The sequence below is a fragment of the Aureimonas sp. AU40 genome (genome assembly GCF_001463785.1).
Classification (GTDB): domain Bacteria; phylum Pseudomonadota; class Alphaproteobacteria; order Rhizobiales; family Rhizobiaceae; genus Aureimonas.
In genome coordinates, this window is the sequence record NZ_BBWL01000041.1 from 1 (window position 1) to 221,191 (window position 221,191).

The 221,191-nt window shown below is 66.3% G+C and carries 222 protein-coding genes, 5 tRNA genes and 2 pseudogenes (1 of these 229 cut by a window edge); 121 read left to right on the forward strand and 108 right to left on the reverse strand.

Going from position 1 to position 221,191, the window contains the following annotated elements; genetic code table 11:
* Positions 1-172: 172 nt before the first annotated feature.
* The 35 genes from rpsJ (at position 173) to AUL32_RS13670 (ending at position 22,219) form a co-directional block, all read left to right on the forward strand.
* A complete protein-coding gene (rpsJ, locus tag AUL32_RS13505) occupies positions 173-481 on the forward strand; it encodes a 30S ribosomal protein S10 (RefSeq protein WP_007066362.1) in 309 nt (102 codons plus the stop codon).
* A 65-nt stretch (positions 482-546) separates the two neighbouring features.
* Positions 547-1,269 (forward strand): 50S ribosomal protein L3, encoded by a 723-nt coding sequence (gene rplC, locus AUL32_RS13510; protein WP_061976497.1) that lies wholly within the window; start codon positions 547-549, stop codon positions 1,267-1,269.
* A complete protein-coding gene (gene rplD, locus AUL32_RS13515) occupies positions 1,269-1,889 on the forward strand; it encodes a 50S ribosomal protein L4 (protein ID WP_062115882.1) in 621 nt (206 codons plus the stop codon). The genes rplC and rplD overlap by 1 nt, the downstream gene beginning before the upstream one ends.
* On the forward strand, positions 1,886-2,179 hold the full coding sequence (locus AUL32_RS13520; RefSeq protein WP_061976495.1) for a 50S ribosomal protein L23: 294 nt from the start codon (positions 1,886-1,888) through the stop codon (positions 2,177-2,179). Before rplD ends, AUL32_RS13520 begins: the two co-directional genes overlap by 4 nt.
* 25 nt (positions 2,180-2,204) lie before the next feature.
* Complete coding sequence (gene rplB / locus AUL32_RS13525) at positions 2,205-3,041, forward strand: 50S ribosomal protein L2 (RefSeq protein ID WP_062115885.1); 837 nt, start codon at positions 2,205-2,207, stop codon at positions 3,039-3,041.
* 12 nt (positions 3,042-3,053) lie between these two features.
* A complete protein-coding gene (rpsS, locus tag AUL32_RS13530) occupies positions 3,054-3,332 on the forward strand; it encodes a 30S ribosomal protein S19 (protein WP_061976493.1) in 279 nt (92 codons plus the stop codon).
* A gap of 1 nt (position 3,333) precedes the next feature.
* Complete coding sequence (gene rplV, locus AUL32_RS13535; protein ID WP_061976492.1) at positions 3,334-3,720, forward strand: 50S ribosomal protein L22; 387 nt, start codon at positions 3,334-3,336, stop codon at positions 3,718-3,720.
* Positions 3,720-4,442 (forward strand): 30S ribosomal protein S3, encoded by a 723-nt coding sequence (gene rpsC / locus AUL32_RS13540; RefSeq protein ID WP_061976491.1) that lies wholly within the window; start codon positions 3,720-3,722, stop codon positions 4,440-4,442. The genes rplV and rpsC overlap by 1 nt, the downstream gene beginning before the upstream one ends.
* A gap of 24 nt (positions 4,443-4,466) precedes the next feature.
* Complete coding sequence (rplP, locus tag AUL32_RS13545; protein ID WP_058599894.1) at positions 4,467-4,880, forward strand: 50S ribosomal protein L16; 414 nt, start codon at positions 4,467-4,469, stop codon at positions 4,878-4,880.
* 12 nt (positions 4,881-4,892) lie between these two features.
* Positions 4,893-5,093: a 50S ribosomal protein L29 gene (gene rpmC, locus AUL32_RS13550; protein ID WP_061976490.1), complete on the forward strand. Its 201-nt coding sequence runs from the start codon at positions 4,893-4,895 to the stop codon at positions 5,091-5,093.
* Between the two features lie 14 nt (positions 5,094-5,107).
* Positions 5,108-5,353 (forward strand): 30S ribosomal protein S17, encoded by a 246-nt coding sequence (rpsQ, locus tag AUL32_RS13555; RefSeq protein ID WP_061976489.1) that lies wholly within the window; start codon positions 5,108-5,110, stop codon positions 5,351-5,353.
* Positions 5,354-5,423: 70 nt separating this feature from the next.
* Positions 5,424-5,792 carry a 50S ribosomal protein L14 gene (rplN, locus tag AUL32_RS13560; protein ID WP_061976488.1) on the forward strand — a complete coding sequence of 123 codons (369 nt, stop codon included), beginning with the start codon at positions 5,424-5,426 and terminating at the stop codon, positions 5,790-5,792.
* 12 nt (positions 5,793-5,804) lie between these two features.
* The gene (gene rplX / locus AUL32_RS13565; RefSeq protein WP_061976487.1) at positions 5,805-6,128 is read left to right on the forward strand and encodes a 50S ribosomal protein L24; all 324 of its coding nucleotides are present in this window, start codon (positions 5,805-5,807) and stop codon (positions 6,126-6,128) included.
* A complete protein-coding gene (gene rplE / locus AUL32_RS13570) occupies positions 6,121-6,684 on the forward strand; it encodes a 50S ribosomal protein L5 (protein WP_061976486.1) in 564 nt (187 codons plus the stop codon). Before rplX ends, rplE begins: the two co-directional genes overlap by 8 nt.
* 21 nt (positions 6,685-6,705) lie before the next feature.
* Entirely contained in the window at positions 6,706-7,011 is a 306-nt protein-coding gene (gene rpsN, locus AUL32_RS13575; protein ID WP_061976485.1) for a 30S ribosomal protein S14, read from the forward strand.
* A 12-nt stretch (positions 7,012-7,023) separates the two neighbouring features.
* The gene (rpsH, locus tag AUL32_RS13580; RefSeq protein ID WP_061976484.1) at positions 7,024-7,422 is read left to right on the forward strand and encodes a 30S ribosomal protein S8; all 399 of its coding nucleotides are present in this window, start codon (positions 7,024-7,026) and stop codon (positions 7,420-7,422) included.
* A 43-nt stretch (positions 7,423-7,465) separates the two neighbouring features.
* The gene (rplF, locus tag AUL32_RS13585) at positions 7,466-7,999 is read left to right on the forward strand and encodes a 50S ribosomal protein L6 (protein WP_061976483.1); all 534 of its coding nucleotides are present in this window, start codon (positions 7,466-7,468) and stop codon (positions 7,997-7,999) included.
* An 11-nt stretch (positions 8,000-8,010) separates the two neighbouring features.
* A complete protein-coding gene (rplR, locus tag AUL32_RS13590; protein WP_061976482.1) occupies positions 8,011-8,373 on the forward strand; it encodes a 50S ribosomal protein L18 in 363 nt (120 codons plus the stop codon).
* Positions 8,374-8,543: 170 nt separating this feature from the next.
* The gene (gene rpsE, locus AUL32_RS13595) at positions 8,544-9,101 is read left to right on the forward strand and encodes a 30S ribosomal protein S5 (protein WP_061976481.1); all 558 of its coding nucleotides are present in this window, start codon (positions 8,544-8,546) and stop codon (positions 9,099-9,101) included.
* Between the two features lie 65 nt (positions 9,102-9,166).
* Entirely contained in the window at positions 9,167-9,370 is a 204-nt protein-coding gene (rpmD, locus tag AUL32_RS13600) for a 50S ribosomal protein L30 (RefSeq protein ID WP_061976480.1), read from the forward strand.
* 15 nt (positions 9,371-9,385) lie between these two features.
* Positions 9,386-9,865: a 50S ribosomal protein L15 gene (gene rplO / locus AUL32_RS13605; protein ID WP_062116806.1), complete on the forward strand. Its 480-nt coding sequence runs from the start codon at positions 9,386-9,388 to the stop codon at positions 9,863-9,865.
* Positions 9,866-10,065: 200 nt separating this feature from the next.
* Positions 10,066-11,409: a preprotein translocase subunit SecY gene (gene secY, locus AUL32_RS13610; protein WP_061976478.1), complete on the forward strand. Its 1,344-nt coding sequence runs from the start codon at positions 10,066-10,068 to the stop codon at positions 11,407-11,409.
* Positions 11,406-11,999 carry an adenylate kinase gene (locus AUL32_RS13615; RefSeq protein ID WP_061976477.1) on the forward strand — a complete coding sequence of 198 codons (594 nt, stop codon included), beginning with the start codon at positions 11,406-11,408 and terminating at the stop codon, positions 11,997-11,999. The genes secY and AUL32_RS13615 overlap by 4 nt, the downstream gene beginning before the upstream one ends.
* Before the next feature lie 212 nt (positions 12,000-12,211).
* Positions 12,212-12,580, forward strand: a complete 369-nt coding sequence (gene rpsM, locus AUL32_RS13620; RefSeq protein WP_061976476.1) for a 30S ribosomal protein S13 — start codon at positions 12,212-12,214, stop codon at positions 12,578-12,580.
* Between the two features lie 116 nt (positions 12,581-12,696).
* The gene (rpsK, locus tag AUL32_RS13625) at positions 12,697-13,086 is read left to right on the forward strand and encodes a 30S ribosomal protein S11 (RefSeq protein ID WP_019998927.1); all 390 of its coding nucleotides are present in this window, start codon (positions 12,697-12,699) and stop codon (positions 13,084-13,086) included.
* 136 nt (positions 13,087-13,222) lie between these two features.
* The gene (locus AUL32_RS13630; protein ID WP_019998928.1) at positions 13,223-14,242 is read left to right on the forward strand and encodes a DNA-directed RNA polymerase subunit alpha; all 1,020 of its coding nucleotides are present in this window, start codon (positions 13,223-13,225) and stop codon (positions 14,240-14,242) included.
* 141 nt (positions 14,243-14,383) lie between these two features.
* On the forward strand, positions 14,384-14,809 hold the full coding sequence (gene rplQ, locus AUL32_RS13635; protein ID WP_062115887.1) for a 50S ribosomal protein L17: 426 nt from the start codon (positions 14,384-14,386) through the stop codon (positions 14,807-14,809).
* 91 nt (positions 14,810-14,900) lie between these two features.
* The gene (locus tag AUL32_RS13640; RefSeq protein ID WP_062115890.1) at positions 14,901-15,926 is read left to right on the forward strand and encodes an NAD-dependent epimerase/dehydratase family protein; all 1,026 of its coding nucleotides are present in this window, start codon (positions 14,901-14,903) and stop codon (positions 15,924-15,926) included.
* Between the two features lie 263 nt (positions 15,927-16,189).
* A complete protein-coding gene (locus tag AUL32_RS25270; RefSeq protein ID WP_156421120.1) occupies positions 16,190-16,360 on the forward strand; it encodes a hypothetical protein in 171 nt (56 codons plus the stop codon).
* A 147-nt stretch (positions 16,361-16,507) separates the two neighbouring features.
* Entirely contained in the window at positions 16,508-17,935 is a 1,428-nt protein-coding gene (locus AUL32_RS13645; protein ID WP_441294107.1) for a DegQ family serine endoprotease, read from the forward strand.
* Between the two features lie 13 nt (positions 17,936-17,948).
* Positions 17,949-19,298: a replication-associated recombination protein A gene (locus AUL32_RS13650; protein WP_062115896.1), complete on the forward strand. Its 1,350-nt coding sequence runs from the start codon at positions 17,949-17,951 to the stop codon at positions 19,296-19,298.
* A 6-nt stretch (positions 19,299-19,304) separates the two neighbouring features.
* Positions 19,305-19,688: a fluoride efflux transporter CrcB gene (gene crcB, locus AUL32_RS13655; RefSeq protein ID WP_062115899.1), complete on the forward strand. Its 384-nt coding sequence runs from the start codon at positions 19,305-19,307 to the stop codon at positions 19,686-19,688.
* Between the two features lie 80 nt (positions 19,689-19,768).
* A complete protein-coding gene (locus tag AUL32_RS13660) occupies positions 19,769-20,761 on the forward strand; it encodes an RluA family pseudouridine synthase (RefSeq protein ID WP_061976470.1) in 993 nt (330 codons plus the stop codon).
* A 3-nt stretch (positions 20,762-20,764) separates the two neighbouring features.
* Positions 20,765-21,463, forward strand: coding sequence for an HAD-IA family hydrolase (locus tag AUL32_RS13665; protein ID WP_062115902.1), 699 nt, complete (start codon positions 20,765-20,767; stop codon positions 21,461-21,463).
* A 21-nt stretch (positions 21,464-21,484) separates the two neighbouring features.
* A complete protein-coding gene (locus AUL32_RS13670; RefSeq protein ID WP_062115905.1) occupies positions 21,485-22,219 on the forward strand; it encodes an ATP12 family chaperone protein in 735 nt (244 codons plus the stop codon).
* Between the two features lie 6 nt (positions 22,220-22,225).
* Here AUL32_RS13670 and AUL32_RS13675 read toward each other — a convergent pair whose 3' ends face one another.
* The 4 genes from AUL32_RS13675 to lipB all read right to left on the reverse strand — a co-directional run bounded on the left by AUL32_RS13675 (position 22,226) and on the right by lipB (position 25,127).
* The gene (locus tag AUL32_RS13675) at positions 22,226-23,005 is read right to left on the reverse strand and encodes a molybdopterin-binding protein (RefSeq protein WP_062115909.1); all 780 of its coding nucleotides are present in this window, start codon (positions 23,003-23,005) and stop codon (positions 22,226-22,228) included.
* The gene (locus tag AUL32_RS13680) at positions 23,002-23,823 is read right to left on the reverse strand and encodes a cytochrome b/b6 domain-containing protein (protein ID WP_062115911.1); all 822 of its coding nucleotides are present in this window, start codon (positions 23,821-23,823) and stop codon (positions 23,002-23,004) included. Before AUL32_RS13680 ends, AUL32_RS13675 begins: the two co-directional genes overlap by 4 nt.
* A gap of 84 nt (positions 23,824-23,907) precedes the next feature.
* Complete coding sequence (locus AUL32_RS13685) at positions 23,908-24,369, reverse strand: YaiI/YqxD family protein (RefSeq protein ID WP_156421465.1); 462 nt, start codon at positions 24,367-24,369, stop codon at positions 23,908-23,910.
* Positions 24,366-25,127, reverse strand: a complete 762-nt coding sequence (lipB, locus tag AUL32_RS13690) for a lipoyl(octanoyl) transferase LipB (protein WP_082659664.1) — start codon at positions 25,125-25,127, stop codon at positions 24,366-24,368. Before lipB ends, AUL32_RS13685 begins: the two co-directional genes overlap by 4 nt.
* Before the next feature lie 175 nt (positions 25,128-25,302).
* On the opposite strand from lipB, the gene AUL32_RS13695 reads away from it, so the two are divergent.
* Both AUL32_RS13695 and AUL32_RS13700 read left to right on the forward strand, forming a co-directional pair.
* A tRNA-Leu gene (locus AUL32_RS13695) sits at positions 25,303-25,387 on the forward strand.
* 132 nt (positions 25,388-25,519) lie between these two features.
* Positions 25,520-25,604: transfer RNA gene (locus AUL32_RS13700), tRNA-Leu, on the forward strand.
* 136 nt (positions 25,605-25,740) lie between these two features.
* On the opposite strand, the gene AUL32_RS13705 is transcribed toward AUL32_RS13700, so the two are convergent.
* The 4 genes from AUL32_RS13705 to AUL32_RS13720 all read right to left on the reverse strand — a co-directional run bounded on the left by AUL32_RS13705 (position 25,741) and on the right by AUL32_RS13720 (position 31,044).
* Positions 25,741-26,673 (reverse strand): sugar phosphate isomerase/epimerase family protein, encoded by a 933-nt coding sequence (locus AUL32_RS13705; protein ID WP_062115914.1) that lies wholly within the window; start codon positions 26,671-26,673, stop codon positions 25,741-25,743.
* A 67-nt stretch (positions 26,674-26,740) separates the two neighbouring features.
* On the reverse strand, positions 26,741-28,252 hold the full coding sequence (locus AUL32_RS13710) for a glycerol-3-phosphate dehydrogenase (protein ID WP_062116815.1): 1,512 nt from the start codon (positions 28,250-28,252) through the stop codon (positions 26,741-26,743).
* A complete protein-coding gene (locus AUL32_RS13715) occupies positions 28,252-29,892 on the reverse strand; it encodes an FGGY-family carbohydrate kinase (protein ID WP_062116818.1) in 1,641 nt (546 codons plus the stop codon). Before AUL32_RS13715 ends, AUL32_RS13710 begins: the two co-directional genes overlap by 1 nt.
* 186 nt (positions 29,893-30,078) lie before the next feature.
* Positions 30,079-31,044 (reverse strand): sugar-binding transcriptional regulator, encoded by a 966-nt coding sequence (locus tag AUL32_RS13720; protein WP_062115917.1) that lies wholly within the window; start codon positions 31,042-31,044, stop codon positions 30,079-30,081.
* 427 nt (positions 31,045-31,471) lie between these two features.
* On the opposite strand from AUL32_RS13720, the gene AUL32_RS13725 reads away from it, so the two are divergent.
* The 7 genes from AUL32_RS13725 to AUL32_RS13755 all read left to right on the forward strand — a co-directional run bounded on the left by AUL32_RS13725 (position 31,472) and on the right by AUL32_RS13755 (position 40,032).
* Positions 31,472-32,131 carry a DUF2291 family protein gene (locus AUL32_RS13725; RefSeq protein WP_156421466.1) on the forward strand — a complete coding sequence of 220 codons (660 nt, stop codon included), beginning with the start codon at positions 31,472-31,474 and terminating at the stop codon, positions 32,129-32,131.
* Positions 32,131-33,666 carry a sugar ABC transporter ATP-binding protein gene (locus AUL32_RS13730; protein WP_062115920.1) on the forward strand — a complete coding sequence of 512 codons (1,536 nt, stop codon included), beginning with the start codon at positions 32,131-32,133 and terminating at the stop codon, positions 33,664-33,666. The genes AUL32_RS13725 and AUL32_RS13730 overlap by 1 nt, the downstream gene beginning before the upstream one ends.
* Before the next feature lie 26 nt (positions 33,667-33,692).
* Positions 33,693-34,781 carry an ABC transporter permease gene (locus AUL32_RS13735; protein ID WP_062116824.1) on the forward strand — a complete coding sequence of 363 codons (1,089 nt, stop codon included), beginning with the start codon at positions 33,693-33,695 and terminating at the stop codon, positions 34,779-34,781.
* Between the two features lie 83 nt (positions 34,782-34,864).
* Positions 34,865-35,809, forward strand: a complete 945-nt coding sequence (locus tag AUL32_RS13740) for a D-ribose ABC transporter substrate-binding protein (RefSeq protein ID WP_061976460.1) — start codon at positions 34,865-34,867, stop codon at positions 35,807-35,809.
* Between the two features lie 199 nt (positions 35,810-36,008).
* The gene (locus AUL32_RS13745; RefSeq protein ID WP_062115922.1) at positions 36,009-37,541 is read left to right on the forward strand and encodes an FGGY-family carbohydrate kinase; all 1,533 of its coding nucleotides are present in this window, start codon (positions 36,009-36,011) and stop codon (positions 37,539-37,541) included.
* The gene (locus AUL32_RS13750; protein ID WP_062115925.1) at positions 37,541-38,317 is read left to right on the forward strand and encodes a DeoR/GlpR family DNA-binding transcription regulator; all 777 of its coding nucleotides are present in this window, start codon (positions 37,541-37,543) and stop codon (positions 38,315-38,317) included. Before AUL32_RS13745 ends, AUL32_RS13750 begins: the two co-directional genes overlap by 1 nt.
* Positions 38,314-40,032, forward strand: coding sequence for a glycerol-3-phosphate dehydrogenase/oxidase (locus tag AUL32_RS13755; protein ID WP_062115928.1), 1,719 nt, complete (start codon positions 38,314-38,316; stop codon positions 40,030-40,032). The genes AUL32_RS13750 and AUL32_RS13755 overlap by 4 nt, the downstream gene beginning before the upstream one ends.
* A gap of 108 nt (positions 40,033-40,140) precedes the next feature.
* Here the strand turns inward: AUL32_RS13755 and AUL32_RS13760 are convergent, their stop codons facing one another.
* Positions 40,141-42,135: a BCCT family transporter gene (locus AUL32_RS13760; RefSeq protein ID WP_244497871.1), complete on the reverse strand. Its 1,995-nt coding sequence runs from the start codon at positions 42,133-42,135 to the stop codon at positions 40,141-40,143.
* Between the two features lie 233 nt (positions 42,136-42,368).
* Positions 42,369-44,564, reverse strand: a complete 2,196-nt coding sequence (locus AUL32_RS13765; protein ID WP_062116828.1) for a lytic transglycosylase domain-containing protein — start codon at positions 44,562-44,564, stop codon at positions 42,369-42,371.
* Positions 44,565-44,879: 315 nt separating this feature from the next.
* Here AUL32_RS13765 and dapA point away from each other — a divergent pair, with 315 nt between their 5' ends.
* The 3 genes from dapA (at position 44,880) to AUL32_RS13780 (ending at position 47,005) form a co-directional block, all read left to right on the forward strand.
* Entirely contained in the window at positions 44,880-45,764 is an 885-nt protein-coding gene (gene dapA, locus AUL32_RS13770; protein ID WP_062115929.1) for a 4-hydroxy-tetrahydrodipicolinate synthase, read from the forward strand.
* Between the two features lie 90 nt (positions 45,765-45,854).
* Complete coding sequence (smpB, locus tag AUL32_RS13775; RefSeq protein ID WP_061976454.1) at positions 45,855-46,331, forward strand: SsrA-binding protein SmpB; 477 nt, start codon at positions 45,855-45,857, stop codon at positions 46,329-46,331.
* A gap of 89 nt (positions 46,332-46,420) precedes the next feature.
* Complete coding sequence (locus AUL32_RS13780; protein ID WP_062115932.1) at positions 46,421-47,005, forward strand: peroxiredoxin; 585 nt, start codon at positions 46,421-46,423, stop codon at positions 47,003-47,005.
* A gap of 4 nt (positions 47,006-47,009) precedes the next feature.
* On the opposite strand, the gene AUL32_RS13785 is transcribed toward AUL32_RS13780, so the two are convergent.
* A complete protein-coding gene (locus AUL32_RS13785) occupies positions 47,010-47,702 on the reverse strand; it encodes a uracil-DNA glycosylase (RefSeq protein ID WP_062115935.1) in 693 nt (230 codons plus the stop codon).
* A complete protein-coding gene (locus tag AUL32_RS13790) occupies positions 47,699-48,301 on the reverse strand; it encodes a LabA-like NYN domain-containing protein (RefSeq protein WP_061976451.1) in 603 nt (200 codons plus the stop codon). Before AUL32_RS13790 ends, AUL32_RS13785 begins: the two co-directional genes overlap by 4 nt.
* A gap of 234 nt (positions 48,302-48,535) precedes the next feature.
* On the opposite strand from AUL32_RS13790, the gene rpoZ reads away from it, so the two are divergent.
* The 9 genes from rpoZ (at position 48,536) to recO (ending at position 56,378) form a co-directional block, all read left to right on the forward strand.
* The gene (gene rpoZ / locus AUL32_RS13795) at positions 48,536-48,943 is read left to right on the forward strand and encodes a DNA-directed RNA polymerase subunit omega (protein WP_061976450.1); all 408 of its coding nucleotides are present in this window, start codon (positions 48,536-48,538) and stop codon (positions 48,941-48,943) included.
* Between the two features lie 112 nt (positions 48,944-49,055).
* A complete protein-coding gene (locus AUL32_RS13800; RefSeq protein ID WP_062115937.1) occupies positions 49,056-51,236 on the forward strand; it encodes a RelA/SpoT family protein in 2,181 nt (726 codons plus the stop codon).
* A gap of 40 nt (positions 51,237-51,276) precedes the next feature.
* The gene (gene pyrE / locus AUL32_RS13805) at positions 51,277-51,855 is read left to right on the forward strand and encodes an orotate phosphoribosyltransferase (RefSeq protein ID WP_062115940.1); all 579 of its coding nucleotides are present in this window, start codon (positions 51,277-51,279) and stop codon (positions 51,853-51,855) included.
* 27 nt (positions 51,856-51,882) lie between these two features.
* Positions 51,883-52,479: a DUF2062 domain-containing protein gene (locus tag AUL32_RS13810; RefSeq protein ID WP_062115943.1), complete on the forward strand. Its 597-nt coding sequence runs from the start codon at positions 51,883-51,885 to the stop codon at positions 52,477-52,479.
* Complete coding sequence (gene acpS / locus AUL32_RS13815; RefSeq protein ID WP_062115946.1) at positions 52,476-52,883, forward strand: holo-ACP synthase; 408 nt, start codon at positions 52,476-52,478, stop codon at positions 52,881-52,883. Before AUL32_RS13810 ends, acpS begins: the two co-directional genes overlap by 4 nt.
* A 169-nt stretch (positions 52,884-53,052) precedes the next feature.
* Positions 53,053-53,787: a signal peptidase I gene (lepB, locus tag AUL32_RS13820; RefSeq protein ID WP_061976445.1), complete on the forward strand. Its 735-nt coding sequence runs from the start codon at positions 53,053-53,055 to the stop codon at positions 53,785-53,787.
* Positions 53,775-54,500 carry a ribonuclease III gene (gene rnc / locus AUL32_RS13825; RefSeq protein ID WP_062115949.1) on the forward strand — a complete coding sequence of 242 codons (726 nt, stop codon included), beginning with the start codon at positions 53,775-53,777 and terminating at the stop codon, positions 54,498-54,500. Before lepB ends, rnc begins: the two co-directional genes overlap by 13 nt.
* 86 nt (positions 54,501-54,586) lie before the next feature.
* Positions 54,587-55,537 carry a GTPase Era gene (gene era, locus AUL32_RS13830; protein ID WP_082659668.1) on the forward strand — a complete coding sequence of 317 codons (951 nt, stop codon included), beginning with the start codon at positions 54,587-54,589 and terminating at the stop codon, positions 55,535-55,537.
* A 106-nt stretch (positions 55,538-55,643) separates the two neighbouring features.
* On the forward strand, positions 55,644-56,378 hold the full coding sequence (recO, locus tag AUL32_RS13835) for a DNA repair protein RecO (RefSeq protein WP_062115951.1): 735 nt from the start codon (positions 55,644-55,646) through the stop codon (positions 56,376-56,378).
* Here recO and AUL32_RS13840 read toward each other — a convergent pair.
* The 3 genes from AUL32_RS13840 to ygfZ are packed head-to-tail and all read right to left on the reverse strand — an operon-like array spanning position 56,361 to position 58,377.
* Positions 56,361-56,876, reverse strand: a complete 516-nt coding sequence (locus tag AUL32_RS13840; protein ID WP_062115954.1) for a tyrosine phosphatase family protein — start codon at positions 56,874-56,876, stop codon at positions 56,361-56,363. The two genes, recO and AUL32_RS13840, sit on opposite strands and share 18 nt — an antisense overlap.
* The gene (locus AUL32_RS13845; RefSeq protein WP_062115957.1) at positions 56,873-57,535 is read right to left on the reverse strand and encodes an HD domain-containing protein; all 663 of its coding nucleotides are present in this window, start codon (positions 57,533-57,535) and stop codon (positions 56,873-56,875) included. The genes AUL32_RS13840 and AUL32_RS13845 overlap by 4 nt, the downstream gene beginning before the upstream one ends.
* On the reverse strand, positions 57,532-58,377 hold the full coding sequence (gene ygfZ / locus AUL32_RS13850; RefSeq protein ID WP_062115960.1) for a CAF17-like 4Fe-4S cluster assembly/insertion protein YgfZ: 846 nt from the start codon (positions 58,375-58,377) through the stop codon (positions 57,532-57,534). The genes AUL32_RS13845 and ygfZ overlap by 4 nt, the downstream gene beginning before the upstream one ends.
* A gap of 111 nt (positions 58,378-58,488) precedes the next feature.
* On the opposite strand from ygfZ, the gene AUL32_RS13855 reads away from it, so the two are divergent.
* Positions 58,489-59,829, forward strand: a complete 1,341-nt coding sequence (locus AUL32_RS13855) for a dihydroorotase (protein WP_374700958.1) — start codon at positions 58,489-58,491, stop codon at positions 59,827-59,829.
* Positions 59,830-59,861: 32 nt separating this feature from the next.
* Here the strand turns inward: AUL32_RS13855 and AUL32_RS13860 are convergent, their stop codons facing one another.
* The 4 genes from AUL32_RS13860 to AUL32_RS13875 all read right to left on the reverse strand — a co-directional run bounded on the left by AUL32_RS13860 (position 59,862) and on the right by AUL32_RS13875 (position 62,084).
* Positions 59,862-60,737 carry a hypothetical protein gene (locus AUL32_RS13860; protein ID WP_062115963.1) on the reverse strand — a complete coding sequence of 292 codons (876 nt, stop codon included), beginning with the start codon at positions 60,735-60,737 and terminating at the stop codon, positions 59,862-59,864.
* A 27-nt stretch (positions 60,738-60,764) separates the two neighbouring features.
* Complete coding sequence (locus AUL32_RS13865) at positions 60,765-61,025, reverse strand: hypothetical protein (RefSeq protein ID WP_061976439.1); 261 nt, start codon at positions 61,023-61,025, stop codon at positions 60,765-60,767.
* An 86-nt stretch (positions 61,026-61,111) separates the two neighbouring features.
* Positions 61,112-61,522, reverse strand: coding sequence for a TIGR02301 family protein (locus tag AUL32_RS25640; RefSeq protein ID WP_187301266.1), 411 nt, complete (start codon positions 61,520-61,522; stop codon positions 61,112-61,114).
* 115 nt (positions 61,523-61,637) lie between these two features.
* Entirely contained in the window at positions 61,638-62,084 is a 447-nt protein-coding gene (locus AUL32_RS13875; protein WP_062115967.1) for an NUDIX hydrolase, read from the reverse strand.
* 130 nt (positions 62,085-62,214) lie between these two features.
* Here AUL32_RS13875 and AUL32_RS13880 point away from each other — a divergent pair, with 130 nt between their 5' ends.
* From AUL32_RS13880 to AUL32_RS13890, 3 genes are all read left to right on the forward strand, one after another.
* Positions 62,215-62,949: an SOS response-associated peptidase gene (locus AUL32_RS13880; RefSeq protein ID WP_062115970.1), complete on the forward strand. Its 735-nt coding sequence runs from the start codon at positions 62,215-62,217 to the stop codon at positions 62,947-62,949.
* 108 nt (positions 62,950-63,057) lie between these two features.
* Positions 63,058-64,098, forward strand: coding sequence for a M42 family metallopeptidase (locus AUL32_RS13885; RefSeq protein WP_061976436.1), 1,041 nt, complete (start codon positions 63,058-63,060; stop codon positions 64,096-64,098).
* Positions 64,099-64,305: 207 nt separating this feature from the next.
* Positions 64,306-64,491, forward strand: coding sequence for a hypothetical protein (locus AUL32_RS13890; protein ID WP_061976435.1), 186 nt, complete (start codon positions 64,306-64,308; stop codon positions 64,489-64,491).
* A gap of 64 nt (positions 64,492-64,555) precedes the next feature.
* Here the strand turns inward: AUL32_RS13890 and AUL32_RS13895 are convergent, their stop codons facing one another.
* Complete coding sequence (locus AUL32_RS13895) at positions 64,556-64,741, reverse strand: hypothetical protein (RefSeq protein ID WP_061976434.1); 186 nt, start codon at positions 64,739-64,741, stop codon at positions 64,556-64,558.
* Positions 64,742-65,037: 296 nt separating this feature from the next.
* On the opposite strand from AUL32_RS13895, the gene cysS reads away from it, so the two are divergent.
* From cysS to rarD, 4 genes are all read left to right on the forward strand, one after another.
* The gene (gene cysS, locus AUL32_RS13900; protein ID WP_062115973.1) at positions 65,038-66,474 is read left to right on the forward strand and encodes a cysteine--tRNA ligase; all 1,437 of its coding nucleotides are present in this window, start codon (positions 65,038-65,040) and stop codon (positions 66,472-66,474) included.
* Positions 66,474-67,424: a prolyl aminopeptidase gene (pip, locus tag AUL32_RS13905; RefSeq protein ID WP_062116834.1), complete on the forward strand. Its 951-nt coding sequence runs from the start codon at positions 66,474-66,476 to the stop codon at positions 67,422-67,424. Before cysS ends, pip begins: the two co-directional genes overlap by 1 nt.
* A 26-nt stretch (positions 67,425-67,450) precedes the next feature.
* Positions 67,451-67,912 (forward strand): GFA family protein, encoded by a 462-nt coding sequence (locus AUL32_RS13910; RefSeq protein WP_062115976.1) that lies wholly within the window; start codon positions 67,451-67,453, stop codon positions 67,910-67,912.
* A 123-nt stretch (positions 67,913-68,035) separates the two neighbouring features.
* Positions 68,036-68,956 carry an EamA family transporter RarD gene (gene rarD, locus AUL32_RS13915; RefSeq protein ID WP_062115979.1) on the forward strand — a complete coding sequence of 307 codons (921 nt, stop codon included), beginning with the start codon at positions 68,036-68,038 and terminating at the stop codon, positions 68,954-68,956.
* A gap of 63 nt (positions 68,957-69,019) precedes the next feature.
* On the opposite strand, the gene AUL32_RS13920 is transcribed toward rarD, so the two are convergent.
* The 5 genes from AUL32_RS13920 to AUL32_RS13940 form a co-directional block, all read right to left on the reverse strand.
* Positions 69,020-69,625 carry a TIGR00730 family Rossman fold protein gene (locus AUL32_RS13920; RefSeq protein ID WP_062115981.1) on the reverse strand — a complete coding sequence of 202 codons (606 nt, stop codon included), beginning with the start codon at positions 69,623-69,625 and terminating at the stop codon, positions 69,020-69,022.
* Between the two features lie 64 nt (positions 69,626-69,689).
* Positions 69,690-70,280 carry an energy-coupling factor transporter transmembrane component T family protein gene (locus AUL32_RS13925; RefSeq protein ID WP_062115983.1) on the reverse strand — a complete coding sequence of 197 codons (591 nt, stop codon included), beginning with the start codon at positions 70,278-70,280 and terminating at the stop codon, positions 69,690-69,692.
* Positions 70,277-70,951 (reverse strand): energy-coupling factor ABC transporter ATP-binding protein, encoded by a 675-nt coding sequence (locus AUL32_RS13930; protein WP_062115986.1) that lies wholly within the window; start codon positions 70,949-70,951, stop codon positions 70,277-70,279. The genes AUL32_RS13925 and AUL32_RS13930 overlap by 4 nt, the downstream gene beginning before the upstream one ends.
* A gap of 20 nt (positions 70,952-70,971) precedes the next feature.
* Positions 70,972-71,541: a biotin transporter BioY gene (locus AUL32_RS13935; RefSeq protein ID WP_062115989.1), complete on the reverse strand. Its 570-nt coding sequence runs from the start codon at positions 71,539-71,541 to the stop codon at positions 70,972-70,974.
* A 63-nt stretch (positions 71,542-71,604) separates the two neighbouring features.
* Positions 71,605-72,462, reverse strand: coding sequence for a D-amino-acid transaminase (locus AUL32_RS13940; protein ID WP_062115991.1), 858 nt, complete (start codon positions 72,460-72,462; stop codon positions 71,605-71,607).
* Positions 72,463-72,669: 207 nt separating this feature from the next.
* Here AUL32_RS13940 and xylB point away from each other — a divergent pair, with 207 nt between their 5' ends.
* Positions 72,670-74,130 (forward strand): xylulokinase, encoded by a 1,461-nt coding sequence (xylB, locus tag AUL32_RS13945; RefSeq protein WP_062115996.1) that lies wholly within the window; start codon positions 72,670-72,672, stop codon positions 74,128-74,130.
* A 149-nt stretch (positions 74,131-74,279) separates the two neighbouring features.
* Here xylB and AUL32_RS13950 read toward each other — a convergent pair whose 3' ends face one another.
* The 6 genes from AUL32_RS13950 to AUL32_RS13975 form a co-directional block, all read right to left on the reverse strand.
* Entirely contained in the window at positions 74,280-75,386 is a 1,107-nt protein-coding gene (locus AUL32_RS13950; RefSeq protein WP_061977833.1) for a branched-chain amino acid ABC transporter substrate-binding protein, read from the reverse strand.
* A 155-nt stretch (positions 75,387-75,541) separates the two neighbouring features.
* A complete protein-coding gene (locus AUL32_RS13955; RefSeq protein WP_062115999.1) occupies positions 75,542-75,898 on the reverse strand; it encodes a DUF6867 family protein in 357 nt (118 codons plus the stop codon).
* Positions 75,898-76,668 (reverse strand): ABC transporter ATP-binding protein, encoded by a 771-nt coding sequence (locus AUL32_RS13960; protein ID WP_062116002.1) that lies wholly within the window; start codon positions 76,666-76,668, stop codon positions 75,898-75,900. The genes AUL32_RS13955 and AUL32_RS13960 overlap by 1 nt, the downstream gene beginning before the upstream one ends.
* Complete coding sequence (locus tag AUL32_RS13965; RefSeq protein ID WP_061976422.1) at positions 76,665-77,672, reverse strand: ABC transporter ATP-binding protein; 1,008 nt, start codon at positions 77,670-77,672, stop codon at positions 76,665-76,667. Before AUL32_RS13965 ends, AUL32_RS13960 begins: the two co-directional genes overlap by 4 nt.
* 2 nt (positions 77,673-77,674) lie before the next feature.
* The gene (gene livM / locus AUL32_RS13970; protein WP_062116005.1) at positions 77,675-79,141 is read right to left on the reverse strand and encodes a high-affinity branched-chain amino acid ABC transporter permease LivM; all 1,467 of its coding nucleotides are present in this window, start codon (positions 79,139-79,141) and stop codon (positions 77,675-77,677) included.
* A gap of 4 nt (positions 79,142-79,145) precedes the next feature.
* Positions 79,146-80,048 (reverse strand): ABC transporter permease subunit, encoded by a 903-nt coding sequence (locus AUL32_RS13975; RefSeq protein ID WP_061976420.1) that lies wholly within the window; start codon positions 80,046-80,048, stop codon positions 79,146-79,148.
* A 301-nt stretch (positions 80,049-80,349) separates the two neighbouring features.
* Between AUL32_RS13975 and rirA the strand changes: the two genes are divergently transcribed.
* On the forward strand, positions 80,350-80,823 hold the full coding sequence (gene rirA / locus AUL32_RS13980) for an iron-responsive transcriptional regulator RirA (RefSeq protein ID WP_061976419.1): 474 nt from the start codon (positions 80,350-80,352) through the stop codon (positions 80,821-80,823).
* Positions 80,824-80,861: 38 nt separating this feature from the next.
* Here rirA and AUL32_RS13985 read toward each other — a convergent pair whose 3' ends face one another.
* Complete coding sequence (locus AUL32_RS13985; RefSeq protein ID WP_062116008.1) at positions 80,862-82,079, reverse strand: glycosyltransferase family 4 protein; 1,218 nt, start codon at positions 82,077-82,079, stop codon at positions 80,862-80,864.
* A gap of 190 nt (positions 82,080-82,269) precedes the next feature.
* On the opposite strand from AUL32_RS13985, the gene AUL32_RS13990 reads away from it, so the two are divergent.
* A complete protein-coding gene (locus AUL32_RS13990) occupies positions 82,270-83,331 on the forward strand; it encodes an acyltransferase family protein (protein ID WP_062116011.1) in 1,062 nt (353 codons plus the stop codon).
* Positions 83,328-84,485, forward strand: coding sequence for an acyltransferase family protein (locus AUL32_RS13995; RefSeq protein WP_062116014.1), 1,158 nt, complete (start codon positions 83,328-83,330; stop codon positions 84,483-84,485). The genes AUL32_RS13990 and AUL32_RS13995 overlap by 4 nt, the downstream gene beginning before the upstream one ends.
* Before the next feature lie 24 nt (positions 84,486-84,509).
* On the opposite strand, the gene AUL32_RS14000 is transcribed toward AUL32_RS13995, so the two are convergent.
* A complete protein-coding gene (locus AUL32_RS14000) occupies positions 84,510-85,562 on the reverse strand; it encodes an SGNH/GDSL hydrolase family protein (RefSeq protein ID WP_082659670.1) in 1,053 nt (350 codons plus the stop codon).
* A 278-nt stretch (positions 85,563-85,840) separates the two neighbouring features.
* Between AUL32_RS14000 and AUL32_RS14005 the strand changes: the two genes are divergently transcribed.
* The 5 genes and pseudogenes from AUL32_RS14005 to AUL32_RS14025 all read left to right on the forward strand — a co-directional run bounded on the left by AUL32_RS14005 (position 85,841) and on the right by AUL32_RS14025 (position 91,265).
* Complete coding sequence (locus AUL32_RS14005) at positions 85,841-87,013, forward strand: LysM peptidoglycan-binding domain-containing protein (protein ID WP_082659672.1); 1,173 nt, start codon at positions 85,841-85,843, stop codon at positions 87,011-87,013.
* A 203-nt stretch (positions 87,014-87,216) separates the two neighbouring features.
* The gene (locus tag AUL32_RS14010; protein WP_062116836.1) at positions 87,217-89,067 is read left to right on the forward strand and encodes an ABCB family ABC transporter ATP-binding protein/permease; all 1,851 of its coding nucleotides are present in this window, start codon (positions 87,217-87,219) and stop codon (positions 89,065-89,067) included.
* 120 nt (positions 89,068-89,187) lie between these two features.
* A pseudogene (locus AUL32_RS14015) lies at positions 89,188-89,895 on the forward strand (phosphatidylserine decarboxylase); the annotation flags it as partial.
* 4 nt (positions 89,896-89,899) lie between these two features.
* Positions 89,900-90,700, forward strand: coding sequence for a CDP-diacylglycerol--serine O-phosphatidyltransferase (pssA, locus tag AUL32_RS14020; protein ID WP_061976412.1), 801 nt, complete (start codon positions 89,900-89,902; stop codon positions 90,698-90,700).
* Positions 90,701-90,710: 10 nt separating this feature from the next.
* Positions 90,711-91,265, forward strand: coding sequence for a pyridoxamine 5'-phosphate oxidase family protein (locus AUL32_RS14025; protein ID WP_062116022.1), 555 nt, complete (start codon positions 90,711-90,713; stop codon positions 91,263-91,265).
* A 51-nt stretch (positions 91,266-91,316) separates the two neighbouring features.
* On the opposite strand, the gene AUL32_RS14030 is transcribed toward AUL32_RS14025, so the two are convergent.
* The 11 genes from AUL32_RS14030 to rpsF all read right to left on the reverse strand — a co-directional run bounded on the left by AUL32_RS14030 (position 91,317) and on the right by rpsF (position 102,604).
* The gene (locus tag AUL32_RS14030) at positions 91,317-92,057 is read right to left on the reverse strand and encodes an SDR family NAD(P)-dependent oxidoreductase (RefSeq protein ID WP_062116025.1); all 741 of its coding nucleotides are present in this window, start codon (positions 92,055-92,057) and stop codon (positions 91,317-91,319) included.
* 87 nt (positions 92,058-92,144) lie between these two features.
* Positions 92,145-93,596 (reverse strand): amidophosphoribosyltransferase, encoded by a 1,452-nt coding sequence (purF, locus tag AUL32_RS14035; RefSeq protein ID WP_062116028.1) that lies wholly within the window; start codon positions 93,594-93,596, stop codon positions 92,145-92,147.
* A gap of 213 nt (positions 93,597-93,809) precedes the next feature.
* Complete coding sequence (locus AUL32_RS14040; RefSeq protein ID WP_061976408.1) at positions 93,810-94,448, reverse strand: CvpA family protein; 639 nt, start codon at positions 94,446-94,448, stop codon at positions 93,810-93,812.
* A gap of 79 nt (positions 94,449-94,527) precedes the next feature.
* The gene (radA, locus tag AUL32_RS14045) at positions 94,528-95,916 is read right to left on the reverse strand and encodes a DNA repair protein RadA (protein WP_061976407.1); all 1,389 of its coding nucleotides are present in this window, start codon (positions 95,914-95,916) and stop codon (positions 94,528-94,530) included.
* Between the two features lie 4 nt (positions 95,917-95,920).
* Positions 95,921-97,063 carry an alanine racemase gene (gene alr / locus AUL32_RS14050; RefSeq protein ID WP_062116031.1) on the reverse strand — a complete coding sequence of 381 codons (1,143 nt, stop codon included), beginning with the start codon at positions 97,061-97,063 and terminating at the stop codon, positions 95,921-95,923.
* Positions 97,064-97,085: 22 nt separating this feature from the next.
* Positions 97,086-98,570: a replicative DNA helicase gene (locus tag AUL32_RS14055; RefSeq protein WP_062116033.1), complete on the reverse strand. Its 1,485-nt coding sequence runs from the start codon at positions 98,568-98,570 to the stop codon at positions 97,086-97,088.
* 150 nt (positions 98,571-98,720) lie between these two features.
* The gene (locus AUL32_RS14060) at positions 98,721-99,983 is read right to left on the reverse strand and encodes an SAM-dependent methyltransferase (RefSeq protein WP_062116036.1); all 1,263 of its coding nucleotides are present in this window, start codon (positions 99,981-99,983) and stop codon (positions 98,721-98,723) included.
* Positions 99,984-100,147: 164 nt separating this feature from the next.
* Positions 100,148-100,723, reverse strand: coding sequence for a 50S ribosomal protein L9 (gene rplI / locus AUL32_RS14065; RefSeq protein ID WP_062116038.1), 576 nt, complete (start codon positions 100,721-100,723; stop codon positions 100,148-100,150).
* 17 nt (positions 100,724-100,740) lie between these two features.
* On the reverse strand, positions 100,741-101,718 hold the full coding sequence (locus AUL32_RS14070) for a hypothetical protein (RefSeq protein WP_244497873.1): 978 nt from the start codon (positions 101,716-101,718) through the stop codon (positions 100,741-100,743).
* A 194-nt stretch (positions 101,719-101,912) separates the two neighbouring features.
* Positions 101,913-102,161, reverse strand: coding sequence for a 30S ribosomal protein S18 (gene rpsR / locus AUL32_RS14075; RefSeq protein ID WP_019995679.1), 249 nt, complete (start codon positions 102,159-102,161; stop codon positions 101,913-101,915).
* Entirely contained in the window at positions 102,161-102,604 is a 444-nt protein-coding gene (gene rpsF / locus AUL32_RS14080; RefSeq protein ID WP_061976401.1) for a 30S ribosomal protein S6, read from the reverse strand. The genes rpsR and rpsF overlap by 1 nt, the downstream gene beginning before the upstream one ends.
* 410 nt (positions 102,605-103,014) lie before the next feature.
* On the opposite strand from rpsF, the gene fabD reads away from it, so the two are divergent.
* From fabD to gmk, 7 genes are all read left to right on the forward strand, one after another.
* A complete protein-coding gene (fabD, locus tag AUL32_RS14085; protein WP_062116842.1) occupies positions 103,015-103,962 on the forward strand; it encodes an ACP S-malonyltransferase in 948 nt (315 codons plus the stop codon).
* Between the two features lie 67 nt (positions 103,963-104,029).
* Positions 104,030-104,767, forward strand: coding sequence for a 3-oxoacyl-[acyl-carrier-protein] reductase (gene fabG, locus AUL32_RS14090; RefSeq protein WP_062116040.1), 738 nt, complete (start codon positions 104,030-104,032; stop codon positions 104,765-104,767).
* 228 nt (positions 104,768-104,995) lie between these two features.
* Positions 104,996-105,232 carry an acyl carrier protein gene (locus AUL32_RS14095; protein ID WP_026358398.1) on the forward strand — a complete coding sequence of 79 codons (237 nt, stop codon included), beginning with the start codon at positions 104,996-104,998 and terminating at the stop codon, positions 105,230-105,232.
* A 40-nt stretch (positions 105,233-105,272) separates the two neighbouring features.
* On the forward strand, positions 105,273-106,538 hold the full coding sequence (fabF, locus tag AUL32_RS14100; RefSeq protein ID WP_062116042.1) for a beta-ketoacyl-ACP synthase II: 1,266 nt from the start codon (positions 105,273-105,275) through the stop codon (positions 106,536-106,538).
* A gap of 164 nt (positions 106,539-106,702) precedes the next feature.
* Complete coding sequence (gene mltG / locus AUL32_RS14105) at positions 106,703-107,827, forward strand: endolytic transglycosylase MltG (protein ID WP_062116044.1); 1,125 nt, start codon at positions 106,703-106,705, stop codon at positions 107,825-107,827.
* 48 nt (positions 107,828-107,875) lie between these two features.
* A complete protein-coding gene (locus AUL32_RS14110) occupies positions 107,876-108,763 on the forward strand; it encodes a YicC/YloC family endoribonuclease (protein ID WP_062116046.1) in 888 nt (295 codons plus the stop codon).
* Entirely contained in the window at positions 108,760-109,437 is a 678-nt protein-coding gene (gene gmk / locus AUL32_RS14115) for a guanylate kinase (RefSeq protein ID WP_061976396.1), read from the forward strand. Before AUL32_RS14110 ends, gmk begins: the two co-directional genes overlap by 4 nt.
* Before the next feature lie 58 nt (positions 109,438-109,495).
* Here the strand turns inward: gmk and rsmA are convergent, their stop codons facing one another.
* The 6 genes from rsmA to AUL32_RS14145 all read right to left on the reverse strand — a co-directional run bounded on the left by rsmA (position 109,496) and on the right by AUL32_RS14145 (position 117,161).
* Positions 109,496-110,326, reverse strand: coding sequence for a 16S rRNA (adenine(1518)-N(6)/adenine(1519)-N(6))-dimethyltransferase RsmA (rsmA, locus tag AUL32_RS14120; protein WP_062116049.1), 831 nt, complete (start codon positions 110,324-110,326; stop codon positions 109,496-109,498).
* Positions 110,323-111,390: a 4-hydroxythreonine-4-phosphate dehydrogenase PdxA gene (pdxA, locus tag AUL32_RS14125; RefSeq protein ID WP_062116052.1), complete on the reverse strand. Its 1,068-nt coding sequence runs from the start codon at positions 111,388-111,390 to the stop codon at positions 110,323-110,325. The genes rsmA and pdxA overlap by 4 nt, the downstream gene beginning before the upstream one ends.
* Before the next feature lie 10 nt (positions 111,391-111,400).
* Entirely contained in the window at positions 111,401-112,336 is a 936-nt protein-coding gene (locus AUL32_RS14130) for a SurA N-terminal domain-containing protein (protein ID WP_061976393.1), read from the reverse strand.
* Between the two features lie 97 nt (positions 112,337-112,433).
* Positions 112,434-114,890: an LPS-assembly protein LptD gene (locus tag AUL32_RS14135; protein WP_244497874.1), complete on the reverse strand. Its 2,457-nt coding sequence runs from the start codon at positions 114,888-114,890 to the stop codon at positions 112,434-112,436.
* Between the two features lies 1 nt (position 114,891).
* Positions 114,892-115,971: an LPS export ABC transporter permease LptG gene (gene lptG, locus AUL32_RS14140; RefSeq protein WP_062116055.1), complete on the reverse strand. Its 1,080-nt coding sequence runs from the start codon at positions 115,969-115,971 to the stop codon at positions 114,892-114,894.
* Positions 115,968-117,161: an LptF/LptG family permease gene (locus AUL32_RS14145; RefSeq protein WP_062116057.1), complete on the reverse strand. Its 1,194-nt coding sequence runs from the start codon at positions 117,159-117,161 to the stop codon at positions 115,968-115,970. Before AUL32_RS14145 ends, lptG begins: the two co-directional genes overlap by 4 nt.
* 266 nt (positions 117,162-117,427) lie before the next feature.
* On the opposite strand from AUL32_RS14145, the gene AUL32_RS14150 reads away from it, so the two are divergent.
* Positions 117,428-118,927, forward strand: coding sequence for a leucyl aminopeptidase (locus AUL32_RS14150; RefSeq protein WP_062116848.1), 1,500 nt, complete (start codon positions 117,428-117,430; stop codon positions 118,925-118,927).
* A gap of 1 nt (position 118,928) precedes the next feature.
* Complete coding sequence (locus tag AUL32_RS14155) at positions 118,929-119,381, forward strand: DNA polymerase III subunit chi (protein WP_062116060.1); 453 nt, start codon at positions 118,929-118,931, stop codon at positions 119,379-119,381.
* On the opposite strand, the gene AUL32_RS14160 is transcribed toward AUL32_RS14155, so the two are convergent.
* The 3 genes from AUL32_RS14160 to AUL32_RS14170 form a co-directional block, all read right to left on the reverse strand.
* Entirely contained in the window at positions 119,332-120,207 is an 876-nt protein-coding gene (locus AUL32_RS14160; protein WP_062116063.1) for an alpha/beta fold hydrolase, read from the reverse strand. The genes AUL32_RS14155 and AUL32_RS14160 overlap by 50 nt on opposite strands.
* 143 nt (positions 120,208-120,350) lie before the next feature.
* Entirely contained in the window at positions 120,351-122,252 is a 1,902-nt protein-coding gene (locus AUL32_RS14165) for an ABC-F family ATP-binding cassette domain-containing protein (RefSeq protein WP_062116066.1), read from the reverse strand.
* Between the two features lie 42 nt (positions 122,253-122,294).
* Positions 122,295-122,801, reverse strand: a complete 507-nt coding sequence (locus AUL32_RS14170) for a DinB family protein (protein ID WP_062116069.1) — start codon at positions 122,799-122,801, stop codon at positions 122,295-122,297.
* Between the two features lie 25 nt (positions 122,802-122,826).
* Between AUL32_RS14170 and AUL32_RS14175 the strand changes: the two genes are divergently transcribed.
* A complete protein-coding gene (locus AUL32_RS14175; protein ID WP_062116072.1) occupies positions 122,827-123,522 on the forward strand; it encodes a glutathione S-transferase family protein in 696 nt (231 codons plus the stop codon).
* Between the two features lie 74 nt (positions 123,523-123,596).
* Entirely contained in the window at positions 123,597-124,019 is a 423-nt protein-coding gene (ndk, locus tag AUL32_RS14180; RefSeq protein WP_019995658.1) for a nucleoside-diphosphate kinase, read from the forward strand.
* A 64-nt stretch (positions 124,020-124,083) separates the two neighbouring features.
* On the opposite strand, the gene AUL32_RS14185 is transcribed toward ndk, so the two are convergent.
* The 4 genes from AUL32_RS14185 to uvrC form a co-directional block, all read right to left on the reverse strand.
* The gene (locus AUL32_RS14185) at positions 124,084-124,545 is read right to left on the reverse strand and encodes a molybdenum cofactor biosynthesis protein MoaE (RefSeq protein WP_062116075.1); all 462 of its coding nucleotides are present in this window, start codon (positions 124,543-124,545) and stop codon (positions 124,084-124,086) included.
* A 1-nt stretch (position 124,546) separates the two neighbouring features.
* Complete coding sequence (moaD, locus tag AUL32_RS14190; RefSeq protein WP_062116078.1) at positions 124,547-124,798, reverse strand: molybdopterin converting factor subunit 1; 252 nt, start codon at positions 124,796-124,798, stop codon at positions 124,547-124,549.
* A gap of 152 nt (positions 124,799-124,950) precedes the next feature.
* Positions 124,951-125,532: a CDP-diacylglycerol--glycerol-3-phosphate 3-phosphatidyltransferase gene (pgsA, locus tag AUL32_RS14195; protein WP_061976383.1), complete on the reverse strand. Its 582-nt coding sequence runs from the start codon at positions 125,530-125,532 to the stop codon at positions 124,951-124,953.
* A gap of 147 nt (positions 125,533-125,679) precedes the next feature.
* Positions 125,680-127,740, reverse strand: a complete 2,061-nt coding sequence (gene uvrC, locus AUL32_RS14200) for an excinuclease ABC subunit UvrC (RefSeq protein WP_244497876.1) — start codon at positions 127,738-127,740, stop codon at positions 125,680-125,682.
* 371 nt (positions 127,741-128,111) lie between these two features.
* Between uvrC and AUL32_RS14205 the strand changes: the two genes are divergently transcribed.
* Entirely contained in the window at positions 128,112-128,765 is a 654-nt protein-coding gene (locus AUL32_RS14205) for an outer membrane protein (RefSeq protein WP_062116081.1), read from the forward strand.
* Positions 128,766-128,833: 68 nt separating this feature from the next.
* Here the strand turns inward: AUL32_RS14205 and AUL32_RS14210 are convergent, their stop codons facing one another.
* The 3 genes from AUL32_RS14210 to AUL32_RS14220 form a co-directional block, all read right to left on the reverse strand.
* Positions 128,834-129,430: a glutathione S-transferase family protein gene (locus tag AUL32_RS14210; RefSeq protein ID WP_062116084.1), complete on the reverse strand. Its 597-nt coding sequence runs from the start codon at positions 129,428-129,430 to the stop codon at positions 128,834-128,836.
* 11 nt (positions 129,431-129,441) lie between these two features.
* On the reverse strand, positions 129,442-129,897 hold the full coding sequence (locus AUL32_RS14215) for a hypothetical protein (RefSeq protein WP_244497878.1): 456 nt from the start codon (positions 129,895-129,897) through the stop codon (positions 129,442-129,444).
* 70 nt (positions 129,898-129,967) lie between these two features.
* A complete protein-coding gene (locus tag AUL32_RS14220) occupies positions 129,968-130,810 on the reverse strand; it encodes a 23S rRNA (adenine(2030)-N(6))-methyltransferase RlmJ (protein WP_062116087.1) in 843 nt (280 codons plus the stop codon).
* Between the two features lie 131 nt (positions 130,811-130,941).
* On the opposite strand from AUL32_RS14220, the gene AUL32_RS14225 reads away from it, so the two are divergent.
* Complete coding sequence (locus AUL32_RS14225; protein ID WP_062116090.1) at positions 130,942-132,054, forward strand: alkene reductase; 1,113 nt, start codon at positions 130,942-130,944, stop codon at positions 132,052-132,054.
* 108 nt (positions 132,055-132,162) lie between these two features.
* Entirely contained in the window at positions 132,163-134,268 is a 2,106-nt protein-coding gene (locus tag AUL32_RS14230; protein ID WP_062116093.1) for a molybdopterin-containing oxidoreductase family protein, read from the forward strand.
* 39 nt (positions 134,269-134,307) lie between these two features.
* On the opposite strand, the gene purN is transcribed toward AUL32_RS14230, so the two are convergent.
* Complete coding sequence (gene purN / locus AUL32_RS14235) at positions 134,308-134,985, reverse strand: phosphoribosylglycinamide formyltransferase (RefSeq protein WP_280137585.1); 678 nt, start codon at positions 134,983-134,985, stop codon at positions 134,308-134,310.
* Entirely contained in the window at positions 134,982-136,052 is a 1,071-nt protein-coding gene (purM, locus tag AUL32_RS14240) for a phosphoribosylformylglycinamidine cyclo-ligase (protein ID WP_062116096.1), read from the reverse strand. The genes purN and purM overlap by 4 nt, the downstream gene beginning before the upstream one ends.
* Before the next feature lie 322 nt (positions 136,053-136,374).
* Between purM and AUL32_RS14245 the strand changes: the two genes are divergently transcribed.
* From AUL32_RS14245 to AUL32_RS14260, 4 genes are all read left to right on the forward strand, one after another.
* A complete protein-coding gene (locus AUL32_RS14245; RefSeq protein WP_061976376.1) occupies positions 136,375-137,544 on the forward strand; it encodes an AI-2E family transporter in 1,170 nt (389 codons plus the stop codon).
* Positions 137,541-138,233 carry a hypothetical protein gene (locus AUL32_RS14250; protein WP_062116099.1) on the forward strand — a complete coding sequence of 231 codons (693 nt, stop codon included), beginning with the start codon at positions 137,541-137,543 and terminating at the stop codon, positions 138,231-138,233. The genes AUL32_RS14245 and AUL32_RS14250 overlap by 4 nt, the downstream gene beginning before the upstream one ends.
* A gap of 61 nt (positions 138,234-138,294) precedes the next feature.
* The gene (locus AUL32_RS14255; RefSeq protein WP_244497880.1) at positions 138,295-140,685 is read left to right on the forward strand and encodes an RNA degradosome polyphosphate kinase; all 2,391 of its coding nucleotides are present in this window, start codon (positions 138,295-138,297) and stop codon (positions 140,683-140,685) included.
* Entirely contained in the window at positions 140,660-142,195 is a 1,536-nt protein-coding gene (locus tag AUL32_RS14260) for a Ppx/GppA family phosphatase (protein WP_441294108.1), read from the forward strand. The genes AUL32_RS14255 and AUL32_RS14260 overlap by 26 nt, the downstream gene beginning before the upstream one ends.
* 58 nt (positions 142,196-142,253) lie before the next feature.
* Here AUL32_RS14260 and rnd read toward each other — a convergent pair whose 3' ends face one another.
* Entirely contained in the window at positions 142,254-143,405 is a 1,152-nt protein-coding gene (gene rnd, locus AUL32_RS14265) for a ribonuclease D (RefSeq protein WP_061976374.1), read from the reverse strand.
* A gap of 166 nt (positions 143,406-143,571) precedes the next feature.
* Between rnd and aspS the strand changes: the two genes are divergently transcribed.
* A complete protein-coding gene (gene aspS / locus AUL32_RS14270) occupies positions 143,572-145,362 on the forward strand; it encodes an aspartate--tRNA ligase (protein ID WP_062116101.1) in 1,791 nt (596 codons plus the stop codon).
* A gap of 48 nt (positions 145,363-145,410) precedes the next feature.
* Here aspS and AUL32_RS14275 read toward each other — a convergent pair whose 3' ends face one another.
* Positions 145,411-145,929, reverse strand: a complete 519-nt coding sequence (locus tag AUL32_RS14275) for a 2'-5' RNA ligase family protein (protein ID WP_082659676.1) — start codon at positions 145,927-145,929, stop codon at positions 145,411-145,413.
* Positions 145,930-145,998: 69 nt separating this feature from the next.
* A complete protein-coding gene (locus AUL32_RS14280; RefSeq protein ID WP_062116107.1) occupies positions 145,999-147,180 on the reverse strand; it encodes a hypothetical protein in 1,182 nt (393 codons plus the stop codon).
* Positions 147,181-147,402: 222 nt separating this feature from the next.
* On the opposite strand from AUL32_RS14280, the gene parC reads away from it, so the two are divergent.
* Positions 147,403-149,649 (forward strand): DNA topoisomerase IV subunit A, encoded by a 2,247-nt coding sequence (gene parC, locus AUL32_RS14285; protein ID WP_062116110.1) that lies wholly within the window; start codon positions 147,403-147,405, stop codon positions 149,647-149,649.
* Here parC and AUL32_RS14290 read toward each other — a convergent pair.
* The 3 genes from AUL32_RS14290 to hemB form a co-directional block, all read right to left on the reverse strand.
* Positions 149,642-150,454: an arginyltransferase gene (locus AUL32_RS14290; protein WP_062116113.1), complete on the reverse strand. Its 813-nt coding sequence runs from the start codon at positions 150,452-150,454 to the stop codon at positions 149,642-149,644. The two genes, parC and AUL32_RS14290, sit on opposite strands and share 8 nt — an antisense overlap.
* Positions 150,455-150,579: 125 nt before the next feature.
* Entirely contained in the window at positions 150,580-151,044 is a 465-nt protein-coding gene (locus AUL32_RS14295) for an RDD family protein (protein ID WP_062116116.1), read from the reverse strand.
* An 85-nt stretch (positions 151,045-151,129) separates the two neighbouring features.
* Positions 151,130-152,152, reverse strand: coding sequence for a porphobilinogen synthase (gene hemB, locus AUL32_RS14300; protein WP_062116119.1), 1,023 nt, complete (start codon positions 152,150-152,152; stop codon positions 151,130-151,132).
* 274 nt (positions 152,153-152,426) lie between these two features.
* On the opposite strand from hemB, the gene AUL32_RS14305 reads away from it, so the two are divergent.
* The 9 genes from AUL32_RS14305 (at position 152,427) to nusB (ending at position 159,913) form a co-directional block, all read left to right on the forward strand.
* Positions 152,427-152,843, forward strand: a complete 417-nt coding sequence (locus tag AUL32_RS14305) for a DUF6163 family protein (protein WP_062116121.1) — start codon at positions 152,427-152,429, stop codon at positions 152,841-152,843.
* A 168-nt stretch (positions 152,844-153,011) separates the two neighbouring features.
* Complete coding sequence (ldtR, locus tag AUL32_RS14310; protein WP_061976365.1) at positions 153,012-153,521, forward strand: transcriptional regulator LdtR; 510 nt, start codon at positions 153,012-153,014, stop codon at positions 153,519-153,521.
* A 319-nt stretch (positions 153,522-153,840) separates the two neighbouring features.
* Positions 153,841-155,172, forward strand: a complete 1,332-nt coding sequence (locus tag AUL32_RS14315; protein WP_061976364.1) for a L,D-transpeptidase family protein — start codon at positions 153,841-153,843, stop codon at positions 155,170-155,172.
* Positions 155,173-155,319: 147 nt separating this feature from the next.
* Positions 155,320-156,639 (forward strand): serine hydroxymethyltransferase, encoded by a 1,320-nt coding sequence (gene glyA / locus AUL32_RS14320; RefSeq protein WP_062116124.1) that lies wholly within the window; start codon positions 155,320-155,322, stop codon positions 156,637-156,639.
* Positions 156,640-156,648: 9 nt separating this feature from the next.
* Entirely contained in the window at positions 156,649-157,131 is a 483-nt protein-coding gene (gene nrdR / locus AUL32_RS14325) for a transcriptional regulator NrdR (RefSeq protein WP_062116127.1), read from the forward strand.
* Positions 157,118-158,212, forward strand: coding sequence for a bifunctional diaminohydroxyphosphoribosylaminopyrimidine deaminase/5-amino-6-(5-phosphoribosylamino)uracil reductase RibD (gene ribD, locus AUL32_RS14330; RefSeq protein ID WP_062116130.1), 1,095 nt, complete (start codon positions 157,118-157,120; stop codon positions 158,210-158,212). The genes nrdR and ribD overlap by 14 nt, the downstream gene beginning before the upstream one ends.
* Positions 158,212-158,826: a riboflavin synthase gene (locus tag AUL32_RS14335; protein WP_062116864.1), complete on the forward strand. Its 615-nt coding sequence runs from the start codon at positions 158,212-158,214 to the stop codon at positions 158,824-158,826. The genes ribD and AUL32_RS14335 overlap by 1 nt, the downstream gene beginning before the upstream one ends.
* Before the next feature lie 142 nt (positions 158,827-158,968).
* Positions 158,969-159,415 (forward strand): 6,7-dimethyl-8-ribityllumazine synthase, encoded by a 447-nt coding sequence (locus AUL32_RS14340; RefSeq protein ID WP_061976360.1) that lies wholly within the window; start codon positions 158,969-158,971, stop codon positions 159,413-159,415.
* A gap of 3 nt (positions 159,416-159,418) precedes the next feature.
* The gene (gene nusB / locus AUL32_RS14345; protein ID WP_062116133.1) at positions 159,419-159,913 is read left to right on the forward strand and encodes a transcription antitermination factor NusB; all 495 of its coding nucleotides are present in this window, start codon (positions 159,419-159,421) and stop codon (positions 159,911-159,913) included.
* 124 nt (positions 159,914-160,037) lie between these two features.
* Here the strand turns inward: nusB and AUL32_RS14350 are convergent, their stop codons facing one another.
* Positions 160,038-160,514, reverse strand: a complete 477-nt coding sequence (locus AUL32_RS14350; RefSeq protein ID WP_082639424.1) for an outer membrane protein assembly factor BamE — start codon at positions 160,512-160,514, stop codon at positions 160,038-160,040.
* 197 nt (positions 160,515-160,711) lie between these two features.
* On the opposite strand from AUL32_RS14350, the gene AUL32_RS14355 reads away from it, so the two are divergent.
* The 8 genes from AUL32_RS14355 (at position 160,712) to AUL32_RS14390 (ending at position 167,365) form a co-directional block, all read left to right on the forward strand.
* Positions 160,712-161,254 (forward strand): ubiquinol-cytochrome C chaperone family protein, encoded by a 543-nt coding sequence (locus AUL32_RS14355; protein WP_062116136.1) that lies wholly within the window; start codon positions 160,712-160,714, stop codon positions 161,252-161,254.
* Entirely contained in the window at positions 161,251-161,817 is a 567-nt protein-coding gene (locus AUL32_RS14360; protein WP_062116139.1) for a YceD family protein, read from the forward strand. Before AUL32_RS14355 ends, AUL32_RS14360 begins: the two co-directional genes overlap by 4 nt.
* A 138-nt stretch (positions 161,818-161,955) precedes the next feature.
* Positions 161,956-163,008, forward strand: coding sequence for a phosphate acyltransferase PlsX (gene plsX, locus AUL32_RS14365; protein ID WP_062116867.1), 1,053 nt, complete (start codon positions 161,956-161,958; stop codon positions 163,006-163,008).
* Positions 163,005-163,979 (forward strand): beta-ketoacyl-ACP synthase III, encoded by a 975-nt coding sequence (locus AUL32_RS14370; RefSeq protein WP_062116142.1) that lies wholly within the window; start codon positions 163,005-163,007, stop codon positions 163,977-163,979. The genes plsX and AUL32_RS14370 overlap by 4 nt, the downstream gene beginning before the upstream one ends.
* Positions 163,980-164,097: 118 nt before the next feature.
* On the forward strand, positions 164,098-164,439 hold the full coding sequence (locus AUL32_RS14375; protein WP_061976354.1) for an integration host factor subunit alpha: 342 nt from the start codon (positions 164,098-164,100) through the stop codon (positions 164,437-164,439).
* Positions 164,440-164,452: 13 nt separating this feature from the next.
* On the forward strand, positions 164,453-164,995 hold the full coding sequence (locus AUL32_RS14380; RefSeq protein WP_062116145.1) for a MerR family transcriptional regulator: 543 nt from the start codon (positions 164,453-164,455) through the stop codon (positions 164,993-164,995).
* Positions 164,996-165,262: 267 nt separating this feature from the next.
* Positions 165,263-165,339 (forward strand) — tRNA-Pro (locus AUL32_RS14385).
* A 217-nt stretch (positions 165,340-165,556) separates the two neighbouring features.
* The gene (locus AUL32_RS14390; protein WP_062116148.1) at positions 165,557-167,365 is read left to right on the forward strand and encodes a glycoside hydrolase family 15 protein; all 1,809 of its coding nucleotides are present in this window, start codon (positions 165,557-165,559) and stop codon (positions 167,363-167,365) included.
* Positions 167,366-167,429: 64 nt separating this feature from the next.
* Here AUL32_RS14390 and AUL32_RS14395 read toward each other — a convergent pair.
* A tRNA-Gln gene (locus AUL32_RS14395) sits at positions 167,430-167,504 on the reverse strand.
* A gap of 173 nt (positions 167,505-167,677) precedes the next feature.
* Here AUL32_RS14395 and AUL32_RS14400 point away from each other — a divergent pair.
* Positions 167,678-167,754: transfer RNA gene (locus AUL32_RS14400), tRNA-Pro, on the forward strand.
* Between the two features lie 221 nt (positions 167,755-167,975).
* Here AUL32_RS14400 and AUL32_RS14405 read toward each other — a convergent pair.
* The 10 genes from AUL32_RS14405 to AUL32_RS14450 form a co-directional block, all read right to left on the reverse strand.
* Positions 167,976-168,350: a response regulator gene (locus tag AUL32_RS14405; protein ID WP_062116150.1), complete on the reverse strand. Its 375-nt coding sequence runs from the start codon at positions 168,348-168,350 to the stop codon at positions 167,976-167,978.
* Positions 168,343-171,810 (reverse strand): CheR family methyltransferase, encoded by a 3,468-nt coding sequence (locus AUL32_RS14410; RefSeq protein WP_082659680.1) that lies wholly within the window; start codon positions 171,808-171,810, stop codon positions 168,343-168,345. The genes AUL32_RS14405 and AUL32_RS14410 overlap by 8 nt, the downstream gene beginning before the upstream one ends.
* A complete protein-coding gene (locus AUL32_RS14415; protein WP_062116153.1) occupies positions 171,791-172,351 on the reverse strand; it encodes a PAS domain-containing protein in 561 nt (186 codons plus the stop codon). Before AUL32_RS14415 ends, AUL32_RS14410 begins: the two co-directional genes overlap by 20 nt.
* Before the next feature lie 324 nt (positions 172,352-172,675).
* On the reverse strand, positions 172,676-173,083 hold the full coding sequence (locus tag AUL32_RS14420) for a curlin (RefSeq protein WP_062116156.1): 408 nt from the start codon (positions 173,081-173,083) through the stop codon (positions 172,676-172,678).
* Between the two features lie 185 nt (positions 173,084-173,268).
* Positions 173,269-173,673, reverse strand: coding sequence for a curli-like amyloid fiber formation chaperone CsgH (gene csgH / locus AUL32_RS14425; RefSeq protein ID WP_062116158.1), 405 nt, complete (start codon positions 173,671-173,673; stop codon positions 173,269-173,271).
* A 104-nt stretch (positions 173,674-173,777) separates the two neighbouring features.
* Positions 173,778-174,215 carry a curlin gene (locus AUL32_RS14430; RefSeq protein ID WP_062116161.1) on the reverse strand — a complete coding sequence of 146 codons (438 nt, stop codon included), beginning with the start codon at positions 174,213-174,215 and terminating at the stop codon, positions 173,778-173,780.
* A gap of 283 nt (positions 174,216-174,498) precedes the next feature.
* A complete protein-coding gene (locus AUL32_RS14435; protein ID WP_062116164.1) occupies positions 174,499-175,584 on the reverse strand; it encodes a glycosyltransferase family 4 protein in 1,086 nt (361 codons plus the stop codon).
* 92 nt (positions 175,585-175,676) lie between these two features.
* The gene (locus AUL32_RS14440; protein WP_244497918.1) at positions 175,677-176,837 is read right to left on the reverse strand and encodes a polysaccharide biosynthesis/export family protein; all 1,161 of its coding nucleotides are present in this window, start codon (positions 176,835-176,837) and stop codon (positions 175,677-175,679) included.
* A 425-nt stretch (positions 176,838-177,262) separates the two neighbouring features.
* Positions 177,263-178,312: a DNA polymerase IV gene (gene dinB, locus AUL32_RS14445; protein ID WP_244497919.1), complete on the reverse strand. Its 1,050-nt coding sequence runs from the start codon at positions 178,310-178,312 to the stop codon at positions 177,263-177,265.
* Between the two features lie 257 nt (positions 178,313-178,569).
* On the reverse strand, positions 178,570-179,430 hold the full coding sequence (locus AUL32_RS14450) for a DMT family transporter (protein WP_062116170.1): 861 nt from the start codon (positions 179,428-179,430) through the stop codon (positions 178,570-178,572).
* A 118-nt stretch (positions 179,431-179,548) separates the two neighbouring features.
* Here AUL32_RS14450 and AUL32_RS14455 point away from each other — a divergent pair, with 118 nt between their 5' ends.
* Complete coding sequence (locus AUL32_RS14455; RefSeq protein ID WP_082659686.1) at positions 179,549-180,952, forward strand: aminotransferase-like domain-containing protein; 1,404 nt, start codon at positions 179,549-179,551, stop codon at positions 180,950-180,952.
* Here AUL32_RS14455 and AUL32_RS14460 read toward each other — a convergent pair.
* The 11 genes from AUL32_RS14460 to kdpF all read right to left on the reverse strand — a co-directional run bounded on the left by AUL32_RS14460 (position 180,949) and on the right by kdpF (position 194,281).
* Complete coding sequence (locus AUL32_RS14460; protein ID WP_062116176.1) at positions 180,949-181,593, reverse strand: SCO family protein; 645 nt, start codon at positions 181,591-181,593, stop codon at positions 180,949-180,951. The two genes, AUL32_RS14455 and AUL32_RS14460, sit on opposite strands and share 4 nt — an antisense overlap.
* 47 nt (positions 181,594-181,640) lie before the next feature.
* Positions 181,641-183,260: a CopD family protein gene (locus AUL32_RS14465; RefSeq protein WP_062116179.1), complete on the reverse strand. Its 1,620-nt coding sequence runs from the start codon at positions 183,258-183,260 to the stop codon at positions 181,641-181,643.
* Between the two features lie 188 nt (positions 183,261-183,448).
* Positions 183,449-183,973 (reverse strand): copper chaperone PCu(A)C, encoded by a 525-nt coding sequence (locus tag AUL32_RS14470; protein WP_062116182.1) that lies wholly within the window; start codon positions 183,971-183,973, stop codon positions 183,449-183,451.
* A gap of 48 nt (positions 183,974-184,021) precedes the next feature.
* Positions 184,022-185,389, reverse strand: a complete 1,368-nt coding sequence (locus AUL32_RS14475; RefSeq protein ID WP_062116185.1) for a PepSY-associated TM helix domain-containing protein — start codon at positions 185,387-185,389, stop codon at positions 184,022-184,024.
* Between the two features lie 318 nt (positions 185,390-185,707).
* Positions 185,708-186,061 (reverse strand): DUF2946 family protein, encoded by a 354-nt coding sequence (locus AUL32_RS14480; protein ID WP_062116188.1) that lies wholly within the window; start codon positions 186,059-186,061, stop codon positions 185,708-185,710.
* A 154-nt stretch (positions 186,062-186,215) separates the two neighbouring features.
* A complete protein-coding gene (locus AUL32_RS14485; protein ID WP_061976271.1) occupies positions 186,216-186,890 on the reverse strand; it encodes a response regulator in 675 nt (224 codons plus the stop codon).
* A complete protein-coding gene (locus AUL32_RS14490; protein ID WP_062116873.1) occupies positions 186,887-189,559 on the reverse strand; it encodes a sensor histidine kinase in 2,673 nt (890 codons plus the stop codon). The genes AUL32_RS14485 and AUL32_RS14490 overlap by 4 nt, the downstream gene beginning before the upstream one ends.
* A gap of 81 nt (positions 189,560-189,640) precedes the next feature.
* Positions 189,641-190,276 (reverse strand): potassium-transporting ATPase subunit KdpC, encoded by a 636-nt coding sequence (gene kdpC, locus AUL32_RS14495; protein ID WP_062116191.1) that lies wholly within the window; start codon positions 190,274-190,276, stop codon positions 189,641-189,643.
* 23 nt (positions 190,277-190,299) lie between these two features.
* On the reverse strand, positions 190,300-192,351 hold the full coding sequence (gene kdpB, locus AUL32_RS14500) for a potassium-transporting ATPase subunit KdpB (RefSeq protein ID WP_062116193.1): 2,052 nt from the start codon (positions 192,349-192,351) through the stop codon (positions 190,300-190,302).
* Positions 192,352-192,450: 99 nt separating this feature from the next.
* On the reverse strand, positions 192,451-194,160 hold the full coding sequence (gene kdpA / locus AUL32_RS14505) for a potassium-transporting ATPase subunit KdpA (protein ID WP_062116196.1): 1,710 nt from the start codon (positions 194,158-194,160) through the stop codon (positions 192,451-192,453).
* Positions 194,161-194,194: 34 nt separating this feature from the next.
* Positions 194,195-194,281 (reverse strand): K(+)-transporting ATPase subunit F, encoded by an 87-nt coding sequence (kdpF, locus tag AUL32_RS26440; protein WP_061976267.1) that lies wholly within the window; start codon positions 194,279-194,281, stop codon positions 194,195-194,197.
* A gap of 259 nt (positions 194,282-194,540) precedes the next feature.
* On the opposite strand from kdpF, the gene AUL32_RS25275 reads away from it, so the two are divergent.
* Together AUL32_RS25275 and AUL32_RS14515 are read left to right on the forward strand one after the other, a co-directional pair.
* Positions 194,541-194,714 (forward strand): hypothetical protein, encoded by a 174-nt coding sequence (locus AUL32_RS25275; RefSeq protein WP_156421471.1) that lies wholly within the window; start codon positions 194,541-194,543, stop codon positions 194,712-194,714.
* 87 nt (positions 194,715-194,801) lie between these two features.
* Positions 194,802-195,032, forward strand: coding sequence for a hypothetical protein (locus tag AUL32_RS14515; RefSeq protein ID WP_062116874.1), 231 nt, complete (start codon positions 194,802-194,804; stop codon positions 195,030-195,032).
* Positions 195,033-195,071: 39 nt separating this feature from the next.
* Here the strand turns inward: AUL32_RS14515 and AUL32_RS14520 are convergent, their stop codons facing one another.
* The 3 genes from AUL32_RS14520 to AUL32_RS14530 all read right to left on the reverse strand — a co-directional run bounded on the left by AUL32_RS14520 (position 195,072) and on the right by AUL32_RS14530 (position 199,976).
* Positions 195,072-197,108 carry a transglycosylase domain-containing protein gene (locus AUL32_RS14520; RefSeq protein WP_156421472.1) on the reverse strand — a complete coding sequence of 679 codons (2,037 nt, stop codon included), beginning with the start codon at positions 197,106-197,108 and terminating at the stop codon, positions 195,072-195,074.
* A 213-nt stretch (positions 197,109-197,321) separates the two neighbouring features.
* Complete coding sequence (locus tag AUL32_RS14525) at positions 197,322-197,567, reverse strand: hypothetical protein (protein ID WP_062116202.1); 246 nt, start codon at positions 197,565-197,567, stop codon at positions 197,322-197,324.
* A gap of 126 nt (positions 197,568-197,693) precedes the next feature.
* Entirely contained in the window at positions 197,694-199,976 is a 2,283-nt protein-coding gene (locus tag AUL32_RS14530; RefSeq protein WP_156421473.1) for a helicase-related protein, read from the reverse strand.
* A gap of 148 nt (positions 199,977-200,124) precedes the next feature.
* Between AUL32_RS14530 and AUL32_RS14535 the strand changes: the two genes are divergently transcribed.
* Together AUL32_RS14535 and AUL32_RS14540 are read left to right on the forward strand one after the other, a co-directional pair.
* Entirely contained in the window at positions 200,125-200,559 is a 435-nt protein-coding gene (locus tag AUL32_RS14535) for a pyridoxamine 5'-phosphate oxidase family protein (RefSeq protein WP_061977814.1), read from the forward strand.
* Positions 200,560-200,774: 215 nt separating this feature from the next.
* Positions 200,775-201,893, forward strand: a complete 1,119-nt coding sequence (locus AUL32_RS14540; protein WP_062116208.1) for a helix-turn-helix transcriptional regulator — start codon at positions 200,775-200,777, stop codon at positions 201,891-201,893.
* Between the two features lie 55 nt (positions 201,894-201,948).
* Here AUL32_RS14540 and AUL32_RS14545 read toward each other — a convergent pair whose 3' ends face one another.
* The 8 genes from AUL32_RS14545 to AUL32_RS14580 form a co-directional block, all read right to left on the reverse strand.
* Positions 201,949-202,956, reverse strand: coding sequence for an SDR family oxidoreductase (locus tag AUL32_RS14545; protein ID WP_062116211.1), 1,008 nt, complete (start codon positions 202,954-202,956; stop codon positions 201,949-201,951).
* A 192-nt stretch (positions 202,957-203,148) separates the two neighbouring features.
* Positions 203,149-204,891, reverse strand: a complete 1,743-nt coding sequence (locus tag AUL32_RS14550; RefSeq protein WP_062116214.1) for a GMC family oxidoreductase — start codon at positions 204,889-204,891, stop codon at positions 203,149-203,151.
* Positions 204,888-205,679 (reverse strand): ABC transporter permease, encoded by a 792-nt coding sequence (locus tag AUL32_RS14555; RefSeq protein WP_062116217.1) that lies wholly within the window; start codon positions 205,677-205,679, stop codon positions 204,888-204,890. The genes AUL32_RS14550 and AUL32_RS14555 overlap by 4 nt, the downstream gene beginning before the upstream one ends.
* Positions 205,676-206,548, reverse strand: a complete 873-nt coding sequence (locus tag AUL32_RS14560; RefSeq protein ID WP_062116220.1) for an ABC transporter permease — start codon at positions 206,546-206,548, stop codon at positions 205,676-205,678. The genes AUL32_RS14555 and AUL32_RS14560 overlap by 4 nt, the downstream gene beginning before the upstream one ends.
* A gap of 79 nt (positions 206,549-206,627) precedes the next feature.
* Positions 206,628-207,671 carry an ABC transporter substrate-binding protein gene (locus AUL32_RS14565; RefSeq protein ID WP_062116224.1) on the reverse strand — a complete coding sequence of 348 codons (1,044 nt, stop codon included), beginning with the start codon at positions 207,669-207,671 and terminating at the stop codon, positions 206,628-206,630.
* Between the two features lie 54 nt (positions 207,672-207,725).
* Positions 207,726-209,015 (reverse strand): NAD(P)/FAD-dependent oxidoreductase, encoded by a 1,290-nt coding sequence (locus tag AUL32_RS14570; protein ID WP_062116877.1) that lies wholly within the window; start codon positions 209,013-209,015, stop codon positions 207,726-207,728.
* Between the two features lie 32 nt (positions 209,016-209,047).
* Positions 209,048-209,782 carry an HAD-IA family hydrolase gene (locus AUL32_RS14575; protein WP_062116227.1) on the reverse strand — a complete coding sequence of 245 codons (735 nt, stop codon included), beginning with the start codon at positions 209,780-209,782 and terminating at the stop codon, positions 209,048-209,050.
* Positions 209,783-209,828: 46 nt separating this feature from the next.
* Positions 209,829-210,917, reverse strand: a complete 1,089-nt coding sequence (locus AUL32_RS14580) for an ABC transporter ATP-binding protein (protein WP_062116230.1) — start codon at positions 210,915-210,917, stop codon at positions 209,829-209,831.
* Positions 210,918-211,135: 218 nt separating this feature from the next.
* Between AUL32_RS14580 and AUL32_RS14585 the strand changes: the two genes are divergently transcribed.
* Positions 211,136-212,110 (forward strand): LysR family transcriptional regulator, encoded by a 975-nt coding sequence (locus AUL32_RS14585; RefSeq protein WP_062116233.1) that lies wholly within the window; start codon positions 211,136-211,138, stop codon positions 212,108-212,110.
* A gap of 93 nt (positions 212,111-212,203) precedes the next feature.
* Here AUL32_RS14585 and AUL32_RS14590 read toward each other — a convergent pair whose 3' ends face one another.
* Complete coding sequence (locus AUL32_RS14590) at positions 212,204-212,623, reverse strand: DUF2809 domain-containing protein (RefSeq protein ID WP_062116236.1); 420 nt, start codon at positions 212,621-212,623, stop codon at positions 212,204-212,206.
* A gap of 79 nt (positions 212,624-212,702) precedes the next feature.
* Between AUL32_RS14590 and AUL32_RS14595 the strand changes: the two are divergent.
* Positions 212,703-213,576: pseudogene (locus AUL32_RS14595) on the forward strand (DUF817 domain-containing protein).
* Between the two features lie 48 nt (positions 213,577-213,624).
* Here the strand turns inward: AUL32_RS14595 and gstA are convergent.
* Positions 213,625-214,230: a glutathione transferase GstA gene (gstA, locus tag AUL32_RS14600; RefSeq protein ID WP_061976252.1), complete on the reverse strand. Its 606-nt coding sequence runs from the start codon at positions 214,228-214,230 to the stop codon at positions 213,625-213,627.
* A gap of 258 nt (positions 214,231-214,488) precedes the next feature.
* On the opposite strand from gstA, the gene AUL32_RS14605 reads away from it, so the two are divergent.
* A complete protein-coding gene (locus AUL32_RS14605; RefSeq protein WP_280137587.1) occupies positions 214,489-214,824 on the forward strand; it encodes a nuclear transport factor 2 family protein in 336 nt (111 codons plus the stop codon).
* 16 nt (positions 214,825-214,840) lie between these two features.
* Here AUL32_RS14605 and AUL32_RS14610 read toward each other — a convergent pair whose 3' ends face one another.
* The 4 genes from AUL32_RS14610 to AUL32_RS14625 form a co-directional block, all read right to left on the reverse strand.
* Positions 214,841-216,124 carry an MFS transporter gene (locus AUL32_RS14610; protein ID WP_062116239.1) on the reverse strand — a complete coding sequence of 428 codons (1,284 nt, stop codon included), beginning with the start codon at positions 216,122-216,124 and terminating at the stop codon, positions 214,841-214,843.
* Positions 216,125-216,233: 109 nt separating this feature from the next.
* On the reverse strand, positions 216,234-216,632 hold the full coding sequence (locus tag AUL32_RS14615) for a MarR family winged helix-turn-helix transcriptional regulator (protein WP_062116242.1): 399 nt from the start codon (positions 216,630-216,632) through the stop codon (positions 216,234-216,236).
* 136 nt (positions 216,633-216,768) lie between these two features.
* Positions 216,769-217,653, reverse strand: a complete 885-nt coding sequence (gene purU / locus AUL32_RS14620; RefSeq protein WP_062116247.1) for a formyltetrahydrofolate deformylase — start codon at positions 217,651-217,653, stop codon at positions 216,769-216,771.
* A gap of 76 nt (positions 217,654-217,729) precedes the next feature.
* Positions 217,730-219,130 (reverse strand): L-serine ammonia-lyase, encoded by a 1,401-nt coding sequence (locus tag AUL32_RS14625; RefSeq protein WP_062116250.1) that lies wholly within the window; start codon positions 219,128-219,130, stop codon positions 217,730-217,732.
* Positions 219,131-219,446: 316 nt separating this feature from the next.
* On the opposite strand from AUL32_RS14625, the gene AUL32_RS14630 reads away from it, so the two are divergent.
* Positions 219,447-220,028, forward strand: a complete 582-nt coding sequence (locus AUL32_RS14630) for a DUF1349 domain-containing protein (RefSeq protein WP_062116253.1) — start codon at positions 219,447-219,449, stop codon at positions 220,026-220,028.
* Between the two features lie 41 nt (positions 220,029-220,069).
* Positions 220,070-221,191, forward strand: the 5' portion of a protein-coding gene (locus AUL32_RS14635; RefSeq protein WP_192847468.1) for a GGDEF domain-containing protein. 72 nt of this gene lie beyond the right edge of the window; the window shows 1,122 of its 1,194 coding nt (coding positions 1-1,122); the start codon lies at positions 220,070-220,072; its stop codon lies beyond the right edge, outside the window.

The window sequence follows — 221,191 nt, forward strand, 5'->3', positions numbered from 1 at the left end:
TCGACGTAAACACTTGAATTAGAGAACGCGGCGGTCTACACCGCCGCGTTCTCTTTGCCCTTCGGGGCGGTTTGGACGCCGTTGAGGCGTCCTGTTTGAATTGGCTGAAGACTGTTTTAGCGCTCGGATAGCGCCGGCTCTCCGGCATGTCTCCGACGGAAGGACGAATGCAATGAACGGCCAGAATATCCGCATCCGCCTGAAGGCGTTCGACCATCGTGTGCTCGACGCTTCCACTCGCGAGATCGTATCCACGGCGAAACGTACAGGCGCCAACGTGCGCGGGCCGATCCCGCTGCCGACGCGCATCGAGAAGTTCACGGTGAACCGCTCGCCCCATATCGACAAGAAGTCGCGCGAGCAGTTCGAGATGCGGACGCACAAGCGTCTTCTCGACATCGTCGACCCCACTCCGCAGACCGTGGACGCGCTGATGAAGCTCGACCTCGCCGCCGGCGTGGATGTCGAGATCAAGCTCTAACGAGCTCAACAAGAACCGAACCGGGCGACACACCCGATAGGTTCCTCTGAAGAAAGAACGAATATATGCGTTCAGGTGTGATTGCACAGAAGGTCGGCATGACGCGCATCTACAATGATGCAGGCGAGCATGTTCCGGTCACGGTCCTGAAGATCGAAAACTTGCAGGTCGTGGGTCAGCGGACCCAAGAGAAGCATGGCTATACCGCCGTCCAGCTCGGCGTCGGCCTCGCCAAGGTCAAGAACACGTCCAAGGCCATGCGCGGCGTCTTCGCCCAGGCGTCGGTCGAGCCCAAGCGTAAGGTCGCCGAGTTCCGCGTTTCCGACGACAATCTCGTTGAGATCGGCGCGGAGATCACGGCCGAGCACTTCGTCGCGGGTCAGCTGGTGGACGTCACCGGCACCTCGATCGGCAAGGGCTTCGCCGGCGCCATGAAGCGCCACAACTTCGGTGGTCTGCGCGCCACGCACGGCGTGTCCGTGTCGCACCGCTCGCATGGTTCGACGGGTCAGCGTCAGGATCCGGGTAAGGTCTTCAAGAACAAGAAGATGGCCGGTCACATGGGTCAGACCCGCGTGACGACCCAGAACCTCGAAGTCATCCGGACCGATGCGGACAAGGGCCTGCTCCTGATCCGTGGCGCGGTTCCGGGCTCGAAGGGCGGTTGGATCCTGGTTCGCGATGCGGTCAAGGTGCCGCTGCCCGCGAACGCGCCCAAGCCCGCCGCGATCCGCCAGGCCGGCAACAACGGCTCGGCAGCTGAAGCCGCTTCCGAGGGTACGGAATAATGGACATCAAGATCACATCCCTTTCCGGCGGCGAAGCTGGCTCGGTGACGCTGGCGGACGAGATCTTCGGTCTCGAGCCCCGCGAGGACATTCTTCAGCGTGTTGTGCGTTGGCAGCTCGCCAAGCGTCAGCAGGGTTCGCACCAGACGCTCGGCCGTGCCGAGATCGCCCGCACCGGCGCCAAGCTCTACAAACAGAAGGGAACCGGTCGCGCTCGTCATGGTTCTGCTCGCGCTCCGCAGTTCCGCGGCGGTGGTAAGGCCCACGGCCCGGTTTCGCGCTCGCACGCCCACGACCTGCCGAAGAAGCTCCGCGCCCTCGGCCTGAAGCATGCACTTTCGGCCAAGGCGAAGTCGGGCGGCCTTATCGTCGTGGACGAGATCGCATCGAGCGACGGCAAGACCAAGGCGGTCGCCACCCAGCTCGCCGGCCTCGGCTGGACCAATGCGCTGATCATCGGCGGCTCCGATCTCGACGTGAACTTCTCGCGTTCGGCCCGCAATCTTCCGAACATCGACGTGCTGCCGGTTCAGGGTATCAACGTCTATGACATTCTTCGCCGTCAGACGCTTGTCCTGTCGAAGGCGGCCGTCGAGGCTCTCGAGGAGCGCTTCAAATGACCGATCTTCGTCACTACGACGTCATCACCAGCCCGGTGATCACCGAGAAGTCGACCCTCGTGTCCGACTTCAACCAGGTGATCTTCAACGTTCCCGACACCGCGACCAAGCCGCAGATCAAGGCAGCCGTCGAGGCCCTGTTCGGCGTGAAGGTCACCGCTGTGAACACGTTGAACCGCAAAGGCAAGACCCGTCGCTTCAAGGGCCGTCTCGGCCGCCAGAGCGACCAGAAGAAGGCGATCGTGACGCTGGCCGAAGGCCAGTCCATCGACGTCTCGACCGGTCTCTGACGGTTGGCCGCGAGGAATTGAGAACATGGCACTGAAAAGCTTCAACTCGGTCACCCCGAGCCAGCGTCAGCTGGTCATCGTCGACCGTTCGGGTCTGTGGAAAGGCAAGCCGGTCAAGCAGTTGACCGAAGGCCTGACCCAGAAGGGCGGCCGCAACAACATGGGCCGTATCACGGCCCGCTACCAGGGCGGCGGTCACAAGCGCACCTACCGCATGATCGACTTCAAGCGTCGCAAGCTTGATGTCGTCGGCACGGTGGAGCGTCTCGAGTACGATCCGAACCGCACCGCATTCATCGCCCTCATCCGCTATGCGGACGGTGAGCTCGCCTACATCCTGGCCCCGCAGCGCCTCGCCGCCGGCGATCAGATCATCTCAGGTCTGACCGGCGTCGATGTGAAACCCGGCAACGCGATGCCGCTTTCGGCCATGCCGGTCGGCACCATCATCCACAACGTGGAGATGAAACCGGAGAAGGGCGGTCAGATCGCCCGCTCCGCCGGCGCCTACGCGCAGCTCGTTGGTCGCGATCAGGGGATGGCGATCCTTCGTCTGAACTCGGGCGAGCAGCGTCTCGTTTCCGGCTCGTGCTTCGCCACGGTCGGCGCCGTGTCCAACCCGGACCATGGCAACATCAATCTGGGCAAGGCCGGTCGCGCGGTCTGGCTCGGTCGTCGGCCTCATGTTCGCGGCGTCGCGATGAACCCGGTCGATCACCCGCATGGTGGTGGCGAAGGCCGCACCTCGGGTGGCCGTCATCCGGTCTCGCCGTGGGGCAAGCCGACGAAGGGCAAGCGGACGCGTCAGAACAAGTCCACGGACAAGTTCATCATGCGCTCGCGCCATCAGCGCAAGAAGTAAGGGAAACACTCCATGACACGTTCCGTCTGGAAAGGTCCGTTCGTTGATGGCTACCTGCTGAAGAAGGCCGATAAGGTCCGCTCCGGCGGTCGCAACGAAGTCATCAAGATCTGGACCCGCCGGTCCACGATTCTGCCGCAGTTCATCGGTTTGACCTTCGGCGTCTACAACGGCAACAAGCACATCCCGGTCACGGTCAACGAGGATATGGTCGGACACAAGTTCGGCGAATTCTCCCCGACCCGCACCTATTACGGCCACGGCGCCGACAAGAAGGCGAAGAGGAAGTAACATGGGCAAGGCCAAAACTGAGCGGGCGCTCAAAGACAACGAGGCGCGGGCCGTCGCTCGCACCATCCGAGTCAGCCCGCAGAAGTTGAACCTGGTCGCGCAGCTGATCCGCGGCAAGAAGGTGGAGCGCGCTCTCGCGGACCTCACCTTCTCGCGCAAGCGGATCGCCGAGACCGTGAAGAAGACGCTGGAAAGCGCCATCGCGAACGCCGAGAACAATCATGATCTCGACGTCGACGCTCTGGTGGTCTCCGAGGCGTTCGTCGGCAAGTCGATCACGATGAAGCGTTTCCACGCTCGTGGCCGTGGTCGCGCGAGCCGTGTCGAGAAGCCGTTCTCGCACCTCACGATCGTGGTGCGCGAAGTGGCCGAAGAGGGAGCCGCGTAATGGGTCAGAAAGTCAATCCGATCGGCCTCCGACTCGGCATCAACCGGACCTGGGATTCGCGTTGGTTCGCGAACACCAACGAGTACGGCAAGCTGCTTCACGAGGACCTTGCGATCCGCAAGTACCTTCTGAACGAGCTGAAGCAGGCAGCGGTCTCCAAGGTTGTCATCGAGCGTCCGCACAAGAAGTGCCGCGTCACGATCCACTCGGCTCGTCCGGGTATCGTGATCGGCAAGAAGGGCGCTGACATCGAGAAGCTTCGCAAGAAGCTCTCGACCATGACGAACGCCGAGACGCACATCAACATCGTCGAGGTGCGCAAGCCTGAGACCGACGCGACGCTCGTCGCGCAGGGTATCACGCAGCAGCTCGAGCGTCGTATCGCCTTCCGTCGCGCCATGAAGCGCGCGGTGCAGTCGGCGATGCGTCTTGGCGCCGAAGGCATCCGCATCAATTGCTCGGGTCGTCTGGGCGGCGCGGAAATCGCCCGCATGGAATGGTACCGCGAGGGCCGCGTGCCTTTGCACACCCTTCGTGCGGACGTCGACTACGGCACGGCCGAGGCGCATACGGCTTATGGCGTGTGCGGCGTGAAGGTCTGGATCTTCAAGGGCGAAATCCTTGAGCACGATCCGATGGCTTCCGAGCGCCGCGCGGTTGAAGGTGAAGCCTCGGGTGGCGGCAACAACCGTCGTCGCGAGCGCGATCGCGATCACGCCTGATAGGCCAGCTCCGGAGTAGATGAAATGTTGCAGCCAAAGCGCACGAAGTTCCGGAAGGCGTTCAAGGGACGCATTCACGGGGCTTCCAAGGCCGGCGCCGTACTCAGCTACGGCACGTTCGGCCTCAAGGCTCTTGAGCCGGAGCGCGTCACCGCGCGCCAGATCGAGGCGGCTCGCCGCGCGATCACGCGTCAGATGAAGCGCCAGGGCCGGGTGTGGATCCGTATCTTCCCCGACCTTCCGGTCACCGCAAAGCCGACCGAAGTCCGCATGGGTAAGGGCAAGGGCGCGATCGAATACTGGGCGGCTCGCGTCGCCCCCGGTCGCATCATGTTCGAGATCGACGGCGTTGCCGAGGAGGTCGCTCGCGAGGCGCTTCGTCTCGGCGCGGCGAAGCTTCCGATCCGTACCCGTTTCATTCAGCGCATCGCCGAATAAGGGGGAGGGATCATGAAAGCCTCCGATATCGTCTCCAAGACGCAGGACGAACTGACCGAAGAACTCGGCAAGCTGAAAAAAGAGCAGTTTAATCTGCGCTTCCAGCGTGCTACAGGCCAGCTCGAAAATACGGCTCGGGTCAAGGAAATTCGCCGCGACATCGCCCGTATCAAGACCATCGCCCGCCAGAAGGCGGACACGGCCAAGGCCTGAAGGTAGATTAAACTATGCCGAAACGCGTTTTGCAGGGGACTGTGGTCTCCGATAAGAATGACAAGACGGTCGTCGTGCTCGTGGAGCGTCGCTTCACGCATCCGCTCTTCAAGAAGACCGTTCGTCGGTCCAAGAAGTACAAGGCGCACGACGAGTCGAACCAGTTCAAGGTTGGCGATATGGTCTCCATCGAGGAGACCCGTCCGATCTCCAAGGACAAGACCTGGATCGTCGTTGCAGGCGAAGCAGCGGCTCGTTGAACTCTTGTGCCGGGGTGAAGCGCGCGATCCCGCGCTCCCCGGCCGCTCGTTTATTTGAAGGCGGCCTCACATGATTCAGATGCAAACAAACCTCGACGTGGCGGACAATTCCGGCGCACGTCGTGTCATGTGCATCAAAGTGCTGGGCGGTTCCAAGCGGAAGTATGCTTCGGTCGGCGACATCATCGTCGTTTCGATCAAGGAAGCCATTCCGCGTGGCCGCGTTAAGAAGGGTGACGTGATGAAGGCGGTGGTCGTTCGCACCGCCAAGGACATCCGTCGCGCCGATGGTTCGGTGATCCGGTTCGACCGCAATGCGGCCGTCCTCATCGACAACAAGAAAGAGCCGGTCGGCACCCGTATCTTCGGACCGGTTCCCCGCGAGCTTCGCGCGCGGAACCACATGAAGATCATTTCCCTGGCACCTGAAGTGCTGTAAGGAGCCGGCTCGATGCAAAAGATCAAGAAGGGCGACAAAGTCGTCGTACTCGCCGGTAAGGACAAGGGTCGTACCGGCACGGTCACTCAGGTGATGCCGAAGGACGACCGTGCTGTCGTCTCCGGCGTCAACATGGTGAAGCGCCACCAGAAGCAGACGGCCAGCCAGGAAGCTGGCATCGTCCAGAAGGAAGCGGCGATTCACCTCTCCAACCTCTCGGTCGCCGACCCGAAGGATGGCAAGCCGACCCGCGTCGGTTTCAAGGTCGTCGGTGAAGGTGAGAACGCCAAGAAGGTCCGTTTCGCCAAGCGTTCGGGAGAACAGATCGATGGCTGACACCAACACCCAGTACACGCCGCGCCTGAAATCGGTCTACAAGTCCGAGATCCGTAAGCAGCTGCTTGAAGAGTTCAAGTACGCGAACGAGATGCAGGTGCCGCGGCTCGACAAGGTCGTGATCAACATGGGCGTCGGCGAAGCCACCGGCGACTCCAAGAAGCCGACCGTGGCGGCCGAAGACCTCGCGCTGATCGCCGGCCAGAAGCCGGTCATCACCCGCGCACGCAACTCCATCGCGGGCTTCAAGGTCCGTGAGAACATGCCGATCGGCGCGAAGGTCACCCTTCGCAAGGACCGCATGTACGAATTCGTGGATCGCCTGGTCCAGATCGCGCTTCCGCGCGTTCGCGACTTCCGCGGCCTGAACCCCAAGAGCTTCGATGGTCGTGGCAATTTCGCCATGGGCCTGAAGGAGCACATCGTGTTCCCCGAGATCAATTACGACAAGGTTGATCAGATGTGGGGCATGGACATCATCGTGTGTACGACGGCGCAGACCGACGAGGAAGCACGGGCCCTTCTCAAGGCGCTCAACTTCCCGTTCCGCCAGTAACGGCAGGCGAAAGGACAGATAATGGCTAAGAAAAGCGCCATCGAGAAGAACAAGCGGCGGGAAAAGCTCGTCGCCAAGTACGCGGTGAAGCGTGAGGCTCTCAAGGCCGTCACGATGAACCAGTCGGCCAGCATGGAAGAGCGTTTCCGCGCTCAGCTCCAGCTCGCCGAACTGCCGCGGAACTCGGCGAAGGTGCGCATCCGCAACCGCTGCGAAGTGACGGGCCGTCCGCGCGCCTATTACCGCAAGCTGAAGATGAGCCGTATCGCGCTTCGCGACCTCGGCAACTCGGGCCAGGTGCCCGGTATCGTCAAGTCGAGCTGGTAAGGAGCATCTGAGATGGCTTTGTCCGATCCTCTCGGCGATATGCTGACCCGCATTCGCAACGCGACGATGCGCAACAAGTCGACTGTGTCGACTCCCGCGTCCAAGCTTCGCGCCCGCGTCCTCGACGTCCTGAAGGACGAGGGCTACATCCGTGGCTACACCGAAACTCGTTTCGAGAACGGCACGGCTGAGTTCACGATCGAGCTCAAGTATTACGAAGGCGCGTCGGTGATCAAGGAGATCGCCCGCGTGTCGAAGCCCGGCCGCCGCGTGTACGTCTCGTCCAAGACGATCCCGCATGTCGCCAACGGTCTCGGCATCTCGGTTCTGTCGACCCCCAAGGGCGTCATGGCCGACCACGCTGCCCGTGAACAGAATGTCGGTGGCGAGATCCTCTGCCGCGTCTTCTGACGCGGCATCGAGATCCGTTTTCGACTAATCGACAGGTTCAACGATGTCTCGTATTGGTAAGAAGCCGGTCTCCGTGCCGGCAGGCGTGACCGCCTCCGTGGACGGTCAGACGGTCAAGGCGAAGGGTCCGAAGGGCGAACTGTCTTTCGTCGTCAACGAGGAAGTCCTCGTGAAGATGGAAGAGGGCTCGATCAAGGTCGATCCGCGTGACGAGTCGAAGGATGCTCGGTCGAAGTGGGGCATGTCCCGCACGATGATCGTCAACATCCTTTCGGGTGTTAAGGACGGTTTCGAGAAGCGTCTCGAGATCAACGGCGTCGGTTACCGCGCCTCCATGCAGGGCAAGAACCTCCAGCTCGCCCTGGGCTTCAGCCACGACGTTCTGTATCCGGTGCCGGAAGGCATCCAGATCGTCGTCCCGAAGCCGACGGAAATCGTCATCACCGGGATCGACAAGCAGAAGGTCGGTCAGGTCGCTGCCGAGATCCGCGAGTTTCGCGGTCCCGAGCCCTACAAGGGCAAGGGTGTGAAGTACGCGGGCGAGAAGATCGTCCGTAAGGAAGGCAAGAAAAAGTAAGGCTCGGAAAAATGGCTACGCAGAAGGAACTCCTCCGCCGCCGCGCGTCCCGCGTGCGTCGTGCGCTGAAGGCCGTTTCGAACGGCCGTCCGCGCCTTTCGATTCACCGCTCGTCCAAGCACATCTACGCGCAGGTCATCGACGACGCCCAGGGCAAGACCCTGGCCGCCGCTTCGACCCTCGACACGTCGCTGCGCGGGGACCTGAAGACCGGTGCCGACGCGGCAGCTGCGGCGGCCGTTGGCAAGCTCGTCGCCGAGCGTGCCGTGCAGGCGGGCGTCACCGATGTCGTCTTCGATCGCGGCGCTTTCATCTATCACGGCCGCGTCAAGGCGCTGGCCGATTCTGCTCGCGAGGGTGGTCTCAACTTCTAATCGCATCCCGCCTGATCGGCGGGATCGATACTCGCATGTGCGGCGAAGCGGGTTTTCTCGCTGCGCCGTTCATGCTTTAAGCCGGGTGCCGCCGAGTCGGCGCTCGCCGCCGGATGCCGCATGATCGGCATCTTCCCCAAGACGCCTCCGGAAAAAAACAAGGATAGGATATGGCGCCTCGTAACGAACGCAACGACCGCGAAGAGCGGGATGACGGTTTCGTCGACAAGCTGGTTCACATCAACCGCGTCGCCAAGGTGGTGAAGGGTGGTCGTCGCTTCGGCTTCGCCGCTCTCGTCGTCGTCGGCGACCTTAAGGGCCGTGTCGGTTTCGGCCATGGCAAGGCGCGCGAAGTGCCTGAGGCCATCCGCAAGGCCACGGAAGCGGCTAAGCGCGAGCTCATCTTCGTTCCGCTGCGCGACGGTCGCACGCTGCACCATGACGTGCACGGTCGGCATGGCGCCGGCAAGGTGATCCTGCGCACGGCGGAAGCCGGTACGGGCATCATCGCGGGCGGTCCAATGCGCGCGGTTTTCGAGGCGGTCGGCATGCACGACGTCGTCGCGAAGTCGCTCGGGTCCTCCAACCCCTACAACATGGTTCGCGCCACGTTCGACGCGCTGAAGGGTCAGATGCACCCCAAGGACGTCGCCGCTCGTCGCGGTATCAAGTATTCCACGCTCCAGGCACGTCGTCGCGACGTTGTCGGCGGCGGCGCGGAAGATTGATGCGGACAGGGGCGCGATTTCGCTGCCCCGACCGTATCTCTTCGTAGGATCAGAGGAGCCTAGACATGGCTGAGAAGAACCCCACGGGCAAGACCGTCACCGTTCAGCAGGTCGGCAGCCCCCTTCGCCGTCCGGGCGACCAGCGTTCGACGCTGATCGGACTGGGCCTGAACAAGATGCACCGCACGCGCACGCTGGAGGACACGCCTTCGGTTCGTGGCATGATCGCCAAGGTCAGCCACCTCGTTCGCGTTGTCGACGGCCAGTAAGCCGGGAGCGAGATGATGAAGCTTAACGAAATCGCCGATAAGGATGGCGCGACGCATTCGCGCAAGCGTCTCGGTCGCGGCATTGGCTCGGGTTCGGGCAAGACCGGTGGTCGCGGCGTGAAGGGTCAGAAGGCGCGTTCGGGCGTGGCGATCAACGGGTTCGAGGGCGGTCAGATGCCCCTGTACCGTCGTCTCCCCAAGCGCGGCTTCGTGAACATCTTCGCGAAGGACTATAACATCGTGTCGCTCGCGCGCATCGTCGAGGGCATCGAGGCCGGCAAGCTCGACGCTTCGGCCTTGATCGACGTGACGGCCCTCAAGGCTGCCGGCATCGTTCGCCGCAAGCGCGATGGTCTCCGGGTTCTCGGCGACGGCGATGTCTCCACTAAGCTGACGATCGCGGCCGATGGCGCGTCGAAGTCGGCCATCGAGAAAGTCGAGAAGGCCGGCGGTTCGCTGACGGTCTCCGAGAAGAAGGCCGAAGTCGAGGCGTAAGGCTTCGTCCGATCGGTTTAAACGGAAAGCCGCCTGCCTCGCAGGCGGCTTTTTTCGTATCTCCGTCATTTTGAGACGGAAAGCGCTTGTCTTTCCTTCGGCAAAATCGTTTGAAACAAAGCAGTATGAGCGTTCCTGAATCGTGTCGGTTCGGGGGAGGGGAAACCTGCGCTCGGGGGCAACCCGGAGAGATTTCACTCATGGCATCCGCTGCGGAACAACTCGCCGCAAATCTCAACTTCGCCGCCTTCTCGAAGGCGGAGGACCTGAAGAAGCGCATCTGGTTCACCCTCGGCGCGCTGCTGGTCTATCGGCTCGGCACTTACATCCCGATGCCCGGTATCGACCCGCATGCGCTGTCGCAGGCGTTCCAGCAGCAGTCGACCGGCATTCTCGGGCTGTTCAACATGTTCGCCGGCGGTGCCGTCGGGCGCATGGCGATCTTCGCGCTGGGCATCATGCCCTACATTTCGGCGTCGATCATCATTCAGCTCATGACCTCGGTCATTCCCTCGCTCGAGACCTTGAAGAAAGAGGGCGAGCAGGGGCGCAAGGTCATCAACCAGTACACGCGCTACGGCACGGTGCTTCTGGCGACCGTGCAGGCCTATGGCATCGCGGCTGGGCTTCAGTCCTCCAGCAACATCGTCATGAATCCGGGCACGTTCTTCATCGTGTCGAGCGTCATCACGCTGGTCGGCGGCACGATGTTCCTGATGTGGCTGGGTGAGCAGATCACCGCGCGCGGCATCGGTAACGGTATTTCGCTGATCATCTTCGCCGGCATCGCGGCCAACCTGCCGTCCGCCATGGCGAACCTGCTCGAACTCGGCCGTACCGGCGCGCTCTCGACGGCCATCATCCTTCTGGTGATCGTCGTCGTCGTGCTCTGCATCGCCGGCGTCGTGTTCTTCGAGCGGGCGCAGCGCAAGCTTCTGATTCAGTATCCCAAGCGCCAGGTCGGCAACCGGATGTTCCAGGGCGACACGTCGCACCTGCCGCTGAAGCTGAACACCGCCGGTGTCATCCCGCCAATCTTCGCCTCGTCTCTGCTTCTTCTGCCGGTGACGATCGCGAACTTCTCCGACACGAGCCGGCTGCCCGGCTGGGCAACTGGCATCATCGCCTCGCTCGGCCACGGCCGCCCGCTTTACATGGTGCTTTACGCCGCCATGATCGCGTTCTTTGCCTTCTTCTATACGGCCATCGTCTTCAACCCGAAGGAGACGGCCGACAATCTGAAGAAGCATGGCGGCTTCATTCCGGGCATCCGCCCGGGCGAGCGTACCGCCGACTATATCGATTATGTGCTGACCCGCATCACGGTGATCGGCGCGATCTATCTCATGGTGATCTGCCTTCTGCCCGAGATCCTCATTTCGGCGGCTGGCATCCCGTTCTATCTCGGCGGGACCTCGCTTTTGATCGTCGTATCGGTCACCATGGACACTGTGGCGCAGGTGCAGGGGCATTTGCTCGCCCATCAATACGAAGGCCTCGTGAAGAAGGCGAAGCTGCGCGGAGGCAGACGGGGAACGCGATGAGACTGATTTTGCTGGGACCTCCGGGGGCAGGGAAGGGCACGCAGGCCCATCGGCTCATCGAAAAATACGCGATCCCGCAGCTCTCCACGGGGGACATGCTGCGCGAGGCCGTCGCCAAGCAGACCGAGATCGGCAAGCGGGCGCAGGCCGTGATGGATGCGGGCCAGCTCGTGTCCGACGAGATCGTGATCGGCATCGTCGCCGATCGCATCGAGCAGCCGGACGCGCGCAAAGGCTTCGTGCTCGACGGGTTTCCGCGTACGCTGGCTCAGGCCGAGGCACTGGACAGAATGCTCGACGCGCGCGGCCTGTCGATCGACGCGGTGATCGAGTTCAAGGTCGATGAGGAAAAGCTCGTCGCTCGGATCGAGAAGCGCGCTCGCGAAACCGAGGCCGCCGGTCTGCCCGTACGCAAGGACGACACGCCCGACGTCTTCCGTCGTCGGCTGGTGGAGTTCCGGGAGCTGACGGCGGCTGTCGCACCGTTCTATCGCGAACGCGGTGTGTCGCATCAGATCGACGGCATGGCCTCGATCGACGAGGTGAGCACGCAGATCGACGCGATTCTCAAGCAGGCGGTTGCCGCCTGAACGTGCTGGCCCCGTCTTGTCACCGGGCCGTCACATCGGCAACTTGACGAAACGACCCCGAATCTTATAAGGGTCGGCTCAATTCGCGCAAAAATGAGCGATCGGTTCGCCACCCGGCGGGGTGGTGCCGGTCGTTCCGCGTTTGAAGAGAGCGGTTCCAGACCGCTCGACCATGGTTCGTCGCGGCGGATCCGCGACATAAGGAGGCTACCTTGGCCCGTATTGCTGGCGTCAACATCCCGACCGGGAAGCGCGTTGTCATCGCGCTTCAGTACATTCACGGCATCGGCCCGCGTTTCGCGGCGGAGATCGTGCAGAAGGTCAACCTTTCGGCCGAGCGTCGTGTGAACGACCTTTCGGACGCGGAAGTGCTGCAGATTCGCGAAATCATCGACCGCGACTACCGCGTCGAGGGCGATCTGCGTCGCGAAAACTCGATGAACATCAAGCGTCTGATGGATCTGGGCTGCTATCGCGGTCTGCGTCATCGTCGCGGTCTGCCGGTTCGCGGTCAGCGCACCCACACGAACGCCCGCACCCGCAAGGGTCCGGCGAAGCCGATCGCAGGCAAGAAGAAGTAATCTGGATGCACGGTGGGCCATTCGCGCTCGCCTGATGCATTCATGCCTCGAACGTCGCTTCGAGGCAGGTGGAGCCGCCGGTGTTACGGCGGTGTCGAGATCCAAGGAAAAACAAAATGGCTAAAGAAGCGCAGCGCGTCCGCCGCCGGGAACGCAAGAACATCATCTCCGGCGTGGCGCATGTGAACTCCTCGTTCAACAACACGCTGATCACCATCACCGACGCCCAGGGCAACACGATTGCCTGGTCTTCGGCTGGCGCCCAGGGCTTCAAGGGCTCGCGCAAGTCCACGCCGTTCGCGGCGCAGATCGCGGCCGAAGATGCCGCCAAGAAGGCGCAGGAACACGGCATGCGCACCCTCGAAGTCGAGGTCTGTGGCCCGGGTTCGGGTCGTGAGTCGGCTCTGCGCGCGCTTCAGGCTTCGGGTTTCACGATCACGTCGATCCGCGACGTGACGCCGATCCCACACAATGGCGTGCGCCCGCGCAAGAAGCGCCGCGTCTAACGATCCGTCAGGGTCGATCGAATTGCCGCGTGCCCGAACGGGCGCGCGGCTTTCGCCGTATGAGGGAAGCCGATCCTTCCCGATCAGATCACTCGCCACGATTGGATGGTGGCGACGTTACTGAAAGGCTCGCGTCATGATCGCCAGCAACTGGCAAAACCTCACCAAGCCGAACCAGGTCGTCTTCAAGAGCGGCGGAAGCCGCACGAAGGCGTCGCTTGTGGCTGAACCGCTGGAACGCGGCTTCGGCCTGACGCTGGGCAATGCGCTTCGCCGCGTTCTTCTGTCCTCGCTCCAGGGCGCGGCCGTCACCGCGATCCAGATCGACGGTGTTCTGCACGAGTTCTCCTCGATCGCCGGCGTGCGGGAAGATGTCACCGACATCGTCCTGAACGTGAAGGAAGTCGCGATCGGCATGCAGGGCGAAGGCCCCAAGCGCATGGTTCTGCGCAAGTCCGGCCCGGGCGTCGTCACCGCTGGCGACATCCAGACGGTCGGCGACATCGAGATCCTGAATCCCGAGCACGAGATCTGTACCCTCGACGAGGGCGCCGAGATCCGCATGGAGTTCACGGTCAACACCGGCAAGGGCTATGTGCCCGCCGACCAGAACCGCGCCGAGGATGCGCCGATTGGGCTGATCCCCGTCGACGCGCTGTTCTCCCCGGTGAAGAAGGTGTCCTACAAGGTCGAGAACACCCGCGAGGGACAGGACCTGAACAAGGACAAGCTCACGATGGAAATCGTGACGGACGGCTCGATCACCGGTGAGGACGCCGTGGCCTATGCGGCGCGCATCCTGCAGGACCAGCTTTCCGTGTTCGTGAACTTCGAGGAGCCGCAGCGCGAAGTGCGCGGCGCCGAGGAGCAGATCGCCGAGCTCGCCTTCAACCCGGCGCTGCTCAAGAAGGTTGACGAGCTGGAGCTTTCGGTCCGCTCGGCCAACTGCCTGAAGAACGACAACATCGTCTATATCGGCGACCTGATCCAGAAGACCGAGGCGGAAATGCTCCGCACGCCGAACTTCGGACGCAAATCGCTGAACGAGATCAAGGAAGTGCTGGCCTCGATGGGCCTGCATCTTGGTATGGAAGTGAACGCCTGGCCGCCGGAGAATATCGACGACCTGGCCAAGCGCTACGAAGATCAGTATTGATCCAACTCGATGAAGGGCCGGCGGTTCGCCGCCGGCCCCTCGAACTAGCCCAAAGATTCAAAGGCACATGCACCGGGGCCAACCCGGGTTGCGAGGATGCCGTCCCCGGCGCGAGCCGGACCTTTCTGATGGAGACTGAACATGCGTCACGGCAATAGCGGCCGTAAACTCAACCGCACCCATGAGCATCGCAAGGCGATGTTCGCCAACATGGTGGCTTCGCTGATCGAGCACGAGCAGATCGTGACAACGCTGCCGAAGGCGAAGGAACTTCGCCCGATCGTCGAGAAGATGATCACGCTCGGCAAGCGTGGCGACCTGCACGCCCGTCGTCAGGCGATCAGCCAGGTTCGCGACGAGACCGTGATCCGGAAACTGTTCGCGACGCTGGCTCCGCGCTACGCCGACCGCAACGGCGGCTACACCCGCGTTCTTAAGGCCGGCTTCCGTCGCGGTGACAACGCCCCGATGGCCGTGATCGAGTTCGTCGATCGCGACGTCGATGCGCGCGGCGCCGTTGACCGGGCCCGCCTGGAAGCCGAAGCGTCCACCTCCGACGCCAGCTAATTTCAGCTAACATCGATATGGAAAGGGCCCTTCGGGGCCCTTTTTACTTTTAGGGCTCCTCTCCCTATGGGAGCCATAGGAAACCGAGATCATGCTCCAGGGTGAAACCGTCCTCGTCACCGGCTGCACCGGCTTCATCGCCAAGCATATCGTTCTGGCGCTGGTGCGTGAGGGCGCTCGCGTGCGCGGAAGTCTGCGGGACCCGGCCCGTTCTGTCGAGCTTCAACGCCTGCTCCAAGCTGCCGGCTTGCCGGTCGATCGGTTCGAAAGCGTCCGCGCGGACTTGAACCGGGAGGAGGGCTGGCGCGAGGCGGTGGGAGGATGTCGGTTCGTCCTTCACACGGCGTCGCCCTTTCCCGCCTCGCAGCCGCGCGCGAAGTTTGCGCTTGTTCCGGAAGCCAAGGGTGGGGCGGTGCGTGTTCTAGAGGCCGCGAAGGCCGCCCATGCCGAGCGTGTGGTTTTGACCTCCTCGGTCGCGTCCATCTTCTATGGGCACGAGGGTGAGCGTTCGAAGCTCTTCACCGATCGCGACGTGTCGAATGTCGAAAGCGAGAGTATCTCGCCCTATGCCGTTTCGAAGACGGAAGCCGAAAAGGCAGCGTGGCAGACCCTCGCCGGGAGTGGAACCGAGCTCATTACGATCAACCCCTCACTCGTCTTCGGCCCGTTGCTGGACGAGCGGCTCGGCACCTCCGCCACGCTGGTGCGACTGATGATGAACGGGCGGATGCCCGCCGTGCCCAAGATCAGCTTCGGCGTGGTCGATGTCCGCGACGTAGCGGCGGCGCATGTGGCGGCGCTGACGCATCCGGCGGCGGCCGGGCGGCGCTTCATCGTGAGTGGCGGGGCGCTGAGCTTGATGGACATCGCAGACGAGTTGCGAGCCTCCTTTCCGCAACTGGCGCGGCGCATGCCGAAACATCTTTTCCCATCCACTCCGATTCGGCTGGCCGCCCGCGTTTCGCGGCGCGCGCGTATGCTCGCCGCCGAACTGGGGGACGCGAAGCGGCTGGACACAGGCCCGGCACGGGAGGTGTTGGGAATGGAGTTTCGCGAGCCTCGTGAGGCCGTTCGCGCGCTTGGCGAGTCGTTGATCCGCTTCGGTCTGGTGAGATGATGAATGAAAGGTGAAGACGCGAAGTCAATTTCGCGTTTCACCCAGTCTCCACAAGTGAAGCCCGAAGTTTTCGACAAATGCCCCCTGTTGCAGATGCGTAATAGCGGGCTTGCGCGAGGCTGTGCGATAGCTGTTGCAACGGAGACACCCCCCTCGAAAGACGTGTCGGAGCCCGGCAACCTTTTCGGCTCCATGGCATTTTCGAGGCAACGGGATCACCGCCCCCGAGCGGTCGCAAGCTTTACACGGAATAAACGAAAATCATGGACAATCGCGTCAATTCCATCCCAACCGACGGGTTCTCGATGCGTCGTACTGTGCTGACTCTCCTTGGCGCGACCTTGGCCTTCGGCGTGTTGACCGCCAGCTACGCCACGGCCGAGCTTCCCGAGACGGCGTCCGTCTCGATGGACCGGACGGTGGTGGCGCGCTGATCTCGGCGCTTCCCGCATAAGATCGAAAAGAAAGGGCCGCGAGGCCCTTTTTTCATGGGCGCTCCCTTCTGCCGGGATTGAGCCCTATTTAGCGCCAGAAGCTGCGAGCCATCGAATCATCGGTTCGCATGTCCCATGGAGCATTGCATGACACGCTTAAAGCTGGCGGGGGCCGCCCTTCTCCTGTCCGTCTCGGGTCTGGCGCAGGGTGCGTCGGCCCAGCCCTCCGCCGACATGCCGGTTCCCGTTCAGCCGGTGGAGCGTGCGCCGAGCGCCCAGGCCGAGATCAAGCTGACCTTCGCGCCGCTGGTGAAGAAGACGGCGCAGGCGGTGGTCAATGTCTACGCCGCCAAACGGGTGCCCGAGCGCAGCCCCTTTGCGGGAGACCCGTTCTTCGAGCAGTTCTTCGGCAATCAGCTTCGTCGCCCAAGGCTCGAGTCCTCCCTTGGCTCGGGCGTCATCGTCGATTCGTCCGGGCTGATCGTCACCAACAACCACGTGATCGAAGGAGCGGACGAGGTGCGCGTGGCGCTGGCCGACGGGCGCGAGTTCGACGCGAAGATCCTCCTGAAGGATAAGCGGGCGGACCTTGCCGTGCTGCGCATCGAATCGGACCAGCCCTTCCCGGTGGTGCCGATCGCCGACTCGGACTCGGCCGAGATCGGCGATCTCGTGCTGGCGATCGGCAACCCGTTCGGAATCGGCCAGACGGTGACGAGCGGCATCGTCTCGGCCCTGGCGCGCACCCATCTCGGCTCCGACGATTTCGGCTATTTCATCCAGACCGACGCCGCCATCAATCCCGGCAATTCCGGCGGCGCGCTGATCGACATGAAGGGCGAACTGGTCGGCGTGAACACTGCGATCTTCTCGCGCTCCGGCGGCTCGCTCGGCATCGGCTTCGCGATTCCCTCCAACATGGTGCGCGCTTTCGTGGACGCCGCGCGCGACGGACGGCCCTTCCTGCGGCCTTACATCGGCGCGAGCTTCGTGCCGGTCACGTCCGACATCGCCGAGGCGATCGGGCTGGACAGGCCGTCCGGCGCGCTGATCCAGGGCGTCGTGGACGGCGGACCGGCCTCGGAAGCGGGGCTGCGGCCCGGCGATGTGGTCCTGTCGATGGACGGATTCCCGATCGAAGGCCCCGATTCGCTGGGCTATCGCCTCGCGACCGCCGGCCTCGGGCGCCAGACGGACCTGACGGTGCGCTCCGGCGACGGCAAGACCGAGCGGGTGCGCCTCGAACTCGACGAAGCGCCCGAGACCCCGGCGCGCGATGAGCGCAACCTGGAGGGCCAGACGCCCTTCTCGGGCGCTAGCGTTGCCAATCTCTCGCCCCGGCTTGCGGACGAATTGGAGATGGCGCAGACCAAGCGTGGCGTCGTCGTGACCGAGGTCGATCCGCGCAGCCCGGCCGCCCGGCTCGGGCTTCAGCCGAAGGATATCGTCCTGTCGCTGAACGGGCGGGAAGTGGCCTCGTCGGCCGATCTCGAACGACGCGCGGAGGACGGGCGTCGCGGCTGGCGCCTGGAGGTGGAGCGGGACGGCAAGGTGCTGACCCAGTTCGTGCGTTAAGGGAGGACGGCGCATGGCCGATCTGTTCGGGGATGCGCCGGAAGCCCGGCCCGCGAACCACAAGCCTGCGAACCCCAAGGGCCCGGCGCGCGGCGCGCCCTTGGCCGAGCGGCTTCGCCCGCAGAGCCTGTCCGAGGTCGTCGGGCAGGAGCATCTGACCGGACCGGACGGCGTGCTCACCCGCATGCCCGCCAATGGAAGCCTCGGCTCCATCATCTTCTGGGGCCCGCCCGGCACGGGAAAGACGACCGTCGCCCGGTTGCTGGCGAACGAGGTGGATTTCGCCTTCGAGCAGATTTCCGCGATCTTTTCCGGCGTCGCCGACCTGAAGAAAGTGTTCGAGACGGCGCGGATGCGCCGCTCCAACGGCCGCCAGACCTTGCTCTTCGTGGACGAGATCCACCGCTTCAACCGAGCGCAGCAGGACAGTTTCCTGCCCGTGATGGAGGACGGGACCGTGGTGCTCGTCGGGGCGACCACGGAGAACCCGTCCTTCGAGCTGAACGCCGCGCTTCTTTCCCGCGCCCGTGTCCTGACCTTTCGCGCCCATGACGAGACGAGCCTTCGGCAGCTCCTGGAGCGGGCCGAGGCGGCGGAGAACCGGCCGCTACCTCTGGACGAGGAGGCACGCGCCGTTCTCCTGCGAATGGCGGACGGCGACGGGCGAGCGGCGTTGACGCTGGCCGAGGAGGTCTGGCGCGCCGCCAAGCCCGGAGAGACGCTCGACGCCGAGACGCTGCAGCGCGTCGTGCAGCGCCGCGCGCCCGTCTACGACAAGAGCCAGGACGGGCACTACAATCTGATCTCGGCCCTGCACAAGTCGGTGCGCGGGTCGGACCCGGACGCCGCACTCTATTATCTCTGCCGGATGCTCGATGCGGGTGAGGACCCGCTTTACCTCGGCCGCCGGCTGGTGCGCATGGCGGTGGAGGACATCGGCCTTGCCGACCCGCGCGCGCTCTCGATCGCCAATGCGGCGAAGGACGCCTACGACTATCTCGGCTCTCCCGAGGGCGAACTGGCTTTGGCGCAGGCGACCGTCTATCTCGCGGCCGCGCCGAAATCCAACGCCGTCTATACCGCCTACAAGGCCGCCATGCGGGTCGCCAAGGAAAACGGCTCGCTTCTGCCGCCGCGCCATATCTTGAACGCCCCGACCAAGCTGATGAAGGAAGAGGGCTACGGTTCGGGCTATTCCTACGACCACGACCAGCCGGGCGCCTTCTCCGGCCAGGACTATTTCCCCGAAGCGCTGGGGCGGCAAAGCTTCTATCGCCCGACCGAGCGAGGCGAGGAGGCGCGCATCGCCGCGCGCATGGACGAATGGGATCGTCTGCGCCGTGCGCGCGGTGGAAAGGGCTGATCCTCGATGCTGAATGTGGTTCTCGTGGCGGTCGGCGGCGGTCTCGGCTCGCTGCTGCGCTATGGCGCGGCGGTCGCCGCGACGCGCTGGTTCGGGTCGGCCTTTCCCTTCGGAACGCTCTTCGTCAACGTCACCGGCTCCTTCGTTATGGGCGTGCTGATCGAATATCTCGCGCGCCGCTATGCCGGCACGGCCGGGGCGGGGCTGCGGCTGTTTCTCGCCACCGGCATTCTCGGCGGCTACACGACCTTCTCCACCTTCTCGCTCGATGTCGCGGTTTTGGCCGAGCGCGGAGCGCTGCTGACGGCCTTCGTCTATCTCGCGGCCTCGATCCTGGTTGGGGTCGGCGCGCTGTTTGCGGGCCTTGCGCTGGCGCGCCATCTGTACTGACGCGAAGCCTCGGGCGCCAAAGCCGTTTCCGCCCCGGCGTATTTGCGCTATGGCCGGGGAAAGCGAAAAGGACGTCACCAATGGTTAGCGTGGAACAGATCCGGGTCGAGCCCGACGAAACGGGGCTGCGTCTCGACCGCTGGTTCAAGCTTCACTATCCCGGCCTCGGCTTCGGCCATCTTCAGAAGCTCCTGCGCTCGGGCCAGGTGCGCGTCGATGGCGGTCGCGCCAAGACCGACACGCGCGTCGAAGCCGGCCAGTTGATCCGCATTCCGCCCATGGGCGGCGAGTCCGCCAAGCTGAAGGTGGCGCCGCTCACCGCCAACACGATCCGCGACAAGCACGATGGCGACGTGCTCAGCCAGATGCTGCTCTACGAGGACGAGAAGGTCTTCGTCTTCAACAAGCCGGCGGGCCTCGCCGTACAGGGCGGCTCGGGCCTCTCGCGACACGTCGACAAGATGCTGGAGGCCTGGCGCTCCAAGAAGGGCGAGAAGCCGCGCCTCGTGCACCGGCTCGACCGCGACACGTCCGGCATCCTGGTCGTGGCGCGCACGCGCGGCGCGGCCGTGGCGCTCACCAAGTCGTTTCGCGAGCGCGACACCAAGAAGCGCTATTGGGCGATCCTGAAGGGCGTGCCCCAGCCCAAAGACGGGCGTATCTCGACCTATCTCGTCAAGGAAGCGACCGCCGATGGTGACCGCATGCGCGTCGCCCGCCATGGCGAGGAGGGGGCCGACCACGCCCTGTCGCATTACCGCGTGATCGATCAGGTGGCGCAGAACTTCTCCTGGGTAGAGCTCGAGCCCTATACCGGGCGCACGCACCAGCTTCGCGTCCACGCGCTGCATATCAACCACCCGATCCTGGGCGATCCCAAATATTTCGAGCACGACACCAATTGGGAGTTTCCTGGCGGCGTGCAGAACAAGCTGCATCTCCACGCCCGCCGCATCACGATCCCCCATCCGGACGGGCGCGGGAAGATGATCGACCAGATCGCGCCGCTTCCCCCGCACATGGTCCAGACTTGGAACCTCTTCGGCTTCGACGAAGCGGCCGAGAACGACTGATCCATGCGCCTCGTCCTCTTCGACTGCGACGGCACGCTGGCCGACACGTTCGGCCTGATCGTCGGCACCATGCGGCGCTGCTTTGAGGAATCGGGCCTGCCCGACCCAGACGAGGCGGCCGTGCGCGGCATTATCGGCCTGTCGCTCGACCGCGCCATCCATGCCCTGGCACCGACCGTCCCGGAGAGCGAACTTCCCCGTCTCGTTGCGGCCTATAAGGACGCCTTTCACCGCGTGCGGGCCGAGGGCGTTCATTCCGAGGCGCTGTTTCCCGGCATCGAGCCGATGCTCCGCCGACTGGCGGCGCGCGACGAGGTGCTGCTCGGCATGGTCACCGGCAAGTCGCAGCGGGGCGTGCGGATGATCGTCGAGGCACATGGGCTGGAGGGCCTGTTCCTCGCCGTGCGCACGGCCGACGATTGCCCGTCCAAGCCGCATCCCGCCATGGTTCTCGAATGCTGCGCCGAGCTCGGCGTCGATCCGGCCGACACGGTCGTGATCGGCGACGCCATCTACGATATGCAGATGGCAAAAGCGGCCGGGGCGGAAGCGATCGGGGTCGACTGGGGCGCCGGCTCCACCAACGAACTCCTGTTCCACGGCGCCAACGCCGTCGCCGCCACGGCCGAGGGGCTGGAAGCCTGGATCGACGACTGGGTGGCCAGCGCGCCCTCCGCCGCCGAGCGGCTCGCCCTTCGCTAGGCGCTTATCCCGGAGAATGTGATGTCCACTCTGACCGCCCGCCCGGATCTGCCGAAGCGCTTCTACACCGACGTGACCCTTGTCGAGGAGGAGGAGGGAGGCTTCTCGATCCGCCTCGACGGGCGCGCAGTGCGCACGCCCTCGCGCGCCGTGCTCAGCGTTCTCGCTCGGGCGGTGGCGGAGGAGGTGGCGCGGGAATGGCGGGCGCAGGGTACGCATATCGACCCCGCCACCATGCCGATGACGCGGCTGGTGAACACTGTGCTCGATGGCGTCGCACCAGACCCGGCGAGCGTGGCCGAGGACCTTGGCCGCTATGCCGAGACCGATCTCCTGGCCTATCGCGCTGCGGAGCCGCAGCGTCTTGCCGCCCGTGAGGCGGAAGGGTGGGACCCGGTGATGGATTGGGCCAGCCAGCGCACGGGGCAGAGCTTCGCGCGGGGCGTCGGCGTCATGTTCGTCGCGCAGCCCGAGCCGACCGTGGAGGCGCTGCGCGCGCTGGTGCGAGCCGAGGCCGATCCGTTTCGCCTCGCGGCGCTGCATCAGATCACGACGCTGACCGGCTCGCTGCTTCTAGCACTGGCGGTTTCGAGAGGCTTCCTCGACGCCGAGCGGGCTTGGGCTCTCGCCCATATCGACGAGGACTGGAACATCGAACAATGGGGCGAGGACGCCGAGGCGCAGAACCGGCGCGCCAACCGGTTCGAGGACATGCGCATGGCCGCGCTGATGCTGGACGCCTCGCGCCCTCAATGAGCGACGTCAGATCCCGGCGAACCATTCGTAGCCGCGATCTTCCCAATAGCCGCCGGCGCCATCGCCGAACCCGGCGAGACCATCGGTCAGCGTGATGGCGCTGACATATTTCGCCATCTTGTAGCCGAGCTGCCGCTCGACCCGCAGGCGGATCGGCGCGCCGTTGCTGACCGGCAGCGGCTGGCCGTTCATGCCATAGGCGAGGATCGTCTGCGGATGGCGGGCGTCGATCAGGTCGATCGATTCGTAGTAGCGGATCGGGCCGGTGAAGCCGTTCTCCATCGTGTCGAAGCAGGAGAACACGGCATAGCGGGCCGCCGGCTTGGGGCCGACCTGATCGAGCACGAGAGCCAACGGCACGCCCGTCCATTGCGCGATGCAACTCCAGCCCTCGACGCAGTCGTGCCGGGTGATCTGCGTGCGGGGCGGCATGTTGCGCAACTCGCCGAGCGAGAAGCTCGCCGGGCGTTCCACGAGCCCACCCACTTGCAACCGATAGGCCTCGAACTGGCCGCCGGCCAGGGTGAGATAGTCGGTGTCCTGCGGATCGGTGATTCCGTTGGGGCGCATCGGCTGGCGGATTTCGGAGGCCGAAAACTCTCGCGCCAGATGGTCGCTTCCGAGCAGCAGGCGCTGGGCGCGATAGGTGAGTTCGTTGGCCTTTTCCAAGACGCCGCGCACCTGCGAATCATTGGCCAACAGCGGGTCGAAACAGCCCGCCAGCGCCGAGGTGGAAGCGACGGCGGCTCCGGTCAGGAAACGGCGGCGATCGAGCTTGATGGTCATCGGGCGTCCTCCCGGTCGATCCGCATCCAGCCGGTGATCATGGAGCGCAATTCGTTGAACGGACCTGCGAGCAGCACCATCGCCACATGCACGACGAAGAAGGCGACGAGCAGTAGCATGATCCCGAAATGGATCGTGCGCGCGGTCTGCCGGCCACCGAAGAGATCGAGCAGCCAGGGCGCATAAGCGTTCATGCCGGGCGACATGGTGAGCCCCGTCGCGATCATCAGCGGCAGAGCGACGAACAGGACGCCGAAGTAGGAGAACTTCTGCAGCGGGCCGTAGGTGCGGCCATGATGGAGACGCAGCTTGGCATGATCGGCGATGTCGCGGGGCAGGTGCTTGGCATCGCGCCCCTTGGGCAGGATGTCGCGCGCCAGATGCCGGTTGAAGAGACTGCCGACGAGCCAGAGCAGCAGCGTGCCGGCCAGAAGCCAGGCGAAGAAGAAATGCACGACGCGCCCGGTCGCGAGATCGCGATAGGAAGGCACCGTCATCCAGGCCGGAAAGGTCTGCGGCTGCGGCGTTCCCGCGCGGTCGATCACGCCCAGCCAACCGGTCGTGTCGAAGGTCGAGCCGAACAGGCGCGTGACGCCGGTCAACTGCCCGTCCTGATAGGCTGCGCCGATCGAGAAGATCGTGTTGTCGAAGCCAAAGCCCGACTGCTGGCCGATGTAGAGATCGGGCCGCGCGGTGAAGATCTGTAGGCCGGACAGGAGCAGGAAGAAGAGACAGAGCGCCCACAGCCAATGGGTGAGGCGCGTCGTCAGGGCGTGGCGGCGGACAAGCGGCCCGTCGCGTGGGGCGGTGAGTTTCATCGGGCGAACACCATGCGATCGGCGAAAGGCTGATGCTTCATATACGGCACGCGAGCCGGCAGGGATGCGGCGGGCTGCGGCTTTTTATGCGGTGAGCCGTCGCAGGGCGCGGTCGAGCTCGCCGCGAAAGCGCGAGCGGTCCTGCGGCGTGAAAGCCTTGTTCAGCCCCTTGCTCTCGCCGGTCTCACGTAAGTGCTGGTTGAAGCTGCGCATCGAGAGGGCGTAGCCGATGGATTGCGGCGTGAAAGGTCGCCCGTCGGGATGGAGGACCAGCGCGCCCTTTTCCAGCGCCCGCGCGGCCAGCGGAATATCCGCCGTCACCACGATGTCGCTCGCGGTGGCTTCTTCTGCGATCCAATGATCGGCCGCATCCGCCCCGGCCGACACGGTGACGAGCCGCGCGCCGGGATAGCGGGACGGGCGCAGGCCGCCGTTCGACACCATCACGGTCTCAGCCTTGAAGCGATCCGCGATTTCCAGCGCCTCGTCCTTCACGGGGCAGGCATCGGCGTCGATGAGAAGGCGGACCGGCAGCAGGTTGCTCATGCGGCCTCGAAAGGGCGGCTTTCGGTCGGGCCGAACACTGTCTCGAACTGGGCGCGCAAGACGCTATCGACCTCCGGCACCGAGATCGGCAAGCCGAGATCAACGAGGCTGGTAACGCCATAGCCGGCGATGCCGCAGGGCACGATGCCGGAGAAATGCGTGAGATCCGGGTCGACATTCAGGCTGATGCCGTGAAACGTCACCCAGCGGCGCAGGCGGATGCCGATCGCGGCGATCTTGTCCTCCGCCCCGGCGCCGCCGGGCAGAGGGGCTTTATCGGGCCGGGGCACCCAGACCCCCACCCGGTCCTCCCGCCGTTCGCCGCGTACGTGATACTGCGCGAGCGTTGCGATCACCCAGTGTTCCAGGGCGGAGACGAAGGCACGGATGTCCGGGCGCCGACGCTTGAGGTCGAGCAGGACATAGGCCACGCGCTGGCCCGGCCCGTGATAGGTATATTCGCCGCCGCGCCCCGCCGCATAGACGGGAAAGCGGTCGGGCTGGAGAAGGTCCGCCGTCCGGGCCGACGTGCCGGCGGTGTAGAGCGCGGGATGCTCGACCAGAAGCACGGCCTCCGCCGCCTCGCCGCGCGCGATGGCGTCCACCCGCGCTTCCATCCAGGCGAGCGCTTCGGGGTAGGGCATGAGCCCGTCGCGGATGATCCATTCCACCGGACCGCCCGGTTCCGCCGGCTGAAAGCGCACGGCCTGCGTCGCGAGTCGGGGGCTGGGCTGGGGGAGCGGAGAGGGAACGTCCATGGAATGTCTCTAGCCTTCCACGACGAAACTGCAAAGTGCGTTCGCGTGCGCGATCAAGGGCTTCGAAGAAAAACCGGCGAGCGCCCGCGAAAACGCTTGTGCGCTTGGGGGGCGTTTGCTAAACGCCGCACACCGGTCGCGAGGCCGGCCCTGAGCGAAAGCTCGGGCACGACGTGCGGTCGTGGCGGAATTGGTAGACGCGCAGCGTTGAGGTCGCTGTGGGGCAACCCGTGGAAGTTCGAGTCTTCTCGACCGCACCATTTTTCTCCTTCATGCCAATTTGAAGGACCTGTCTCAGGCGCTGATATAGCTCTGCGACATCGGAAGCGCTGCCTGCAGCCTTTCAACCGGTCGCGAGATCGGCACTCGGTGGAAGCCCGGGAACACGGCGTGCGGTCGTGGCGGAATTGGTAGACGCGCAGCGTTGAGGTCGCTGTGGGGCAACCCGTGGAAGTTCGAGTCTTCTCGACCGCACCATTCTTTTCCAGACAAGATCTATATCGAGCCATCCGAACGATCCCTGCCGATCGCGTGTGGCGTTTGCGCGTTCCCGGCTTGGGTTTTCCTTCACCGGAAAGAGAAGGCCGACCCGAAGGCCGGCCTTGTCGCGTCGTCAGATCTTCAGATCCGATGCGCCGGTGTCGATATGCGGCGCCCAGAAGGCGATGCTCTCGGCAATGGCGGGGATGACGGCCCGGTCGTTCGGCTCGCGCTCCTTGAAGGAGAGCTCCAGGCAGATCTCGTTGTCCACCGCGCCGCCCTCGGCAAAGGCCTGGAGCAGGGGCTCGGGCTGGATGCGACCTTTGGCGTTGTGCTCGGCCGTGAAGGGGCGATGGCCGCTCTTGTCCATCGTGCTCTGCTTGATATGGATGATCGGCGAGACCTTTGGCACGGCGCGCGCCCAGGCATAGGGATCGGTGTCGTCCGGGTTGGACGAGGTGATGTCGCCATGGTCGATATCGGCCATCATCCACATCGGCACCGCCATCTCGGCCGCCGTCAGCCGGTCCTGCAGCGCCAGTGTCTCGGCGATCGTGTGACCGAACTCGCGGCCCACCGACATCGGCTCCCAGTAGACGTAGGACAGGCCCGCCGTCTTGGCGTGTTCGGCCACCTCGGCCCAGCAGTCGATGGCGGTCTGGATCAGGGCCTCGCGCCGTGCCGGATCGTCATAGTCCTGGAACGTGAAGATCGCGAACTGCGTGCCCACCGACGTGCCGCCAAGATCGGCGGTGATGTCGGCGAAGGTCTTGAACCAGTCGACGTAATACCGGCGCACGTCGCGGTCGGGATGGCCGAAATGGTTGAGGCGGCCATAGGGTCCAGTCATGCCGGAGGTGACGCGCACGCCGGTGCGCTCCAGCGCGGCGCCCATCTGCCGCGTCAGTCGGCGGATCACGGGCGCCGGCCAGGACGGGTTGATGAACTCGTGCGTTAGTTGCAGGTCGCGGATGCGCAGGTCCCGCGCCACGGTCTCGATGAGATCGTTCGGGTCGGCGAAGCGGTTCACCAGCGGATTGGTGTTGAGGGACAGCGTCAGGGCCATCGGGGCTCCTTGAGAATTCGAAGAACGGGGAAGGGGCGCGACCATTACAAGCCGCGCCGGGCTTCCGTCAGGCGGCGCGCAGGAGCTCCGTGTCGAACCATTGCGCGAAGGCCTCGCGCTCGGCCGGGCTCATGTGCAGGCCCTGCTTGGTGCGGCGGAACAGGACGTCCTCGGCCTTCAAGGCCCACTCGTTGTTGACGACATGGCGCACCTCGGCCTCGTAGAGTCTGGCGCCGAAATGCCGCCCGAGCCCGTCCATCGAGGTCGCGCCCGCCAGGAGCCGCTCCATCCGCGCGCCGTAGAGGCGGCCGTAGTGATGCAGAAGCCCGCGCGGCAGCCAGGGATAGGCGTTGCGCATGTCCTCGCTGAACTGCACGAAATCGGCATTGGCGATCTCGCCGCCGGGCAGCTTGGACCCGGCCGTCCAGTCCCCACCCATATTGGGAAAGAACTTGGCCACCTTCTGCACGGCGTGTTCGGCCAGCTTGCGGAAGGTGGTGATCTTGCCGCCGAAAATGTTGAGGAGCGGGGCGCCGCCGGTCTCGTCGAGATCGAACGTGTAGTCGCGCGTGACGGCGGAGGGGTTGCCCTGGCCGTCGTCGAAGAGCGGGCGCACGCCGGAGAAGGTCTCCAGTACGTCTTGGCGCCTCAGCTTCTCCTTGAAGTAGCGGTTCACCGCGGCGAGCAGATATTCGATCTCCGACTCGTCGGCCTTCACCTGCTCCGGCGGTCCCTCGTAAGGAATGTCGGTGGTGCCGATCAGCGCCTTGTCGCCCTCGTAGGGGTTGATGAAGATGACGCGCTTGTCGTGGTTCTGGACGAGATAGGCGTGGTCGCCGTCCCAGAATTTGGGAACGATGATGTGGCTGCCCTTCACGAGGCGAACGTTGCGGCGCGAATTGCTGCCTGCCACGCGGCCCACGATGTCGTTGACCCAGGGGCCGCCGGCATTGACGATGCAACGGGCGAGAACCGTGCGCGTGGTGCCGGTGCGCTCGTCGCGCATCTCGACGCGCCAATGGCCGTTCTCGCGCCGCGCGCTGGTGCAAGCGGTGCGGGTCAGGATCTCAGCGCCCTTCTCGGCAGCGCCGACGGCGTTCAGCACCACGAGGCGCGCGTCGTCCACCCAGCAATCCGAATATTCGAAGCCCTTGGTGTACTGGTCGAGGATCGGCGCGCCTTCGGGGTCGCGCCGCAGGTCCAGCGAGCGCGTGCCGGGCAGGCGCTTGCGGCCGCCCAGATGGTCGTAGAAGAACAGGCCGAGACGCACGAGCCAGGCCGGGCGATCCTCGGGGCTGTGCGGCAGCACGAATCGCATCGGCCAGATGATGTGGCTCGCCGAATCGAGCAGCACCTCGCGCTCGATCAGCGCCTCGCGCACCAGCCGGAACTCGTAATATTCGAGATAGCGCAGGCCGCCGTGGACGAGCTTGCCCGAGCGCGACGAGGTGCCCTGCGCCAGATCGTCCTTCTCGCAGAGAATGACCTTCAGCCCGCGTCCGGCCGCGTCGCGCGCGATGCCCGCGCCGTTGATGCCGCCGCCGATCACGAAGAGATCGACCATCGGAAGTTCCGCCATCATGCGCTCCTTTCGGCGGATATCGCCGCGATGAGTGTCTGTTCTGTGTGTTCGGATTCGGCCTCGGCGCCCGCGTCGGGCGCCGCATTGCGAACCTCGGCCAGCGTGTTCCACACCGGAACCAGTGCGCGGCGGGCTTGCGAATAGGCCGGAAAGAGGCCGCGATAGGTACGGATCAGGTCGGCGTCGGGCGCCTCCGGCTCGCCCAGAAGCGGCGTCACCCATTCCGCGATGCAAGCGTCCATCGTGGGATAGGCCCCAACCGCGACCGCCGCCATCATCGCCGCGCCCGCCGCGCCCGCTTCCTCGCGGGCCGATACACGCACCGGCGCCTCCACGCAGGCCGCCAGCACGCCGCGCAGCGAGCGCGAACGGGCGGCGCCGCCGGTCAGTCGAAGCTCCTTCGGCAGCTCGCCCATCGCGGCGTAGCAATCGCGCGCGGCAAGGCCCAAGCCTTCCACCACGGCGCGAAGCAGATCGGGGAAACGGTGGTTGGCGGATAGGCCGATGAAGTCGGCGCGCGCGTCGGCATTCACGAAGGGGCCGCGCTCGCCGGTGTCGGAAATATAGGGGTGGTAGAGGAGGGCGCCGGGCTGGCTCTTCTCCATCCAGCCTTCGATGCGCTTCACCAGATCGCCGTGGGCGAACTCGCTGCCCATCTCGGAGAGGAGATCGCCGGCGACGCGCAGCACCCAGTCGATGTTCAGCGTCGCGGCCATATTGGTCTGGACCTGCGTCACGATGCCGGGAACCGGCAGCGCGATGACATAGCCCGTTCCTTCCGCGTTCAGCATCACGTCGCCCTGCGCCACCGCGCGCATGTGGACGCCGGTGGAGCCGACCGTGGAACAGGCGGCCGGCGCGCCGCCGGCATGGACGCCGGCGCCGAGCGCCGTCATCACCATGTCGACATAGCCGAGGCTCACCGGTGTTCCCATTAGCAGGCCCGTTGCCTCCGCGGCTTCGGGCGAAAGCGGATGGGTGATCTCGGTCCCGTCCACGATCTCGGGCAGGAGGTGGCGGCGCGCCGTCAGGCCGAGCGATTCGATCACCGTGTCGTCGTAGCGACGGGTGCGGAAGTCGCCGAAGGTGAAGCTCGCCTCCGAGGGATCGGTCGCCCGCACGCCGGTAAGGTTGAGATAAAGCCAGTCCTTGCAGTGGAGCGCGACCTCGGTGCCGTCCAGAAGCTCGGGCGCGGTGGCGTCCATATGCGCCATCTGGCTCCCCTGCTGGCAGGTGTTGAGGCCCGTTCCGGTGCGCTCGAAGCGCTGGCGCTCCAGCGGCGAGCGCACGAGCCGGCGCACGCTCGGCGCTGCGCGCGCGTCGAGCCAAAGCCAGGCGTCCGTCACCGGCCGATTGCCGGCGCCGACCAGCCATGTCCCGTCGCCCTGCGCTGTGACGGCGAGCGCGGCCGTGCGGCGCGCCAAGTCCTGGACCCGCTCGCCGAGATCGCGCAAGGCGCGGGCGCAGTCGTCCCAAGTCTGCTTAAGAGACTGACGGGCCGAGCCGTCGCGCCCGATCGCGTAGTGATTCAGCACCGAGGCGACGGCGAGCTGCCGCCCGGCCAGGTCGAAGGCCACGGCCTTGATGACCGAGGTGCCGGCATCGATGCCGATCAGGATGTCCCTGGTGTCAGACATGGCGCGCTCCCGCGCGTCGGCCGAATGGATGGGCGGTCGAGCCTCGCATCCCAATTCCTCCCCGTTGGCATCGGCGGCGCGATCGTTCCGATCGTCTGACAGCCGGATGCGTCTCGTCTTGCGATGGGGCAAACGCACCGAGCGCGCGTTTGTCGCCCCATCCCTAATTTGCCTCGAATGGGCGTCTCAGGCGGTTTCGTCGGCCATGAGCGCGGTCGCGGTCTCCTCGTCGGTCACCAGACCGGCGAGAAGGCCGCTGCGAAGAATGGCGCCGATGCCGCGAATCTTGGCCCCGCCGCCGGCGATCGCGACGATGCGCCGCCCCGAAAGCGAGGCGAGGTCGGGCGAAAGCGTGCGGGCCGCGAGCGAGGTCTCGACGGGCTTGCCCGCCTCGTCGAAGAAATGGCCGAGAATTTCGCCGATCCCGCCGCCGGCCTGGACCTCGCGGATCTCCTCCAGATCGATCATTCCCGCGCCCACGAGCTGGGCGTCGGGCTCGGTCGTGCCGATGCCGACGATCATCAGGTCGGCGCGCATCGCCAGATCGAACACGTCGGCGACGCCGCGCTGCGACAGGAGAATGTCCCGGTCGGCGGCGGAGTTGGCGACGAAGGGTACCGGCAGCACATAGGCCGCGCTCCCTGTCCGCTCGGCCAGGCGATACATCACGTCGTGCGGGTTGGCGGCGAAGTTGCGCGTCAGGCCGCCCATCAGCGACACGAACCGGGTCGAGCCGCAGTCGATGCGCGGCGAGGCGGCGATCGCCGCCGCCAGCGTGCGCCCATGGCCGATGCCGATGATCTTGTCCGACGAATTCTCGATCTCACGCTTGAGAAAACCGGCCCCGGCGATGCCTAACGCTCGCAGCGGCAGCCCGTCCTCGTAGAGATTGGGAACGACCTGCGCGTAGCTCATGCCGAAGCGCCGGCAGAGCCGCTCTTCCAGCCGCAGACACTCCGTCACGTCGCCGTCGATCGTCACCTTCACGGCGCCGGACTGGCTGGCCCAGCTAACCAGACGGTGCGCCTTGACGTTGGACACGCCCAGCCGCTCCGCCACCTCGGCCTGCGTCAGGCCGGCGGCGAAGTGGAGCCAAGCGGCGCGAATGGCGAGGCTGTCGTCATCGACACGCTTCGTGGCGATCCGTGCCATGTCCGATCCCGTGGTTTGCGTATTGAATTATTTTTCAATTGGTGCAAAGTCTTTCACGCAGACTCGTCCTTGTCAACGAAGTCACAAGGGTTCGAGTGCGGCCGAACAGCGTGGATGCTTCGCTGTCCTTACCAGGGTGAGAGAGGGTAAGGCGGGCGCGAGACGCGAGATGGCGGGGCTTCGAGCCCCGTGCGAATTGATGGGAAGCCGCCCGGCGAGGAGGATCGGGTCGGGCCGGCTTCAGGTGGGAGGACAGACCGATGCGCAGCACGACGACGAAGACGCCTTGCCCATCCGGGCGATCCGCGCTTTCGCTTCCGCGCGCCTGTCCCCGCCACGCCTGACAACACCCGCCGATCCTTCGGCCGGGGCCGGCTGGGCACATCTCGCCCGCGTGTCCGGCCTCAACCTCATGGGAGGTCGCTTCATGACTGTATCTGGCCTAACCGCCCCCAAGGCGAAGCGTCGCGTGATCGGCACCGGCACGATCGTCACCTCGCTCGTCAGCCTCGCGCTTCTCGTCGGCATCGCCTACGACACGGTGGTGGTGCGCATCGGCTCCGAGGCGGCCGCCGGCCCGGCCGGCTTCTCGCCGGCGACCTATGGCCAGAGCGAGTTCCCCAAGATTCGCGACGCGGTGGTCGCCAAGGCCGTGGACGCTCCGACGCTGGCCGCCGCTCTCCTCGAGAACAAGGCGGCGGCGAGCGAGAAATACGGCGTCAGCTCGGGCGGCACGGTGCTGTTCTCCGTTTCCTTCAGCGGCACGGCCGGCGAGCCCAAGGCGGGCATCACCACGATCGCCGTGCCGGGCATGCCGGAGGGCACCACGCTGCGCGTCCAGACCGGCCCGGCCATCAACGGAACCGAGCTGCGCGACGCGACGGGCACGATCCAGTTCGGCCAGTTCACCAACCAGATCGAATATCAGGACGCCGGCTCGGCGCTGAACAACGCCATGAAGGCCGAGGTTCTCTCGCCCGTCGACGTGAAGGCGCTGTCCGGCAAGACGGTCGCGGTCACCGGCGTGTTCCGCCTCGTGAACGCCAAGAACTGGCTGGTTACGCCCGTCAAGCTGGCGGTGCAGTGATGTCGAAGACGTCCGCCGCGGCCTTCACGAAAGGCGAGACCGTCCTTTCGGCCCGAAACGTCGCCAAGTCCTACGGCAGCGTCCACGCGCTGAAGGGTGTGAACTTCGACATTCATCGCGGCCAGGTGACGACCCTGTTCGGCGAGAACGGAGCGGGCAAGTCCACGCTCATGCGCATTTTGTCGGGCGTCACGCCGCAGACCTCCGGCGAGATCGTGCTGGACGGGGAGCCCGTGCAGTTCAGCTCCGCCAACGACGCGCGCGACCGGGGCATCTCGATCATCCACCAGGAACTGAGTCTCGCGCCGAACCTCAGCGTCCGCGACAACATCTTCATGGGTCGCGAGATCCAAACGGCGACTGGCGTCGATTTCGAGCGCGAGGCCGAGATCACCCGCGCCCTGATGCTGGAACTCGAAGAGGACATCGACCCGCTGACGCCGGTGGAGGAGCTTCGCCTCGGCCAACAGCAGATCGTCGAGATCGCCCGCGCGCTGTCGATGAAGTCGCGCATCCTCATCATGGACGAGCCGACCTCGGCGCTCAGCGCCTCGGAGGTCGAGGTTCTCTTCAAGGTGATCCGCGACCTGACGAGCCGGGGCGTGTCGATCGTCTACATCTCGCACCATCTCGAAGAAGCCCTACAGATCACCGATCATGCCGTGGTGCTGCGCGACGGCGCGATGACGGCCTATGCCGAGCGCAAGAACATCGATCTCGAATGGATCGTCCGGCACATGGTGGGCGAGAATTTCGACCTCGGCTCGCCGCCGTCCGGCTACGCGTTCGGCGAGACCGCGCTATCGGTGCGCGACGTCAGCGTGACGCTGCCGTCCGGCGCGGACGCGGTGGATCGACTGTCGCTGGACGTGCGAGCCGGCGAAATCGTCTGCATCTACGGGCTGATGGGCGCGGGACGTACCGAGCTTCTCGAAGCCGTCGCCGGCCGCGTTCCGGTCAGCGGCGGGCATGTGCTCCTGCGCGGCGAGGACATTTCCGATCTCTCCATCGCCGAGCGGATCGAGGCCGGGCTCGTGCTCGTGCCCGAGGATCGTCAGCGCGACGGGCTGGTGCAGACCATGTCGGTCGGCGAAAACCTGTCGCTCGCCAGCATCAAGGCGTTCACGCGCCGGCTCTTCACCTCGCAGCGGGCGGAGGAGGGGCTGGTGGCCGACTCCATCCGCCGCGTCCACGTAAAGACCTCCGGCGGCTCGGCGCCCATCGGCTCGCTTTCGGGCGGCAACCAGCAGAAGGTCGTGATCGGCAAGATGCTGGCGACCCATCCCAAAGTCGTGCTGCTCGACGAGCCGAGCCGCGGCATCGACATCGGCGCCAAGTCGGAGGTCTTCAAGCTTTTGGCCGAGCGCGCGCGCGAAGGGCTCGCGGTGGTGTTCTCGACCTCCGAGGTCAGCGAATGCCTGAGCGTCGCCCACCGAATCATCGTGATGAGCAAGGGCCGCATTTCGGCGGAGTTCCCCTCCGACGTCACCAAGGAAAAGATCATGGCCGCGTCGGGCGAAGCCGTGGTCGCCTGAACCAGAAAGAGATGGGAAACCCGATCATGAGTACCAGCACCGCCGCCCCATCCGCCAAGGCAGGGTCCGAAGGCTTCGACCTCGCCCGCCTGCTTCTGGAAGGACGCGCCTTCTTCGCGCTCGTCGCGATCATCGTCGTCTTCTCGATCCTGTCGCCGTTCTACTTCACGGTGAACAACTTCCTCATCATGTCCTCGCATGTCGCCATCTTCGGCCTTCTGGCCATCGGCATGCTGCTGGTGATCCTGACCGGGGGCATCGACCTGTCCGTCGGCTCGACGCTGGGCCTCGCCGGCGTCATCGCGGGGTTCCTGATGCAGGGTCTCACGCTGCCGATGCTGGGGGTCATTCTCTACCCGCCGGTCTGGGCGGTGGTGGTTCTCACCTGCGCGCTCGGCGCGCTGATCGGCGTCCTCAACGGCGCGCTGATCGCCTATCTCAAGGTGCCGGCCTTCGTCGCGACGCTCGGCGTGCTCTATGTCGCGCGCGGCGTGGCGCTCTTGATGACCAACGGCCTGACCTACAACAATCTCGGCGGCCGGGCCGAGCTCGGCAACACCGGCTTCGACTGGCTCGGCTTCAACCGCCTGTTCGGCGTGCCGATCGGCGTCCTCATCCTGATCGTCATCGCCATCATCGGCAGCGTCCTTCTCGCCCGCACCGCATTCGGCCGCTGGGTCTATGCGACGGGCGGCAACGCACGCGCAGCGGAGCTCTCGGGCGTGCCGGTCAAGCGCACGCAGATCCTGGTCTACGTCCTGTCGGGCGTCTGCGCTTCGATCGCCGGCCTCGTCCTATCCTCGCAGCTGACCTCGGCGGGCCCGACGGCCGGCTCCACCTACGAGCTGACGGCGATCGCCGCCGTGGTCGTGGGCGGCGCGGCGCTCACCGGCGGGCGCGGCACGATCCGCGGCACGCTGCTCGGCGCTTTCGTGATCGGCTTCCTGTCGGACGGCCTTGTCATCATCGGCGTGTCTTCCTACTGGCAGACCGTTTTCACCGGCGCGGTGATCGTACTCGCCGTTCTTCTCAACAGCATCCAGTATGGCCGGCGCCCCAAGCGCGCCCCTGCGGCTGCTGCGACGCCTTCCCCGCAGCAGGGAGCCAAGGCCTGACGGGCCTGACCGACGCGCGGAAAACGCCGGACCCGGCCCGGGCCCGGCGCATCACCAGCCAAAGACTTCAAGGGAGAGACAACATGCTGAAAAAAGGCAAGAGCCTTCTGCTCGCGGGCATCGTCGCCATGGCCTTCACGGGCGCCGCCGCGGCCGAAGGGCTGGTGACGGTGATCGTCAACGATCCGTCCAACCCCTACTGGTTCACGGAAGGCGAGATCGCCTCCAAGACCGCCAAGGACCTCGGCTACGAGGCGGTGGTCTCCTCGCACAAGGGCGACACCAACACCGAGAGCAACCTGATCGACACGGCGATCACCAACCGCTCCAAGGCGATCATTCTCGATCCCGCCAATGCGGACGGTTCGGTTGGCGCGGTGAAGAAGGCGGTGGCGGCCGGCATCCCGGTCTTCCTCGTGAACGCCGAGATCAACCAGGAAGGCCTCGCCAAGGCTCAGCTCGTCTCCAACAACGCGCAGGGCGCGGCGCTCGGCGCCCAGGCCTGGGTCGAGACGGTCGGCGACAAGGGCACCTATGTCGAGCTGCTCGGCGCGCCTTCGGACAACAACGCCGCCACGCGCTCCAACGGCTACAAGACCGTTCTCAGCCAGTATCCGGACCTGAAGCTCGCCGCTTCGGACGTCGCCAACTGGGATCGCCGCCAGGGTTATTCCAAGATGCAGAGCCTTCTGCAGGCCAACCCGAACATCAACGGCGTCATCTCCGGCAACGACGAGATGGCGCTCGGCGCCATCGCAGCGCTGAAGGAAGCCGGCGCCCTGTCGAAGATCACGGTCGGCGGCTTCGACGGCTCGCCGGACGCGGTCGCCGCCATCAAGGCCGGCGAACTCGCCTACACCGTGCTGCAGCCGGTCGCCGTCTTCTCCAAGGAAGCCGTGCGTCAGGCCGACAGCTTCATCAAGACCGGCAAGACGGGCGCTGCCAGCGAGAAGCAGCTCTTCGACTGCATCATCATCAACAAGGACAATGTGGACGATTACGCTTCGCCCTTCGTCATGAAGGAGTAAGGCGGCCTGGCCTTTCCGGCCCGATCGTCCCGACGCTTTGGGGCCGGTCGCAGTGCTGCTGCGGCCGGCTTTTTCGTGTTTGGGGCATGGGACGAAAATGGCGAAATGATCGGACTCATCTGTTACAATATCGGCATCAGGTGATACATTCGGGGTCTGGTGCGGCCGGGGAGGCTGCCTGTCCTTCGCGAGATCGCCCATGGCCAGCCTGCTTGGCATCGACAATGGTTTGACCGTCACCAAGGCGGTCGTCTTCGACATCGATGGAACGCAGCTGTCCGTCGCGCGGCGGCGGGTGCCGCAGTCCATGCCCCGGCCGCGTTGGGTGGAGCGCGATCCCGCCGGACTCTGGACGGCGACCGCCGAGGCCATTCGCGAGGCGATCGCCTTGTCGGGCCGGCCGGCGGAGGATATTCGCGCCGTCGCCGCGACGGCCCATGGCGACGGGGTCTATCTCCTCGATCGCGACCGGCGCCCGCTGCGGCCCGGCATCCTGTCGCTCGACAGCCGGGCGCTGGATCTGGTCGCTGCCTGGCGCCAGGGGCCGCTTTTCGAGAAGGCGCTCGCGCTGACCGGGCAGACGCCGCATGTTTCGGCTCCCTCCGCGCTGCTCGCTTGGCTGAAGGCGGAAGAGCCGGAAACCTTCGCGGCGATCGGCCATGTCCTCGCCTGCAAGGACTGGCTGCGCTTCTGCCTCACCGGCGAGGTCGGCACCGATCGGACCGAGGCGAGTACGTCCTTCACCGATGTTCGCACGCAGATCTATTCGGCCGAGGCGCTCGAGTTGTTCGGGCTTTCGGAGCTCGGTTCGGCTTTGCCGCCGATGCTCGGCTCGGGCGAGATCGCCGGAGCGGTGACGCGCGAGGCCGCCGAGGCCACGGGTCTTGTCGCGGGCACGCCCGTCGCGGCCGGCTTGCATGACGTGACGGCCTCGGCGCTCGGCATCGCGGCGCATCGGCCGGGCTGCGTGGGCATCGTCGCCGGCACCTATTCCATCAACGAAGTGGTGAGCGAGGCGCCGCGCACCGATCCGCGCTGGTTCTGCCGCAACGCCATCGAGCCCGGCCGCTGGAACAGCATGTCGATCTCGCCGGCCTCCACCGCCAATTACGACTGGTTCCTCGACCGGCTCTGCGAGCGCGACCAGAAAGCCGCGATCGAGGCCGGCCAGTCGATTCACGCGGTTCTGGCGGGCGAGATGGAGGCAGCCTTCGCGCGGCCCTCCACCTTGTTCTTCCATCCCTATCTCTTCGGCTCGCCGCATGGCGACGCAGCCAGCGCGAGCTTTCTCGGCCTTCATGGCTGGCACGACCGAAGCGACATGCTGCGGGCGGTGCTCGAAGGGATAGCCTTCAACCACCGCACCCATGTCGACGCGCTGCGCGACGGCTTTCCCTTCGAGAGCGCGATGCTGACGGGCGGGGGCTCGCGCAACCCCGCCTTCGCCCAGCTCTTCGCCGATGTCCTCGCCATGCCGGTCAGCGTGCCGGGCACGGAGGAGGCGGCGGCCTTCGGCGCGGCGCTCTGCGCCGGGGCGGCCGTCGGCCTCTACGCCTCGCCGCTCGCCGACCCGCGCGATCTCTCAGTGGTGACGCGCACCTTCGAGCCCGATGCCCGACGCGCGGCCGAGATGAACGAGCGCTTCGGCCTCTTCACCCGGCTGGCCGAGGCGATGAAGCCTTACTGGCTCGAACTGGAGGCGATCGGCGCGGCTTCTCCGGGGCGGCCCTGATGGGCAAGGGCGACGCGCGGCGGGAGGAGATCGCGAGCTTCGTCATCGCGCGCGGCCAGGTCCGGATCGACGATCTCGTCGCCGAGTTCGGCGTCTCCCGCATGACCGTCCACCGCCATATCGACCAACTGGCCGCGCAGGGCGTTCTGCGCAAGCTGCACGGTGCCGTGTCCGCCCAGCCGAGCGGCATCTACGAGAGCCTGTTCCGCTACCGCGAGACCGTCGCGCCGGAAGAGAAGCAGGCGCTTGCCCGGGCGGCGCTCGAACTGATCGAGCCGGGGCAGGTGGTGATGATGGACGATTCCACCACCGCCAGCGCCCTCGCGCCACTTTTGGAAACGCGCGCGCCGCTGACCGTCGTCACCAACAGTCTCGGCGTCGCCCAGCGTGTGCGGCATGGCGAGGGGATCGACCTGATCTGCCTCGGCGGTCACTACCACCCGACCTACGACGCCTTTATCGGCCATGTCTGCGAGAGCGCGGTGGCGCGGCTGCGGGCCGATGTGCTGGTCTGCTCGGCCTCGGCCGTGTCGGGTCGCAGCGCCTTCATCCAGGACGGGCAGATGGTGCGCGCCAAGCAGGCGATGATGGCTGCCAGCGCCCGGCGCCTCCTGCTTCTGGATTCCACCAAGTTCGGCAAGACCGCCCTGCATCTCTTCGCCGATCTCGCCGATTTCGACACCGTCCTCGCCAGCTCCGCCATCGCGCCGCAGACCGCCCGCGCGCTGGAGGATTCCGGCATTCCGCTTCGTCTCGTGGAGACCGACCCCGCATGAACGTAAACGCGACGCCCCGATCCGCCTCGCTCTTCGACCCGCAACGTCTCGCCGCGCTCGACGGGGCGGAGGTGCACGTTCTCATCCTTGGAGCGGGCGTCAACGGCGCCGGTCTGTTCCGCGACCTTTGCGAGCAGGGGCTGACCTGCGTCCTTCTCGACAAGGGCGACTTCGGGTCGGGGACCAGCGCCGCGCCTTCGCGCCTCATCCATGGCGGGCTGAAATATCTGGAAACGGGCGAGTTCGGCCTCGTCGCGCAATCGACCCTGGAGCGCAACCTGCTCCTGCGCAACGCGCCCCACTGCGTCGAGCCTTTGCCGACGATTATCCCCGCCTTTTCCTGGACCAAGGGGATCGGCGCAGCGCTGCGCACGCTGCTGGGCTCCACCACCGCGCCGCGCAGCCGGGGCGCGGTTCTCGTCAAGATCGGGCTGGCGCTCTACGATTTCTACGGCGCGCGCCACCGCGTCATGCCGCGCCACACGCTTTCCGGCCGAGCCAAGTCGCTGCGCGACATGCCGATGCTGACGCCCGCCATCAAGGCGACCGGCCTCTACTACGACGCCAAGATTGCCCGACCCGAGCGCCTCGTGCTCGAACTGGTCGAGGATGGCCTTCGCGTCTCGCCCCGCTCGGCGGCGGCCAATGGCGCGGAGCTGATCGGCGCGGAAGACTCGGGCGTCGCCTTCCGCGCGCCGGACGGGCGGCGGCTGTCCGTCCGGCCTCTCATCACCGTCAATGCGGCCGGTCCCTGGATCGACCATGTGAATGCAGCGCTCGGCGCGCCGTCGAAGCTGATCGGCGGCACCAAAGGCTCGCATATCCTGCTCGACCATCCCGAACTCCTGCGCCAGCTCGCGGGGAGGATGATCTATTTCGAGGCGGACGATGGGCGCATCTGCCTCGTGTTCGACTATCTCGGCCGGGCGCTGGTCGGCTCGACCGACATCAAGGCCGCCAACCCGGACGAGGTCCGCTGCGAGGCGGAGGAGATCGACTACTTCCTCGACAGCCTGCGCAGTCTGTTGCCGGGCCTGTCCTTCGATCGCGGCCAGATCGTCTACACCTATAGCGGCATCCGGCCGCTGCCGGCCTCCGACGCGTCCAATCCGGGCCTTATCAGCCGCGATCATTCCGCGCCGGTGATCGAGCCGGCCGAGGGGCGCGGCTTTCCCATCATCTCGCTGGTCGGTGGCAAGTGGACGACTTTCCGGGGCTTCGCTGAGGAAGTCGCCGACACGATCCTCGGCCGGCTTGACCGCAGCCGCCGCGTCTCCACGCAGCATCTGCCGATCGGCGGTGGACGCGACTTTCCGGCCGACGCAAAGGCGCGCGACGCCTTCATCGCCCGCGCGGCCGGGGAAACCGGGCTCGCGCCCGCGCGCATCGACCAACTCCTGTCGCGCTATGGAACCACGGCGCTCGCCATTGCCGCGCATCGCGGCCGGTGGAGCGATTCCGATCGTCTGCTGGGGGCGGATAGCTACAGCCTGTCCGAGCTCGACTATCTCCTGCGCCATGAGGGCGTGCTGCATCTCACCGATCTCGTCCTGCGTCGCACGACGCTGGCCGTTCGGGGCGAGGTGACGGGCGACCTGCTCGCGCGTTTGGCGGATGTCGCCGCCGAGGTCTTGGGCTGGAGCGAGGAGCGAAAGATCGCGGAATGCGAACAGACGAGGCAGGTCCTCACCACGCTCCATGGCGTGACGTTCTGACGGAGCATGGACGGGAGGGCGCGTGCCGCCCTCCCGACCGTGATGCTTTCGATTTCCGGTGTCTATCGCTTAGCCCGGCAAAGCGTCTTCGTTTTGCCGGGAGATGCTCTACGTGGCCGGCGCCGGGTCCGGCGAGCCGGTATAGAGCGAGGTGCTCGGCGCCTGCGTCAGCACGCGGTAGCGCTCGAACTGCGCCAGCACGTCGGAGATCAGATCGTCGCGGCTGAAATCGGCGACGTCGTATCCCCGTGTGCCATCGGAGAAAGCCGTGCGCGCGGCCCAGACCTGCTCGCGCCGTGCTTCCGGCCGAGAGGCGTCGGCGGCCGAGAAGACCATGGCGGGCCGGGCCGCCGGATTGACGCCATAGACGAAGTTGCGCGTCGCCTCGGATCGCACGGTCAGCGTCGCGCCGCCGTCCTCGTCCCGCTCGGTAGCGGCGTCGAGACCCCGCTTGTTCAACTCGCGGCAGACCTCCTCCAATGCCGGCGCGGCGGTGCGCTCGATGAAGGCGAGGATGTCGCGCTTGGTCGGCTGGTAGAGAATGGCGCCGAGCCGCGCCTGCCATCCCGCCGAGCGGGCGCGGATGGCGGGACGGGCCTCGCGATGGGCGGTCAGCCGCGCCATGTCCGCCCGCATGCCGCGCACGAGCCCGAAGGCCAGAAGCAGAAGGATGAAGGCGAAGGGCAGGGCTGTGATCAGCGTCATGGTCTGCAAAGCGCCAAGGCCGCCCGCGAGCAGCAGGGCCGCAGCCACTAGCCCTTCCAGAGCGCACCAGTAGATGCGCTGCCAGACCGGCGTGTTGGAATTGCCGCCGGCTGCGATCGTATCGATCACCATGGAGCCGGAATCGGCCGAGGTGACGAAGAAGACCGCAACGAGGGCGCAGCTGAGCGTCGAGGTGACGAGCGTCCAGGGCAGATATTCGAAGAACTGGAACAGCGAAACCGAGATATCTTCCCCCACGGCGCGCGCGATCGCCCCGGCGGCCGGTCCCATGTCCAATGAGATCGCCGTGTTTCCGAACACGGTCATCCAGAAGAAGGTGAAGGCGGAGGGCACGAACAGGACGCCCACCACGAATTCGCGCACCGTGCGGCCGCGCGAGATGCGCGCGATGAACATGCCGACGAAGGGCGACCAGGAAATCCACCAGGCCCAGTAGAACAGGGTCCAGTCGCTGATCCAGTTCTTCGGCTCGTAGGCATAGAGCTTGAACGTGCGCTCCACGAAGCCGGAAAGATAAGTGCCCGTGTTCTGGACGAAGGCGCGGAACAGGAACTCCGTCGGCCCGACCACGAGCACGAAGAGCATGAGCACGATGGCGAGGAGGAGATTGCCCTCCGAAAGACGCCGAATGCCCTTGTCGAGGCCTGAGATGACCGAGGCGGTCGCCATCGCCATGACGAGCGCGATCAGCCCGACCTGAATCCAGGGCGTCTGCGGCACGCCCAGGAGATAGTTCAGCCCTGCGTTGATCTGCAGAACGCCGAGGCCGAGCGAGGTCGCGATGCCGAACATGGTGCCGCAGATGGCGAAGATGTCCACGGCATGGCCGATCGGCCCATAGATGCGCTCGCGGATCAGCGGGTAGAAGCCGGCCCGGATCGTGAGGGGCAGGTTGTAGCGAAACGAGAAATAGGCGAGCGACAGGCCCACCACGGCATAGATCGCCCAGGCGTGGATGCCCCAGTGAAAATAGACGATCGACATGGCCTGCCGAGCGGCGGCGAAACTGCCCGGCGCCTCTTCCGGTGGCACGGAATAATGCAGGATCGGCTCCGCCACGGCATAGAACATGAGGCCGATGCCCATGCCGGCGGCAAACAGCATGGCGAGCCAGGACACATAGGGATAGTCCGGCTCGGAATCGTCTGGCCCGAGCTTCAGCGTGCCGTAGCGGCTCACCGCCAGGAAGAGGACCGTGACGACCAGAATGCCGACGGCCAGGAGATAGAACCAGCCGAAGGTTTCCAGAACGAAACCCTGCACGGCCGAGAAGATGCGGGCGGAATCGTCGGGATAGACGACGCCCACGAGGGCAAGCAGGACGATGATGGCGCTGGCCGTGAAGAAGACAGGCCTGTTGAGGGTCGATGTGGGCAAGGGCAGGGCATTCCATGGACGAGAAAAGCGATTCCGCGCCCGGAAGATCGGCGCGACAGCCATCAGATCTAGGCCGCGATCCGGTCATGGGAACACTTTTTCGCCACGAAGGGTGATCGGGCGGCCCTTCCCGGCACGAGAAAACCCGCCCGCGACGGTGCGCGAGCGGGCTTCCTCATAAGACAGGCGAATGGTCGTTGGCTCGCCCTTGCGGGCGGTCGGATCGCCGGCGATCAGCCCCGGCGACCCTGCGTCAGGTCGCGCTCGATGTCGAAGCCGGCGCCGAGGCGCATCTTGTAGACCTGATAGTTCTCCATCACGCGCTGCACGTAGTTGCGCGTTTCGGTGAAGGGGATCAGCTCGATCCAGTCCACGACCTTGTCGATGTTCTGGCCGCGCGGATCGCCGAACCGGTCGATCCATTCGCGCGCCCGGCGCGGACCGGCATTGTACGCCGCGAAGGTCAGGATGTAGGACCCGTCGAAATTCGAGATCTGCTGGCCGAGATACTGGCTGCCCAGAAGCGCGTTGTAGGACGTGTCGTTGAGGAGCCGCGTCTCGGAATAGGGAAGGCCGGCGTTCTTGGCGAGACCCTTGGCCGTGGCCGGCATGACCTGCAGCAGGCCGAGCGCGCCGACCGGGGACTTGGCGCGCGGGTTGAAGGCGCTTTCCTGGCGCGCGATGGCGTAGGCGAGCGCCTTGCCGCTGGCCGAGATGTTGGCGCTTTCGGGAATGACGCCGACCGGGAAGGCCAGCGCCGGGGCGTTGACGCCGCGCCCATAGGCGGTCTTGCCGACGGTGAGCGCCAGCGCATGGTCGCCGCGACGCTCCGCCATGGAGGATAGGATGGCAAGTTCGCCGGGGCTGGTCAGATCGTCCGCCAGCGCCTTGTACAAAGCGTCGGCCCGGCTTTCCGAGCCGATCTGCTCCAGCCGCTTGATGGCGCGCACCGCCTCGCGGCTTTCGAACGTGCGGCGCTCGTTGTCGGACGGGCGGGGATAGGCGATCGGGCCGGGATTGCGGCCGAGCTTGGCGGCGGCCAACTGGCCGTAGAAGGTCGCGGCGTGGCGTGCGGCCTGCTCGTAATAGGTTCGCGCGCTGCCGGGGCCGCCGGCCTCCGCCGCGCGGCCCAGCCAATAGAAGGCGCGGGACTGCGACAGGGGGCGCGAGGAGATCTGCTGGATGCGGCCGAAATGCTTGGCCGCCGTCGCGGGATCGTTAAGATAGCGCAGCGCGTACCAGCCGGAATGGAACTCGGCCTCGACCGCCTCGGTCTGGCCTTCGGCGGAATGGTTGGCGACGATGCGGTAGGCGGCCTTGCGGTCGCCCTTCTCCAGAAGCATGCGCGAGATGATGCGCCGCTCGTTCCACCACGCATCGGGGTCGACCAGGCTGGCGCGGTCGCGCGGGGCGCGCTCGATCAGTGCTGCGGCCTCCGCGATGCGATCCTTCTTGCGAAGGTTCTCGGCGGCGGTGAAGAGATAGCTGGGGTCTGACCGCAGGTTCGCCGGCACCTTGGCCAGCAGGGCGTCGGCGCTGGATTCGCCACGAATAGAGGCGGCGCGGGCGCGGAACAGCGATTCGGCGTTGGCAAGCGAGGCGACGCGTTGCGCGTCCGAAACGCGGTCGCCGTAGAGCAGCATGTCCATGCGGGCCTTGTGGTCCGCCCTGGTCAGCAGCGCGCCGAAGTTCGAGAGCATCTGCGTCTCGATCGCCTTGTCGAACTTGCCCGTGCGCCAGGACTGGACGACGAGCGCCTTGGCCTTGCCGGCCTGACCGAGCTCGATATAGGCGCGGGCGAGCGCCATGGCGCCTTCCGGTGTCTGCGGCGCGTCCTGCGCGAAGGCGGCCACGACATCGGGCGCGCGCATCCGCTCGCGGTTCAGCGCGCGCTCCAGATTGGCGCGGATGGTCTTCATGCCGGGCCAGCCGCGCAGCTCCATGGCGGTGTGGGCGATCTCGGCGGCGGGCACGTCGGTCGTGCCTCGCAGCGCGATGGCCCAGGACAGGATGTGCCGGTCGAGCGAGCCGGGAGTCATGCCTTCGCGGATCGCCAACGCGCGGGGGATGTCGCGCCAAGTCGCGTCGAGCCCGTCCTTCAGGTCGCCTCGCATGGGCGCGACGCTAGATACGCGAGAGCCCATGGCGGCGATCGAGGAGGTGAAGGCGGTGGCGTCGGCTGGCGCGGCAGCGCGCGGCGCCGGGGCGGCGGGCTGGCGCAGCAACGGGTTGCCGGAGGGCGGCGGCGCGCCGAAGCGCTCCGGCGTCGGCTCGGGAGCGGGCCGCTCGCGCCCCAGGCCCAGCGTCGGCATCTTGAAGTTCGGCATCGGGATGCGGTCGAGCAGCGATTCCGCATTCGCCGAACCGGCCATCAGCGCCGCCATGACGACGGGCAGAAGAAGAGCCTTGGCGCGGATCGCGTTTCTCATGGGTCGTCCCGTTGCATTGCCATCACAGAGGCGCCCCGAAAGGCGCCGGTTCGTCAGACTTTCCATCAACGCGATGAAGAACTCGTAAACCATGCCCGTTGCCATCGCTCGCCTCCGGGCGAGGGAGTCGCGCGGCGTGTGTCGCCGCTTCGTTGTCGCTTGTCTCCGTTCGGCGGCTTTATTATGGTGCCGCGTCCGTAAGCGGGCCGAGTGCGCTTCAGTGTCGCCCGGTGGCCGCGCGGATGGTCGAAAGCTGCCGGCTCTTGCGCTTCGCGCGGCGGACCTTCTCCTCATTCGGTCGCCGGGAGTGACGACATGACCTTCAAGGGCTCGATGACGGCTCTCTTGACCCCCTTTGCCGCCGACGGCAGCGTCGACGAAGGCGCGTTTCGCGACTTCGTGGAATGGCAGATCGCGGAGGGGACCCACGGCCTCGTTCCCGTCGGCACCACGGGCGAAAGCCCGACGCTGACCCATGCCGAACACAAGCGCGTGGTGGAACTCTGCATCGAGACCGCCGCCGGCCGCGTGCCGGTGATCGCGGGCGCGGGCTCCAACAACACGGTCGAGGCGATCGACCTCGCCCGCTCAGCCGAGGAGGCCGGCGCGGACGGCATTCTGGTGGTGACGCCCTACTACAACAAGCCGACCCAGCGCGGCCTCTACGAACACTATGCCGCGATCGCCCGCGCCGTGACCAAGCCCATCGTCATCTACAACATTCCGCCCCGCTCGGTGATCGACATGACGCCGGAAACGATGGGCCGTCTGGCGCACGACTTCCCCAATATCGTCGGCGTCAAGGACGCCACCGCCAAGCTCGACCGCGTGTCGGAGCAGCGCATCACCTGCGGTCCGGACTTCATCCAGCTGTCGGGCGAGGACGCGACCGCGCTCGGCCATATCGCGCATGGCGGCCATGGCTGCATCTCGGTGACGGCCAATGTCGCGCCGCGCCTGTGCGCCGAGTTCCAGGACGCCTGCCTCAGCGGCGACTTCGCCAAGGCGCTGGAATACCAGGACCGGCTCATGCCGCTGCACAAGGCGATCTTCATCGAGCCGGGTCTGTGCGGCACGAAATACGCCCTGTCGCGCCTCGGCAAGGGCCGCAACGTCGTGCGCCTGCCGCTGGTGCCGATCGAGGCCTCGACCGAGGCGGCGATCGACGCGGCGCTGCGCCATGCCGGCCTCCTGAATTGACGAACGCGGGCGCTGCCCTCACTTAAGGCGTCACAGCATCAGCAGCGGACGGGGCAGATAAGTTGCCCCGTCCCGCAACCGGACGGACCCATGGCCAAGAAGCCGGCTCGAAACAATGTCGCCGCCGAGAACCGCAAGGCGCGCTTCCACTACGAAATCATCGACACGCTGGAAGCCGGCTTGGTGCTTACGGGCACCGAGGTCAAATCTCTGCGCGAGGGCCGGGCGACTATCGCCGAATCCTACGCCACGGAGGAGGGCGGGGAGATCTGGCTCATCAATTCCAACGTGCCGGAATATCTCCAGGCTAACCGCTTCAACCACGAGCCGAAGCGGCGCCGGAAGATCCTCGTCCACGCTGCCCAGCGCAACCGGCTCGCCGGCGCGGTGCAACGCGACGGCATGACGCTCGTGCCATTGAAGATCTACTTCAACGAGCAGGGACGGGCGAAGCTGGAACTCGCCGTCGCGCGCGGCAAGAACGCGCCCGACAAGCGCGAGACGATGAAGGAGCGCGACTGGAACCGCCAGAAGCAGCGCGTCCTCAAGGAAGGCGGGCGCGACTGAGCGTCTGAGCGCCGACCAGGGCGCATTCCTCCTTGCGCGCCGGGGCGTTCGGCTCCAGCATGCCGCCTTGGCATTCGGGAGGTTGCGACATGACGGACTTCACCATTCTGCCGGAAGGGCTCGAAGCACCGCTGGATGATGGCGGCGCAGCCCATCTGACCGGGCGGCGGCTGCCGTCCCTGGCCTTGTCCTCCACTGCGGGCGGGCAGGTCGATCTTGCCCGGCTCAAGGGCTTGGCCGTTCTTTATCTCTACCCCATGACCGGGCGCCCGGGCCTGCCCCTGCCGGGCGGCTGGGATGAGATTCCCGGCGCGCGCGGCTGCACGCCGCAGGCTTGCGGCTTTCGCGATCACTTCGCCGAGATGCACAGGCTCGGCGTTGCGCATGTGTTTGGGGTTTCGACGCAGACCACCGCCTATCAGCGCGAAGCGGCCGAGCGGCTGCATCTGCCGTTCCCGCTTCTCTCCGACGCCGCGGTGGAACTAGCCGAAATGCTGGACGTGCCGGTGTTCGACGTGGACGGCGACACGCTGTTCAAACGGCTGACGCTGATCGCCCGCGATGGCGAGATCGTGAAGGTCTTCTACCCCGTCTTCCCGCCGGACCGGAACGCCGAGGACGTGGCGGAGTGGCTGGCCGAGCATCGCGAGGCGCTGAGCCAGCCCCGCATGTGAGGAGCTAGGGGCGGTCCTTCAGATGCTCGGCCACCTTTGCGAAGACGTCATGGAACATCGCCTCCGTCAGCCGGCCCGTGTTCGTGTTGTAGCGCGAGCAATGATAGCTCGACGCGACCAGGAACCCGCCGACCTCATGCGTGCCGCCATGGCTGAACGGAGCGTCTTTCAGCTTGGCCCCGAGCGCGCGAAGCGTCGAGTCATGGGCGATGCGCCCGAGCGTCACGATGGCGCGAAGCGACGAAAGGCTTTCGATGGTCGGCGAGAGGAAGCGCCGGCAGTCGTTGATTTCCTGGCCCGTCGGCTTGTTCTCGGGCGGCACACAGCGCACCGCGTTGGTGATCGCAGCGCCCACCAGACGCAAGCTGTCGTCCGGCCGCGCCTCGAACTCCCCAGCCGCAAAGCCGAAGCGCTTCAGCGTGCTGTAGAGAAGATCGCCTGCATAATCCCCCGTGAAGGGGCGGCCGGTCCGGTTCGCCCCCCGCACGCCGGGTGCCAGACCCACGACGAGAAGCCGCACGCTTCCCGCGCCTTCCCTAGGCAGGAAGGAGCGCACCGGCGCATTGTGCCAGCCGGGCTCGCGCTCGCGCCACTCGTTGCGAAAGGCGGCAAGGCGCGGGCAGATCGGGCAGTCCGCCGGAGGGGCGACGGCGTCGGGCTCGGTGGGCTGCGTGGCGGGGCTGGGATGCGCGCTCAATCCTGCGCATCCGCCGGCAGTGCGTCCTCGGTGCCGGCCTCGATGCGGCGAGCGAGCCGTGCCTCGCGCTCGGCCGGGTTGCGTCCGATTTCGCCCTGAAGCGAGCGAAGGTCGATGAAATGGTCGGCCTGCCGGCGCAGGTCGTCAGCGATCATGGGTGTCTGCGAGGCGAGGGTGGAGACCACCGAAACCTTGCGCCCCTTGCGCTGCAGGGCCTCGACCAGCGAACGGAAGTCGCCGTCGCCCGAGAACAGGACGAAATGGTCCACCGTCTCCACCAGTTCCATGGCGTCGACCGCGAGTTCGATGTCCATATTGCCCTTGATCCGGCGACGGCCCATCGCGTCCGTGAATTCCTTCGCCGGCTTGGTGACGACGGTGTAGCCGTTATAGTCGAGCCAGTCGATCAGAGGGCGGATCGAGGAATATTCCTGATCCTCGATCATCGCGGTGTAATAATAGGCCCGCAGCAGGTAGCCGCGCTTCTGGAAAGCGGTCAGGAGCTTCTTGTAGTCGATGTCGAAGCCGAGCGCGCGCGAGGTGGCATAGAGATTGGCGCCATCGATGAAGAGGGCGATCTTTTCACGGGGATCGAACATCGTTCGCTTTCCAGTCAGGCGATCAGGCCGGGCAAAGCCGCAGGGTCCTCGGCGCGCCGAACCGCGCGCCGGGTCAATCGGTCAGGGACACACAATAGGGTGATGCCGGCGGCCTGCCAACAGGACGCCCGGCCGGGATGACGGCATAAAGCGCCGCTTGCCCCTTGAGATTCATTTGTCAAGAGACTACACGGACGGTTCAGCTCATTGCCCCCGTTCCCAAGGAGACAGGCCATGGCCCGCGTCACCGTAGAAGATTGCGTCGATAAGGTCGAGAATCGTTTCGAGCTCGTCCTGCTCGCCAGCCACCGCGCGCGCCAGATCGCCCAGGGTCAGCCGATCACGGTGGACCGCGACAACGACAAGAACCCCGTCGTCGCGCTGCGCGAGATCGCGGACGAAACCCTGTCGCCGGACGATCTGAAGGAAGACCTGATCCACTCGCTGCAGAAGCATGTCGAGGTGGACGAGCCCGAGCCGGCCGCGCCGACCGCCGGCGCGCTGGTGGAGTCCCAGGCCGACGGCGTCATCACCGCCGGCGAGGACGAGGACGACAACATCGCCTTCGACCGCATGTCGGAGGACGAGCTTCTGGCCGGCATCGAGGGGCTCATCCCGCCGGAAAAGAACGAAGATTTCTAATCTTCGGGCGGTTTGACCCTTTCTCCGATTCCGCATTGCAACCTATATTGGGGGACGCCGGCTCGATGGCCGGCGTCCCTTTTTCGTTCGATGATGGAGACGGCGTCCGGTCATGATGCGGCAGTATGAGCTTGTCGAGCGCGTGGCGGCTTACAAGCCAAACCTCGACGAGGCTCTGCTGAACAGAGCCTATGTCTACGCGATGCAGAAGCATGGCGCGCAGATGCGCGTGAACGGCGATCCGTATTTCTCGCATCCGCTCGAAGTCGCCGCCATCCTCACCAAGCTCCATCTCGATGAGGCGACGATCGCGGTCGCGCTACTGCACGACACGATCGAGGACACGGACGCCACCCGCAAGGAGATCGACCAGCTCTTCGGCGCCAAGATTGGCCAGCTGGTGGAAGGGCTGACCAAGCTCAAGCGCCTGGATCTCGTGTCCAAGAAGGCCGCCCAGGCCGAGAATCTGCGCAAGCTCCTGCTCGCCATCGCCGACGACATCCGCGTTCTCCTGGTCAAGCTCGCCGACCGCCTGCACAACATGCGCACGCTTCATCACATGAAGCCGGAAAAGCGCGCGCGCATCGCGCAGGAGACCATGGACATCTATGCCCCGCTCGCCGGGCGCATGGGCATGCAGGACATGCGCGAGGAGCTGGAGACGCTCTCCTTCCGCCACCTGAACCCGGAAGCCTTCGAGACGATCTCGACGCGCCTCGCCGAGCTGATGGAGCGCCACGCGCTGACGATCAACGAGATCGAGCGCACGCTGACCGAGAAGCTGAAGGAGAACGGCATCGAGGCGCAGGTCTCCGGCCGTCAGAAAAAGCCCTATTCGGTCTTCTCCAAGATGCAGCGCAAGGCGCTGTCGCTGGAGCAACTGTCCGACATTTTCGGCTTCCGCGTCCTCGTCGATACCGAGGAGGACTGCTACCGCACGCTCGGCATTGTCCACCGCACCTGGCCGCTCGTGCCCGGCCGGTTCAAGGACTACATCTCGATCCCGAAGCAGAACGACTACCGCTCGATCCACACCACGATCGTCGGGCCGTCGCGCCAGCGCGTCGAGCTGCAGATCCGCACCCGGGCGATGCACCATATCGCCGAATACGGCATCGCCGCACACGAGCTTTACAAGGACGGAGAGCACGCGCTGTCCACCGAGTCCTCCGCCTATGCCTGGCTGCGCCGCACCGTGGAGATGCTGGCTGAGGGCGACCAGCCCGAGGAGTTCCTCGAGAACACCAAGCTCGAACTGTTTCAGGATCAGGTCTTCTGCTTCACGCCCAAGGGTCGGCTCATCGCCCTGCCGCGCGGCGCAACGCCGATCGACTTCGCCTATGCCGTCCACACCGATGTCGGCGACACCTGCGTCGGCTGCAAGATCGACGGGCGCATCATGCCGGTGGTGACCGAGCTCGCCAATGGCGACGAGGTGGAGATCATCCGCTCCAAGGCCGCGACACCGCCGCCGGCCTGGGAAAGTGTCGCGGTGACGGGCAAGGCCAAGGCCGCGATCCGGCGCGCGACGCGCCTTGCGATCCGCAAGCAATATTGCGGCCTCGGCCAGCAGATCCTGGAGCGCACCTTCCAGCGCGCCGGCAAGACCTTCACCCGCGACGGGCTGAAGCCCTACCTGTCCAAGGTCGGACATCGCGACGTGGAAGATGCGCTGGCGGCGGTCGGACGGGGGGAACTCGCCTCCAACGACGTGTTCCGCGCCGTGCATCCCGACTTCCAGGACACGCGCGTCACCCGGCCTGCCGCCCGGCCGGACGGCGATGGCTGGTTCCCGCTCAAATCGGGTGGAGCGGGCATGGTGTTCCGCCTGCCGGGCCATCTCGACGGCGGGCCGAACGGCTTTTCGCAAGGCGACGTTCCCGTGCGTTTCAATTCGGACGGCGCCGTGCCGGGCGATCGCATCGTCGGCATTCTGGAGCCGGGGCAGGGGATCACGATCTACCCCATCCAGTCCTCGGCGCTCACCGCGTACGACGACGTGCCGGACCGGTGGATCGACGTGCGCTGGGATCTCGACGCCGAGATGACGCAGCGCTTCCCCGCGCGCGTCAAGCTTTCCGCGCTCAACGAACCGGGCGCGCTGGCCGAGATCGCCGAGACGATCGCTCTCAACGACGCCAATATCCACGCCCTGAGCATGGCGGCCACCGCGCCGGACGTGTCCAGCATGGTGATGGATCTCGAGGTCTGGGACCTCCAGCATTTGACGCGCACGCTCAATCAGTTGCGCGGAAAGCCTTGCGTGACAGACGTGGTTCGTGTGAACGGCTAAGCCCGGCAGGGAATCGACACGAAAGCTGGGCCGGACCATCATGGACACGAACGACGTCATCGACATCTTCCGCAAGGCGGGCGCCTTTCTGGAAGGACACTTCATTCTGACGTCCGGCCTGCGAAGCCCGATCTTTCTTCAGAAGGCGCGGGTCTTTATGCATCCGCACTATACCGAGACCCTGTGCAAGGCACTGGCCGAGAAGCTGCGGGCCGGCGTCGAGGGGCCGATCGACTTCATCGTCGGCCCGGCCGTCGGCGGTCTCATTCCCGCCTACGAGACGTCCCGCCATCTCGGCGCGCCCTCGATCTATGTCGAGCGCGAGAACGGCACGTTCCGCCTACGCCGCTTCGAAATCCCGGCCGGCGCGCGCGTGGTGATCGTGGAGGACATCGTCACCACGGGCCTGTCGATCCGCGAGACGATCACCTGCCTGCGGGACCTCGGGGCCGAGGTGCTGGCCGCCGGCTGCGTGGTGGACCGTTCGGCGGGCAAGGCTGATGTCGGTATCCCACTGATCTCGCTCGCACAATATGAAGTCCCGGCCTATCATCCGGACAATCTGCCGCCTGAGCTTGCCGCAATTGCGCCGATCAAGCCGGGTAGTCGCTCCCTCTGACGTTCCTTCTCGGAAGCTAGGTTCCCAATGCTGTTCCGGCGGCGCCAGCCTGAAACACGACTGCAGCGCCTGCGTGGGGCGCTTTGGCCGCGCCGGTCCTGGCGGCGGTCCTTGCGCTACATGCAGAAGCGTGTCCTGCGCCTTCGCGCTACGCCCCATGCCATCGCGGCAGGCGTGGCGGCGGGCGTGTTTGCCACCTTCACGCCCTTTCTCGGCTTCCACTTCATCCTGGCCTTCGCCATCGCCTATTGCATCGCCGGCAACATGGCGGCTGCGGCGCTGGGATGCCTGGCCGGCAATCCTTTGACCTTCCCACTCGTCTGGGCCTCGACCTACGAGGTCGGACGAGCCATCCTGCGCGCCGAGGTGCCGGACGGCTCGGCCCCCCCGGGGCTGGAGAGGGCGCTGACGCATCTCGACATCGCCTCGATCTGGGAGCCCTATCTCAAGCCCATGCTGGTCGGCTCGATTCCGCTGGGTCTGGGGTTCGCCGGCCTCACCTACGCGCTGGTGCGCTTCGGCGCGGCCTCTTTCCAAGCGAGCCGGGCGCGGCGCGCGCATGAGCGCACCGCCGCCCGCATTCGGCCTCTTGCGGCGCGCACACCGTCGGACGTGCGCTCATGATCGTCGGCATCGGCAGCGACCTCATCGATATTCGCCGCGTCGAGAAGACCCTGGAGCGGCATGGCGAGCGCTTCGTCGCCCGCGTGTTCACGCCGGTGGAGCGCGCCAAGTCCGACCGGCGCGCCCAGCGCGCGGCCTCCTACGCCAAGCGATTCGCCGCCAAGGAGGCCTGTGCCAAGGCGCTGGGAACCGGGCTGGCGCAGGGCGTCTTCTGGCGCGACATGGGCGTCGTCAATCTGCCGGGCGGCAAGCCCACCATGGCGCTGACCAACGGCGCGGCGGAGCGTCTGGCGGCGCTCATGCCCAGCGGCCACCGCCCCGTCATCCACGTCACCATCACCGACGATTTTCCGCTGGCCCAGGCCTTCGTCATCATCGAAGCCTTGCCGGAAGAGCTGGCTTAACAATTTTCTAACGATTGCCTGAGAGCCGCCGACGCTTTACAGAGCCGTTCCAGACGTGGCTCCGTGGCGGGTCTTGCGCCGAATCCCCTCATGTCCCTCGCTCATTCGGCGGCCCTCAGCCGTCTGCGCGGCGAAGGCAGGCCGGGGCGGCAAACAGGAAGGGTTTAGCATGGTCGATCGGACCGCAGGCAAGAAGAAGGAAGGCTGGGGCGAGACGGTCAAGGTCGTCGTCCAGGCGCTTCTTCTGGCGCTCGTCATCCGCACCGTCCTGTTCCAGCCGTTCTCGATCCCATCCGGCTCGATGATGCCGACGCTTCTGATCGGCGACTATCTCTTCGTGTCGAAATGGAGCTACGGCTTCTCCAAATATTCGCTGCCCTTCTCGCCGGATCTATTCCAGGGGCGCATCCTCGCCTCCGACCCCGAGCGCGGCGACATCGTCGTGTTCCGCAAGCCGAGCGAGCCGCAGACCGACTACATCAAGCGGCTGATCGGCCTGCCGGGCGACCGGGTGCAGATGCAGGGCGGCGTTCTCTACATCAACGGGCAGGCCGTGCCCAAGGAGCCGGCGGGTTTCTTCGTAACGGGCGGCGGCACGCAGATCCCGCAGTTCCGGGAAACCCTGCCGAACGGCGTGAGCTACGTCACGCTCGACGCCGATCCCGATTCGATCGGCGACAATACGCGCGAATTCGTCGTGCCGCCTGAGCACTATTTCATGATGGGCGACAATCGCGACAACTCGCTCGATAGCCGCTTCGACGTCGGCTACGTCCCTTTCGAGAACTTCGTCGGTAAGGCGCAGGTGATCTTCTTCTCCATGGAGAACGATGCCTCCCCGCTGGAAGTGTGGCGTTGGCCGACGAGTCTGCGTCCAAGCCGGCTCCTGACATGGCTCGGGTGAGGGGATCTGCGCCCGCGCTCGACCGGCTGGAAGAGCGCCTCGGCCTGAGCTTCAAGGATCGCGCGCGGCTGGAGCGCGCGATCACGCATTCGAGCCTCGCCAAGACCGGGTCGCAGGCCAGCTACGAGCGGCTGGAGTTCTTGGGGGACCGCGTTCTCGGCCTGACGGTCGCGGAAAAGCTGTTCGAGCTGTTTCCCCAGTCCGACGAAGGCGATCTGTCGCTGCGGCTGAACGCGCTGGTAAGCGCTGAGACCTGCGCGGCCGTCGCCGACGATCTCGGCCTGCCCGAGTTCATTCGCCACGGCGCCGACTTGAAGCGCGCGGCGGCGGGCCGCAACCGCAACATCCGCGCCGATGTGGTCGAGGCGCTGATCGCCGCGATCTATCTCGACCATGGGTTGGAGGTCGCGCGCCGCTTCATCCTGACCCATTGGCGCGAGCGCTTCCACAGCGTCAGCGAGGCGCGGCGCGATCCAAAGACCGAGCTGCAGGAATGGTCGCATAAGCAGGCCGGCGTGCCGCCGACCTACGACCTGATCGAGCGCAGCGGGCCGGACCACGAGCCGGTCTTCACCGTTCGGGCTTCGGTCCCCAATCGCGAGCCAGCCGAAGGGCGAGGCCGCTCCAAGCGCATCGCCGAGCAGAACGCCGCCGAGACCATCCTGCTCCGCGAGGGTGTCTGGCAGGCGTCCGATCGTTCGGGCGAAGACTGAAATTCCGGCCGGGCCGCGCATGATGCGCCGTCCGTGCTAAGATGATCCGAGGTCGCCTCCCGCGCGGCCCATTCAAGGAGAGCCGATTGACCGACGACCTGCCGAACGACCAGCCTGCCACCGAGGGAGGCGAGACCGCGCTCGCCCCGACGCGCTCCGGCTTCGTGGCGCTGCTCGGCGCGCCCAATGCCGGCAAGTCCACCCTGGTCAACCAGCTCGTCGGCACGAAGGTCTCGATCGTCACGCACAAGGTGCAGACGACCCGTGCCCTGGTGCGCGGCATCGCGATCAAGGATCGGACGCAGATCGTCTTCGTCGACACGCCCGGCGTCTTCAACCCCAAGCGCCGGCTCGACCGCGCCATGGTGCGCACCGCCTGGGGCGGCGCCAAGGATGCCGATCTTGTTCTGCCGATCATCGATGCGCAGCGCGGCGTGAGCGAGGAGGTCGAGACCATCCTCCAGCGCCTCAAGGACGTGAAGCAGCCCAAGATCCTCCTGCTCAACAAGGTCGATCAGATCCGCCGCGAGAAGCTTCTCGGCATGACGCAGGAAATCTCCGCGAAGGGCGATTTCGAGCGCGTCTTCATGATCTCGGCGCTGAACGGCTCGGGCTGCGACGATCTCATGGCGTATCTCGCCAGCCGCCTGCCGCAAGGTCCTTGGTACTACCCGGAAGACCAGATTTCCGATCTGCCTTTGCGCCAGCTCGCCGCTGAGATCACGCGCGAGAAGCTGTTCCTGCGCCTGCACCAGGAAATCCCCTATGCCTCGACCGTCGAGACCGAGCTTTGGGAAAGCCGGCCGGACGGCTCGGTGCGCATCGAGCAGACGATCTATGTCGAGCGCGATTCGCAGAAGGCCATCGTGCTTGGCCACAAGGGCGAGACGGTGAAGGCCATCGGTCAGGCCGCGCGCAAGGAGATAGCCGAGGCCGCCGAACAGAAGGTGCATCTCTTCCTGTTCGTGAAGGTGCGCGAGAACTGGGGCGACGATCCCGAGCGCTATCGCGAGATGGGCCTCGACTACTCGTCCTGAGCGGCGCTTGGCAGCGTTGCAAGCGCGTCCCGCCGATCTTATTTCTGAGTAACAAACAGACCGCGAGGGGCGTCCTCGCGGTCCTTTTCGTTTCGGAAGACCCTGCATGGAATGGCGCGAGGAGGGCATCGTGCTCGGCGTGCGCCGCCACGGCGAGACCAGCGCCGTCGCGGAGGTGATGACGCGCGAGCGCGGGCGTCATCTCGGCCTCGTGCGCGGTGGGCGCTCGCGCAAGCTCCAGCCGGTTCTCCAGCCCGGCAACCAGATCGAGGCCACCTGGCGCGCGCGGCTGGACGAGCATCTCGGTTTCATGACGATCGAGCCGGTTCTCCTGCGCGCCGCGCGGCTGATGGAAAGCGCGGTCGGGCTCCACGGCATCCAGCTTCTGGCCGCCCATATCCGCCTCCTGCCCGAGCGCGATCCGCACCCGCGCCTCTATGACGCGATCCAGACCATCGTCGCCCATCTCGAAAATCCGCTTCTGGCAGGCGCCCTGATTTTGCGCTTCGAGGTCATGCTGCTGGAAGATCTCGGCTTCGGCCTCGATTTGGAGACCTGCGCGGCGTCGGGCCGGCGCGACGAGTTGGTCTATGTCTCTCCCAAATCCGGCCGAGCGGTCAGCCGAGAGGCGGGCGAGCCCTGGAAGGATCGGCTTCTCCCCTTGCCGGCCTTTCTCGCGGGTGAGGCCGAGGCGCCGGACCGGACGGGTCTGGCGCAAGGGTTTCGGATGACGCGCTTCTTCCTGGCGCGCCATGTCTGGGAGCCGCGCGCGCTGGAGGAGCCGACGTCGCGCACGGGCGCGCTGGGCGCGATCGAGCGCGGCTCAGAGCTCCAGCGGTAGCACGAAGGGCGTGCCGCTGAAGGCGTTCTCGCCCCGGCCGATGGAGCGGATCGCCTCGATCATCCGTCCGTCGCGTCCCAGCTTGCGATCGGCGATGGCGACCAGAAGCGCGTTGGGCGTGGCCGAGGGCGCGCGGCGGCGAAGCTCCTGCGCCAGTTTCATTTCGTCCAGCGCCGGGTTGATTGCGCAGGCCAGGATATAGGCCGCCGCCGTGGAGCGGCTGATGCCGGCCCAGCAGTGGATCGCCAGTGGCTGGTGCCGGTCCCAGCGCATGCCGAACTCCAGAAGCTCTTCGAGATGGTTCTCGCCGGGATGCGTCATGCCTTCGGAGGGCGCCGAAATGTCGTTCATGCCGAGGAACAGGTGCCGCTCAGGGGAGACCCCACTCGGCCGCTCTACCGGCGTGTCGGCGTTGATCAGCGTGACGACATCGAGCGCGCCATGCTGAGCGACGGTGCCTGGCAGATCGGCGAGGGAGGAAACGACGAGATAGGTCATGAGCGGGCCTTTTCGGAAAGCGAAGCCTGGGCGCGCAGCGCGCCGTCGAGCGTGCGGAATCGATGCAGGAAGGCCTCGCCCACCTCGGCGGCGGGCAGGGGGCGAAACAGCGCCTCGTCCGGCGCGCGCGCGCCGGGTCGGCCGAACAGGGCGTTGGCCTCCGCCGCCGTGAACCCGGCCAGGAGCTTCGCCTCGAAATGGGCCGAGACGCGGTCCGCCGCCTTGACGAGACGGGCGATCGGGGCGGGCAGCGCGGCGGGCAGACCGAACCGATGGTGGATCGCGGTCTGCAGTCTCTGCTCGACGCTGCGATAGTCGCCGCCGAGCACGGCTTTGAACGGCGAGATCATGTCGCCGATCACATATTCCGGCCCGTCATGCAGAAGCGCCGCCAGCCGCCAGCGCGGGTCGGGCTCCTCGGCGGCGACGATCTCCTCCACGATCAGCGAATGCTGCGCCACGGAGAAAGCGTGGTCGCCCAATGTTTGCCCGTTCCAGCGGGCGACGCGGGCGAGCCCATGGGCGATGTCGACGATCTCGATGTCGAGCGGCGAGGGGTCGAGAAGATCGAGCCGCCGGCCTGACAGCATGCGCTGCCAAACGCGCGGCACCTTGGCCGCGCGCGGCGCGGCGCCGTTGGAAAGGCCCGCCGAGCTCATGCGTCCCCGTCAGCCCGCGTGCCCGCTGCCTCGGGCAGGGTGTAGCCGGCCCAGGAGGGCACCTCCGCCTCGACCGGCACGCCGTCGGCCGAGATGGTCTGATCGGCCCGAAGCGCGTCGGCCAGCTTGTCGATGCGCATCATGGCGATGCCGAGCCCGCCGCGCGCCGAGAGAACCGTGCCGATCGGCTTGCCCGCCGCCTCGACCACGGCGCCCGGCGTCAGATGGCTCTCGGTGCGCAAAACCATGATGCGACGGCGCGCGGTGCCGCGATGCTGCATTCGGGAGACGACCTCCTGGCCGACATAGCAGCCCTTGCGGAAGGAGACGCCCTCGTTCTGGTCGAGGAGCACGTCGTGCGGGAAGACGTCGGATGCGGGAAAGTCCCGCTCCGCTTCGGCGATGCCGGCGGAAAGGCGCAACTGCTCGAACCCCTCCCGGTCCTCGCCCGCACCCTCTGCCGCCGGCCCGTAGAGACGATAGACGCCCGCGGGAAAGCGCCGGTCGACAAGCGCGCCGTCGGGCACCGGTTCGTCCCAGCTTGTTGCCACTGCCTCGTCGCTCGGTGCGATGGTGAGCTTGGCGCGCAGCTTGTAGAGCGTCAGGCGCTTGGCGAGATCGCCGCGCGCCGAGGTCGCGACATCGAGGCGCAACGCTTCGCCATCCAGGCTCACGAGGAAGTCGAACAGGATCTTGCCCTGCGGCGTCAGCAGCGCCGCCGGCCGCGCTTCGCCGGCAGCGAGCTTGTCGAGATCGGCGGTCACAAGATTTTGCAGGAAGGGGCGGCTCTCCGGCCCGGAGACGAGAAGCACGGCGCGGTCGATCAGTCGGGCGGAGGGCATGAACGGGCATCCCATATCGGCGCGCCCGGCAAATGAGGTTTCGATGCGCCGGGGCATTCGCTAGAAGCTTCATTCGTATCTGACGGAACGGCGCCAAGAAGCAAGGACGGGATGATGAGCAAAGGGTTCGAGCGGGTTCTGAGAGGCGGCACCGTCGTCAACGCGGATGGGATCGGCCTGCGCGACATTGGCATTCGAGACGGCCGGATCGCCGCGATCGGCACGATCCCGGCCGGCAGCGGGGGCGAGGAGATCGACTGCACCGGGCTCCACATCCTGCCCGGCGTCATCGACAGCCAGGTTCATTTCCGTGAGCCCGGCCCGACGCACAAGGAAGACCTCGAATCAGGCTCTCGCGCGGCGGTGCTTGGCGGCGTCACCTGCGTCTTCGAAATGCCCAACACCGATCCGCTCACCACAAGCGAGGCGGCGCTGGCCGACAAGGTGAAGCGCGGGCATCATCGCATGCATTGCGACTTCGCCTTCTGGGTCGGCGGCACGCGCGAGAATGCGCCCGACGTCGCCGAACTGGAGCGCCTGCCGGGCGCGGCCGGCATCAAGGTCTTCATGGGCTCGTCCACCGGCTCGCTCCTGGTGGAGGATGACGAGGGCGTGCGTGAGATCCTGAAGCGCGCGCGCCGCCGCGCCGCCTTCCATTCGGAGGACGAGTTTCGCCTGCGCGAGCGCATGGGCCTGCGGGTCGAGAACGACCCGGCCTCGCACCCCGTCTGGCGCGACGAGGTGGCCGCGCTCCAGTGCACGGAGCGGCTGGTGCGGATCGCGGAGGAGACCGGCGCTCGCATCCATGTGCTTCATATTTCGACCGCCGAGGAAATCCTGTTTCTCGCCGACCACAAGACCAACGCGACCTGTGAGGCCACGCCCCACCATCTGACGCTGTCCGCCGAGGACTATGCCCGGCTCGGCACAAAGCTTCAGATGAACCCGCCGGTGCGCGAGGCCCGGCATCGCGACGGCGTCTGGTTCGGCATCGAGCAGGGGATCGTCGACGTGCTCGGCTCCGACCACGCGCCGCACACGCTGGAGGAAAAGGCCAAGCGCTATCCCGCCTCGCCCTCGGGCATGACCGGCGTGCAGACGCTGGTGCCTGTCATGCTCGACCATGTCGCCAAGGGGCGCCTGTCGCTGGAGCGCTTCGTGGACCTTACCTCCTCCGGCCCGCAGCGCATCTTCGGCCTGTCGGGCAAGGGGCGGATCGCGGTGGGCTGGGACGCCGACTTCACAGTGGTGGACCTCAAGCGGCGCGAGACGATCCGCGACGCGTGGATCGGCTCCAAGTCGCAATGGACGCCGCATGACGGGCGTGAGGTCACGGGCTGGCCGGTCGGCACGATCGTGCGCGGACGGCGCGTGATGTGGGACGGGGCGTTGGTGGAGACCTCGCTCGGCGAGGCGGCGCGCTTCGTGGAGACACTGGCGCCGCGCGCCTGAGGCCGATTTCCCAAACGAAAAGCCGGCGACGCTCAGTCGCCGGCGATGAAGAACTCGAAGCGTCCTTCGGGGGATAGGCCGACGCGGTAGAAGTCGTAGGAACCGTTGCCGACCATGCGCTCGTAGTCGCCCGCCGTGACCAGTTCGAACAGCTCGACCAATTGCGGCTTGGTCAGCTTCTCCAGATTCACCTGGGTGAAGTAGGGCCACATGTAGAGTTCGTTCTCGCCGCCGGGGTCGAGATGGACATAGCCGGCCTGGAGCGTTTCCAGGAGGATCGCCAGAAGCTCGACGCCCTTGCCGTCTCCGGACGCGTTCTTGAGAATCTCGATCGGGTCCTGCCCGTCGTCGCTGGTGGAGACCGCCGTGCCCTCGGGGCCGGTTTCCAGGAGCGGCTTCAATTTTTCGATCTCGCCGGTCTTGGCGACCTCGATCAGCTTGCGGCGAAGATCCCTCACCGGGGCGGGCAGCTTCTCGTCGCCGTAGAAGATCTCGGCCGGCGGCACGTCCGCCGCACGCGGCTGGCTGATGCCGGAATCGGGATCGCCCCCGGCGGGAGGCGTCGCTGGTGCTGCCGGCTGGGGTGCGGGGAGCGCCGGTGGGGCTTGCGTGGCCGGCTCGACCACCGGCGCGGCATTGGCGGCCGGCGGGGCGGACGCTGCGGGCGCAGTGGCTCCTGGCACGCCTGCGGGCGGCGCTGCGGCTGGAGCGCTCTCGCCGGCGGGCGGGCTCGGCTGTGCGGCGTCCGGCACCGGCGGCAAGGGCACCGATACGATGCCACCCTGCCGGTTGGCGCTCGCGCCGTCCTGGTCGGTGATCTGCGAGAAGGCGCTCGCGGGGGAGGAGACGCCGACCGCCATGGCCAGCGCCCCCGTCAGCCGGAGCGCGCGGAACGAACGGGGTGGCATGGGAAACCTCGGAAAGCTGGAAAGGCCTTATTGCAGGGTGTGGTCGGCCCTGAACTCGCCGAACTCCACACGCTTGCGCAGCGCGTCGATCATGTCGAGCACCTCGGTCTCGCCATAGCGGCGCACGAGCTCGGTGACGGCGGTGGCGATCGCGGTCTCGGCCAGGATCTCGGTCTCGATCCCGTCGGAGATGCCGTCGGCCCAGGCCTCGTTGTGATACTCGATGGCGACCTGTTTCTTTTCGGCGATGATCATCTCGTCGAGTTCGGAACCGTGCAGATCGATCATGCCGATGACTCCATCTTTTTGGTCTTGTCCTCACGCATCATGCGCGGGTCGAAACGAGGCAGGCCACCCCGTTTCTTAATCCAATCTTAATTTCCGTACCTTGCGCTGATCTCTCGCGAAAGGTTGGCGCCTTCCTGGCGGTATCTTTCCATGGCCACCGTCGCAGCCGGGGTACACATCCGATAGGTCGAGGCGAAGGCCCGGTAACCTTGGTTGAAGCTCGCCACGAGAATGCGCCGATCCGCTTCGTTGGGCGCCTGGGCCGCGAGAATCGCGTCCATCTTGGCGCGCCAGACATCGGCGTCCGCATCCCCGCACAGGCCGCGCAGAAAGTGCATGGAGCCGAGAATCGTCGCGAGCCGGCCGAGCGGTTTCATATAGGCCGCGTTGGTCGGCTTCACGGTCTCCTCGGCCGCAGGCTTGCTCTCCTCCGACTTGCCCTTCTTGTCCTGCGCTTGCGCCTGCCCGCTCGCCAAAGGGGCGAGGGCGAGGCTCAAAACGCACAAAATTTGAGGCAAATTACGCCGAAGGATCATACGTCCGAGGTTTGCCGGCCGATTAAGGAGATTGCAAGACAAGCTTGTGGCCGTGGCCCAGATCCCGCCAATATGGTTATCGCGCCAGGGCTGCGCCCCGATGCGGGCACCAGGCCGCTCGCACCACGCCGGCCAGCCCCTCGGTCGTCTCGCCGCGCGCGTCGAGCGCCTCCAGTTCGGGCAGGGAGACAAAGCGCACATCCGCCGCGTCGTCGCCCGCCAGCGCCACGCTGTCCGCGCCGATCGGGGCGAGGGCGCGGAACACCGCGATCACGGCATGGGCGCTGTTGGCGACGTCGATCGCCTCGTGCAGCGTCACGAAGGCGATGTCGGTAACGGCGAGGCCGGTCTCCTCCAAGGCTTCCCGGCGCACGGTGTCCTCCAGCCGCTCGCCGAACTCCACCCGCCCGCCGGGCAGGCTCCAAAGGCCCGCGAAGGGGGCATGGCCACGCAGGATGAGAAGAACCTCTTCGCCGCGAAAGACGCAGATCGAGGCACCGAGAAGGGGGCGGGGTGTTGTCATAGCGACAGGGGTAGCCGGTTCGGCCGGGGGCTGCCAGACCACGCCCTCGAAGCTTGCCCACACCGTCCCGCACCGACCGCTTTTGTCGCCGGGTCTTGCCCGAGCCGCCGCGCCGCGCCACCTTCGGTTCATGTGTGGCCGCTTTACCCTGACCGACTCTCCGCCCGCGATCGCCGAGCGCTTCCATCTGGACGCGGTCGAACCCTTTCCGCCGCGATACAACATCGCGCCGACCCAGCCGATCTTGATCCTGCGGGCGGACGAGCATCGACGGGCCGAGGACGGTGGCGTGCGCCGCGTGGCGCATCTCGCCCGCTGGGGCCTCATTCCCGGCTGGACCAAGGACCCCTCGTCCATCCCGCTTCTATTCAACGCCCGGTCCGAAAGCGCGCATGAGCGCAACAGTTTTAAGGCCGCGATGCGCCATCGCCGCTGTCTGGTGCCGGCCAGCGGCTTCTACGAATGGCGGCGCGAAAGCGGGCGGCGCGGCACGCCCTTCTTCATCCGGCCGCGCCAGCCGGGGCCGATCGCCTTTGCCGGCCTGTGGGAAACCTATCTCGCGGCCGACGGCAGCGAGATCGACACGGCCACGATCCTGACCACGTCGGCGAATGCCGCGCTGTCCGAGATCCACGAGCGCATGCCGGTGACGATCGCGCCCGATCAGGCCGAGCGCTGGCTGGATTGCCGCGAGAGCGAGGTGCGGGACGTCGCCGATCTCATGGTGCCGGCGCCGGACGATCTCTTCGAGGCGATGGCCGTGTCCGAGCGCGTGAACGCGGTTGCCAATATGGGGCCGGAGGTGCAGGAACCCGCCGCACCCCCGGGCGCCGCGCCGCCGGCCGCGCAGGGGTCCCTGTTCTAGAACCTTGTCTTGGGGGACGCGCGCCGTTGGCTCCGTCCCCTTCCGTTTTGCCCGATCCGGCCGGCCGCAGCGCCTGCCGGGCCGATAGGTTGAGGAAGGCCTGCCCGCATGAACATCGATCTTCTCAAGCGCCTGTGCGAGACGCCCGGCGTGCCCGGCCACGAGCACCGGGTGCGCGACCTCATCGCCGCCGAAGCGAAGGGCCTGTTCGACACGATCGAAACCGACGTGATGGGCAATCTCGTCTGCACGCGAAAGGGCGAGGGCGAGAATCCCGAGCGCATCATGCTGGCCTGCCACATGGACGAGATCGGCTTTCTCGTCAGCCATATCAACGACAAGGGCTTCATCAACGTCTCGCCCGTGGGCGGCTTCGACCCGCGCAATCTGTTTGCCCGGCGCGTTCGCGTCTGCACCCCGAAGGGGGACTACAAGGGCGTCATGATGGCCGAGGGCAAGCCGATCCACACGGTTTCGCCGGAGGATCGCAAGAAGGTGCCGGAGCCGACGGAGTTCTTCGTCGATCTCGGCCTCGGCGCGGAAACCAAGAAGAAGGTCCGGGTCGGCGATTTCGTGGTGATGGACGAGCCTTTCCTCGAGCTCGGCGAGGAGCGTATCGTCTCCAAGGCGATCGACAATCGCATCGCATGCTGGCTGGGCTTGGAGGCCGTGCGCAAGCTGGTGGACGAGAAGCGCGCGCATCGCTGCGAACTGATCGTGGCCTTCACCGTGCAGGAGGAAGTCGGGCTGCGCGGTGCCAAGACGGTCGCCTTCGCCAGGCGCCCGCATATCGGCATCGGCGTCGACACCACGCTCGCCTGCGACACGCCGGGCGTGCCGGAAAAGGACCGCACCACCGAACTCGGCAAGGGCGCTGGCCTGCATCTGAAGGACGGGTCCTTCATCGCCGACGTCGCCTTGGTGGAGGAATTCGAGGCCGTGGCCGAGGCCGGGTCGATCCCGGTTCAGCGCACGATCCTCGCCGGCGGCGGCATGGACGGTGCTTCGCTGCAGCAAGCCGCCAGCGGCGCGCGCGCCATCGGCATCGTGGTCGGCACGCGCTACATCCACACGGTCGGCGAGATGATCGACCGGCGCGACGCGCTCGCCGCCCGCGATCTTCTGGCCGCCTTCATCGCCTCTCACTGAGCGCAGAGGGGAAGGGCTTCAGCGCTTCCCCTGTCTTTCCCCGTCGCGGGGCGGCACCATGCCGCGCCTTGCGGCGGCTGCCCTACGGCCTAGCTCTCAGTGTCACGAAGGCTTGAAGGTGTGCCGGCTCGTATCGCCGGCTGAAGCCGCAACCCCTGGGGCTCGCGGTGTCACTTCCGCCTCGTCCGCATCGAGGGGAGAGAGCCGATGTATCTCGACACCAAGCGGGAATGGGTGCCGCCGGAATGGCCGGAAAAGCCACCGCGCCGGCTGACGGAGCGTCAGGAATCGGTGCTGATGTGGCTCCTGGGCCTCAATCTTCTGCTGCTCTTCGTCGGACCGCTGGCGGGTGTCACCCTGTTCGAGGGGATCTACGCCATCTGGGCGGGCTGAAAGCGCGCCAAACCCGCGCGGGGGGTCATGCGGTCCGCGCGGGTTCGATGCTCTTCGATAGATATCAGTCGGTATGCGAACCGTTGGCGGCCTTGCGCTTGGGCTCGGCGCCCTTGTCCTTTCGGCAGGACACATGCGCGGCGGCGGCGATCGCGGCGATCCCGATCTCGCGATAATTCTTCAGGAGATCGTTTTCGCGTTCCCGCTCACGCTCGCTGCGGGATTTGAAGACGATGTTGGCGCGGGTCATAACGGCGGCTCACTGCTAATGCGATGAAAGAAAGAAGCATTCCGATTGCGACAGTTTAGGGGCGTCGGACTGAAAAATCCCTAAATCTATACTTAACAAATCGTTGCAGCGCGGGAATGTTGCGTGATTGTGACATGATGCACTGCGAAAGACTTTGCGCAGTGCGGCGCAATGCTTCGCGGCGAATTTGAGGCGGCCGCGACCCCCGGCTGATGAATTCGCGGTGTTTGTGCCCGAGGCCGTTTGGCTGTAGCAGGACGGCCTCAGCCCGGTCGGGCTCAGTTGGAGACGTGGTTTTGGACGACGGATTTCGGGGTCTTTTCCTGACCAACACCCTGACGCGGCGCAAGGAGCGCTTCCTGCCGCTGGATTGGCACGCTTCGCACGATGTGCCGGAAGCCGAGCGGCGCGTTCGCATGTATGTCTGTGGGCCGACCGTCTATGACTTCGCCCATATCGGCAACTCGCGGCCGGTGATCGTCTTCGATATCCTGTTCCGCCTCCTGCGCCATCTCTACGGCGCGGAGCGGGTGATCTATGTCCGCAACATCACCGACGTGGACGACAAGATCAACGCGCGTGCGCTGCGCGACCACCCGGACCTGCCGCTCAACGAAGCGATTGCGCGCGTGACCGAGGGAACCGCCGCGCAGTTCCACAAGGACGTGGCCGCGCTCGGCACGCTGCCGCCCAGCGTCGAGCCGCGCGCCACGAGCTTCGTCACCCCCCGATCCGACGGCCTGCCAGACATGGTCTCGATGATCGAGACGCTGATCGAACGCGGCCACGCCTATGTGGCCGAAGGGGAGGTCCTGTTCGACGTTTCCTCCATGCCAAGCTACGGCGCGCTTTCGCATCGCAAGCTGGACGAGCAGCAAGCGGGAGCGCGGATCGCCGTGGAAGCGCACAAGCGCAGCCCGGCCGATTTCGTCTTGTGGAAGCTTTCGTCCGCCGAGGAGCCGGGCTGGGACAGCCCCTGGGGTCGCGGCCGCCCGGGCTGGCATATCGAGTGCTCGGTGATGAGCGAGGCCTATCTCGGCCGGACCTTCGACATTCATGGCGGCGGGCTCGACCTGATCTTCCCGCACCACGAGAACGAGATCGCCCAGAGCTGCTGCGCGCATGGCACCGAGAAGATGGCCGAGGTCTGGCTGCACAACGGCTTCGTGCAGGTGGACGGACGCAAGATGTCCAAGAGCGAGGGCAATTTCATCACCATCGCCGACGTGCTGGAGACCGATAAGGTGGGCGGCCGGCGCTGGCCGGGTGAAGCCGTCCGCCTCCTCATGCTGAAGACGCACTACCGCGAGCCGATCGACTTCACCGCCGCGCGGCTGGAGGAGGCCGTGCGCGAACTCGACCGCTGGGAGCGCTTCGCCCGGGAGGCCGACGCCCGGGCCGCCGAGGCGCCGGACGAGGCGTTTCTCACCGCCCTCAGCGACGATCTTTCGGGTTCGGTGGCGATCAGCCGAGTTCACCAGCTCTTCGACGAGGGGCGGGCGGGCGAAGCTCTGGCGAGCTTGGCGCTGGTCGGCATCCATCCGGTTCGCGAGAGCGGCGTCAGCGACGACGTCGCCCAGCGCATCGCTGCGCGCCTCGACCATCTCAAGGCCAAGGACTTCGCAGAGGCCGACCGCATCCGCGCCGAGCTTGCCGAGGAAGGCGTTCTCCTTAAGGACGGCAAGGACCCCGCAACCGGCGAGCGCGTCACCACTTGGGAACTGAAGCGTTGATCCAGCCGCCGCGCGTGCTCTATCCGCCGATCCAGCCGTTCCGCACTGAGCGGCTGCCGGTCGGCGGCGGGCACACGCTCTATGTCGAGCAATGCGGCAACCCGGCCGGTAAGCCGGTGGTCTTCCTGCATGGTGGGCCGGGCAGCGGATGTAGCCCGGCCCATCGACGCCTGTTCGACCCCGCGCGCTACTGCGTTACCCTGTTCGACCAGCGCGGCTGTGGCCGCTCAATGCCGCTGGGCTCGCTGGACGCCAACACGACGCCCGATCTCGTCGCCGATGTCGATCGGGTCGCGGACCATCTTGGTCTCAACCGCTTCATGCTGTTCGGGGGCTCCTGGGGTTCGACGCTGGCGCTGGCCTATGCGCAGACCCGGCCCGAGCGTGTGAGCGAAATGGTGCTGCGCGGCGTCTTCACCGGGCGGCGCGCCGAACTCGACTGGTACTACAAGGAAGGCGCGAGCCGCCTCTTCCCAGACGAATGGTCCAATTTCATCGCACCGCTGACGGAGGAGGAGCGGGCCGACCCGATCCGTTCCTACCACCGTCGGCTGGACGATCCCGACCGCGCGGTGCGCGCCCAGGCGGCGCGCAGCTGGACGGACTGGGAAGCGCGCACAGTCTCCATGCGCACGATCCGCGACGGGGTCGGGGCCTTTGGCGCCAGCGACACGGCGATCGCCTTCGCCCGCATCGAGAACCATTTCTTCATCCACGATCTCTGGCTGGAGGAAGGGGAACTCATTCGCGAGGCCGGACGCCTCGTCGGAATCCCCGCCGTCATCGTGCAGGGGCGCTACGACGTGGTGACGCCTCCTGTGACGGCCTGGGACCTGCACCGCGCCTGGCCCGGCTCGGAACTGCAGATCGTGGAAGACGCCGGTCACGCCTTTTCCGAGCCCGGCACGCTTGACCGGCTCCTGGCCGCGACGGATCGTTTCGCCAACTGACGGCTTGCTCAACGGGAAGCGCGACCATGACCCTCGACAACCGACCCATCCACACCGGCGGCTGCCAATGCGGGGCCGTGCGCTTTCGCATCGAAGGCGCGCTCGGCAAGGCGTCCATCTGCCATTGCCGCATGTGCCAGAAGGCGTTCGGCGCCTTCTACGCCCCGCTCGTGTCGGTCGATCCCGCCACGATTCGCTGGACGAAGCGTGAGCCCGATCGGTTTCGCTCGTCGACGGACGTGCTGCGTGGCTTCTGCTCGCGCTGCGGCACGCCGCTGACCTACGAGGCGCCCGAGGGGCCGGCGCTCAGCATCGGCGCCTTCGACGACCCGTCCGCCATTCGTCCTGAAATCCAGTTCGGCTGCGAGGGCAAGCTGCCTTATGTCGACGAGCTCCCGTCGTTGCCGGTGCGCAGCACGCAGGAGGATGCGGGGGAGCATCCCTATCTCGCCGATATCCGATCCTTCCAGCATCCCGACCACGATTGAGACGCCGCTGCCCGGCCTGATCCATTCGTTTCGGTGATGGATCCATCACGGGAAATCGGGTGTCGCCGCTCACCCCGGCTGATAGAAGTCGGGTCGCGACCCCAAAGCCCCGAAGGTGACGCCATGTCGGACCAGCCCGCCGAAACGCCGCGCGGATATGTCTACGCGATCTCCGCCTTTCTGATCTGGGGCCTGGTGCTGCCGATCTATATGAAGGCGCTCTCGCATGTCTCGCCGGTGGAGATCGTCGCCCATCGCATTCTTTGGGCTCTGCCCTTCGCCGTCCTCATTCTGGCAAAGGGCGGTCAGCTCAGGACGGTCGGGCAACTGGTCACGCCGCGCATTCTCGGGCTGATGACGATCACGGCCGGGCTGATCTCGATCAACTGGGGCACCTATGTCGTCGCGATCGTCACCGGTCATGGCGTCGAAGCTGCGCTCGGCTATTACATCAACCCGTTGATCAACGTGCTTCTCGCGGCCGTCTTCCTCGGCGAGCGGCCCAATCGCACGCAGGCCGCCGCGATCGCGCTAGCCGCCTTCGGCGTTCTGATCCTGACGGTGAAGGCCGGCGGCCTGCCCTGGATCTCGCTGCTGCTGGCCGGGTCGTTCGGCCTCTATGGCCTCATGCGCAAGACCGTGCCGGTTGGCGCGAGCGAGGGGTTCTTTCTCGAGATCGCCATTCTCTTCGTGCCGGCACTGCTTTTGGCCGGCTGGGTCGCGAATGGCGGGCAGGGGCATTTCGCCGAGAATACGCCCGAAACGCTACTTTTGATCGGCGCCGGCGCGGTCACCGCCATTCCGCTGATCCTCTATGCTGCCGCCGCGCGCATGCTGCGTTTCACCACGGTGGGGCTACTCCAATACATCGCGCCGACCTTCATCGCGCTGACGGCGGTGTTCGTCTTCGGCGAGCCCTTCGGGGTCTGGCAGGGTGTCGCCTTCGCCTTCATCTGGGCCGCGCTCGCGCTCTACACCTGGTCGATGTTCGCGGCACGGCGCCCCGCGCAGGTTTCGGTTCGCCAAGCCTGTCCGGCGGAATAGACGGGCTGAACGAAAAAGGGCGGCTCGCCGGCCGCCCTTGTCCTGTCCGTTTGCGATCGCCCGTCAGAGACGCTCGATCACCGCTTCGACGCCCGTGCGCTCGGCTGGAACCGCCGCCGCCTCGATGGCCGGAAGCAGGTCCTCGATCCGATCGCGGATGATCGGGCGCACCTGATGCGCGGTGTGGATGAAGCCGGCCTCGCGCATATGGTCGAGCAGGCCGGAGAACGGGTCCCAGAACCCGTCCACATTCGCGATGGCGATCGGCTTGCGATGGCGGCCGAGCTGGCTCCAGGTCATGATCTCGACCAGTTCCTCCAGCGTGCCGATGCCGCCGGGCAGGGCGACGAAGGCGTCCGAACGCTCGAACATCATGTGCTTGCGCTCATGCATGTCCTCGGTGATCACCAGCTCGTCCAGCCGCTTCAACTCGCTTTCCGTGGCTTCCATGTCGATCAGGAAGCGCGGGATGATGCCGGTCACCTGACCGCCGGCGGCAATCACCGCGTCGGACACCGCGCCCATGATGCCGCGCGTGCCGCCGCCATAGATCAGGCGGATGCCGCGATGCGCCATGGCGGTGCCGAGCGCTTGGGCCGCTGCCACGTATGAAGGATCGCGGCCCGAAGCGGAGCCGCAGTAAACGCAGAGAGATCGAATCGTCGTCATGCCGTGAAAATCGGCCGGCTCGGCCTTCGGGTCAAGGCGCTTTCAGCCGAAATGCTGCGCCGCGTCAGCTTCGCGCATCGATCGCCTCGGCCACTTCGTCCGCCATCTTGAGGGTGCGCAGGAGAAGCGGCACGAGCAGCGCCAGCATGCTGCGATCGAGCCCGCGCGCCCGTTGCGCCTCGCGCACCTCGGCAAGCACGCTGCCGAGCGCCGGCAGAAACCGGATCGCAAGCGAGATCGCGAGCCCGACACGTTCGGGATCGATACCGAAGCGCCGAAAAGGGCCGAGCGCCCGCTCCAGCGTCTCCGTCATGTCCGATACGCGGGTCGTCAGCGTCACCAGCGCGGCCAGAAGAAGCAATGTTCCGAGCCGCAGGACCACGAGCGCGGCTGCCGAGACATCCGCGGCCCAGAGCTGGAAAAGAAACAGGACGGCGAGCACGGGCAGGGCCGGGCGCATCTGCCGCAGCGCCGTGACGAGCGAAAAATCGGCGGCGCGAAACAGCGCTAGGCTGAGACAGAAGAGCGCCACCATCAGAAGCGGATCGCCGACGAGAACCACCAGCGTTCCACAAATCGCCAGCGCCGCGAGCTTTCCCCCCGGCGAGGCGCGGTGGAGCGGGCTCGCCCCCGGCCGATAGAGGCTGCCGATCATGCGGTGAGCGCCAGATAGGTCTGGATGGCTTGGGCCGGTGGGGCATCGTCGGCCAGCCGGCCGTCCTCGAACACCAGGACCCGGTCGAAGCCCTCCAGAAGATCGAGATCGTGCGTCACCATGACGACATGGCGGCGCATGACGGCGAGCGCGTCCATGACGCGGCGCTTATTGCGCCGGTCGAGAAGCGTCGTCGGCTCGTCCAGCACCAGAAGATCGGGGCGCAGAATGGTCACGCCCGCGATCGCCACCATCTGGCGCTCGCCGCCCGACAGTTCATGCGTCAGCCGCTCCTCGAAGCCGCCGAGGCCGGCGTCGGTGAGGGCGTGCGAAACGCGGGCGGCGACCTCGGGCTTGGGCAGCTTCAGCGGCTTCAGGCCGAAGGCGAGATCCTCTCCCACGGTGGGATAGACGATCTGGTTGTCCGGGTTCTGGAACACGAAGCCGACATGGCGCCGCACCTCGCGCCCCTTCTCGGCCGTGTCGAGGCCGAAGACGCGCACTGAGCCCGTGGTCGGCAGAAGAAGCCCGTTGAGAAGCCGCGCGAAGCTCGACTTGCCGGAGCCGTTGGCCCCGATCACGCCGATCCGCCCCTCGCTCAACGTCAGGTCCAGCCGATCGAGAACCACGCGGCCGCCCCGCTCGAGCGACGCCGAATCGAACTCGATCATGCGATGTCCCTTTTCGCGCGTCAGGACCGGGCGGCGCGCAGCGAACCGCTTTGGATCAGCGGATAGGCGCGCTTGACGATCAGGATCGCGGCCGTCGCCAGCGCGGCCTTCACGAGATCGCCGGGAATGAAGACGATCGCGGAGGAGGCGAAGGCGGTGAGGAGATCGAGCTTGGCCATCATCGCATACCAGGGCACGCCCACGGCATAGACCACGCCGATGCCGCCAAGCGCGCAGATGGCGAAGGCCGACACCGGACCGAGCCGATCCCAGCGCCGCTCCACCAGCCAGCCGATCACAAAGCTCGCCGCGACCCAGCCATAGATGAAGCCCGACCAGGGACCGACGAAGGGCGCAAGACCCCCGCGACCACCCGACAGGAGCGGCAAGCCCATCGCGACCAGAACGAGAAAGAGCAGCATGGCGAGCACGCCGCGCCGCGCGCCGAGAATGCCGCCCATCAGCATGGGGCCGAGCGACTGTGCGGTGATCGGAATCGCGATCAACGGCAGCATGAGCGGCGGAAAGGCGCCGAGAACCGCCATCATGGCGGCAAACAGGGCGATCAGGACGATGTCGCGGGTGCTCACGGGCGGGTCTCCGACGGAATGGGCCACTTCACGAAGTCTTCATAGGGAGAGCGGGTGAAGGCGTCAAAGCCCCGTGCGCAGCGCCTCGTCGAGATAGATTGCGCGCAGACGACGAGCGATCGGCCCCGGCGCGCCGTCGCCCACGGGCAAGCCGTCGATTTCCACCACCGGGGTCACGAAGGCGCCGGCCGAGGTGACGAAGGCCTCGCGCGCGCCCTGCGCTTCCGCCAGCGTGAAGGGCCGCTCCTCGACCTCCAGCCCGGCTTCGGCCGCGCCGCGCAGTATGGCGGCCCGGGTGATGCCATGGAGAATGGCGTTGGACAGGGCGCGGGTGACGATCCGCCCGCTCTCGGTCACGATATAGGCGTTGTTGGACGTGCCTTCGGTGACGAACCCGTCCTCCACCATCCAGGCATCGTCCTTGCCCTGGCGCTTGGCCTCCATCTTGGCAAGCGAGGGGTAGAGAAGCTGCACGGTCTTGATGTCGCGCCGCGCCCAGCGCAGATCGGGAACGCTAACGACCCGCAGGCCGTCGCGCGCCTCGCGCGATTCCACCCCGTCGCGCCCCTGCGTGAACAGGACGAAGCTCGGCGGCGTGCCCTCCTTCGGCCAGACGAAGTCGCGATCGGCCGCGCCGCGCGTCACCATGAGATAGATGTGGCCGAAGGTGAGGGCGTTGCGCTGGAGAAGCTCGCGGTGAATGGCGAGGATCTCCTCGTCCGTGGCCGGTGAGGGCAGCCTCAGCTCGGCCAGCGAGCGGCGCAGCCGGGCCATGTGTCCGGGAAAGTCGAGCAGCTTGCCCTCGATCACCGCCGTCACCTCGTAGACCGCGTCGGCAAAGAGGAGCCCACGATCGAAGATCGAGAGCTTGGCCTCTTCTTCCGGCACATAGGCGCCATTGACGTAGACGATGCGGCTCATGGGCGCTTATCCCTTGCTTTCCGGCGGTCCGGTCTTTCGATGGCTGCTGTAGCGCGAAGAGTCGCGTCGCGAAAGAAAAGTCCTTATGGAAAGAGCAGGGCGAGGGAATGCGCCGGGCCGCGGAATGGCGCGCCGACCCCTTCCTCGCCGATCGGAACGGCAATCTGCCCGCGGCAAGAAGCGGGCCTTTGGAGGCTTCGCGTTCGCATGGGTCATTATCTCGGGCTCGACCTCGGCACTTCGTCCCTGAAGGCGCTGGTGATCGACGAGAACCAGAAGCCGCTGGCCAGCGCCACGGCCGCCTTGACGGTGGAGCGGCCCCATTTCGGATGGTCCGAGCAGGACCCGGCGTCCTGGATCGCGGCCTGCGAATCCGTGATCGTCGAGCTCAACGCGCGCGATCCGCAGCTGCTCGCCGGCGTCACCGGCATCGGCCTGTCCGGGCACATGCACGGCGCGACGCTGATCGGCGCAGACGACGCGGTGCTGCGCCCCTGCATCCTGTGGAACGACACGCGCTCGCACGAGGAAGCCGATGAACTGGACGACGAAGAGTCGCGCGCCATCACCGGCAACATCGTCTTCCCCGGCTTCACCGCGCCCAAACTCCTCTGGGTGGCGCGCAACGAGCCGGCGATCTTCGCCAAGGTCCGCCGCGTTCTCCTGCCGAAGGATTATCTGCGGCTGTGGCTGACCGGCGAGGCCGTGTCGGACATGTCGGATTCGGCCGGCACCGCCTGGCTCGACACCGGCGCGCGCGACTGGTCCAGCGAGATGCTGGAGCGCACCGAACTCACCGTCGAGCAGATGCCGCGCCTCGTGGAAGGCACCGAGGTCAGCGGCACGCTGCGCGCCGAACTGGCCGCGCGCTGGGGCCTCGGCTCCGGCGTCGTCGTGGCGGGCGGCGGCGGCGACAACGCGGCCTCGGCCTGCGGCGTCGGCGTCACGCGGCCGGGCACGGGCTTCCTGTCGCTCGGCACGTCCGGCGTCCTGTTCACGGCGAGCGCGGGCTACGATCCGGTGCCCGACACCGCGCTCCACACGTTCTGCCACGCCATTCCCGGCCTATGGCACCAGATGGGCGTGACGCTCTCGGCCGCCGGCTCCATCGAATGGCTGTCGCATGTCATGAAGGAAAAACCGGGCGAGCTGACGGCGGCGGTCGGATCCGAGCTGAAAGCGCCGGGCCGGCTCCTGTTCCTGCCCTACCTTTCGGGCGAGCGGACGCCGCACAATGATTCGGCCGTGCGCGGCGCCTTTATCGGCCTCGAAGCGGACACGACGCGCGAGGACATGACGCGGGCCGTCATGGAGGGCGTCGCCTTCTCGATCCGCGATTGTCTCGACGCCGCGCCCGATGCCTCCTGGGTTCGCCAGCTCATCGCCGTTGGCGCGGGCTCGCGCTCGGAACTCTGGCTGAAGATGATGGCGAGCGTTCTGGAAACGCCGATCGCGCTGCCGGCGGCGGGCGATTTCGGCGCGGCCTTCGGCGCCGCGCGCCTCGGCCTTTGCGCCGCCACCGGGGCGGACCCGGCCAGCGTCATGGTCGACCCCCCGATCTCGGCGCGCTTCGAGCCCGAAACGGCGCTGGTGGAAAGCTTCGCCGCCGCGCACCAGCGATATCAGGCGCTTTATCCCGCGCTGAAGGATGCCGCGCGGCGTCACTGATACGAACGCGCTGGTCTGACGGGCGAGGGAGACCTTCCCGGCAGACAAGCTGAGCGGACAACACGAAAAAGCCCGGCTGCGATGCGGCCGGGCTTTTTCGTCTCAGACCGGAACGGGCGACGCTTGCGCGCCGCCCGGAGAACCGATGCTTACTTGGAAGCGCTGAGGTAGTCGTACTTGCCGCTCTTCCACTCGTAGATGACGTAGCCCGGCAGGGTCACGTCGCCCTTGGCGTCGAACTTCAGGTCGCCGATGACGGTCGGCAGCGAGTCGCTGTTGAGCGCGGCGGTGACCTTGTCGAAGTCGGTCGAGCCAGCCTTCTTGGCGGCTTCTGCCCAGGCCTGGATCGCGGCGTAGGTGTAGAGCACGTAGCCTTCGGCCGTCTTGCCCTGCTTCTCCAGCTCGGCGACGATCGGCGCGGCCTGCGGGTTGCGGCGCGGATCGGGCGAGAAGGTCATCAGCGTGCCTTCGCCGGCGTCGCCGGTGATGGCCCAGTACTCGTCGGTCACGATCGCGTCGCCGGACATGACCTTGGCCTTGAGGCCCTGTTCCTTCGCCTGACGGGCGATGAGGCCGGCTTCGGTCTGGTAGCCGCCGATATAGATCAGCTTGACGTCGGCCTGCTTCATCTTGGTGATGAGCGAGGAGAAGTCCTTCTCGCCGACCGTGTAGGACTCGGAGATGGTCGGCTTCTTGCCAGCCGCTTCCATGAACTTGGTGGTCTGGTCGGCGAGGCCCTTGCCATAGGCCGACTTGTCGTCGAGCACGGCCACGGCGCCGTCCTTGAAGTTCTCGGCGATGTACTTGCCGGCGACTTCGCCCTGCTGATCGTCACGGCCGCAGACGCGATAGATGCCGTCGCCCGCGCGCTTGTCGGTGAAGTCCGGGTTGGTCGAGGCCGGCGAGATCTGGACGATGCCTTCTTCGGCATAGACCTGGCTCGCGGGGATCGATGAGCCCGAGCAGAAATGGCCGGCCACGAACGGCACCTTCTGCGAGGCGAACTGGTTCGCCACGGCGACCGCCTGCTTCGGGTCGCAGGCATCGTCGCCGACCGAGAGCTTGATCTGCTCGCCGTTGACGCCGCCCGCCTTGTTGATGTCGGCCACCGCCTGCTCGGCGCCGATGCGGAGCTGCTCGCCGAAGGCGGCGTTCTGGCCGCTCATCGGGCCGGCGACGCCGATCGTGATGTCGGCGAAGGCGGCACCCGAAAGGAGGACGTTGAAGGCCACACCGGCCAGGAACGCTTTTTTCATGTCGAACTTCCCCATTGGATCTCAGGCCGCCCCGTCCGCTCTTCATGAGCGGATTCAAGCTGTTGCGGTCGAGGGATTAAAGACCAGCTTTCCCGCGTCGAAAATAGGCAAAACCCGTTTTCGACGCGTTTTTGCGCGAAAAGTGAAGTCGAGGCTCAGCGCCGCCCGGTGGCAGATAGAAAGCGGTACTGCCGCGCCATCTGGGCCGAGCGCATCGTCACCCGCCCGGCCGCCGCGAAGGCGAGGAGGATGACGAAATCCACCAGCCCGTAATGAAGCGCCGTGCCGAACGTGGCGGGCGGCAGGAAGAACGAGCCGTGGAACAAGCTGAAATGCAGGAAGCGGATCGCCAGCGTCAGAAGCGCGACACCGAAGACCAGAAAGCTCCAGCCGCCCCAGCTGCGCGCCGAGGAACGGCCCACGGCGAAGGCGAGGCCGCCGCCGATCACCAGCGTCACGATCACGAACTCGACGAGCGAGACTTCCCAGAGGAGGGCGTTTTCGGGATTCATCAGTGATGCCCTCCTTCCAGATAGGCGCTGCGCACCTCCTCGCGGGCGAGGAGTTCGCGACCCGTTCCCTTCATGGTGATTCGCCCGTTCACCATGACATAGCCGCGATGGGCGAGGCGAAGCGCGTGGAAGGCGTTCTGCTCCACCAGGAAGACCGTGAGCCCTTCCGTGCGGTTGAGTTCGCGAATCACCTCGAAGATCTGCTTCACCACGATGGGCGCCAGGCCCAGCGAGGGCTCATCCAGAAGCAGCAGGCGAGGGCGGCCCATCAGGGCGCGGGCGATCGCCAGCATCTGCTGCTCGCCGCCCGACAAGGTTCCCGCCCGCTGCGAGGCGCGCTCCTTGAGGCGCGGGAACATGTCGAACACCCGGCGCAGGTCTTCATCGAAATGCGCGGGGCCGACCAGCGTCGTGCCCATCTGGAGATTTTCTAGGACGGTCATGCGGCCGAAGATGCGCCGTCCTTCGGGAGACTGCGCGATGCGCCGCGACATGATCGAGTGGGTCGGCAGCTGCGCGATGTCTTCGCCGGCATAGAGGATCTGCCCGGCGCGGGCGCGCGGATTGCCGCAGATCGTCATCATGAGGGTCGACTTGCCGGCGCCGTTGGCGCCGATCAGCGTGACGATCTCGCCCTCGTTTACGTCGAGATCGACGCCCTTCAGCGCCTGGATCTTGCCGTAGAACGTTTCGACGCCGCGAATGCTGAGAAGCGGCTGGGCGGCGGGCGTTACGATGGCGGGGCTCTGGGTCGCGTCGGCGATGCTCATGCCTCGGGCCCTCCGCTCAGGTGGACGCTCTGCACCGCGCCCTCGACATCGCCCTTGTCCAGCTTCTCCTCCACCGCTTCCACTTCCTCGTCGTCGACGCCGAGATAGGCGGCGATGACCTTGGGATCGTTGCGCACCTCGGAGGCCGTGCCGTCCGAGATCTTCTTGCCGTAGTCGAGAACCACGATGTGGTCCGAGATCTCCATGACGACGCCCATGTCGTGCTCGATCAGGAGGATCGAGGTGTCGAACTCGGAGCGGATCGAGCGCAGGAGCTCGTTCAGCTCGGCCGATTCGCGCGGGTTGAGGCCGGCCGCCGGCTCGTCCAAGCACAGGACCGATGGGCCGGTGCACATGGCGCGGGCGATCTCCAGCCGGCGCTGGTCGCCATAGGAAAGGTCGGCCGCCGGATCGTCGGCCCGGTGCAGCAGCGCGGTGCGCTTCAACCAGTCCACCGCCAGATCCTGCGCCGCCTCGCGCGCCCGCCGGTAGCCCGGCAGGCCGAACAGGCCGGCGATCGTGAAGCCGGAGGCACGCATCAGCGCATTGTGCTGGGCGACGAGCAGGTTCTCGTACACGGTCATGCCGCCGAACAGGCGTATGTTCTGGAAGGTGCGGGCGACGCCCGCCGTGCGCGTGATGCGAAAGTCGCTCATGCGCTCCAGGAGGAAGACCTCGCCCTGCGGCGTCTTGCGGCTCTGCGCGCCCGAGCGGGTGAGCTCGGCCACGGCCTCGTCGGTGATGCCGCGCCCGCGGCGCAGCGAGATGCGCCCCTCGGTCGGCTTGTAGAAGCCGGTGACGCAGTTGAAGACCGTGGTCTTGCCGGCGCCGTTCGGGCCGATCAGCGCGGTGATGTCGCCGCGCCCGACCGAGAAGGACAGGTCGTTGATGGCGACCAGGCCGCCGAAACGCATCGTAAGATGCTCAACGGTCAGCACCGGATCGTCGAGCCAACGGCGCGGCTCTGCACCGAGCGGGGCGGGGATGGGCTGTGCGTTCGTCATCGTCAGTGTCCCTCGCCCTGCGCCACCATGTCGGCGCCGATGGCCTTGCGTTCCTTGTAGACCGCCGAGGGCTGGCGGGACGACACGAGGCCGCGCGGCTTCCACACCATGATCGCCACCATGGCGACGCCGAACAGCACCATGCGGTAGCGGCCGGGGTCGAAGTCGTTGCCCAGAATGTCCTGGATGAAGGTGAGGTTTCGCATCAGCTCGATGCCGCCGATCATCACCAGCGAGGCGAAGACGACGCCGAGCTGCGAGCCGAGGCCGCCCAGAACCACGATCGCGAGGATGATTGCCGATTCCAGGAAGGTGAAGCTTTCAGGCGAGATGAAACCCTGGCGCGTGGCGAAGAAGGAGCCGGCGAAGCCGCCGAACATCGCGCCCGTGGCGAAGGCCGTGAGCTTGACGTTCGTGGTGTTGATGCCGAGCGCGCGGCAGGCGATCTCGTCCTCGCGCAGCGCTTCCCAGGCGCGGCCGACCGGCATCTTGCGAAGCCGCAGCGTGACGAAATTCGTCAGAAGAGCCAGGGCCAGGATGATGTAGTAGAGGAAGATGAAGCGGTGCAGGCTGTCGTAGGGAATGCCGAAGAAGGCCGAGAACGAGCCTTCGCCGCGCCCGAAATCGAGGCCGAAGAAGGTCGGGCGCGGAATACCGAGCAGGCCGTTCGGGCCGCCGGTGAAGGCGCCCCAGTTCAAAAGCACGACGCGGATGATCTCGCCGAAGGCCAGCGTGACGATGGCGAGATAGTCGCCGCGCAGGCGCAGCACTGGGAAGCCAAGAATGATGCCCCAGAGAGCGGCGAAGAGGCCGGCCATGGGAAGACAGACCCAGAAGCCCAGTTCGAAATTGATGGCCAGCAGCGCGAAGGAATAGGCGCCGACCGCATAGAAGGCGACATAGCCAAGGTCGAGGAGACCCGCGAGCCCAACCACGATGTTGAGACCCCAGCCGAGCATGACATAGGTCAGGATCAGGATCGACAGATCGATCAGGTAGCGCGAGCTGGAGGGGAAGACGAGCTGGATCAGGAAGGGCAGGACGAGCGCCACCAGAAGGAAGAGCGCACTCAGCACCTTGCCGATCGTCAGGCCGCCCTTGGCCTTGACGCTTTTCACCGTCTTCGCGGATTTGCCCGAGGCGCCGGCGGCGCGGCGCTGGAACAAAGCGAGGCTCAGAACGAGCCGCACGCCGAAGGCGATGGCGACGAAGGTCAGCCAAAGGTCCCAGCGCGTGTAGAGGAGCAACCCGCCGGGCGCGATGTCGCTGCGCACCGCCACGAAGAACAAGGTCAGCAAGCCGACGATGGCGGCGGTGATGGCCGCTTCGCGGAAGGCCTGCGGGAAGGAGAGACGAAATTCCGGCTCGGGCGTGAAAGGCGCTTCGCCTCGTACGGCGTCGCGCTGGTTCTCGAACTCGCGCTCGGCGCCGACCGGCGACGAGGAGGGGGTGTTGGGCGTGGTGGCCATGATCTCAGACCTTCTCCACTTCCGGGCGGCCGAGAAGGCCGGAGGGGAGAAAGATCAGCGTGATCGCCAGGATCGAGAAGGCGGCGACGTCCTTGTATTCCACCGAGAAGTAGCCCGACCAGAAGGTTTCGATGAGGCCGATGGCGAGGCCCCCGAGCATGGCGCCCGGCAGCGAGCCGATACCGCCCAGAACCGCGGCGGTGAAGGCTTTCACGCCGGCGAGGAAGCCGATGTAGAAGTCGATCACGCCGTAATAGAGAAGGTACATCGTGCCGGCGACGGCGGCGAGCGAGGCGCCCATGACGAAGGTCAGCGAGATCGTGCGATCGACATTCACGCCGAGCAGCGAGGCCATCTTGGCGTCCTGCTCGCAGGCGCGCTGCTGGCGGCCGAGCGGCGTGCGTGTGATCAGGATCGTGAAGCCCGCCATCAGCACGAGCGTCGTCAGCACGATGACGATCTGCATGTAGGAGACCTGCACGCCGTCCGTCAGCACGATCGAGCCCTGGACCTGCGGCGGCAGCGGCTTGACGCGCGCGCCCTGGGCAAGCTGCACGAAGTTCTGCAGGAAGATCGACATGCCGATGGCGGTGATGAGCGGCGCGAGGCGGAAGGAGCCGCGCAGCGGGCGATAGGCGATGCGCTCGATCGACCAGCCCCAGAGCGCCGTGAAGATCATGGCGACGACCACCATGATGAGCAGCACCAGCGGAAGGAAGGTGAGCCCGACGGCGGTCAGGATCAGGAACACGGTGAGCGCGATGAACGACCCGATCATGAAGACCTCGCCATGGGCGAAGTTGATCATGCCGATAATGCCGTAGACCATCGTATAACCGATGGCGATCAGCCCATAGATGGAGCCGAGCGTCACTCCGTTGATGAGCTGTTGAAGAAAATAATCCATGAAACGCCTTTGTTTCGCGTCAAACTCGTTCGAACTTCGGGCGCTGCGCGGAATGAAAGGCGCGCCCTTCGAAGAGGCATGGCGAATTTCTTAGCAATCAGTGAATGCTTCGCCAATGGGTCGTGGCCCCGGCATCGTGGAAAACGCGTTGGTGCGACACGGAAGTGTCACGATCGGCGTGCAAAGGCCGCGCCGACCCCATGCGGGTACGGGCGTCTTCCCTTCAACTTGGAATTCTTCTAATGATGGGATCAACGACCGCGTTCGCCGTTCGATGCGGCGCGCCTCTATGGAGTGCGCCATGCGCCTGACCCGCCAGACGAATTATGCCATTCGCATTCTCATGTACTGCGCTGCCAACACCGATCGGCTGAGCCGGGTGGGCGAAATCGCGTCGGCCTACAATGTTTCCGAGCTTTTCCTGTTCAAGATCCTTCAGCCCCTCGTGGAGGCCAAGTTCGTGCAGACGGTGCGCGGTCGCAACGGCGGCATTCGGCTTGCCCGGCCGGCGCGGGAGATCACGTTGCGCGCGGTCGTGGAAGTGACGGAGGAAAGCTTCGCCATGGCGGAATGCTTCGAGACCGGCGCGGTGGATTGCCCGCTGATCGACAGCTGCGCCTTGAACGCGGCGCTGCGTGAAGCCTTGAACGCCTTCCTCAATACGCTCGGCGGTTACACGATCGAGGGCTTGGTGAATTCCAGCGGCGCCATCCATCATCGCTTGGGCCTCGGCGTGCCCGCACCGGCGCCGGCTCTTGCGGCCGCACTGAACTAGCAGGCTTACCCGTTGGGCTTGAAGGGGAGCCCTGCAAGCTACCCCAGCATCTCCTCCAGAAGCCCGACCTGCTGCGGCAGGCAGACCCGCGACAAATCGTAGCGCTCCATCGCGGTGCGCCGTGCCGCTTGGCGCAGAGGTTTGAAACGCTCCGGGTCCTGCAGCGCCTGCGTAACGCGCTGGGCGATGGCATCGACGTCGAAGAAATCCACCAGAAGCCCGTTCTCGCCGTCGCGGATCACCTCCTCGACCGGCGGCGTGCGCGAGGCGACCAGCAGGCAACCCGTCGCCATCGCCTCGATCATCGACCAGGACAGGACGAACGGGTAGGTGAGATAGACATGCGCGGCCGAGACCTGCAGCAGGTTCAGATAGGTCGCGTAGGGCAGCTTCCCGGTGAAGTGGACGCGCGAGAGATCGACTTGCGTCTCGCGCAGGGCTCGCTCGCGATAGGTCTCGCCGCCGGGCAGGCGCGAGCCATAGCTGACATCGTCGCCTCCGACGATCATCACCTCCGCTGCCGGGTTGCGATCTAGGATCGGCTGCACCGCCCGCATGAAGATGTGGAAGCCGCGATAGGGCTCGAGGTTACGCGCGACATAGGTGACGACAGGCGTCGCGGCATCGAAGCTGCGCCCGTTCGGCAGCGTGACGCTCGCCTCCTGCCCGGGGCGAACCGCGTCCGTATCGACACCGTCATGGATCACCGCGACCTTCGACCGGAAGGGGGCGGGCAGGCGTTCCTGCTGCCAGCGCGTCGGCGACAGGCCGCGATCGGTCGCCTCCAGGCAGGAGAGAATGGCCTGGTTGCGAATGCGCAGCCGGAACTTGAGATCCGGGTCGGATGGAAATTCCGGGTCGAAGCCGACATCCGCCCCGAGCGTGCTGTAATAGAATTCGAAATAGCTGAGCAGCGGCACGTCGGGGAAGACGTCCTTGACGAAGAGCGTTTCCCCCCAGCCCGTATGTCCGACGATGAGGTCCGGCCGGATGCCCTCCCGCCTGAGCTTCAAGAGTTCGCGCACCACCGCCTGCCCATGCAGGATGCCGCGCTCCGGCCCCGAGAGATAGGGATGGATGCGCGCGTCGGGCTCGCGATGCAGATCGTATTCGACCAGCCGCACCCGCGCCAAGCGGTTCGGCGTCTTGCGGCTGAGGAACAGGACCCGGTTCTCGCGCGACAGATGCCGGGCGAGATGCAGGAACTGGCCGGGAAAGTTCTGGTGCAGGAACAGGATCGTCCGGTTGCGGATCATGCGACGACCGCTTTACAGCGGCGAAGACTGGCTGTCACGCGGCGGCCCCTGCAGCTTGGATAGGCGGTGTTCCCAGCATGATCTTGTCCCGAACCGTCGCGGAAGGTGAAACGCCAAGTAGCGCTTCGGGATTGAATGCCCGTTAACGATCCTGCGCTAGCCTTTCCCTTCATCACGAGGCTGGCACGTCATGATCATCCAGATCCAGTATCTGCGCGGGATCGCCGCCTTGATGGTCGTGCTGTTCCACGCGTTCGACCTGCTCGGGCGCGAGACGGGAATGGACAATCCGTTTCGCGTGGGGGCGCTCGGCGTCGACATCTTCTTCGTCATCAGCGGCTTCATCATCTTCGTCGCCGCCGAGAAGTCCGAGCCCCGTCCTGCCGAGTTCATGATACGGCGCATCTTGAGGATCGTGCCGCTCTACTGGGCGCTGACGCTCCTCATCGCCGGTGTCTCGCTGCTGCGGCCCGACCTTTTGTCGTCCACCGTCTTCGATCCCAAGCACCTCCTCGCTTCGCTCTTCTTCGTGCCGATGGCCCATCCCAAGCTTGGCGAACTCTTCCCGGTTCTGATTCCGGGATGGACGCTGAACTACGAGATGGCCTTCTATCTCGTCATGGCGGCGGCGCTGTTCGCGCCTCGCGGTGCCCGCGCCTGGATCATCCTTGCCGTGCTGCTTCTCCTGGTTGGGCTGGGGCAGGCCGGGATTGCGATCCCCGCCTTTTATGCCCAACCGATCCTTCTCGAATTCGGGCTCGGCCTTCTGATCGGCATGGCCTACCGCCGCAACTTGCGGATCGACGCCGGGGCCGGAATGATCGTGACGCTGGTCGGCTTCGTCGCTCTCGTCTGGCTCGAACCGGTCGAGCTCTCGCGCTTTCTGAAAGCCGGCCTGCCGGCGGCGCTGATCGTCGGCGGTGCGGCGCTGGGCCGGCGCGCCCCCGGCCGGGCCGGCCATCCGCTGATGCTGCTTCTGGGCGATGCGTCCTACTCGCTCTACCTGACGCAGGCGATCGTTTTGCCGGCCATGGCCAAGGTCTGGAGTTCCACCGGCTTGCTGCCGGGGCTTGCAGGCGGCCTGCCGTTCGTCGCCGTCCTCACCGCCGTCGCCGCGCTGGCCGGCATCGTCTGCTACCGGCTGCTCGAAAAGCCTCTGCTCGGCTTCACCACGCGTCTGTCGGCCCGCTCCTCGCCGGCCGCGCCGGGCGGCTTCCAGGGAAAGCAGCCAAAGGGAGCGAGCCTGTCGTGATCGCGAAACAGGACACGCGCTTCGACGCGCTGGACGGCTGGCGCGGCGTCTGTGCCGTGATGGTGATCTTTCTCCATGCGCCGATCGCGGGGCCGATCGGGCAGTTGGGATTCGTGCGCCACAGCTTCCTGTTCGTGGACTTTTTCTTCGTCCTGTCCGGCTTCGTCATTGCCCATGCCTGGGGCGAGCGTCTGATCGTCCAGAAACGTTGGGCCTCCTTCATCCAATCCCGCTTCTGGCGTGTCTACCCCCTGCATCTGGCGATGCTGCTAGTGTTCCTGCTGTTCGAGGTCCTTCGCGTCCGGGGGATACCCAGCGAAGGCGGCAGCACGCCGATCGCCCTTCTGCACAATGCGCTTCTGACCCATTCGCTCGGCTTCGTGCCGAGTCTCGGCTGGAACTATCCGAGCTGGAGCATTTCCGCCGAATTCGTCTCCTACCTCATCTTTGCCGCGCTGGCTGTCTGGCTCCCCCGGCAGATGAATGTCCTCCTGCCGGTGATCGCGTTCGGGGGACTCGCGTTCCTTCTCGCAAGGCTTGGTCATATCGAAGCGCATGTGGACTTCGGCTGGCTTCGCTGCCTCGCCGGTTTCGCGCTCGGCGCGTTTCTTCGCCTGCGCGTTTGGGACATCTTACGCATCGAGGTCCGCACGGATCGCGCCGCGTGCTGGACCGGCGCGGAACTGGCGACAGTCGCGTATGTCGCCGCCTTCGTCAGCCTCTACGGCACGTCGGGCGTTTCCGTTGCCGCGCCGCTGGTCTTCGCCGCTGCGATCTTCGTCTTCGCCCATGAGGGCGGGGCGATCAGCCGGGCATTGAAGACGCGGCCGTTCGCGCTTCTCGGGCTCCTGTCCTATTCCATCTACATGACCCATGCCTTCGTCATCGCGCGGCTGACCAATGTCGGAACGCTGCTGGAGAAGCGCTTGGGGCTTTCGCTCTTCGTCGACGTGTCGCCGGACACCAAGGTCATGGCGAATGGCTGGGTCAGCGAGATCGCCGTGTTGCTCGCCATCCTTGCTGGGACGCTGATCCTTTCCGCGATAACGTGGCGGCTGATAGAGAAACCTGGTCAGGCCCTCGGCCGAATCTTCGCCGCGCGCCGGCCGGACGCAAGGCTCGCCGAGCCGGGCACTGACGCGGTGCAGGGTTAGGCGCGACGACCCTACCTGCTGGCGCTACCAGCCCAGATCGGCCTTCAGGCGCGCAACCAGACGATCGGCCATTTCGCGGTTCGCCGCCAAGCCGGGATGCCAGTCGCAGCCGAAGGAAGACGGGGGCGGGGGAAAGGCGAGAAAGCGCACCGCCTCGTCCCCCGCTCCGCGCCGGCTCGCCACCGCACCCTCGATCGCCCGGCTCGCCTCAGTGAAACGCTCGGGCCCGAGCATGGGCCCCAGCAGCGCGTAGATCGGCGCTTCGGGGTAGCGTTGGCGGAGGGTCTGAAGAAGCTCGACATAGGCTTTCTCAAACCCCTCCGGCTTGTCCTCGCCGCTGAAATCGTTGGTGCCGAGATGCACGAGTACGAGATCGAACGGGCCGGGGGCAGGCGCGGTCGGCCGCGCTTCGCCGGGCAGGGCGCGGTCCATCAGCGCGAGCATCGTGCCGGTGCTGGCGCCGCTGTAGTTGCGAACGAGGCCGCGGCCCGAGGCGGCCAGCGTCGTGGTCTCCGCTTCGAAGCGCGCGGCGGCCAGGGCGGCATAGGTCTGCGTCTGGTCCTGCGTGCCCGGCGAAAACGGGCAGTCTGGTCCAGCGCCCTCGATCCCGTATCCCGCCGAGATCGAATCGCCGATCACGAGAACGCGCCGTTCCGGCGCCGGGGCCGGAAGGAAATGCCCGTCCGTTTCGGCGCCGAGAAAGCCGACTTGGCCGACATCGCCTTCGGTGCGCTTGAATAGCCGCACGTCGTGTCGACCGGCAGCACCATCGAACAGCGTGTAGCTTCGAGCGCCGGGCGCGAGGTCGATCCGCCGCCGCTCCCCGTCGATCTGGGCAACGAGACTGTTCTCGCCATCGGTCTGGAGGCGGAGTTCCAACCGGCGACCTTGGAATCTGAGGGCGAAGCCGCTGCCCGGCCAGCTGAACAAGCGCTCCCTCTCATTCACGCGCCCGATCCAGCGTCCGGGCCGCTCCACCATCTCGGCTTCAGCAACCGAGACACAGGCCAGGAGCATCGCGCTTGACCCAAGCGCGCGAGCGAGAGAGAGGATGGCCGCACGGGCGGGCTGAGGCATGGATGCTCCTGTTGGCGACCGGGTGGGAGTTTAGGGCGGTTTCCGCCCGGCGTGACAAGCAACGGAAGACAAGGTGAATCCAGGCAAGCCCGTGTTGCTTGGCTGTCACCATGACGAGGTGAGAGAAGACCCGAGCAACTGCCCGGCTTCCCCGCGATAACCTTACCGCGCCAAAACGCATTGCCGTAGGAAAGTTGCGGGGATAAACTCCCTTAGTAATCAATTTTTTACCTCAAATTGGCGGCAAGAGCATGAACGCGCGTATGGGAGTTTCGATATTGGCCATTGCGGTCGCCGCGTTTGCCGGCGGCTGGCATTTCGGCCTGTTCGAAGCACCGCGCACGGAGCTCGCTTCGACCGAGAAGCCGGCGCCGGCGAGTGTCGCGCCATCCTCGACGGTCGCTCCCTCGGCAACTGCGCCAGCCGAACAGGCGGCCGAAGCGACGACAGCCCCCGCGCCGAGTTTCGATATCGTGCGCGTGGAGCCCGATGGCGCGGCCGTGGTTGCAGGGCGCGCGGCGCCGAATGCCACCGTGCGCCTTCAGAACGGAACCGAGCAACTGGCCGAGGTGAAGACCGACGCCAGCGGCGCCTTCGCCCTCGATCTCACGCTTCCCGTCGGCCAGCATCGCTTGGCGCTGAACGACACCGGTCGCGCTTCCGACGCCGCGTCGGGTGAGACCGCCATCGTCAACGTGCCGGAGAAGGGGCGCGAGAGCGAGCTGCTGGTCATGCTGCAGCGGCCGGGCGAGGCTTCGGAAATACTGGTGAAGCCTGCCTCCGAGCCCGCCGCCACCAAGGATCGGACGCCGGCTGACCCGTCTGGTGCGGGCACGCAGGTCTCCTCCGCGCAGCCGGCGCCGGATGCGACGCCACCGGTCTCCGCTGGCGCTCCGGCGAGGACGCTGTCGGTCGAGGCGGTCGAAGCCGAGAACGGCAAGCTCTTCGTGGCCGGGGCCGCGAGCGAGCGCTCGAAGGTGCGCATCTATCTCGACGACGCGCTGGTTTCGGAAACCGAGGGCGGCGTGGGCGATCGGTTCATCGCCAGTGCCCTGGCGGGCGTCGCGGTCGGCGATCATGTCGTGCGCGCCGACGAGGTGGACGGTGCGGGCCGCGTCGTGGCGCGTGTCGAGGTTCCCTTCAACCGTCCGGACACAGCCCCGCTCGCTGCAATCGCGCCGGCTCCGTCCGAGGCGACTGCCGCTGCGGCCCCGGGCGAAGCGGGCGCCGATGTCGCTGCCACATCCGGTGCAACCCTCCAGCCGGCGCTGGAGCGCGTCGAAGCGCGCGTCATCATCCGCAAGGGCGATACCCTCTGGCGCATCTCCCGCAACGCTTATGGGCAGGGCAGCCGGTTCACCGTGATCTATCTCGCCAATGGCGATCAGATCCGCAATCCGCACCGGATCTATCCCGGCCAGGTCTTCCGCGTTCCCGACAAGAACGGCTGAGCCGTTCTGCCTGAGCCGGCGTGCCGGTGCGTTCACCAAAGCAAGGGCGAAGGGGACTGGCCTCCGGCCGGGCACGGGACTAGAACCGATCCAAAGCGGGCGGCGCAAGAGCCGCCGGTGCGGCGACGCCTTTGCCGCCATCACATTGGATCGTCCCCTTGTCCGACACGAAGCCCCAAGCCGTTTCCGGCGACAGCGGCGCCATGTGGCGCACACTGAAGAACCTGTGGCCCTATATGTGGCCGCAGGAGAGACCCGACCTCAAGGCCCGCGTTCTCTGGGCCACCTTCTATCTCGTGCTGGCCAAGATTTTGACAGTCGGCATTCCCTATTTCTTCAAATGGGCGACCGACGCGCTGAACGGCGTGAACTCTGCCTCCGGCTGGCTGCCGCTGGTGCTGACCGGCGCGGTGACGCTGGTCGTGGCCTACAACATCGCCCGCGTCGTCTCCGTCGCGCTGAACCAACTGCGCGATTCGCTCTTCGCGCGGGTGGGGCAATATGCCGTTCGCATTCTGGCGTATCAGACCTTCGTCCACATGCATCAGCTCTCGCTGCGCTTCCATCTGGAGCGGCGCACGGGCGGGCTCAGCCGCATCATCGAGCGCGGCACCAAAGGCATCGAGACGATCGTGCGCTTCACGATCCTCAACACGCTGCCGACGCTTCTGGAATTCGCGCTGACGGCGGCGATCTTCGGCTTCACCTACGGCCTGTCCTATCTCGTCGTCATCACCGCAACCGTGGTTCTCTACGGCTGGTTCACCATCAAGGCGAGCGACTGGCGAATCACCATCCGCCGCGAGATGAACGACAGCGACACCGACGCCAATACCAAGGCGATCGACTCGCTCCTCAATTTTGAGACCGTCAAGTATTTCGGCAACGAGACCATGGAGGCCGAGCGCTACGATCGATCCATGGCGCGCTACGAGAAGGCCGCGACGGAAACCTGGACCTCGCTCGGTTGGCTGAACTTCGGCCAGGGCGTCATCTTCTCCGCCGGCATGGGCATCGCCATGGTCATGTCGGCCATGGAGGTGCGCGCGGGCACGCAGACGCTGGGCGACTTCGTCTTCATCAACGCTCTGCTCATGCAGCTTTCCGTGCCGCTCAACTTCATCGGCTTCGTGTATCGCGAAATCCGCCAGGGCCTGACCGACATGGAGGAGATGTTCAACCTCCTCCATATCCGGCAGGAGGTGCAGGACCGTTCGGGCGCGAGGGATCTCGTGGTCGGGCAGGGCGCCATCCGCTTCGAGGACGTGCGCTTCGGCTACGATCCCGAGCGGCAGATCCTGCGCGGCGTGTCCTTCGAAGTGCCGGCCGGCAAGTCGGTGGCGATCGTCGGCCCGTCGGGCGCCGGCAAATCCACCATCTCGCGGCTTCTCTTTCGCTTCTACGATCTGGATTCCGGCCGCATCACAATCGACGGGCAGGACATTTCCGAGGTCCGGCAGGAAAGCGTGCGCAAGGTCATCGGCATCGTGCCGCAGGACACTGTGCTGTTCAACGACACGATCCGCTACAACATCCGCTACGGCCGACCCTCGGCGAGCGACGAGGATGTCACGCGCGCCGCCGATCTGGCGCAGATCTCGCGCTTCATCGAGCTTCTGCCGGACGGGTTCGACACGATGGTGGGCGAGCGCGGCCTGAAGCTTTCCGGCGGCGAGAAGCAGCGTGTGGCAATCGCCCGAACCATCCTGAAAAGTCCGCCGATCCTCGTGTTGGACGAGGCCACCTCGGCACTCGACACCCACACCGAGCAGGAGATTCAGAGCGCGCTCCAGCTCGTCTCGCGCTCGCGAACGACGCTGACCATCGCGCACCGGCTCTCCACCATCGTGGACGCCGATGAGATCATCGTGCTTCGGGCCGGTGTCATCGTGGAGCGCGGATCGCATCGCGACCTACTCGCCGCAAGCGGCCTTTATGCCGAGATGTGGCGCATGCAGCGCGAGGAAAGCGAAGCCGAAGAAACGCTGCGCCGCGCCCGTGAGGCGGATGCGCTCGGCGTGCTCGAGCGCAAACGACCCGCCGAGACGGTCTGACCGCAAGGCGGCCCCAGGCCGCCAAACCCGACGGGACGGCGTTGAGCGCCGGCCCGTTTCTCCCTATGTGTCGGTTCCCGGCGGCAACGGCCTCGTTGCCGCGCCGCGCAGCGAAGGACCAATTCCCCGATGGACATGATCGCCTCGATCCGAAACGCCTTGGTGCCTATCCACCGGGCGGGCTACCCGTTCATCGCCGGCTTCTTCGTCGCTTCGGTTCTGCTCGGGCTCCTGTGGGAGCCGCTGTTCTGGATCGGCCTCGTGCTCACCCTCTGGTGCGCCTATTTCTTCCGCGACCCTGAGCGTGTGACGCCGGTGGCCGATCATCTTGTCGTGAGCCCGGCGGACGGGCGCGTGTCGCTGGTCGGCCATGTCGTGCCGCCGGCCGAGCTCGGCCTCGGCGAAGAGCCGCTGCTGCGCATCTCGATCTTCATGAACGTCTTCAACTGCCACGTGAACCGCGTTCCGGTTCGCGGTCGCATCGCGCGCATCGCCTACAAGGAGGGCAAGTTCGCCAATGCTGAGCTCGACAAGGCGAGCGAGGTGAACGAGCGGTCCTCCATGGTGGTCGAGAGTCCGCGCGGCGAGGTGGGCGTGGTCCAGATCGCGGGCGCCATTGCGCGGCGCATCGTGGTCTTCTCTCACACCGGCGACCATTTGGAGGCGGGCGAGCGCTTCGGCCTCATTCGCTTCGGCTCGCGCCTCGACGTCTACCTGCCGGACGGCACGGTGGCGCGCGTCGCGGAAGGCCAGACGGCGATCGCCGGAGAAACGGTGATCGCCGAATTCGCCGTCAACACGGCCCATGTCTCCTGGCGCAAGGATTGATCCGATGAGCGGAGCGATCCCCCCGGGCGACGAGATCACGCAGCGCGCGCCCGCTTCGCGCGTCACCTTCCGGCAGGTCCTGCCGAACATCATCACGATCCTGTCGATCTGCGCCGGCGTGACGGGCATTCGCTTCGCCTTCGAAGGCCGGTTCGAGCTGGCGGTGGGGCTGGTTCTCGGCGCGGCCTTCCTGGATGGGATCGACGGGCGCATCGCGCGCCTCGTCAACGGCCAGAGCCGCTTCGGCGCGGAAATGGATTCTCTCGCCGACATCGTTAATTTCGGAGTCGCCCCGGCGCTGCTGCTCTACGCCCATTCGCTGCACGCGGTCGGCTCGATCGGCTGGATCGCGGCGCTTCTCTACATCGCGGGTTGCGCGTTGCGTCTCGCGCGGTTCAACACGATGCTGGACGAGCCGAACCGGCCGGCCTGGAAGAGCGCCTACTTCACCGGCGTACCTTCGCCGGCGGGAGCGGGACTCGCTCTATTTCCGGTTTATCTGACGTTTGCCGGCAACTTCAACATGCCGGAAGTCTCGGGCGCCTTCGCCTCGATCTATCTCGTCTGCGTCGGTCTCCTGATGGCGAGCCGAATCCCGACCTTCTCGGGCAAGACGATTGGCCTGCCGGTGCGGCGCGATCATTTCGTCTGGATCGTGTTGGTCGTGGTTCTCTATATCGGCCTGCTGCTCAGCTTCTTCTGGGAAACGCTGACGGTGTCGGCCATCGCCTACTACGCCGCGATACCCTTCTCCATCCGCGCCTATCGCCGGCAGGAGCAGGCGCACGCCGGCGCAAACCCCTGAGGTCGACTCCATGGCCAAGCAGTTTCCCGCGATCGACGAGCGTGTGGCGGAGTTCATCGACCGGCAGCGCATCTTCTTCACCGCATCCGCGGCGGAGGGAACGCGCGTCAATATCTCGCCGCGCCCGACCGACCATCTGCATCGCCTCGGGCCGAACGAGGTGGCCTATCTCGACCTGACCGGCTCGGGCAGCGAAACGTCCGCGCATCTGAAGGCCGACGGGCGGCTGACCATCATGTTCTGCGCCTTCGACGGTCCGCCGCTGATCTTGCGCCTTTATGGGAGCGGAGACGTGGCCTTTCGCGGGTCGGAGCGCTACCGCGCCTTTCTCGACGCCCATTATGGCGGCGAGGAACCGCTTGGCGCCCGGCAGGTCGTCTTCCTTGCGGTGAATCTCGTGCAGACCTCCTGCGGTTTCGGCGTGCCCCTGTTCGAGCCAGCCGGCGAGCGACCGACGCTGGATCGCTGGGCCGCCGCCAAGGGCGAGGATGGCTTGCGCGCCTATCGCCAGGAGAAGAACCTTATCAGCATGGACGGCTTGCCGACCGGCTTCGAGGAAGCCTAATCGATCAGGTTGGGGACTCCCGGCTGCCGTAGGCCGCCGGGAGGAGCCTACTCATTCCGGGTCGCGATAGCGCAGGAAGCGGTTCTTGCGCACGTCGAACAACTGACCTGTCTCGGTGAGGCTGGGGAAGGCGAGCGGCAGGATCTTGGCTGCGACCTCGGCCGGGCTCGGCAGCGTCGCCGGGTCTTCGCCCGGCATGGCCAAGGCGCGCATTGCCGTGCGGGTGCCGCCAGGGTTGACGGAATTGACCCTCAGCGGCGTGTTGATGGTCTCGTTGGCCCAGGAGCGCACGAGCGCTTCCTCCGCCGCCTTGCTCGCGGCGTAGAGCCCCCAGAACGCCTTGCAGGAATGGGCCGCGCCCGAGGAGAGGACAATGCCGCGCCCGGCGTCCGATAGGCGCAGGAGCGGGTCCACCGAGCGGATGACGCGCCAGGTCGCGTTGACGTTGATCGTCATCGTCTTGTCGAAGGTCTTGGCTTCGATATGGCCGATCGGCGCCAGGATGCCGAGCACGCCTGCATTGGCGACCAGAACGTCCAACTTGCCCCAGCGCTCGTTGATCGCGCCGCCGAGCCGGTCGATACCGGCCATGTCGGTGAGGTCGAGCGGCACCAGCGTCGCCGAGCCGCCGGCCGCCTTGATCTCGTCGTCCAGCTCTTCCAATCCGCCTACGGTGCGGGCGACGGCCACGACATGCGCGCCTTCCGCCGCCAGAAGCTTGGAGAGGTGATAGCCGATGCCGCGCGACGCGCCGGTGACCAGCGCGACGCGCCCTTCGAGTTGTCCTGCCATGAGCCGCTGAGCCCCCCGGTTCGGGGCGGCCCGGTGGCCGCCTTCAAGCGGCCTGTCTAGCTCATGGCAGGGCGGGTTTGAACCCGCTCAGCCGTTGCCGCCCAGCATGGAGAGCTGGCGCACATTGTCCGCGCCGTCGAAGTCGGTCAGCGCGGTCGGATAGTCGCCCGTGAAGCAGGCGTCGCAGAACTGCGGCGCGTGCGGGTTGCGCTCCGGCTCAAAGGAGGCGCGATACAGGCCGTCGATGCTGACGAAGCCGAGACTGTCGACCTGGATATAGTCCCGCATTTCCTCGATCGTCATGCGCGAGGCGAGGAGCTTGGACTTTTCCGGCGTGTCGACGCCGTAGAAGCAGGAGGCACGCGTCGGCGGCGAGGCGATGCGCATGTGCACTTCCTTGGCGCCGGCCTCGCGCACCATCTGCACGATCTTCTGCGAGGTGGTGCCGCGAACGATCGAATCGTCCACCAGGATGACACGCTTGCCTTCGATCATCGATCGGTTGGCATTGTGCTTGAGCTTCACACCCATGTGGCGGATCGAGTCGGTCGGCTGAATGAAGGTGCGGCCGACATAGTGGTTGCGGATGATGCCGAGCTCGAAAGGAAGCTTGGCCTCCTGCGCATATCCGATCGCGGCGGGCACGCCCGAATCAGGAACGGGCACCACGATGTCACCCATCTCCTTGCTCTCGCGGGCGAGCTCCGCGCCGATCCGCTTGCGGATCTCGTAGACATTGCGCCCTTCGACATTGGAATCGGGTCGGGCGAAATAGACATACTCGAAGATGCAGAAGCGCGAGCGGCGCGATTGAAAGGGGAAAGTGGATTCCAGACCGGCGTCGGTGATCGTCACCATCTCGCCTGGCTCGATGTCGCGGATGAAATCGGCGCCGATAATGTCGAGCGCGCAGGTTTCGGAAGCGAGAATCAGCGAGCCTTCGAGTTCGCCGAGCACGAGCGGGCGGATGCCGAGCGGATCGCGCACGCCGATCATGCGGCCGGGCGCCATGCCGACCAGCGAATAGGCGCCCTCGAGCCGAGACAGGGCGTCGATCAGCTTCTCGTTGAAATGCCGAGCCGCGCTGGTTGCTACCAGATGCAGGATCGTCTCGGTGTCGGACGTGGACGAGAAGATCGATCCGCGCCGCTGCAACTCGCGCTGCACGGTCATGGCGTTGGTCAGGTTGCCGTTATGCGCGACGGCGAAGCCGCCGGCCGAAAGCTCGGCGAAGAAGGGCTGCACGTTGCGCAGGCCGCCACCGCCGGTCGTGGCGTAGCGGGTGTGGCCGATCGCGGCCTCGCCGGGCAGGCGTTCGAGCACCGACTGCTTGGTGAACGTGTCGCCGATCAGGCCGGCATGGCGCTCGACATGGAACTGCTTCCCGTCGAACGAGACGATGCCCGCCGCTTCCTGGCCGCGATGCTGGAGGGAATGAAGCCCGAGCGTCACCACCGCCGCCGCATCCGCGCGACCGAAAATGCCGAAAACGCCGCACTCTTCGTGCAGGCTGTCATCGTCGAAAGGTGTCTCGTCCATGCGCTCGAACTTTCCCTGCACGCCGTTTCCGACTGGCCGCCACCCATTTGTCATATAGGGGGTCGGCTCCTGAAACACGAATGAAAAACCTAAAAGGCCCGGGACCTTGGCGCCCCGAGCCGCTCTTCGTTCGGAAGGAAGGGCGCTCGCCGCTTCCTCGCTGTTCGTCCCGCATGGCGTCGATCAGGCGCGCCGGATCGTCGGGACGCCCTGTCAGTTGGCCGGTGCTTCCGCCGGCTGTTCCTCTTCCTGCTGAATCGCGTCCTCGATCGAGGCGGGCTGGTCGGACGCCGCCGGGCTGCCCGGGGTGGCCGTACCGGCGGGCTGCTGCGCTGCGCCCTCGAAGCGCTGGCGGATCGTGGCTTCCGGATTGTCGGGCAGGGCGGCGACGAGCTTGGTGCCGAGTTCGTCCAGCATCGGCTTCGAGCGGGCCTGCATGACCCAGGCCGGCTGGTTGCCGCCTTCGGGCGGGGTCAGCCAGTTGAAGAACACCATGGCGACCACCACGAGCAGCAGCCCGCGCGCGGCGCCGAACACGAAGCCGAGCGTGCGGTCCAGCGCGCCGATCCGGCTGTCGATGATGAAGTCCGCGATCTTCAGCGTGATGAAGGAGACGATCAGCAGCGTCACGAAGAAGATGCCGGCGGCCGAGGCCGCCATCGCCAGCTTCTCGTTGTGGATGTATTGCGAGGCGAAGGGCGTCAGTTGCTTGTAGAAGAAGAAGGCTGCCGCCGCCGCGGCCACCCAGCTGAGGACGGACAGGATCTCGCGGGAGAAGCCGCGCACCATGGCGAGCAGCGCCGAAACGAGCATGATGGCGACGAGGATCGCATCGAGAAGCGTCAGGGTCATCGGTTCCGTGCCTTCGGCGGGCTGTTGGTGGCGTCAGTCCGCCCGATCAGGGTTCTTTGCCGTGCGATGCGGCGAAAAATCAAGTCTCGACTTCGATTTGGCGACCCGCAACCTCCGCGACGAGATGCGGCAGGGTCTCGATTTCCAGCGTCTCCACGTCCCTCGGCTTGGGCGCCTCGCCCGACGTCGAGGGCATGACCGAGCGCCGGAAGCCGAGCTTCTCGGCTTCCTTGATGCGCTGCGCGGCGTGGCTCACCGGACGCACCGAGCCCGACAGGCTGATCTCGCCGAAATAGACGCAGTCGGACGGAAGCGGCCGACCCGACAGCGACGACACGAGCGCGGCCGCGACGGCGAGATCGGCCGCCGGCTCATGAATGCGATAGCCGCCCGCGACGTTGAGATAGACGTCGTGCTGGCCTAGCCGAACGCCGCAATGGGCTTCCAGCACGGCGAGCACCATCGCGAGACGCGGCGCGTCCCAGCCCAGCACGGAGCGGCGCGGCGTGCCGAGCGGCGAGGGCGCGACCAGCGCCTGGATCTCCACCAGCACGGGGCGCGTGCCCTCCATGCCGGCGAAGACCGCCGCACCCGGGGACTTGCCGTTGCGCTCGCCCAGAAACAGCTCGGACGGGTTCGGCACTTCGCGAAGGCCGCCGTCGCCCATCTCGAATACGCCGATCTCGTCGGTCGGGCCGAAGCGATTCTTCACCGTGCGCAGGATGCGATAGTGATGCCCGCCTTCGCCTTCGAAATAGAGAACGGCATCCACCATGTGCTCGACCACGCGAGGGCCGGCGATCTGGCCTTCCTTGGTGACATGGCCGACCAGGATCACCGTCGCGCCGCTCGACTTGGCATAGCGGATCAGCGCTTGCGCGCCGGAGCGCACCTGCGTCACCGTGCCCGGCGCGGATTCGGCCATATCGGTCCAGACGGTCTGGATCGAATCGATGATGACGAGGTCGGGCCGCTTTTCCTGGCCGAGCGTCGCCAGAATGTCCTCGATATTGGTTTCGGCCAGCAGCATGACGCTGGTGTCGTCGGCCTTCAACCGTTGGGCGCGCAGGCGCACCTGCGCCACCGCCTCCTCGCCCGACACATAGACGACCCGGTGCCCGCCGCGCGCCAGCGCGGCCGCGGCCTGCATCAGGAGCGTCGACTTGCCAATGCCTGGATCGCCGCCGACCAAGAGCGCCGAGCCGCGCACGAACCCCCCGCCGGTCACCCGGTCGAGCTCGGGAATGCCCGAGACGATGCGCGGCGCTTCCTCCATCTCGCCCGACAGGGGCAGGAGCGCGGCCGGGCGCCCCTTGCGGCGCGACTTCAACGGCCCGCCGCCGATGCCGCCCGTGTCGTTCTCCTCAACGATCGTGTTCCACTCGCCGCAGGCCTCGCACTTGCCCATCCAGCGCGAATAAACCGAACCGCAATTCTGGCAGATGAAGGAGGTCTTGAGCTTCGCCATCCGGTCAGACCGCGAAGCGCTGGACGCGGGCGCCAAGCTGGGTCAGGAGTTCGTAGGAGATCGTGCCGCAGCGCCGCGCCACTTCGTCCAGCGGAATGGTCGGGCCGAACACTTCCGCGACCTCGCCCGGCCGCACGGCGTCCTCCGGCAGATCGGTCACGTCAAGAAGCGTCATGTCCATGGAGATCCGTCCGAGAACCGGAGCGCGATGTCCGGCAATCGCCATGTCCGGCGCGGGCTCCTCAGTGCGCCAAGGCGTGACGCCGGAAGCCGTGCGAGGATAGCCGTCGGCATAGCCGATGCCGACCGTCGCGATGCGGGTCGCGCGGTCCAGCCGCGCCGTCGCGCCATAGCCTGCCGCCTCGCCGCGCGTCGCCGTATGCACCTGCAAAACGCGGGCATGGAGCGTCGCGACTGGGCGCAGGGCGCCGGTCGGATCGAGCCGCGTTTCGCCGCCATAGAGCGCGATGCCCGGCCGCGTCAGATCGAAATGGAAAGGCGTGCCGAGGAACACGCCGCCGGAATTGGCCAGCGAGCGCGCCGTGTGAGGAAACAGCGCGGCCAGCCGCTCGAAGCTTTGGCGCTGCTCCTCGTTCTGCGCCGACGCGGGATCATCGGCGGAGGCGAGATGGCTAATGACCAAGGCCACGTCGAAGCCGCCCTGGCGCGCGATGGCGAGCGCCTTGCGCGCATCCGCCTCGTCCAATCCAAGCCTGTTCATGCCGGTTTCGAACTGGATCGCGGCCGGCGCGGGCAGGGCGCTGGCGCCGGCCTCCGCGAAGAGGCGCACGTCGTCCAAGGTCGAGAGTACGGGAATGAGCCGGAAGCGCCGGCAGAGCTCGGCCGCTTCCGCGTCCATGCCTTGCAGCACGAAGATGCGGCAATTCGTGTTGGCCAGGGCTTCGCGCACCTGAACGCCCTCGCTGGCCCAGGCGACGAAGAACTCGCGGCAGCCGGCCGCGAACAGCGCCTTGGCGACGAGCGGCGCGCCGAGCCCGTAGCCATCGGCCTTCACGGCGGCGCCGGTGCGCGCGCCGCCGGCGAGATTGGCGAGATGGCGCCAGTTGGATTTCAGCGCCCAGCCGTCGATCGTGACGAAAGGGCCGCGACCGCTCAACGGAACGGCGGACAGAATGGGATGCATCATGGCTGTCAGTCTGGTCTGCTTGCTACTCGAACCGCTCGGGCAGATGGCTTTCCTCCGCCAGATCCGAGAAGCGGGTAAACTCCGCCTGGAAGGCGAGGGGAACGGTGCCGGTTGGGCCGTGGCGCTGCTTGGCGATGATGACCTCGGCCTTGCCCCGGGCCTCGTTCATCTCCTGCTGCCACTTCATGTGATCGTCCGTGCCGGGCTTGGGCTCCTTGCTCTGGAGATAATATTCGTCGCGATAGACGAACATCACCACGTCCGCGTCCTGCTCGATCGAGCCCGATTCGCGAAGGTCGGAGAGCTGGGGCCGCTTGTCATCGCGCGATTCGACCTGACGCGAGAGCTGCGACAGGGCGAGGATCGGCACTTCCAGCTCTTTGGCTAGAGCCTTGAGGCCGGTGGTGATCTCGGTGATTTCCTGCACGCGGTTGCCGGACGTCTTGGCCGAACCCTGCATGAGCTGGACGTAGTCGATCACCATCACGTCGAGGCCGCGCTGGCGCTTGAGCCGCCGGGCGCGAGCCGCGAGCTGCGCGATCGAGATGCCACCCGTCTGGTCGATATAGAGCGGCGCCTTCTGCATCATCTCGGTGCAGGCGACGAGCTTGGAATATTCCGCGTCGGTGATGTTGCCGCGCCGGATCTTCGAGGAAGAGACTTCGCTCTGCTCGGAAATGATACGGGTCGCCAGCTGCTCGGCCGACATTTCCAGCGAGAAGAAGGCGACGACGCCGCCGTTCTTGGCCTTGTGCGAGCCGTCGGCCTGTTCGGCCGGCTCGTAGGCCGAGGCGATGTTGAAGGCGATGTTGGTGACGAGCGAGGTCTTGCCCATGGCCGGTCGCCCGGCCAGGATGATCAGGTCGGAGGGCTGCAGACCGCCGAGGCGCTTGTCCATTTCGCGAATGCCGGTGGAAATGCCCGACAGGCCGCCGTCGCGATCCTTGGCCGCGCCGGCCATCTCGATGGCCTGGGCCATGGCGTCGCCGAAGGACTGGAAGCCGCCGTCGTAGCGCCCGGTCTCGGCCAGCTGATAGAGCGCGCGCTCGGCCTCCTCGATCTGCTTGCGCGGTTCGGCGTCCACCGGCGCGTCGAAGGCGACGTTCACCATCTCCTCGCCGATCGAGATCAGCGAGCGGCGGATGGCGAGATCGTAGATGGCGCGGCCGTAGTCGGCCGTGTTGATGATGGTCGTGGCTTCGGAGGCGAGGCGCGCCACATACTGCGCCATGGTCATGTCGCCGACGCGGTCGTTCGCCGGCAGGAAGGTCTTGAGCGTGATCGGCGTCGCGACCTTGCCCATGCGGATCATCGTGCCCGCCTTGGAGAAGATCTCGCGATGGATCGGCTCGAAGAAATGCTCCGGCTTCAGGAAGTCATGGACGATGTAATAGGCGTCGTTGTTGACCAGGATGGCGCCAAGGAGGGCCTGCTCCGCCTCGATGTTCGCGGGGGCTTCCCGATAGAGCGGCTGCTCCTCCTCGAACTTGCGCGCGGCTTCCGCCATTCTCTTGCACTCCATGCGTAGGGTAGGGAACCCTTCTACAGGAGATCGGCATCGAGAACCAATTTCGCGAGGCCCAGCGGAAAAGATTCACCGCGTCCCCACGCCGCACGCGAGGACAAGCGGTGGATAAGCTGTGAATTTCCCGAGCCTTCACCCGGTGCGCTCCAGCGACGGCGCGCGGGCCACCGCGTCCCGCTCGCGCAGCCGCCGCTCGGCGTCCACCATGTAGTCCCGCGTGATGGGAAGGGCGTCGATCCGGCGCGTGATCTGTATCTGGAACACGGCCAGCCCCTGCCAGCGGAAGCCGACTTCGGAAATCGCGAGATAGAACTCCCACATGCGACAAAAGCGCTCGTCGTAGAGCGCCCGCGCGCGGTCCCACTGCGCGACGAAGGCCAAGCGCCAGGCGCGGCAGGTCTCGGCGTAGTGGAGCCTCAGCACCTCGATATCGGTCGCGAAGAGACCCGCCCGCTCCAGCGACGGCGTGATTTCGGAGAGCGAGGGGATGTAGCCGCCGGGAAAGATGTAGCGGCTGATGAAGCTGTTGGTGTTGGCCGGCACGTCCAGCCGGCCGATTGTGTGCAGCAGCATGACCCCATCGGGCTTGAGCATGCGGTGCGCCTGCCGAAAGAACGCATCGTAAAAATCCCGCCCGACATGCTCGAACATGCCGACCGAGACGATCCGGTCGAAGCGCGCCTGGACATGGCGATAGTCCTGCATCTCGAACCAGACGCGATCGTCGATCCCGCCCTCCACCGCCCGCCGCCTCGACCAGGAGAGCTGCTCTTCCGACAGGGTGATGCCCGTGACACGCGCGTCGCCGACATCGGCGAGATACAGCGCCAGACCGCCCCAGCCGCTGCCGATGTCGAGAATGTCGAGATGCGGCCGGTCGAGAAGGAGCTTGGCGGCGATATGGCGCTTCTTGGCGAGCTGCGCTTCGGCGAGCGACTGGTCCGGCCGCTCGAAATAGGCGCAGGAATATTGCCGGTCGGGATCGAGAAAGAGCGAATAGAGCTCGGCCGACAGATCGTAATGATGGGCGACGTTGTGGCGGGCGCGCGCGGGGACGTTGTTCTGGACGACGCGGCGCCAGATGAGGCGCAGCCGCTCCCAGGCGCGCATCCAGACCTCGTTCGTGGGATCGGCCCCTGCGTTCTCCGAGACGAGGGTCAGGAGACCCATGATCCCGCCCTCGGTCATGTCGAGGTCGCCGTTCATGTAGCATTCGCCCAGCGTCAAAGCCGGGTTGTGCGCGAGCAGGCGCTCGGCGCGGCGAGAGTTCAGGCGCATGACCACCGGCGGGCCGCTGCCATCTCCGAACCGATGGCGCGTCCCGTCCACGGTTTCAAGCACGAGATCGCCCCTGCGAATGAGTCGACGCAGGAAAAGCGAGAGCAGAGGATACATGCGAATGCCTCCTGACCACCCGGCGGCCGTGTGGGCCGATTCGTGAATAGGATGACGCAACTCACAAAAAAGGGAAGGCGGACTGATGGTTTTCAGCCCGCCTTCCCTGAAATTTTTGACCCAGCGGAATGCCGCCGGGTGGATCGCTCAGCCGATCTTAAGGATCAGGCCTGCTCTTCTTCGCTCTCGCCTTCGGTCTCTTCGGCTTCGTCCTCGAGGAGTTCGTCCTCGTCGTTGCCGTAGATCGCCTCGGCCGAGGTCAGGAGCTCGCCGCGAGCTTGGCGCTCTGCCTCGTCCGGCGAACGGGCGACGTTGACCTTAATCGCCGTGTCGACTTCCGGGTGAAGAACCAGCGAGACCGTGTGCAGGCCGATCGTCTTGATCGGCAGGTTCAGCTCGACCGCGTTGCGGTTCACGGCGAAGCCCTGGTCGCGCAGCAGATCGGCGATGTCGCGCGCCGAGACCGAACCGTAGAGCTGACCGGTTTCGCCGGCCGAGCGCACGATCACGAAGGTCTTGCCGTTGAGCGTGCCGGCGATGCCCTGGGCTTCGGTGCGGCGCTCTTCGTTGCGGGCGATGAGCGAGGCCTTCTGCGACTCGAACTTGGCGCGGTTCGCCTCGTTGGCGCGAAGCGCACGGCCGGTCGGGAGGAGGTAGTTGCGGGCGAAGCCGTCGCGGACGCGAACGGTGTCGCCGATGCCGCCGAGACGGTTGATGCGCTCGAGAAGAATGACGTCCATGGTCTTTTTCCTAAGGGTTAGCGGGGTTGGTTGGTGTCGGCCGCTTGGGCCGGCGATTTCGCGGTCTCGAACAGGCCGAGAGCCAGGAAGGCGAGAAGCGGGATCGAAAGAAGCACGATCGCCGCATAGGCGGTGAAGAGCAGCAGGCCGCGGGCCGCGCGGCCGCGCGAGCGCCGGTGCATGACGGCTAGGCCAACCAGCGTGAAGGCGCAGCCCAGCGCGCCGGTGAACACGGCGCCCACCAGCGCCGCCGAGCCGCCGGTGAAGCAGAGCGCCAGCGCGAAGGCGAAGGCGAAGAGCGCCATGCGCGGCAGGCCGGCGCTTGCCGGAATGTCGTCCTTTGGGCGCGGCAAGCGGCCGCTGGCCCGCACGATCGCCGCCGACACGAACAGGCAGACGACCAGCGTCAGCACAAGGAAGGCCGGCTGCGCATAGGGTATGACGTTGACGACGAAACGCGCCAGCTCCGCCAGCTGCTCGGGCGGCACGGAGGACGCCGCCTCGCTCGACAGGGCCTGCGCGACGGCGGGCGCGAGATCGCTCGGGTCGTAGCCGATCAGCCAGCCCATCGCGAGGCAGCCCAGCGCCGCGAGAAGGCACGTCGCGAAGAGGATGCGCGACAGGGGAAACCAGAGGAGGGCCGGTCCCTTGTCCTTCCAGCCTGTCGGGGCCTCGATCGGCTGCGCCAGGCCGGCGATATGGCCGAGAATGGCAGCGGGAAGGCCGACGCTGAGAAGGATCGAGAGGCCGGCATAGACCGAGCCGAGCGCGCCGGCCACCGCCCCGAAGGCGGACAGCGCGGCGACGAAGCCGGCCGTGCTGCCCCATCCGAGGCTGGCGATCAGGATCGGAACCGGGGCGACGAAGGCAAGCCCGACCGCGCTCGACGCCTGGGTCACCAGGCCGGCGAACAGAAGGGCCGAGGCGAGGCCGGCCAGCAGTCCGATCAGGAGGGCTCTTGGATTCATCGACTTGGGTTCGCTGTCCTGCATCATGGCAGTTAGGGGCCATGCCTTCCGGCTGGGCCCCAACTCGGCTGATCGTCACGAACCGGAGGCGCCGAACGGAACCGGATCGTCTGGAGGCTTTGAAGAAACGCCCGAAGCCGGGCGTTTCGTCAAAGCCTCGGCGCGCGGCGGAGAAACCGCCGCGCGCCGAATTCCAAGCCGAACCCCGGAGGGGTCTGAGCTTACTTCAGGACGTAGGGCAGGAGGCCCAGGAAACGGGCGCGCTTGATGGCCTGGGCCAGAGCGCGCTGGTTCTTCTGGGAAACCGCCGTGATGCGGGACGGAACGATCTTGCCGCGCTCGGAAATGTAGCGCTGCAGGAGACGGACGTCCTTGTAGTCGATCTTCGGCGAATCGCTCGCCGCGAACGGATCGGACTTGCGGCGGCGATGGAACGGACGCCGGGTCGGGAGCTGAGCCACGTCAACCATTATGCGGCCTCCTCGGTGCGGGGACGGCGCGGACGATCGTCGTCGTCACGGCGCGGACGGTCGTCGCGGTCGCGACGCGGGCGGTCGCCGCCGTCACGGTCCGAACGGCGCGGACGGTCGTCGCGCTTCTGCATCATGGCCGAGGCCGTGTCCTCGTGCGCTTCGACGCGCACGGTGAGGTAACGCAGGATGTCCTCGTTGAAGCGCATCTGGCGCTCCATCTCCTCGACGGCCGCCGACGGCGCGTCGATGTTCATCAGCGTGTAATAGGCCTTCCGGTTCTTCTTGATCCGGTAGGTGAGGGTCTTGAGACCCCAATTCTCGATCTTGCCGACCTTGCCGCCATTGGCTTCGATCACACCGCGGTACTGTTCCACGAGTGCGTCGACCTGCTGGCCGCTGATGTCCTGTCGGGCAAGGAATACGTGCTCGTAGAGCGCCATATCGTGTCGCCTTTCCTTCGGTTGCGATTGCGTCGAACCAGCGGCTAAGCCTCTGCGACTCTCCTGTTGGCCGGGTGGCCGAATGGGGAAAGGCGCGCTCTTAGAGACGGTCGAGAGCGGGGACACGGGAAGCGGATGCGCGAAGCATCCAACGGGCAAAAGCAAGCCGTCTTCCGTTCAGCCCCCGGCTGGTTCGGACAATACCGGGCGGCGCTTAGCCGATTTTGGAGGACTTGGCAAGGACGGGGCGCGAATCGGCCGGGCATGGCGACTGCCAATTTCCACCCATCCGGTCGGTAAAGGAGCGGTGTCTCGATGCGCCGCCTGCGCCCTTAAATCTCACCTCAAACTTGACAGTCCGCGAGCCTGCCCCCATTCACCCCGAAAATTCAACCGCAAATGGGATGGCGATGACGCTTGCCTTAGTGTTCCCCGGCCAGGGTAGCCAGACCGTCGGCATGGGCCGCGATCTGGCCGATGCCTTTCCCGAAAGCCGCCGCGTTTTCGAGGAAGTCGACGAGGCGCTCGGCGAGAAGCTCAGCGAGACGATCTGGAACGGACCCGAGGACAAGCTGACGCTGACGGCCAACGCCCAGCCCGCACTCATGGCGGTCTCAGTCGCGGCCATGCGGGCCTTGGAGGCGTCAGGCTTCGATCTCGGCGCGCGTGCTTCCTTTGTCGCAGGTCATTCACTGGGCGAATATTCCGCGCTTGCCGCCGCCGGCTCGCTGACCGTGGCCGACGCCGCGCGCCTTCTTCGCATCCGCGGCGAGGCCATGCAGGCTGCCGTCGCTCCCGGCGAAGGCGCGATGGCGGCTATTCTCGGGCTGGACGAGACGGCGCTGGCCGAGGTCTGTGTTGAGGCCGGGCAGGGCGGCGTCTGCCAGATCGCCAACGACAATGGCGGCGGGCAGATCGTCATTTCCGGCACCAAGGCCGCCGTCGAACGCGGCATGGCGCTATCGCTGGAAAAGGGCGCCAAGCGCGCCATTCCGCTTCCTGTTTCCGCGCCGTTCCACTCCATGCTGATGCAGCCCGCCGCAGAGCGGATGCGCGAGGCTTTGGCGCAGGCGCGAATCGAGGCGCCCCGCGTGCCTCTCGTCGCCAATGTCCTGGCCTCGGCGATTTCCAACCCGGACGAGATCCGCGAGCGGCTGGTCGAGCAGGTCACGGGCCAGGTGCGCTGGCGCAAAAGCATGACCTATCTCGCCGACGCCGAGGTCGATCTCCTGTTCGAAGTCGGCAACGGCAAGGTCCTGGCCGGGCTCGCCAAGCGCATCGACAAGCGCTTGTCGGCCGTCTCGATCGGCGCGCCGGCCGATGTCGAGGCCGCGCTCGCCAAGCTGGCCGCCGTTTAAGCCAAGCTTCCTTAAGCCACGCTTCTCGAGCCGCCCGCCGGCTCCACTCGAAATCGAGGACGCATCCATGTTCGATCTCACCGGCCGCAAGGCTCTCGTCACCGGCGCCAGCGGCGGCTTGGGCGAGGCGATCGCCCGAGCGCTGCACGGCGCAGGCGCCAGCGTCGGCCTGCACGGGACGCGGCGCGAGAAGCTGGAGGAGGTCGCCACCTCACTCGGAGACCGGGTTCACGTCCTGCCGGCCGATCTCGGCTCGCGCGAAGGGCAGGCGGGGCTGGCGGAAGCCGCCGATGCCGCGCTCGGCGGCGTCGACATTCTGGTCAACAACGCCGGCATCACCAAGGACGGCCTCTTCGTGCGCATGTCGGACGAGGACTGGGACCGGGTGATCGAGGTCGATCTCACCTCGGTCTTCCGCCTGACGCGCGCCCTGACGCACCAGATGATGCGCCGCCGCTACGGCCGCATCATCAACATCACGTCGATCGTCGGCGTCACCGGCAATCCCGGTCAGGCGAACTACTGCGCGGCCAAGGCCGGCATGATCGGCTTTTCCAAGTCGCTCGCGCAGGAAATCGCCTCGCGCAACGTGACGGTGAACTGCATCGCGCCCGGCTTCATCCAGAGCGCCATGACCGACAAGCTCAACGACAAGCAGAAGGAGGCGATCATGGGCGCCATTCCGATGCGTCGCATGGGTTCGGGCGAGGACATCGCCGCCGCCGCGCTCTATCTTGCGTCCGACCAAGCCGCCTATGTCACGGGGCAGACGCTGCACGTGAACGGCGGCATGGCGATGATCTGACACGGACATTGGAGCCGGGGCGAACGCACACGTTGTTTGCAAACGGTTTCCAGCGTCCCAAGCGCCGGTCTCCCGCCTTGGATGGGGGGCGGCGCCGTGCTAAGCCGCCGAGGTGGGCGATCTCCGTCGTTCGGCATTTCGGGCGCGCCCGACTTGGGCGCGCTTCTTGATTAACCACACTCCGGCGTCTAACGAAGCGACGGAAGCCAATCCAACTGAGGAATGACTATGAGCGATACCGCTGAACGGGTTAAGAAGATCGTCGTCGAGCATCTCGGCGTCGAGCAGGAGAAGGTGACGGAAAACGCCTCCTTCATCGACGATCTCGGCGCCGACAGCCTCGACACGGTCGAGCTCGTCATGGCCTTCGAGGAAGAGTTCGGCGTCGAAATCCCGGACGACGCGGCCGAGACCATCCTGACGGTCGGCGACGCGGTGAAGTTCATCGAGAAGAACCAGGCCTAACGCTCGGGCGGATGCGTCCGCCGCTGCACATGAGTACGGAATGAGACGAGTCGTCATTACCGGCGTCGGTATGGTCAGCCCTCTCGGCGCCGGTGTCGAAGTCACTTGGAAACGTTTGCTCGAAAGCCGCAGCGCGGCCGGTCGAATCGAAGGTTTCGAAGTGTCTGACCTGCCGTGTCAGATCGCCTGCCAGATCCCGAAAGGCGATGGCACCGAGGGCACTTTCAATCCAGATCTCTGGATGGAGCCCAAGGAGCAGCGCAAGGTCGACGATTTCATCGTGTACGCCGTGGCGGCCGCCTCCGAGGCGTTGGACGATGCCGACTGGCACCCCGAAACGGACGAGGATCAGTGCGCCACCGGCGTCATGATCGGCTCCGGCATCGGCGGTCTCCAGGGCATCGAGCGCAACGCGCTCCTTCTTGCGGAGAAGGGGCCGCGTCGCATCAGCCCCTTCTTCATTCCCGGCAGCCTCATCAATCTGGCGTCCGGCCACGTCTCGATCCGCAACAAGCTGCGCGGACCGAACCATTCCGTGGTCACCGCCTGTTCGACAGGCGCCCATGCGATCGGCGACGCCGCGCGCCTCATCATGCTCGGCGATGCCGACGTCATGGTCGCGGGCGGGGCCGAATCGCCGGTGGGCCGCCTGTCCATCGTCGGCTTCTCGGCCTGCCGGGCGCTGTCCACCAGCTACAACGACAACCCGACCGTCGCCTCGCGGCCCTACGACAAGGGTCGGGACGGCTTCGTCATGGGCGAGGGCGCGGGTATCGTTGTCCTCGAAGAGCTGGAACATGCGCAGGCGCGCGGCGCGCGCATCTATGCCGAGGTGATCGGCTACGGTCTGTCCGGCGACGCCCATCACATCACCGCCCCCGCCGATAGCGGTGACGGCGCTTTCCGCTGCATGACCATGGCGTTGAAACGCGCCGGCATCGCGCCTTCCGAGATCGACTATGTCAACGCGCACGGCACCTCGACGCCGCTCGGCGACGAGATCGAGCTGCGCGCCATCGAGCGCGTGCTGGGAGAGTCCGCGCCCAATGTGCTGATGTCCTCGACCAAATCATCCATCGGCCACCTCTTGGGCGCCGCCGGTTCGGTGGAGGCGATCTTCTGTGCGCTGGCGATCCGCGACAATGTCGCGCCGCCCACGCTCAATCTGGAAGATCCGTCGATGGAAACGCAGATCGACCTCGTGCCCAAGATCAAGCGCGAGAAGCAGATCGACGTGGCCCTTTCGAATTCCTTCGGATTCGGCGGCACCAACGCCTCGCTCGTCCTGCGCCGCTACAAGGCGTGAACGCGGGCGCCTCGTTCGAACCGGCTTTTGCCACATTCGAATGATGGTTCGGATGCCTTGTTGCGCGGGCGAGCGGGCGCCCGCTGGCCTGACCTATTCAGCGATCGAGGAGCGCGGCGCCGGGCGCCGCCGCGTCTCGTCCGGTCCAAGTCGAAGGGAACCTCATGATGACCGGTTCTGACGAATCCTTCCATGAGCGGCCTTCCCAGGCGGACGATGCCGCCGCCAAGCGGCGCATCCGCTCCAAATCCGCCAAGAACAGCTTCGTAGCCTTCCTGAGCTTCTGCTTCAGTGGCGCCCTGGCGCTGGTTCTGGCAGCGGGCGCGGTCGTCTATTGGGGCAAGACGCAGTTCGACGGGCCAGGTCCGCTCCAGACCGAGGCGACCTTCCTCGTTCCCAAGGGCGGCGGTCTGGAAGGCATTTCGACGGCGCTCGAGCGCAACGGCATCGTCAGCGACGCTCGCATCTTCGAATACGGAACGCGTTTCGAGCGCGCCGCCGGCCAGCTCAAGGCGGGCGAGTATGCGTTCGCGCCCGGCGCAAGCATGCGCGACGTAATGAACACGATCCGCTCTGGCAACTCGATCCTCCATGCGATCACCATTCCCGAAGGCTGGACCGTGGCGCAGATCTACGCGCGCCTTTCCGCCGACGAGGCGTTGGTGGGCGATCTGCCGCCCGAAGCGCCGGAAGGCTCGCTGCTGCCCGAAACCTACAAGTTTACGCGCGGCCTCAGCCGCGCCGAGCTCGTGTCGCAGATGTCGGCGGCGCAGTCCAAGCTCGTGGCCGAGATCTGGAAGGGGCGGCAGGACGGGCTGCCGGTGTCCGACGTCGGCCAGTTCGTGACGCTCGCCTCGATCGTCGAAAAGGAAACCGGCATCGACGCCGAGCGACCCCATGTCGCCTCGGTCTTCGTCAACCGGCTGAGGAAGAACATGCGTCTTCAGTCCGACCCGACCATCATCTATGGGATCTGGGGCGGAGCGGGAAAGCCGTCGGACGAGCCGATCCGCCAGTCGCACATCGCCAGCGAGACGCCCTACAACACCTATGTCATTCGCGGCCTGCCACCCGGCCCGATCGCCAATCCCGGCCGCGCGGCGTTGGAAGCCGTGGCGCATCCGCTCGCCACGGACGATCTCTACTTCGTCGCGGACGGCACCGGGGGGCACGCCTTCTCGCGCACGCTGGACGAGCACAACAACAACGTGCGGCGCCTGCGCGACATTGAACGGCGCGCGGCCGCCGAGCGTGGCCAGCCGGCGCCACCAGAAGCGGCGGTCGAATGAGGCGACTTTCGCTTCTCGCCCCGTTCGACCTTAAGAGGACATCGAACAATGCCCGTCAGTAGCATGACGGGCTTTGCCCGTTTCGAGGGACAGGCCGACGACGCGGCCTTCGTTTGGGAGTTGCGCTCGGTCAACGGCAAGGGGCTGGAGACGCGGCTGCGCCTGCCTCCAGGCTTCGAAAGCCTTGAGGCGGAGGCCCGAAAGCGTCTCGGCGCCCGGCTGTCGCGCGGCAATTTGCAGGTTTCGCTGACGTTGGACCGGCCGGAGAACCTCGCCAATTTCAGCATCGACCAGCCGTTCCTGAACGAACTGCTTCGCCTTTCGGACGAATTGGTGCAGGCCGGGCGCGCCGCGCCCCCGCGCGCCGACGGCTTGCTGGCTCTGCGCGGCGTGATCGAGGTGTCGGACGAGGCGCACACGGCGGACTGGTTCACCCAGCGCGCGCCGGCCATTCTGGACGGGCTCGATGCCGCGATCGACGCGTTGGTCGCGGCCCGGCAGAGCGAAGGCGCGGCCCTGCGTGCCATTCTTGAGGCGCGGGTCGACGAGATCGAGACGCTGGCGCAGGCCGCAAGCGATGATCCCGCTCGCTCGCTGACAGCGATTCAGGCGCGACTGCGCCGGCAGGTCGGGGATTTGCTGGGAACCGAGACGGGGCTCGACCCTGCGCGGCTTCATCAGGAGGCGGCGGTGATTGCGGCCAAGGCCGATATCCAAGAAGAGCTAGACCGGCTGAACGCTCATATCGTCGCCGCGCGTGCGCTTCTTGGCGAAGGCGGCGCTGTCGGTCGTCGGCTCGATTTCCTGTCGCAGGAATTTAACCGGGAATCGAATACGATCTGCTCCAAGTCTCATGCGGCCTCGCTGACCGCCATCGGTCTGCAGCTCAAGGTCGTCGTCGATCAGTTTCGCGAACAGGTTCAGAATCTAGAATGAAGCCTCTCTTGGATGTCGAAACGAATCCGCCGATCGCGCGACGGGGGCTGATGCTGGTGATTTCCTCGCCGTCCGGCGCGGGGAAGTCCACGATCGCGCGCAATCTCCTCGAACTCGACAAGAAGTTCTCGCTCTCGATCAGCGTGACCACGCGCAAGCGGCGGCCGAGCGAGATCGACGGCGTGCATTACCACTTCATCACGGTGGAGGAGTTCGAGCGGCTGCGCTCGTCCGACGCGCTTCTCGAATGGGCCGAAGTGCATGGCAATTTCTACGGCACGCCGCGTGCGGCGGCCGAGCAGGCGATGCGCGAGGGGCGGGACATGCTCTTCGACATCGACTGGCAGGGCGCATTGCAGCTTCAGGAGCAGGCCAAGACCGACATCGTCTCGATCTTCATTCTGCCGCCCTCCATGGACGAGCTCGCCCAGCGCCTGACGCGCCGGGCCGAGGACTCCAAGGACACGATCGCCATGCGGCTGAAAAACGCCCGCATCGAGATCGAGCGCTGGCGCGACTACGAATATGTCGTGATCAACGACGATCTCGACCGCGCCTTCTCGGCGGTCCTGTCGATCGTCAACGCCGAACGGCTGCGGCGCGATCGGCGCCCGGGCCTGTTCGACTTCACGACACAGCTTCTGGACGAAGCGGCGAAGGCGTCGGAACGCTAAGGATTCGGCTTCGCGCTCAATGGAATGACGGCGCCTTCGGGCGCCGTTTTCGTTTATTCTATTGAAGCGCGTTGGCGAGGCGCACGAACTCCGCGACTTCGAGCGTTTCGGCTCGCCGTGTCGGGTCGATGCCGGCGCGGGCCAGCAGCGCCTCGCCGCCGACCGGTTTCACACTCTGGCGCAGCATCTTGCGCCGCTGCCCAAAGGCGGCGGCAGTGACCTTTTCCAGATCGGCCAGCGAGACGGGCAGGGGCTCCGGGCGTGGCACGATCTGGACGATAGCCGAGGTCACCTTCGGCGGCGGTGTGAAAGCCTCGCGCGACACGTCGAACAGGATTTCGGCCTGGGTGCGCCATCCCGCAAGCACGCCGAGACGGCCATAATGATCGTCGTCGGCACCGGCGACGATCCGCTCGGCCACTTCCTTCTGGAACATCAGCGTCAGGTCGATCCAGCGCGGCGGCCAGACGGGAACCGTGATCCAGTTCAGGAGCAACTGCGTCCCGACATTGTAGGGCAGGTTGGCGACGATCTTGAAGGGGCCGTCCGTCAGGCTGGCGGGATCGATCTCCAGTGCGTCGCCCTCGACCAGCGTGAAGCGGCCGGGATAATGCGCGCCGATCGCCTCCAGCGCCGGTCGGCAGCGCGGGTCCTTCTCGATCGCGATCACATGGGCTGCGCCATGGGCCAGAAGTGCGCGCGTCAGGCCGCCGGGGCCGGGGCCGATCTCGATCACCGTCTGCCCTTCGAGCAGGCCGGCCTGTCGGGCGATCCGCCCTGTCAGGTTCAGATCGAGAAGAAAATTCTGCCCGAGCGCCTTGCGCGGATCGATGCCGTGGTCCGCCAGGACTTCGCGCAGCGGCGGCAGGCCGTCGAAGGCGAGGGTCAAGACGCCGCCTCAAGCGTGTCGAGGCCGGTCTCGCGGGCAATCTTCGCCATGCGGCTGGCGAGCCGGAGTGCGGCCACGAAGCTGTTGGGCCGCGCCGTGCCGGTTCCGGCAATGTCGCCCGCCGTACCGTGATCGGGCGACGTGCGGATGATGGGCAGGCCGAGCGTGACATTCACGGTTTCGTCGAAGGCCAGCGTCTTGGCGGGGATGAGTGCTTGGTCGTGATACATGCAAAGCGCCACGTCGTAGCGCCGGCGCGCCTCGGGATGGAACATCGTGTCGCCGGGCAGCGGCCCGACCACGTCGGACCCCTCGGCCTGAAGGATCGCGACCGCCGGGCGGATCATTGTCTCGTCCTCGCTGCCGATGGCTCCACGCTCGCCGGCATGCGGATTGAGGCCTGAGATTGCAAGACGCGGCGCGTCGAGCCCGAACCGCGCCTGAAGATCGGCCATCACGATGCGGGCGGTCGAGAGAATGAGGTCGGTCGACAGCGCGGCCGGAACCTTGGCCAATGGAATGTGGATCGTCACGGGAACGCAGGAGAGTTCTGGACCTGTCAGAAGCATGACCGGCTGTAGCGTTTCGCCCGTCAGCGTGCCGCAGAGTTCCGCCAGATATTCCGTATGGCCGGGATGGGCGAAGCCGGCGTCGTAGAGCGCCTTCTTGTCGATCGGATTGGTGACCAGCGCGTCGGCCTCGCCCGACAGGACGAGGCGCGTCGCCCGATCGATCGCCTCGATCGTTCCGGCGGCGTTAGCCGGGTCGAGTTGGCCGGGCTCTTCCAGATGATGGTTCACGAGCGGCAGAACGGCGAGTTCGGAGGCCGGCACGGACGCGCTCTCCGCCACGCTTGCGATCCGATGGATCGACACCTCGATCCCCAGCCGCTCGGCGCGCTTGGCGATCATGTCGGGATCGGCCAGGAGCACGAAGCGGGGAAGGTCGAGCGTCTCGCGGTCGCGAAAGGCCAGAAGCGTGACGTCCGGCCCGACGCCCGAAGGCTCGCCGACCGTGACCAGAAGTGCGCGGCCATCCGGCCCGGCGGCGAGTTCGCTTGGCATGGATATCGGCTTATCGACGGATGATCGCCGCCTTGTCGCGCAGCTTCTTCAGGAACGCCTTGTCGGGCTCCTTCTTGCCCATGGCTTCCATGTCGTTGGCCTGGAAGACCATGGCGGCCGTCTGATCGTCCGAAACGGAGCGGCTGTCGCAGATGGCGATGAACTCGACGCCGCGCTCGGTCGCCTGCGCCTTCGTCGTGCGACCGCGCGAGGCGTTGACGACATCGTCCTTCCAGCGGGGCGGCAGTTCGGGCTGCGGGATCCGTCCGAGATCGCGCACCGTCACGTCGCGCAGGCCCTTGGCGATGTCGTAGGTCGCGGGGCAGCTGGTGAAGCGCTGGCGCATGGCATTGGCTTCGCTCATGCGCTTGTCGAGCTGCGAGGCGCGCTTGTCCTCCGGCACCACGAAAATGACCTGCTGCAGCGTGTATTCCGTCGTGGTCGGCTTCTTGCCGCCTTGCTGGATCATGCGCTGCACGGCTTCCTGCTCGGTCAGGCGCTCGGTCTGGCGGACATTGGCGATCACCGCCTGACCCCAGCCCATCTGCACGCGGATGTAATCCTTGAAGCCCTTGGCCGAGAAGCCGGCGCGGCCGAGAACCTCGGCGAGCTGCGCTTCAGTCAGCTTGTTGTCGCGCGCGAAGCGGGCGAAGGCCTCGTCCACCGCCGCATCCGGGATCTGGATGCCGCGACGCCGGGTCTCCTGCGACTTCAGCGCTTCGTCGATCAGTTCGTCGGTCGCCGCCTGCGTGCCGCCCGGCGCGCGGCGCAGCTTCAAGAAGGCGGCGCGCTGCTGGATCTGGAAGCTGGTGATGGCCTGCTTGTTGACGATGACCTTGATCTCCGACGCGGCCTGGGCCGGCGCGGCGGACACTCCGCCCGTGAGCAGAAGGGCAGCCAGAGCCGAACAGACGGCGAACTGTCGGGCAAGGGTGCGTGCGGTCATGGTGTGCCTATCTCCCGCTCTGAATGCGGCCGGTCATCCGGCCGCACGTCATCGCTGCTATGCGACGGCTTTGGCGAAACAATGGTCTTTTAACAGATCAATTCGTGGAGCCAAGACCATAGCTGTATCCGACCTGGGCCAGGGTGCGGAACGAAAGCGTGACCATGAGCTTGGTTCGCGAATCCGTCAGGCGGTACTGGTCGTCGGTGTTCTGGTACTGCGCGATGAGGCTGAAGCACTCGTCGGCATAGCCGATGCCGAAGGTGCGGTTGATCATCGTCTCGTTCTCGAGGTCGTAGGTCAGCGAGCCGAAGGTGCGGATCTGGTCCGTCACCTTGTAGTTCGCGGCGATCGAGACCTGCTTGCGGTCCTCGGGGAAGCTGTAGATCGGCTGCGCGGCGATCTGCGAATAGACCACCGAGGCGTCGAGTTGCTTGTAGGTCAGGCCGGACATGAAGTCCGTGCGGCGAACGCTGAAATCGTCCTTGTCGAAACGCCCCTGCGCGCCGAAATTGACGCCGATCGGCGTCGAGACGGCGAGTGAGGAGACGTAGTCCGATCGGTCGTGCTCCAAGCCCGACTCGTATCCGACAAGCGCGAGATCCGGCTGCGCGAACGGGTTCTCGCCCGCGAGGTGGAAGGACTGGCCGAACACCGCGTCGATCGCATAGCCCGCGCCGAAGACGCCGCCATACTGCACGCCGACATTGGCGCGCGTCCCGCCCTCGATCCGGTCGTAGCCGGAGAACTTGTCGTCTTCGAAGAGATTGGCCGCGTTGAACACGAGGCTCTGCGCGTCCTCGTTCGGTAGCTGGCCGGACTTCATCTCGTCGGGGCGCACCAGAAGCTGGGCGATCGGCGTGATGACATGCGAGGAATTCGCCGTCTCGATCAGATAGGGATAGCGAACGTCGACGCCAGCCGTCGCCATGCCGCGCGCGCCGGACTCGTCCACCTCGATGCCGCCGAGGCCGAGGCTGGAGGTCGTGAGTGCGGGAATGCCCTGGGCTTCCATGTCGGCGCGGTAGAGATCGCCACGCAGGCTGGCCGAAGGCGTGACCTGAAGGCCGAAATCGGTGGTCAGCGTCCGCTTCCACTTGGCGTCGACGCTGGAGCGCGTGTAGTCGCCCTCCAGCACGTTCCGCCGGAACACGTCCGAGCGGTAGGGGAAGCCGAGCGACGCGTTGCAGGTGCCGGCGTTGAAGCGGCTGGGGTCGCACAGGAGAAGGTAGCCTGGGCTCGTCGCCTCGCGCCGCAGGTTGGTGACGTTGGCGTCCACTTGCAGCTGGCCGCCGAGGACCGGATTCTCGTTGATGTACTGGTAGTCGAGCGAGGGCAGCACATAGGGCTGCACGCGGTTCGTCAGCGTGTTCTCGGTCTGGACGTCGAAGCTCTGGGCGCGCAGGTCGAAGAAGCTCTGGTCGCCGAGGCCCGTGAGGTAGATCTCGTTGGTGCGGTAGAGCTGATCGAAATTCTCGATCTGGTAGACATGGCTGAAATTCGTGTCGCTCTGGGCGAGCACGTCCCAGCCGAAGGTCCACTGGTCGCTGAGGGCAAAACGGCCGGTCGTGCCGATCATGCCCCGGTCGCGATCGGCCGGATCGAGATTGGTGATCACCGTGTCGGAGCGGAAGTCGCTGAACCGGCCCGGATCGAGCTGGGCGATGCCGGCGGTCTGCAGCGTGAAATAGCCGTTCTCGAACGCCTTGCGGTATTCCGCCTCGGCCAGGAATCCCTGCTTGGTGAAATAGGTGCCGGCGACGGTCGCGTCCGAGCTTTCGTCGATCGCGATGTAATAGGGAACGCGCAGGCCGACGCCGATCTTCGATGTCGATTTGACGCTCGGCGGAAGCAGGCCGCTCTGGCGCTTCACGGTCGGGTCGGGCGAGGCGAAATAGGGGAGATAAGCGAGCGGCTTGCCGAACAGCTCGAAGCGCGCGCCGTAATAGCGCACGACCTTGTTCTTCTGGTCCCAGACGATACGGCGCGCCTTCACCTGCCACAGGGGCGGGCGCTCGGGATGCTTCTCGCAGGCTTCGCAGGCGGTGTAGACGCCGCGCTCGAAGGTCGTCGTGTCGCCGTTCTGGCGCACGGCCTGGCCCGCGGCGAAGCGCGTGTTGTCGGGCGTCTCGATGCGCAGCGCCTGGATGAAGCCATTGGCGAAATCGTCGGTCAGGTCGATCGAATCGGCATAGATCTTATTGCCCGAGGGCTCGATCAGCTCGACATCGCCCGACGCCACAAGCCGGCGCGCGGCCTGATCGTAGGTGATGTTGCGCGAGACGAGCTTGTAGCCGCCATAGTCGATTTGGATGCCGCCCGAAGCGGTGACGACCTGCTTGTCACTGTCGTAGGTGACGGTGTCGGCTTCCAGGAACAGTTGCGTTCCCTCGGGCACCGAGACGGAAGTGCCGAGATCGCCGAGCGATGTCTGCGCGCGCGCGTCCATCGCCCCGACCATGACGGCCGAGATCGCGGCGCCCGTCAGGAGAGCGCCCTTGAGAAGCGACCGACCCCCGGCCCCCCATCGGCGCGAGTTCCCCCTCGCTGTCATTCTATCCGTCCTCCTGATGGAGCAGGATTGTCGTCCCGAACAATCCCGCCGCCACGACCGGAAACCAGGCTGCCACGACAGCCGGAATCACGGAGTTGCTTCCCAACGCCTGCGCCAGGAACGTTACGACGTAAAGCACGAAGCCCGCAGCGACGCCACCGACGATCGTGCCGCTCGACTGTCCCAATCGCGTGTAGCGCACAGCTACGGTGGCCGCGACGAGCGTCATGGCCACGAACAGGGCAGGGCGGGCGAGAAGCGCGTGGAAGCGCATGGCGAAAGCGTCGGCGTTGTAACCCAGGCTCCTGGCCACTTCGATCTTGCTGCCGAGATGCCAGATGGAGATCGCGTCCGGATTCGCCAGCCGCTGCTCGATGAACTCGGGCAGGAGCGTGGTGGGCAGGAGGACGAGATCCTCCCGCACCGGCGGCGAGCCGACGCGGGTCACCAGCGGATTCTCGATCCGCCAGGCGCCGTTCTCGAGATGGGCCCGGCCGGCGTCGATACGCTCGGACACGACGCCTTCCTCGCGCATGATGAAGGCCGTGACGCCGCCCAGCGTCGCGCCGCCGTCCGACACCGCCTTGGCGCCGATGATGGATTCGACGCCCTTGCCGGTCTGGCGCAGCCAGGGCGAGCGGTCGGAGTTCTGGCTGACGACGCCGGCGGCGGCCGTCTGGAGCTTAGCCGAGTGGGCCTGCGCGGAAGCGGCGATCGGATTGTAGAGCCCGACGGCGACGAGGCCGATCAGGAACGAGCCGAAGGCGAAGGGCGCCAGGATCTGCCAGACCGACATGCCGCCGGCTCGCGCGATCACGAGTTCCAGCTTCCGGTTGAGCGTCACCAGCGTGAAGATCGAGGAGAACAGGATGATGAAGGGAAAGGCCTGTTCGATGAAGGCGGGCACGCGCAGCGCCGAGATCGTGGCGATCGTGGCGAAGCCGACATCCGCCGCCGCGCCGCGCCGGCTGACCTCGATCATGTCGATGAGATAGGTCAGTGCGAAGACCGCCGTCAGCGTCGAGATGAAGCTGACGAGATAGCGGCGCAGGAAGTAGAAGTTGATGGTCGAGCGTTTCATGCGCCACCCGCGCCTGCCTGGCGGCGATCGGAGGGAAGGAGCCGGGCCAGCTGGCGGCCGATCCAGCGGAACCCGTCGCTCGTGCGGCGCACGATCGCGCTTTCCGTCACGTTCACGTCGCGCCACAGGAGCCAGATGTCGAACAGGATCGCCGAGATCGGCAGTGAGTAGATCAGCGCGGCGTAGCGCGGGTCCTTGTTGATGAAGGAGAGCGACACGAATCCGATCGCCTTGAGCGCCAGCGCGCCGGACAGGCCGAGCGCCATGGCCGCTCCCGGCCCCTGGCGGTTGGTGCGCGGATGGGCCGCGACCACCAGGGCCCAGAGCGCGAAGGCGATGGGGAAGAGCCAGTCGGTGCGCCGCTGCGCCAGTTCTTCAACGAACTGGTTGGGGTGGAGCTGGAAGACCTTGTCGTTCGGGTCGGGGTTCAGGAGCTCGCGCGTCGTGCGTTCCGACATGCGGATCCAGTCGCCCGTTTCCACCGGCCGCAGATTGGCGAGGTCGAAGGCGTAGGTCTGGAATTCGATGATCGAGACCGTGCCGTCCGCGTTGTTGCGGCGGTGCAGCTGGCCGTCGTCCAGCACGAGATAGGACTGGCCCTGGCGCTCCACGACCTGCGCTTCCCTGGCGAAATAGGTGAGGTCCAGCGTGGGATCGCGCGTGTCGGACAGGAACAGGCCGCGCACGTTCGGGCCTCGTGCCTCGTCGATGCTCATCACCAGTCCGTCCTGCACCCGCTCGAAGCGGCCGGGCTGCAGAAAGAGGCTGATCGCGTCGGCATTGATGGCGCGAATCCCGTTCTGGAAGGCGCTGGAGGCGGCCGGTCCGACGAAGTTCGAGTTGATGACGATGAGTGCCGCCGCGCCGAAGGCGAGATAAAGGATAGGCTTGAAGATCACCTTGCGCGAGCCGCCGGCCGCCGCGATCACCGCTCGCTCGGAATCGGCGTTCAGCGAGTTCAGGGCCTGGATGGCGCCGATCAGGAGCGCGAAGGGAATGACGCCCGCCGCCAGATCCGGCATCAGCATGAGGGCGATCCAGACGATGTCGCCCGCCGCCGTGGCGCTGGTTCGCACGATGTCGAGGCGCTGGAGGACCTGGACGATCCACACGATCATGACGAGCGCGGCCAGCGAGCCACCGGTGTAGAGCGCGACTCGCTTGAAGATGTAGCGTTCGATAAGCTTCATGCGTTTCTTGGTTCCGGCAGTCCCGTTTCGGGCGCCGGTTGTCGGCGCAGCTCTCGAACCCGTTCGTTCGACATGTCTGGCTGCGGTAGACTGCTCCAGCTTGGCTAAAGAAGGGCGAACAAAAATGGTTACCGCTTTCTTATAATGTTGACCACCCTTGCAATCGCGCCCTCCACGGCCAGAATGCGCAAGAGGCGAACGGTCCTTTGACGTCCGTTCCCGTTCCTTCGAGCCGTCCGGCTCCCTGCTTCCGCACCGAGGTGTTCATGTCCATTCTGCCGACCATCCAGTTCGCCGCGCCCGTCCTTCCCTCGTCCGGCGTTCTGGTGCTTCTGGCCGGCAAGGACGGGGCGCTCCCGCCGGGGCTGCCGGAGGGCGTGCGCGGCGCGGCGGAGAGGGCCGCTTCGCTCGGCAAGTTCAAGGGCAAGAGCCTGTCCTTCGCCGAGACGATCGCGCCCGCTGACAGCGGTCTCGACAAGATCCTCCTCGTCGGCACCGCGTCGAGCGAGCCCTTGGGCGAAGAGGACTGGCTGAAGCTCGGCGGCGCGATCGCCGGCAAGCTCAACGGCGCGACTCAGGCGACGATCTGGACGGAAGGGGCGAGCGCAGCGCCCGGCGCCAGGGAGGCCGCGACGATCGGTCTGGGGCTTCTCCTGCGCGCCTACAAGTTCGACCGCTACAAGTCCAAGAAGAGCAAGGACGGCGAGGACGAAACGCCCGACACCGCGCTGGCCGTGACGATCGCGCTCGCCGACGCGCAAGGGGCGCAGGCGCAGTTCGAGACGTTGGAATCCGTTGGCGAGGGCGTGCGGCTGGCGCGCGACCTCGTCAACGAGCCGGCCAACGTCCTGACCACCACCGAATATGCGAGCCGGATCGAGGCGCTCGGCGCCACGGGTCTCGAGATCGAGATTCTCGACGAGACCCGCCTACGCGAATTGAAAATGTTCGCCCTGCTCGGCGTCTCGCAGGGATCGCCGACGCCGCCGCGCCTTTGCATCATGCGCTGGAACGGCGGGGCGGAGGGCGAGGCGCCGGTCGCTTTCGTCGGTAAGGGCGTGGTGTTCGACACGGGCGGCGTGTCCATCAAGCCGGCCGGCGGCATGGAGGACATGAAGGGCGACATGGGCGGCTCGGCCGCCGTGGTCGGCCTCATGCGTGCGCTGGCCGGGCGCAAGGCCAAGGTCAACGCGATCGGCGTGGTCGGTCTTGTGGAAAACGCGGTGGACGGGCTGGCGCAGCGCCCGGGCGACATCGTCACCGCCATGTCCGGCACGACGATCGAGGTCATCAACACGGACGCCGAAGGGCGCCTCGTTCTGGCCGACACCCTCTGGTACACGCAGGAGCGGTTCAAGCCGCGCTTCATGGTCAACCTGGCGACGCTGACGGGCGCCATCATCGTGGCGCTCGGCAACCAGCATGCGGGCCTTTTCTCCAACAATGACGAGCTGGCGAACCGCCTTCTCGCGGCGGGCCTGGAAACGGGCGAGAAGGTCTGGCGCATGCCGCTCGGCAAGGACTACGACAAGATGATCGAGGGCAAGTTCGCCGACATCAAGAATGTCGGCAACGGGCGCTCCGCCGGCTCGATCACCGCCGCGCAGTTCCTCCAGCGTTTCGTCAACGACGTGCCCTGGGCCCATCTCGACGTCGCCGGCACAGCCATGGGCTCGCCCAGCAACGAGTACAACCAATCCTGGGCCTCGGGCTTCGGCGTGCGCCTTCTGAACCGTCTGGTGGAAGAGCATTACGAAGCCCGCTGATATGGCGGAGGTCCTGTTCTACCATCTCACCGAAAGCCGGATGGAGGAGGCCCTGCCGGACCTCCTCGAACGCTCCGTCGCGCGCGGCTGGCGGGTGATCGTCCAGACCGTGACGGTGGAGCGGCGCGATGCGCTAGACCAGCATCTCTGGGTCTACCGGGAGGACAGCTTTCTGCCGCATGGCACGGATGCCGACAGTTCCGGCGCCCTGCAGCCGATCCTCCTCACCACCGAGGCGGAACAGCGCGCCAACGATCCGCATGTGCGCTTCATGGTGGAAGGGGCTGTGCCGGCGAGCCTGGAGGGCTACGAGCGCGGGGTCTATCTCTTCGACGGGCACGACGGCGAGCAGCTCGCCTCGGCGCGGGCGCGGTGGACGGCGGAGAAATCCGCCGGCCATGCCGTCACCTATTGGCAGCAGACGGAAGATCGTCGCTGGGTAAAGAAAGCGTAGCCTGCCGGATCGATCCGGTCTCGCTCGCGTCCAGCACTGGGCTGTCCTTGTCCATGAAGGCGAGTACCGCCTCGGCATAGCCTTCTGGATCTTCAAGTGGGGCGGAATGGCCAACATCGGGCAGCACCAGAAGCCGCGCCGTGGGAATTGTGTTGGCGAGATATTCGGTGTGGCGGCGGCTGATCGCCTCGTCATGATCGCCGATCACGATCTCGGTCGGCACGTTGATCGAGGCGAGATCGTCATCCGAGAAGTTCGGCTCGTTCGCCCAAAGCGCCTGAATCTCGTCCACCACATTGTCGTAGTGCTTGAGCTCGGGGACGATCGCCGTCTTCGGGTCGTAGTGCTTGACGCCGGCTGGCGTTGCGTTCGCCGCCTGGATGAAGATGCGGGACAGGCGTTCGGGGTGCTTGATCGCGAGATCGAGACCAATGATGCCGCCATCGCTCCAGCCCACGAGGTCGGTCTGCTCGATGCCGAGCTGATCCAGCAGTTCGAGATAGTCCTCGGCCATCAGGTCGTAGGTGATGGGGTCGCTGGTGCGGGTCGAGCGGCCCTGGCCCCGGCTGTCGGCGAGAATGATTGTGTGGTCGGCCGACAGCGCGCCGATCTGCGCCCGCCAGACGCGACTGTCTGACAGGCCGCCATGGATCAGGAGGATCGGGGGGCCCTTGCCGTAGACGCGGAAGAACATGTCGATGCCGTTGACCGACGCGTATCCGGTCTGATTCGGCATCGGCCCGTTGGCGAACGCCAGCGGCGCGTTCGTCGCCGGGACGGCCGCCACCAGAAAGGCGAGCGAGAAGGTCGCAATGGATCGAAGCATGGTCCTAACCCCGAATCGACCGCGCCATCGAGGCATGTCGATCGAGCGCTGAACGGGAGAATAAACGGGAGGTTCCATCCCGCTCAAGCTCTAGAGGGCCAAGCTTGCCTTAACTTTTCGCAACTTACGCGATCTTAACTTTTTTAATCAGCCGTCATCGCGGCGTCATGCTCCTCGGTGAGCTCCAGCCACTCGCCTTCGCACTTCTGCAGCGTGCGCTCGACACTGGCCTTCTGCTTGGCGAGGTCGGCCGCCTTGGCCGGCTCCTTGGTGTAGAGCGCGGGGTCGGCCAGCTTCCCATCGAGATCGGCCAGCGTCTGCTGCAGCCGGGTCATCTGGATTTCCAGCGCCGAGATTTTCTTCTTGAGGGGCTTCAGCGCCTCGCGCCGCTCGGCCGCCGCGCGGCGCTGATCCACCTTGGAAAGGGTGGGGGATTCCACCACGGCGATCGTCTCGCCCTGGTTGCCGCCGCCGGCCCGCGTGCCGGAGAGGATCAGCTTCTTGTAGTCTTCCAGATCGCCGTCGTAGCGCGACACCGTACCGTCACCGACAATCCAGAGCCGGTCCATCGTGGCTTCCACCATGTGCCTGTCGTGGCTGATGAGGATCACGGCGCCGCTATAGTCGTTGAGCGCCCGCACGAGGCTTTCACGCGCTTCGATGTCGAGGTGGTTGGTCGGCTCGTCGAGGATCAGGAGGTTCGGCGCGTCGAGCGTGGCGAGACCCATCAGGAGGCGCGCCTTCTCGCCGCCCGACAGATTGTCGGCCACCGTGTCCATCTTCTCGGTGACGAGGCCCATCTGCGCGACGCGGGCGCGCACTTTGGGCTCGGTCGCGTCCGGCATGTGCCGGCGCACATGCTGCACCGCCGTCTCGTTGGGCCTGAGATCGTCGATCTGGTGCTGCGCGAACATAGCGATCTTCAGCCCCGGCGCGCGGGTGATCGAGCCGCTCTGCTCGCGCAGCCGATCGGCGATCAGCTTTGCGAAGGTCGACTTGCCGTTGCCGTTGGCGCCGAGCAGGGCGATCCGGTCGTCCGCGTCGATGCGCAGGTTCAGGCCCTTGAGGATCGAGCGCTCGGCGGAATAGCCGACCGCGACGTTTTCCATGCGGATGATGGGCGAGGCGAGGATCTTCTCCGGCGCTGGGAAGGTGAAGGGCGTGACATGCTCCTCCACGATCGCCGCGAGCGGCTTCATGCGCTCCAGCGCCTTGAGGCGGGACTGCGCTTGACGCGCCTTGGAAGCCTTGGCGCGAAAGCGCTCCACGAAGGCTTCCATATGCTTGCGCTCGGCCTGCTGCTTGGTGATCGACTTCTGCAGCAGCTCCATCTTCTCGGCGCGCTGGCGCTCGAAACTGTCGTAGTCGCCGCGATAGAAGACGAGCTTGCGCTGGTCGAGATGGATGATCGCATTGACGGCGTTGTTCAGAACGTCGCGGTCATGGCTGATGATCAGCACGGTATAGGGATAGCGGGAGACGAAGTTCTCCAGCCAGAGCGTGCCTTCGAGGTCGAGATAGTTGGTCGGCTCGTCCAGGAGCAGAAGGTCGGGCCGCGAGAAGAGAACGGCCGCGAGCGCGACGCGCATGCGCCAGCCGCCCGAGAAGCTGCCGACCGGGCGCGCCTGCGCCTCGGCGTCGAAGCCGAGACCGGACAGGATCGAAGCCGCGCGCGCTTCCGCCGAATGGCTTTCGATGTCGGCGAGCCGCAGATGGATGTCGGCGATACGGTCGGGGTCCTTCGCCGTCTCGGCCTCGGCCAGAAGCGCGACGCGCTCCTCGTCGGCCTTCAGCACGATTTCGAGCAGCGACTCGTGGGTGCCCGGCGCTTCCTGCGCCACTTGGCCGAGGCGCGTGCCGCGCGGAAACGAGACATTGCCGCTTTCCGAGGCGAGGTCGCCGGTGATGACGCGGAACAGGGTCGACTTGCCCGCGCCGTTGCGGCCGACGAGGCCCGCCTTGGTCCCGCTCGGGATCGTCAGGCTGGCGTGGTCGATAAGGAGGCGCCCCGCGACGCGGGCGGACAAGTCGTTGATCTGAAGCATGGTCGCGCTTGTGCCATGTTTGGCCGCAGCGCGAAAGGTCGCTCAATCGCGCCCGGTTTCGCGGATAAAGGCGATAAGGTCGAGCCCCGGTGCCGGGAGCCCGAAGCCGGTCAGAATCGCATGGGCCTGCCCGCGATGATGGGTCTGGTGGTTGAAAAGGTGGAACAGCGCGGGGCCGAGCCTGCCCTCCACCGGCACCGGCTTAGAGATCGGTGTGTAGCGGAAGGTGCCGGCGAGGGCGGCCTCGGTGAGCGAGCCGATATAGGCCTCGATCCGCGCGTCCTCCGCCGCTCGCGCCTCGCGCAGCGGCTCGAACGTCTCGAACAGGACAGCGTCGAGCCGGCTCGGCGCCTCGCCCGCGCTGGTGAAGCGCTGCATCCAGATGCGGTCGGTGGCGAGGAGATGGTTCAGCGTTCCCAGCGTGGAGTGGAAGAACACGCCGCGATCGGCCGCGAACCGCTCCGGCCCCAAAGCGGCGGCCGCCTCAAAGAGCCGCTGGTTGGCCCAGCGATTATAGGCCGCAAACGTGACGAGTTGTTCGTGATACATCGGGTGATCTCTTTCGGAGGCGCCTATGACCCTAGCACTCTATGAACTCGTCGGTCGCGATTCGGCTCGGCCCTTCTCGCCCCATTGCTGGAAGGCGCGCATGGCGCTGGCGCACAAGGGTCTCCCTTACGAGATGCGGCCGGTCTCCTTCACCGAAGTGTCCAGCGTCGAGAACGGCGTCGACCGGACGGTGCCGGTGCTGCGCGACGGTGAGGCCGTGGTGCAGGACAGTTTCGCCATCGCCCATTATCTCGATGCGCACCACGCCGATCGGCCGGCGCTGTTCGGCGGCGAAGCGGGCGAGGGCGTCACGCGCTTCGTGGAAAGCTGGTCCCAGCGCACGATCCATCCCTATGTCGTGTCCGTCGCGGTTCTCGATATCCACGCCATCTTGGACGAGCCGAACCAGACCTTCTTCCGGGCCAAGCGCGAGGCTGCCTTCGGGCGCAAGCTGGAAGACATTCAGGACGGCCGAACCGAAGAGAAGCTCGCCGCCTTCCGTCGCTCGCTGGAGCCCCTGCGCGCGACGCTGAAGCGCCAGCCCTTCCTGGGCGGCCAGAGCCCGCGCTTTGCCGACTATATCGTCTTCAGTCCGTTCCAGTGGTTGCGCATCGTCTCGACCTTCCAGCTGCTGGAGCAAGGCGACCCGATCGCGGACTGGGTGGAGCGCTGCCTCGACCTGCACGAGGGCGCGGCGCGCCGGGTTCCGGCGGCGGGTTGAGCGCGCGTCCTTGCCGAGGCGCGGGGGCGCGGCTATAGAGCGGCCGACCCACAACCCCCAGGGAACCTGAGCCTATGGCGATCGAACGCACCTTTTCCATGATCAAGCCCGATGCGACCCGTCGCAACCTGACCGGCGCGATCACCAAGATGCTGGAAGAGGGTGGCCTTCGCGTCGTCGCTTCCAAGCGCGTGTGGATGAGCCGCCGCGAGGCGGAAGGCTTCTACGCCGTCCACAAGGAGCGCCCCTTCTTCGGCGAGCTGGTCGAGTCCATGTCGGCCGGCCCGACGATCGTGCAGGTTCTGGAAGGCGAGAACGCCATCTCGCGCAACCGCGAGCTGATGGGCGCCACCAACCCGGCCCAGGCCGCCGAGGGCACGATCCGCAAGGTCCATGCCCTGTCGATCGGCGAGAACTCGGTGCACGGCTCCGACGCCGCCGAGACGGCCAAGGAAGAGATCGCCTACTGGTTCTCCGAGACCGAGATCGTCGGCTGATTCCAGCCCGATCGATCTGACTGTTGCGACGCCGGCCCTCGGGCCGGCGTTTTCGTCTCCGGGATTAGAGCCGATGCCAGCGGTCGCTCGCCGCGTCGTCCGTGTCCTTGGCCTCGACCCAGCCGCCGATCGTGCCGTCCTTCAAATGCTCGCGTTTCCAGAACGGGGCGCGGGTCTTCATGAAGTCCATGACGAAGCTCGCCGCCTCGAAGGCCGCGCCGCGATGGATCGAGGCGCAGGCGACGAGCACAATCTCCTCGCCCGGCCGGATCATCCCATGGCGATGGATGCAGAGAATGCGGATCAGCTCCCAGCGGTCCATCGCCTCGGCCGCGATGCGCCCGATTTCGCGTTCGGCCATGCCGGGATAATGTTCGAGCTCCAGCGCCGAGAGGCGGCCGCCCTCGTCCCGGCAATAGCCGGTGAAGGTGACCACCGCGCCGGCATCGCCCCCCGGCGCGAAGCGCTCCAGCTCGGCTGCGAGATCGATCCGCTCGGCGCGGACGGAAACACGGGCGGCCTCCATCTCAGCCGCCCGTCATCGGCGGAAACACGGCGACCTCGCGGCAGTCGCCCAGCGGCTCGGAATGCTCGGTGTGTTCCTGGTCGAGGGCGACGCGAACCGTCTCGGGCGCCTGAAGGGCGCTCGCATAGTTTTCGCCCCGGCCTTTCAGCCAGTGGAGAAAGTCGGTGACGGTGATGATGCCGGCGGGAAGGGCGACTTCCTCTTCGTCGAGGCCGATGCGCTCGCGAATCCAGGCGAAATAAACGATCTTCATGCCCGTCCTCCTCTGGCGCGCGGCGCGAAGCGAAGGCGCCGCGAAACTCTGGAGCGTCTTCGGTGAATTATGATCCACCGCAATGCCCGCAGTCTTCGATTGTGCCGCATTCTCCAGCGGCGAAGCCTGCCAGTCTTGCTTGGAAAAACGCTCTAAACGTCGATATGGCGCAGGCCGGCGCGAAAGTAATCATAGCCGGTGTAGAGCGTGATGATGGCGCTGATCCAAAGGAGGACGATGCCGGACTTGGTCACGAAGGGCAGGATCACGTCGCCCGCCGGGCCGGCCAGCAGAAAGGAGATCGCGACCATCTGAGTCGCCGTCTTCCACTTGGCGAGGCGCGTGACCGGCACGGAAACCTTCAGCTCGGCCAGGTATTCGCGAAGGCCAGAGACGAGGATCTCGCGGCAGAGAATGACGATCGCCGCCCAGATCGTCCATCCCGCGATCGTGCCGTCCGCCGCGAGCACCAAGAGCGCCGCCGCCACCAGAAGCTTGTCGGCGATCGGGTCGAGCATCCGGCCGATGGTCGAGGTTTGCTGCCAAGCGCGGGCGAGGTAGCCGTCCAGCCAGTCGGTCACGCTGGCGACGACGAAAAGCCCGAGCGCCCACCAGCGCGCCGCGTCCGAACCATGCAGCCGACCTTCCACGAAGAAACAGAGAACCACCAAGGGAACGGCGACGATTCGCGCATAGGTGAGGATGTTGGGAAGGTTCAGCGCCTTGGAGGCCATGGGTTCGGTCCGGTTCGGATGGGCGGCAGAAGGCGAATGCGCCTGCCAGGGGCTGGCTGATTGCCTGTTCAAACGCGGCAAGGCGCCTGCGTCAACATCGCCGGCGGCTTTTGACGTCGGGAAAGCGCGCTTCCCCGCCCAGCGTGGTTACTGACGCTCGTGGAAATGGTCGTAGATCGTCTTCGCCATGGCCGCCGAAATGCCTTCCACCTTCAGGAGATCGTCGAAGGCCGCGCGCGACACCGCCTTCGCCGTTCCGAAATGATGCAGCAGCGCACGCTTTCGAGAGGGGCCGATGCCGCCGATCTCGTCCAGGGGGTTGGCGGTCAGCTCCTTCTTGCGCTTGGCCCGGTGTGTGCCGATGGCGAAGCGGTGCGCCTCGTCGCGCAGGCGCTGAACGAAATAGAGCACGGGATCGCGCGGCGGTAGCGAGAAGGACTCGCGCCCTTCCACGATGAAGCGCTCGCGCCCGGCGTCGCGGTCGACGCCCTTGGCGACGCCGATCGTCGTCACCTTGTCGGCGATACCGAGCTCGGTGAGGATTTTTCGCACCGCCGAGATCTGCCCCTTGCCGCCGTCCACCAGGACGAGATCGGGCCAAGCCGGCATGTCGGCGGTCTCCACCGTGTCCTCCGGCTCGACGCCCTCGGTTGGCGTGGGGGCGGGAGCGGGGCCGTCTTCGCCATGCTCCTTGATCAGGCGCGAGAAGCGCCGCGTCATGACTTCGCGCATCATGCCGAAATCGTCGCCCGGCGTGATGTCGGTGCCCTTGATGTTGAACTTGCGATACTGGCTTTTCGCAAAGCCCTGCGGCCCGGCGACGATCATCGCGCCGACGGCGTTGGTGCCCATGATGTGCGAATTGTCGAAGACCTCGATGCGGCGCGGCACCTGATCGAGCGCGAAGGTCTCCTTGAGACCGGCGAGCAGGCGCGCCTGCGAGGAGGTTTCGGCCAGCCGCCGGCCTAGCGCCTCGCGGGCGTTGGCGGTGGCGTGGTCCACCAGATCCTTCTTCTCGCCGCGCTGGGGAACGGCGATCTGCACTCGGCGTCCGGCCTTGATCGCCAGCGCCTCGGCCAGGATCGCCGCGTCCTCCACCTCGACCGGCAGCAGCACCAGCGAGGCGGGCGGCTTGTCGTCGTAGAACTGGCCGAGAAAGGCGCCCAGCACCTCGCCGGGCTCCAGGGTCGAATCGGCTTTGGGGAAATAGGCCCGATTGCCCCAGTTCTGCCCGGTGCGGAAGAAGAAGACCTGAATGCAGGTCAGCCCGCCTTCCTGGTGGATGGCGAAGACGTCGGCCTCCTCCACGCCATGTGGATTGATGCCCTGATGGCCCTGGATATGGGCCAGCGCTGACAGACGATCCCGGAACACCGCCGCGCGCTCGAAGTCGAGATTTTCCGCCGCCTCCTGCATGGCGCTGGCGATGCCCTGCTTCACCTGGCTGGAGCGGCCGGAGAGGAAGCCCTTCGCCTCGTTCACCAGCGCCTGATAATCCTCCAGCGGGATTTCGCGCGTGCAGGGGCCGGCACAGCGCTTGATCTGGTAGAGGAGGCAGGGGCGCGAGCGCGTCTCGTAGACTGAGTCGGTGCAGGTGCGCAGCAGGAAGGCGCGCTGCAAGGAGGCGACCGTCCGGCCGACCGCGCCGCCCGAGGCGAAGGGGCCGAAATAGCTGCCCTTTCGCGAGCGTGCGCCGCGATGCTTGAAGATCGCCGGCGCCTCGTGATCGTCCGAAACGAGAATGTAGGGAAACGACTTGTCGTCCCGCATCAACACGTTGAAGCGCGGCCGCAGGCGCTTGATGAGGTTGGCTTCGAGAAGCAGCGCCTCGGTCTCGGTGCGGGTGGTGACGAACTCCATGTGCCGCGTCGCGCGGATCATGCGCATGATGCGGTTGGTGTGGCCGACGAGGCGGGTGTAGCTCGCCACGCGCTTCTTCAGCGACTTCGCCTTGCCGACATAGAGGACTTCGTTCGCCTCGTCGAACATGCGGTAGACGCCGGGGCTGTTGGGTAGGCGCTTCTGGAATTCGGAGATCAGCTCGGCGCCGACCAGGGTCTGGTCGACGTCGCGCCCGCCATCGTCCCATTCGATCGCGGCGATCAGCGAGGCTGCGGCGGACGGCTCGGCGGCGACATCGGCCTCCAACTCGTCGCCTGCGAAATCCTCGTCCTCGTCATCGATCTCGGGAATCACTTCGTCGGTCATGTCGTCTTCGCTGCCGAAGCGCGGTGCCAGCCCGCGCCCTTTGTGTCGCAAGGCGGCGCCGCGCCGGCGCCGCGTTCGGCCGTTGGCCAAGGTCGTTCCTTATATGATTCTTAGACGCCGCAATGGGAGGGGCATGATGGCGAACTCGCGGCGGTGGACTGCGCGCGATTGACCCGGGGGTGTCACCCCGCTGCAATTGGCGAGGCCCGAGCTTCGCGCTTATATCGCATGGAGCGGACCCGGGCTTTGTCAATCACCTTCTCGCGTTGGTTTTGAGGCAAGCCCAAGGTTCGGGAACGGAGCGGGAAAACGCACGTTCCGACCAGACCTGATGGATCGGCGGGCTACCCGCCGGAAGTGGAGTGGGATCGATGAAGGTGTTCCGCACCTTTGCCCTTGGTGCAACGCTGACGCTGCTGGCCTCCGGTGCCTATGCGGCCGATGCCGTCCTGCCCGAGGCGGCCGCGCCCGTCGCGCCGGCCGCTCCCGCCTATACTTGGTCCGGCCCCTATGCCGGCGGCTTCGTCGGCTACAACTTCGCCCATTTCGACCAGAGCGGCGGCGCGAGCTTCAACGGCGAGGGCGTCGTGGGCGGCGTCTATGCCGGCTACAGCCTGCAGACCGAGCGATTCGTCTATGGCCTCGAAGGCGATATCGGCGCTTCCGACGTGGATGCCGGCGGCTTCAACGTCGCGACCGGCGTTCCCATCTCGGCCGATTCCACGGCCTTCGGCTCGTTGCGCGCCCGCGTCGGCATCGACTACGATCCGATCCTCCTGTTCGCGACGGGCGGCGTCGCCGTGTCCAACAAGGAATTGACGCTGCGCGGTGCCAACGACGACCAGACCCATGTCGGCTACACCGTCGGCGCTGGCGTAGAGGCCAAGGTGGCGAACGGCGTCACCTCGCGCGTCGAGTATCGCTACTCGAATTTCGAGAACAAGACCTACGATCTCGGCAACGTGTCGGTTTCGTCGGGCTTCGACGAGCATTCGATCCGCGCCGGCCTCGCCCTGAAATTCTGAACGAACTTGCTGCACCAGACGAAAACGGCGCCGCGAGGCGCCGTTTGTGTTTGAGCGGATGGGTTTTCTCAGGCCACCGGCTTCAGGTCGGCATAGGCCGGGTTCGCGGCGTAGAAGCCGTCCAGCCAGCGCACGAGGCCCGGGTTCTTCTCTTCGAAGGCTCCGGGATAGCGCAGCTGAATCCAACCCAGATCGCTCGCGACCGCGAAATGCGCCAAGCTCGGCGCCTCGGGCAGGTTCGCGACATCGGCTTCCAGCGCGTCGAGCCCGCGATGGGCGCGGCGCCATTGCTTGTCGACCCACGGCTGGTGCCGCTTCTCCTCGGGGCGATAGCGCACCTCGTAGAGCGTCGCCATCACCGCTTCCGTCAGACCGTCCGCCAGCGCTTCGACTCGCTTGCAGACCGTCCAGCCTTCCAGCGCCTGCGGGATCAGGAGATTGCCGCTGGCGCGGTCGAAATACTCACAGATCACCCGGCTGTCGTAGAGAACCGAGCCGTCGTCCAGCTCCAGCGCGGGAATCTTGCCGAGCGGGTTGGTGGACAGGAGGTCGTCTCCCTCCGCACCGGTGTCGGTCGGCACGCAGTCGAGCGTGAGGCCGCAAAGATGCGCGGACATGCGCACCTTCGACGAATAGGGCGAAGGCTTGGAATAAAGCAGGCGCATGACGGCTCCGGTCAGAAGCGGCGAAGCGATTCGCAGTTCGCGCCGTAGACCTTCCACGGGTCGAGGCCGAGAACGCAGCCTTCCGCGCGCCAGCCGACCCCGGCATAGCCCATCGGATATTCGATGACGTAGTAGAGCGTGCGATGCTCGCCGGACGAGATCAGCGCCGTGCCCTGGCAATAGCGCCGCTCGATCAGTTTGGTGCCGGCGCGGGGCTGGTAGGCCTTCTCGTAGAGGCCGGAAAATTCCACGACCTGGAGCGCGGCGTGGACGGTGTTCGGCGCGCCGTATTCGAACTGGTCTTCGACCTGCGCTAGCACGCGCGGGTTCTCGCAGGCCGGCACGAGGGCGTTGGTCACCACCACGGCCCGCTCGGCGGGCGCCTGATAGTAGTCGGCCGCGAAGGCGGGGGCGGTGCTGGCGGCGCAGGCCGCGAGGCTGACAAGGGCGGAAAGGTGTCGGCGCATGGTGCGGCTTCCTCGGATGCGGGCGGGGTGGCGCGCGGGAATCATCAGTTCGCCATCATATTGCACCGAATCATTCTTCGGCCAGCACATGAATGCCACATTCCGCACCCGGCGAAAGGGTGAGGACGGGTTGGAGCAAGGCAAAAATCGCCTCCGCCTCCGCCGCGAACGTATAGGGCGGGTTCACGACCACGAGACCGGTGCCGACCAGCCGTTCTTCGGCCGTGTGCGGCTCGCGACGGAAATCGGCCGCGACGATATTGGGAATGCCGCTTTCGCGCAGCAGATCATGAAAGCGTCGATGCTGGGCCGGCCGCTTGATCGGATACCAGACGGCATAGACGCCGCCCGGCCAGCGCGCATGCGCGCGCGCCAGTTGCTCCACGATCGTCTCGATCTCGTCGGTGCGCTCGAAGGGCGGGTCGATCAGCACGATCCCGCGCTTTTCCTTCGGCGGCACGTGGGCGCCGAGCGCCAGCCAGCCGTCGAGCTCGATCGCCTTCACGTGGCTGTCCCCAGCGAAGAGCTCGCCCAGCGCCCCGGCGTCCACGGGATGCAGCTCGTAGGCGCTGAGCCGGTCCTGCCGGCGCAGGAGCTGGCGCGCGATCAGGGGCGAGCCGGGATAGGTGTCGGTGCCAAAGCGCGCCCGCGCCGCTTCCACCGCCGCGCGATACTCGGCCAGAAGCGGGTCGTCCCAGGCGGGGGAGGCGACGAGCCGATCGATGCCTTCCACGGCCTCGCCCGTGCGCCGCGCCTCGTCGGCGTCGAGATCGTAGAGGCCACGTCCGGCATGGGTGTCCATGACGCGGAACGGCTTCTCCTTGCGCTGGAGATAGCCGATCAGCCGGCAGAACAGGGCGTGTTTCACCACGTCGGCGAAGTTTCCGGCATGAAAGGCGTGGCGGTAGTTCACGTCGTTCTCTTTCCCGTTTCGAAGACGCAGCGTTCACAGGTCGCATACCGCAGTGCGGAACCCGAACCCCCATATCCGCTTCTGATAGCCGATAGCGCGGCTTCGCGCGAAACGATCGCAAAGGATTTTCCATGGCCCATACCAAGCTCTTCGAATCGTTCGATCTGGGGCCCCTGCATCTTTCGAACCGAACCGTCATGGCACCGCTGACGCGATCACGCGCCACGCCGGACGGCGTGCCGAAAGAGATGCATGTCGAATACTACCGCCAGCGGGCGGGCGCCGGCCTCATCATTTCCGAGGCCACGAACATTTCCGTCGAGGGGCGCGGCTATGCCTGGACGCCCGGCATCTATTCCGACGAGCAGGTGACGGCCTGGAAGAAGGTGACGGACGCCGTGCATGCCGAAGGCGGCAAGATCGTTCTTCAGCTCTGGCATGTCGGCCGCATCTCGCATCCCGACCTTCAGCCGGGCGGCGCTCTGCCGGTGGCGCCCTCGGCGGTGAAGCCGAGCGGCAAGGCCTTCACGGAAGAAGGCTTCAAGGACCATGTCGAGCCGCGCGCGCTGGAGGAAGCTGAGCTTCCTCGCCTGATTCAGGACTACGTGAAGGCGACGCGCAACGCCCGCGCGGCCGGCTTCGACGGCGTCGAGGTCCATTCGGCCAATGGCTACCTGCTCGACCAGTTCCTGCGCGACGGCACCAACACGCGCACGGACCGCTACGGCGGCTCGATCGAGAACCGGATGCGCCTGCCTCTCGAAGTCGTGGACGCGGTGGTCGCGGCCTGGGACAAGGCGCATGTCGGCATCCGCATTTCGCCGGTCACCGTGATGGGCGGCTCCAGCGAGAGCGACCAGCAGACGCTCTTCAACGCCTATGTCGAGGAACTCGACAAGCGCGGGCTGCTCTATCTTCATGTGATCGAGGGGCAGACCGGCGGCGACCGGGGCAAGGACGGGTTCGACTATCACGCCCTGCGCCAGCGTTTTCACGGCACCTATATGGGCAACAACGAATACGACGTGGACCTCGCCAAGCAGCGTCTCGACGCGGGCGAGATTGATCTCGTCTGCTTCGGCAAGCTCTTCATCTCTAATCCCGACCTCGTGGCGCGCCTGCGCATCGGCGCCCCGCTCAACGAGTGGGATCAGAACACGTTCTACGGCGGCGACGAGCACGGCTACACCGACTACCCCTCGCTGACGCCCGAGGAAGTGGCGCGCTACGCCCACGCCGCCTGATCTCAGGTTCGGAAAGGCCGCTCCCGCGAAAGGGGCGGCCTCATTTTCATGGTTCGCATTCGCAAATTGAATTGGGGTCGCTCGCGCCCCATGCGATAGGATCGCGCCATGAACCAGCACGTCCCGCCCAAGATCGGCTTCACCGCCTGCCCGCACGACTGCCCCTCGACCTGCGCGCTCGAGGTGGAGATCCTGGCTCCCAACCGCATCGGCCGCGTGCGTGGCGCCGAGGGCAACAGCTACACGGCGGGCGTGATCTGCGCCAAGGTCGCCCGCTATGCCGAGCGCGTCCACCATCCCGACCGGCTCCTGAAGCCTTTGCAGCGCGTCGGCGCCAAGGGCGAGGGTGGCTGGCGCGAGATCGGCTGGGACGACGCGCTGGACCTCGTCGCCGAGAAGTTCCTCAAAGCCGAAGCGCAACACGGCTCGGAGTCGGTCTGGCCCTATTATTATGCGGGGACGATGGGTCTCGTGCAGCGCGACGGGATCAACCGGCTGCGCCACGCCAAGCGTTATAGCGGCGAGTTCGACACGATCTGCACCAATCTGGCCTGGACCGGTTTCGTCGCCGGGACGGGGCATCTGGCTGGGGTCGATCCGCGCGAGATGGCCCAATCCGACTGCGTGGTGATCTGGGGCACCAATGCGGTGGCGACGCAGGTCAACGTCATGACCCACGCGATCCGCGCCCGAAAGGAGCGCGGCGCCCCGATCGTCGTGATCGACATCTACGACAACCCGACCATGAAACAGGCCGACATCGCGCTGAAGCTGCGGCCGGGCACGGACGGGGCGCTGGCCTGCGCGCTCATGCACATCGCCTTTCGCGACGGCACGGCCGACCGGGCCTATCTCGCGCGATATGGCGACGATCCGGCCGGGCTGGAGGCCCATCTACAAAGCCGCACGCCGGCCTGGGCGAGCGCCATCACCGGCCTGTCCGTCGACGAGATCGAACGGTTCGCCGCCCTGATTGGCCGCACCAAGCGGACTTTCTTCCGCCTCGGCTACGGCTTCTCGCGCCAGCGCAACGGCGCGGTCGCCATGCATGCCGCGCTCTCGGTGCCGACCGTCTATGGCCATTGGCAGGTCGAAGGCGGCGGCGCCTTCCACAACAACGGCGCGCTCTGGCGTTTCGACAAGGCGCTGATCGAAGGTCTCGGCGACGAGGACTCTTCGATCCGGCATCTCGACCAGTCGCGCATCGGCGCGGTGCTGACGGGCGATGCCGGCGCGCTGGCCGGCGGGCCGCCGGTCACGGCGATGCTGGTGCAGAACACGAACCCAGCCAATGTCGCGCCCGAGCAGCGCGACGTGGTGCTCGGCCTGCTACGCGAGGATCTCTTCGTCGCGGTCCACGAGCAGTTCATGACCGACACGGCGCGACTCGCCGATCTCGTTCTGCCGGCCGCGACCTCGATGGAATATGACGACATCTATCGCGGCGGGGGGCAGAGCCACATCCTGTTCGGCCCCAAGCTGATCGACGCCCCAGACACGGTGCGCACCAACCATTTCGTGGTGGAGGAACTCGCCAAGCGGCTCGGCGTCGCCGACCGGCCGGGGTTCGGGCTGACCGAACGCCAGCTGATCGACGATCTCCTGCTTCGCAGCGGCTACGAGGGCTTGGACCGGCTGGAGGCCGAACGCTGGCTCGACGTGCAGCCCGGCTTCGAGGAGGCGCATTACATCGGCGGCTTCAAGACGCCGGACCGACGCTTCCGCTTCCGTGTCGACTGGGCGGGCCTCTCGGCCCCCAACCGGCCGCCCGAATCCATGGGCCTGCTCGGGCCGGTGGAGAAGCTGCCGAGCTTTCCCGACCATGCCGAGCTGATCGAGGAGGCCGATGCGGACCATCCGTTCCGTCTCGCCACGCCCCCCGCGCGCCAATTCCTGAACTCGACCTTCGCCGAGACCGACGGCTCGCGAAAGCGGGAAGGAAAGCCCGAGCTGAAGATGCATCCCGACGATGCCGAGCGGCTGGGATTGATCGACGGGCAGCGGGTGGAGATCGGAAATCGGCGCGGCGAAGTGGTCCTGCCCCTGAAGGTGGACGCGGCGGCCAAGGCCGGCGTTCTCATCCACGAAGGGCTCTGGCCGAACGGCGCCTTCGAGCGCGGCGAGGGGATCAATGTCCTGACCGGGGCCGATCCGGCGGCGCCCTTCGGCGGGGCGGCTTTTCACGACAATCACGTCTGGGTTCGGGCTCTCTGAGAACCATCGGCCGCGGGATCGCACCAGCGGCCGAGTCTTTCAGGCGAAAGGCGAAACCAGGATCGAGGCGGGCGTTGCATCCGGCGCAGCGTCGCGATGCGCAAAGACGGCGCGGCCGCCTTCCATCCGCACCTGCCCGTCCAACACCAGCCGGAGCGCATGCGGATAGAGTCGATGCTCGGCGGTAAGAAGGCGGGCGGAGAGGCTGTCCGGGGTGTCGCCCGGCTCGATCGCGATCGCGGCCTGCGCGATGACCGGCCCTTCGTCCATGTCTTCGGTCACGAAATGCACTGTGCAGCCGTGGAGGCGCATGCCCGCTTCCAGCGCCCGTTCATGCGTGTGCAGGCCGGGAAAAAGCGGCAGGAGCGAGGGATGAATGTTGATCATGCGCCCGCTGTAATGGCCGACGAAGCGAGGCGTCAGTAGCCGCATATAGCCGGCAAGGCAGACGACATCGGGCCGAAACGCGTCCAGTGCCTCGATCAGCGCCTCTTCATGCGCCTCGCGCGAGCCGAAGCCCTTGTGGCTGATGGCGACGGTGGCGATGCCGCGCGCCTCGGCCGTCCGCAGGCCGCCCGCATCCGCCTTATTGGACAGGACGGCGACGATCTCGCCGGGAAAGCCGGCGAAGTCGGTCGCCTGCAACAGAGCGTTCATATTGGAGCCACGGCCCGAGATCAGGACCGCGACGCGCTTCTTGGGCAAGGTCTCGCTCACAGGGCGAGCGTTCCGTTGAAGGTGACGGCAAGCTCGCCCTCGCGCGGCAGAATGCGGCCGAGCGGGAAGACGCTCTCGCCCTCGCTCCGCAGAATGGCGGCGACCGCCTCGGCCTCTGCTTCGGCGACCACGACGATCATACCCACGCCGCAATTGAAGGTGCGCAGCATCTCGGCCTCGGCGACGCCGCCCTGGCGCGCCAGCCAACCGAAGACCGGCGGCACGGCGACGGCTTGAAGATCGATGTCGGCCCGAAGATGCTCGGGCAGCACGCGCGGAATGTTCTCGGGGAAGCCGCCGCCGGTGATGTGTGCCAGCGCCTTGACGCCGTCGCCGGCGCGGATCGCGGCCAGAAGCGGCTTCACGTAGATGCGCGTCGGCTCAAGGAGAGCCTCGGCCAGCGTGCGCGTGGCGTCGAACGGGGCGGGGGCGTCATAGGCGGCGCCCGCCTGCTCCACGATGCGGCGCACCAGCGAATAGCCGTTGGAATGAACGCCGGAGGAGGCAAGGCCGAGGATCACGTCGCCTGCCGTCAACTCGGCGCTCGGCAGCAGACGCCCGCGCTCGGCCGCGCCCACGGCGAAACCCGCGAGGTCGTAGTCCTTCTCCGCGTAGAGGCCTGGCATCTCGGCGGTTTCGCCGCCGATCAGCGCGCAGCCGGCCTGCCGGCAACCGTCCGCGATGCCCGCGACGATCGCCTCGCCCTGCGCGGGGTCCAGCTTACCGGTCGCGAAATAGTCGAGAAAGAACAGCGGCTCGGCGCCCTGCACGACGAGATCGTTGACGCACATGGCGACGAGATCTACCCCGATCGTGTCGTGCCGGCCGGTGTCGATCGCGATCTTCAGCTTGGTGCCGACGCCGTCATTGGCCGCGACCAGAACGGGGTCCTTGAAGCCCGCCGCCGTCAGGTCAAACAAGCCGCCGAACCCGCCGATCTCCCCGTCCGCGCCGGGGCGGCGGGTGGAGCGCACCAGCGGCTTGATGCGTTGGACGAGTTCGTTGCCCGCGTCGATGTCGACGCCGGCTTCGGCATAGGTCAAACCGTTCGTGGTTTCGGCGGTCATGGCAGCTTTTCCCCTTTGGGGCGAGTTCGCATGATCGAACCGCGCGGGCAAGACTTTCCGTGCAAGGCCGCAATGCAATTCTGCGCGCGAAAGAGGCCATCCGGCGCCCGATCCGGCGAAGCGGCGGCGCGCCTGGGTTAAGGCGAGGTAAACGAGCGGGGCGTTCGGTGGGCCTTGTGCTTGCCGCGCCCTGGTTTTCCCCCATCTGCACAGGACCGGGCGGAGGGCTTGACCCCCTACCGAGCGGCTGCCTATCTCGAAGTCCCGGCCGTTCCGCGCCGGCCGCCACCGGCGCCGGTTCGCGCTTCGGAGCCCAGTTTCGATGGTCCATGATCGCGCCAAGCTCCTGAAACGCCAGGTCCTCTTCTGGAGTCTGGCGGCGCTGGCCCTCGGCCTTTCGCTCTGGCTGTTCCGGGGCATTCTGCTGCCCTTCGTGCTGGGCATGGTCATGGCCTATTTCCTCGACCCGATCGCCGATTGGCTGGTGCGGCGCGGACTGTCGCGGCTGGCCGCCAGCCTTCTGATCCTGGTCGCCTTCGTGATCGTCATCGCGCTGGTGATCCTGATCGTCGTGCCGGTGATCGGCGGACAGGTCTCGAGCTTCGCCGACCGCCTGCCGCAATATCTCGGCCGGCTGCAGGAACTGGCGCTGGAGCTTCGCACCGGCTCGCTCTCGCGCTTCTTCAATGGCGACGATCAGACCCTGCGGCAGGATTTCCAGACGCTGGTGCGCCAGCTCTCCGGCTACACGACGGCGCTGGTCGCCTCGCTCTGGTCGTCCAGCCTCGCGGTCGTCAACTTCATCTCGCTCTTCGTGGTGACGCCCGTCGTCGCCTTCTATCTCCTGCTCGACTGGGACCGGATGATCGCCAAGATCGACGCGCTCGTGCCGCGCCAGCATGTCGGCACCGTGCGCCGGCTGGCGCGCGAGATCGATCGCGCCGTCGCCGGCTTCGTGCGCGGGCAGGGCAGCGTCTGCCTCATTCTCGGCACCTATTACGCAGTGGGACTGACGCTGGTGGGCCTCAATTTCGGGCTGCTGATCGGCTTCTTCGCGGGCATCATCTCCTTCGTTCCCTATGTCGGGTCGGCCATCGGGCTGATCGTCGCCGTCGGCGTCGCGCTGGTCCAGTTCGCACCGGACTGGATCTGGGTCGCGGCCACGGCGGGCGTCTTCTTCACCGGCCAGTTCGTGGAAGGAAACATCCTCCAGCCCAAGCTCGTCGGCGCCTCGGTCGGCCTGCATCCGGTCTGGCTGATGTTCGCGCTTTTCGCCTTCGGCGCCATCTTCGGTTTTGTCGGGCTGCTGATGGCGGTGCCGGCGGCGGCCGCCGTCGGGGTTCTCGTGCGCTTTGCCATTCATAAATATCTGGAAAGCGAGATGTACTTCGGGCGTTCGATCGAGGTCGGCGCCCCGAAGGAAATCGAGGGAGGCAATCTGGAACTCGCGCTCAAGAACCAGTTCGACCCGAAGTCGGGACGCTCGGTTTGACCGCGCGGCCTCCCTCGCAGATCCCCTTCGATCTGTCGCCGACCCCTTCGCTGGCGCGGGATGATCTCGTCGTGGGCGAAGGCAATGCCCTGGCCGCAGGGGCGATCGACGCTTGGCCGGAATGGCCGCATCCCGTGCTGCTCGTGGTCGGCCCGGTGGGGTCGGGCAAGACGCATCTCGCCACGGCCTGGGCCGAGATGGCCGGCGCGACGCCGCTTCTTCCGGGCGAGCCGGCCTCGACGCTCATCAGCCAGACGCCCTTCGCCGTGCTGGTGGAGGATGTCGATCGCGCGGGTTTCGACGAGACCGAGCTGTTCCAACTCCTGAACGCGGCCCGGCTCGGCGGCGGCAGCGTGCTTCTGACGTCGCGCCTGCCGGCCTCCGCGCTGCCTTTCCAACTGCCCGATCTCCTGTCGCGCCTTCGGGCGGCGACGGTGGTGGATCTTCTCGCGCCCGACGAGATGCTGCTCTCCGGCGTCCTGATGAAACTCGCCGCCGATCGGCAGATCGAGCTTGAGCCCAAGCTGATCGACTATGCCGTGGCGCGCATGGAGCGCTCCCTGGAGGCGGCGGCGGAGCTGATCCGCCGCCTTGATCTGGAGGCCCTGGCGTCCAAGGAGCGCATGTCCCGCGCGCTCGTCGGGCGCATCTTGACGGAAATGGAAGAGGAAAGGGCGCGGCAGTCATGAAACAGTCGCGCAGGTCCCCTAAGGCAATATCCAACTGTATCTTTTGAGGCGACGGCTGAGCATGAGCGACGTGATCACTCCCGAGAATCCGCAGAGCCAGACCCAGGCGGAGCCCGCCAAGGACGCAGCCGAAGGGCTGGGCGCCTTCATGGACGGCGCGGGCGAGCGGGACGACGCTCTCGAAGCCTCGGAACTCGATCAGGAAGACCAGCTCGAATCGGAAGGCTTCGACGACGAGCCTTTGCCCGATCAGCCGCTAATGGAAGCGATCGGCATCATCCCGGTGTCGCAGCCGGCAGCCGAGCCCGCCGTCAGCGAACTGCCGTCCGACCGCTACGTGAACCGCGAAATCTCCTGGCTCCAGTTCAACCGCCGCGTCTTGGAAGAAGCGCAGAACACCGCGCATCCGCTTCTGGAGCGCGTGCGCTTCCTGTCGATCTCGGCCGGCAATCTGGACGAGTTCTTCATGGTGCGCGTCGCCGGCCTCGCCGGTCAGGTCCGTGAAAAGGTGGAGGTGCGCAGCATGGATGGGCTGCTGCCGCAGGAGCAGCTCGATCGTATCCTGGCCGAAGTCACCAGCCTGCAGCAGGACCAGCAGGCCTCGCTCGCCTCGCTGGTGAAGGACCTGCGCGCCGCGCGCATCTCGATCGTCGGGGCGGGCGACGTGAAGCGCGAGGACAGGGCTTGGCTGGAGCGCCATTTCAATGAGTCGATCTTCCCCGTCCTGACGCCGCTCTCGGTCGACCCCGCGCACCCGTTCCCCTTCATTCCCAATCTCGGCTTCACCATGGCCCTGTCGCTCGTTCGCGAGCGTGATTCGCAAGGGATGAACGCGCTTCTGCGCCTGCCCGTGGCGCTCCAGCGCTTCGTGGAACTGCCGCTGACGGAAGAGGGCGAGGCGCGTTTCGTACCGCTCGAAAGCGTCGTCGCGACCTTCATCTCCAAGCTGTTCCCCGGCTACCGGGTAAAGGGTCAGGGCACGTTCCGCATCATCCGCGACTCCGATATCGAGGTCGAGGAAGAGGCCGAGGATCTCGTGCGTCTATTCGAGACGGCCCTGAAGCGGCGCCGTCGCGGCTCGGTGATCCGTATCGAGTTCGACCATGTCATGCCGGAATCGCTGCGCAATTTCGTGGCCGGCGAACTCGGCGTCGCGGAAAATCGCATCTCCGTGATGGACGGCCTCTTGGCGTTGGATTCGGTCTCGCAGATCGTCAAGCTGCCGCGCGACGACCTGAAGTTCGACCCCTACATCCCGCGTTTTCCCGAGCGGATTCGCGAGCACAATGGCGATTGTTTCGCGGCCATCCGCGAAAAGGACATCGTCATCCACCACCCCTACGAGAGCTTCGACGTGGTGGTGCAGTTCCTGCGCCAGGCCGCGCGGGACCCCGACGTCGTCGCCATCAAACAGACGCTCTACCGCACCTCCAACGACTCGCCGATCGTGCGCGCTCTGATCGACGCCGCCGAGTCTGGCAAGTCGGTGACGGCGCTGGTCGAGTTGAAGGCGCGCTTCGACGAAGAGGCCAATATCCGCTGGGCGCGCGATCTCGAGCGGGCCGGCGTGCAGGTCGTCTTCGGCTTCATCGAGAAGAAGACCCACTCCAAGCTCTCGCTCGTGGTGCGCCGGGAGGAAGGCAAGCTGACCTCCTTCGTCCATGTGGGGACGGGCAACTACCATCCGATCACGGCCAAGATCTACACCGATCTCAGCTACTTCACGATCGATCCCGACATCGCCTACGATGTCGCGCATATCTTCAACTACATCACCGGCTATGCCGAGCCGACGGAGCTACGTAAGCTCGCCATGTCGCCGCTCTCGCTGCGCAAGCGCATCCTTCAGCATATTGAGGAGGAGATCGAGCACGAAAAGGCGGGGCGTCCGGGCCAGATCTGGATGAAGATGAACTCGCTGGTCGACCCGCAGATCATCGACGCGCTCTATCGGGCGAGCCAGGCCGGCGTCGAGATTGATCTCGTGGTGCGCGGCATCTGCTGCCTCAAGCCGCGCGTGGCCGGCCTGTCGGAGAACATCCGCGTCAAGTCGATCGTCGGCCGCTTCCTGGAGCACAGCCGCATCTTCTGCTTCGGCGCGGGGCACGGCTTGCCTTCGGAAAAGGCGATCGTCTACATGGGTTCGGCGGACATGATGCCGCGCAACCTGGACCGGCGAGTGGAAACCTTGATCCCGATCACGACGCCCACCGTCCACAGCCAGGTCCTGTCGCAGATCATGCTCGCCAATATTCTCGACAATCAACAGAGCTGGTCCGTCCTTGCCGACGGTACGTCGCGACGGATCGCGCCTTCCGAGGGTGAGCAGCCGTTCAACGCCCAGCGCTATTTCATGACCAATCCGAGCCTCTCGGGTCGGGGGAAGGCCCTGAAGTCGAATGCACCCAAGCTCATCGCAAGGCAGCGTGCCGAGCACTCACGCTTCGATTGATCTTCTCCACCCGCACGGCCGGATTCCCGGCCGTGCTCCGGTGGCGGTGGTCGATATCGGATCGAACTCGGTTCGACTCGTGATCTACGAGGGCAATGTCCGGGCCCCGACCACCCTCTTCAACGAAAAAGTCCTGAGCGGTCTGGGGCGCGGCATCGCGCAGACCAACCGGCTGGACGACAAGTCCGTCGCCAGCGCGCTCGCCGCGCTGCGGCGGTTCCGCACCTTATGCGACCAGAGCGGCGTGACCGAGATCCATCCGATCGCCACCGCCGCCGCGCGCGAGGCGGCGAACGGACCGGACTTCGTGGCCGCCGCGGAAGCCGCGCTCGGCTGCCCCATCACCATACTTTCGGGCGCCGACGAGGCGCATTACGCGGCCGAAGGCGTGATCGCCGGCTTCCATGCGCCGAACGGCATCGCCGGGGATCTTGGTGGCGGGAGCCTGGAGATCGTCGAGGTCGCCGACGGACGGATCGGCAAGGGCATCACCATGCCCCTGGGCGGCCTGCGCCTGCAGGACCTCTCGGGCAACGACATTGCGAAGGCGCGCTCCATTGCCGAGAGCCATGTGGCGAACTCGGACTTCGCGGCGATCGCCGCCGGGCGGCCCTTCTATGCCGTGGGCGGCACGTGGCGGAACCTGTTCAAGCTGCACATGGAGCAGTCGAATTATCCCGTCCATGTCATGCATGGCTACCGGGTGCGGCCCGCGGAGGTCGAGAGCTTCCTCGCCAATGTCGCAAAGAACGACCCGGACAAGCTGCCGGGCATCGGGGCGATCTCGCGCAATCGTCGGCAATTGCTCGCCTTCGGTGCCGTCGCCATGCAGGCGGTGATCTCTCAGCTGAAGCCGTCCGAAATCGTGCTGTCCGCCTATGGCGTGCGCGAAGGCTATCTTCATTCGCGCCTCAGCGAAGACGAGAAGGCGCGGGACCCGCTTCTGGAATCGGCGATCGAGCTGTCCTTCCTGCGCTCGCGCTCGCCCATCCACAACGAGGAACTGGTGGACTGGTCGACCCGCACCTTCGAGGCGCTGTCGATCAACGAGACGCTCTACGAATCGCGCCTGCGCAAGGCGGCCTGTCTGCTGACCGATATTTCCTGGCGCGCTCATCCCGACTATCGCGGCCGCCAGAGCCTGTCGATCATCGTGAACGCCAACATCCCGGCGGTGGACCATCCCGGCCGCGTCTATCTCGCGCTCGCCAACTACTATCGTTACGAGGGCGAGTTCGACGCGGGTGTCCTGGAATCCATCGGCAGCGTGCTCGACCCGCGCCTTCTCTATCTCGCGCGCGTTCTCGCCTCGCTGTTCCGGGTCAGCTACCTGCTGACTGCGGCCATGCCCGGCGTTCTCGGCCGCCTTTATTGGAAGCAAGACCCGCGCGGCGGCTTCTCGCTCGTGGTGCCGCGCGATCTGGAGCCGCTGCTCGGCGAGCGCCCCGACGCGCGCCTTCAGGCGTTCGCGAAGGTCGTGGAGCGCACGCTGCGCTTCGACGTGCGCTGAGCGCGACGCGAGTGTGATTTGAGAAGGGGCGGTGCCATGGGCACCGCCCTTTTTTCGTTCAGAGCTGAACGATCTCGACCTTGCGATTGCGGTAGACCAGCGCCGTGCGACCGGCCAGAAGTTCCAGCGCGCGGGCGCCGAACAGGTCTCGCCGCCAGCCCTGGAGCGCCGGCACGTCGGCCTTGTCGCCGTCCACAGCGAGCTTCTCTAGATCGTCGCTCGAGGCGATCAGGCGACCGGCGACGCCGCGCTCCTCCACCACGATCTTGAGGAGAACGCGCAGGAACTCCACCGCCGCCGCCGTGCCTTCGGGCAGGGCCGGGGGCTTGGGGATGGGAGGCAGCTGCGCCTTCGGAATGGCGTTGGCGCGCGCGACGGCGGCCAGGATCTCGCGGCCCGCCGAGGAGCGCTCGAAGCCCTTGGACACCGTGCGAAGCCGCGACAGCGCCTGTTCGTCGCGCGGCTGCTGCTGGGCGATCTCGTAGAGCGCGTCGTCCTTCAAAACGCGCGAGCGCGGCTGGTCGCGCGTGCGGGCCTCGCGCTCGCGCCAGGCGGCGATCTCTTTGAGCACCGCCAGCTCGATCGGCTTGCGGATGCGCAGTTTGAGGCGCTTCCAGGCGTCGTCGGGGTGGATGTCGTAGGTGCCGGGATCGGACAGGATGGCCATCTCGTCGGCAAGCCAGCTCTCGCGCTCCTCCACCGCCAGCGCCTTGGCGAGGAAGCGATAGGCGTCGCGGAGATAGGTCACGTCGCCCAGCGCGTATTCCAGCTGCTCGGTGGAGAGCGGCCGGCGGCGCCAGTCGGTGAAACGCGAGGTCTTGTCGATATGGCCTTTGGTGGTGCGGGCGACGAGCTGGTCGTAGGCGATCGACTCGCCGAAGCCGCAGACCATGGCGGCGACCTGCGTGTCGAACAGCGGCGCGGGAATGAGCCCGCCGAGCTTGTGGATGATTTCGAGATCCTGCCGCGCGGCATGGAAGACCTTGAGAACCGACGGATCGGCCATCAGCTCGAAAAAGGGCTTGAGGTCGATTCCCTCGGCCAGCGGGTCCACGAGCACGGCGAGCTCGTCGGACGCCATCTGGATGAGGCAGAGCTCGGGCCAGAACGTGGTCTCGCGGATGAACTCGGTGTCCACGGTGACGAACTCGGCCCGGGCGAGGGTGCGGCAGGCATCGGAAAGGGCGGCGGTGGTGGTGATCGGCTCCATGCTTCGATCCTTAAACGATGCGCGAGCGCGAAGGAAAGCCGCGCTTGCGCGCAAAACTTGACAGGGCGGGCGCTTGATGTGCTTTTCCCGCGCAAAAACAGGTGGCGTCCTTGAGGGCGCGGCCACGGAGCGCCTCGCCCATCCCGAGGCTCGGAGAAAGATCGCCATGCACCGCTATCGCAGCCACACCTGCGCCGCCCTGCGCCCGTCCGAGGTCGGCCAGACCGTTCGCCTGTCGGGCTGGGTCCACCGCGTGCGAGACCATGGCGGGCTTCTGTTCATCGACTTGCGCGATCACTACGGCCTGACGCAGATCGTCGTAGACCCCGAGTCCCCGGCCTTCAAGACCGCCGAGACGGTGCGCTCGGAATGGGTGATCCGCGTCGACGGCGAGGTGAAGGCCCGCACGCCCGAGACGGTCAACACCAAGCTGCCGACTGGCGAGATCGAGATTTTCGCCCGCGAGATCGAGGTTCTGGCGCAGGCGCAGGAACTGCCGCTGCCGGTCTTCGGCGAGCCGGACTACCCGGAAGACGTGCGCCTCAAATACCGCTTCCTCGATCTGCGCCGCGACACGCTGCACAAGAACATCGTCAAGCGCACGCAGATCATCGCCGCCATGCGCCGCGAAATGTCGGGTGCCGGTTTTGCCGAGTACACGACGCCGATCCTCACGGCCTCCTCGCCGGAAGGGGCGCGCGACTTCCTCGTGCCGAGCCGCATCCATCCCGGCAGTTTCTATGCGCTGCCGCAAGCGCCCCAGCAGTACAAGCAACTTCTGATGGTGGCGGGCTTCGACCGCTACTTCCAGATCGCGCCCTGCTTCCGCGACGAGGACCCCCGCGCCGACCGCCTGCCGGGCGAGTTCTATCAGCTCGACATGGAGATGAGCTTCGTCACGCAGGACGATGTCTGGAACACGATGACCCCGGTCATCACCCAGATCTTCGAGGAGTTCGCCGAAGGTAAGCCGGTCACCAAGGAGTGGCCGCGCATCGCCTATGACGACGCGATCCGCAAATACGGCTCCGACAAGCCGGACCTGCGCAACCCGATCGAGATGCAGGCCGTCACCGAGCATTTCGCGGGCTCGGGCTTCAAGGTCTTCGCAGGCATGATCGCCGCCAACCCGAAGGTCGAGGTCTGGGCGATCCCGGCCAAGACCGGCGGCAGCCGCGCCTTCTGCGACCGTATGAATTCCTGGGCGCAGGGTCAGGGCCAACCGGGCCTCGGCTACATCTTCTGGCGCAAGGAAGGCGAGACGCTGGAAGGCGCCGGGCCGCTCGCCAAGAATATCGGCCCCGAGCGCACGGACGCGATCCGTGCCCAGCTGGGCCTCGGCGATGGCGATGCCTGCTTCTTCGTCGCCGGCGAGCCCTCGAAGTTCTACAAGTTCGCGGGCGAGGCGCGCACGCGCGCTGGCGAGGAGCTGAACCTCGTCGACCGCGACCGGTTCGAATGCTGCTGGATCGTCGATTTTCCCTTCTTCGAATACAACGAGGACGAGAAGCGGATCGACTTCGCGCACAACCCGTTCTCCATGCCGCAGGGCGGTATGGAAGCGCTGGAGAGCCAGGACCCGCTGACCATCAAGGCCTATCAGTACGATGCGGTGTGCAACGGGTTCGAGATCGCTTCCGGCTCGATCCGCAACCAGTCGCCCGATCTGATGGTCAAGGCCTTCGAGATGGTCGGCCTGTCGAAGCAGGACGTCGAGGATCGCTTCGGCGGCATGTACCGCGCGTTCCAGTACGGCGCTCCCCCTCATGGCGGCTGCGCCTTCGGCATCGACCGGGTGGTGATGCTTCTGTGCGGCGCCAAGAACCTGCGCGAGATCACGCTGTTCCCGATGAACCAGCAGGCCTTCGATCTCCTGATGAACGCGCCGTCCCCGGCCGCGCCGCAGCAACTGCGCGAGCTTCAGCTTCGCCCGATGCCGCAGGCCCCCAAGCCCTGAGCCGGCCTCTTCCATGATCGACGAAAAAGGGCGCTTCTGCGCCCTTTTTCATGCCGCCCGCGCCGCGAAGGGAAAGGCGCCGACTGCCTCCCACGGGCCGCCGCGATAGCGCCAGAGACGAAGGCCCGTGCCCAAGCCTTCGAAGGGCTGAAAGCCCGCGCGCAGCGCCTCCAGAAGGTTGCGCGCCTCGTCCGGCGAAACCTTGTTCTGCACCGTCACATGCGGGCGAAACCCTTGCGCGTCCTGCGGGGTGAGCCAGTGTTTCCACTCGGCTGCAAGGCCGCAGCGCAGCACCAGAAGCCCGTCGCAATCCACCTCGTAGGCTACGCCTCGTCCGAGTGAGCGAAGCCCGGGCACGGTGAACGGCAGCGCGTCCGTTCGGGCGGCCAGCGTGGAGAGATGGCGGACGATGCCAGGCTCCTCCGCGCCGGGCAGGGCATGGAACAGCGTGAGATGCGCGGCGAGGACGTTGCGCTCAGGCGGAAAGAAGCGGCGGCGCTCGGTGTCGAAGCGCTGGAAGCTCGCCGGGTCCATGTCGAGCGTCAGAATAAGGGGTGCGTCGGTCATCCCATCCGAACGCAAACGCCGCGCCCGGTTTCCCGGACGCGGCGTCATGTCTCCCAAAGCCGGAAAGGTTTAGTTGCCCGAACGCACCGACAGGTTCAGGACCTGCGGCAAGGTCTGCGGTGCGCCCATGGCCGCGCCCAGGATCTGCGTCGCGGGAATGGGGTTCTGCGGAGCGATCGAGATGTTGAGCGTGCGCGGGTTCTGCAGGAAGTCCCGCACAGCCGCCGTCACCTGCGCCTGGAACTCGGGGTTCTGCAGATAGGCCAGGGCCAGCGGTAGGGCGCTGACCAACTGGTCCACCAGCTCCGGCCGAGTCTGTTTGTTCTGAGCCGAATAGTAGTCGAGCAGCTTCCCGGTCAGCGAGCGGTCCGTGAAGGAAAGCTCGGCCGAGCGAAGGTAGAGCTGCGAGATCAGGCCGATCACTGCCATACCCGTTCCGTCACTGGCGCCCTGCGAGGCCTTCATCTGGTCGGACAGCTGCGCGAGGGACTGGATGAAGCTCGGCGTGTAGCCGGTGATCGTGTAGGAGAAGGACAGGGCGCCGGCATTGTCGACCTCCAGCTGCAGCGGATCAAGCGTCAGCGCGCCGGTCGCCGGGTCCCAGGCGCCCGAGCCGGTGAGATCGCCGGTGAGCTGGGGATAGCCGAGCGCCACGAGAGGCGAGGGGTCGGGGCCATCGCTCGCGGCCGTGGCGTCCAGCAGGAAGCGCCCGATGCCGAAATTGGCGCGATATCCACCGCCCGCCGTCGGGAGATTCTCGACCCGGCCGTTCTCGACGGTCGCGACGGTCTTGCCCTGCCGCTCCACCGCGACATTGTTGATCTGCGCGCGGTCGAAGAAGATCGGCGAGAGGGCGGCCGCCTTGTCGTTGGTGCCCTTGATCTGGATGCCCTCGGCGGCGATTCCCGAAAGGGTGACGCGCGTGCCGTCCTCGCTCTGGTCGACATCGGCAAGCTGCACGCGGGCGACGCGCCAGCCGTCCGGCGTCGAGCCCGTCACGGTTTCGAAGCGAATGTCCCCGAGCGAAACGGGCTGCGCGCCCTCGCCCTTCGGCGTGACCTGCGCGCCCTTGAGAACCACGTCGTCGTCGTCCGTGGAAACGCCGGTATAGGCGAGGGTCGTGGACTGGTCGGCCATGACCGCTTTCAGTCGATCGGCGAAGGCCTGCCCATCCACTGCGAAGGCCGACGAGGAACCGGCGAGCACCAGGGCGAGACCCGCCAGAAGGCTGCGGGAGCGCGAAGCAGTCATGAAGGAGACACCCTTTCGAACGGATCAACGAGGCATCGCGCCGGCACGGGGCGGCCCTGGCTGATGCAAAGCATGAACTCGGCCGTAATATGGCCGATTCCACCGCAAGTGTAAGCCCGCGCCCGGGCTTTGTCTTCCCATGGTTGCCGACCCCGGCGGCAGGCTCTGGTCCCGATTTGTTCTTCCCTTGTTCGCGGCCGGGCTTTGCGGTAACGAGCCCGCATGGGCAAGCCTGTGGATCCTCCCGCCAACGGCGGCGACATCGAACCGATCGACCTCAAGACGGCGCTGGAAGAGCGCTATCTCGCCTACGCGCTATCGACCATCATGGGTCGCGCGCTGCCGGACGTGCGCGACGGGTTGAAGCCGGTGCATCGACGCATCGTTCACGCCATGCGCGTTCTGAAGCTCGACCCCGACCAGGGCTACAAGAAATGCGCCCGCATCGTCGGCGATGTGATGGGCAAGTTCCATCCTCATGGCGACGCCTCGATCTACGACGCGCTTGTGCGCCTCGCGCAGGACTTCTCGATCCGCTATCCCCTGATCGACGGGCAGGGCAATTTCGGCAATATCGACGGGGATAGCGCGGCCGCGATGCGCTACACCGAAGCGCGAATGACGGAGGTGGCGACGCTCCTCCTGCGCGGCATCGACGAGAACGCCGTCGACTTCAAGCCGACCTACAACGAGGAGGACGAGGAGCCGATCGTTCTCCCCGGCGCCTTCCCCAATCTCCTGGCCAATGGCGCGTCGGGCATCGCCGTGGGCATGGCGACCTCGATCCCGCCGCACAACGCGGCCGAAATCTGCGACGCGGCGCTCAAGCTCATCGAGCAGCCCGAGGCCGATCTCGACACGCTGCTGCGTTTCATCCAGGGGCCGGACTTTCCGACCGGCGGCGTCGTGGTGGACGGGCCGGAGGTGATCCGCGAGGCCTACGCGACGGGGCGCGGCTCGTTCCGCGTGCGCGCCAAGTGGGAGCGCGAGGAGCAGGGGCGCGGCGGTTATGTCGTGGTGGTCACCGAAATTCCGTTCCAGGTGCAGAAGTCGCGGCTGATCGAGAAGATCGCCGACCTGCTCATGGCCAAGAAGCTGCCGCTTCTCGCCGACATTCGCGACGAATCGGCCGAGGACGTGCGCGTCGTGCTGGAGCCCAAATCCCGCACGGTCGACCCCGAACTCCTGATGGAATCGCTGTTTCGTCTGACCGACCTGGAATCGCGCATCCCGCTGAACATGAACGTCCTGTCGGGTGGCAAGGTGCCGAAGGTCCTGTCGCTGAAGGAGGTGCTGACCGAATGGCTGGCGCATCAGCGCGAGGTGCTGATCCGCCGTTCGCAGCATCGGCTCGACCAGATCGAGCGACGGCTGGAAATCCTGGCCGGCTACATCATCGCCTTCCTGAATCTCGACGAGGTGATCCGCATCATCCGCGAGGAGGACGAACCCAAGCAGGTCATGATGCGGACCTTCGAGCTCAGCGACATGCAGGCCGAGGCGATTCTCAACATGCGCCTGCGCTCGCTGCGCAAGCTGGAGGAGTTCGAGCTGAAGCGCGAGTTCGACCAGCTTTCGGAGGAGCGCGCCGACAAGCAGGCGTTGCTCGCCTCGGCGGAGCTGCAATGGCAGCGCGTCGCCGGCGAGATCCGCGAGGTCCGCGAGACCTTCTCCAAGAAGACCAAGCTCGGCAAGCGCCGCACGGTCTATGCCGACGCGCCCGAGCGCTCGCTGGACGACATCGCCGTCGCCTTGATCGAGAAGGAGCCGATCACCGTCGTCCTGTCTCAAAAGGGCTTTTTGCGCGCCATGAAGGGGCACGGGGTCGATCTTTCGACGCTCGGCTTCCGTGAGGGCGATTCGCTGAAATTCGCTTTCCCGGCGCTGACCACCGACAAGCTCGTGTTCCTATCCACCAACGGCCGCGCCTTCACGCTGTCGGCCGACAAGCTGCCGGGCGGGCGCGGGCAGGGCGATCCGATGCGCCTTCTGATCGAGCTGGAGGACGACCAGGATCTCGTGCTCGGCTTCGTCGCCGACCCCGCGCAGAAGCGCCTTCTGGCCTCGACCGACGGCAACGGCTTCGTCGTGCCGGAGGTCGAACTGGTGTCGGGCACGCGCAAGGGCAAGCAGGTGCTGAACGTCGGTGAGCCGGCGCGCCTCGCCAAGGCCGAGCGCATCACCGGCGACATGGTGGCCGTGGTGGGCGAGAACCGCAAGATGGTGGTCTTCCCGCTGGCGCAGGTGCCGGAAATGCTGCGTGGTAAGGGCGTGCGCCTCCAGCGTTACGCCGACGGCGGGCTGCTCGACGTCAAGATCTTCAGCTTGGCGGAAGGGCTGACCTGGACCGACACGGCCGGTCGCCAGCACCAGCGCTCGGAAGCCGATCTCTTGGAATGGCGCGGCGACAGGGCGCAGGCCGGACGCCTCGTTCCCAAGGGCTTCCCGAAGAGCGGCCGCTTCACCTGATCGGCGGGACCGCAGTTGGCTCGGCGGGCGCCTCGAGGCTCGCCGGCTGGCGCTGGGCCTGCGGGTCGTAGCGCTCCCAACCCTTGGGCAGGAGATGCTCCTGCGGCTGGTAGCGGATCTTGTAGTCCATCTTGCGGGACCCATCGACCCAATAGCCGAGATAGAGATAGGGCAGACCCATCTCGCGCGCCCGCTCGATATGGTCGAGGATCATGAAGGTCCCCAGGCTCCGGTCGGCCTCATCCGGGTCGAAATAGGAATAGACCATCGACAGGCCGTCGCCCATCACGTCGGTCAGGGCCACGGCCTTCAGGTCGCCGTCCGAGCGCGTGGAGAAGGCGGAGTCCGGCCCCTTGAGGCGATACTGGATCAGCCGCGTGTCGACCTGGCTGTCTTCCACCATCATGGCGTAGTCGAGCACCGACATTTCCGACATGCCGCCATGGGTGTGACGCGCGTCGAGATAGCGGCGGAACAAGGCATATTGCTCGGAGGTCGGCTCCGCCTCGGCCATGCGGCCGACCAGATCGGAATTCGTCTGGCGGACGCGCTTCATCGACTTGGTCGGCCGGAACTCGTCCACCAGAATGCGAATCGAGATGCAGGCCCGGCAGCGTTCGCAGGCCGGGCGATAGGCGATGTTCTGCGAGCGGCGGAATCCGCCTTGAGTCAGGAGATCCAAAAGATCGGGCGCCCTGTGTCCGACAAGGTGGGTGAACACCTTCCGCTCGAGCTGGCCGGGAAGATAGGGGCAGGTCGAAGGCGAGGTCAGGAAGAACTGCGGGGTCTGGGGATGCGCCGTCATGGATCTGCGACCGCCTCGTCGTCTGTCCGCCGGCGCAAGAAGCGCGCCGGCCTGTCATACCAATGTGAGACCTGACGCACGTGTTGGAAAGACCGTAAGGGACGGCCTTTCCGACGCAGGGACTCTCAGCCCCGACGCACCACCACGGTTCCGAGCAGGAGGTCCTGCAACAGCTGCTTGCGCGGCGTGAAAAGCGCTACCAGCACGATGAAGCCCGAGGTCAGAGCGCCGGCCGCCCAGAAGAGGATGCTGTGCGCGGCGCCCAGCGCCGGGTCCACCGGCTTGCCGTCCAGCCGCTCCAGTCGCAGGTCGAACATCCGCATGCCGGGCGTCGCTTGCGACGCGCCGCCGAGCGTGAAGGTCACGTAGGGCAGCGCCACCAGCGGAAAGAGAATCGCATAGAGCATCCACCCAAGACCCAGCGTCAGCACGCCGAGAAGGCCGATTACGAAGACGGCGGGGACGCAGAGCATCAGGACGATGGTGTAGTCCACCAGAAAGGCCAGGCTCCGGCGCGTGCGCACGCTGCGATAGGCGCGCGGCTCATCGAGCCAGGTGGAGGCGGGATTGTAGGTGGCGGTGTTGCTCATGGGCGCGGGGTTCCAATGTCCTTCGCTCTAGGAAATGGGAACCCCGCCGCCGAAACTCAACAGGCGCGGCGCTGCGGAAACGGGTTCAGCGCTGCTGGAGCGCCTCGGCGACGCGCGGCGAGAAATAGCTGAGGATGCCGCTGGCGCCGGCGCGCTTGAAGGCCCGGAGCGATTCGAACATCGCCCGGTCGCCGTCGATCCAGCCATTCTCGGCCGCCGCCATGATCACGGAATATTCGCCCGAGGTCTGGTAGGCGAAGGTCGGCATGCGGAATTCCTCGACCAGCTTGGCGAGAATGTCGAGATAGGGCAGGCCGGGCTTCACCATGATCATGTCGGCGCCCTCGGCAATGTCCTGCGCGGCCTCGCGCAAAGCCTCGTCGCGATTGCCCATGTCCATCTGATAGGTGCGCTTGTCGCCCTTCAGCGCACCGGTGGAGCCGACGGCGTCCCGGAACGGGCCGTAGAAGGCCGATGCGTATTTGGCGGCATAGGACATGATCATCGTGTCGCGCAGCCCCGCGCCGTCCAGCGCCGAGCGGATGCAGGCGACGCGCCCGTCCATCATGTCGGACGGCCCGATAATGTCGCAGCCCGCCTCGGCCTGCACCAGGGCCTGCCGGCAGAGAACCTCGACCGACTCGTCGTTGAGAATGCGCCCCGCCCGAACCAGCCCGTCATGGCCGTGGCTGGTATAGGGATCGAGCGCGACGTCGCAGAGAATGCCGATCTCGGGGACGGCGGCCTTGATGGCGCGCGTGGCGCGGCACACGAGATTGTCGGGGTTCAGCGCCTGCGTGCCGTTTTCGTCGCGAAGGTCCGGGTTGGTGAAGGGGAACAGGGCGATCACGGGAATGCCGAGCCCGGCCGCGCGCTCGGCCGCATCGACGCAGCCACGCACGGAATAGCGGAACACGCCGGGCATGGAGCGCACGGGCTCCGGCTCACCTTCGCCTTCGCGCACGAAGATCGGCCAGATCAGGTCGTTGACGCCGACATCGCTTTCTCGCACGAGGCGGCGAACCCATTCCGTCTGGCGCAGGCGTCGAAGGCGCGTGCCGCCGGTGACCTGATCGATGGTGCGCGAAAGCGTGATGTCGTTCTTCATGTCGGGCCGCTCATGCTGATGTCGGGCAAACAGGCGTCGGAGAAGGGGGCGAAGGCCTGCCTCGAACTCTCACGGCTTCTTTAGCGGCCGGACCCGCCTGACGAAACCGTGCACCGGGAAAAATCGCGTCCGCCCTGCCATCCCGCCGGGATATGGTCTACCTCTGGCGCAAGGCGGACCGAGTTTGAAGGTCGGCCGCGAGACGGGACAGATGCATGGCAGTAGCGAGTTTCGACGTTTCGAGCGTCCGTCGGGGAGGTGACGGACGCCAGCGATGACGATCGAACCCTTCAAACAGGACCGCGAGAAGACGCTGAACCGGGCCCTGACGGTCTGGCTTTGCCGGATCGCGGGGCTTGCCCTGTTCGGCATGGGCCTCTTCTACTGGGCGCGGCTGATCGGCGTGTTCGACGGGCCGCTCTGGCGCTTCGACCTGATGCCCGTCTGGTGGCGCTTCGCGGCGCCGACGCTGGCGGTGCTCTATCCCGTGGCCGGCATCGGCCTTTGGATGTTGGCCTCCTGGGGATCGGTGATCTGGGTGCTGCTTACCCTGGTCGAGGGGACCATGCATTTCGCCTTTCCGCAGCTGTTCGGCGCCGACATTCTGCCGGTTTCGCTGAACCTCACGGGGCTGGCGCTGCTCGCGATGCTCCGCATCGTCGCCTACTTCGAATCGCGGCGACAGTCCTGACGAAATTCGACCGAACACGGTTAGGGCTTGTTAAGCAACAATCGTAAACGGCCAAGGCTAGATTTCGTTAACGCCGACGTTTAAGTCGAATTTTAGAGGGGTTCTGTAGCTTGGGACACAAGAAGAGGTCGAAAGAGACCTACGCCAAGCAACAACGGAGCCGTTCTCATGTCATCGACGCCCGCCCGCCGCGAGATTCAGCCCCCGGTCGAGAAGGTGGAACTGAAGTCGCTCTATCTCGAAACGCTCCAGCTGGTGGAACGCCTGCACCGCAGGCTCCTTGACGTTATCAAGGACGAGTTCGATCGCAACGGGCGCACCGACATCAACGCCGTCCAGGCCCTGCTCCTGTTCAATATCGGCGACGCGGTCCTGACCGCCGGCGAGCTGCGCTCGCGCGGCTTTTATCTCGGCTCGAACGTGTCCTACAATCTGAAGAAGCTGGTTGAGCTGGGCTTCATCGACCACCAGAAGTCTCGCGTCGATCGCCGCGCGGTGCGCGTCTCGCTCACCAAGGCCGGCCGCGAAGTCGCCGAAATCGTCGCCGAGCTTTACGATCGCCACATCGGCTCGATCGACAAGGTGGGCGGGCTCGACGAGGGGGAGTTTCAGAAGATGAACAAGTCCCTCCAGCGCCTCGACCGCTTCTGGAACGATTCGATCATGTATCGCCTGTAAGGCGTGCGGGACGGGCACGTCCTCCAGTCCGTGCCTCTTGCAACTTGCCCTGCGACCGGCCTCCCGGTTGCAGGGCCTTTCCATGTTAGAAGCCCGGGTCTCCGGGGCGTTTGGGCAACAGGGCGCCAAACTCTTGAGCGGGGCGCCGCCTCGTCGCCTTTGATCCACGCTTTCGCCCTATTTCGATGCGCTTTCAAGGCCATGTCACTCGCGGCCTTCCGCTCGCGAGTTCGTGTGCCGCCTGTTTCCGGTTGGTTTACCACGCGGCCCTTATGGAAGGGTCTGCGCGAACGGGCGAGAAACGTATCGAGGGGATTTCATGACGAAGAGCAGGTCCGACCGGGTGCTTGAAGGCATGTCGCGGCGCCGTTTCCTGGCGGGTGCGGCGACCGCGGCCGGGGCGGCGGCCTTTGCCGGGACGGCGCGCGCCCAAAGCGCGCTCGACGGCGTTCTGGCCGCGCCCAATCGCGGAGGCTGGACGGACCAGTTCGACACGCGCGCCGCCAGCGTGCGCAACGTCGCCTCGTATCAGCCGGTCTTCTCGCCCAACACGATCTCGGCCATGCAGTCGGCGGTCGGCCATTATCAGCAGATCGTCTCGGCCGGCGGCTGGCCCAGCGTACCGGCCGAAGGCAAGATGGAGATCGGCGCGCAGGGGCAGGCCGTCGCCGCGCTTCGCCAGCGTCTGGCCGTGTCTGGCGATCTCGACCGCCAGGCCGGCGGCTCCACCGCCTTCGACACCTATGTCGACGCCGCCGTGAAGCGCTTCCAGGCGCGCCACGGACTACCGGCGGACGGCGCTGTGGGCGAATACACGTTCAAGGCCTTGAACGTGCCCGCCGACGTGCGCCTGAACCAACTCTACAAGAACATCGATCGTCTTCAGAAGATTCAGCTGGATCCCGGCCGCTTCGTGATGGTCAACATTCCCGCGGCAGCCATCGAGGCGGTCGAGAACGGCCGCGTCGTGCAGCGCCACACGGCGGTGGTGGGCAAGATCGACCGGCAGACGCCGATCCTCGATTCCAAGATCACCAATCTCAACCTCAATCCCTACTGGCATGCGCCGGCCTCGATCGTCCGCAAGGACATCATCCCGCTCATGCAGAAGGACCCGACCTATCTCACGCGCAACGACATCGTGATCTACGGTCCCGATGGCGGCGTGATTCCACCGGAGTCGATCAACTGGCATTCCGAGGAGGCGGTGAAATACCTGTTCCGCCAGAATCCGGGTCGGATGAACGCCATGTCCTCGGTGAAGATCAACTTCCCGAATCCCTATTCCGTCTACATGCACGACACGCCGCAGCAGAGCGTCTTCTCGCAGCTCATGCGCTTCGAGTCGTCGGGCTGCGTGCGCGTCCAGAACGTGCGCGATCTCATCGTCTGGCTGGCGCGTGACACGCCGGGCTGGGACCGCGCCGCGATCGAGAAGACCATCTCGGCCCGAACGCGCCAGGATGTGAACTTCACCAACCCGGTGCCGCTGCACTTCACTTATCTGACGGCCTGGGCGACCGAGCCGACGGTGGTGCAGTTCCGCGACGACATCTACCATCTCGACGGCGACGCGCAGCTCGCCATGAACCGGCTTCAGACCACCGCCTATTCGGCGGGCGAGCAGGCAAGCGCCGACCTGCCTTACTGAATGCGGGCACAAGGATAAAGGCGACGCCGGGCTGAAAAGCCCGGCTTTTTTACTTGCGCGCCAGACGGTTGGCCACGTCGCGGGAACATGGTAAGGCGCCGAACTCAGCCGGAGAAGATCGTTTCCGGCCGCGATCAGGAGGTCTCAATGTCGCAAGCCCATGCCCTGGACACGTCGACCCGTCACGACCCGTTCTTCAGCGACGGCATCGCGACGCTGGACCCCGATCTCTTCGCTGCCATGCGCGACGAACTGCATCGCCAGCAGCACGAGATCGAACTCATCGCCTCGGAGAACATCGTCTCCCGCGCCGTCCTGGAAGCGCAGGGCTCGGTTCTCACCAACAAATACGCCGAGGGCTATCCCGGGCGCCGTTACTATGGCGGCTGCGAGTTCGTCGACGTGGTGGAGCAGCTGGCGATCGACCGCGCCAAGCAGCTGTTCAACTGCGGCTTCGCCAACGTGCAGCCCAACAGCGGCAGCCAGGCCAACCAGGCCGTGCTCATGGCGCTGTCCAAGCCCGGCGCGACGATTCTCGGCATGAGCCTCGACGCGGGCGGCCACCTCACGCACGGTGCCAAGCCCAATCTTTCCGGCCGCTGGTTCAACGCCGTTCAGTACGGGCTGGATCTTTCGACCGGCCTGATCGACTACGATCAGGTCGAGCGTCTCGCGCATGAGCACAAGCCCGACATCATCATCGCCGGCGGCTCGGCCTATTCGCGCCAGATCGATTTCGCCCGCTTCCGCCAGATCGCGGATGCTGTTGGGGCCTTCTTCTGGGTGGACATGGCGCATTTCGCCGGCCTCGTGGCCGGTGGCCAGCATCCCAGCCCGTTCCCGCACGCCCATGTCGCGACGTCCACGACGCACAAGACCCTGCGCGGACCGCGCGGCGGCCTGGTGGTGACGAACGACGAGGACATCGCCAAGAAGATCAATTCCGCGATCTTCCCCGGCCTGCAGGGCGGTCCGCTCATGCATGTGATCGCCGGCAAGGCCGTGGCCTTCGGCGAGGCCCTGCAGCCGAGCTACCGCACCTACATCAAGGCCGTGGTGGACAATGCGCGGGCGCTGGCCGGCGTGCTGCGCGAGGGTGGCCTCGACATCGTATCGGGCGGCACGGACACGCATCTGATGCTGGTGGACCTGCGCCCGAAGATGCTGACGGGCAAGGTCTCGGAAACCGCGCTCGGCCGGGCCGCGATCACCTGCAACAAGAACGGCGTTCCCAACGATCCGGAAAAGCCGACCATCACGTCCGGCATCCGAGTCGGCACCCCGGCGGCGACGACGCGCGGCTTCGGCGTCGCGGAGTTCGAGGAGGTCGGGCGCCTGATCGTCGAAGTGCTGGACGGCCTGAAGGCGGCGAACTCGGAAGAGGGCAATGCCACGATCGAGGCCGGGGTGAAGGCGAAGGTCGAGGCTTTGACCGCGCGCTTCCCCATCTATTCCAGCCTCGGCTGACGGCGCTTCATGCGCTGTCCCTTCTGCGGATCGCAGGACAGCCAGGTGAAGGACTCGCGCCCCGCCGAGGATGGCGGGGCGATTCGTCGCCGGCGGGTCTGCCCCGATTGCAACGGGCGCTTCACCACGTTCGAGCGCGTGCAGCTGCGCGAGCTCATGGTGGTGAAGAAGTCCGGCCGGCGCGTGCCGTTCGAGCGCGACAAGCTGGCGCGCTCCGTCCACACCGCGATGCGCAAGCGCCCGGTGGACACGGAGCGCGTCGAGCGTCTGATCTCCGGCATCGTGCGCCAGCTCGAATCGAGCGGCGAGACCGACATTCCCTCCGAGCTGATCGGCCGCCTCGTGATGGACGCCCTCCGTCATTTCGATGATGTGGCCTATGTCCGCTTCGCTTCGGTCTATCGCGACTTTCGCGAGGCGCGCGATTTTGAATCGGTGATCGAGGAGTTGAAGAGCGACCCGATCGTCTCCGCCGAAGATGAACGGTCCTGAGGTGGCGAGGGCGGCCGACGAGCGATGGATGGCGGCCGCCATCCGACTCTCGAGCCGCCATGTCGGACTGACCGCCGACAACCCGTCCGTCGGCGCCATCATCGTGGCGCCGGATGGTCGCGTCGTCGGGCGCGGCGTCACGGCGCCGGGCGGACGCCCGCATGCCGAGCGTGTGGCGCTGGCGCAGGCTGGATCGGCCGCGCACGGCGCGACCGCTTATGTCACGCTGGAGCCCTGCGCCCATCATGGACGCAGCCCGCCTTGCGCCGAGGCCTTGATCGAGGCCGGGATCGCCCGGGTCATCTTTGCCGCGTCCGATCCCGATCCGCGTGTCGACGGGCGCGGCGCCGCCATGCTTCGTGCCGCCGATGTGGAGGTCGAGCAGTGTCCGGCCGGCACTGAGGGCGAACGGCCCTTCGAGGGCTTCCTGTCGCGCCTGCGCCTCGCGCGTCCCTTCGTGACCCTCAAAATGGCCGTGTCGGCGGACGGATTCGTCGGCCGTGTCGGCGAAGGGCAGGTCGCGATTTCGGGGTCGATCGCTCGCCGGCAGACGCATCTTCTTCGGGCGGAAAACGACGCGATTCTGATCGGCGCCGGCACGGCCCTTGCCGATCGCCCGCTTCTGACCTGCCGGCTGCCGGGGCTTGAGTCGCGCTCGCCGCGCCGCATCGTGCTCGACCGCCGCTTGCGACTGCCTCTCGATCACCCACTTGTGGAAACGGCGGGCCTCGTGCCGACGCTGATCGCGACGGGCGAAACCGAGGCGGCGCGCCTCGATCCGTTCAAGGCGAAGGGCTGCACGATCTTGCCCCTGACTGAGGGCGGTTTGGGGGACTTCCTGGCAAGCCTCGTTCCGCTCGGGATCTCCTCCCTGCTGTTGGAGGGAGGGCCGCTCCTGGCGGAGGCTTTCCTTCGCGCCGATCTCGTGGACCGCGTGGTTTCGGTTCGTTCCGAGCGCGCGATCGGCGGGCCAGGCATTCCCGTGCCGGCGCAACTTGCCTCGTTTGGCGGCTTCACGCCCGAGCGAAGCGAAGAGTTTGGACCCGATCGCTGGGTCGAATGGAAAAGGACGAGAGTCTGATGTTTACCGGAATCGTATCCGATGTGGGGCGCGTCGTTTCCACGGAGGCGCTGGACGAGGGAAGACGCTTCCGGGTCGAGACGGTCTACGATCCCGAAACCATCCTGATCGGCGCCTCCATCAGCTGTTCCGGCGTCTGCCTCACCGTGACCAAGCTGCCGGAAACCGGCACCAACAGCCGTTGGTTCGAGATGGAAGCCTGGGAAGAGGCGCTGCGCCTCACCACCGCCGGCACCTGGGCGGAAGGCACGCGGCTCAATCTGGAGCGCGCGCTGAAGGTCGGCGACGAACTCGGCGGCCATCTCGTGTCCGGCCATGTCGACGGGCAGGCCAGCATCGTCGCGCGGCAGGACGAAGGCGAGGCCGTTCGTTTTACGCTGGAGGCGCCGCCGCATCTGTCGCGCTACGTCGCCCCTAAGGGCTCGGTCTGCCTCGACGGCACGTCGCTGACGGTGAACGGGGTGGAGGGCGATCGCTTCGACGTGCTCCTCATTCGCCACTCGCTCGAAGTAACCACTTGGGGTGAAAAGCAGGTTGGCGATTCGGTGAACCTTGAGGTGGACCAGATTGCACGCTATGCCGAGCGTCTGTTCGGCGCCGGCCGGCCCGCCTGATCGCGGGTCGCCCTGGCGCCCCATGAGTTCAGGGCCGATCGGCTATGCCGGCCGGCCCTTGCATTTGTTGGAAATTCGCGTGCCGACCCGGTCCCTCCCGTAGCCGAGCGTCGCCGCTTTGCTCATTGGAAGGTCCTCGCCCATGTCCGCGCCGCATATCCTAATCGTCGAAGCCCGGTTCTACGACCACCTCGCAGACTTCCTGCTGGAAGGCGCCAAGGCGCATCTCGACGCGGCAGGCGCGACCTATGACGTCGTGACCGTTCCCGGCGCGCTGGAGATTCCGGCTGCCATCGCCTTCGCGCTGGCCGGCGCGGAAGAGGGCGGGCGCGATTTCGACGGGTTCGTCGCGCTCGGCTCCGTGCTGCGCGGCGAGACCTATCACTTCGAGGTTGTTTCCAACGAATCCAGCCGCGCCATCATGGATCTGACGGTGCAGGATGGCGTCGCCATCGGCAACGGCATCCTGACGGTCGAGAACGAGGAGCAAGCCCTCGAGCGGGCCCGGCCCGATCGCAAGAACAAGGGCGCGGCGGCAGCCGAAGCGGCGCTGACCATGATCGCCCTTCGCCAGCGATTCGGGGCCTGATCGATGTCCGACCCCCAGAACGTCCGCCCCGCGAACAAGCGCGGCGCCGCCCGCCTCGCCGCCGTTCAAGCGCTCTACCAGATGGATGTTGGCGGAACGAGCCTCCTGGAAACCGTGGCGGAATACGAGTCCTTCCGTCTTGGACAGGAGCTCGACGGCGACACCTATCGCGAGGCGGATGCCGCCTGGTTTCGCGACATCGTCTCGGGCGTCGTGCGCGCGCAGACCACGATCGATCCGCTGATTCATTCCTCGCTGACCTCCGACTGGCCGCTGTCGCGCCTCGACACGACGCTGCGCGCCATCCTGCGCGCGGGCACCTACGAGGTGACGAGCCGCAAGGACGTGCCGACCGCCGTGATCGTCAGCGAATATGTCGACATCGCCAAGGCCTTCTACAGCGAAGACGAGCCGCGCCTCGTGAACGCGGTGCTCGACCGCGTGGCGCGCCGTTCGCGCGGCGAAGGCCGGGGGCAGGAAGCCCGCGCGGTGGACTGATCGGGCGGGGAGGCCGAGCCTCCCTCAAACCGCTTTCTCATCGAATCGCAAAAAAGGCCGCGCGGCACGAAGCCGGCGGCCTTTTTCGTGGGAGGAAGGCGGCTTCACGCCGCCCAGTGGTCGTTCAGCGTCCCGGCGAAACGCTCGACTTGCCGAGCTTGTCCAGAATGTCGCCACCGCTCGGGCCGCTGTCGGACAGGATCGAGCCAAGGAAGCTGGTGTCGCGTCCGCCGGTCGGCGTGGTGCGCGAGATGAAGTCGAACAGGCGACCGTTCTCGAGCCCGTAATTGGCGATGCGATCGACCGTGTTGTTCTTGCTGAAGTAGATCGCCAGCACCCGCTGCTCGACAAGGCGCGGGTTCATGAAGGCGACCGGGCGGACGCGCTTCTGAGAGATGTAGTAGAACACTTCGTTGTCGAAGGTCGCCGTGGTGGAGGGCGTGCCGAGCGCCAGCAGCACCTGCTCGCGGCTCGATCCGACGGGGACCTGCGCGAGTGTCTGCTCGTCGACAATGTAGCCCTGATTGTAGACCTGCGAGGTCTGGCAGGCGCCGAGCGCCAGGCTGGCGCCCAGTCCGGCCACCAGAGCCACGCAACGCAAAGGTCTTTTCTGTTCGCTCACGCTGGCGCTACTCCCCCGGACGCATAAGGCACACTTCGCCGCATAGGCCCGACTTGGTCGGAAATTGAGGCAATTGCCCCTGAAAAACATGGCGTCTTGGTAAAGCACCTTGGGAAACGTTGCAATCGCGCCGCGCCCGTGCGAACCGGATTGAGGATCAGGAAAAAGGGGGCGGAATGCTCGAAGCCTTCCGTCGCAGGCGTCGGAACCGGGTGGTCGTCGAGGCGATCTGGGAACAGGTCGTCGCCCGGGCGCGTCGTGCCTATCGCTTCGAGGCGGGCGGCCTTCCCGACACGGTGATGGGCCGCTTCGAATCCCTGTGCATCGAGGTGTTTCTTCTGCTGCGTCGCTGCGGCGAGGAGCCCGCGCTCTCGGCGCTGTCGCAGGATCTGGTAGACCGGTTCATGACCGATCTCGACCATTCGCTGCGCGAGATCGGCATCGGCTATCTCGCCGTGCCCAAGCGGATGCGGGCGTTGGCGGCGCGATTCTATTCCCGCGTCGGCGCCATGGAAGGGCCGCTTTCGGCAGGTGATAGGTCGGCTCTTGCAGAGGTCCTGCGGGCTGGAGCCTTCGTCGACGCCCCGGGCGGGCGCCCGGATGCGGCACCCGACCTCGCTCACCATATGATGGAAGAGGCGACGTGGTACGCCGCCATCCCCACCGACCGGCTTCTGGCCGGACGACTTGAGTCTCAGAACGGAACGAACGCTCCATGAACCGCCCCGACCCGATCCTCGAGCCGGCCCCTCTCAAGCTGGAGGTCGCCGTCACCAAGCTGCCGCAGAACGGGATGCCGGTTCGGTTCGAGGCGAGCGCGGACGAACGCGCGGCTCTCGCGAATCTACTCGGCATCCTGTCCGTCGAGAAGCTGGAGGCCGATCTCACGGTTCGCCGCTGGAAGCGCGACGGCGTCGAGGTCGATGGCCGGTTCAAGGCCGAGGTGACGCAGGCCTGCGTCGTCACCACCGACCCCGTCCGGGAAAAGATGGACGAGCGGGTCGAGGTGATCTTCGTGCCTGAAGGCTCGCGGCTGTCGCGCATCGCGCCGCAGGACGATGGCGAGCTGCATCTCGACCCGGAAGGCGCCGATATCCCCGAGACCTTCACCGGCGACCGGATCGATCTCGGGGCCTATCTCACGGAGATCGTCGGTCTGGCGCTCGATCCCTATCCTCGCTCCGAGGGCGTGGAGTTTGAGGAGATCGACACGGACCCCGAGCCGGATGGAGGGCGGATTTCCCCCTTCGCCGCGCTCAGCCAGCTCAAGACGCCCAAATGAATTCGGGCGGCGCCCGCGAGCGCCGCCAGCTGCGAGGGCGCGCGATCGCGCCTGTTTCTAAGGCCGGCCGGATGCCGGATTGTTGAAAGCGAGCCAATCTTGGATTCGAAAGCCTCCATCACTCTCGCCCTGGATGCCATGGGCGGCGACCACGGGCCCGAAGTGGTCCTGGCAGGAGCGCAGATCGCCCTGGAGCGCCACCCCGATGTCCGCTTCATTCTGTTCGGGCAGGAAGAGGCGGTGCGCCCGGTTCTGGCGCGCCTGCCCAAGCTCAGCGAACGTTCGGTCTTCCATCACTGCGACGTTTCCATCCGCATGGACGACAAGCCGTCTCAGGCGCTGCGCCAGGGGCGTAACAAGTCCTCCATGTGGAAGACCATCGAGGCCGTGAAGACGGGCGAGGCGGATGTCGCGGTATCGGCCGGCAACACTGGCGCGCTCATGGCCATGGCCAAGTTCTGCCTGCGCACCATGGCCAATATCGAGCGGCCGGCCATCGCCGCCATCTGGCCAACCATCCGGGGCGAGAGCATCGTGCTCGACGTGGGAGCGACGATCGGCGCCGACTCGCAGCAGCTCATCGACTTCTCGGTGATGGGCGCGGCCATGGCTCGCGCGCTCTTCCATATCGAGCGGCCGACTGTCGGCCTCCTCAATATCGGCGTGGAAGAGGTGAAGGGCCAGGACGACGTCAAAGAAGCCGGCCGTCTCCTGAAGGAAACGCCGATCGCAGGCCTCGAATATCGCGGCTTCGTGGAAGGCACCGATCTCGGCAAGGGCACGGTGGACGTCGTCGTCACCGAAGGCTTCACCGGCAATATCGCGCTCAAGACGGCGGAAGGCACCGCCAAGCAGATCGCCTCCTATCTTCGCGCGGCGATGACGCGGACCTGGATGGCTAAGATCGGCTATCTCTTCGCCAAGAGCGCGTTCGACCGGCTTCGCGACAAGATGGACCCCAACAAGGTCAATGGCGGCGTGTTCCTGGGCCTGAACGGCGTCGTCATCAAGAGCCACGGAAGCTCCGACGCGGAAGGCACGGCGGCGGCGATTGACGTGGCCTATGCCATGGCGGCCAACGGATTGCTGGCCAAGATCGAGGCCGACATCAGCGACGTCTACACGCAGGTCGCCGCGGCGGCCGAGTTGGGAGCGCTCGCCGCCTCCGAATCGAAAGAAGCGCTTCAATGACAGTCACCCGTTCCGTGATCCTGGGCACTGGCTCCTCGCTGCCGCGCCGCCTGATGCCCAATGCCGAGATGGAAGCGCTGGTCGACACGAGCGATGAGTGGATCCAGCAGCGCACCGGCATCCGCCAGCGCTATATCGCGGGCGAAGGCGAGACCACGGTCTCGCTCGGCGAGGGGGCGGCGCGCCAAGCCCTGGAGGCCGCCGGCCTCAAGCCCACCGACATCGATTTGATCATCGTGGCGACCGCCACGCCCGACAACACCTTTCCCGCCTCGGCCGTGCAGATCCAGCGCCGGCTCGGCATCACGGCCGGCTACGCCTTCGATATGCAGGCCGTGTGCAGCGGCTTCGTCTATGCGCTCACCACGGCCGACCTGCATCTGCGCTCGGGGCTGGCGCGCCGCGCGCTGGTGATCGGCGCCGAAACCTTCAGCCGCATCCTCGACTGGACCGACCGCACGACCTGCGTCCTTTTCGGCGACGGTGCGGCGGCGGTGGTTCTGGAGCGGCGCGAGGAAGCCGAGGAGGCGGGGCGAGGGGTGCTCACCGCCAAGCTGCGCTCGGACGGCAACCATTTCGAAAAGCTCTATGTCGATGGCGGCCCCTCCTCCACCGGGACGATCGGCCATCTTCGGATGGAAGGGCGCGAGGTCTTCAAGCATGCGGTCGGCATGATCACCGACGTGGTGGAGGATTCCTTCGCAACGCTCGGCATCTCGGCCGAGGATGTCGACTGGTTCGTGCCGCATCAGGCAAACCGGCGGATCATCGACGCTTCGGCCAAGAAGCTCGGCATCGCGCCGGAGAAGGTGGTGGTGACGGTGGACCGGCACGGCAACACCTCCGCCGCCTCCATTCCTCTGGCGCTGGACGTCGCCTGCCGCGACGGCCGCATCAAACAGGGCGATCTCGTGCTGCTCGAAGCGATGGGCGGCGGCTTCACCTGGGGCGCGGTGGTCGTCCGCTGGTAAGCTGACGGCTTGATTGCGCTACGGTTTTCGGTATTTTCGATCAGCAGGGCGAACCGTTCCCGATTGGCTTTGGGGGCATGGGACGGTGGCGCGCTTGGCAGTTGAGCAGGGGAAGCGCATGGGAGACAGGACGTTGACGCGGGCCGATCTCGCCGAGGCGGTGTTCCGGAAGATCGGCCTCTCGCGAACCGAGTCGGCCTATCTCGTGGAATCGGTTCTGGAAGAAATCTGCACGACGATCGCCAAGGGCGAGGCCGTGAAGATCTCGTCCTTCGGCTCCTTCCTCGTGCGCAGCAAGAACGAGCGCGTGGGCCGCAACCCCAAGACCGGCGAGGAAGTGCCGATCTCGCCGCGCCGCGTTGCGGTGTTCAAGCCGTCCAATGTCATGAAGGACCGCATCCTCGCGGCGCATGACCGGCGCAGCGGCACCGCCCAGCCGGTTCTGAAGGCCGCTGAGTGATGGCGCGCGCGGGATGACCGACAAGAGCGCCGACGCATTTCGAACCATCAGCGAAGTCGCGGAAGATCTCGACCTGCCGCAGCATGTGCTGCGCTTCTGGGAAACGCGTTTCCCGCAGATCCGGCCGATGAAGCGCGGCGGGGGCCGCCGCTATTATCGCCCGGACGATGTCGAGCTGCTCAAGGGCATCCGGTATCTCCTCTATGTCCGTGGGTTCACGATCCGTGGCGTTCAGCGCATCCTGAGAGAAAGCGGACCGCGCGCCGTCATGGCGATCGGCGGCGGCGATCTTAGCGGCCTAGAGCGTCTTCAGTCCGGCCGCGCCGGCGTCGGGGCGCATTCCGAGCCGGACGAAACCGACGAGACCGCAGACGAATCCATGCCAGTCTACGTGCCGGAAAAGCCGCGTGGCGGCCTGTCCAACCTTCTGCGGCGTGAACGCGAAGGCGACATCCTCGTCGGTTCGCCCGCTCTGTCCGGCGACGCCGCCACACGCCTCAACGGCGTGATTCTCGAGCTTCTGGAACTCAAGCGGCTGCTCGATCAGGTCCGCTGACGGCAGTGGGTCTCGCGTCGAGACCCGCCATGGCGCTTTGCGCGTTTCCCATCTCTGCCATAGCTTTTGCGCGTGCGCCATGGCGCCTGCGCCAGATGTCCGTTGGCTGCAGACCTGGTTTTGTGGGCCGCCGATGCACCGCCTCACTGCAGCCGGATAGCGCAGCCAAGAGCAATTCGACCTTTCCCCGGTTTCTCACCGTTGGTTCGAACAAGGCGCCGAAATCGCTTGCTTTCGAGAGCCCCATCTTCTACGGAGTTCATCAGTCGGAGCGTAGCGCAGCCTGGTAGCGCACCTGAATGGGGTTCAGGGGGTCGGAGGTTCGAATCCTCTCGCTCCGACCACTTCTCCGAAAATCCCTTGCTCGTTGTATCGAATGTTCGCAGGCGTTTTCGTAGACGTGCTAGCGAATGTAATGACGGTTTGAAGCGTTCCCGTCGCAAACCCTGCGACCGATGCGCGCTCGTGAAACCCGGTCGGCCCTTTAGACATTCGGCTTGCGTGATCAACAGTCGGCGTCGGCTTCTTTCAGTCGTGTCCGGTCGAGCCGAGTGGCGTTTCATGCTCAAGCCCTATCCCCGCAAGGGGCCTTTTCCGAATCGTGCCGATCTCGGATATCTCCCGCTTTGCGCCTATGCTGCCCTGGGCGATGGCCGGTCCGTCGCGCTTTCGGGCGCCGACGGCTCTATCGACTGGTGGTGCGTCCCCAATCTCGACTCGCCGCCGATGTTTGATCGACTTCTGGCGGAAGGTGAGGGCGGCTCGTTCTCCATCACGCCGACGGAGCCCTTCTCCGTCGAACGCGGCTATCGCGAGGGCAGCAATGTCCACGAGACGATCTTCACCACCGCCGGCGGGCGGGCGGTTCTGACCGAATCAGTCAACACGGGCCCGGGTGGTCGTTTACCCTGGTGCGAACTGGCCCGGCGGGTCGAAGGGCTGGATGGCTCCGTTGAGTTCCGAGTCCGCTTGCGGTTCAGCACGCGGGCCAATTCAATCTGCCCCTACTTCTCCCGCAACGACAACGCGACGACCTTTCATGCCGGAGACGTTCTCGGCCTCTTCCGCCATTCCAATGGCGTGGAAATGGTCGAGGAGGGCGACGACGGGATCGAGGCGCGGTTCCGCGTCGAGGCGGGCAGGCGAGAGATCGTCGCCATCCTGGCCGGCCAGAACGAACCGCTGGTCGTCGCGACCATGGAGGAGATCGATCGGCGCATCGATGTCTCCGATAAGGAGTGGCGCGAGTGGTCGGAGGAGATTGGTTACGACGGCAAGTTCGCGCCCGAGGTCATGCGCAGCGCGCTGGCGCTGAAATTCCTGCTCTATTCTCCGACCGGCGCGATTGCCGCCGCCGCCACGACCTCGCTTCCCGAGGGCATCGGCAATCACAAGAACTACGACTACCGCTACGCCTGGGTGCGCGACGCCTCCTACACGATCAAGGCCTTCCTTCGGATCGGCGCCAAGTCCGAGGCCAAGGCTGCCTTCACTTGGCTTATCCATCGCCTGGAGGAGCATGGGCCGCAGGTCTGCTACGAACTGAACGGCAAGCTGGTCGAGGACGTCACCGAGATCGATCTCCCGGGCTATCGCGACAGCCGCCCCGTCGTGCGCGGCAATCAGGCGGCCGGCCAGCTCCAGCTCGGCGTCTTCGGCGATATTTTCGAAACGGCGGCTCGCTTCGTCGCGGACGGGCATATCATCGATCCCCACAGCGCCGAGGTCCTGGCGCGCATGGCCGATATCTGCGCCGACAGCTGGCGCAAGAAGGACGCCGGCATCTGGGAGTTGGAAGAGACCGAACACTACACGATGTCGAAGATCAGCGCATGGCAGGGCATGGCGCGCGCTGCCGAGTTGGCCGGCGGCGGCCATCTTCCCTCCACCTGCAAGCCGCGCTGGGAGCGCACGCGCGATCGCATCGCCGAGTGGATCGATCAGAATTGCTGGAGCGAGGAGAAGCAGTCCTATCTCTTCTTCCCCGGCAGCGACGCCTATGACGCCTCCCTGGCCTTGGCCGTGCGTTTCGGCTTCGACGGGCAGGATCGGCTGGAGAAGACGATTCGCGCCATAGACCGCAACCTGTCCGCCGGTCCGTTCCACTACCGCTACAATGGCGTCGAAGAGGATGAGGGCTGTTTCCTGGCCTGTTCCTTATGGATCTGCGAGGCGCTGGCGCTTCTCGGCCACCGCGAAGAAGCCGAATCGCGCTTCCGAGCATTGCTGGATGGCCTGGACCTCGGCTCCGGCATCTATAGCGAGATGATCGATCCCGAGAAGCGCACCTTCCTCGGCAACATGCCGCAAGGCCTGACGCATCTCGCACTGATCCAGACGGCCGCCACCTTGTCAGGCAATGAGATCTAGCGGGCTTGATAGGGTTCTGCGGATCGCATGTTCCGTGAAACCCAAGGTCGGTTTGAAGGAGATATGGCTGGGGCGCCTGGATTCGAACCAGGGGATGGCGGTACCAAAAACCGCTGCCTTACCGCTTGGCTACGCCCCAAGACCGACGGCAAGTCCGCGCTCTCTATAGTCGGGCGCGGGCGTGCTGGCAACAGGGCGAGCGCCGATCAGATGGCGAGGCGAGGGCGGATCGAGCTCGTTCGAAATTCCGTCCGACGAGCGCGGAAAGGTGTTGCGTACTCATCTGCGTTTGGCTATATCCCCGCTCGGCCACGGAGTGTAGCGCAGCCTGGTAGCGCACCTCGTTCGGGACGAGGGGGTCGCAGGTTCAAATCCTGCCACTCCGACCATTCATCCAAGGCTTTCAGCGTTTCATCCCGGTTAAACGCTACTGAATTCCTTGGAACATTTCCAAGTTTATTCGAGCTGCCTCTCCATACTCCGTATTGTTAACGGCGATTTTGTCGTCAAGCCAACACGACCTTAGATCGAAGTGCCGACATCTTGCCCGCACCACTTCGACCAAACCGAGCGCTTGCTCGGCTCGAGATCTCTAATTCCTTCACCTTCTTCAGACGCTCGTTGCGCCGTGCTTCTCGCTCAACAGTCGCTCAATGACGGACTGGAGATGGGCGGGGGAAGACGGCTTGGGGCAGACCGCAGCGTCGGGATAGCGCCCGAGCAGCTGGGTTTTGTCGGCGTGGCCGGAGTGGAAGATGATCGGTACGCGGGCCGCGCGTAGGCGGTCCGCCGCCGGATAGACCTCGCCGTCCAGAAGCTGCACGTCTAGAATCGCGCAGGCCGGCAGGTCGGCCTCTATCGCGACCAGCGCCTCGCGCACCGTGACATAGGGGCCGAGCACGCGGTGGCCGATCTCCTCGACGATGTCCTGCAGGTCCAAAGCGACGAAGAGCTCGTCCTCGACGATCATCACAGATCTAGTCATTGGCAAGAACTGTCTCGGGGAGATGAAGGGACAGGCGGAAGCACGTTCCGTCGAAGGCACGGTCGAGCCGGGCGCCGAGCTGGCGGGCGGAGGTCTCCAGAAGCAGCGTACCGAATCCATTGCCCTGTCCAGGCTCGGCCTCGTAGGCCATACGCTCTTCCCATTCGAGCAGGATGCCCTCCGCCGCGCGCCGCCAGCGGACCGACAGCCTGCCGTCCTCGCGGCCTAGCGACCCGTATTTGACGGAGTTCGTCGCCCATTCGTGGAGCATCAGCGCCAATGGCGAAACATGGCGCCAGCCGATCGGCACCGATGGCCCCTCGAACGTCGCCTGGACATGGCCGTGATAGGGCGAGAGCGTTGCCGCGACGAGGCCTGACAGTTCGCTCACCGCCGCCGAACCCGCAGGCGAGGCCAGCGAATGCGCCCGGCCGAGCGCCATGATCCGCTCGCGCATATCGGCGGCGAAGCTCTTCGTATCAGAATGGCTTCGCGCGCCAGCTGAAATCATGCCGCCGATAATGGCGAAAAGGTTTTTCACCCGATGGTTCATCTCGCGCAGCATCAACTCGCGCGTTTCGGCGACGGCGAATTCGGGCGAGACGTCGATGGCGACGCCGACGATCCGGCGCTCGCCCCCGGCCGTCATGGGTCGCCCGAAGCTGCGGATCCAGCGATGGGTTCCATCGGCGCTTTCGATGCGGAATCGCGCTTCGAAATCCTGCTCTCCGTTCACCGCCATGGCCAGCTGATCCCGAACGGTCGGCCAGTCCTCCGGCGTAATCTGCGCCTTCAGGTCATCAAGTGTGCGCGTGCCTTCGCCCGGGAGGCCGAACAGGCCGGCGACGACCGGATCCATTTCTAGAGCGTCGCGCGCCGGGGCGTAATCCCAGATACCAATGCCGCTCGCCTTGATCGCGAGATCAAGTCGATCCCGCTCAGCGGCAAGCTGGCGCTCTAGCCCCAGCGGCTCGGTGATGTCGGTGAGGACCAGCGAGGCGCCGTCTGTGCTGCCGTTCTGCGTGCGATAGGGCAGGACGCGCAGCGAGAGGGTGCGCAAGCCATCCCGCGTGGTGACGCGGCGCTGAACGATGGAGCCCCCGGCGGCGACGCGGCGAGCGTCTTCCAGATAGTCTTCGCCGACAAGCTGGCTCGCGACATCGGCCAGGGGTCTGCCCCGATCCACGGGCTGGAGCGGAAAGATCGAGACCGCCGCTCGGGTGTAGCTGCGCACGCGCATCTCCGCGTCCAGAACCACGACGGCGAGTTCGGTCGATTCGAAGAAGTTGCGAAGGTCGGAATTGGCGGTGGTGAGCTGGTCCACCTTGGTTTTCAGCTCGTCGTTGACGGTTGAAAGCTCCTCGTTGGTCGATTGGAGCTCCTCGTTCATCGACATCATTTCTTCGTTGGAGCTTTTCAGCTCCTCGTTCGCCGTTTCAAGTTCCTCCACGGCGGAGCGCAAGCGGTGGCGCGTGAGGCGAAGCTCGTCCTCCAGCACCTCGATATGGTCGTCGCCCATCGCCATTTCGGCGAGATCGGCACCGCCGGCCGGGCGGAAGGGACCGGCGTCGCGCAGCACGAGAAGCAGCGTCGCGTCCGGCAGCGGGTCGCAAATGACCTCCACCGGCTGAACGCCATAATCCGACTGCACCTCGACGTCGCGCGCCACCAGCCGCTTTCGATTGTCCCGCACCTGCCGGACGAGCGGGCCGATCACTTCGCGCAGGCCCGTGCGCGCCAGGGTGATGGCGCTGATGCCGCCCGCGCGGGTCACGGGAAAGTCGAAATAGGGGCTGAGCCGGCCATAGGCGGCGATGATCCCGCCGTCATGATCGAGCACCATGCTGGGCGGGGCGTAGCGATCCACGACGCGCCGCACCGCGATCGTCTCGTCGGAAACGGAAAGGCCGGTCGCGCGATCCTCCCTGTCGCCGCGCCGAAGCTCGTGGCGCCGCGAACCGCTCGGCAGGTCGATCGGATATTTCGGCGAGCCCGGTGAGCGCTGAAACAGCCGGGTCCCGTGGTCGAGCACGGGGAAGAGCTGATCGAAGCGCCCGACGCTTTCGGACGGGCCGAGAAAGAGCGTGCCGCCCGGACGAAGGGCATAGTGAAACAGCGGCAGGACCGACTGCTGTAGGCGATCGTCGAAATAGATCAGGAGGTTGCGGCAGGAGACGAGGTCGATCCGCGAGAAGGGCGGGTCCTTCACCACGCTATGATTGGAAAAGCGAATGAGATCGCGGATCTCGGAGACGATGGTGAAGCGCTCCGCATGGGGCATGGTGTAGCGCTCGCGCAGCGAAGCCGGAATGTCGGCCAGCGCGGAGGCGGGGTAGGAGCCCTCGCGCGCGATCTGCAGCATCTGCTCGTCGATATCGGTGGCAAAGATCTGTACGGCGGGCGGCACGCCGAGAACGCGGGCGGCCTCCGCGAAAAGCATGGCGACGCTGTAGGCTTCCTCGCCGCTCGAGCAGCCGGACACCCAGACCCGGATGTCCTCCTCGGTTTCGTGGGCGCGCACCAGCGGCTCGATCACGCGCACGCGCAGCGTCTCGAACGCTTCCACGTCCCGAAAAAAGCGCGTGACATTGATCAGGAGGTCGCGGAATAGCGCGTCGCATTCCACCCCGTCGCTGCGAATACGGGCGAGATAGGCCCGGCCCGTGTCGATGCCGAGCACATGCATGCGCCGCTCGACGCGCCGCACCAGGGTCGTGCGCTTGTAGCCGGAGAAGTCGTGGCCGATCGTCGTGCGAATGACGCGGCAGAGATCGTCGAGATGATCGGCGACGAGTTCGGCCTCCTCTTCGGCCGGGTCGGCGCCGCGACGGCGGAAGAAGGCGGAAAGGCAGTCGAGAATCTCGCCCGGCCGCTTCACGAAATCGACAAGGCCGGTGCCCACCGCTGAGACGGGCATTCCGTCGTAGCGTGCGGTCGTGGGCTCCTGCACGACGCAGACGCCGCCATGTTCCTTGACCGCGCGAAGGCCGATCGTACCGTCCGCACCGGTTCCAGACAGGATCACGCAGGCGGCGTTCGCCTGTTGATCGCCGGCGAGGGAGACGAAGAAGTCGTCGATCGGCCGGCGCAAGCCGCGTGGCTGGGCGAAGTCGGTGAGTTCCAGGATGCCGCCCTGGATCGCTAGTCCGCGACCGGGCGGGATGATGTAGACCCTGTCCGCCTCCAGCCGCTCGCCGCCCTCGCATTGCAGAACGGCGAGGTCGGTGTGCCGGTCGAGAAGCTGCGCCAGCATGCTCTCATGATTGGGGTCGAGATGCTGCACGACGACGAAGGTCATGCCGGTCGGCGCGCGGGCCGCCGACAGCATTTCGCGCAGGGCTTCCAGCCCGCCGGCCGAGGCGCCGATGCCGACCACGGGCAGGACCGGCCGGGCCTCTGCGTCTGCCGCCGTTCCGTCGGGCGAGGCGTCGCGATTCGGCTTAGCTCTCGTCGGCGACATTGAGGTCCGCGAGCGTGAGTTTGGCTTGCGCGATCGTGGCGGCCGAATTGGCGACCACCATCAGCGAGCCTTCGAGCGCCAGTCCGCTTTCGGCAAGGGCCGGGCTGAGACGCGCCAATGTGCCGCCGAGTTCGGAATCATAGGCGGCGAGCCGGTCTGGCTGCGATCGACTGACATCGTATTGCGAGGCGAAGAGAAACCTGACCTCGCCGCTTTGGCCGCGCAGCTTCGACATGTAGAGAAGATTGACGAAGGGCTTGCCGTCCTTGCGAAAATTCAGGATCGACGTGCGGACATTGGCCTGCCGGTCCTGCTGAAGGAACGTGTGGATCTGCCGCTTGGCCTCGCCATTCTCCGCGTCGCGCTGGAGAAAGCGGCAGTTCCGGCCGACCACGTCCTCGGCGCTGTAGCCTGTCAGCCTGCAGAACGCGTCGTTGACGAGAACCAGCGGGTTGTCGCCCTGCGAGGAGGCCAGCGCCAACGCGATCGTGGCGCGGGCGAAATAGTCGCTGATCTCGACCGGGATGTTCTGATCTTCCACGCACCCACTTTCATTCGACGGTTCTTGCCGATCCGACCGAGGGAAACGTCGCCGAACAGCCAGTCGCCGGCAGGCCCAACTCTCTCAAATCTGGCATTCCGCTTGGCGAGCCGCCAGCCGAAGATCGGCGTTTCCTCCCACGAAACGCCGCCAGCCTCAAGGGCGAGAAGGCCGCCGGAAGGCCATCACGCCGATTTTTGATGAACGTGGAGCGAAGGGCAAAAAGGGGAGCCGGGCGAGAAACTTAGGCGCTCGTGCCGGTCCTGCACTCTCATGGCTGCGGGGCCATGTCGCAGGCCGGGCAGGCCCAGATTCCGCCCGCCCTTACCAGCCATAGGTCACCCGTGCGCCGCTCCGGCCGTTGCCGTTCTGAACCACGGCATCGTCGGCGTTTCGCCCGAACTGGAACAGAGCATAGGAATTGTCGTCGCCGTTCTGCTGCAAGGTGGCGGAATGGCCGTTGCCGCGCTGGCGGATGAGTCCGAGATTGCCATGCCCGCGCTGGGCCAGCCCGGCGACGTTGCTGAGGCCGTTCTGGTCGATCGAGCCGTTCCGCAACTCGCGGCCGATCGCATAGAGCCGCATGCCCATCGACAGCGCATCGGCCTGCCCCCGATCGGCGGGCGCCAGGTCCCAGGACACTTGGCCACCCGCCTGTGCGGGGCTGGCCAGGGGAGCGAGGCCGGCAAGGGCGAGGGCGAGCGAAAGGGGCTTCAGGAGGTTGCGGATCATGGTCTGTCTCCAGTCTTCGGCTCTTCTTGACCGATGAAGCGAGAATCGCACGGTCGGGCTGAACCGGACCGGAAAGCGCCGTTCAACCAGCGTTCAGGCTTCTGCCGAACCGGCACTCACATGCAGAAAAGGCGCCGGAGACCGGCGCCTTTTTGAACGGAATAGGAAATAGAGTTCGGGGCGGTTCAGGTTCGGTCGCCGACGCGCTCGTTGCAGGAGACGGTGCGCCCGTTCACGGTGACGTCCAACGACACGTCGTAGAGCGCGCCCTTGCCCGTGAGGGTGACGGAGCCGAGCGTCGCGGCGCGGCCGGCGCCGGCGGTGAAGGGGCCACCTTGGCTGAGCTGCGTACCGCCGCCGCGACCTGCTCCCTCGACCTCCAGCGTGTAGCGTCCGCTGACGCTCTTGTCGGCTTCCACGAGCGCTGTCAGCGAGAGTAGGCCGCCCTGCGGCACGGCGCGGATTTCGCAGCGGACCGGTCCATCGGAGGGAGCCGCTGTGCCGGACATGCCGGCCAGCGCAGCTGCGGGGAGAAGAACGAGGCCGAGCGCCAGCGCGGCCCGGCGCGATAGAACAGGAAGGCGAAGCATGGGCGTTTCCTTGGGCGTTGAGGCGGCGTGATCGCTGCCGGGGCGAGGCGGGGGTGCGGCGCCCGGCTCGAACCGGGCGCGAGGATCGATGGAGAGAGACGCGATCAGTCGCAGGTCTGGACGAAGGCCGCGACATTGCCGGCGCCGCCTTGGGCGACATTGGCCGCGCAACCCCGGCCGACCTGTACGCCGGCGGCGATGTTGCCGTTGCCGTCCTGTGTCAGGATCGTCGTGTGGTTGGAGCCGAACTGGCCGACGCCCGCGACGTTCCGATTGCCCCGCTGATAGGTCGCGGCCGAGTTCCCGTAGCCTTCCTGGCCGGCGGCGGAGAGATTGTCCTGGCCGTATTGCTGACCGGTCATGCCGTTGCCGCCGCCGTTCTGATAGACGCGAACGCGGTTGCGGCTGCCGTGCTGCGCGCCGCCGGCCGAGTTCGACCAGCCATATTGCTCGATGCGCACGTCATTGGCGCTGGCGGGAAGGATGCTGGCGCCACCCAGAATGGCGACGAGGGCGACGGTGGCGAGGGTCTTGGCGTTCATGAGAGCGTCTCCGAAGAGGGGCGGAACCCGATGTTCACGGCCCCTTTCTGCGCCTCTCCGCCGGAACCCACCCTGAAGGCCGCGTTCAGTTCGCGTTCACTCGTCACGCATCCCTGCGAAGGCTGGCGACGCGGCACGATCGAACGCCACGAAGGGGCCTGAAGGCCCCTTCGCTCTAAGCTATCTAAGCTTCTGAATACTATAGGAATACATGTCGAACGCCGGGCGCGAAGCGAAGGCCAACTAGCCCGGCAAATTCGCTATCGCGGTCCGTAGAAAATTTTCAGGCGGCCTGCTGCTCGGCCAAAGCGTCGAGCAACTTCCGCGCGCTGGCTTCCCAGGTGAACTGCCGGGCGCGTGCGCGGCCTTTTTCAACGAGCTCTGCCCGCTTGGCCTCGTCCGAATCGAGAAGCCGCAACGCCGCCGTCCATTCCGAAACGCGGTGCGGATCGGCATAGAGCGCGGCGTCGCCGCAGGTCTCGCGCACGGCGTCGGCGGTAGAGGCGATCACCGGGCAGCCGCAGCTCATGGCTTCCAGCGGCGGCAGGCCGAAGCCCTCGAAGAAGGAGGGGAAGAGAAGCGCTCGGGCGTGGGAATAGAGCGCCTTCAGTTCGGCGTCGCTCACCCGCCCGATGAATTCCGAATTGGCGGTCTGCGGCAGGGAGGACTGCGCGAAGACCCGCGCATTGCCGCCGCCAGCGACGATCAGCCGATCGACGCCCGCCTCGGCCGCCGCTTCCAGCGCCGTGCGGATGTTCTTGTGTGCGCTGAGGCTGCCGAGCATCAGGAAATAAGGCTTTGCCGTCAGCTGCCAGCGATCCACCGCCGTCGGATCGGCTTCCACGCGGCCCATATGATCGCAGCCGTTCGGCATCACGCCGATCTTCCCGGCCGGGGCGACGCCGTAGGTCTCCAGCATCTCGCGCGAGAAATGCGATACGGTGCGCACCACGGCGGAGCGACGGCCCGCCAGCGGCAGAAGCACGCGATAGGCGAGGCGGAAGCTGCGCGAGTAGGATTCGGGCGTCTGATAGACCTGCGCGTCGTGGATGAGCACCATGTTGCGCCGGCGGCTGACCGGCGCGGTGTTGCAGAGATTGACCAACCAGCGCCGCCCCGCCGCGCGGGTCAGCTCCGTCTGCTCCCAGGCATGGCCGCCGAGCCGCCCGACCGCGCGGGTCGGAATGTGCTTCAGCGACAGGCTGCGCTCGACCTTGGCCGGCACCAGAAGCTCGGCGCGGAAGGGCGGATGTCCGCCTGCTGCTTCGTCGAGAAGCCAATCCAGCGCCAGAACGATCTCCTCGGCCACACGATCGACGCCCGTCGCGTGGCGGGTCAGGAAACGTCCGTTGATAGCAATGTCGAGCATCGGGACCTCGATCGGGCAGGGAGCACGGGAACGGCCCGCCGATCCGGGAGGGACGGGCGGGCCGCGTATCTAACAGTTAGCTCGGGCGCGCGTCAGGGATTGCCGACCTGCGCGTCGGCGCGAACCGAAGGCCGCGCGCGGTTCATGTCGAGGCGGATCTCCACCGTGTCGCGGCTGGCCAGCGGCGCGTCGAGATCGATCTTCACCGGCGGCCCGCCGCCCCAGGGCGTGCGGAACACTTCTAGGCTGACGGCCAGATCGCCGTCGCGCTCGATCGCATTTGCCGGGGCGATCAGCGTCGCCTCGCGCAGCAGGTCTTCGGCGACGTGAATGTCGCGCTTGGCCTTTTCCAGTTCGGCGCGCGCGGTCTGGAGCTCGTTCGACGTCTCGATGCGGAAGGTCGTGTCCACATCCAGAATGCCACGCTCGCTTTCGTTGACGGCGAGATTGGCCGTCAGAGCACCGAGATCGAGGTCGAGACGACGGCTTTCCAGATCGGCCAGCGTGCGGTCCAACGTGGTGGAGCGACCCGCAACCGCAAGGCCCCGATCCACCAGCTTGTTCACGTCCTTCAACTCGGCGCGCGTCACGTCGATCTGCCGGTCGAGGCTGGTCCTCATGTCCGCCAGCGTGCGGATCTGATCCCGCGCAAGATCGCGCCGATCCTCGAAGCTCTTGATGCGCGACTGGCGAACCTGGGTGCGGGTCTGGCGAATGGACTCTTCTTCCGCCAGGAGCTCGGCGGGGATGCCCTTCTTGGCGTCCGCGCTGATCGGCGGCGCGTCCTCGGGGCGCACCTCTTCCTCGAGACGGTAGACCTTGGCGCGCAGGCGGTCGGCGCGATCGCGCGCATCATCGAGCGTTCCCGCCGTGGTGATGGCGTCACGCTCCAGGCGCATTTCCACGCCGCCGCCGCGGAACAGGCCGCCGGACAGCGCGATGGCCTGGCGCACCGTCATGCCGGGCACGAAGGGCACCGAGCCGGGCGTCGCCACCGCGCCCAGAATGTAGACCGGCGCACGCTGCGCGATCTCGACCTGCACGTCGGGGGGCTGCGGCAGGCTCATGCGCTCCTGCAGGCGGGCCGAGATGCGCTCCGCCAACGTGTTGCGGTCGAGATCGCCGAGCGCGATCTGGCCCAGAAAGGGGACGGAAATGCTGAGGTCGGGGCCGACCGAATAATTCCCGCTGAGGGCCGACCATTCGCGATATTCGCCGCGCGCGGGCAGCCACTCCGTGACCTTGATCGACACGGTGTCCAAGGCGTTGAAGTCCGCCGCCCGAGCCGCGCCCATACTTGCAACGCCAAGGCCGAATGCGAGCGAAAAGCGGACAATTTTAAGAAGACCGGAGCGAGCCATCCTCATCTTTCGTCGAACGAGTGAGTTAATCGTCAAATCGGGCACAAGCGGAAAGGGTCGAACGCCCCTTCCATTTCGTCCATTCCTCGTGGCGATACCACATTGCCATGCCTCTTGCAGGGAATAGTCGCGGACCATCCCCGATTTATTGGCATCGATGCCAGATTTCGATTCCTATCCTCAACAACGGAATCGAACGCTCCGGCAGAACGAGGGCCGGCGTGCCGCAAAGACTGCATCCGCGGCCCCGAACTGTTCCGTTCAATTCAAATGCGGGAGATTTGAGGTGAAACCGCGACCGGCCCCCAAACGGGCTTTCAGAAGGGCAGGGCGAACTGGACGTCGTCCGCCGTCCGGCTCTCGGCGGCGTCCACCAGGGCGGAGAGCGTCACGCCGAGAAGGCGAATGCCGCGCGGGTTGGACGGTCGCTCATGCAGGAGGCGGACGGCGATCTGTTCCAACTCGGCACGGTTCGCGACCGGCAGAACGACGGATTGGCTTCGCGTGATCTGGCGGAAATCGGCGTCCTTGATCTTCAGCGTCACCGTGCGCCCCCGCAGGCCGCTGCCCTCGCAATAGCGCCAGACCTTATCCAGGATCGGCTCCAGCGCCTCGCGCATGGCCTCGGTTTCGAACAGATCCACTGAGAACGTGTTCTCCGCGCCGACGGACTTGCGGATGCGATCGGCGCGCACCGGCCGCTCGTCGATGCCGCGCGAGATGCCGAAATAATAGGGACCGATCTTGCCGAAATGCTCACGCAGGAAGGCGAGGGTGCAGGCGCGCAGGTCCGCCCCCGTGCGGATGCCGAGCCGCTCCATCTTGGCGGCCGTCGCGGGGCCGACCCCGTGAAAACGCCCGACGGGAAGCGTCTCCACGAAGCCTGCGCCCATGGAAGGCGTGATGACGAAGAGCCCATCGGGCTTGCGATGATCGGAGGCGAGCTTAGCGAGGAACTTGTTGTAGGATACTCCGGCCGAGGCCGTCAGGCCCGTGCGCTCGCGGATGCGGGCTCGAATGTCCTCGGCGATTACCGTGGCCGAGGCGATGCCCTGCAGATTCTCGCTGACGTCGAGATAGGCCTCGTCCAGCGACAGCGGCTCGATGATCGGCGTGTGCTCCGCAAACACGGCGCGGATTTCGCTCGAGATCGCCTTGTAGACCTCGAAGCGCGGCTTCACGAACACGAGATCGGGACATTTGCGCCGCGCCGTGACGGAGGGCATGGCCGAACGCACCCCGAAGGCGCGCGCCTCGTAGCTGGCGGCGGCCACGACGCCGCGCTCCCGCGAGCCCCCGACGGCCACCGGACGTCCGCGCAGGGACGGGTCGTCCCGTTGCTCCACCGAGGCATAGAAGGCATCCATGTCGATATGAATGATTTTTCGCGCCGGCGAGGCGCACGGTTCAGGCGCGGGCGGCGTCGCGGTCGAGCGCCCCCGGATGCCGTCAGGCTGGCGCCTGTCCCCCGCTGCCACTTCGTTCGGTTGCGCCATGGCTGCACCTTGGATTCGTTCCCCAAACCGCCGGCCCAGCCGCCTCGGCGCATTCGGTGATTCCCTTCGCTCAGGGCAAACCTAGCGGATTTGGCGAAAGGAACAAAGACGGAACTTTTGGGCCGGCGTCAGGCGTAGCGCTTGGCTCCGGCCGCGCAGAGCACGACGAGGCCGGAGGCGGCGACCATGGTCCAGGCAACGGGTTCGCCCAGGAGCACGCCGGCCAGGAGCAGCCCGAGAAAGGGCTGGAGCAGCTGGAGCTGCCCGACGCCGGCGATGCCGCCGATGGCCAAGCCGCGATACCAGAAGACGAAGCCGATCAGCATGCTGAAGACGGAGACGTAGAGGAGCCCGATCCAGGCCGGCGGCGCGATCCCCTGTAGCGTGGCGGGCCAGGTCAGGCAGGCGACCAGTGCCATGGCGGGAAGGGCGAGGAGCAGCGCCCAGGAAATGACCTGCCAGCCACCGAGGCGCCGGGACAGAACGGCGCCTTCGGCATAGCCGAGGCCGCAAAGGACGATCGCGGCCAGCATCAGGAGATCGCCCGCACGCGAGCCTTGCCCGCCCTGCGCCAGCGCGAAGCCGGCGACCGACGCGGCGCCGACCAGCGAGAACATCCAGAAGGCCGGCTTCGGCTGCTCGCCGCCCCGCAGGACCCCGAACAAAGCCGTCGCCAGGGGCAGGAGCCCGATGAAGACGATGGAATGCGCCGAGGTTACATGCTTGAGCGCCAGGGCCGTGAGCAGGGGAAAGCCGATCACGACGCCAAGCGAGACGATCGCCAACGGCCACAGGTCCGCGTGCTGCGGACGCTGCTGGCGAAGGGCCAGCAAGAGCAGAGCGCCAAGACAGGCCGCGATCACCGCCCGCACCGATGTCAGAAACAGGGGTGAGAAGCTGCTCACGGCGACGCGCGTCGCGGGCAGGGAGCCGCTGAAGATGACGACGCCCAGCAAGCCGCTGATCCAACCCGACGAATTCCGTTCCATAATGCTCTCCGATTTCGATACGGGATAAGCATGATCGTCCGGTTTCGTGGGAGATACGGTTTTGTATCGAATGGAAGAACTGTATGGTCCGATCGAAACACGGTTGGGTGAGGCGGGCATGGCGCGAACGAAGGATTTGGTGGAGGACATTCGCCTCCGACTGGCGTCGCGCAGTCTCGCGCCCGGCGAGCGACTCCCCTCGATCCGCCGCTATGCCAGCGCCATGGGCGTTTCGCCCTCCACCGTCGTGGAGGCCTATGATCGGCTCTCGGCCGAGGGCGTCATCCGCTCCCGGCCGGGTTCGGGCTTCTATGTCGCGGGACTGCCGCTGGCGCTGACGGTCGGGGAGGCCGAGCCGAGGCTCGATCGGGAGATCGATCCGCTCTGGGTCTCGCGGCAATCTCTGGACACCGGCCCTGGCGTCCTGCGGCCGGGCTGCGGCTGGCTGCCGGCGGAGTGGATGCCGCAGGAGGCCATCGGCCGCGCCCTGCGCAAGCTTTCCAAAGGCGAAGGCGACCGCTTGGCCCATTATGGCGCGACACAGGGCTCGCCCGCGCTTCGGCGCCTTCTGGCGCGCCAGTTCGCCGGGGAGGGGCTGGACGTCGCGCCCGAGCAGATCCTGCTCGCCGGGTCGGGCACGCAGGCGGTGGACCTCGTGTGTCGCTTTCTGCTTCAGCCGGGCGATACGGTGCTGCTGGACGATCCCTGCTACTTCAACTTTCAGGCGCTGCTGCGCGCCCATCGCGTCAAAATCGTCGGCGTGCCCTATACGCCGTCCGGGCCGGATGCCGAGCGTTTCGCGGAGGCCGCGCGCACGCATTCGCCCAAGCTCTACATCACCAATTCCGCCATCCACAATCCGACCGGCGCCTCGCTCTCGCCGGCCGTGGCGCACCGTCTGCTGCTCGCCGCCTCGGCCTACGACGTGACGATCATCGAGGACGACATCTTCTCCGATTTCGAGCCCGAGCCCTCGCCACGCCTTGCCGCCTTGGACGGGTTGGACCGCGTGATCCATATTGGCAGCTTCTCCAAGACGCTGTCGGCCTCGTTGCGCTGCGGCTATATCGCGGCCAAGCCGGAATGGATCGACGGGCTGACCGATCTTCAGGTCGCGACGAATTTCGGCGGCCCAAGCCCGCTTTCGGCCGATCTCGTGATCGAACTGCTCTCCGACGGCAGCTACCGCAAGCATGTGGCGAGCCTGCGCGCGCGGCTCGCCAAGCGGCGCAAGGAGGTGCAGGCGCGGCTGGAGGGCCTGGGTCTTCGCGTCTGGGGCGAGCCGCGCGGCGGCTTCACGCTCTGGTGCCATCTGCCGGAGGGGCGCGACGCCGCTGAGATCGCCAAGGCCGCGCTGGTCGAGAAGATGGTGCTCGCGCCCGGCAATGTGTTCAGCGTCTCGCAGTCAGCACCTGGCCTCATGCGTTTCAACGTGGCGCAGACCCCGCCACAGGCGTTGGACCTGCTGGCGGGCCTACTGGCCAGGGCGAGCGCCGACGCGGCGCGAAGCGTCGAAACCTAACCGGCGCGCTCGCGACTGGCGTCGTCACGCGCGGCCGACGGCGCGGGCGGCGCGCCCCTCAGAAGCGTGTTGCGAATTTTGGCGATCGCCTCCTCCCTCGGCGTGCCATAGGGGATCATGCCTTGAAGCCGTCCGTTGGCGCCGATCATCAAGAGCGAGGTGGAGTGGCGCATATGGTAGTCCTCGCCTTCGCCGGTCTTTCGGGAATAAACCAGCCACGCCTTGGAGGCCTTTTCCATTTCGGCCGGGCTGCCGGTGACGCCGACGATGCGATCCGAGATCGAGGCGACATAGGGGCGCAAGACGTCAAGCGTGTCGCGCTCGGGGTCGACCGTAAAGAACAAAGCCTGCAAATCTCGCCCATCCGTCCCCAGCGCGTTCAGCCAGTCCGCCATCTCGATCAGCGTCGTCGGGCAGACTTCGGGGCAATTGGTGTAGCCGAAATAGAGGAGCGAGGGCCGGCCCTTCAGAACGCTCTGGTCCACGGTGCCGCCGCGCGTGTCGCTGAGCGAGAATGCCTGGTCCGGCGCGCCGCGCGCAGGCTGATTCAGGACCATCCAGCCGATCAGGCCGAGAAGAACCGCGATCAAGGTGCCGGCGCCCCCGAAAGCCAGAAGGCGATTGGCGTTTCCCGAAGCCATGGATTGTCCTTTCTTGTCGAGCGATTGGGGGGGGCGGCCGTCGCCGCTCAAGGTCTCACGTAAAGATCGGTTTCGAGCCGATCCAGGGTCGCCGCGTCGATCGCGACATCGATCCGCACATGCCAGAGGCCGGGGCCGGGCAGGGTCGCCTCCGCCCGCCACATCCCGTCGCCGGAATTGTGAGCGGTTTGGCGGATCGGCTCGCCCGCCTCGCCCGGCCGCGAAAACAGGAAGGTGACGGATTGCGGGTTCACCGGGCCGTAGTCGATGGTCATGAGCATGGCCGCCGCTTCGATCGGCCCTGCGCGCGCCGGGGCCAGCGTCAGGTCCGCCATCAGAAGCGCTCCCGTTGCATGAGCCTGTTTGGGCTCAGCCGCTATGGCTGCCTCGATCCGCGGCGGCGGCGTGAAACGCCAGAGCGCGACCGTACCGAGGATCAGAACAGCGACGGCGATTTCCACGCGGATGTGCCGGCGAATAGCCCGTCGCGATGGCACGTCGCCAGCGAGTGCTGGCCGGGTCAGGCGCCAGCGATTGTCCGCCGCCAGCGCGAGGAGGGCGAAGACAAGCGCGAGCTTCACGAGGAGAACCCGACCGTACCAGCTCTGCCACAGGGCTGGCAGGGTGCCGATCTGGACCACCGCCAGAAAGCCGCCGGACAGGAGAAGCAAGGCCACGACCGGCACGATACGCCGGGAAAAGCGACGGAGCGCTTCTGTGCGATCCGCGTCCTGCGGTGCGCGCAGCGCCATGGCCAGCGGTAGAAGCGCGCCGATCCAGAGTGCGACCGTGACTGTATGGAGCGCCACGGCCGGCCGCGTCCATTCTCGCGGCGGGGCGTTGGAGGCGTGGCCGGTGGAGGCAAGCGCGAGCCCCGCCCCGAGAAGTGCAAGCCCGGCGAGCGGGGCGGCGAAACGCCGTGGAAGCCAAGTGGCTAGGAGTGCGACGGAGAGCGCGAGGGCGGCGATCCCGGCTGCCGAGCCGAAGCCCGTTTCCATCGCCGCGCGCCACGAGGCTCCGGTCGCCAGAGCCGACAGGGGAGCACCCAGCGCGTCGAGCCCCTGCGCGCCGAGCGAAAGCGGCACGGCGATAAGGCCGAGCGTGAGGGCGATCCGCACTCGACCCAGTGCTTGGCCCGAAGGGGATGCCCCGAGAAAGACGCCGGCGGCACCGCCGATGCCGAAGAACAGGCCGAGATAGAGAAGCCAGCGCGACGCCCAGACCAGCGCCTGCACCGCGCGGTCGAACTCGGCGAGGATTGCCGGCGGCTCGGCGCTGGGGGCGCCGATCGACAGGCGCATCGAGCCCGCCACGGGATGCCCGTCCAGGGAGACGACGCGCCACGTCAGGATATGCGTGCCTTCGCCGAGCGAACCGGGCGCGGCGATCTCTACCCTGTTGCCGGAGACGGCGCTTGCCGAGAGGGCGTGCGCCTTCCCATCCGGCCCGATGAGCGCGAGGCGCAGCGGCGAAACCGGCTCGCTGAAGGTCAGTTCGAAGCGATCCGGCGCGCGCGCCAGCACCGCGCCGTCGGCCGGTTCGGTGGCGACGAGACCCGCATGGGCCTCGGCTGGGGTCGCCAGCGAAAGCGCGCCCGCGACCATCAGTCCGATCAGCAGCAGGCATCGCAAGGCTGCGCGAAGGCGCGACAGGGACGTTTCTCCCATCGGAATGAGTAGACCCCGCCAGATGACGCGAACTCTCTTCGAAGCGCGAGCCGGCGTGCTCGCATCAGACGATGGCACCCCTTCCGCCGACGCGGACCTCGGCGCGAGCGACAGCCGATCCACGCGCGATCCAGCGCGCGGACGCGGGGCCTGTCCCCCCATCGGCATGTCGTCGGCGCCGGGCGGTCTCAATGCTGGTGGCCTTCCTCGCCCTCCTCATGCGCGACATGGGCCGGCCCGGTCGCGCCCATCTTGTCCACCTGCAGCTGCACCTCGATCGAGCCCGCCTTCTCGAAGGTAAGCGTGACGGGAATCATCTGGCCCTCCTTGAAGGGCGCCTTCAGGCCCATGAGCATCAGATGATAGCCGCCCGGCGCCAGCGCCGCCTTGCCGCCGGCCGGGATCGCCAGCCCGTCGACGCGGCGCATGTTCATGATCCCGTCCGTGATCGACATCTCGTGGATCTCGACCTTCTCGGCGGCAGGCGACGCGGCGGAGATGAGCTTGTCTTCCCCAGGGCCGGAATTCACGAGGCCGAAATAGCCGGCGCCCGTGCGCGCGCCGGGCGGCGTCGCGCGGCTCCAGGGATGTTCGATCTCGATGGCGCCGAGTTTGAACCCGTGGGCGGCGGCGGGCGAAAGGGCTCCGAGCGAGCCGAGCACGAGAGTGGCGGCCAGCGCGAGAGCGTGCAGGCGAGCGAGGGAAAGGGGCATGGATCTGGGTGTCCTATTGACGATGGGAAAACGAGAGGGAGCGGGCGCTTAGGCGGCGCGGCGGGCGCGAACCCGCGTCATGGTCCAGTCGAGAAGCAACATGACCAGCAGCGAGGCGCCGACCAGTGGAAAGAGCACGCCGCCGATTGCCAGCAACACAAGCAGCCCGCGAAAGACGCTCGTGTCCTTCGGCAGCGGCGGCACGCCCATCGAGCGGCTCGGCCGGCGCTTCCACCACATCACGCCCGCCGAAACGGCCAGCGCGACATTGCCGACGCAGACCGCAGCTAGGAACCACTGGTTGAACCAACCGAATTCTTGCCCGAGATGAACGTTGATGCCCCATTCCAGGGAACGGCCCAACGGGCCGTAATCGGCGTAGCTCATGTCGAGCAGGGGCTCGCCCGTATATTGGTCGAGATGCACGACGCGTTGCTGCGTCAGATCGTCTGGATAAACCGAGCCGGTGTAGACGCCGGTGGGCCGCGTCGGAAGGTTGACGCTGTAGCCGCGATGGAGGCCAAGTGCGTCGAAGGCGGCAACGGCGCGGTCGAGGCCGATCGCCGCCTGGGAGGGCGTCGCGCCTGACAGGGGAACCTCCGCCTGTTGAAGCGACCAGCCGACCGGCCCCTCGTCCGAGAGGCGCTGGCCGGACATGGGCACGTCCACCCGCACCCCCGAGGGGTAGCCGAAGTTCGAGCCGTTCGCCCATTCGTTCACCTTGCCGCCCCAGACCTGCGACCAGGGCATGCCGGTGACGGCGAGAAAGACGATGAAGACGCCGAGCATCGATCCCGCCACCGCATGAAGATCGCGCCAGAACAGGCGCTTCTTCGGCGTGCCGCGAACCGTGACGACGCCGCCTTTTCGCCCGCGCGGCCACCAGAGGTAGAGGCCCGTCGCGACCAGGAGGATGGACCAGCCGGCGGCGATCTCGATCAGTCCGCGCGCCACCGGCCCGAAGAAGCGCAGGCTGTGCAGATGGCGCACGGTCCACATGATCGTGCCCTGGTCGGGCAGGGAGCCCAGCACCCTGGCGTCGTAGGGGTCGAGATAGACGACGCGCTTGTCGCCGCCCGCGCTCTTCACGGTGATTTCGGCGGACGAGGCGGGGCCGGCGTTCTGGGTGTACTTCACGGCTGTTCCCGGAACGGCGTCGAGCGCGGCCGCGACGAGGCGGCTCGGCGCGGCGAGACCAGCGCCATCCTGGGCGACCACACGCTTGAGATCGGCATGAACGAACGTGTCGATCTCGTCGCGGAAAAGGTAAAGACCGCCGGTGATCGACAGCGAGATCAGGAAGGGCAGAACGAAGAGACCGGCGTAGAAATGCCAGCGCCAGACGGCGCGGTAAAGATCGTTCGCCGAGGCGGAACGGGGCAGGTCGCCCGTTCGCACGGCCATGAGGTCGGACATCGGAAGGCTCCGAAAAGCAGGAATGGGAACGCCTTCGACCTGGATTGCCTGCGCGAGCGCGCGCTGATCCGCGCCAGGGTTTGGCGACGCGCCTCCGCGCCTCGCCGCCCGCGACGAAGCGCGGCGCGTGCGAGTTCCGATCCGCGTATGCCGCCCGCGCGGTGGACAGGAACTGCGAGATCGGAACGGGATGCGGGGTCGGATCGCCCGGCGTAGAGATCGGCTGGGAGGGCTAAAGCGCGCCGCACAGCGGCAACATGGTCTTGGGCTCGGACAGCGAGCGAGGTCGGCCGCGTGACGCGGCGCTGCCTCGCAGAATCAGCCGAAGAGAGGCGGTCCGCGCGTGTTGCGCGGCGTTTCCACCGCGCCGGAGCCCACGCCCTCGAAGAGCGTGAAGGGTTCGTCCAGAACCAGGGGCTGACGAACGATGAGGGACAGAAGCGAGGGGGATGGGAGCGGGCCGCCAAACATGGCGCAGCCCATCGAGCAGCAGGTGGGAACGCCGGAATGGCCAGCCGACTTGTCGTGCGAGCCATGATCGCCCGGCGCGCCGAACTCGGCGCAGATGACGTTGCCGAACTGATCGCGCGGCAGAAGCTCGGCCGAGGCGGAGAAGGTGAAACCGAGAAGCGCGGCCTGGACGACGAACAGAAGCGCGAAGACGCGCCCCATCCACTCGCCCGACCTTCCGCGCAACGCCCTCAAACCCGCCTCCCCAGAAATTCGATTGGGCTTTGGTAGCACAGGTTCGGGTGCGCCGAAACGCGAACCTCAAGACGTGTTGCGGCCAATGGCCTCGCGAAGCGCGAAAGGTGAGAATGCTGGATCAGACCAACCGATAGCCGACGCCCGCTTCGGTCAGGATGCGGCGCGGCGCGGCGGGGTCGTCCTCCACCTTCTGCCTGAGATGGCCGATATAGACTCTCAGATACTGCGTGTCGGCCTCGTTCGCCTGTCCCCAGACCTCGCGCAGGAGATGGCCGTGGGTCACGACCTTGCCGGCATGGCGCAGGAGCACGGCGAGGAGATCGAACTCGCGCCGCGTCAGCTTCACCTCCGCCGCGCCGTTGCGCACGATGCGCGTCTCGGGGTCGAGCGAGAGATCGCCGGCTGTGAGGGGGCCGACCGGCGCGCCCTGGCGATGGCGCAGCGCGGCGCGCAGGCGCGCCATGAGCTCGCCCACGCCGAAGGGCTTCTCGACATAATCGTCGGCACCGAGATCGAGCGCCTGGACCTTTTCGGCCTCCCGGTCCCGCGCCGACAGGACGACGATCGGCACGTCCGACACCTGGCGCAGCCGCGCGATTACCGCCTTGCCGTCCATGTCCGGCAGGCCGAGGTCGAGAACCACCGCGTCGGGCCGATCGCTCGCGGCAAGGCGCAGCGCGTCGGCGCCGTTCAGAGCCTGGACCACATGGTAGCCCTCGGCGGTCAGCGAGGGCTTGAGAAACCGGTGGATCGCCGGCTCGTCGTCCACGACGAGAATGGTGGCCTTATTCATGGGGTATGTCCCTTCCCGTCCGGCAGGCGAATGCGGAACGCTGCGCCGGTCGCGCCCGTATGATCCTGCGGCAGAAGCTCGATCGTGCCGCCATGCGCCTCGACGATGCCCTTGGCGATGGCGAGGCCGAGTCCCGCGCTTTCCCCGCCATCGGCCTTCGAATGCGCGGCGCGGGTGAACTTCTCGAAGACCTCCGCGCGCAGCGCTTCCGGCACACCCGGCCCGTCGTCGGCGATCTCGACCGTGAGCGCCTCGCCGTCTCTCCTTGCCGCCAAGGTCACGTTCGCGTCGCGTCCGGCATGGCGCACCGCGTTGCCGACGATGTTGCCCACCGCCTGATCGAACAGGCTCCCGTCGATCTGCGCTAGCAGCGGGCGATCGGAGAGGGCGAGGGTGAAGCACTGCGTCGCGCCTCGGCGCTTGGCGAGGTCCACCGCGCGCTCCAGCGCCTCGCCGACATCGATCCAGTCGCGGTTGATCTCCAACGCGCCGGCTTCCAACCGCGTCATCGACAGAAGATTGCGCACCATGGAGTCGAGGTGGCGGGCCTCGTCGCGCACTTGGCCCAGCAGTTCCAGCCGCGCCTCGGGTTCGAGCCGATCGCCATAGTCGATCAAGGTCGTGGCGGAGCCGAGAACTGAGGCGAGAGGAGTGCGAAAATCGTGGCTGATCGAGGCCAGCAGAATATTGCGCACCCGCTCCGTCTCCGCCGCCGTGCGCGCGCTGCGTACTTCGGTGGATAGGAGCGCCCGGTGCAAGGCGGCGGCGGTCTGTTCGGCCAGGGCGGAAAGAAGCGTGCGCGCTTCCAGCCCGAGCGGCGCGTCGTCGCCGGCCCGCTCCACGCCGACCACGCCGACGCGCCCATCCGGCGCGGGCAGAGGAAAGAAGGTCCAGCCGCTGGCCGGCAGGGTGGCAGTTCCCCCGCCGGCCGGCTCGTCTCGGTCGAAGGCCCAGCGGGCCGCCGCGCGCGCCGGGGTGTCCAGCCGGTCGTCCGGCGGCCAGGACGCGGCGATCTCCAAGTCGGTGGGCCCGGGCCGCAGGATGGCGCAGGGGCGCCCGATCGCGGCGTTGATTTCGCTCGCCGCCGCTTCCATCACGGCCGAGGCATCCGGCAGGGCCGAAAGGCGCCGGGTGAACTCGTAGAGCCGCCTTGCCGCCCGGGTGCGCGCCGCAGAGGCGCGCATCTGGTCCCGCGCCTGACCGGCCAGGGCAGAGATGGCGACGGCGATGATGAGAAAGATCGCGAGCGCCAGAAGCTCGTGCGGCCGCGCCACGGTGAAGCTGCCCGTCGGCTCGATGAAGAAGAAATTATAGGCCGCGAAGGACAGGAAGGAGGCGAAGATCGCCGGCCAGACGCCGTGGAAGAAGGCCGGCACCAGCACCGCCAGAAGGTAAAGCATGGAAAGGTTCGGCAACGGCACGAAGCGCACGATCTGCGAGCCGACGATCGTCGCCGTGGCGACGCTTGCGAGCGCCGCACCGTAGCCGCTCCAACTGCCGAGATCGACCCCGCGTCCGGCTGCGCTGGTGCTTTCTTCCTCGCCGGTCAGGACATGAATCGAGATGCCGTCCGCCTGCCGCACCAGGGCGTCCGCGAGGCTCCGCCTCGGCCAACCCCAGCGCAGGCCCGTGCGACGCGCCTTTCCGACCACGATCTGCGTCACGTTCTCGTAGCGCGAGAAGCGGAGGAGTTCGCGCGGCCAGTCGGCCGCGACGAGGCGCTGCGTTTCGGCGCCTAGCGTCTTGGCGAGCTGCATGGCCGCCTCCAGCCGGGCCGCCGCGTCCTCGTCCAGCGATACGCCCGGCCGCTCGATCGTGACGGCGAACCAGGGCGCGTCGAGGAGATCGGCAAGGCGCTTGGCGGTTCGCACCAGCCGCTCGGCGGACTGGTTGGGCCCGAGGCACACGAGAAGCCGCTCCCCGGCGGCCCACGGCCCTTCGATCGCGCCGCCCTGCATGCGCTCCAAGAGATCGCTGTCGACCCGGCTCGCGACCTGCCGCAGCGCGAGTTCCCGCAGCGCCGTCAGGTTCGAGGGCTTGAAGAAATTCTGCGTCGCCCGTGTCGCCGTGTCCTCGACATAGACCTTGCCCTCGGCCAAACGCCGGATCAGCTCGTCCGGCGGCAGGTCGACCAGAACGATCTCGTCGGCGGTTCGCAGCGTCGTGTCCGGCACGGTTTCGCGCACGCGCACGCCGGTGATCCGCTGGACGACGTCGTTGAGGCTTTCGACATGCTGGACGTTCATCGTCGTCCAGACATCGATCCCGGCCTGGAGAAGCTCGGCCACGTCCTGCCAGCGCTTGGGATGGCGGCTGCCCGGCACGTTGGAATGGGCGTATTCGTCCACCAGCAGAAGCGAGGGACGGCGCGCCAGTGCGGCGTCGATATCGAGTTCGGGAACCAGCCGCCCTTTGTAGGAAATGCCCTTACGGGGCAGGAGCTCGAGATCGGCGATCATGGCCTGCGTTTCGGCCCGCCCATGCGTCTCGACGATCCCGACCAGAACGTCTCGTCCTGCCGCCTTCGCCGCCCGCGCTGCCTGGAGCATGGCGAAGGTCTTGCCGACGCCGGGCGCCGCGCCCAGAAACAGTCGCAGCTTGCCCCGGCCCTCCCGCTCGGCATGGGCGAGAAGCGCGTCGGCTGAAGGGCGTGCGGCCGGTTGCGGCATGCGTGTCGGACCCATCTGACAATGGAACGAAGGGACGACGCGCGTCCCTCCGCCTTTCCTATCTCAATTCCGCCGGTGAGATCAGCCGGCCGGTGCCGTGTTGGCGGCGGTGGGCGTTCCCGGCGCCGGGGCGGCGCCGGGTGCACTCGCGGGCGAAAGCGCATCCAACGCGAGATTGGCCGCCAGCACGTTGACGCGCGGCTCGCCCAGCACGCCGATGGTCCGCCCGGCCGTGGCGCCAGCGATCGCCCGCTCGACCTGTGCCAGAGGCAGACCGCGCGCCTTGGCGATGCCAGGTGCCTGAAGCGCGGCGAAGGCCGGCGAGATGTCGGGGTCGAGCCCGCTGCCCGAGGTGGTGATGGCGTCGGCCGGCAGAAGCTTCGCGCCCGTCGTCGCTTTCAAGGCTGCGCCGTCGGCCTCCAGGCGGGCGGCGAGCTTGGCGCTGGTGGGGCCGAGATTGGTGCCGGACGAGGCCGAGGCGTCGTAGCCCGTCGTGCCGGCCGCCGAGGGGCGGGGGTGGAGATAGCGGTCGGTCGTGAAGGACTGGCCGATCAGACGGGAGCCGACCGCCTCGCCATTGAGCGAAACGAGGCTGCCCGATGCTTCCCCTGGGAAGACAAGGCCGGCGACCGCCGTCATCGCCAGCGGGTAGGCGAGGCCGAGAAGGAGGGTAAAGGCGACCAGAAGCGTGGCCGCTGCGCGGAACTGGGACAACATGGTGTTGATCCTTATTGATAGGGTCAGGCGAGGCCGAGGGCGGAGACCGCGAGGTCGATCAGCTTGATGCCGACAAAGGGCACCAGCACGCCGCCAAGGCCATAGATCAGGAGATTGCGCCGCAGGACGCTGGCCGCATCGAGCGCGCGATAGGGCACGCCGCGCAGCGCCAGCGGGATCAGCGCGACGATCACCAGCGCGTTGAAGATCACCGCCGAGAGGATCGCGCTTTCCGGCGTGGACAGGCCCATGACGTTGAGCGCGCCGAGTTCGGGAATCGCCGAGACGAAAAGCGCGGGAATGATCGCGAAATATTTCGCGACGTCGTTGGCGATGGAGAAGGTGGTGAGCGAGCCCCGCGTCATCAGCAGCTGCTTTCCGATGCCGACGATCTCGATCAGCTTGGTCGGATCGCTGTCGAGATCCACCATGTTGCCGGCCTCGCGCGCCGCCTGGGTGCCGGTCTGCATGGCGACGCCGACATCGGCCTGGGCGAGAGCCGGCGCGTCGTTGGTGCCGTCGCCGCACATGGCGACCAATCGGCCCTGGCGCTGCTCGTTGCGGATGTAGTTCAGCTTGTCCTGCGGGGTCGCCTCGGCGATGAAATCGTCCACCCCGGCTTCGGAAGCGATGGCGGCGGCGGTCACAGGGTTGTCGCCCGTCACCATCACCGTGCGGATGCCCATGCGGCGAAGCTCGGCGAAGCGCGTCTTGATGTCGGGCTTCACGACGTCCTTCAGGTGGATGACACCGATGAAGCGGCCGTTTTCGGCCAGGCCGAGCGGCGTGCCGCCGGATTGCGCGATGCGCTCCACGGCCGCCGTGAAGGCGGCTGGCTCGGGCACGTCGCGCCCCGCCCTTTCGCGAACGAACCGGCGGATCGCATCCACCGCGCCCTTGCGAATGGCCGTGTCGCCCATGTCGACGCCCGATAGGCGCGTCGAGGCGGAGAAGGGGATGAAGGTCGCGTCCACCGGCCGCTCATCCGGAATGGAGACGCCGTAGCTCTCCCGCGCGAGCACGAGGATGGAGCGACCCTCGGCCGTCTCGTCGGCGAGCGAGGCCCGAACCGCGATCTCGGCCGCTTCGGCTTCGGAGACGCCCTGAACGGCGACGAATTCCGACGCCATGCGGTTGCCGAAGGTGATCGTGCCCGTCTTGTCGAGAAGCAGCGTGTCCACGTCGCCGGCCGCCTCCACCGCCTTGCCCGACATGGCAAGGACATTGTGGCGGATCAGCCGGTCCATGCCGGCGATGCCGATGGCCGAAAGAAGGCCGCCGATCGTGGTCGGGATCAGCGTCACGAGAAGCGCAATGAGGATCGGCACCGAGATCGCCGCGCCGGCATAGCTGGACAGGCCGGTGAGCGTGACGACGGCAACCAGGAAGATCAGCGTCATGCCGACGAGGAGAATGGTGAGGGCGAGTTCGTTCGGCGTCTTCTGCCGCTCGGCGCCTTCCACCAGCGCGATCATCCGGTCGATGAACGAGGAGCCGGGCGCGGCGGTGATGCGCACCACCAGCCAGTCGGACACGACGCTCGTGCCGCCGGTGACGGCGGAGCGGTCGCCGCCCGCCTCGCGGATCACGGGCGCGGATTCGCCCGTCACCGCCGCTTCGTTGACGGAGGCGATGCCTTCCACGATCTCGCCGTCGCCCGGCACGATGTCGCCGGTCTCGACCAGCACGAAGTCGCCGACCTTGAGTTCCAGCGCCGAGACCGATTTCCAGTTTGCGTGGTCGGTCCGCTCCCTGAGGCGCTTGGCCAGCGTGTCGGTGCGCGCCCGGCGCAGGCTGTCGGCCTGGGCCCTTCCGCGGCCTTCCGCGATGGCCTCCGCGAAATTGGCGAAAAGGACGGTGAACCACAGCCAAGTCATGATCTGGCCGGTGAAGGCGAGGGGATGACCGGCTGCGACGTCGCGCACGAAGAGAAGCGTGACGACGAGCGCGACAACCTCGGTGACGAAGATCACCGGGTTGCGCACGAGGGCGGCGGGGTTGAGCTTGCGCACGGCGTCGAGCGCGGCGCGCCGGACGAGGTCCGGCCGGAAGGTGGAGACGGCTTTGGCAGCCATGGGAGTTTTCCTTGCGGTCGGCGCGAGGGCCGACGATCGATCAGGGGAAAGGTTGGAAGGGGCACCCCGGCGCGAGGCGCCCGGGGCGCTCTCGCATCGTCAGAAACTTTTGCCTGCCAGCATCTGCACCTGTTCGGCGATGGGGCCGAGGGCGAGGGCGGGGAAGAACTGGAGGCCGCCGAGGATCAGGATGATGCCGGCGAGCAGGCCGACGAAGAGCGGTCCATGCGTCGGGAACGTGCCGGCGGAGGGGGCGAGCTTGGGTTTTGCCACCAGCGAGCCGGCCATCGCCATCATCGGCACGATATAGGCGAAGCGTCCAAGCAGCATGGCGATGCCCAGCGTCGTGTTCCACCAGGGCGAGTTGGCCGACAGACCGCCGAAGGCCGAGCCGTTGTTGCCGACCGCCGACGTGTAGGCATAGTAGATTTCCGACAGGCCATGCGGGCCGGCATTGCCGAGGCCGGACAGCGCGGTCGGCAGCACGGCCGAGACCGAGGAGAAGCCGAGGATCGCGACAGGCAGGATGAGGATCGCGAGCATCGCCATCTTCATTTCCTTCGCCTCGATCTTCTTGCCGAGATATTCCGGCGTGCGGCCGACCATGAGCCCGGCGACGAAGACCGACACCACGGCGATCACCAGAATGCCGTAGAGGCCCGAGCCGACGCCGCCCGGCAGGATCTCGCCCAGCATCATCAGCACCATGGGCACCATGCCGCCGATCGGCGTGAAGGAGCCGTGCATGGCGTTCACCGCGCCGTCCGACAGGCCGGTGGTGACGGCCGCGAAGAGGGCCGAGCCGGCCACGCCGAAGCGCACTTCCTTGCCTTCCATGTTGCCGCCGGCGGGGTCGAGCCCGGCTGCCTGCAGAATGGGCGTTCCCGCGCTTTCCGCCCAATAGGCGACGCCGATGGCCACCACCAGGAGGAGCGCCATGACGGAAAGAATCGCGCGAGCCTGCCGCCGGTCGCCGATCAGCCGGCCGAAGGCGAAGACCAGGGCGACGGAGATCACCAGCATCTGCCAGATCGTCAGCGCGTTGCTGAGCGGCGAGGGGTTCTCGTAGGGGTGGGCCGAGTTGGCGTTGAAGAACCCGCCGCCATTGGTGCCGAGCTGTTTGATGGAAAGCTGCGAGGCGACGGGGCCGAGCGCCAGCGTCTGGTCCGCGCCCTCCAGCGTGTGGACCGTGGTCGAGGCGACGAGAGTCTGCGGCGTGCCCATCGCCACCTGAAGGAGGCCGGTCACGATGGCGAGCGGCAGGAGCACGTAGAGCGTGGCGCGGGTAATGTCGGTGAATATGTTGCCGACCGTCGCCGCGCCCGAGCGGGCGAAGGCCCGCACCAGCGCGACCGCCAGCGCAATGCCGGTCGCGGCCGACAGGAAGTTCTGCACGGTGAGCCCTGCCATCTGCGACAGGTGGCTCATCGTGGTTTCGCCGCCGTAGCTCTGCCAGTTGGTGTTGGTGACGAAGGAGACCGCCGTGTTGAAGGCGAGATCCGGCGTCAGGCCGGAAAAGCCCTGCGGATTGAAGGGCAACAGGCCCTGAAATCGCAGCAGGGCATAGAGAAGGAGAAACCCGCCCGCGTTGAAGGCAAGCATGCCCAGCGCATAGCCGAGCCAGGTCTGTTCCTTATCGGGGGAAACGCCCGCGAGGTGGAACAGGCCGCGTTCCACCGGGGCCAGAACGGGCGTGAGAAAGGTGCGCTCGCCGGCGAAGACGCGGCCGATATACGAGCCGAGCGGCACGGCGCAGGCGAGAACGGCCAGGAAAATGAGAATGATCTGCAGCCAGCCGACGACGGTCATGGCAGGGGCCTTTCGGAACGCAAGGGAAAAGGCGTCAGAAGCGCTCGGGATGCACCAGAGCGAAGACGAGATAGGCGGCCAGGGCCAAGGAAACGGCGCCGCCGAGAACGAGATCGAACATGGCTCAGGCCTGCCCCGCCCAGCGGGAGTAGGCGCCCATGGCGGCGAAGAAGCCGAGCCCCACGGCGAGATAGAGACAATCCAACATGCGAACCCTCCTTTCGGGATCGCTCTTCAAGTGGCTCAGACCCGCGTAAAAAATCCATATGAGTTTCAGGGGCGCCCGCTTCGCCGCGCGAGACGGGTCGCTCTATCGACACGCGTCCCGGAGCGGTATGCGATGCTTCGTGCAGCGACGATCGGATCGAGGAACGGGTGCGATGGACAAGACGGATCAACCGCCAGGCGGCAACTCGGCGGAAACCCCGAAGCAGAAATCGGAGCGCCTGAAGGCCGCGCGCCTGGAAGCCGAGCGAAACAAGGACGCCCGAATCGAATGGGCGAATCGCAAGGCCGCCGCCCGGCGCAAGGTGCTGAATGGCGACAAGCCCTGAAAGCGGCTTCGTCTTCGTTCTGCAGCGACGTCCCGCCGCAGACCCGCTTGCGTCCTCCCTGCGTTCAGGACGAAACGGGAGATCATGATGACCGACGACACCGCAATTCAGGCTCGCCGCCGCGAGATCGCCTCCGAGCATGTGCTGTTCAAGCTGATTGAATATGTCGAGGCGAAGCAGCCCGGCGTTCTCGACCATATCGAGGCCAGCCTCAGCCATCTCGGCGACCCCGCGCATGACGACACGAAGGACGACGAGGCCGTGCGCGGCATCGCCCGGCGCATGATCGCGGGTGCGCGAAAGGAAGGCCTCAGCTGAGGCGAAGCGCAGCCAGACCCGAGAACTCGCCGACGCGGATCAGAGATCGGGCACCGCGTCCGGCTCCGGCTCCACTGGGTCGGGCGATTTGCGCCGGCCCGTCAGCAAGGCGATGGCCAGGGCCAGGAGAGCGATGGCGATGACGGTCGTCGCCTTCGCCGCCATCCAGTTCAACAGCCGCTGCGGATGCGCCCACCAGCCATACACAGCGGCTCCGCCGTCCCGCAGGCGTCCATCCTGCATGGCGGTCCAGTTCCGGTCCGGCCAGTAGGCGTCGACCATCAGCCCGAACCGCGCGGCCGATAGACTGCCCCCGCTCATATGGCCGACCCCGGGCGCTTCGCGCCAAGCCAGGATAGCGGAGGTCCAGCCGACGGTGGAGCCGACGAACCAGGCATCCCGCCCGTCGTCGCTCGTGCCGGTCTTGCCCCAGACGGCGGCCGCGCCCTTGTGGCCCTTGGCAAGCTCTGCGCTGCCGCCCGCCGATGTCGGCTGGAACAGGGCCGTGCGCACGGCCTCCGCGAGCTCCGGCCGCAGCACGCGCTGCCCCTCCGCCGGCTCTTCGAAGGCGAGCATCTGCCCGCCCGCGCCGGTGGCCGCCACCAGAACGCGGGGGCGCCGCAACACGCCTTTGTTGCGCAGGGCCGTGTAGGCGGCGGCGACATCCATCGGGTTGGAATGAACGCCGCCCGTGGCGATCAGAAGCGGATTGTCCGGCATATGGAGCCCGAAAGCCCGGACCCGCTCGGCGGCAAGCTGGGGCTCGCGCGCGGCGATCGCGACGAAGGGCCGGTTGCAGGAATGCTTAAGATAGGTCTCGAGCGTCAGGCCGCTGCGGCAGAGCCCGTTCGGCTCGGCGGGATTGTAGCCTTTCATCGGCGCGGTGGACCAGGTCTTGGGCATGGAGGCCGCGCGTTCGATCGCCACCGAGTAGAGCAGCGGCTTGGCGACGGAGCCGACCGAGCGATTGGCGCGCCAGGCCGGATTCCAGCTGGAAGTCGAATAGGTTCCCCCGGCAATGGCCAGCACCTCGGCCTTCGGCCCCAGCACCACGCCGGCCATCTCGGCGCCGGCCGGCGGCTTGGCGGTGGCCCGATCCGCCAGCCCCTGCAATTCCGGGTCCATGGTCAGGAAAACGCGCGTCGCCCGGTCCGAGAGCCCAAGTTCCTCCAGTCGAAGCCGGGCGAAATCCCGCACGCGGCGATATTCCACCGGCCGAAGCGCCTCCAGAAGCTTGTCGTGCGAGGGCCGCGCGAGCCGCCCCTTGCGCAGGAGGCGCGTCACCTTGGCCTTGGCGTCCTTCGCTTCTTCGGGCGTCGCGAGACCCAGAGCCAGCATCTTGGCGATGACGCGGTCGGCCGCGTTCGCCGCGCTGGCCGCCTTTGGGGCGTCTTCGCCGAAGGGCTGGCGGTTCATCGGCTGCGGCAGCATCCCCACCAGCGTCGCCGCTTCCATTACGTCGAGCGCCTTGGCGGGCTTGCCGAAATAGTAGCGCGCGGCCGGGTCGAAGCCGACGATGCCGTTCCCGAGAGGGGCGATGTTGAGATAGATCGTCAGGATCTGGCGCTTGTCGCGCAGCGACTCGATCGCCAGCGACAGGTGCCATTCCCGCAGCTTGCGCAGGAGCTTGCCGGGCGCCTCGTAGCCCATCAAACGCTCGTCGTTGAGAAACAGCGTACGCGCCACCTGCTGGGTGATCGTGCTGCCGCCGCCGGGAAAGCCCGGCAGCGCCGAGCGCAGCACGGCGAGATCGTCCACGCCCCGGTGGCCGAGAAAGCGCTCGTCCTCGCTCGCCACCACGGCGGACAGAAGCGGTTCGGAGAAGCCGGTCGGGCCGACGGCGTCGGGGCAGAGCAGGCGGTCGGTCTTGCCGCCCGTCTCGCCGGGGCGCGGCGCGGCCTCGAACACCGTCGTTACCTGGCAGGCGCCCAGCATCGTGTCGAGCTGCGCCTTGTCGGGCAGGCCGGAGGAGGCGATCTGCCCCGCCCAGGGAATGGCCACCAGCAATAGGGCGCCGAAAAGCGCGATCGAGAGCGCGACCGTCACGCGCCGGCTGGGCCGCTTGGGGGAACGCATCAGAACCTCCTTCGCCACCGCGTAAAGGCGCGCCGGGGAGGCCACCCTCGCCGGAATACAGGCGAGGGAACGGGAAGCCGCCAGTCTGCCGGTCCCGAATTAGTTAACGATTGTTCACGCCGGTGCAACGCGCGCGATCGGAATTATAAAGCCGTTGGTAGGACCGTGCCGCCACCGATCCGCCGCGATCGTCTCCCTGCCAGCCGCTGCTGCTCAGCTCTCGTTGAATTCGGCCGGCAGTTCACCGTGCCGGGCCAGAACCAGCGGCTCCTCCAGTACTTCGCCCGTGTCGGTGTCGATCACCTGCTGGATCGCGACGACGCCGGCGACGCGGCTCGCGTCGCGATCGGCCCGGCCGATGGCCTCCTGCGCGGTCTTGAAGTCCATCTGCCTACCGGCGATGAGGCGCTTGGCCTGCTTCTCGAACTGCTGCACGATGAAGAGTGTCTTGGCCGGCATTTGTCGCCTTCGTTTGCTGCGTCCCTCGACCCAAACTATCCCCGAAGGAAAAAGCCCAAGCGCCGAGTGGCGACCTTGGCATATCGGACGCCTCGCCACCATGCGCAAAGGGCCTGTCGCTCTTGCCTACGAAGCCGGCGCCTTGGCGCCCGCCGCGCGTGGCCGAGGGTTTCGCCCGCGCCGCGAGCGCGCCTTATCCGGCGTGCTCTTCGATAAGAGCGCCCGCGAGGAGGAAAGCTTCACGAGGTTCTTCTCGATCTCCTCGTTGAGCATGGCGATCCCCTCGCGCACCTCGTCGGCGTCGGCATAGACTTCGGGAAAGCGCTGGGCGAGCCAGAGCCAGCCGGTGGCGAGATTGACGCCGTCCTCCAGACGCTGGAGATCGCCCGAGCGCAGCGGGGGTTTCGGCGCCTTGCGCCCCGCCGCGTGGGCCCGCGCCCAGGTCAGCACCGTGTCCATGAACCAGGGATGGCGCAGCGACACGGGAACGATGGCGTAGGCCAGCCGGTCGAGCATCGGAATGCCGACGCTGGCGAGCCGGCGTGCCTTCTCGATTTCCTCGTCCATGTCGCCGATCTGCAGGTCGGCATGGTCCATCACGATGCGCGAGCGCAGGAAGGTCAGGACCTGCGCGAGATCGTCGGTCTCCAGAAACTCGGCCGCCAGCGCCACGCTTTCGCGGTTGGGGCGCACGAAGGCCCGGCCGGACAGGTCCTTGGGCGGGCTGGTCAGCGCCGCGCGGATCTTCTCCACCCCATGCGTGCCGCCGCCGATCACCCCGACCCAGCCCTTCTCGAACATGCCGAAGCGCCCGGCGCGCCCGCCGATCTGACGGATTTCGGAATGGAACAGGGCGCGGCGCGACGTGCCGTCGAACTTGTCCAGCGCCGCCAGGAAGACGCGCGAAACCGGCAGGTTCAGTCCCATGCCGATCGCGTCCGTCGCTACCACCACGTCGGCCTCACCGCGCCGGAAGCGCGCGGCTTCCGCCCGGCGCACCTCGGGGCTGAGCGCGCCGTAGACGGTGGCGACGGTGAGCTTGAGGCGCACGATCTCCTCGCGCAGCTCGTGCACGGCCGCGCGCGAGAAGGCGACGACCGCATCGCCCCGGCGCAGGTCCTTCAGCGAGATCGGCTGGGGCCAGGCGTCGAGCTCGTTCTTGCGCTCCAGCATGCGGATTTCGAGCGGCTCGCCCAGAACCTTGGCGAGGCGTTCCACCATCGGGATCGCGTCCGGCGAGCCGGTCATGACCACGAGATCGGCGGGCGCGGCAAAGAGCGCCTGCGTCCATGCCCAGCCGCGCTGCTCGTCGGCCAGCATCTGGATTTCGTCCACGACGCAGACATCGACGCGCCGCCCGACATCGATCGTCTCGATCGTGCGGGCGTAATGGGTGAAGTCCTCGCTCTCGTCGCGCTCCTCGCCGGTGATGAGGCCCGCGCGCACGCCGGCAATCGTCAGCGTTTCCCGGTGCTCGTGGGCGAGCAGGCGCAGGGGCGACAGGATTTCGGCCGTCGATGCTTCGATGGCAAGGCGCATCGCCTCGTAGGTCTTGCCCGAATTGGTCGGCCCGGCGAGGAACAGGAGCTTGCGCTCGATCGAACGGGCGAGGGGAAAGAGATTGGGGTAGCGGTCGTAGCCCGAGGCCTCCGCGAAGCTCGCCCGACGCCGGCTCTGCTGGCGCAGCGAGCGCATGGAGCCGAGCAACTTGTCGAACCATTTCGTCGTGGCAGACTGAACTTCGTCGCGCTGTGTGCTTTGCGCGGCGAAGACGAAGCGCTCCAGATCCGCCTTGGTGGCGGCGCGCAGGAAGGCTGCGGGATCATCGAGCTCCCGTGTCGCCTCGCGGAACCGATCGGCATAGGTCTCCGCCGCAAGGCTCAAATTCTCTTGCGTCTCTAAGGCCGCGTCGACCGCCCGTTCGGCGACGAAATCGGCGACGGCCTCGATCCGGTCGTCGCTGAGCAACTCGCCATCGGCCAGTTTTTGGCGAATGCCCTTCGGCTCGCGCAGCCGCACAAAGGCCATGAGCAGCGTGTCGCGCTCGGAGGGGAAGATCGGCGCGAAGACGGGAACCTCCACCTCGAACCCGGCGAAGGAGCTGTCCTTCATCCGGCGCGCGCGGACCACCTGATTGGCGCGCGCGGTGGCGAGGCGCGCGATGCGGTCGGCATCGTCCGCTTCCGGGTCCGCCGCGATCTCGCCATCGGTGATCTGGGCGATGGATTTCACTCGGCCGGCGGGCACCAGCCGCGCCATGCGACGCCCGCCATCGTCCTTGGCCTTGTCGCCGAAGGGCACTTCCTGCGTTCGCACCAGGCCGGCCTCGACGATTTCGAGGCAGCGCGCGAGCGAGCGTCCGGTCAGCGCGGGCAACATCGAGATCGGGTAGCTGGAAGGTTGCGGCATAGGGAACTCACTGCGGGGTCGGTGAGGGGCGAGGCGGCCACGGAACCATGTGGCCACCGCGCTCCTTCCCTCAACGACACGAAAAAAGGGCTTGCGCCTGCATTCGCCCGAACCGGCGCGTCTGCCAAGGCCCGATATGGAGAACACGATGGCCGAGATCACCCTTCAAGACCTCTCCAAGCGCATGGGGGGCATCGATTTCGCGATGTTCTCCACCAAGACCGAAGGCGGCGAGATCGCCAGCCGGCCGATGAGCAACAATGGCGACGTCGAATATGACGGCGATTCCTGGTTCTTCACCTACGAGAACTACCGCATCGTCAGCGACATCGAGCGCGACCCGAAAGTGTCGCTGTCGATGACCGGCCAGAAGGGCTTGCTCGGCAAGCCGCCGCTCTTCGTCTCCGTCGAGGGCCATGCCGAACTGATCCGCGACAAGGCGCAGTTCGAGGCGCACTGGACCAAGGATCTCGACTACTGGTTCGAGCAGGGTGTCGATACGCCGGGCGTCGTCCTCATCAAGGTCCATGCCAAGCGCGTCCACTACTGGGATGGGCGGGACGAGGGTGAGATCGTCGTCTGATAGGGCTTCGATACCATTGGCGGGCGCGCATTGGATGCGCGTCCGCCTTTTTGAGTGGCTCAAGGAAGACACGACATCGTGAGCCGCACGGGGCATTCAGGAACCGGTCCTGAGACTGTGGGGATAGTTCCGACAACCCTCTCGATTGCTCCGCGCATCGGATGGTTGCAGACTAGGCAGAGCGTAAGTTTAGCTTAGGTTTCGTCTGGACCGCCATGTCGCCGACCCCAACCCTCTCGCTTGGCGAGCAGTTCTACGAGGCCGCCCTGGACGGCGGCCTTTGGGACGCAGCGCTCCAGGGCTATGCGGAGGCCTTCGGTGGCATCGGCACCGTCATCCTCCAGCCGGGGCTGGCATCTCCGATCCTATCGGTCACCTCGGGGGTGCAGAACGCGGCGCGGCAGTACAATGAATTTTGGTGGCGAGAGGATCTGGTGCTGACCACCGCGCAGCGGTTGGGGCTCGACCGGCCGGGCATCTGCTGGGATGACGACTTCATCTCGTCGGACACGAAAGCCAAGAGCTTCTACTTCCAGGATTTTCTAAAACGGCAGGACATCGGCGGCGTCGCCACGATCGTCGTGGAGCAGAACGGCACCCATCTGGCGATCAATGTCCAACGCCGTTTCGGGCTTGCGCCGCCCGATGCGCCGGAGCGCCAGCGCTTCGCGGATGTCTCGCGCCATTTGTCCCGCGCTCTCGCGCTGCGCTTGCGGCTCGACCAGGCCGAGGCGGTGCAGGGCACTTTGGCACGGCGCCTCGGCGATTTCGATTGCGCCGTCGTGGTGACCGACCGCGTAGGCCGGGTGGTGGAAAGCAACGCCGCCTTCGCCGCGCTCGCGCCGGACGGACTGACGATCCGCGAGGGGCGCGTTCATCTCGCCACAGGCGGTATGCAACGCCAGTTCGACGCCGTGCTTCGCGCCGTGACCGAAGGGGAGATGGTCTCCAGCCTTCCCGATACGCTGGTCGTGCCGCGCCCCGCCAGCCTGCTGCCGCTTCTCCTGCGCATCACACCGCTCGTCGGCCGAGCCGCCGAGCGCTTCACCGATTTCACGCCGACGCATGGCGCGCTGATTCTGGTGCTCAACCCCACGCACAGCGCCTATCCCGACCTTTCGAAGGTCCTGCTGGCGCTCGGGCTGACCTATGCGCAGGCGCGCGTCGCCCTGCTGATCGCGGCCGGGCACGGTGTGAAGGCTGCGGCCGAGGCGCTTTCGGTCAGCGAGGAAACGGTCCGCACCCACCTCAAAGGCGTCTACGCCCGGTTGGGATTGTCGCGTCAGGCCGATTTGGTCCGCCTCGTCGCCAAGGCCGTCCCTTTCGGGACCTGATGCCTCGGCGGAGGACAGCCCCTTGAGGGGGCCTGCTCTATCGGGAAGAGGGCCGTCAGGGATTCCCGTCGCCGCCATGGGCGCCGACCACCGTGCCTGTACTGAAGCTGGACTCGTCGGAGGCGAGCGCGACATAGAGCGAGGCCAGTTCCGCCGGCTGGCCGGCCCGCCCGAGCGGCGTGTCCTGACCGAATTCGCCCATCGTTCCCGGCAGCTGACCGCCCGCGACCTGGAGCGGCGTCCAGACCGGGCCGGGCGAGACGGCGTTGACGCGAATGCCCTTCTTGGCCAGCTGCTTCGCCATGCCCTTGGTGAGGTTCAGGATCGCGGCCTTGGTGGACGCGTAGTCGATCAGCTCCTCGCCGGGATCGTAGGAGTTCACCGACACCGTGTTGATGATCGACGCGCCGGGCGGCAGGCTCGGAATGGCCGCCTTGGAAAAGCGGAAGACATGAAAGACGTTGGTCTCGTAGGTCCGCACGAACTGCTCGTCGGAAATCTCCGAAATGTCGGCCTTGCTCTGCTGGTAGGCGGCATTGTTGACGAGAAGATCGAGCCCGCCGAGCGCGGCGATCGCCTGACGCACCACGCCCTCGCAAGCGTCCAGGGTTCTAATGTCGGCTGGGATGGCGACGCCCTTGCGGCCGGCGTCCTGGATCAGCTTCAACACGTCCTGCGCGTCGGCTTCCTCGTCGGGATGGTAGTTGATGGCGACGTCGGCGCCTTCACGCGCGAAGGCGATGGCTGCGGCGCGGCCGATGCCGCTGTCGCCGCCCGTCACCAGCGCGCGCCGGCCGGCCAGCTTGCCCGAGCCCTTGTAGCTCGTCTCACCGCAATCGGGCACGGGGTTCATCTTGGATTGCAGGGCAGGCCAGGGCTGCTTCTGTTCGGGGAAGGGCTCGTTTGTGTATTTCGTGCGCGGATCGCTGAGCATCCGCCCGCCAACGCTCGTGGCATTCGAAGCGGGCTGTTGGGCCTGGGCCGGGCTCGCGGCCACGGCCGCCGCCGCTCCCAACACAGCGCCGCCCAGAACGGTGCGGCGGGATAAGGTGTGATCGTTCATCGCTCAGTTTCCCGATCTTGGAGTTAAGGGCCGGCCTTGATCGATCGATCATACCGGCCGCTTACGATCAGGGGAGAAGGCCGCCCATCCGCTGTGGTTCCGTAGGCTGAGCGTCGAGGTCCCAAGGTGCGTCACTGAAACCCAGCGGCAAGGGATGGGAGCGCCTACAGGCCCCTCTTCGATTTCTGAAGATCAGTCCGGAGCCGACAAACCAGATGCTGCCCGCATCATCTCGGCGATCCGTTCGGCGATCATGATGGTCGGAACGTTGGTGTTGGCGCAGGGGATGGATGGCATCAGCGACGCGTCGCAGACCCGAAGACCCGTGACGCCACGCACCGTTCCGTCCGAACTCGTGACAGCCATCGGATCGTCCTCCCCGCCCATTCGGCAGGTGCCGGAAGGGTGCCAGGTTCCGCCGACGGACCTTTGGATGAAACCGGTCAGGGCCGCGTCGTCGGTGAGGAGCCCGTCCAAGGTGACGTTCCGCGTCACAAGACGATGGACGAGGGCTCCGGTGTGCCGACCCGCCGTGTCGAGTGCGGCGCTGAGCACACCGCGCTGAAGCGCGTTCCACGCGCCGGGGAGCGCGATGCTGGCGACGCGCGGCGAATAGCTGGTGGGGAAGACATGGCTGACATGGGACCGCAGCGAGGGATGGCCGAGGATCTCCGCGCCTCGCCTCAAGGCGAGCTTCAGGCGTTCGAGGTCGCGCCCGTCCGACAGCATTCGGAAGTCCACCTTGGGCTCGGCGCGCGGATCGGGCGAGGCGAGTTGGAGGGCGCCGCGCGAATAAGACTTGTTGACCCAGAAGAAGATCGTTCCGATCCGCCAGCCGACCGAATGCCAGCCCGAGCGCGACAGGATGGCGCCGTGCATGTCGCCTTCCGGCGTGCCGGGCAGCTGGGACGAAAAGCGCCAGATTGCCTGCTCGTGATGTTCGGCCCTGTCCGGCGCGCGGGCGGCGGGCGGCAGGATGGCGGACACGGCGATGGAGGGATGCTCCATGAGATTGCGCCCGACGCCGGGCAGATGGGCGACGACCGGAAGACCGTGGGCGGCGATGTCCGGCGCCGGGCCGACGCCGCTGCGCAGCAGAAGGGCCGGCGTGTGGATCGCGCCCGAGCACAGAACCGTCTGCCGCGCGCGGACCTCGCGTGCCGGGCCGCCTTCGGTCGGCGCGATGCGGGCGCCGACCGCGCGCGTGCCCTCGAAAAGGAGGTGTTCGGCGATGTGACCCGTCAGGATCGAAAGGTTCGGCCGGGCGCGCACGGCGGGCGTGAGATAGGCGACGGAGGTGGGAAGACGCTCGCCCTGGTCGTTCGCCGCCAGCGCGCCGACGAAGACGCCGTCGTGCCAGGGGCCGTTCTGGTCATCGCCGCGCGCCGTTCCGGTTTCCTCCAGCGCGCGCATCACGGCCCGGACGAAGGGCGAAATCTGCTCGCTCCGCGCCCGGCGCACGAGCATCGGCCCGTCCTGCCCGTGCAGCGGCCCGCGGAAATCGCGATCGGTTTCCAGCTTGCGGAAGAAGGGCAGGCAAGCGTCCCAGTCCCAACCCTCGGCGCCCAGCGCCGCCCATTCGTCATAGTCGGCGGGCGCACCGCGATTGGCCATGAGGGCGTTGATGGCCGAGCCGCCGCCGAGCAGCCGAGCCTGCTCGTAGCGCCGGGGCTGGCGCTCGTCCCTGTTGCCGCCGGGCGCGGCCATAAAGGCGGTGAGGGTCTTCCAGATATTTCCGGTGTCGAGATAGGCGCGGCCGGGATAGCGGCTGCGGATCTCCGGCGGCATGGTCTCGGCCGTCAGATCACGCCCGGCTTCGACCAGAAGCACGCGCAAGGAGGCGTCCTCGCTCAGCCGGGCGGCCAGAACGCAGCCGGCCGACCCGCCGCCCAGGATCAGGATGTCGGGCTCGAAGCCCGCCGGCCAGCCGCTCACCTCCGGTTCGCCTTCCTCTGGAAGAGGCCGATGGAGAGGATGAGCAGGAAGGAGATGACGGTGAGCAGCGTCGAGATGGCGGCGATGGTCGGGTCGATCTCGTCGCGCAGCGCGGTGAACATGCGCTTGGTCAGCGTCTGCGTTTCGCCACCCGAGATGAACAGCGCCACCACCGTTTCGTCCAGCGCGGAGATGAAGACGAAGATGGCGCCCGAGGCGACGCTGGCTTTGATCTGCGGCAGGGTGACGGTCATGAAGGCGCGGAAGCGGTTCATGCCGAGGCTGCGCGCGACCATTTCCTGCGTGTGGTCGAAGCTTTGAAGCCCGGCGGTCACGGCCAGGACGACGAAGGGAATGCCGAGCATCGTGTCGGCCAGCACGAGGCCGGCGATGGAGGAGAGAAGGCCGGTGCGGGCGTAGATCAGGAAGACGCCGATGGCGACGATGATGATCGGCACCATCAGCGGCAGCATGAGCATCAGGCGCAGAAGGCGCATGACGCGCAGCGAGGAATAGGTGATGGCGTAGGCGCTGGCGATGCCGATCGGCGTCGCCAGAATGGTGGCCAGAAGCGCCACGGTGAAGCTCGTCCGCGCCGCGCTCATCCAGGCCGCGCTGCCGAGAAACGCCTCGTACCAGCGCATCGAATAGACGCGCGGCGGGAAGGTGAGAAAGCGCGCGTCCGAAAAGGACATCGGAATGATGATGAGGATCGGCAGGATCAGAAACAGGAGCACGAGGCCGAACAGCGCATAGGTCAGCACTTTGGGAAGGGCGGACTGGTTCATCGCGTCGAAAACACCCGGTCGAGAGGCAGGAAGCGGCTGACGGTCCAGAAGATCGCGCCGACGATGGCGAGCAGCGTGACGCTGACGGCGCTGGCCGCGCCCCAAGCCTGATAGAGCTCGATGTTGCGCGAGATCACCATGGACACCATGACCGTGCGCCCGCCGCCCATCAGCTCCGGCGTGATGTAGAAGCCGAGGCAGAGGACGAAGACCAGCGTCGAGCCGGCCAGGATGCCGGGCAGCGAAAGCGGCAGGAAGACGCGGCGAAAGACATGCAGAGGACCGCCGCCAAGGCTGGCGCCGGCGGTCAGGAGATCGCGCGGGATCTTCGCCATGGTCGCCTGCAGCGGCAGGATCATGAAGGGCAGAAGGATGTGGACGGTGGCGATGATCGTCCCCGTCTCGTTGTGGACGAGTGCGAGCGGGCGCTCGATCAGCCCGGCGTCGCGCAGCGCCCCGTTCACCACGCCCGATCTCTGGAGGAGGATGAGCCAGGCATAGGCGCGCACGAGAACGCTGGTCCAGAAGGGCACGAGCACGAAGGCCAGGATCACCGCCCGCCAGACCCCGGTCGCTACCGTCGCGGCATAGGCGACGGGATAGGCGAGAAGCAGCGTGACGATCGTGACGATGAAGCTGATGCGGAAGGTGAGCCAGAACGTGTTGAGATAGACAGGATCGGTCACCAGCCGGGCATAGTGATTGAGCGAGGGGCCGTCGTCCCAGAAGGACTGGACCACCAGCCAGCCGAGCGGCAGCACCAGAAGGCAGAACACCACCACGAAGGCGGGCAGCGCCAGAAGCAGCATCAGCCTGTGCTCGCGGCGCTCGAAGGCCCTTGCCAGGTCGGCGTCCGATGAAGCTGTCATGGCGTCTCCCGCAGGTCGCATCGAAGGGAAAGGGGCCGGGCTGGCGCATGTCGCGAGCCCGGCCAGGTCGGCAGCCAGCCTACTGGATGAAGGTCAGCCAGCGCTTTTCGGCCGCTTCGCCCTCGGGCGAGGCCCACCATTCGTCGGAGATCAGCGTCTGCTTGGCCGCGTTTTCCGGCGAGCTCGGAAGCTGGGCGGCGCGCTCGGCCGGGATCTTGCCGGTGTCGAAGGCGGCCGGGTTGCCCGGGCCGTAGTCGATATGAAGCGGCAGGTTGGCCTGGAGCTCCGGCGAGACGGCGGTGTTGATGAAGCGCACGGCCTGGTCGAGATTGGGCGCGTTCTTCAGGATGCAGAGCTGCGTGTTCTGGAGAAAGCCGTCGTTGAAGGTGAAGCCGATATCCGGCGCATCCTTCATCACGGCCGAGGCGCGGCCGTTCCAGACCATGGCCATGTCCACCTCGCCATCGGCCAGAAGCTGGGCCGACTGGCCGCCCGAGGTCCACCAGACCGTGATATGCGGCTTGATCTCCTCCAGCTTCTTGAAGGCGCGATTGACATCGAGCGGGTAGAGCTTGTCGCGCGGCACGCCATCGGCCAGGAGCGCCGCCTCCAGCGTCACATGCGGATGGTTGCGCAGGGCGCGGGTGCCGGGAAACTTTTCCACATCCCAGAAATCCGCCCAGCTCTGCGGGATCTTGTCGCCGAGATTGGCCTTGTTGAAGGCGAGAACGCTGGCATAGAACTCGTAGGCGACGGAGTAGGGCGTCCGGTAGGCGGCGGGCATGGCCTCAGCGTTCGGGATCTTCGAGAAGTCGAGCGGCTCGATCAGCCCTTCCTTGCCGCCGCGAACGCAATTGGCGGGCGGCGTGTCGACCACGTCCCAGATCGGCTTTCCGGTTTCGCCCTGCGTCTTGATCATCGGCCAGGCGTCGGGCGCCGAGTCCTGATTCACCGTGATGCCGAGTTCCTTGGCGGCGGGATCGAGGATCGCCACCGTCTGGGCCTCCTGATAGGCCCCGCCTTGCGAGACGAAGGTGATCTGCCCGGCGGCGAGCGCCGGCAGGGCCGAGAAGCCCAGGGCAAGGGCCGTTCCGGCAGCGAGGATGCGTGTGCGGCTTGGCATGGCATGTCTCCTTCGTTTTGATGGCGTTTCAAACGGGTGTCGGCGAGCGGCGCGTCAGCGTCCGATCGCGTCGAGAAAGTGATACCAGCCGGCGACGAGCCGGACGGCGGGCTCGCGAACGGCGTAGAAGGGCACGGTCTTGGGTCTTGCCGTCGCCATCAGGGCAAGGTCCGGCTTGTCGCCGAGCAGGAGATCCGCCGCCCGCGCGCCCATCAGGCTCGCCATGGCGATGCCTGTGCCATTGTAGCCGAGCGCGAAGGCGGTCCGCTCGTCTAGCCGGCCGACCTGCGGCGTGCTGTCCAGCGTCATGGCCACGAGGCCGGACCAGCGATGCGTCACCGCCGCGCCTTCGAGCTGGGGAAAGATGCGCCGCATCGCCCGCTCCAGCGCGGCGAAGGCCGCGGGCGAGTCCGACTTGCCGAAGGCGCCGCGCCCGCCGAAGATCATCCGGTTTCCGAAGGGGCGGAACCAGCGCATCATGCGGCGGGTCTCGCTGTAGCTGCGCCGCTCGGTCATCAGCGTGGCGAAGAGATTGTCGCCCAGCGGCTCGCTCGCCACCATGGCGCTGCGGAACGGGATCACCGCCCGGCGCACCGGCTCGCTGGCGCCCGCCAGATCGCTGTAGCCGTTGGTCGCGATCAGGAGGTGGCGGGCCGTGATGCTGCCCGAAGGCGTCTCCACCCGCACGCCTTCGCCCTCGCGCCGCGCGGCAAGAGCCGGCGTCGCCTCGAAGATGGGCACGCCCTTGGCGATCAGCGCGCGGGCAAGGCCTCGTGCGTAGTTCAGCGGGTGGATCGTGCCGGAATGGGGCGTCAGCGTGCCGCCGACGAAATCCTGCGACCCGGTTTCATCCGCCGTTTCCGAGCGCGACAGAACGCGGATCGACCGGTCGCCGAACTGCTCGCGCATGATCGCGGCCTCAGCCGTCAGCGAGGCCAGCGAGACCTCGTTGTGCGCGCAACGTAAGTTGCCGCAAAGGCGAAAGTCCGCGCCCTCGATCGCGTGCGTTTCGACCAGCCTTTCCACGGTCTCGACCGCCTCGTGGCCGAGCTCGTACATGCGGCGCGCCATGTCGATCCCGTGCGAGCGGGCGACGCCGGGCAGCGAGACACGGTACTTGGTGGAGACCACGCCGCCATTGCGCCCGCTCGCGCCCCAGCCGACGCCGTTGGTGTCGATCACCAGGGGCTTGAGACCGCGCTCCGCGAGACGAAGCGCGGCGGCAAGGCCGGTGTAGCCGGCGCCGACGATGGCGACATCGGCGCGGTGCTCGCCCTCCAGCGCGGGCGAGACGCCGGCCAGCGGCAGCGCCGTCTCGGCCCAGAGGGAGGACGGCCAAGCCATGGGGAAACCGGCCCCGGCCGTCCCGCCGCCCATCAGGCCGCCGCCCGCGAGGCGAGGGCGCCGGTCGGGCCTTCGGCCTCGATCGCATCGGCCAGCTCGGCGAGGGTCGTGAAGTGGAAGTCGGGCTTCGTCACTTCCTTCGGCGTCGGCGTACCGCCGAAGCCCTGCTGGCCCTGCCGGCGCTCGATCCAGCAGACCTTGTAGCCAAGCTGCCGGGCGACGCCGATGTCGTGATACTGGCTTTGGGCGACATGCAGGATCTCCTCCTGCTTGTAGCCGAAGGCGGATTGGCGGCCCCGGTTGAAGGCGAAGAACAGCGGGTTGGGCTTGGGCGACAGGGCCTCGTCCGCCGTCACGCTGTCGTGGAACGGGTTGTCCAGCGTGTGCGAATAGCTCTGGAAGGTGACTCGGTCGGCATTGGTCATGGCAACGAGCCGGAACCGGCGGCGCAGACGCTTCAGGGCCTCGACCGAGTCGGGAAAGGCGGGGTGCTGGAGGATACGCGCCTGAAAGGCCGCAGCCGTCGCCTCGCCGGACTCCAGCCCGAGCTTGCCGGCCAGATGCCGGTAGACGTCGGCCATGGCCTGGCTGGAGCGGCCGGGAAAGAGGTCGCGCCCCTCGACATAGGGCTTGAAGATGTCGTCGTCCGACAGCGCCTTGCCGGCCTCCGGGTTCAGCGCGCGAACGCTGTCGAGAACGCCTTTCTCGAAGTCGATCAGCGTGCCGACCACGTCGAATGTGAGAACCTTGAACTGCTCGAATGCCATGGGTCGGGTCCTGTGGTGGGAGAGGAAGCGGTGCGGTCCGTCCGCGTCAGAGCGCGCGTTCGGGCACGATGATCACGTCCTCGGGGTGAAGCGTCAGCGACACGGGCTGGCCGGGGGCGGGAAGGCGGGCGCGGGCGATGTGGTGGCTGGGCTGGCGAAGGGCGAGCACCTGCCCATCGGGCAGCACAACGGTGACGCGCAGGCTTTCGCCCTGGTAGATGATCTCGCGGACGGTGCCCTCGATCCGGTTGAGCCCGTCCATCGAGCCGCCCCCGTCGATCAGTAGCTTTTCCGAATGCACGGCCAGGAAGAGAGGGCCGGTTCCCGGCGGGATCGGCCGGGCGGAGACGATGCTCGTGCCCCCGACGCGCACGCTCGTTCCGTCCAGCCGCTCTGCCTTGGCCAGCACGGCTTCGCCGATGAAGCGGGCGACGAAGGCGTCGGCCGGATGGTCGTGCAGCCGTTGCGGCGCGTCCACCTGCACGAGGCGTCCCTCCGAGAGAATGGCCACCCGGTCGCTCATGGTCAGCGCCTCGCGCTGGTCGTGGGTGACGTAGATCGTGGTGGCGCCGAGCTTCTCGTGCAGATGCCGCAGCTCGATCTGCATGGATTCGCGCAGCTGCTTGTCGAGCGCCGACAGGGGCTCGTCCATCAAGATGAGGCGCGGCTCGAACACCATGGCGCGGGCAAGGGCCACGCGCTGGCGCTGCCCGCCCGACATGGCGGAAATGCGCCGGTCCTCGTATCCGGAGAGTTCCACCATGGCGAGCGCATCACGCACCTTCGCGCCCCAGTCGGCCTTCGGCATGCGCCTGGCGCGCAGGGGAAAGGCGACGTTCTCGCCCACGGTGAGATGGGGAAACAGTGCGTAGTTCTGAAACACGACGCCGATGTCGCGCTTGTGCGGCGGAGTGAAGGTGACATCCTCGCCGCCGATCCGCACCCGGCCGGACGAGGGCGTGACGAAACCGCCGAGAATGCCGAGCAGCGTGCTCTTGCCCGATCCGGATGGGCCGAGCAGCGACACGAACTCGCCGGGCGCGACGGAGAGCGTGAGGTCGTCCAGCGCCAGATACTTGCCGTAGCGCCTTGTCGCTCCCTCGATCTCGACCCCGACCCGTTCGCGTATCTGCATGAAGATCCACTTCCCTGGCTAAGCCGGCGATTACCTGAAGTATCGCGGTGCAGCATGGACGCTGCATCGGCGAGCGCGCCCTGATCGAGGGTCGTTTGGAAAACGACCGTGGAAAAGCCTGTCTGCGACCCTTCACAGGGCGCCTTCGAAGAGAAGATGACCAAATCCTAGTCATGAGAGCAATTGCATAATTGTGCTCCATGGCGTTACATCTGGTTATGTCCGCGCTTCGACGTCTCGTCCCTTCCATGAACGCGCTTCTGGCCTTTGAGTCGGCGGCGCGCTGCGGCAGCTTCGCCAGAGCGGCAGCGGAACTCAGCGTCACGCCGCCAGCCGTTAGCCGCATGATCGGGCGGCTGGAGGATCATCTCGGCGTGCGTCTCATTCAGCGGATGCCGACCGGCAACACGCTGACGGAGAGCGGGGCCATCCTGTTCGAGGGGATCGAGAAGAGCTTTCGTGGCGTGGAGGCGGCGCTGCGCGAGATCGAGCGCCGACGCTCCGACGACCGGAGCGTGACACTCTCGGTCTCCACCGCCTTCACCACTCACTGGCTCATGCCGCGCTTCTCGCGCTTCCAGGCCGACCTTCCCGAGATCGACCTCCGCTTCCAACTCCTGCCGGGGCCGCTCGGCGGGCCGGTGGACGACGTGGACCTCGGCATGCGCTTCGACGCCTTCGGGCGGGATCACGACGTTCGTCTTCTCGCGCCCGAGGTGCTGCTGCCGATCTGCACGCCCGCCTATCGCGAGCGTCTGCGCAACGGCCGCATTCCGCCCGAGAGCGAAGCCGTCATCAATCTATCGAGCGCACAGCCGGACTGGTCCAATCTCGTGGACTTCAACGGCGCCTTCGAGACCGGGCATTCGCTCGCCTTTTCCGACTATACGATCGTGGTGCAGGCGGCGCTTCTCGGGCAGGGTGTGGCGCTCGGCTGGCTGAGCGTGGTGGCGCATTGGCTCTGCGTCGGCTCGCTGGTCCCGGCCTCCACCAAACTGCGCGTCACCGGCCGGCCATGCCAGCTCGTCCGCTCGCGGGCGCGCCCCTTGCGCCCGGCGGTCGCGGCGGTGCGGGACTGGATCGCCGAGGAAGTGCGTCGGGAGATATCGGCGATCGACCGCACCTATCCCGAGCTCGAACTCGTCGCCACCATGAATGACCTGTCCGGCCGCGCTGGCGCGACCCGAAGCTGAATTCGTGTAACGCATAGAGGTCTGAATGCTTGCTTTGGCCCTCTGACTGCGGTTCGGATGCGCTCCTGCCCGGTGGTCGATGAGCCCAGAGGGTCAGCGGCGTTCGGGATCGCTCGCAAGCCGCCAGTGATCGAGCCCCGCCGCGACGGCGATGCCCAGCGCATAGGCCAGGACGTTCCAAAGGGAAAAGACGCGCCCGAGCAAGAGCGCGCCCGCCGTCGTCAGCCGGAACGCATCGAGCCATGGCGTGTGATAGAGGCGGAACAGCTCGACGCAGACGGCAAGACCGAACGCGAGGGTCGCAACGCTCCGGGGCGATCGTCGGCAGGCCAGGGCAGCGACGAGAAAATAGACCATGCTGCCCCAAAGAAGCGAGCCGCCATACTTGACCACGACAAACGGAAGACCGATGCGGTAGCCCTTCATTCGTAGGGCGAGCCCGATGGCAATGACGACGACGGATGCCGCAAGACATTGCTCTCGGCGACGGAGGGGCGACTCTGACGCCAGCATTCCAGTGCTGTTCGCCCATCGCTCTCGCCTGCGCCGCCGGTTCGCGTCGTCTCCCTCGTTCCAGTAGTTTTGCGATCCCATGTCCGTCTCCGCCGACCATCCGGGCAATCTGCTGCAACGTCTCGACCGGGCGCTTCTGGCGCCCCGCTCGCTTCCCCGTCTCGATGGGGTGAGGCGCTTCGCGGTCGAGTTCGTCTTTTTCGGGTTGAAGGAAGCGCGAGCCTGCCTTTTCGCGGGGATCTTCTTCGCTGCGATCTTCGTGGTTCCGCATTCCGGGCTGCTGGGCGTGCCGCGATACGATCTGTTGCTGCTGATCGCGCTGGGCGTCCAGGCCTGGATGGTCTGGAGCGGGATCGAGACGTTGGACGAGGCCAAGACGATCCTGCTCTTCCATGTCGCCGGTTTCGCGCTGGAGCTGTTCAAGACATCCGGCGGGACCCCGTCCTGGGCCTATCCCGACTTCGCCTATACAAAACTCTGGGGCGTGCCGCTGTTTGCCGGCTTCATGTATGCGGCGGTCGGGTCCTACATCATCCAGGCCTGGCGGCTTCTGGACCTGCGCGTCCGGCACCACCCGCCTTTCAGTCTCGCGACTGTCGCGGCGCTGGCGATCTACGCCAACTTCTTCCTGCATCACTATGTCGGCGATTATCGCTGGTACATCGCGGCCGTGGTTCTCGGTCTCTATGCCCGAACCACCGTGATCTTCCGCCCCTTCGACAAGGACCGAAGGATGCCGCTTCTGGTCGGCTTCGTTCTCGTGGGCTTCTTCATTTGGCTGGCCGAGAACATCAGCACCCTTGTTCGGCCTGTGGCGCTATCCCAACCAGATGCACCAATGGTCGCTGGTGCATCTGGGCAAGTGGAGTTCATGGTCGCTTCTGGTGATCATGTCCTTCACGATCGTCGCCAACCTGAAGCGAATCAAGGCGCGAATTCACGTCCCGGAATGAGGCGGGACCGCTTCGCACGGACCCGCCCAAGACTTGCTTGAACCGGTGTCAGGCCAGCCCTTCCTCGCCGAGCGCCCGCTGCACGCCGGGACGGGCCGCGACGGCTTCCATGAACCGGGCAATGTTGCCATAGCCGCCCATATCCAGCCCCAGGCGCTTCGCCCAGGTGAGGACGGTGAAGGCATAGGCGTCGGGCGCGGTGAAGGTCTCGCCCATCAGATAGGTCTTCCCCTCAAGCGACTTGTCGACGAAGGCGAAACGCTTGGCGAGAAGCTCCTTCTGAGCCTCCTTGGTTGCGTCCGGGGTAGTGGGCTTGAAGAGGGGGCTGAACTGCTTGTGAAGCTCGGTCGAGATGAAGGCCAGCAACTGCTGGGCCCGGTAGCGCTCGATCGTGCCGGGCGCCGGCATAAGGCCGGACTGGGGCTTCTGGTCGGCAAGGTACTGAACGACGACCGACGCTTCCGTCAGCACCGGGCCGTCGCCGATGTCGAGCGCGGGAACGTAGCCGTTCGGGTTCACGGCGAAATAGTCGGCGCCGTCGTCCAGCGTCTTGCGGGCGAGATCGACCGAGACGAGTTCGACGGGCAGATCGGCTTCGCAAGCGACGATGTGAGGCGCAAGCGAGCAGGCGCCGGGCTTGTAGTAGAGCTTCATCGGTCGGAACTCCCGTGGTGAGTGATGTCTCATGCCACGGAACGCAGCCGGGCGCACCCGATCTGCGTGGACACTGCGTTCGATGTTGGTTGATAGCGCTTGGGCAAGCCGGTCGCTTGAGGGGGCCGATGCAGCCAGCGGGCGGGCCGAGTTCGCGCTTGACCCTCGGTCGTCCTATCTTGATGCAGTGTGCGAACGACATGCGAGCCGATGGAGTTTCCGCTGAGTCCGACCGCCGACGTAACTCACCCCGTCCGGATGCAACTCGAGGCCTATAACGCGAAGGACATCGACGGCTTCATGCGATGGTGGGCGGACGACTGCCTTTACTTCGCGTTTCCCGACACGCTTCTCGCGCAAGGGGCCGAGGCCATCCGCGAGCGGCATGTGGAGCGCTTTAGAGAGCCGGACCTCGAAGGGCGGCTTCTCCATCGTCTCAGCGTCGGCAACATGGTGATCGACCACGAGACCGTGCGCCGAACCTTCCCGGAAGGCGTCGGCGAGGTGGATGTCGTCTGCATCTACGAGATCGAGAACGGCCGGATCGCCAAGGCTTGGTTCAAGCTCGGCGAGAAGCGGCTTCTGAAGCGTTGAGGTAACCGTGTGAAGCTCAGGCCGTCGCCGGCACCTTCGGCTCGGCTTCGCTCGGTCGCGACACGCTGAGAATGAGGAGGGCGGCGAGGAGGCAGAGCGTGCCGGCGATCGTGATGGCCGGCATGTAGGAGGCGAACTCCGTGCGCGACACGCCCGCGCCCATGGCGGCGGATGCCGCGCCCAGCTGATGGGCGGTGAAGACCCATCCGAACACCATGCCCGCCTTCTCGCGACCGAAGCGCTCCGCCACCAGCCGAACGGTGGGGGGAACGGTGGCAACCCAATCCAGCCCGTAGAAAACGGCGAAGAGGCCGAGGCTGTAGAAGGAGAAGTCGGAAAAGGGGAGGTAGAGCAGCGAAAGGCCGCGCAGCCCGTAGTACCAGAACAGCAGGCGACGGTTGTCGAAGCGATCCGAAAGCCAGCCCGATCCGATCGTGCCGACGAGATCGAACAGGCCGATCACCGCCAAGGCGCCCGCCGCGCCGACCGGCGTGATACCGAAATCGCCACAAAGCGTGATCCAGTGGGTCTGGATAAGACCATTGGTGGAAAAGCCGCAGATGAAGAAGGTCAGGAACAGGACCCAGAACGTGTGCGAGCGCGCCGCCTCTGCCAGAACCAGCAGAGGCGTGCGCAGCAACTCCTTCATCCCGTGAACCTGCGGCGGCTCGGGCAGGACGGCGGCCTCGCCATAGGGCGGAAGGCCGACATCGGACGGCCGGTCGCGCATCACGAAGCCGACAAGCGCCAAGGCGAGGAGTAGGACGGTCACCACGAGGACCAGGGCCGGGCGCCAGCCGAACCGCTCGGAAAGGCTCGCCAGAATGGGCAGGAAAACGAGCTGACCCGTCGCGTTGCTCGCCGTGAGAAGGCCGATCACGAGGCCACGGCGCTCGGAGAACCAGCGCGCCGCCACGGTGGCGCCGAGAACCAGCGCCGTCATGCCTGTGCCGAAGCCGATCACGATGCCCCAGAGGGCGACGAGGTGCCAGAGTTCGGTCATGAACAGTGAGCCGGCAATGCCCGCGACGATCATGGCGATCGCGGCGAAGACGACGCGGCGAATGCCGAACCGGTTCATGAAGGCCGCCGCGAAGGGCGCCATCAGGCCGAACACCGCAAGGCGGATCGCCATGGCCGCCGAGATGTCGGCGTTCGACCAGCCGAACTCCCGCTGCAAGGGCTCCAGCATGATTCCGGGCGCGCCCATGGCGGCGGCGGTGGCCAGCATGGTGAGGAAGGTGCAGCCCACGACGGCCCAGCCGTAATGGATTTGATGACGCGCGAGGAGGCGGGTCATCCAGCCTCCGCCAGCCGGTTGCGTTCCGAGCGCTTCAGACGAACCTGCCATGATCTGCCTTCTGCCCCTCGCGCGCGGGTTGTGACCCGCTTCTAATCAAAAGAATGGTTCAGAGTGACGCGGCGAGCGTCTTCAGCGCCGCCAGTCCGTCCGAGCCGACCTTCGCCTCCACCACGCGCTGCGCCTCCCGCCAGGGTGCTTCGCATGCCTCGATCCGGGCCAGACCCAATGCCGTCAGCCGAACCTCGGCCTCGCGCTGGTCGGCTCCGGCATCGAGCGACACCAGCCCCATCTGAGCGAGAAGCCGGACATTGCGCCCTACCGTCGAACGGTCGAGATCGGCGAGGCGCGAGAGTTCGGTCAACGACGGGTCGCCCGCCTGCTGAATCCGGCGCAGCAAGCTGTATTGCGCGGTGGTGACACCATGCGGAGCCAGGGCCTCGTCATAAAGAGCGGTGATCTTTCGGGCCGCCGTCCGCAGGACGATACAGGTGCAGTCGAATGACATGAGTGCGGGTATATGCCCGCAATCGGCCTTCGTCAATTGGGGGATGCGGGCCTACGCATTGCGTTCCAACAGGGCAGGGTCCAAACGATCAACTGACGGCCTGCTTCGGAACGAACTGTTTCCCGTTCGATGAGCGCTATCCCATCCGCTCCGAGGCATGCTCGCCCGGCGAGGCCGGAAACACCACCGTCCGGTCGCCGTTCGGGAAGACGCGGTGATGGATATGGGCGTGGATCGCCCGGGCCAGAACCTGCGCCTCGATGTCCCGGCCGATCGTGACATAGTCGGACGCCGACTGGGCATGGGTGACCCGCGCCACGTCCTGCTCGATGATCGGCCCCTCGTCGAGATCGGCGGTGACGTAGTGCGCCGTCGCCCCGATCAGCTTCACGCCTCGCTCATAAGCCTGCTTGTAGGGATTGGCACCCTTGAAGCTCGGCAGGAAGGAATGGTGGATGTTGATGATCCGACCGGACATGTCCTGACACATGGCGTCGGACAGAACCTGCATGTAGCGCGCCAGCACGATCAGCTCGGTTCCCGCGTCCTGCGCGATCGCCAGGATGCGGGCCTCGGCCTCCACCTTGTTCGCCTTGGTCACGGGCACGTGGTGGAAGGGAATGTCGTGGTTCACCACGAGCTTCTGGTAGTCGAGATGGTTGGACACGACGCCGACGATCTCGATCGGCAGCGCGCCGATGCGCCAGCGGTAGAGAATGTCGTTGAGGCAATGGCCGAAGCGCGAGACCATGAGCAGGACCTTGGCCCGGCGTGCCGTGTCGTGGAAGGCGTAGCTCATGGCGAAGCGCTCCACGAGGTCGGAAAAGCCCGCCTCGATCTCCGCCAGCCCGCCCGCGTCCTCCGCATCGAATCCCACCCGCATGAAGAAGCGGTCGGTGTCGCGGTCCACGAACTGGGCGGAGTCGAGAATGTTGCAGCCGCGCCCGGCCAGATGCGTGGAGACGGCGGCGACGATGCCGCGCGTCGACGGGCAATCGGCGGTGAGGATGTACTGGCTCATGGTGACGGACGGTCCTCGAACGCGGAAAAATGGGGACTTGGAAGGTGCGGCGCCCCTATTGTGGGCGGGGCGGGCGTCAGCATTCCGGCAGGTTGACCGCGAGCCCGCCGAGGCTGGTTTCCTTGTAACGATGATCCATGTCGCGCCCGGTCTGGCGCATGGTCTCGATGCAGGCGTCGAGCGGCACGAAATGCAGCCCTTCGCCCTTCATCGCCAGCGAGGCCGCCGTCACCGCCTTCACCGCGCCGAAGGCGTTGCGCTCGATGCAGGGCACCTGCACAAGGCCGCGAACGGGGTCGCAGGTCATGCCGAGATGATGTTCGAGGGCGATCTCGGCGGCGTTCTCGACCTGGGCCGGCGTCGCGCCCATCAGCGCGGCAAGCCCCGCTGCCGCCATGGCCGAGGCCGAGCCGACCTCGCCCTGGCAGCCGACCTCGGCGCCGGAGATGGAGGCGTTGCGCTTGATGATCCCGCCGATTGCCGCCGAGGTGAGAAGGAAGGTCCGCATCTCGGCCTTTCCCGCCTCGGCATGGAAATGCTTGAAGTACGCCATGACGGCCGGCACGACCCCGGCGGCGCCGTTGGTGGGCGCCGTCACCACGCGGCCGCCGCAGGCGTTCTCCTCGTTCACCGCCATGGCGTAGACCGAGAGCCAGTCGTTGGCGAGAAGCGGCTGGAAGCGGTTCAGCCGCTCGTCCTCGCGCAGTTTGTCGTGGATCGCCTTGGCGCGGCGACGGATCTTGAGGCCGCCCGGCATGATTCCCTCCTGACGGATGCCGCGCCGGACGCAATCGCTCATCGCCTCCGCAATCGCGTCGAGCCGTGCGTCGAGCTCCGGGCCGGACAGGAAGGCGAGTTCGTTCCGGCGCTGCATCTCGGCAATGGAAAGACCCCATCGCTCGGAAATGAGCAGGAGCTCGGCCGCCGAGGTGAAGGGGTGGGGAAGGGTGCTCGTGTCCGCAGCCGAGGAGCCGGTGTCCTGGCGTTGCAACTCGTCCTCGTCCACCACGAAGCCGCCGCCGATCGAGTAATAGACGCGGCGCAGAAGCATGAGCCCGTTCCGGTCCATCGCTTCGAACGCCATGCCGTTGGCATGGCCCGGCAAGGCGCGCTGCCGGTCGAAGACGAGATCGCGGGACGGCTCGAACTGATAGGCGGGATGCCCTTCGGGCTGCACCTCCCCCTTCGCGCTCACCTCGGCGACGATCGTCTCGACCCGGTCGGGATCGACATTGGCCGGCACGAAGCCGGCCAGACCTAGGACGACTGCCCGGTCCGTCGCGTGACCGACGCCGGTGAAGGCGAGCGAGCCATGAAGGATGGCGCGCAGCCGGGAGACCACGGCCCCCGCCGGGCGCGGCCAGCTTCCATCCTTCAGCTCGGCCAGAAAGCGGGCCGCCGCCGTCATCGGCCCCATCGTGTGCGAACTGGAGGGGCCGATGCCGATCTTATAGAGGTCAAAGGTGCTGAGGAACATGCTTCTCGCCTTGTCTGCGCAGGCTCGCCGATCCCCTCGACCTGGGGTCGAGACGCGACGCGTCGAGGGCCTTCACGCCTGTCGCCCTTCAGGTCTTCGCAAATCGAACCGGGAGCAAGAAGCGGGTCATGACGATCTCCTGCGAGGAACTGGAAGGCTAGTGCGGAGGGCGGACTTGGAGACAGTATCTTTGCGCAGATTGCCGGGACATTTGCGCCAGATGGCCTGCCAAACGCGCGATGCCCGAACGCTCGGCTTGAACATGGGTGCCGATCTGAAGCACGGTCGGCTGCGGATCGAGGGGAGGACATCACCGTTGCAGGATCTTGAGAACGGCGTCTGGCACAACGCGCCGACGCGTTTCGACCATTCGGATGGCAGCCTTCATGTCGTGACCGACGAGCAGACGGACTTCTGGCGGGAGACGCATTACGGCTTCACGAGGGACAACGGCCATTTTCTCGGCGTGGAAACGGCCGACGGCTTCACGGCCCAACTGCGCGTGCGCGCCACGTTCGAGCATCTCTACGACCAAGCCGGACTCATGGTTCGGATCGATGAGCGAAACTGGCTCAAGGCCGGACTGGAGTTCTCGGATGGCCAAGCGCTGCTCGGAAGCGTCCTGACGGTCGATCGGTCGGATTGGGCTACAGGTCCCTTTGCGGGAAATCCCATGGACTTCTGGATGCGCGTCTCGCTCGCGGACGGTGTCCTGCGCCTGCAAGCCTCGCAGGATGGCGAACATTGGCCGCTGGTTCGCCTCTGTCCTTTCCCACGGAGTGTTCGCTATCGCGTCGGTCCGATATGCTGCACGCCCGAGCGCGCCGGCCTTTCCGTCCGTTTCTCCGACTGGTCGTTGACGCCCCATCTCGGAAAGCCCCTCCACGATCTGGGATGAGATCGAGGCATGCGTTTTTCCCATCGGAAGAAAGAACCGGCATGGTTCGTCCGTCACCGGACGGCAAAGGCGCACCGTTCGATACTAAAACGTTAAAGTTTCCGATGGAGACTATGCGTGTCCCAAACGGTTTTCGGAACGAACGCTTGCCCTTGCCAGACGCCCCGACCATTCACCTCTGCACGCTCCTTTCGAGTGCGGCATTCGGTGCGATGTTCGTGGCGCTTTGGCTCATCAGGGGGCGAGGGGCCTACTACCTCCTTTGCGGCGCCGGTGCGCTGATCTATGCCGCGACGCTCACAGGCCTCTTGATTCCGGATCGGGGTCTTTTGTTGTCGACGCTGCTTTTCGTCGGACTGGGAGCCTACAACAGCTTTCTGCTCGCCGCCGTGCGCGCCTTCGAGGGCAAGCGCGTCATGGACGGATGGATCGTCGCGTTGCCGATCCTGTCGGGTGCCGCGTTCGGCATCTTCGCGTTTTCGCCCGAAACGGTTTCGATGGGGCAGACCGCCAATTCGGTGTTTCTCGGGTTTTCGACCCTGGCCGTGGGGCTGGTCCTCGCGCGGACCCGTGGCTCGCGTGCGCCGCGCAGCCGGCGTCTTCTCGCGATCTTTCAGCTCGCCTATGTGCCGGCCTATGTCATCTCGGTGATGCTCGCCTTGTCGATCGACGTCGGTATCGACTGGCTCGCGCTCGTGCCGCTACTTAGCGACCAACTGCTTCTCGGCGTTCTCAACATCGCGCTTCTCGCGATGCCCGGGGAACATGCCGAAGCCGCGTTGAGCGAGGCCGCTTTGAAGGACCCGCTTACTGGCGCGTGGAACAGGGCGGGCCTCGCCACGATCGAGAAAGCGCTTCGCGAGCCGGCGGGCGTGATCGTCTTCGACGTCGATCATTTCAAGGAGATCAACGATCGCCATGGCCATGCGGCCGGCGATGCGATCCTGATCGCGCTCGTCGCCGGAGCGAAGGCCACCTTGCCGCCCGGCTCGCATCTGGTGCGGCTGGGAGGGGACGAGTTCGCCGCCGTGCTGCCGGGCCTGCCCGACATCGAGACAGGCCGGGAGATGGCCGAACGCCTGCGCAAGCTGGCGATGCCGCAACCTGGATGCACCATCAGTCTCGGCATGGCGCGCAGCGAGCGCACCGAGATTGGCCTGGCC

Excerpts from the sequence above, each read along its gene's own strand:
- rpsJ (WP_007066362.1), top strand. The coding sequence starts at position 173 with ATGAACGGCCAGAATATCCGCATCCGCCTGAAGGCGTTCGACCATCGT.
- rplC (WP_061976497.1), top strand. The coding sequence starts at position 547 with ATGCGTTCAGGTGTGATTGCACAGAAGGTCGGCATGACGCGCATCTAC.
- rplD (WP_062115882.1), top strand. The coding sequence starts at position 1,269 with ATGGACATCAAGATCACATCCCTTTCCGGCGGCGAAGCTGGCTCGGTG.
- AUL32_RS13520 (WP_061976495.1), top strand. The coding sequence starts at position 1,886 with ATGACCGATCTTCGTCACTACGACGTCATCACCAGCCCGGTGATCACC.
- rplB (WP_062115885.1), top strand. The coding sequence starts at position 2,205 with ATGGCACTGAAAAGCTTCAACTCGGTCACCCCGAGCCAGCGTCAGCTG.
- rpsS (WP_061976493.1), top strand. The coding sequence starts at position 3,054 with ATGACACGTTCCGTCTGGAAAGGTCCGTTCGTTGATGGCTACCTGCTG.
- rplV (WP_061976492.1), top strand. The coding sequence starts at position 3,334 with ATGGGCAAGGCCAAAACTGAGCGGGCGCTCAAAGACAACGAGGCGCGG.
- rpsC (WP_061976491.1), top strand. The coding sequence starts at position 3,720 with ATGGGTCAGAAAGTCAATCCGATCGGCCTCCGACTCGGCATCAACCGG.
- rplP (WP_058599894.1), top strand. The coding sequence starts at position 4,467 with ATGTTGCAGCCAAAGCGCACGAAGTTCCGGAAGGCGTTCAAGGGACGC.
- rpmC (WP_061976490.1), top strand. The coding sequence starts at position 4,893 with ATGAAAGCCTCCGATATCGTCTCCAAGACGCAGGACGAACTGACCGAA.
- rpsQ (WP_061976489.1), top strand. The coding sequence starts at position 5,108 with ATGCCGAAACGCGTTTTGCAGGGGACTGTGGTCTCCGATAAGAATGAC.
- rplN (WP_061976488.1), top strand. The coding sequence starts at position 5,424 with ATGATTCAGATGCAAACAAACCTCGACGTGGCGGACAATTCCGGCGCA.
- rplX (WP_061976487.1), top strand. The coding sequence starts at position 5,805 with ATGCAAAAGATCAAGAAGGGCGACAAAGTCGTCGTACTCGCCGGTAAG.
- rplE (WP_061976486.1), top strand. The coding sequence starts at position 6,121 with ATGGCTGACACCAACACCCAGTACACGCCGCGCCTGAAATCGGTCTAC.
- rpsN (WP_061976485.1), top strand. The coding sequence starts at position 6,706 with ATGGCTAAGAAAAGCGCCATCGAGAAGAACAAGCGGCGGGAAAAGCTC.
- rpsH (WP_061976484.1), top strand. The coding sequence starts at position 7,024 with ATGGCTTTGTCCGATCCTCTCGGCGATATGCTGACCCGCATTCGCAAC.
- rplF (WP_061976483.1), top strand. The coding sequence starts at position 7,466 with ATGTCTCGTATTGGTAAGAAGCCGGTCTCCGTGCCGGCAGGCGTGACC.
- rplR (WP_061976482.1), top strand. The coding sequence starts at position 8,011 with ATGGCTACGCAGAAGGAACTCCTCCGCCGCCGCGCGTCCCGCGTGCGT.
- rpsE (WP_061976481.1), top strand. The coding sequence starts at position 8,544 with ATGGCGCCTCGTAACGAACGCAACGACCGCGAAGAGCGGGATGACGGT.
- rpmD (WP_061976480.1), top strand. The coding sequence starts at position 9,167 with ATGGCTGAGAAGAACCCCACGGGCAAGACCGTCACCGTTCAGCAGGTC.
- rplO (WP_062116806.1), top strand. The coding sequence starts at position 9,386 with ATGAAGCTTAACGAAATCGCCGATAAGGATGGCGCGACGCATTCGCGC.
- secY (WP_061976478.1), top strand. The coding sequence starts at position 10,066 with ATGGCATCCGCTGCGGAACAACTCGCCGCAAATCTCAACTTCGCCGCC.
- AUL32_RS13615 (WP_061976477.1), top strand. The coding sequence starts at position 11,406 with ATGAGACTGATTTTGCTGGGACCTCCGGGGGCAGGGAAGGGCACGCAG.
- rpsK (WP_019998927.1), top strand. The coding sequence starts at position 12,697 with ATGGCTAAAGAAGCGCAGCGCGTCCGCCGCCGGGAACGCAAGAACATC.
- AUL32_RS13630 (WP_019998928.1), top strand. The coding sequence starts at position 13,223 with ATGATCGCCAGCAACTGGCAAAACCTCACCAAGCCGAACCAGGTCGTC.
- rplQ (WP_062115887.1), top strand. The coding sequence starts at position 14,384 with ATGCGTCACGGCAATAGCGGCCGTAAACTCAACCGCACCCATGAGCAT.
- AUL32_RS13640 (WP_062115890.1), top strand. The coding sequence starts at position 14,901 with ATGCTCCAGGGTGAAACCGTCCTCGTCACCGGCTGCACCGGCTTCATC.
- AUL32_RS25270 (WP_156421120.1), top strand. The coding sequence starts at position 16,190 with ATGGACAATCGCGTCAATTCCATCCCAACCGACGGGTTCTCGATGCGT.
- AUL32_RS13645 (WP_441294107.1), top strand. The coding sequence starts at position 16,508 with ATGACACGCTTAAAGCTGGCGGGGGCCGCCCTTCTCCTGTCCGTCTCG.
- AUL32_RS13650 (WP_062115896.1), top strand. The coding sequence starts at position 17,949 with ATGGCCGATCTGTTCGGGGATGCGCCGGAAGCCCGGCCCGCGAACCAC.
- crcB (WP_062115899.1), top strand. The coding sequence starts at position 19,305 with ATGCTGAATGTGGTTCTCGTGGCGGTCGGCGGCGGTCTCGGCTCGCTG.
- AUL32_RS13660 (WP_061976470.1), top strand. The coding sequence starts at position 19,769 with ATGGTTAGCGTGGAACAGATCCGGGTCGAGCCCGACGAAACGGGGCTG.
- AUL32_RS13665 (WP_062115902.1), top strand. The coding sequence starts at position 20,765 with ATGCGCCTCGTCCTCTTCGACTGCGACGGCACGCTGGCCGACACGTTC.
- AUL32_RS13670 (WP_062115905.1), top strand. The coding sequence starts at position 21,485 with ATGTCCACTCTGACCGCCCGCCCGGATCTGCCGAAGCGCTTCTACACC.
- AUL32_RS13675 (WP_062115909.1), bottom strand. The coding sequence starts at position 23,005 with ATGACCATCAAGCTCGATCGCCGCCGTTTCCTGACCGGAGCCGCCGTC.
- AUL32_RS13680 (WP_062115911.1), bottom strand. The coding sequence starts at position 23,823 with ATGAAACTCACCGCCCCACGCGACGGGCCGCTTGTCCGCCGCCACGCC.
- AUL32_RS13685 (WP_156421465.1), bottom strand. The coding sequence starts at position 24,369 with ATGAGCAACCTGCTGCCGGTCCGCCTTCTCATCGACGCCGATGCCTGC.
- lipB (WP_082659664.1), bottom strand. The coding sequence starts at position 25,127 with ATGGACGTTCCCTCTCCGCTCCCCCAGCCCAGCCCCCGACTCGCGACG.
- AUL32_RS13705 (WP_062115914.1), bottom strand. The coding sequence starts at position 26,673 with ATGGCCCTGACGCTGTCCCTCAACACCAATCCGCTGGTGAACCGCTTC.
- AUL32_RS13710 (WP_062116815.1), bottom strand. The coding sequence starts at position 28,252 with ATGGCGGAACTTCCGATGGTCGATCTCTTCGTGATCGGCGGCGGCATC.
- AUL32_RS13715 (WP_062116818.1), bottom strand. The coding sequence starts at position 29,892 with ATGTCTGACACCAGGGACATCCTGATCGGCATCGATGCCGGCACCTCG.
- AUL32_RS13720 (WP_062115917.1), bottom strand. The coding sequence starts at position 31,044 with ATGGCACGGATCGCCACGAAGCGTGTCGATGACGACAGCCTCGCCATT.
- AUL32_RS13725 (WP_156421466.1), top strand. The coding sequence starts at position 31,472 with ATGACTGTATCTGGCCTAACCGCCCCCAAGGCGAAGCGTCGCGTGATC.
- AUL32_RS13730 (WP_062115920.1), top strand. The coding sequence starts at position 32,131 with ATGTCGAAGACGTCCGCCGCGGCCTTCACGAAAGGCGAGACCGTCCTT.
- AUL32_RS13735 (WP_062116824.1), top strand. The coding sequence starts at position 33,693 with ATGAGTACCAGCACCGCCGCCCCATCCGCCAAGGCAGGGTCCGAAGGC.
- AUL32_RS13740 (WP_061976460.1), top strand. The coding sequence starts at position 34,865 with ATGCTGAAAAAAGGCAAGAGCCTTCTGCTCGCGGGCATCGTCGCCATG.
- AUL32_RS13745 (WP_062115922.1), top strand. The coding sequence starts at position 36,009 with ATGGCCAGCCTGCTTGGCATCGACAATGGTTTGACCGTCACCAAGGCG.
- AUL32_RS13750 (WP_062115925.1), top strand. The coding sequence starts at position 37,541 with ATGGGCAAGGGCGACGCGCGGCGGGAGGAGATCGCGAGCTTCGTCATC.
- AUL32_RS13755 (WP_062115928.1), top strand. The coding sequence starts at position 38,314 with ATGAACGTAAACGCGACGCCCCGATCCGCCTCGCTCTTCGACCCGCAA.
- AUL32_RS13765 (WP_062116828.1), bottom strand. The coding sequence starts at position 44,564 with ATGAGAAACGCGATCCGCGCCAAGGCTCTTCTTCTGCCCGTCGTCATG.
- dapA (WP_062115929.1), top strand. The coding sequence starts at position 44,880 with ATGACCTTCAAGGGCTCGATGACGGCTCTCTTGACCCCCTTTGCCGCC.
- smpB (WP_061976454.1), top strand. The coding sequence starts at position 45,855 with ATGGCCAAGAAGCCGGCTCGAAACAATGTCGCCGCCGAGAACCGCAAG.
- AUL32_RS13780 (WP_062115932.1), top strand. The coding sequence starts at position 46,421 with ATGACGGACTTCACCATTCTGCCGGAAGGGCTCGAAGCACCGCTGGAT.
- AUL32_RS13790 (WP_061976451.1), bottom strand. The coding sequence starts at position 48,301 with ATGTTCGATCCCCGTGAAAAGATCGCCCTCTTCATCGATGGCGCCAAT.
- rpoZ (WP_061976450.1), top strand. The coding sequence starts at position 48,536 with ATGGCCCGCGTCACCGTAGAAGATTGCGTCGATAAGGTCGAGAATCGT.
- AUL32_RS13800 (WP_062115937.1), top strand. The coding sequence starts at position 49,056 with ATGATGCGGCAGTATGAGCTTGTCGAGCGCGTGGCGGCTTACAAGCCA.
- pyrE (WP_062115940.1), top strand. The coding sequence starts at position 51,277 with ATGGACACGAACGACGTCATCGACATCTTCCGCAAGGCGGGCGCCTTT.
- AUL32_RS13810 (WP_062115943.1), top strand. The coding sequence starts at position 51,883 with ATGCTGTTCCGGCGGCGCCAGCCTGAAACACGACTGCAGCGCCTGCGT.
- acpS (WP_062115946.1), top strand. The coding sequence starts at position 52,476 with ATGATCGTCGGCATCGGCAGCGACCTCATCGATATTCGCCGCGTCGAG.
- lepB (WP_061976445.1), top strand. The coding sequence starts at position 53,053 with ATGGTCGATCGGACCGCAGGCAAGAAGAAGGAAGGCTGGGGCGAGACG.
- rnc (WP_062115949.1), top strand. The coding sequence starts at position 53,775 with ATGGCTCGGGTGAGGGGATCTGCGCCCGCGCTCGACCGGCTGGAAGAG.
- recO (WP_062115951.1), top strand. The coding sequence starts at position 55,644 with ATGGAATGGCGCGAGGAGGGCATCGTGCTCGGCGTGCGCCGCCACGGC.
- AUL32_RS13840 (WP_062115954.1), bottom strand. The coding sequence starts at position 56,876 with ATGACCTATCTCGTCGTTTCCTCCCTCGCCGATCTGCCAGGCACCGTC.
- AUL32_RS13845 (WP_062115957.1), bottom strand. The coding sequence starts at position 57,535 with ATGAGCTCGGCGGGCCTTTCCAACGGCGCCGCGCCGCGCGCGGCCAAG.
- ygfZ (WP_062115960.1), bottom strand. The coding sequence starts at position 58,377 with ATGCCCTCCGCCCGACTGATCGACCGCGCCGTGCTTCTCGTCTCCGGG.
- AUL32_RS13855 (WP_374700958.1), top strand. The coding sequence starts at position 58,489 with ATGATGAGCAAAGGGTTCGAGCGGGTTCTGAGAGGCGGCACCGTCGTC.
- AUL32_RS13860 (WP_062115963.1), bottom strand. The coding sequence starts at position 60,737 with ATGCCACCCCGTTCGTTCCGCGCGCTCCGGCTGACGGGGGCGCTGGCC.
- AUL32_RS13865 (WP_061976439.1), bottom strand. The coding sequence starts at position 61,025 with ATGATCGATCTGCACGGTTCCGAACTCGACGAGATGATCATCGCCGAA.
- AUL32_RS13875 (WP_062115967.1), bottom strand. The coding sequence starts at position 62,084 with ATGACAACACCCCGCCCCCTTCTCGGTGCCTCGATCTGCGTCTTTCGC.
- AUL32_RS13880 (WP_062115970.1), top strand. The coding sequence starts at position 62,215 with ATGTGTGGCCGCTTTACCCTGACCGACTCTCCGCCCGCGATCGCCGAG.
- AUL32_RS13885 (WP_061976436.1), top strand. The coding sequence starts at position 63,058 with ATGAACATCGATCTTCTCAAGCGCCTGTGCGAGACGCCCGGCGTGCCC.
- AUL32_RS13890 (WP_061976435.1), top strand. The coding sequence starts at position 64,306 with ATGTATCTCGACACCAAGCGGGAATGGGTGCCGCCGGAATGGCCGGAA.
- AUL32_RS13895 (WP_061976434.1), bottom strand. The coding sequence starts at position 64,741 with ATGACCCGCGCCAACATCGTCTTCAAATCCCGCAGCGAGCGTGAGCGG.
- AUL32_RS13910 (WP_062115976.1), top strand. The coding sequence starts at position 67,451 with ATGACCCTCGACAACCGACCCATCCACACCGGCGGCTGCCAATGCGGG.
- rarD (WP_062115979.1), top strand. The coding sequence starts at position 68,036 with ATGTCGGACCAGCCCGCCGAAACGCCGCGCGGATATGTCTACGCGATC.
- AUL32_RS13920 (WP_062115981.1), bottom strand. The coding sequence starts at position 69,625 with ATGACGACGATTCGATCTCTCTGCGTTTACTGCGGCTCCGCTTCGGGC.
- AUL32_RS13925 (WP_062115983.1), bottom strand. The coding sequence starts at position 70,280 with ATGATCGGCAGCCTCTATCGGCCGGGGGCGAGCCCGCTCCACCGCGCC.
- AUL32_RS13930 (WP_062115986.1), bottom strand. The coding sequence starts at position 70,951 with ATGATCGAGTTCGATTCGGCGTCGCTCGAGCGGGGCGGCCGCGTGGTT.
- AUL32_RS13940 (WP_062115991.1), bottom strand. The coding sequence starts at position 72,462 with ATGAGCCGCATCGTCTACGTCAATGGCGCCTATGTGCCGGAAGAAGAG.
- xylB (WP_062115996.1), top strand. The coding sequence starts at position 72,670 with ATGGGTCATTATCTCGGGCTCGACCTCGGCACTTCGTCCCTGAAGGCG.
- AUL32_RS13950 (WP_061977833.1), bottom strand. The coding sequence starts at position 75,386 with ATGAAAAAAGCGTTCCTGGCCGGTGTGGCCTTCAACGTCCTCCTTTCG.
- AUL32_RS13955 (WP_062115999.1), bottom strand. The coding sequence starts at position 75,898 with ATGAATCCCGAAAACGCCCTCCTCTGGGAAGTCTCGCTCGTCGAGTTC.
- AUL32_RS13960 (WP_062116002.1), bottom strand. The coding sequence starts at position 76,668 with ATGAGCATCGCCGACGCGACCCAGAGCCCCGCCATCGTAACGCCCGCC.
- AUL32_RS13965 (WP_061976422.1), bottom strand. The coding sequence starts at position 77,672 with ATGACGAACGCACAGCCCATCCCCGCCCCGCTCGGTGCAGAGCCGCGC.
- livM (WP_062116005.1), bottom strand. The coding sequence starts at position 79,141 with ATGGCCACCACGCCCAACACCCCCTCCTCGTCGCCGGTCGGCGCCGAG.
- AUL32_RS13975 (WP_061976420.1), bottom strand. The coding sequence starts at position 80,048 with ATGGATTATTTTCTTCAACAGCTCATCAACGGAGTGACGCTCGGCTCC.
- rirA (WP_061976419.1), top strand. The coding sequence starts at position 80,350 with ATGCGCCTGACCCGCCAGACGAATTATGCCATTCGCATTCTCATGTAC.
- AUL32_RS13985 (WP_062116008.1), bottom strand. The coding sequence starts at position 82,079 with ATGATCCGCAACCGGACGATCCTGTTCCTGCACCAGAACTTTCCCGGC.
- AUL32_RS13990 (WP_062116011.1), top strand. The coding sequence starts at position 82,270 with ATGATCATCCAGATCCAGTATCTGCGCGGGATCGCCGCCTTGATGGTC.
- AUL32_RS14000 (WP_082659670.1), bottom strand. The coding sequence starts at position 85,562 with ATGCCTCAGCCCGCCCGTGCGGCCATCCTCTCTCTCGCTCGCGCGCTT.
- AUL32_RS14010 (WP_062116836.1), top strand. The coding sequence starts at position 87,217 with ATGTGGCGCACACTGAAGAACCTGTGGCCCTATATGTGGCCGCAGGAG.
- pssA (WP_061976412.1), top strand. The coding sequence starts at position 89,900 with ATGAGCGGAGCGATCCCCCCGGGCGACGAGATCACGCAGCGCGCGCCC.
- AUL32_RS14025 (WP_062116022.1), top strand. The coding sequence starts at position 90,711 with ATGGCCAAGCAGTTTCCCGCGATCGACGAGCGTGTGGCGGAGTTCATC.
- AUL32_RS14030 (WP_062116025.1), bottom strand. The coding sequence starts at position 92,057 with ATGGCAGGACAACTCGAAGGGCGCGTCGCGCTGGTCACCGGCGCGTCG.
- purF (WP_062116028.1), bottom strand. The coding sequence starts at position 93,596 with ATGGACGAGACACCTTTCGACGATGACAGCCTGCACGAAGAGTGCGGC.
- AUL32_RS14040 (WP_061976408.1), bottom strand. The coding sequence starts at position 94,448 with ATGACCCTGACGCTTCTCGATGCGATCCTCGTCGCCATCATGCTCGTT.
- radA (WP_061976407.1), bottom strand. The coding sequence starts at position 95,916 with ATGGCGAAGCTCAAGACCTCCTTCATCTGCCAGAATTGCGGTTCGGTT.
- alr (WP_062116031.1), bottom strand. The coding sequence starts at position 97,063 with ATGATGCATCCCATTCTGTCCGCCGTTCCGTTGAGCGGTCGCGGCCCT.
- AUL32_RS14055 (WP_062116033.1), bottom strand. The coding sequence starts at position 98,570 with ATGGCGGAAGCCGCGCGCAAGTTCGAGGAGGAGCAGCCGCTCTATCGG.
- AUL32_RS14060 (WP_062116036.1), bottom strand. The coding sequence starts at position 99,983 with ATGTATCCTCTGCTCTCGCTTTTCCTGCGTCGACTCATTCGCAGGGGC.
- rplI (WP_062116038.1), bottom strand. The coding sequence starts at position 100,723 with ATGGACGTCATTCTTCTCGAGCGCATCAACCGTCTCGGCGGCATCGGC.
- AUL32_RS14070 (WP_244497873.1), bottom strand. The coding sequence starts at position 101,718 with ATGATGCAGGACAGCGAACCCAAGTCGATGAATCCAAGAGCCCTCCTG.
- rpsR (WP_019995679.1), bottom strand. The coding sequence starts at position 102,161 with ATGGTTGACGTGGCTCAGCTCCCGACCCGGCGTCCGTTCCATCGCCGC.
- rpsF (WP_061976401.1), bottom strand. The coding sequence starts at position 102,604 with ATGGCGCTCTACGAGCACGTATTCCTTGCCCGACAGGACATCAGCGGC.
- fabD (WP_062116842.1), top strand. The coding sequence starts at position 103,015 with ATGACGCTTGCCTTAGTGTTCCCCGGCCAGGGTAGCCAGACCGTCGGC.
- fabG (WP_062116040.1), top strand. The coding sequence starts at position 104,030 with ATGTTCGATCTCACCGGCCGCAAGGCTCTCGTCACCGGCGCCAGCGGC.
- AUL32_RS14095 (WP_026358398.1), top strand. The coding sequence starts at position 104,996 with ATGAGCGATACCGCTGAACGGGTTAAGAAGATCGTCGTCGAGCATCTC.
- fabF (WP_062116042.1), top strand. The coding sequence starts at position 105,273 with ATGAGACGAGTCGTCATTACCGGCGTCGGTATGGTCAGCCCTCTCGGC.
- mltG (WP_062116044.1), top strand. The coding sequence starts at position 106,703 with ATGATGACCGGTTCTGACGAATCCTTCCATGAGCGGCCTTCCCAGGCG.
- AUL32_RS14110 (WP_062116046.1), top strand. The coding sequence starts at position 107,876 with ATGCCCGTCAGTAGCATGACGGGCTTTGCCCGTTTCGAGGGACAGGCC.
- gmk (WP_061976396.1), top strand. The coding sequence starts at position 108,760 with ATGAAGCCTCTCTTGGATGTCGAAACGAATCCGCCGATCGCGCGACGG.
- pdxA (WP_062116052.1), bottom strand. The coding sequence starts at position 111,390 with ATGCCAAGCGAACTCGCCGCCGGGCCGGATGGCCGCGCACTTCTGGTC.
- AUL32_RS14130 (WP_061976393.1), bottom strand. The coding sequence starts at position 112,336 with ATGACCGCACGCACCCTTGCCCGACAGTTCGCCGTCTGTTCGGCTCTG.
- AUL32_RS14135 (WP_244497874.1), bottom strand. The coding sequence starts at position 114,890 with ATGACAGCGAGGGGGAACTCGCGCCGATGGGGGGCCGGGGGTCGGTCG.
- lptG (WP_062116055.1), bottom strand. The coding sequence starts at position 115,971 with ATGAAACGCTCGACCATCAACTTCTACTTCCTGCGCCGCTATCTCGTC.
- AUL32_RS14145 (WP_062116057.1), bottom strand. The coding sequence starts at position 117,161 with ATGAAGCTTATCGAACGCTACATCTTCAAGCGAGTCGCGCTCTACACC.
- AUL32_RS14150 (WP_062116848.1), top strand. The coding sequence starts at position 117,428 with ATGTCCATTCTGCCGACCATCCAGTTCGCCGCGCCCGTCCTTCCCTCG.
- AUL32_RS14155 (WP_062116060.1), top strand. The coding sequence starts at position 118,929 with ATGGCGGAGGTCCTGTTCTACCATCTCACCGAAAGCCGGATGGAGGAG.
- AUL32_RS14160 (WP_062116063.1), bottom strand. The coding sequence starts at position 120,207 with ATGCTTCGATCCATTGCGACCTTCTCGCTCGCCTTTCTGGTGGCGGCC.
- AUL32_RS14165 (WP_062116066.1), bottom strand. The coding sequence starts at position 122,252 with ATGCTTCAGATCAACGACTTGTCCGCCCGCGTCGCGGGGCGCCTCCTT.
- AUL32_RS14170 (WP_062116069.1), bottom strand. The coding sequence starts at position 122,801 with ATGTATCACGAACAACTCGTCACGTTTGCGGCCTATAATCGCTGGGCC.
- AUL32_RS14175 (WP_062116072.1), top strand. The coding sequence starts at position 122,827 with ATGACCCTAGCACTCTATGAACTCGTCGGTCGCGATTCGGCTCGGCCC.
- ndk (WP_019995658.1), top strand. The coding sequence starts at position 123,597 with ATGGCGATCGAACGCACCTTTTCCATGATCAAGCCCGATGCGACCCGT.
- AUL32_RS14185 (WP_062116075.1), bottom strand. The coding sequence starts at position 124,545 with ATGGAGGCCGCCCGTGTTTCCGTCCGCGCCGAGCGGATCGATCTCGCA.
- moaD (WP_062116078.1), bottom strand. The coding sequence starts at position 124,798 with ATGAAGATCGTTTATTTCGCCTGGATTCGCGAGCGCATCGGCCTCGAC.
- pgsA (WP_061976383.1), bottom strand. The coding sequence starts at position 125,532 with ATGGCCTCCAAGGCGCTGAACCTTCCCAACATCCTCACCTATGCGCGA.
- uvrC (WP_244497876.1), bottom strand. The coding sequence starts at position 127,740 with ATGACCGACGAAGTGATTCCCGAGATCGATGACGAGGACGAGGATTTC.
- AUL32_RS14205 (WP_062116081.1), top strand. The coding sequence starts at position 128,112 with ATGAAGGTGTTCCGCACCTTTGCCCTTGGTGCAACGCTGACGCTGCTG.
- AUL32_RS14210 (WP_062116084.1), bottom strand. The coding sequence starts at position 129,430 with ATGCGCCTGCTTTATTCCAAGCCTTCGCCCTATTCGTCGAAGGTGCGC.
- AUL32_RS14215 (WP_244497878.1), bottom strand. The coding sequence starts at position 129,897 with ATGCGCCGACACCTTTCCGCCCTTGTCAGCCTCGCGGCCTGCGCCGCC.
- AUL32_RS14225 (WP_062116090.1), top strand. The coding sequence starts at position 130,942 with ATGGCCCATACCAAGCTCTTCGAATCGTTCGATCTGGGGCCCCTGCAT.
- AUL32_RS14230 (WP_062116093.1), top strand. The coding sequence starts at position 132,163 with ATGAACCAGCACGTCCCGCCCAAGATCGGCTTCACCGCCTGCCCGCAC.
- purM (WP_062116096.1), bottom strand. The coding sequence starts at position 136,052 with ATGACCGCCGAAACCACGAACGGTTTGACCTATGCCGAAGCCGGCGTC.
- AUL32_RS14245 (WP_061976376.1), top strand. The coding sequence starts at position 136,375 with ATGGTCCATGATCGCGCCAAGCTCCTGAAACGCCAGGTCCTCTTCTGG.
- AUL32_RS14255 (WP_244497880.1), top strand. The coding sequence starts at position 138,295 with ATGAGCGACGTGATCACTCCCGAGAATCCGCAGAGCCAGACCCAGGCG.
- rnd (WP_061976374.1), bottom strand. The coding sequence starts at position 143,405 with ATGGAGCCGATCACCACCACCGCCGCCCTTTCCGATGCCTGCCGCACC.
- aspS (WP_062116101.1), top strand. The coding sequence starts at position 143,572 with ATGCACCGCTATCGCAGCCACACCTGCGCCGCCCTGCGCCCGTCCGAG.
- AUL32_RS14275 (WP_082659676.1), bottom strand. The coding sequence starts at position 145,929 with ATGACCGACGCACCCCTTATTCTGACGCTCGACATGGACCCGGCGAGC.
- AUL32_RS14280 (WP_062116107.1), bottom strand. The coding sequence starts at position 147,180 with ATGACTGCTTCGCGCTCCCGCAGCCTTCTGGCGGGTCTCGCCCTGGTG.
- parC (WP_062116110.1), top strand. The coding sequence starts at position 147,403 with ATGGGCAAGCCTGTGGATCCTCCCGCCAACGGCGGCGACATCGAACCG.
- AUL32_RS14290 (WP_062116113.1), bottom strand. The coding sequence starts at position 150,454 with ATGACGGCGCATCCCCAGACCCCGCAGTTCTTCCTGACCTCGCCTTCG.
- AUL32_RS14295 (WP_062116116.1), bottom strand. The coding sequence starts at position 151,044 with ATGAGCAACACCGCCACCTACAATCCCGCCTCCACCTGGCTCGATGAG.
- hemB (WP_062116119.1), bottom strand. The coding sequence starts at position 152,152 with ATGAAGAACGACATCACGCTTTCGCGCACCATCGATCAGGTCACCGGC.
- AUL32_RS14305 (WP_062116121.1), top strand. The coding sequence starts at position 152,427 with ATGACGATCGAACCCTTCAAACAGGACCGCGAGAAGACGCTGAACCGG.
- ldtR (WP_061976365.1), top strand. The coding sequence starts at position 153,012 with ATGTCATCGACGCCCGCCCGCCGCGAGATTCAGCCCCCGGTCGAGAAG.
- AUL32_RS14315 (WP_061976364.1), top strand. The coding sequence starts at position 153,841 with ATGACGAAGAGCAGGTCCGACCGGGTGCTTGAAGGCATGTCGCGGCGC.
- glyA (WP_062116124.1), top strand. The coding sequence starts at position 155,320 with ATGTCGCAAGCCCATGCCCTGGACACGTCGACCCGTCACGACCCGTTC.
- nrdR (WP_062116127.1), top strand. The coding sequence starts at position 156,649 with ATGCGCTGTCCCTTCTGCGGATCGCAGGACAGCCAGGTGAAGGACTCG.
- ribD (WP_062116130.1), top strand. The coding sequence starts at position 157,118 with ATGAACGGTCCTGAGGTGGCGAGGGCGGCCGACGAGCGATGGATGGCG.
- AUL32_RS14335 (WP_062116864.1), top strand. The coding sequence starts at position 158,212 with ATGTTTACCGGAATCGTATCCGATGTGGGGCGCGTCGTTTCCACGGAG.
- AUL32_RS14340 (WP_061976360.1), top strand. The coding sequence starts at position 158,969 with ATGTCCGCGCCGCATATCCTAATCGTCGAAGCCCGGTTCTACGACCAC.
- nusB (WP_062116133.1), top strand. The coding sequence starts at position 159,419 with ATGTCCGACCCCCAGAACGTCCGCCCCGCGAACAAGCGCGGCGCCGCC.
- AUL32_RS14355 (WP_062116136.1), top strand. The coding sequence starts at position 160,712 with ATGCTCGAAGCCTTCCGTCGCAGGCGTCGGAACCGGGTGGTCGTCGAG.
- AUL32_RS14360 (WP_062116139.1), top strand. The coding sequence starts at position 161,251 with ATGAACCGCCCCGACCCGATCCTCGAGCCGGCCCCTCTCAAGCTGGAG.
- plsX (WP_062116867.1), top strand. The coding sequence starts at position 161,956 with ATGGGCGGCGACCACGGGCCCGAAGTGGTCCTGGCAGGAGCGCAGATC.
- AUL32_RS14370 (WP_062116142.1), top strand. The coding sequence starts at position 163,005 with ATGACAGTCACCCGTTCCGTGATCCTGGGCACTGGCTCCTCGCTGCCG.
- AUL32_RS14375 (WP_061976354.1), top strand. The coding sequence starts at position 164,098 with ATGGGAGACAGGACGTTGACGCGGGCCGATCTCGCCGAGGCGGTGTTC.
- AUL32_RS14380 (WP_062116145.1), top strand. The coding sequence starts at position 164,453 with ATGACCGACAAGAGCGCCGACGCATTTCGAACCATCAGCGAAGTCGCG.
- AUL32_RS14390 (WP_062116148.1), top strand. The coding sequence starts at position 165,557 with ATGCTCAAGCCCTATCCCCGCAAGGGGCCTTTTCCGAATCGTGCCGAT.
- AUL32_RS14405 (WP_062116150.1), bottom strand. The coding sequence starts at position 168,350 with ATGACTAGATCTGTGATGATCGTCGAGGACGAGCTCTTCGTCGCTTTG.
- AUL32_RS14410 (WP_082659680.1), bottom strand. The coding sequence starts at position 171,810 with ATGTCGCCGACGAGAGCTAAGCCGAATCGCGACGCCTCGCCCGACGGA.
- AUL32_RS14420 (WP_062116156.1), bottom strand. The coding sequence starts at position 173,083 with ATGATCCGCAACCTCCTGAAGCCCCTTTCGCTCGCCCTCGCCCTTGCC.
- csgH (WP_062116158.1), bottom strand. The coding sequence starts at position 173,673 with ATGCTTCGCCTTCCTGTTCTATCGCGCCGGGCCGCGCTGGCGCTCGGC.
- AUL32_RS14430 (WP_062116161.1), bottom strand. The coding sequence starts at position 174,215 with ATGAACGCCAAGACCCTCGCCACCGTCGCCCTCGTCGCCATTCTGGGT.
- AUL32_RS14435 (WP_062116164.1), bottom strand. The coding sequence starts at position 175,584 with ATGCTCGACATTGCTATCAACGGACGTTTCCTGACCCGCCACGCGACG.
- dinB (WP_244497919.1), bottom strand. The coding sequence starts at position 178,312 with ATGGATGCCTTCTATGCCTCGGTGGAGCAACGGGACGACCCGTCCCTG.
- AUL32_RS14450 (WP_062116170.1), bottom strand. The coding sequence starts at position 179,430 with ATGGAACGGAATTCGTCGGGTTGGATCAGCGGCTTGCTGGGCGTCGTC.
- AUL32_RS14455 (WP_082659686.1), top strand. The coding sequence starts at position 179,549 with ATGGCGCGAACGAAGGATTTGGTGGAGGACATTCGCCTCCGACTGGCG.
- AUL32_RS14460 (WP_062116176.1), bottom strand. The coding sequence starts at position 181,593 with ATGGCTTCGGGAAACGCCAATCGCCTTCTGGCTTTCGGGGGCGCCGGC.
- AUL32_RS14465 (WP_062116179.1), bottom strand. The coding sequence starts at position 183,260 with ATGGGAGAAACGTCCCTGTCGCGCCTTCGCGCAGCCTTGCGATGCCTG.
- AUL32_RS14470 (WP_062116182.1), bottom strand. The coding sequence starts at position 183,973 with ATGCCCCTTTCCCTCGCTCGCCTGCACGCTCTCGCGCTGGCCGCCACT.
- AUL32_RS14475 (WP_062116185.1), bottom strand. The coding sequence starts at position 185,389 with ATGTCCGACCTCATGGCCGTGCGAACGGGCGACCTGCCCCGTTCCGCC.
- AUL32_RS14480 (WP_062116188.1), bottom strand. The coding sequence starts at position 186,061 with ATGGGGCGCGTCTTCGCGCTTCTGTTCGTCGTCCAGGCCGCGCTTCTC.
- AUL32_RS14485 (WP_061976271.1), bottom strand. The coding sequence starts at position 186,890 with ATGAATAAGGCCACCATTCTCGTCGTGGACGACGAGCCGGCGATCCAC.
- AUL32_RS14490 (WP_062116873.1), bottom strand. The coding sequence starts at position 189,559 with ATGCCGCAACCGGCCGCACGCCCTTCAGCCGACGCGCTTCTCGCCCAT.
- kdpC (WP_062116191.1), bottom strand. The coding sequence starts at position 190,276 with ATGTTGTCCCAGTTCCGCGCAGCGGCCACGCTTCTGGTCGCCTTTACC.
- kdpB (WP_062116193.1), bottom strand. The coding sequence starts at position 192,351 with ATGGCTGCCAAAGCCGTCTCCACCTTCCGGCCGGACCTCGTCCGGCGC.
- kdpA (WP_062116196.1), bottom strand. The coding sequence starts at position 194,160 with ATGACCGTCGTCGGCTGGCTGCAGATCATTCTCATTTTCCTGGCCGTT.
- kdpF (WP_061976267.1), bottom strand. The coding sequence starts at position 194,281 with ATGTTCGATCTCGTTCTCGGCGGCGCCGTTTCCTTGGCCCTGGCCGCC.
- AUL32_RS25275 (WP_156421471.1), top strand. The coding sequence starts at position 194,541 with ATGGACAAGACGGATCAACCGCCAGGCGGCAACTCGGCGGAAACCCCG.
- AUL32_RS14515 (WP_062116874.1), top strand. The coding sequence starts at position 194,802 with ATGACCGACGACACCGCAATTCAGGCTCGCCGCCGCGAGATCGCCTCC.
- AUL32_RS14520 (WP_156421472.1), bottom strand. The coding sequence starts at position 197,108 with ATGCGTTCCCCCAAGCGGCCCAGCCGGCGCGTGACGGTCGCGCTCTCG.
- AUL32_RS14525 (WP_062116202.1), bottom strand. The coding sequence starts at position 197,567 with ATGCCGGCCAAGACACTCTTCATCGTGCAGCAGTTCGAGAAGCAGGCC.
- AUL32_RS14530 (WP_156421473.1), bottom strand. The coding sequence starts at position 199,976 with ATGCCGCAACCTTCCAGCTACCCGATCTCGATGTTGCCCGCGCTGACC.
- AUL32_RS14535 (WP_061977814.1), top strand. The coding sequence starts at position 200,125 with ATGGCCGAGATCACCCTTCAAGACCTCTCCAAGCGCATGGGGGGCATC.
- AUL32_RS14540 (WP_062116208.1), top strand. The coding sequence starts at position 200,775 with ATGTCGCCGACCCCAACCCTCTCGCTTGGCGAGCAGTTCTACGAGGCC.
- AUL32_RS14545 (WP_062116211.1), bottom strand. The coding sequence starts at position 202,956 with ATGAACGATCACACCTTATCCCGCCGCACCGTTCTGGGCGGCGCTGTG.
- AUL32_RS14555 (WP_062116217.1), bottom strand. The coding sequence starts at position 205,679 with ATGAACCAGTCCGCCCTTCCCAAAGTGCTGACCTATGCGCTGTTCGGC.
- AUL32_RS14560 (WP_062116220.1), bottom strand. The coding sequence starts at position 206,548 with ATGACAGCTTCATCGGACGCCGACCTGGCAAGGGCCTTCGAGCGCCGC.
- AUL32_RS14565 (WP_062116224.1), bottom strand. The coding sequence starts at position 207,671 with ATGCCAAGCCGCACACGCATCCTCGCTGCCGGAACGGCCCTTGCCCTG.
- AUL32_RS14570 (WP_062116877.1), bottom strand. The coding sequence starts at position 209,015 with ATGGCTTGGCCGTCCTCCCTCTGGGCCGAGACGGCGCTGCCGCTGGCC.
- AUL32_RS14575 (WP_062116227.1), bottom strand. The coding sequence starts at position 209,782 with ATGGCATTCGAGCAGTTCAAGGTTCTCACATTCGACGTGGTCGGCACG.
- AUL32_RS14580 (WP_062116230.1), bottom strand. The coding sequence starts at position 210,917 with ATGCAGATACGCGAACGGGTCGGGGTCGAGATCGAGGGAGCGACAAGG.
- AUL32_RS14585 (WP_062116233.1), top strand. The coding sequence starts at position 211,136 with ATGTCCGCGCTTCGACGTCTCGTCCCTTCCATGAACGCGCTTCTGGCC.
- AUL32_RS14590 (WP_062116236.1), bottom strand. The coding sequence starts at position 212,623 with ATGCTGGCGTCAGAGTCGCCCCTCCGTCGCCGAGAGCAATGTCTTGCG.
- gstA (WP_061976252.1), bottom strand. The coding sequence starts at position 214,230 with ATGAAGCTCTACTACAAGCCCGGCGCCTGCTCGCTTGCGCCTCACATC.
- AUL32_RS14605 (WP_280137587.1), top strand. The coding sequence starts at position 214,489 with ATGCAACTCGAGGCCTATAACGCGAAGGACATCGACGGCTTCATGCGA.
- AUL32_RS14610 (WP_062116239.1), bottom strand. The coding sequence starts at position 216,124 with ATGACCCGCCTCCTCGCGCGTCATCAAATCCATTACGGCTGGGCCGTC.
- AUL32_RS14615 (WP_062116242.1), bottom strand. The coding sequence starts at position 216,632 with ATGTCATTCGACTGCACCTGTATCGTCCTGCGGACGGCGGCCCGAAAG.
- purU (WP_062116247.1), bottom strand. The coding sequence starts at position 217,653 with ATGAGCCAGTACATCCTCACCGCCGATTGCCCGTCGACGCGCGGCATC.
- AUL32_RS14625 (WP_062116250.1), bottom strand. The coding sequence starts at position 219,130 with ATGTTCCTCAGCACCTTTGACCTCTATAAGATCGGCATCGGCCCCTCC.